This window comes from Bacteroides sp. HF-162 (assembly GCF_015679285.1).
GTDB lineage: Bacteria > Bacteroidota > Bacteroidia > Bacteroidales > Bacteroidaceae > Bacteroides > Bacteroides uniformis.
Genome location: NZ_CP064937.1, coordinates 1,787,815 through 2,018,500 on the forward strand (window position 1 = coordinate 1,787,815; position 230,686 = coordinate 2,018,500).

Consider the following 230,686-nt stretch of genomic DNA (forward strand, 5'->3'; position numbering starts at 1 on the left):
AATACGCCTCCGCCCCAAATTATCTTCTGCGGGTTGAGCAGGCTGACCAGATTTGCGGAAGCCATGCCCCACATCTCGACAGCTTTGTGCAATACGGAGATGGCAATAGGGTCTTTTTCATTATAGGCACTGAACACATCATAGGCCGATATGCGACAGATGGGTTTCTGGCGCAGTTTTCCTTTATATGACTTGTTGGCGCGTACGGCATCGCGTACCCGTGCCCCGATACCATTGCCGGAAGCGTAATATTCGAAACATCCGCATGCGTCATACTCTTCCCGGTAGGGAGGTTGCAGGGCCATCCAGCCGGTGGCGCCGATAATGTCGTTGGCTCCGTGCAACACGTGCCCGTCGATGATGATGCCGGCACCGATACCGGTTCCCACGGCAATGAATATGGCACTGTGACATTCTTTGGCGGCACCTTGCCACATCTCTCCATACATATAGCAGGTACGGTCGCTGTCGATGTATATCTCGATGCCCGGAGGCGTTACACTGCGCAGCTCCTCATAGAGGGGGTAGTTGTCCCAGCCCGGTATGTTGGGGGCCCATACCCGGTTGGTTTGGGAGTAAACGATACCGGGGATGCAGACACCTATTCCGTCGACGTGTATACGGCTTCTGCGTGCTACGGTAAGAAGTTTGGCGAGGATATCCGCGGCGAGCTTGCCCACTTCGTGACCGGTTCTTCCTTTCAGGAGCCGTTTGCGGTTAAACATCATGCTTCCGTCCGGAAAGAAAATGGCGCTGGCTATTTTTGTGCCGCCTATGTCCAATGCGATTGTTGCCATGGTGTTATAGTATTTATAGGTTGATTCATTAAGGTTGTATGCAAAGCTATGAATTTATTTCATTCTTGAGGTGTATAAACTGAGGAAATTGTGTGTAAAAAGAGTGTCTAATCACTAAATTGTGTTTAATGTAATTGCGCTTGGATGTACTCTTTCTCAATTAATTAGTTATATATCAGTGGATGAAACATTTTTTAGTGCAGGTGGAAATTCTTTGTTTTATGTTCGTTAACAAATCGGGTGGAAAGTATTCTTGTTTTTGCAGGTTCATCCCACGGAAAAATCCTATATTTGCCACTTACATAAGGAATATGTATGGAAACCAAATCTACGCTCTATAATGAGTTCCCTCTTTTTCTGAAGCGATATTTTTCCTATAAGGTACAGAAAATATCGCTGAATGCCGGTTTTACGTGCCCCAACCGGGATGGAAACAAAGGAGTCGGCGGTTGCACCTATTGTAACAACCAGACCTTCAACCCCGATTATTGCCGTACGGAGAAATCCATTACCCGCCAGCTGGAAGAGGGCAAGCAGTTCTTTGCACACAAATATCCGGAGATGAAGTATCTCGCCTATTTCCAGGCCTATACCAATACGTATGGCGAACTGGAAGACCTGAAGCGGAAATACGAGGAAGCCTTGTCGGCAGACGGGGTGGTGGGCCTGGTCATCGGCACCCGTCCTGACTGTATGCCCGACAGCCTGCTGAACTATTTGGAGGAGATGAACCGGCATACATTCCTTTTAGTGGAGTACGGCATAGAGAGTACCGACGACAAGACACTTTGCCGCATCAATCGCGGGCATACTTTCCATGCCGCCGCCGATGCGGTGGAAAGAACCGCTTCACGCGGAATCCTGACCGGTGGGCATGTCATCCTCGGACTGCCGGGCGAGACGCACGAAAGTATCGTGGCACAAGCCGGCGTACTGTCCCGTCTGCCGCTCACTACCTTGAAGATGCACCAGTTGCAACTGATAAAGGGCACCCGCATGGCTCTGGAGTACCGGCAGCATCCCGAAGATTTCCATCTGTTCGGTGTGGAGGAATATATAGACCTCGTGATAGACTATATCGAGCATCTGCGGCCGGACTTGGTACTGGAGCGTTTCGTCTCCCAGTCTCCCAAGGAACTGCTCATTGCACCCGACTGGGGACTAAAAAATTATGAATTTAATCACCGGGTTCAAAAAAGAATGAAAGAACTCGGTGCATATCAGGGAAAGAAGTATGAAATGTGAGAAAAAAGAATTATTTTTGCCGCAACTTTAAATGTGGAATCAATCTAAATAAAGATACAGTTATGAACCCAAAAACAGTGATAAAAGGAAAAATCCACTACGTGGGAGTGAATGACCGCAATAAGCATTTGTTTGAAGGCATGTGGCCGTTGCCGTACGGGGTTTCCTACAACTCTTACCTGATAGATGATGAGACGGTCGCTTTGGTCGATACGGTAGACATCTGCTATTTCGAGGTGTATCTGCGCAAGATAAAGAGCATTATCGGCGAGCGCCCCATCCAGTATCTCATCATCAACCATATGGAGCCGGACCATTCGGGCTCTATCCGCCTGATAAAGCAGCATTATCCCGACATCATCATCGTGGGCAACAAGCAGACCTTCGGCATGATAGAGGGCTTTTATGGCGTGACGGGCGAACAGTACATGGTGAAGGACGAGGATTTTCTGGCTTTGGGACATCATAAGCTCCGCTTCTATATGACCCCGATGGTGCACTGGCCCGAGACGATGATGACTTTTGACGAAACGGAAGGAGTCCTTTTCGCCGGTGACGGCTTCGGCTGTTTCGGTACGTTGGACGGCGGGTTCCTGGATACTCGCATCAATCTGGACAGATACTGGGACGAGATGGTGCGCTACTATTCCAACATCGTGGGCAAGTACGGCTCTCCGGTGCAGAAGGCACTTGCCAAGCTGGGCGGTCTGCCCATTTCCACCATCTGCTCCACGCACGGGCCGGTGTGGACGGAGAATATAGCCAAGGTTATCGGCATCTACGACAAGCTGAGCCGTTATGCCGCCGACGAGGGCGTGGTCATTGCATACGGTTCCATGTACGGCAACACGGAGCAGATGGCGGAAGCCATTGCTGCGGAACTTTCTGCACAGGGCATCAAGAACATCGTGATGCACAATGTGAGCAAGAGCAATCCTTCTTATATCATTGCCGACATATTCAAGTATCGCGGACTTATCATCGGCAGCCCCACCTACAGCAACCAGATTTATCCTGAGATAGAATCCTTGCTCTCCAAGATTCTGGTACGCGAAGTGAAGGGACGCTATCTGGGATACTTCGGCTCCTTCTGCTGGGCGGGTGCCGCCGTGAAGCGCATGGGCGAGTTTGCCGAAAAGAGCAAGTTCGAGATTGTGGGCGACCCGGTAGAGATGAAGCAGGCCATGAAGGACATTACTTACGAACAATGCGAAAACCTGGCACGTGCCATGGCAGAGCGTTTGAAGAAGGATAGGAAGTAGTTGAAAATTAAGAATTAAAGAATTAAGAATTGAAGTTGAAAATTACCCCTAATTTATTAACCTAATAAAACAATCACAATGAGACTAATCATTCAACCGGATTATCAATCCGTATCAAAGTGGGCGGCACATTATGTGGCTGCCAAGATCAAGGCCGCTCATCCGACACCTGAAAAACCGTTTGTATTGGGATGCCCCACCGGTTCTTCTCCGTTGGGCATGTACAAGGAACTTATCGACCTGAACAAGAAAGGCATCGTGTCTTTTCAGAACGTAGTGACTTTCAATATGGACGAGTATGTAGGTTTGCCCAAGGAACATCCCGAAAGCTACTATTCCTTTATGTGGAACAACTTCTTCAGCCATATAGACATCAAGCCGGAGAACACCAATATCCTGAATGGCAACGCTGCCGACCTGGATGCCGAGTGTGCACGCTATGAAGAGAAAATCAAGTCCTACGGCGGCATCGACCTCTTCATGGGCGGTATCGGCCCCGACGGACATATCGCTTTCAACGAGCCGGGTTCTTCCCTTTCGTCACGCACCCGCCAGAAGACATTGACTACCGATACCATCATTGCCAACTCCCGTTTCTTTGACAACGACGTGAACAAGGTGCCCAAGACTGCCCTGACCGTCGGTGTCGGTACTGTGCTTAGCGCCCGCGAGGTAATGATTATCGTAAACGGACACAACAAGGCACGTGCCCTCTATCATGCAGTCGAGGGTCCCGTGATGCAGATGTGGACTATCAGCGCCTTGCAGATGCACGAAAAGGGTATCATCGTTTGTGACGATGCGGCCACCGAAGAATTGAAGGTGGGTACTTACCGCTACTTCAAGGATATTGAGGCAGAGCACCTGGATGCGGAAAGCTTGCTGAAATAAGCAAACTAATAAAAGTTTTGCAATTCCACCCTCACCACCCTCACCGCTTGTCTGCATCTGCTTGTTCATCGGTGTTTCAGGGGTGAGTGAGAGCAATTTAAAAGGGTGAGGGCAAATTTTGCCCTCACCCTTTTTGTTCTCCTGATTTTGGTTGACTGTTTTCAGGACAGGGCGTTATGTGATGAAAACGGGCTCTGCTCCGCTGTAAGGCTTTGGGTGCCAATGTTAAAGATACCAAATACTCACTGCAAAACCAGTGCATCGTTTTTGCAGTGCCGCTGCAACATAGATGCAGTGCCACTGCAACTGTTTTGCAGTGCTACTGCAACGCCTTTGCAGTGTTACTGCAAAAGATGTGCAGTAGGTTTGCAGTGAGGGCTTGTGATGAAAAAGCCATGGGCGTGCTTTCTTTTTTGCGGAATATGTGCTATCTTTGTCATACTTGTAATTTAAACAGTAGCAGCTATGGAATTGAGTGGCAGACGCTATCCGATAGGGATACAGAATTTTGAGCAACTGCGTACGCGGAATTGTGTGTATGTGGATAAGACGGAGCTGGTGTACAAATTGGTGAATACAGACCAAATTTATTTCTTCAGCCGCCCCCGTCGGTTTGGCAAAAGCTTGCTCGTGTCTACGCTGGAGGCCTATTTCCAGGGGAAAAAGGAACTTTTCGAAGGGCTGGCTATGGAACGTCTGGAGCAGGAATGGGAGGTTTGCCCGGTGCTGCACGTTGATTTCAGCTTGACGAAATATACTGAGCTGCGTGACTTGACGGGGCAATTGAATTTGTTTTTATCTCGTTGGGAAGAAATTTACGGAAAAAAGGAAGAGGAAGAGGGGGCGGCAGAGCGTCTGCAAGGCATCATCCTGCGTGCCTACGCCAAGACCGGAAAGCCGGTTGTAGTGCTGATTGACGAGTACGATGCTCCTCTGCTTGACAGTAATTCCGATGCCCTTTTGCAACAACAGCTTCGCAACGAGATGCGCAAGTTCTTCAGTCCTCTCAAGGGGCTGGGGCAATATCTCCGTTTTCTTTTTATCACGGGTATCAGCAAGTTCAGCCAGCTGAGCATCTTCAGCGAACTGAACAATTTGCAAAATATCAGTATGCGCGATGACTTCAGTGCCCTCTGCGGCATCACCGAGGAGGAACTGCTGACGCAGTTGAAACCCGATATTGAGCGGATGGCCGAGGCTAATGATGAGACTTACGAGGAGGCATGCTTGCATTTGAAGCGGCAATATGACGGTTATCATTTCAGTAAGGCTTGTGCGGATATTTACAACCCGTTCAGCCTGTTCAATGCTTTCAATTCCAAAGAATACAAGAACTATTGGTTCTCCACGGGCACGCCTACTTTCCTGATAGATATTCTGCGCCATGCAGACTTCGATGTGCGTGCGCTGGAAGGTGTTGAGGCTACCGATGAGCAGTTTGATGCGCCTACGGAACAGATAACGAGTCCCATCCCGGTGCTCTACCAGAGCGGTTATCTGACCATTAAGGGCTATGACCGTAATTTCCAAATCTATCGTTTGGCCTATCCCAACGGTGAGGTCCGTAAAGGGTTCATTGAATCCCTGCTTCCCTCTTACGTGCACTTGCCTGCCCAGAACAACACCTTCTACGTCGTCTCTTTCCTTCGCGACTTGATGAAGGGTGATGTGGAGAGCTGCCTGGAGCGTACCCGTTCCTTCTTTGCCTCCATTCCCAATGATTTGGAGAACAAGACCGAAAAGCATTATCAGACCATTTTCTATTTGCTGTTCCGGTTGATGGGGCAATATGTGGAGTCGGAAGTGAAGAGTTCCGTAGGCCGTGCGGATGTGGTGGTGCAGTTGCAGGATGTCGTTTATGTCTTCGAGTTCAAATACGACGGTACCCCGGAAGAGGCGTTGGCTCAGATTGACAGCAAGCAGTATGCCATCCCTTACCGGGCGGACGGCAGGCGTGTGGTCAAGATTGGTGTGAATTTTGACAGTGCCACGCGGACGATTGGCGGGTGGAAAATAGCTAAAGCTGATTAGAAACTCTTGTAAGTATGCTTATGCCATATTTTTATGGTTTTCTCGTTTTTCTTCAAGTATTTTATCTGCTGCGCAATGGTATCTTACCATTTCTTATCAGGCGAGCACGGTAAGAAGAAGATTAAGATTGGTGTCCCTTGTAAAAAAATGCTTAACTTTGGGGCGGATTAGTATTAGACACACCACATGGACGAGAAAAGAGAGAGACGACAAATGCTATTGACATGCGTTGCTATAGGGATTATTGCAGCAATAATTACCGGTTGGTTCTTGTATCAGAACCGGATGGAGTTCTGGAAAACGCAGGCACGGAGTACTTTTCGTGTGGCTTTGGGAGAGGAGTTGCAGAAAAGAAATATGGAGATACCTTTCTATGTGGAGGAGAATATTGACTTATCCATCATGGATGCCAATGACCGAAAGAAGGAACTGATAAAGGTATCTATGATAAGTAAATATGGAGAAAAAAGTTTCATCATACCTTATGAAAAGCATATTCATAATATAGAGCGTCCTTCTGATTGGAGGTTAATACGTTCGATTGTACTTGAAGACCACCCTTTGATTGCCGACTCCTTGAACTTGCTGTGGAAGGAATTGTTGGGGCAGATTGAGTATCCCGGAAAAACGGTAGTACGCATATCTGTGACGGATTGGTGGGAGCATGAGGCTTGTAGTTATTCCGAAGACTCTCTTTATTTGTCAAAATCGGATAGTTTGGATACTCATTATTTAGGATATAGATGCGAAGTGGGTGTCACCGGATACCTTTATGGTCCTTGGTGGATGATTTTTTCTTGGAAGGATATGTTTTTGCTGGGTGCTTTGATTGTCTGTTGCACTTTGCTGTACTTTGTGCACGACTATATGAGTCGGATTTATCATCGTCTTTTTGTCAAGGAAATATCTGTCGTTGTAGAAAAGGAAGTTCCGGTAATTGTCTGCCATGAAAGTCAATTACATATTTATCGGTTGGAGGATGGATTACGTTTTGATGCTGATTTGGATATGTTGAAAAACGGTGATTTGTGTTTGAAGTTGACTCCACTATCGGCCAAATTGCTGCGAGGTTTTTTGGATGCCAAAGACTTCAAACTGTCTAATGATGAAATTCTGAATCTACTATGGCCGGATGGTAACGGTACTTTGAATAATCTGCATACAAATATCAAAAGATTACGTGGATATTTATCTCGAATTTCAAATTATAAGATAGAAAATAAAAACTTCAGTTACCAATTAAAAAATCCCCATTTCATCGAAGAAATCCCAGAGTAAGTAGTCTCTCTACAATAGGCTGGCAATAACTGACAATGCCTGTTTTTACTTGATTGTCAGTTATTGTCAGCCCGAAAATTTGGATGAAGCTTTTGTTTTCTACACCTTTGCCACCATCATTCAAATTGCAGTTATTAATATGAAAAACATGAAAAAGAAAATCTTATTTATTGGTTTGTTTTTGGTAGCAGTCGTCGCATCCTTTCGATTAAATACCAAATGTAAAAAATTAGAGTACTTGATATTGGAGAATATAGAAGCTTTGGCATCCGGAGAATCGGGGAACGATTATAGATGTGCTGGCGTTGGTTCTGTGGATTGTCCGATCAATCATAGTAAGGTACAATATGTAGCAACGAAATATAGCTTTGAAGAACTTTATTAACATATTGTTCTTGTTCATTGCTTTAACAGCATGTACCTCTACTCCCCACTGTGAAGGATTGTCTTATACAGATTTCTCGCAAACGCGAGAACTGAAAGGAACAGTTATTCCGCTGGATACAGCTTTGTTCCGTTACCCTTTCCGTATTCGGATACAGGGAGATAAGGCTGTGGTGATGGATTTGCATGGGACAGACTATTTCTGTCATGCTTTCAGTTATCCGGAATTTCACTACATATCCTCTTTCGGCAAGCGGGGAGAATCTCCCGATGAGCAGATTTCTGTCGAAAATATCCGGTGGTATGGGGAATCTTTGTGGTCTCTCGATGCCAACAAGTCTGAATTAACTCGGTTTGGTTGTGATTTATCCGGTGATTCACTGTTTCGTCAAGAAGCAGTGAACCTGGATAAAGATATTCTTCGGGCTTTGGACTTTGTGATGGTGGATGATTCTACCTTTATTATTCCCGATTATTCGGGAGACAACCGTTTTTGTCGGGTGAACAGGCAAGGAGGACTGTTGTATAAAATGGGGGCAATCCTTTCTTCCAATGAGGATGCCATGAAGCATGCTCGTCCTGCATTGGCGCAGGCATGGCGCAGCTTCATCGATTACAATCCCCGAAACGGAGTGCTGGCGGCGGTCACCCAACTGGGCGAAGTGCTTGAAGTCTTTAACTTGAAAGACAGCACGCACGTGGTACGTATCGGGCCTCATGGCGAGCCGGAATTCAAATTGTCAGAAGGTTATGGCATTCCTACGGGCATCATGGGCTTCAGCGATGTGCAAGTGACGGACAGTGCCATTTATGCCGTCTTTCACGGACGTTCTTTTAAAGAAATAGCCCAGAATGCACGGAAAAGCATCCAGGTGGATGGTGGACAATATATTTATGTATTCAACCTGAAAGGAGAACCTCTCTGTAAATATGTACTCGACCATTGTATCTATGGTATCTCTGTAAATGAGCAAAAAGGGACGATTCTTGCTACGGATGTAAACAAGGATGAACCGATAATAGAGTATACAATGAAATAAAAGAAAAATATAAATAGGAATGGAGAGGAACGGATGGCAAACGTCTTGTTGGTGCATGATGAGCCGTCCGTTCCATAACCCACCCAGAAAGGAGGTCGAGGCAAAGATACGGATTTGGATTGAATAAGCAAAATGTATGCTTTTCCATTGAAAGGATAGATATGGAAGACAAAACAAAATATTATTGATTAAGAAAAATAAAGAAAACAATGAAAAAGATAATGAAAATAGCTTTTGTTGCAGCATTTGCGGCAGTGGCAGGATATGGTGTTTATGCTAACCAACAATCGGAAGCTATGTCTGATTTGATGTTGGCTAATGTGGAAGCGTTGGCAGGTAGTGAAATATCGAATCCAGGTTGTGACCCCAGTTGGGATAGAGAATGTTGTGTTTGCTTTAATGTACATCATACATATGCGTATGCTAATGGTAAAAATAGTTGTGAAACTCGAAAGAATTGTCATTATTAGTGGAATTTGACAGCTTAATGGTTGCTTAAAGACTATAAATAGAGCACTGTAGAATATTTATAAAATTCGTTGGATTATGTAACTATTTTGCGGTGCTCGTTAATAAAAAATAGTATATAATGAAAACATATTATTATTTGCTTATACTTTTTTTCTTGTACGGCTGTGCAAATGAGAAAAAACAGAATGTAGAATATGTGAGTGCAACTTATGAGTTGCTGGATGATGAAATAGCAACTACCATGCCGGGAACCTTACGCGTAGCCGGTGATTTTTTGGTGTGGGAGGACCCTTTTGCGCGCGACTATTTTGTACATGTGCACGAAAAAGAGACCGGTCGTAAAGTGGGAGTGATGGGAAAGGTAGGAGAAGGTCCGCGTGAATTTATCACAGGAGGTATAAATGGCTCATGTATCGACAATCGTTTTTTTGCCGTGGATGCTAATGGAAAGACGCGTGGCTTCTTGTCTCTTGATAGCTTGTCGCAAGGTAAAGATGCGTTTATTCCTATGACGGAAGAGGAACGGTTATCGCGTCCTGCCATGGCTGAATATGCCAAGAATGTGTATATTGGAATTGCGGATGCTGGTGCGGAACATTGTTTTGAAACCCTATTGCATGGGCAGACTTCTTCGTTTGGCAATTATCCCATTCCGCAGGTGAAACAATATTTAGGGGGAGAGAGAGGATATAATGCATCTCGTGGAGTATTTGTCTGTTCTTGTTATGATTTCCCTTATTTAGCATTGTATCAGCTGGGTGAGGATGAATTCTCATTTGTATGGGAATGGCGAACGGATGGTGACGAATACGAGATTCGGAACAATGAGGTGATTTTTGACCGCAGGGTAAAAGGTGTCCGGGGACTCTGTATGAGTAAGGATTTTATTATTACATTGCAACGAGACCGTAGTAAAGATGATACGGATGAATCTACAGTGGGAAGGGATGCAAGCAAATGCCCTCGTACTGTTTTCTTGTATGATTATGATGGAAATTTAGTGAAGATTGTTGATTTGGGTATTCCCGTAATGCGTATAGCATCTGAAGAACAGAGTAATACGTTGTATGCCATAGGGGTGAATCCGGATTTTGTCTTGGTGAAATATGAATTATAAGATAGGGCATTTAATCGTTATTTGCGTTGCACTACTTCTTTGTGTGGCTTGTGGGGAACAGCGTAATGCTGTGGCTGTCGTCTATAAAGAACATTTTCCTATAGATACAATGCTTCCTATTAAGACATATCCGGCAGAAGAATTGGTACGTCCCACTCGGATGAATAGAATCAACAATCGGGTGATTGCTTTTGGGGGATATGAAGAAGTAGGAATCTATGATTACCCCGATTTAAAATTCATAAAGAAAATGGTGCTTCCCGGTCGTTTTTCTGTTTCTCAAGGAAAAGATTGTTTGTATCTTGAATCGGGAGGAGAAGTGGATGCCTATACCTTGAAAAGTGATTCCTTGTGTAAAACATCTTCTTTTTTTATTGATAAAGTAAGTGAAAATATTGGGACGGTGCAAGAGTTGAATCCCGGGGTGTATATATATGCAGATAGGAGAAAACATCCGGGAGTGTCTGAATATCATGTGACAGATATTCAGACGGGAAGGAATGTCTCAGGGGGGAATTATCCGGAAAATGATATTCGTTTTAAGAATTTGGAAAGCTTTAAATCGGCTTATTATCATTATCTGATGATGAAACCGGATAGGAGTGCTTTTGTGGTTACTTACGCTTCTTTGAGACGTATCCGGATCTATGATCGGAATGAAAATTTGCGGCATGACGTCTTTCTGGAAGGTGGGCTGGGAAATTACAAGGTAGTTCCCGCTCGCCCTTCAGAGCAGTATTGGCATTTTAGTTGTCCGTTTGTAACGGATAGGTATATTTATTTGATAAATCCGAATCAGTTGGGTGCGGGGCCTTTGCTTCCGCATTGCAATTTGTTGGTTTTGGATTGGGAAGGGAATTTGGTCGCTAAATATCGTTTCAGTGTGCTTATCAATGATATATTTGTAGATGAAGAGAGAAAAATTCTTTGTGGAAGTTGCTCTGATTATGAAAGTACACGATTCTTCAAGATGGATTTATTAGATAATTGATTGAAGGTAGTTTATAAATGATAACTTATGAAGAATTTTATAATAATAATCTTAGGTTTTGTGGTATTTGCTTCATGTGGAAAATCCAATAAAGACAAATCTTTTTCTTTGTTACAGAAATGGATAGGAAAAGAATTGAGTTTGCCTGCTAGGTCGGTTTTTACGATTCAAGGAAAAGATACGGTAGAATATCCCATTCAAAACACATATAAAATATTGACTTATATTGATTCTACGGGTTGTACCAGTTGTAAACTGAAACTTGCTGAATGGGAAAAGTTTATCACCGTAGTCGATTCTATACGACCTCATACGGTACAGTTCCTTTTTTTCTTGTGTCCTAAAAATGGAATGGAGATATATCAAACTTTACGGGTGGAAAGGTTTAAACATCCGATTTGTATTGATGAAGGAGACTACTTGAATAAGTTGAATCATTTTCCTGCTGATATGGCATTTCAAACTTTTTTGTTGGATAATGATAATAGAGTTGTAGCTATGGGTAATCCTATCCATAATTTGAAAGTAAGAGAGCTCTATTTGAAGATTATACAAGGCAGAGAAGTAAAATCTGATGATGAAGACAATGTTGTTCAAACAATTGTTGATGTGGATAAAGTTTCGACATCTATGGGGAATTTCGACTGGCAAAAAGAACAGAAGGTTACTTTTGTCATGAAAAATGTAGGCGATAAACTGTTGGCAATAGAAGGGGTGGATACGTCTTGTGGCTGTATTTCTGTAGAGTACTCTAAAGAGCCGGTTCGTCCGGGAATGGATTTGAATTTGTCTATTATTTATAAGGCAGAACATCCTGAACATTTTAGTAAAACAGTAAGAATACATTGTAATTCGGAGTCATCTCCGATAATACTTACGGTTTCTGGTAATGCACAGTGAGTGTTTAAAAAAGTAAAAACGAAAATTAATAAGGTATGAGGAAATCTGTGTGGTTGTTTACATTATTGCTTCTTTGCTCTTGTGTGAACAACCATCGTTTGAGTAAAGCGCTTGAACTGGCTGGGAGTAATCGGGGCGAGTTAGAAAAGGTACTTATCCACTATAAAGATAGTGGGGAGAAATATAAAGCAGCTTGCTTTTTGATTGAGAATATGCCTAAATGTTACAGTTACAAAGGGTGGCTGATAGATACGTTGAGATATTGGAAAGCAACTACGGATTCTTTTGGTATCATTGATAGTAGTCAAGTAGCAAAATGGGAGAAATATCCGGCTTCGATGATGAATAAAGAGTATGATATTCATGTTATAACTGCTGATTATCTGATTCGTAATATAGATCAAGCCTTTGTGGTCTGGAAGAAAAGGCCTTGGAATAAAGATCTTTCCTTTGATGATTTCTGTGAATTGATTCTTCCTTATCGTATCGGTGATGAAACGCTTGAAGACTGGCGGAGTGTATACAGCGAGGAATTCTCGTTTTTATTGGACTCTGTTTATATAGGAACAGATGTAATGGAAGCCACGAAGGTTGTTATGGAGAACCTGAGGGAAAGGGGATTTCGGTTTAATAATGACTTTGATTCACCTCATATGGGTGCTCTTTTCCTATTGGAGCATCGGGCCGGAAAATGTGTGGACATGTGTGATTTTGGACTTTATGTTTTGCGCTCATTAGGAATTCCGGCCACAGCAGACGTGTATTTCTTTGAATCGGAATCCCGAATGGGCCATATCTGGGATGTAGTGAGAGATTCTTTGGGAAATTTTGTTAATATAAACTCTTTCCATGTGGCTAAATTTAAGTGGGACGTGGACGGAAGAAGGATAGGGAAGGTATTTCGCTATTGTTATGGTCTACAAAAAGAGAAACTGAAGTTTCTGAGTGTGAAAGATGAGATACCTCCCTTGTTCAGACATTGTTTTGTGAAGGATGTTTCTGAAGATTATTTTAAAGATGATTTGGTGTTGGATTTAAGTGATGTAGAAGACGACTATGTATATTTGGGAGTATTTCGTCCGCAAACGGCAGGAGAGGGAGTGGATATAGCTAAATTGAGGAAAGGAAAAGCGACTTTCAATAATATAGAGGCTAAAATGATATATATGCCTCTTGCTTATGAGAATTCAACCTATAAGCCCATAGGTTATCCCTTTTTCTTTGACGGTAAGGAGGCACATCCTTACATTCCTGATTTGTCTGTAAAGGATACTGTCGTTTTAAAAAGAAAAGCTGCTTTCTTTGACTGGATTAGATACTGTTTCAATATCATGGTAGGCAGTAAATTTGAGGTGTCAAATAGAAAAGATTTTTCAGGGAATGAACCATTTTATTGTATTTGCGATACCCCACATACCAACCGTACTTTTATACATTTGCCGGAACCGGTGAAAGGACGGTATGTTAGGTTCTCTACGCCAAAAGATATACGTATTGAATTGGCCGAGTTGTCTTTCAGTTATGATGGAGTGAAGGTGAATCCTCTGAAAATAGAAGGAGATGTTTCGGAAAATAAGTATCTTAAAATAGATAATATTATTGACGGTGACGTGCTTACTTACTATTTACCTAAAAAGGGAGGTGCTTCTATGGTGATTGATTTTGGTAAGGAGATATGTTTCAATGAATTGATGTATATGCCCAGAAATGATGATAATTTTGTCCGTATAGGCGATGTTTATGAGTTGTTTTATCATGGGGGAAAAGATGGATGGATTTCGTTGGGACAGAAAAAGGCTACCGATACTTTTTTGGTGTATGACAACATGCCTAGGGGCGCACTTTTTTATCTTCATGACATCACACGTGGCAAAGAGGAGCAAGTATTTCGGATTGAGAACGGAAAGCAGGTTTTCATATCAAATTTTGGGAAATGAGGTTTCGGAATAATTTATTCTTGCGTAAGTTGTTGGCTTGGGGCATTAATTTAGTCTATGGATTGTGTTTTGTGGCTCTTTGGGGACTGTTGGCTCAGTTGTTGCTTGTCACTTCCTTTAAGATTCCTTCTGATTCGATGGAACCTTCCTTGTTGGCAGGAGACTATATTCTGGTTGATAAGTGCTCAAAAGGAGCGAGGTTGTTCGATGTGTTTGCCGCATTGGAAAGGAAAGAGGTTAAGATTCATCGTATGCCCGGATGGAGGGAGTTCAAGAGGAATGATGTGCTTGTATTCAATTTTCCTTATCCGGGAAGTTGGGACAGCATTGCCTTTGATGTAATGTCATATTATGTAAAGCGTTGTATAGCAGTTCCGGGAGACACTTTGGAAATCAAGGACTGCCATTATAGGGTGAAAGGGCATGACGGATACTTGGGGAATACTGCTGCACAAGATAAATTGCAAAAATTACTTGACTCCGAGGAATTTGTGAATAGGGGAATAGTGGTTGAAAGTTATCCTTTTGATAAAGAACTGGGCTGGAGCATTGCCGAATTTGGACCATTGTACATACCGGCTAAAGGAAGTGTAGTAGAGATGGATTCACTGAACCGGATGCTTTATAGAAATCTGATAGAATGGGAACAGAAGGAGAAACTGACGTTCAGGAGGGATACTGTATTGTTAGGAGACAGTGTTATAAGCAGATACTGTTTCCGTGAGAATTATTATTTCGTATCCGGTGACAAGATGGAGAACTCGAAAGACTCACGCTATTGGGGATTGTTGCCTGAACCTTTTATTGTAGGCAGGGCTCTACGCATTTGGAAATCGAAGGATGATATGTCAGGAAGTATAAAATGGGAACGGGTATGGAAGAAAATAGAATAAGGCAAATAAAGGCTGTCGTTACTTGGACTGTGCTTTGGATGGCTGTTCTGGTTTTATTGTCAATGGTATGCGTAGCTTCTTCAGGGTTACTTCCTGCTGAAACTGTCGGGCAGTGGGTCTGGTTCGACAAGGCGTCCTTCTTGTTGGCTGGATGTATTCTATCGGCGCTTATCTTTAAGTCTAAAGGGGATTTTATAAGTTTGGATTCTGTGATTTCCTGGGTATTGGTTGTGTTGGGAGGATCTGAATCTATTTTAGGGTTGCGCCAACTCTATGGCTTTGCAACTTCCGGTCACTCTATGTACGCCTTGACGGGTTCTTTCTTCAATCCGGGACCTTATTCGGGCTATTTGGCTATGATACTTCCGGTATGTTTGTATCAATGGCTGGTTTGTGGCAGGAGGGGGGGACGTGTTGTTGCCGGTGGTGTGATGCTGCTTATCTTTTGTGTGCTTCCGGCAGGAATGAGCCGTTCGGCATGGTTGGCGGCAGGAGTTTCCTGTCTGTGTGTATATGCTTGGCATATGGATTGGACGGATAAGTTCAGATTATTATGGCAGCAGCAAAGGCAGCGTGTGGTGATGGTAGTGGTCGGTGGATTCTGTGTCTTGCTATTGGCGGGCTATTTACTGTTTGTCTTGAAACCCGATTCTGCACGTGGCCGTCTTTTCATGTGGAAGATAACTTGTCGTGCCATTGCAGAAAAGCCGTTGACCGGATATGGGATTCATAATTTCGCAGCAGCCTATGGAAATGCGCAGGAAACTTATTTTGCAGCAGGTGATTATGAACCGTGGGAGGAACGTGTGGCGGGAAGTCCGGAATATGCATTCAATGAATATCTGCAGGCTGCGGTCGAACTGGGCATTCCTTTGGCGGTATGTCTATTGGTTGTGGTCGTGCTGTGTTTGTATAGGGGAGTCCGTAAAGGACGTTATGGTATCTGTGGGGCTATTCTTTCTTTGATGATATTCTCTTTTTCCTCCTATCCGCTACAACTTCCGGTATTTATCGTTACATTTGGAGGATTGCTTGTGGCGTGCTTGTCCGGTGCCGACCGTTGGCAATGGTTGGGGCTGGCTGTATCAGTAGGCATCATTGGCGGTTTTCGCCTGAAGAATGACTTGCAAGTGGAGCAGGCCTGTCGGGAGTGGATGAATGCGCGGGTGCTGTATAATGCAGGTGCGTATCAATCGGCAGAGAAAGAGTACGGGCGCCTTTATCCTCTGTTGAGGGACCGGGCATCTTTCTTGTTCGAATATGGGCATGGATTGCACAAGCAGCAGCAGTTCAGTAAATCCAACCGTATTTTGAAAGAAGCTTTACAGCGTAGTTGTGACCCCATGATACTGAATGTGATAGGCAAGAACTATCAGCAGATGGGTGATTGCTTGTCAGCGGAAGACTGGTTTATCCGTTCCACCCATCGTTTGCCGGGACGTATTTATCCCTATTATCTGCTTGCGAAGCTTTATGCGGAACCAAGCTTCAGGCAACCGGACAAGTTTGAAAAAATGAAGTGGATGGTATTGACGAAAGAGCCGAAAGTGCATTCTACGGCAATACGACAGATGAGGGAGGAAATAAAAAAGATTCAGCTTATTTTTGTCCATATTAAAAAAGATGAATAAAAACGTAAAGCGTTAATAATGAGCGAACTAATTGCTAAAGTGCTATGAAAAAAGTGTCCACATGCAAATATCGGTTCGTTTTTTTGAAACGATTAATTTTATCAATTTATAATTGAGTATGAATATGAAGACACAGAACTATCGATACCTGCTATGCATGGCCGTTGCCCTGCTTGCCGCCTGCTCCGATGCCGGAAAGGGAAAAGAGTCCGAGGAAGGGGTGGCAACCGTCCTGCCAAGTGAAAGCAATGAAGTGACCGTGAAAGTCCTGAAGCGGGCGACCTTTGAGCATGAACTGGTGAGCAACGGAAAAGTAACCGCCGGTGCCATGGCGGATTTGCGTTTTGAGACTACCGGTGTAGTGGCACACATCTACGTGAAGAACGGTGACCCGGTGCGCAAAGGGCAGAAACTTGCCGAACTGGATAAGTTCCGTCTGAAGAACAAGACCGCGCAAGCCAAGGATGCTCTGGACAAAGCGGAACTTGAGCTGCAGGACGTATTGATAGGGCAAGGCTATCCGGTGGGTGATACTTCCAAAATTCCTGCCGACATCATGAAGCTGGCACGAGTAAAGAGCGGTTACGACCAAAGTCTCTCCCAGTACGAACTCGCCGCCTATGAAGAAGAGCATGCTACGCTGGTTGCCCCCTTCGACGGCGTGGTGGCGAACCTCTTTTCCAAGCCCTTTAACGAGGCAAGCACTTCGGAATCTTTCTGCTCCATCATTGGCACTCAGAGCATGGAAGTGGACTTTACGGTACTGGAAAGTGAACTCCCCCTGATAAAGAGTGGCGACAAGGTGATTGTCACCCCTTACTCGGATGCCGCTTCCAAACAAGAGGGCCGCATCACCCAAATCAATCCTCTGGTAGATGATAAGGGAATGGTGAAAGTAAAGGCATCCGTCAATGGCAGGGGACGTCTGTTTAGCGGCATGAATGTGAGGGTAAATGTACACCGTTCTCTGGACAGTCAGCTCGTGATACCCAAAAGTGCCGTCGTACTGCGTTCGGGTAAGCAAGTCGTCTTTACCCTGAAAGACGGAAAGGCGCAGTGGAACTATGTGCAGACCGGACTGGAGAATGCGGAAAGCTACAGCATGGCCGACGATGCCCTGAAAGAAGGCGATACGGTCATCGTGACGGGAAATGTGAATTTGGCACATGAGGCGCCGGTGAAGGTGGTGGAAAATTGAAAGATGAAAATTGAAAGTTGAAAATTCATAATTCACAATTTAAATTCATAATTGAAAATTGATAAAGTTTTTGATACAGCGGCCTATTGCCGTACTGATGGCATTTACAGCATGCTTCATTGTCGGGCTGGTGACTTACTTCACCTTGCCGGTATCCTTGCTGCCCGATATTGCCATCCCGGAAATTACAGTGCAGGTGTCGGCGCAGAATACCTCGGCGCGTGAATTAGAGAATACGGTGGTGAAACCTCTGCGGCAGCAGCTCATCCAGGTGGCGAAACTGAAGGACATGGACAGCGAGACGCGCGATGGTGCAGGCATCATCCGCCTGGGCTTCGACTTCGGTACGAATACCGACCTTGCCTTCATAGAAGTGAACGAGAAGATTGACGCCGCCATGAACTATCTGCCCAAGGATGCCGAACGCCCGAAGGTGATAAAGGCAAGTGCGACGGACATTCCTGTCTTCTACCTCAATCTGACCCTAAAAAGCGACAGTGCATACGGCAAGGTGGACGAACGCGCGTTTCTTGATTTGTGCGAGTTTGCCGAAAATGTCATAAAGCGTCGCATCGAGCAGTTGGCGGAAGTGGCAATGGTGGATGTCACGGGTTTGGTCGAACGCCAGTTACAGATTGTGCCCGACCCGGATAAGCTTGCTGTGTTGGGGTTCTCCATTGAAGACATAGAAAACGTGCTGGCGCAAAACAACGTGGAGCCGGGCAGCATGACCGTGCGCGACGGCTACTACGAATACAACATTAAGTTCTCCACCCTGCTGCGGACAGAGGAGGACGTGAAGGGCATCCTGCTGCGAAAGGAAGGACGTATCATCCGCTTGGGAGACTTCTGCCGGGTAGAGATTGTTCCTGCCAAGGAGAAAGGTGTCTCCATGAGCAATGGCAAGCGTGCCGTTACCCTTGCCGTCATCAAGCAGGCGGACGAGAATATGGAAGACATGAAGCTTGCCATCAACAGCACGATGGACTACTTCAAGAAAGTATATCCCGACATTGATTTTAGCATCAGCCGTAACCAGACGGAGTTGCTGGACTATACCATCTCCAATCTGCAGCAGAACTTGTCGTTGGGTTTCCTGTTCATCTGCATTGTGGCGGTACTCTTCTTGGGTGACATCAAATCACCGTTCATCATCGGGTTGAGTATGGTGGTATCTATTGTCATCTGCTTCCTGTTCTTCTACTTGTTCAAGATGTCACTCAATATCATTTCTTTGTCGGGATTAATCCTGGCGTTGGGTATGATGATTGACAGCAGCATCATTGTGACGGAGAACATTTCGCAGTATCGCGAACGGGGCTATTCGTTGCGGCGGGCTTGCGTGACGGGAACGAGTGAGGTGATTACGCCCATGCTGAGTTCGTCGCTGACCACTATTGCCGTATTTGTGCCGCTGATATTCATGAGCGGCATTGCAGGGGCGTTGTTCTATGACCAGGCATTCTCTGTTACGGTGGGGCTGCTGGTTTCCTACTTCACGGGTATCATGCTGCTGCCGGTCCTCTATATGCTGGTCTACCGGACGGGGTTGCGCGGCAGGTCGTGGTTCTCCCGCATCCGCATCAACAATCCGTTGAAGGAACATACGCTGGACCGTTTTTATGATGCGGGCATCGACTGGGTATTCTCCCACAAGACGGTAAGTAGCGTATTCTGTGTGGTTTCTATACCTCTTTGTGTCTTTCTGTTCTATTCCGTCGGCAAGGAGCGTATGCCGCAGATAGACCAGAATGAACTGATAGTCCACGTGGAATGGAACGAAAACATACATGTGGACGAGAACCGGCATCGTGTGAATGTGCTGTTCGGACAGTTGTTGGACAAGACTGTGGAACAGACGGCTGCCATAGGCCAGCAGGACTATCTGCTGAACCGTGAGCAGGCTCTCTCTTCTTCGGAGGCAGAATTGTATTTCAAGACTTCCTCGCCTGACGGGATTGCTCCCTTGCAGAAGCAGGCGGGCGAGTGGCTGACACGGGAATATCCGTTGGCGACAGTCTCCTTTTCTCCACCCGAAACCGTGTTCGAGAAGCTTTTCGTGACCGGGGAGGCCGATGTGGTGGCAGAACTTTATGCCCGTAACAAGGAGAAGGCGCCGGCGGCGGAAGAATTGCGCGGACTGGAACAACAGTTTGCGGAGCTTACGGGGACAGCGCCCGTAGGCATCGCTTTCGAGAACCAGCTTGACATAAGCATTTTGCAGGAAAAGCTGTTGCTCTATGACGTTTCGTATGACGAGCTTTACCGTACGTTGCGGACAGCGTTCAAGGAGAACAGCGTAGCTATGCTCCATTCCTACCAGCAATACCTGCCTATCAGCATTGTGGGCGAGGAGCGGACAGTGAACGAGGTGCTGCAGCAGACATTGATACAGACCCGTCCGGACAGTAAGGGCGAAGTGGAGCATATTCCGCTTCGGGAGCTGGTAAAGGTGCGTCCGGCTGAGGACTTGAAGACGATTACGGCAGGACGCAACGGTGAATATATACCGTTCCGTTTCTATGAAGTGGACGATGCTCCGGAGTTGATGGAAAAGGTGAAGCGGGAGGCGGATGCCACGGGTGACTGGGATACGGCCTTTTCCGGCAGTTTCTTCTCCAACCGCCAGATGCTGGACGAGCTGGTGGTGATTCTTTTCATCTCTATCCTGCTGATGTATTTCATTCTTGCCGCCCAGTTCGAAAGCTTCGTGCAGCCGCTCATCGTGCTGCTGGAAATTCCGATAGATGTGGCGTTTGCCCTGCTTCTGTTGTGGATATGCGGGCATACCCTGAACCTGATGTCCGCCATCGGACTGATTGTGACGTGCGGTATCATCATCAACGACTCCATCCTGAAGCTGGATGCCATTAATGAATTACGGAGGGCTGGTATGCCGTTGCTCGAGGCCATCCACGAGGCGGGGCGCAGAAGGCTCCGGCCCATCATCATGACATCGCTCACCACCATTTTCGCTATGGTTCCGCTGCTGTTCTCGTTCGACATGGGCTCGGAGCTGCAGAAGCCGCTTTCCATAGCGATGATTGGGGCGATGTTCGTGGGGACACTGGTCAGTCTGTTCATCATCCCGTTGATATATTGGTTTATTTATAGAAAAGAAAGAGCATGAAGAAATTAAGTCTTATACTTTTGTTCAGTCTGGGAGCCCTTTCCGCTTTTGCCCAACAGCGGATAACGCTCGATTTGCAGCAGACCATTGCCCTGGCGAATGACAGTTCGCTGGAAGCCTTCCGCACCAAGAACATGTATCTGGCCGGTTATTGGGAATACCGCACCTATAAGGCAAACCGCCTTCCCAGCCTGACGCTGAACATGACTCCGGCACAGTACAACCGCGATATCACCAAGCGTTACGACTCCGAACAGGACCTTGACATCTATCGCAGCCAGCAATCCTTCTATGCATACGGCAATCTTGCCGTCAGACAGAATTTCGACTTGACGGGCGGTACGTTCTATCTGGATACGGAGCTGGGCTATATGCGGAGCTTCGGTGGAAACAAGTATACCCAGTTCACCAGTGTTCCGGTTCGTTTGGGCTACTCGCAGAGTCTGGTCGGTTACAATCCTTTCCGTTGGGAACGCAGGATTGAGCCGCTGAAGTACGAGAAGGTGAAGAAGGAGTATATCTACAATGCAGAGCGGGTGTCCGAGCAGGCCACTACCTATTTCTTTGCGCTTGCCATGGCACAGGCGGAATATGACTTGGCCAAGGACAATGCCGTCTCCACCGATACCCTCTACCGCATCGGCATGCAGCGCTTGAAAATAGCCGCCATCAGCCGTGCCGACCTGCTGACGCTGAAACTCGACGTGGTGAACGCCCGCAATACTTTGCAGAATGCCGCCAGTGCCTTGAAGCGCGCCATGTTTTCGTTGGCATCTTTCCTGAATATGGAGAAGAACACGGATATCAGGGTGTCGCTTCCGGGACGTCCGAGGGCGCTGACCATACCGGTTGATGAGGCTTTGCTGGCCGCTCAAGCCAACAATCCGGAATTTCTGGGGCTTCGTCAGGAAGTGCTGGAAGCCGAGCAGACAGTAGACAAGACGAAGAAGGAATCGCGCTTCAACGCCAGCATCAACGCCAGCGTCGGCTTCAACCAGGTGGCAGAGAAATTCGGTGAAGCATACAGGCATCCCATGCAGCAGGAGATGGTGTCGGTCAGTGTCTCCATTCCACTGGTGGACTGGGGCGTGAGGAAAGGCAAATACAACATGGCGAGGAACAATCTGAACGTGGTGAAGACTTCTGCCAGGCAAAGTGAAATCAGCATTGAGGAGGAGGTTATCATGACCGTCAGCGACTTCAACGTCCAGCAAGCCCTCGTCGCCAGTGCCGAAGAGGCCCTCGACCTTGCCATCCTGGCGTATAACGAAACCCGCCAGCGCTTCATTATCGGCAAGGCAGACATCAACAGCCTGACCCTCTCGCTGAACCGCCAGCAGGAAGCGCAACGCAATTACATCTCCGCCTTGCAGGACTACTGGCTGAATTATTACAAGATACGGAAACTGACGTTGCACGACTTTGCCAGCGGATTTTCGCTGTCGGAAAAATTTGATTATAATAACTGATGAAACGAGTTTCTTCCTTCACCGTCATAGTGGCGTTTGTCTGCCTTGCTTTGGTAGGAGTGGCGTTGATACCGCTGCTCCCCGTCAAGCTGAATCCGTCACGCAGCCTGCCCGGCTTCACGGTGGGTTTCAGCATGCCTGGCACTTCGTCGCGGGTGGTGGAGATGGAAGTGACCAGCAAGCTGGAATCCATGCTGGCGCGTATCCGCGGAGTGAAGCGGCTGAACTCCACCTCGGGCAACGGCTACGGCAACATTACTGTGGAGCTGGACAAGCATGCCGATGTCGAGGCAGTCCGCTTCGAAGCTTCCACCATCATCCGGCAGACGTGGCCCCAATTGCCCGAAGGTGTCAGCTATCCCACCATTCACATGAAAGTGCCCGACGAGAACGCCTCACGCCCCTTCATGTCCTTCACCCTGAACGCCCCCTCCACCCCGATATTGATTCAGCAGTATGCCGAGGAGCATATCAAGCCGCGGCTGGCAAATATTCCGGGTATCTATAAGGTGGAACTCAGCGGTGCCACGCCCATGGAGTGGAGACTGGAATATGACAGTGAACAGTTGCGCTTGCTGGGTGTGACCCTATCGGACATCAGCGAGGCAGTACAGCGGCATTACCGGAAGGAATTTTTGGGTACGCACAATGTGGATACAGGTAACGGTAGCCGGGAATGGATACGCCTGGCACTGGTGCCGGAGAGCAACTCCCTTGGTTTTAATCCTGCTGCCATCACCGTGACGGCTACCGACGGGAAACTGCTCCGCTTGGACGAACTGGTGTCGGCTGTCCGTATGGAGGAGGAGCCGCAAAGCTATTACCGCATCAATGGGCTGAATTCCGTCTATCTATCCATTACTGCGGAAGAAACTGCCAACCAGTTGCAACTGAACCGTGCCGTGATGGACGAGATGGAAGCTGTTCGGCAGGTACTTCCTGTCGGATATGAAGTGCATACCAGCTATGATGCGACCGAGTACATACGGGAAGAACTGGACAAGATTTACTTCCGTACCGGCTTGACGGTACTCATCCTGCTTGTATTCGTATGGCTCATTACTCGTAAGTTGAAATATCTTTTTCTGATAGTTACCAGCCTGGCTGTAAATATAGCGGTGGCACTTATCTTCTACTACCTCTTCGGACTTGAGATGCAGCTTTATTCGCTGGCGGGTATCACTGTCTCGCTGAATCTAGTGATAGACAGCACCATTGTCATGACCGACCACATTCTGCATCGGCGTAATCTCAAGGCCTTCCTGTCGGTGTTGGCGGCAACCCTCACTACGATGGGTGCGCTTGTTATCATTTTCTTCCTTGACGAGAAGATACGGCTCAACCTGCAGGACTTTGCAGCGGTAGTGATCATCAATCTGGCTGTTTCCTTGATGGTGGCATTGTTCTTTGTTCCGTCGATGATTGAGAAGATAGGACTGGTGAGGCGGATTACGGGGAAGAAGAGGCGTCTTGTCTTGCCGGGGCTGACGCAAACATTCAAAACAAGGTTGGGACGGATTTTCAGACGTTTCCCCGTTTATTTCTCCTGCTGCTACTCTGCTCTCATCCGTTTTCTGTGCCGTTGGCGCTGGGCTGTATGCCTGCTGTTGCTGTTGGGTTTCGGTCTGCCTGTTTTTCTGTTGCCCGACAAACTGGAAGGAGGGGGAAAATGGGAAGCTGCTTACAATAAGGTATTCGGTTCGGATACCTATAAGGAGTCGGTGAAACCCGTTGTGGACAAGGCGCTGGGCGGCAGCTTGCGGCTTTTCATACAGAAGGTGTACGAAGGCAGTTACTTCACCCGTAATGAGGAGGTGGTGCTCTATGCCAACGCCAACCTTCCCAATGGCAGCACCCTCGAGCAGATGAACACTTTGATGAAACGTATGGAGACCTACCTCAGCCGGTTCAAGGAAATCAGGCAGTTTCATACTTCCATCTACAGCCCCCGGCGTGCCAGTATGCAGATTTATTTCAAGAAGGAAGCCCGGAACAGCGGTTTTCCCTATACACTGAAAGCCAATATGATAAGCAAGGCACTGGAACTGGGAGGCGGCAGCTGGGGCATCTACGGATTGCAGGACCAGGGGTTCAGTAATGACGTCCGCGAGAGTGCCGGCTCCTACCGCATCAGGATGTACGGCTACAACTACGACGAACTCTATGAGTGGGCGGAGAAGCTGAAGGCCAAGCTGCTGACGCACCGGCGTATCAAGGAAGTGCTCATCAATTCGGAGTTCTCCTGGTGGAAGGATGACTATCAGGAATTCTACTTCAACCTGAACAAGGAGCGCATGGCGCAAGAGGGCATCGACGCGCAAGTGCTTTTCTCTGCGGTGCGCCCCATCTTCGGCAAGAATCTGGAGATTGGCTCGGTAGCGGCCGAGCAGGGAACGGAGAAAATCAAGCTCTCTTCCCGCCAGTCTGCCGAATATGACATCTGGGCGATGCAGTTCTTTCCCTATGGAGTAGGAAACAGCAAGCATTACAAGCTTTCCGAACTGACTACTGTGGAAAAGGGACAGATGCCGCAGGAGATTGCCAAAGAAAACCAGCAGTACCGCCTCTGCCTGCAATACGAATATATCGGCTCCAATGAGATGGGCAACAAGATACAGAAACGTGACCTGGAGGAGTTCAACAAACTGTTGCCGATGGGTTATACAGCCGAGTCGGACAGCAACAGTTGGTCATGGGGCGAGAAGGACAACCGCCAATACCTGCTTCTGCTGGTGGTGATAGCCATCATCTTCTTTACGACCAGCGTTCTGTTCAACTCCCTGAAGCAGCCGCTTGCCATCATCTTTGTGATTCCGGTTTCTTATATCGGGGTATTTCTTACTTTCTATTGGTTCCGGCTGAACTTCGACCAGGGCGGTTTTGCCTCGTTCGTCCTGCTGTGCGGCATCACGGTGAATGCCAGCATCTATATCCTGAACGAGTACAACAGCATCCGACGTCGTTTTCCCCGTCTTTCCGCTCTTCGTGCCTACGTCAAGGCGTGGAATGCGAAGGTCGTTCCTATTTTCCTCACGGTAGTTTCTACCATTCTGGGATTTATCCCTTTCATGATAGGTGAGGACAAGGAGGCTTTCTGGTTTCCATTGGCGGCGGGTACCATTGGCGGACTGGTGATGTCCGTCATCGGTATCTTCTTTTTCCTGCCGGTTTTTGTGCTGAAACAGCGTGATTTTCTTAGGAAATGATTACTTTTGCTCGATTTTGTTACCTGAATGGATACTTGAATTTTAAATATGGAAAGTGCGGAGTACTCTTTGGATGAGTTATTATGTCAGTCTCTTCTGTTGTTTCGTCAGTATCGGTTTTATGATGCTCCGGAATGTGGAGAAAAGGCATTCCGGATATTGGAGGAAGCCCATGTATGGATGGGGCGTACGCAAGAGTGTGTGGATATGGCGAAATGGGGGTGCGTGATAGAGTGTCTTGCGCAGAAATACTACATAGAAGATGATACGGATGCGATTCTGGAAGAAATTGATGCTGCCTTGGTTGCGCATTGGAAGAGGATAGAGAAAATCCATGCAGAAGTCACCACCGTTTATTTATGGCTGGGGTACTATTTCCTGCTACGTTTCAGAAACCGGGAATCCCGTTCCCATTCCCGTTGTAAACAGATAATGTCCAGCTTGTTGTGTGCTTTGGTCGAAATCTTCCGTAAGGTGGAGAAGGGGGGAGCCCCGACAGAAGTCTTGTCACATCTTTCGGTAGATGTTTGGGGAGAGACCGTCTGCTGGATGGAGCAGGTACATGATTCCCGTCTTTGCGAGAAGCAGTCGTCAGCTTTGCTGGCACAACTCTATAACCTGAAAAGTGTGGAGTTGGAAAAAGGTCTGGGAAAGCAGGATGCTTTGCTCCAGCAGATTCTGGAGTTTTATTGCTTTTAAGGGAAAATTATCTCTGCTTAGTTTTATCATTTCTGCTTCCACACTTCCACCTACTTCCTGCATCCCTTTATTCATCGGCATTACAAGTGCTGTGGAAGCAACTCAAAAAGGTGGAAGCAACTTTTGCTTCCACAGCGGAAATACGCCGAAAAGTAAGTTAATATCTTGTTTGTTAGTGTATTAATAGAATGTACAGCATTTTGCAAATATCTTGTTTACACGATATGCGTTTCGTGTAAACACGGTATTAACTTCGTAAAAGACCGTTTACCGATAGACTGCAGCTGGGCTCATAATAGGAATAAGATAGGTGCACAGTATGGGGAAACTATGAGTATAATAGGTGTTCAACGGTTATGAAGCACCTTGTTGACGGTCGTTAGTCGAGTGGTTGACGGCCGTTGGCAGAGCGCATCACGGCCGATAGGCGCTGATAACTCCGTACAGAAAATGGAAAGGAAGCCTATGTAAGGGGAAACAAGCTCTGAGCTATTTGTTTTGTTTGTCACATTTATCTTGTTTTTGTACATTGTTGAAGCGGTTTTTTGTATCTTTGAAGGGAGAGGCCGTAAAAAAGCTTATTCTCATCCAAAGTTTAATTATATATACATGGATTATGAAGCGATGTATAGTACTGTTCATAACATTCTGCTGTGCAGTTGTTTCTAATGCGCAGACAAATGGCATTGTGACTGATGGGGAAAAAGGATTGCCGTTGGCTGATGTGAATATTTATCTCCAAAAGGATTCTGTGTATACGCAATGATAATCTGGTAAAGAACATGTTCATATGAAAAAACTGTTATATCTTGGGCTTTTGTCCGTTTGTGTACTGTTAGGTTCTTGCGTAGAGAAGAACGTATCCAATGTTTTTGATAAGGTAGAGAGGTATATGGATGTATATCCTGACAGTGCATTGCTGCTGTTGGAGCAAATTCCTCATCCGGAGGAGCTTCGTGGGAAGCAGCGGGCGGACTATGCATTGCTGCTGACGCAAGCACGTGATAAAAACTATCTGGATAGTTTGCAGTCGGATTCGTTGATAAAAATTGCGGTAGATTATTATAAGAATGGGGAGGATAAGGTGAAAGCGGGGAAGGCATTGTTTTATTATGGCAAAGTGATGGATTTGCAGGGGAATAATACACTGGCTATGCAAGCCTATTTGAATGCTTTGGCTAAATTGGAGAAAACGGAAGAGTATAAGTTACAAGGCTTGGCATATGAGTATATCGGTATTTTGAATGCAGATAGAAAGCTACACAAAGATGCTCTTGATAATTATCAAAGTTCGGTATGTTGTTTTCAAAAGGCAGTTGATATTTTAGGGGTTATATATGCTTATCGGGATATTGCTCGTATTTATTATGTAGAACAACAATATGACAGTGTTTATAACTACATCAATAGGGCTTTGTCCTTGTGTGAGGAAAAGAAAGGATGTACCGATTTTGAACGAGTAACTCCTTCTTTGTTACAAGTAAAAGGAATTGCAAAAAGAAATGAAGGGGATTTGGAAAATGCAATAATCTTGTTGAAAACTGCGGTAGAGACTGAACAAGATAGGCATTCTATGCATCACTGTTCAATGTCATTGGGGAATATTTATTTGAATCTAAATAAGTTGGATGAGGCTGGAAGATGTTTCGCTTTAGCTTTGAATTCTGAAAATCCTCGTACTCTGGCGGGTGCATATCACTATTTGTATCTGTTGGAAAAGAAACAGAAAAAGTATGCAATGGCTCTCTATTTCAAAGAAAAGTCTGATTCGTTGTTAGTCATTGAACGGGATGCTAAACAAACATCTCAAATTTTGACTTTGCAACGTAAATATGAAAGAGGAAAACTTCTTTTAGAAAAGCAACAGGTTGAACGTGAAAAGCAAATACAGCTTTATTTTTGGATAGCAGTAGTCTTGTTTATTATACTGCTATGCATTGTTTTGTATTTTCTTTTGAGAAAGAGATATGAAGGACTGTTCCGGAAGAATATGCAAATAATAGAAGAAAATGAGTGCATGATTAAACGATATGTTTATGAACTTGATGTGTTGAAACAAAGGGCAGGTGAGATGGCAGAAACAAATAGAGAGAAGATTGCTAAATTGAACCAAAAGATTTTGCTATTGGAGAGTGAGAATAAAAAAATAAGTGAAAATGTATGTGTAAATGGCGTTTATCTCTTGGAACAATTGAAGAAGGAAAAGCTGATTGTGAAGAATATGACCAACCAGGAGAAAGAACAACTCCTTGAATATATAGATTTAATATATGGTAATTTTATTTCTCGGTTAAAGAAAGATTTTAAATTAACTAGTGGCAACTTGATGTTGTTGGCTTTGCTTAAAGTCGGTTTCACTTCCAGTGAATTGATGTTCACTTTTGACTGTGAGATGAATTCCATTTTTACGAAGAAACGGAGGTTGAGGGGAATCTTAAGTTTGGATACAAATGATAAATTGGAAGAATTTGTAGCTCTTTACTAGAATAATCGCTTGATTTTCGTCCACTAATTTAGAAATGTTTTTACTGTCATCTTATTGGTGTATAGAGTATTGACTTGTCTTGTGTTGTCCACTCGTATTTTCTCTAAGAAGTGATTGAATGGCTATCTTTGTAACATTCAAAACTAAAGATACTATGAAATCATTTTTTATTTTGTTAAGTTTATACTACTTTCTTGTAGTAAATGTAGTAAGTGCAGATTCAGTTACTTTTCCTTCGAGAGTAGAAATCGTCATGGATGAGGATTTTGATTTACCGGGTGGTCCGGGGAATGCTCATCGTTCTATTCCTTCAGCTACTCCTTTTTTAGCATTTTTGAATGATGACCATTCCATTGATTTGGAATTCTATCAATCGATAGGTGAAGTGGAAATTGCAATTTCTCAGAATGGGAATGTTGTTTACTCCTCTGCTGAGAATATAGACTCTCCTATATTAAGAAAAGTACAGTTACAGCAAGGTTTAGGTGGTGATTTTTTACTTGAGATAAAGGGCGCGGATGGGGCTTATGCATTCGGTAGATTTACTGTTCATTGATTTGATAATGAATATATAACACTATGAAACAAATCTCATTTTGCATCACTTGCATGAACCGGCTTATTATCGACGAAGTCATAGTGGGAATATGGTTTTTAGGTTAGCGAGTCGGTATGTAATCTGGATGCAGATAATTATCTGGGGAAAGGCTTTGCAGAGTTCGTGATGAAGAAGTTTGAGAATGAAGAAAATATATTCTATATCAGTACTCTTTGTAAACGTGATGTTTTTGGACGAATATGTTTGAAGAAGCGAGGCTTTATTGCAATGAAAGGTTATAATGAGGCTTTGGTAGGCTATGGATTTGAGGATGCAGAATTTTATGATGGTCTGGAGTCGTAATCAGGATATGAAGTCGGGTGAAACTTGTTCGTTTTTAGCTAAAGAAAAGATTGTATAACGCTTCTTTTTAGTAAGAAGCATAATAATTATTTACGTATGAAAAAAAAAATTGTAGTGTATGTCTTGATGGCTTTTATAGCTCTATTTTTAATATTTAGATTCGTGTCTATATCAAATAACATAAGTCTGCAAAGAGGAATTGTTAGAAGTGTATCTGCTACAGAGCATAATGATATTGTAATAGAGTTGGAGAATGATTCTTTTTATTATATAAATAGAGGTATGGAAAGTGAAATAAATTATGAATGGTTTCAGAATTATTTGCCAAGCCATGAAATAGAGTTGTATATTCAAAATGAACATTTATTTGGGTCAAATAGTAATCGTATTGTTGAAGTAAGCATAAATGATTCTTGCATATATAAGAAGTGATTTATATTTATTCGCAAGAAAACAGTTGTATGCCAAGAAGGTGATAACTTGTTTGATAAAGAGAACAATCAGCATATTCAAATTCGGGGAGTTAGTTCGGATGGATGTTTCTTTGCTTTATTACAACCGGATGAACTTAGCGATGATAATCAACAGAGAATGGGAGTTGAAGAAGAAGGTAACCCCATAATAGCTGTTCTTTATTAAGAAGTTGATATAAAGATGAAACTGTTTTCCCATGAAGTGTGAAAAATATATCTATGAATAGTTCGTAATTCATTTGTTTTTAGTATGTTTGTGCTATTCGTATATATAGTATGAAATACTAAGGAAGAGAATGTTCTTAATGAAAGTATGAAAAGAAGAGTTAAAGCATTGACTGTTGTTTTGGCAATATGTCTTATAACTGTTTTTATTCGATGTCAGTCGAATGAAACTCCTATTCAGCAACTTGTAGTTGTTGTGAATGGGGATTCTATTGAGATGGTTTTTGTGAAAGGAGGTACATTTATGATGGGATGTACAGATGAGCAGGGATGTGACTGTGAGGATAACGAGAAACCAGCACGTAAGGAGTCGGTATCTGATTTTTACATAGGAAAATATGAAGTTACTCAAAGGCTGTGGAGGGCGGTTATGGATACTGATTCCATTTTGCCGTTTAATGGGGGATGCGGAGATTGCCCGATGGAAAATGTAAGCTGGAAAAATGCGCAGGAGTTTATCGGTAGATTAAATGCTATGACCGGTAAAACATTTTGTCTTCCGACTGAGGCCGAATGGGAATACGCAGCGCGTGGTGGACACAAAAGTAAGCACTATAAATACAGTGGCAGCAATCAGGTAAGTGAGGTGGCTTGGTATGTTGGGAATTCCTCTGGCGGACAATATGGAGAAGCTGGAACTACCCGTCCGGTAGGTCTGAAAAAAAGCAATGAATTGGGATTGTATGATATGAGTGGCAATGTTTGGGAGTGGTGCGGTGATTTGTACACTAAAGAATACAAGCAAGGTGGTAAGTCTATCCATCCGGGATGGCCTTTTGAGGGTACTTATCTTTTTTTCCGCCGAATATTGCGAGGTGGAAGTTGGGGAGGAACAGCAGAGGGGTGTCGGGTATCGTACATTGATTACGACATTGAGAATTATAGTGACGAGTATGGAGGTTTTCGCCTTGTGATGGAGCCGGAATCGATTAAATAATGTAATTAATGATGATAAGTGATATTTTACTACTTTCAGAGTAATGAATAGAAATGGTATGAGATATATGTGGAAATTCTTTTTATTATTGATGTTGGTTGTAACTTCGTGTTCCGAAAAGCAGATTGATGGCAATGTAATTAATGTTGCGGAAGCAATGAGTAGATTGTCAGAAGGACAATCTGTACAAAATTTGTTTTCCAGCATAAGTTATATTCCTTTGGAGACTAATGAGCAGGCTATTATAGGAAAATATCCGGAGTGCATAATTATGGATAGTGCGATATTGGTATCTTCTGTCCATCAGAATCTGAAACTTTTTGACCGTACTAACGGGAAGTATATTCGGGATATTGGACACGTAGGTACTGATCCGGAAGGATATGCAAAGGATTCATGGGGGAAAGTGAGCTTTTGGGCTGATGCGGTTCGGAGAACCGTTTATCTATTGGGATGGAATAATGATTTCCTACTATATGGATTTGATGGGAAATATAAGGATAGAATTCGATTGCAAGATACAGTCAATTGTATTCTGTCCCAAAATTACTATTTGATGGATGCGGACAGAATTTGGGGACATAATAAAATGAAACTCTCTCCGGAGACGCCATCAGTCTTTTATATGGATAGAAATACGATGTCATTGACCGGTATTGCTACATGGAATTCAGCCCTGCTTCCCATGGATGAGGTTTTGTCGGTTTCAAATTTGTTGGGGGGCAATGTTGCTTATGGAGGTGACTTGGCAATGGCAGAATTTGTTGGTGACCGGAAATATTATACGGCAATCAATAGCCCTTCGTTATGGAAATCTAAGGATGCCATCCGAGTGAAACAAGCTTTTAATGATACTATCTATACTATTTCAGAGCAGGGACTTACTCCATATCTGGTTTTTGAACTGGGTGAGTGGCACTGGAGTGAGCAGCAGCAATTGGATGTAGAAGGATGTGATAAGAAAATAGCCATAGACTATATTCTGGAGAATGCAGAATACATCTATTTCCATTTTCATACAAGCTTATATTTAGAAGAAAGCCAGTCATATTGTGGATTTTACCATAAGGAAAAGAAAACTGTTGTTTGCCAAAAGGGTGATAGCTTATTTGATAAAATGAATAATCAGCATATCCAAATCAGGGGAGTCACTTCGGATGGACATTTTTTTGCTTTGTTACAACCGGATGAACTCAGTGATGATAATCAACGGAGAATGGGAGTAGAAGAGGAAGGTAACCCTATTATGGTCATGCTTTATTAAGTACTTATTCCGTCGTCTTCCCCCTTGCATCCAAATACCCTCTTTTAAACATATCCACGAACAGAAAGAATAGTGATAAGAGCAGTGGCCCGAAGATGACACCCATGAATCCGAAAAGGGACAAGCCAATTACAACTCCGAAGACAGTGATAAGCGGATGAATGTCTGCCATTTTCTTCTGGATGATGAAGCGTATCAGGTTGTCGAGCTGTGAAATGACTGCACCGCCATAGATGGCCAGCCCGATAGCTTGAACCCAGTTGCCTATCAATGCCATGTAGACAGCTATCGGAAACCATACCAGCGCTGTTCCTACCATTGGGATGATGCTGGCGAAGCAGGTCAGGAAACCGGTGAACAAGATGTTGGGAGCACCGAAAATCCAGTAGCCTATCATGGCTACTCCTCCTTGTATGACGGCGAGTAAGGGGATGCCGATGGCATTGGAGCGGACAATCATGTTGATTTCGTGGATGACGTTTTGTGTATTGTCATCATTGAACGGCAGTAGGTCGTTGACGTACTGTTCCATCTTTTTGCCCCCTATCAGCATGAAGTAGAGTACAAAGACCAGTACGAAGATGTTGACGGCAAAACTGCTGATACCTCCCATGATGGCTTGCCCGATGCGGGGAAGAATTGAAATGACGTATGCCACCGTGTCTTTCCCCAAGATATAGTAGCCGGTTTTGGCTTTAATGATGTTGGCCGCTTCTTCGAAAGGAGCTATAATGGCTTGCGGGTCCAGATTGATGTTTTGAAGATTGACCACAGCCAGCCATACCACCAGCCCAAGCGGAACCAGAAAGCAGAGAATTGCCTCTGCTGTAATGAGGGTGGCAGCTATGCTGCGCTTCATTTTCCGCTTGTCGGAAAGATACATCATCTGCTTTCTTACCAGGATATAGATAGTCAAGGCTCCCAGCAGACCGCCCATGAATGGGGCTATTTGTCTGAAAAGAATGATTCCCAGCCCGATAATGATAGCTATCAATGAATATTTCCAGTATTGTTCTTTTGTGCTCATAAAGTTCCTGTATTTCTTAGTAAAGAAACATAAAAGAAGTTGAAAAGGTTTGGAAATTGTGGCCGGAATTCAATATTTATCCTTCGTCCAGCCAGCCTAACCCCTGGCGTATGATTTCCGGCTCCCCATTGGTGCAATCCACTACGGTAGAGCCTTCCGTACCGCCGATACCGCCGTCTATTACCAAATCGACAATATCACCGAATTTCTCGTCAATCAGTTCCGGGTCTGTGCAGTATTCAATGTCCTCATTGTCATCATGCGGCAATGTAGTTGTCATGATGGGAGTATCCAGCAGGCGGGCTATTTCCTGAATGATGGAATTGTCCGGCATACGGATGCCGACCTCCTTACGGTTACGGAATATCTTGGGCAGGCGGGTGGTGCCGTTCAGAATGAAGGTGAAAGCTCCGGGCAGATTACGCTTCATCAACTTGAAGGTGCTGTTGTCCACTTTGGCGTATTCGCTAACCTTGCTCAAGTCGTAGCAGATGATGGAAAGATTGTTCTTCTTGGGGTCGATGTCCTTGAGGCGGCAGATGCGCTCGATGGCGCGCTCCTTCAGTCCGTGGCAGCCGATGGCATACATGGTGTCGGTAGGGTAGATAAGGATACCTCCGTCATTCAGTAGGTCGATCACCTGCTGCAGGTCGGCGGGATTGTTATTTTTTTCATAAAGTTTCAGAAGCATGGCGGAAATGGATTTGAGTTTTATATTACATGCAAAAATAGATAATAATCGGCTTATAAACAAGCGATTCACCTTTTTAGCATCTCTTTCTCCAGTTTCTTTATCTTCTTCCAGGCCTCTTTGAATTTGGGACAGAGGGTGACGGCTTTCTCATAGTTTTTCATGGCTGCCTCCTTCATGTCATGCTTCAGGCATTCGTCACCCATAAGGATGTATTCGCGGGCATACTTTACAAGGGCTTTCTCTTTCTCCAATGCTGCTTGTTTCAGTGCACGGTTTTCCTCTTTCAGACGGTTGATGATGTTCAGCTTCCGGCGGATGAGGCGCTGCACGTTGGGCTTCTCGATGTCGTAGCGGGAATGGATGGCTTTGAAAAACTCATCCAGGAAAGTGCCGAAATCCCCTTTGTCGAAGGCTTTGGCGGCGGCAACGTATTGAACGTCTGCCTGTGCTTGCTTCAAGGCACGGTCGATGGCGGTGCGGTTGTTGAAGCGTTCGGAGAAACTGACAATCTCCGGACGCACGAATACATCGGCACGGCTGATGGGCTTTTTCAGCTGGATGCCTTCCAGCGAGGTGCAGCGGCTGAGGGCTACGTATGCCTGCCCACCGGCAAACACGCCGCCGGTAAAGTCGATGACTACCCGGCTGAAGGTCAGCCCTTGGCTCTTGTGGACGGTGATGGCCCATGCCAGGCGCACGGGATATTGTGTAAAGGTACCCAGCTCTTCCTCTTCAATCTGTTTCTTTTCTTCGTTGTATTTGTAGCGGATGTTTCGCCACGACTCTCGTTTGACGTCACATTCCTTGCCGTCGTCGGTGATGACGTAGAGGGTCTCTTCAATAGGGTCGAAACCGCTGATGACGCCGATGGTGCCGTTCACCCAGCGGCGGTCGAAGTCATTCTTGATGAAGATGATTTGTGCGCCCGGTTTCAGTACCAGTTCCTGCGAGGTGGGGAGGCTGCTTTCGGGAAAGTCTCCCATGATTTCGCCGTAGAAGGTGACCGGGTCACCGGGAAGTTCCGCCAGTTTCTTGTCGTTGATGTAGTCCACATTATCACGGCGGGTGGCGAGGGTGATGTACATGTCGGCTTCCGATTGCTCTATTTGGGTGCCATAGCGGGTGTTGAGCAGCTGAAGTTCGGTAGAGCCGACGGTATTGTTGCGGATGTGGTCCAGCACATGGATGAACTTGCTGTCTGTTTGACGGTATACTTTCTGCAGTTCGATGGAGACAAGGTCTATCTGGCCGAATACCCTGGCAGAGAAGAAATAAGGGGTAGGGTAGAATCGGTTCAGTATCTCCCGTTCATCTCCTTTGACGACGGGTTCCAACTGGAACACATCGCCCACCAATAGTATCTGTTTGCCGCCGAAGGGTTCGCGCAGGTTGCGGGAATAGACGCGCAGGATGCGGTCTACGGCGTCGATGATGTCGGCGCGTACCATGGAAATCTCGTCGATGATGACCAGTTCCAGTTCTTCTAGTAGTTTGCGGTGGGGTTTGGTGTATTTGAAAAATTCGTGGATGCGTCCCCGTTGCAGACTGAAGTTCGGGTCGTCGGGCAGCAGGGGGTAGAAAGGCAGTTTGAAGAAGCTGTGCAGGGTACTGCCTCCGGCATTGATGGCGGCTATGCCGGTCGGTGCAAGCACCACGTGCTTTTTCTTTGTATTCGCGCAGATGTACTTCAGGAAGGTCGATTTGCCCGTACCTGCTTTGCCCGTCAGGAATACGGACTGACGGGTATACTGGATGAGGTTCAAGGCGTCTTGAAACTCTTTGTTTTGGGTATCGGGAACGAAGCTCAAAAGATTTCAGATTTATGATGGATTCCCGACTATGCCGAAATATTTCAGGGCGTTGGCGATACCGTCTTCATCAACAGAAGTGGTTGTGTAGTTACTGGCAGCTTTCACGTCATCATTGGCATTGCCCATGGCTACACCGATACCGGCATGGCGCAACATGCTGATGTCATTTCCTCCGTCGCCGAAGGCCATGGTTTCTTCCAGCTTGATGCCGAAGTGGCGGATAATCTGGTCGATACCGTTCTGCTTGGTGTTTCCTTTGGCTGTCACGTCTACGAAGGCGGGATGCCAGCGGCCCATCTCGCAGTGGGGGACGGCGGGCAGGATGATTGCTTCTTCCTCGGCGTTGATAAAGGGAGTCAGCTGGAAGAAGGCTTTGTCGGCATGGCTGTCGGTATAGGGCTTTGCTTCGATGGGGTCCACTTTCAGTTGGCGATGGAAGATTTCCTCCACTACTTCGCCGGGCTGGTTCACGCAGATGTCGTGCTCTCCCACCAGGATGCATGGGATGTTGCGTTCGTGGCAGAAAGCTGTCAAGGCATCCACTTCCGCTGTCGGTATGGGGCTTTTGTAGATAACGGTGTCTTCTACAAAGCAATAGGCGCCGTTCATCGTGATGTAGCCGTCTATCAGATTCCGTTCCTGCAAGGCGGACAAGTTGTTGATGATGACGCGCGGACGTCCGGTAGAAATGAAGATATGTATGCCTTTGGCCTTGGCGGCAGTCAACGCTTCAATAGTGGAAACAGGAATTTCGTGGGTCTTGAAGCTGACCAAGGTTCCGTCGATGTCAAAAAACAGAGCTTTTATCATAAGGGGTTCTTTTATCTTGTGCGCGAAATTACTTAAAAAAGCGAAGATATTTCGTACTTTTGCGCACAAATAAATGATAAATAACAAATGAAGAAACATTCTTTGAAAGATTGGATGATAGCGGTGCGTCCGTGGTCATTCCCCGCCTCTTCGATGCCGGTGGTGGTGACGTTGGCATATCTGTATTGGATGCAGCAGGACATAAACTGGGTGAACGGCATCTGGGCATTGCTGAACATCATTGTGTTTCACGCTGCCGGGAATACCTGGAGTGATTATTTTGACTATAAGCATAAGGTCGATGCAAGGGATACCTTTGGCGCCAAGACACTGACTGATGGGATGTTTACCCCGCGCGAGATATACCGCTTGTCGATGGCATTGCTGGCAGTTGCCCTTGTTGCGGGTGTCGGCCTGCTGTGGCGTACGGGGTTGCCGTTGCTGTACATCGGTATAGGCGGTGCAGCTTGCTCGTTGCTTTATCCACCGCTCAAGTATCGTGCGTTGGGCGATGTCGTCATCTTTTTGGCGTATGCCTTGCTGCCGACGTTGGGCACCTGCTATGTGGCTACGGGAGTAGTTGACTGGAATGTCTTGTGGATAGCTCTGCCGGTGGGACTGATTACGGTGGCCATTCTGCATGCCAATAATACACGGGATATGCGTACCGATGCCCGTGCAGAGATTCAGACACTGGCCATGAAGCTGGGAGGAAAGGCGTCGATGTACGTTTATTGTGCCGAAGTCCTTTTTCCTTTTGGCTGGATAGCCGGCTTGATAGCTGCGGGAACTCTTCCTTTATGGACCCTGCTGGTGATGCCGGCACTGGTTCCTGCCATAGGCAATGTACGGGTGGTGTCCCGTTTTCCCGGAAAGGGAGAAAGTGCCATAGCCGGTCTGGATGAGATGACTGCAAAACTCCAGTTGTTGTTCAGTCTGCTGTTCACGTTGTCGTTCGTTGTAGCCGGTCTGCTGTCATGAAGAAGCTGATTTTTACCATTCTGCTGGCTGCCGTGCTGTGGACGGTCATGTTTTCGCCTTGGACGGCTCCTTTCGTGAATTTCTGGTGGATGATGACCGGTTCTGCGCTCACACTGTCCGTGTTTGCCACCTTGTTCAATCCCGGCTGGTGGCGGGAGGTGAAGTGGAGCTTGCCGAATGTCTTGCTGGGACTTGGCATTGCTGTTGCTTTGTGGGGCGTTTTCTGGTTGGGAGACAAGGTGTCATCTTGGATGTTCGATTTTGCCCGTCCGCAGGTGGACTCCATTTATGGGATGAAAGAGGGAGAGTCTCCTTGGCTGCTGGCAGCATTGCTGCTGTTGCTGATAGGGCCGGCGGAAGAGATTTTCTGGCGCGGCTATGTGCAACGCACGCTTTCCAAACGCTGGAATCCGAATGCGGGTTTTGTGGTGGCTACTTTGATTTATGCACTGGTGCATGCCGGTTCCTGCAACTTCATGCTGGTCATGGCGGCTCTGGTGGTGGGGGTGGCATGGGGGGCGCTTTACCGTTTCTTTCCGAACCGCTTTGCCGCTATTATCTTGTCTCATGCAGTGTGGGATGTGGCGGTATTTATATTTTTCCCGATATGATTATTGTTTACAAAAATAAGGTGGCGGTAATGGGTCGTATAAAAACAAGACAAATTGATGCGTTGAATTATAAAAAAGCAAGCATATGACTTACAATTTTGATGAAGTAATAGAGCGCCGTGGTACCGACTCCGTGAAATGGGACGGTGTGAAGAGTGTATGGGGACGCGATGACCTCCTCCCCATGTGGGTGGCGGATATGGATTTCCGCACGCCCCCGTTTGTGATGGAAGCCTTGCGGAAGCGTCTTGAACATGAAGTGCTGGGCTATACGTCTGCGTGTGAGGAATGGTATACTTCCATTTGTAGCTGGCTCAGTCGTCGCCACGGTTGGGACGTCACTCGCGAGATGCTGACTTTTGTACCCGGCATTGTCCGCGGTCAAGCCTTCGCATTGCAATGCTTCACCAATCCCGGCGACCGGGTAATGGTGATGACTCCCGTTTATCATCCCTTCTTCCTGGTGACGCAACGCATGAAGCGCGAAGTGGTTTACTCTCCGCTCGACCTGAAAGACGGACAGTATCAGATTGACTTTGAGCGTTTCCGTAAGGATATACAAGGATGCAAAGTATTGATTCTCTGCAATCCCCATAACCCGGGCGGGCGTGTATGGACGGTGGACGAATTACGCCGGATTGCTGATATTTGTACGGAAAGCCATACGTTTGTCATCTCCGATGAAATTCATGCCGACTTGACTCTGCCACCTTACAAACACCATCCTTTTGCTACTGTTTCGGGGGCTGCCGCGCAGAATTCCCTCACCTTCATGGCACCCAGCAAAACATTCAATATGCCGGGATTGGGAAGTTCGTACGCCATTATCCTCAATGAGGACATCCGCCACCGTTTTCAGGAGTTCATGGAAGCGGGCGAGTTCAGCGAAGGGCACATGTTGGCCTATATCGGTGCGGCTGCTGCCTATATGCATGGTGAGGAATGGTTGGAACAGCTGCTGGACTATATAAAGGGCAATATCGATTTCACGGAGAACTACCTGCGCGAGCATATTCCGGGCATCGGCATGATACGTCCGCAGGCTTCTTACCTGATTTATCTGGACTGCCGGGGATTGGGGCTGACTCAGGAGGAACTGGTGAGACTATTTGTGGACAAGGCACACCTGGCACTGAATGACGGCACCATGTTCGGTGAACCGGGTAAGGGATTTATGCGGCTGAATATCGGCTGCCCGCGTTCGGTGTTGGAGCAGGCGCTGAAGCAACTGGAAACTGCGGTTGCAGACAAATGATAGAAAAAACTATATCTCCTATATTATGAATAGATTACCTTTCCTTGGACTATTGTTTGCGTTGCTGTGCCTTGTTGCCTGCCGGCAGATGAATGAGGCACATCTGTTACATCTGGCAGAAAAGCAGGTGAATATGAATGTGGACAGCGTGTATGCCTTGCTGGTACAGATAGAGAGGCCATCGCAACTTTCGGATGAGGAGAGGCTGTTGTATGGATGGCTGAATGCTTATGTGCACTATAAGCGGCACAACTCGATGGCGGAAGATTCCTTGATATTGCCTGCTTCCGATTATTACGTCTTCCGCAACGACACGGCGAAGAATCTGTTTTCCTATCAGTTGAAAGCCTGGTACTGGTATTGGCTGAAAGAGCACGAACGGTGTATAGCTGCCATTGACAGCGGCGTAGCTTTGGCCAAGGCGCTGCAGGACACGGGAAGAATGGCTGATATGCTGATTGATAAGGCATACTGGTATGTGTATGTCTGGAAAGATTATGAGAAAGCGATAGAAACTTTCCGTACCGCCATAGCTTTGGACGCAAGAGCCGGAAGCTTCTTCTCTATGGGAATTGCCATGGGGCTGAACAAGAATGATTCTGCATCCTATTACATGGAGCGCAGCATAGAACTGGCAGTGGAGGCAGAAGATACCAGTAAGATAGTGCATTATTTGCGTAACTATGCCCAGATGCAGGCTTACTCTTTTGATGAACCTTCCGGTGCAATAGCTACTATTCGTCGTATGGAGCAGTATGTCGTCGACCCGGTGCAGTTGCGTATGGGAGATCTGGTGAAAGTGGAAGTGTTCTTGAAAGAAGGGCTGCTTGATTCGGCGGAATACTATTTGAATAAGGAGAGGAAACGTGGCGAGGGCCGGAACCGGTTTCTGACGGAAGAGAATATGGTGGCGGTATATAGGGCATTGATAGATTATACACGTCACCGTACGTTTGATGTGCTGGACGTGGCGCGCTATAATGATTCTGTAGCCAATGCTCTTACTGCGTTGCAGAGTACTGTCCGGCGTAAGGACGAGTCGAAGGAGACGCTTTCGCAAGCCAACTTGATTCTGACGGTGGAACGGAAGCAGGCACAACTGAATTTGTTGCTGGCACTGTTGGTACTGGTGCTTGCAGGTGGCGGTGTGTCCCTTTATATCCGTAACCGGCGTAACCGGTTGATTGAAGCGGAAGAACGGGCGGAAACACTGACCCGGTTGCTGGAAGATGCGATCAGGAACCAGTCGAAAGGGGAAGACGGGCAGTTTTTTCGGAAAATACTGTTGCAGCAATTAGGCATGATACGGCTGGTGGCTAAACAACCTACCTCACAGAATCAGGAGCTGCTTCGCCGCATTTCGGGTATTACCAGCCATGAACTGCCGGTAGAGAGTTTGCTGGTATGGGAGGACTTGTATCCTATCATAGACCGGATTTATGATAACTTCTACACAAAGATGGACAGCCGTTTTGGCGATGTGCTCATTGACAAAGAAAAGCAGCTTTGCTGCCTGCTCTGTGCGGACTTCTCGACGAAGGAGATTAGTGTGGTGACACAACAAAGTATTCCCACCATTTACCAGCGAAAGACGAATATCCGCAAGAAGCTGGGGATGGAGGAGAAAGAGGGCATCGTAGAGTTTATAAAGAGCATATAGACCGGGAAAGGTATAATATAGAGTGTTGTAAGGTTAAAACGTTGATATGTAGTGATTCGTGGTTCGAGGATATAGACTTTTTATTCCTTGGTATAGACTGTTTGAGGCATGTTTTACCCCTATCTTTGTTTCAGCGAAATACAAAGAGTAAAACATTGAAATCAAACGCATAATGAAAGAAAATCTACTGAACAACGTTAGAAAAAAAGTGATGGTATGGATGGCCTTGGCAAGTATGGCCACTTTCCTTTCCGCCCAGACTTACCGGCTTTCCGGTTGTGTGCAGGACGAGAACCGCCAACCGGTAGAGGTGGCGAATGTGCTGCTGAAGCAGGCAAAAGACAGTGCCTATATTACCGGTATGCTGACCGACACGCAAGGTTGTTTTTCCTTTGACCAGCCACTGGGAGAATACTTGTTGCACATTACCCTTATCGGCAGCGAAGACCTCTACGTTCCCGTTGTGCTGCGAGGAAACAAAAACGTTGGCGAATTGACATTGAAATCTTCTTCCGCCTTGCTGGACGAAGTGACCGTTACGGCCGCGCGTCCTGTTATCAAGCGTCTGGTAGATAGGGTAGTGTTCGATGCACATAATACCATAGCCTCTGCCGGTGGCAGTGCACTCGACCTTCTGCGTGAAGTGCCCGGTCTGCAGGTTGGACAAAACAGCATTGGTATTATAGGTAAAGGGGGCATCAAGGTTTATATCAACGACCGTGAGACGAAGCTGTCGGGAGATGAACTGATAGATTACCTCCGTTCCTATGACGCCTCCCAGATACTGAAGGTGGAGGTGATTACCACGCCTCCGTCCAAGTACGATGCTGCCGGAAATGCAGGCATCATCAATATTCGCTTGAAGTCACGTCCCAAAGATTACGTGGGTGGTACGGCTTCCGCTTCCTACAGCGCTGGTGAAAAGGACAATTACGGATATGGCGGGGTAAGCCTGAACCTCAGCAAGGGGCGCGTGTCATCCTTTCTCAACGGGGGTACTACGCAGGGCAACTATGAGACGCGTGAGAAGAATTACCGCTATTTTCCGCAGAACACCTGGAACAGCCGTGCCGACTACACCAATTACATGAATAGCTTCTACCTTCAGGGAGGTGTGGATGTATCGTTGGAACGGGACTGGAGTGCAGGTATGCAGGCCATCTATAATCACAGTGCTCCCAAACCGGGCAACGCCCTTTCATGGACGGAAGTTTACGATGCCTCTACCGCCGTACTGGATTCTCTGCTGTACTCCAACAGTGACAAGGATACCGGTTCCGACCGCCTCAATCTGAATTTTCATACCGATAAGGTCTGGGATGACAAAGGCAAGAAAATGACTTGGGATGTGGATTACCTGCGTGACAACCGGGACGAAAATATGGGCTTTCTCTCGAAAACCCTCCTGCTTGACGGTACGGAGATTCCGGGTACAAACTTCGACTACAACTATCTGCAACATCGCAAGGTGGATGTAGTCTCCTCCGCTCTTGATTTCATCCTTCCTTTTGAAAAGTACAAGATAACGGCAGGTGCCAAGGTCTCCTTTACCAACACTCGCAACGGTATCAATTACGATACGTCGGACCCTACGCTGGTGCAGGATGATTATTTCCGTTACAAGGAGCAAATCTATGCCTTATATGCTGATTATAGCCGTGAATATTCCGAACGTTTTTCCATGCAGTTGGGCTTGCGTATGGAGCACACCCGCACTACCGGTATTTCCGAAGCGAAGGATACGGAGGACAAGCACGACTATACGCGCTTGTTCCCTACTGTCTATCTGCTTTATTCGCCTACAGACGGGCATGCGCTGAACTTCAGTTTCTCCAACCGCATCTCCCGTCCGTCGCAGAATATGGTCAATCCTTTTCCGTTCTATCAGAACAAATATACGTATGCCTGCGGACGTGAGGACTTGAAACCCAGCTACACTTACAATGCAGAACTGGGATATACGTTGAAGAACAACTTCAATGTTTCCGCTTATTATTCTTATTCGGACGATGTATTCTTCCAGGTTGTGGACTTGGATGCCGAAACGAATGTGACTTCTTTCCTTTGGGAGAATTTCATGAAGACGCATGCTTTCGGGCTTAACAATTCGTACACTTTCCGTACCAAATGGCTGCAAGCTTACGCCCAGCATGGAGTGAGCTATCGCCGGACTACCTCCAGCGCTGTCACCACCTCTTCCGAGGAGAAAGGATGGGCTTATGACGCCAGTCTGCGCAACACTTTCTTCTTCAATGAAAAGAAGACTCTTCTGGCCACGTTGTCCGGTTCCTATTCTTCCCGTCAGTATCAGGGCATCTATCTGATGAGTCCCACTTACAGCGTCAGTGCAGGTATGCTTTACCGGTTGTTGGACAATAAGCTCAACCTCAGCCTGAATGTCAACAATCTGTTTGTCAGCCATTCCAAATTGGAAACCATGTCCAACGGGCTGAAGATAATTGCAGATAACCAGTTCTCCTTTACCAGTTTCCGTATCGGTGTATCCTATACTTTCGGTGGAGATATACGTAGCAAGGGGCAGCGGAACAGTAACGAGGATATTCAGAGAAGATTATAATAAGAAGTTTATTGCGTGTTGGCAATTGGGAGAAAATATTTATCTTTGTGATACAAGCGATTGTAACAACGATTAATATAAAACCATGATGACACAGAAACTTCTTTACCTATTGCCACTCTTCCTATTGTCGGGATGCGGGCAGGCTACTTACAAGAATGCATCTCTGCCGGCAGAAGAGCGTGCCGGACTTTTGCTGAAGGAACTGACGCTCGAAGAGAAGGTGTCCTTGATGATGGACAGCTCCAAACCGGTGGAACGTCTGGGCATCAAGCCCTATAACTGGTGGAATGAAGCGTTGCATGGAGTGGCGCGTGCCGGGCTGGCCACAGTGTTTCCCCAACCGATTGGTATGGCGGCATCTTTCTCGCCGGAGACTGTATACGAGGTATTTACTGCCGTATCCGATGAGGCCCGTGCCAAGAATGCCTACTATGCATCTCAGGGAAGTCGTGAACGCTATCAAGGATTGACGATGTGGACGCCTACGGTGAACATCTACCGCGACCCCCGTTGGGGAAGGGGTATAGAGACTTATGGGGAAGACCCTTATCTGACCAGCCGTATGGGAGTGATGGTTGTAAAGGGTTTGCAGGGCACGAACGATGGAAAATATGACAAGTTGCATGCTTGTGCCAAGCACTTTGCCGTACACTCCGGTCCGGAGTGGAACCGCCATGAGTTTAATGCGGAAAATATCAAGCCCCGTGATTTGTATGAAACTTATCTTCCTCCTTTCGAAGCTTTGGTGAAAGAAGGAAAAGTGAAGGAGGTGATGTGTGCCTACAACCGCTTTGAGGGTGATCCTTGTTGCGGTAGCGACCGCTTGCTGATGCAGATTCTGCGCGATGAGTGGGGATTTGACGGTATTGTCCTTTCGGACTGTGGAGCTATTGCTGATTTTTACAGAGATAATGGTCATAAGACGCATCCTGATGCGGAGTCCGCTTCGGCGGCTGCGGTGCTGAGTGGAACTGACTTGGAGTGCGGTTCGAGTTACGAGGTCCTGGTAGAAGCGGTGAAGCAGGGAAAGATTGATGAAAAAGCAGTGGATGTAGCAGTCAAACGCCTTTTGACGGCCCGCTTTGCCTTGGGGGAAATGGACGAGCCGGAGAAGGTGTCCTGGACCGGCATTCCTTTTTCTGTGGTGGCTTCTGCTGGACACGACTCTCTGGCGCTCGACATGGCGCGCAAGTCAATGACACTGCTTATGAACAAGGATAATTCCTTGCCGTTGAAGCGTGGAGGTCTGACTATAGCCGTGATGGGTCCGAATGCCAATGATTCTGTGATGCAATGGGGAAATTATAACGGTATGCCTCCGCACACAGTTACCATTCTGGACGGAATTAGAAAAGCTTTGGGGAGTGATGACCGGCTTATTTATGAACAAGGCTGCGGATGGGTGGAGAGAGCTCAGATACAGAGCGTCTTCAACCGTTGCAAGACTGCCGACGGGAAACCCGGATTTACTGCACGCTACTGGAATAACGTGACTCGTGACGGTGAGCCAGTCACTACTGCCCAAGTGACCACTCCTTTCCATTTCTGTACATCCGGTGCCACGGTTTTTGCTCCGGGTGTGAACCTTACCGACTTCTCGGCTACCTACAACAGCGTATTCACTCCCGACCAGTCGGGAGAGGTAGTTTTTGACATCTATGCTTATGGCTCAGGGAGATTGCGGATAAATGGAGAGGAAGTGAGAGGATTCTCTAATCAGCATGGTGGGCAGAAGAGTGCTTATACTTTGCAGGTACAAGCAGGAAAAACGTATGACGTTGAATTGGATTTTGAATATTTCCGTAGCGATGCACAGCTGGACTTTGACCTTGGATTTAAGAATGAAGTGGATGTGAAGAAATCTGTGGAGCGTGTAAAGGATGCTGATGTCGTGGTCTTTGTGGGAGGAGTCTCTCCGAACCTCGAAGGCGAGGAGATGGGCGTTGAGCTTCCCGGATTCAGAGGAGGCGACCGTACGGATATCGAGTTGCCTGCTGTCCAACGGGAACTGATTGCCGCCTTGCACCGTGCCGGCAAAAAGGTGGTGTTGGTGAACTGTTCGGGTTCTCCCATCGGCCTGGAGCCGGAAACCGAGAGGTGTGGAGCTATCCTGCAGGCTTGGTATCCCGGTCAGGCAGGTGGTACGGCTGTAGCCGAAGTATTGTTCGGTGATTACAATCCGGCAGGACGCTTGCCGGTGACCTTCTACCGTAATGTGTCACAGCTTCCGGATTTTGAGGATTATAACATGACGGGGCGGACTTACCGTTATATGACCCAGGAACCGCTTTTCCCCTTCGGTCATGGATTGAGCTATACCTCTTTCAGCTATGGCGCTGTGGTGCTTGGTTCGGATAATATAAAGTCCGGTGAGAAATTGAGATTGAGTGTCCCCGTAACCAATACCGGCAAATGTGACGGTGAAGAGGTTGTGCAGGTCTATTTGAAGAAAAACGATGATTTCGAAGGACCGAGCAAGGCATTGCGTGCTTTCAAGCGGGTACATATCCCGGCAGGAAAGACGGTCGATGTAGAGTTTGATTTGGGTGATAAAGAGTTAGTGTGGTGGAATTCGCAAAGCAATACCATGTGCGTTTCCGAAGGCAGTTATGAACTGATGGTGGGCGGTAGCTCGCAAACTGCTGATTTGCTGCGCCGGTCTTTTGTCATTCAGCCTTGATACATCACTGACAGAGTCAAAAAAAAGTTTTCCGCTTGAGGGTGAGTTATGACCCTCAAGCGGAATTTTTATATACTGGGAATACATGTTCTTAATAATCCTTAATACGATATGTTAACTTCCTTGTTTCTTTGTACTTCTCTAAATTTAATTGATATATTTGTGATATCATTATGATATCAATTAAATTTATAGAATATGGAAACAAAAGAGTGTGGTTTCAGTGGTTTCAAGATGAATGGCTTTCTGGCCTTGTTCCTTCATTTGGTAGTGCTTACGGCGGTGATAATCTTTGGATTTCTCATTTCTGTGCCTACCTTGATCCTTTCGGTGTGTCTGTGCCTGGTATGGTTCATTATGTTTGCCGGCTATATGGAGCTGGAGCCGAACGAGGCGCGTGCTATGGTGTTCTTTGGCAAATACAAGGGAACATTCAAAGAGACCGGTTTTTTCTGGGTAAACCCATTCCTTAATAAGAAGAAGCTTTCGCTTCGTGCACGCAACCTGGATGTGGAGCCGATAAAGGTGAACGATAAGATTGGTAATCCTATTCTCATAGGGCTGGTATTGGTGTGGAAGCTGAAGGACACCTATAAAGCCATGTTTGAGATTGATTCACAAACAATGGCTGCATCCGCTCCGACAGCGGGTAATGCCAACCAGGTGAGCCTTGGCAATGCGGTGGCCAACCGTATGAATGCGTTCGAGAACTTCGTCATGATACAGAGTGATGCCGCTCTTCGTCAGGTTGCCGGTCAGTATGCCTATGATGATAATGAGGCTGATACGGAAGAGTTGACACTTCGTTCGGGCGGTGAGGAAATCAATGAACAGCTGGAGCAGAAACTGAATGAACGCCTGGCCATGGCGGGTATGGAAGTGGTGGAAGCCCGCATCAACTATCTGGCGTATGCGCCCGAAATTGCCGCTGTGATGCTGCGTCGCCAGCAAGCATCTGCCATTATTACGGCACGCGAGAAGATTGTGGAAGGGGCAGTCTCTATGGTAAAAATGGCGCTCCATAAACTTTCTGAAGAAGAAATTGTTGAACTGGACGAAGACAAGAAAGCGGCAATGGTCAGCAATCTGTTGGTAGTGCTTTGTGCGGATGAGGCTGCTCAACCGGTAGTCAATACGGGAACGTTGAACCATTGATAAAGGATACGGATGAAAGAGATGGGGGTTATAGGACGATGGGCTCTTATACTGCTCTTGCTGGGCAATGTATATGGGGGCTTTGCACAAGATGCGAATACTGCGCGCGCGCAGCACATTTATGAATTGTTTGTGGCAGGGCAAGGTGACAGTATCCATGCGGCATTGAACCGGGAGTTGCAGGAGAAACTAGCTCCGGCACTCTTTAATGATTCTTTCCGGCAAGCAGAGAAAATGTTTGGTAAATCCATATCAAAAGGAGAATGGAAGACCGATTCTGTCCAGGGAATTACTATCTATTATTCCGATGTGGAATTTGAACGTTATAATCTCCGCTTTCTAGTGGCTTTTGATGCTGACGGGGCACTGAATACAATCAGGCTGGTCCCTGCTCCTGCTGTTAGCACTGCTCAACCGGTAGCCTATGATGAGACAAAAATGGATGAAAGGGATATTACGCTGGGAGCCGACGGTTACAAGCTTCCCGGAACGTTGACTTTGCCCAAGCGGGCAGTCGGCCCGGATGCATGCAGGGTTCCTTGTGTTATTTTGGTACATGGTTCCGGTCCTCACGACCGTGACGAGACGATAGGTCCCAACAAGCCTTTCCGTGACCTTGCTTGGGGATTGGCGGAACGCGGCATTGCTGTCGTCCGCTATGAAAAACGGACAAAGGTATATGGTGCGGCTTGCGTTCCTGCCGGTCGCGAACTCGATTATGATACTGAGGCCGTGGACGATGCCGTTGCCATAGTGGAGCAGGTAAGGGCTTTGCCCGAGCTGGCTCCTGACAGTGTGTATGTGTTGGGGCACAGCCTGGGAGGTACATTGGCTCCCCGTATTGCCGGGCGTTCGAAAGGTTTGGCAGGTATCATTATCCTTGCTGGGCTGGCAAGACCGCTTGAAGATGCTCTTGAGGAACAGTTTTATTATACCTCTTCTTTGACGGATTCTTCAGTCAATGTAAAGGCTCAACTTGATGAACTGAAACAACAGTTGGCTAATGTCAAAAAGCTTGGTACGGAAGAGTTTGATGAAACGATTTCCTTGCCATTGGGGCAGCCCCGCTCATATTGGCTGTTTGCCAATGCTTACAAACCGGTGGAAGTTGCCGCTAAACTAAAGCTGCCTATATTTGTTCTTCAAGGGGAGAGAGATTATCAGGTGACTATGGAAGACTTCGGTTTATGGCGTTCCGGTTTGTTGCGCTGCAAGAATGCATATTTCAAATCTTATCCGAAATTGAATCACTTGTTGCAGGAAGGCAGCGGCAAGGCGACTCCGTTTGAGTATAGCCATGCTTCGCCCGTCCCAGCATATGTTATGGATGACATTGCCTCCTTCGTGCGGGGCAAGCAGAATACTCTTTGATTGGTACTTGGTTATATCAAAGTAACTTCAATCGTAAATCGTAAATTGTTAAATAGTAAATAAATAGTGGCTAAAAAAGAAACTTCAACCAAAAGCTTTGTCCTCCGTGTGGATGCTGCAACGATGGATGCCATTGAAAAATGGGCAGCCGACGAGTTCCGTAGTACCAATGGACAGCTTCAGTGGATTATCGCTGAAGCATTGCGGAAGAGTGGGCGGATGAAGAAGTCCAAGAATCCTCCTCCGTCTGAAGAGAAAGCAGAGGAGGATTCGTAATAACAGATTCTAAATCGCAGATAGTATGATTAATCTTGGTCCTTATTCCGGCAAGAATTGCCCTAATGTCCGTTTTTAACCCACTGTGATTGACCGTATTCTGGAAGGTACGGCCCTGCTTATCGTGCTCGTTACGTGGATTACATTTACTGGCTGTATACCCAAAGAGAAGGTGCCCTGCTGCCCGCCGTCTGGGTGATGGGTGGCTGTTCCATTTTCTGTTTCCTTTTGATGGGGGGATTGGCGTATCTTCCCGTCCGTTTCATCAATTTCCCTATTCGGGTCACCGAGCGCAATGCGGCTGTTCAATATTTGTTTGCCATACGCCTTACCCGGGTGATGAACATCATTCTGTTGTTAGTGCTTTTGGGCAGTGTTTGGGGCTTGTATTATGCATTCGGCAAACTCCTGCTCCTTGTCTCGTTTGTTTTGTTGGGGGTGGCATTTATAGGGTACTATATACTGGCGTTTAAATATAAGTAGCCTTACAGTCTGTTTAATAGTCCTTTTTACCACTTACCCTCCTTTCTCATCTTTATTTGTTGTTATAAATCTGCCATTACCTACTAATGGTTACTCTTTCTCTTCTTTTCGTAATTTTTAGGTATTGTTCTCCTTTTTAACTACCTCTACCTTTGCCCCAATAAAATTTAAGATAAAAGATGAGAAAATTAACAGGCTTATTCGTTTTATGTTTTCTGCTTTCTGCCAATGCTTTGCAGGCTGCTGAACCTGAAAAAGTTACTTCTGCAGCAGAGAGTACGGAAATTTCAACAGACAAAGAGAAAAAGGAAAAAGTAGCGAATGATGGCGACAACTACAAGAAATTCCGTTTCGGTGGATACGGAGAAATGGTTGCAAGTTTTAAGGATTATGGTATTAACCGTTTCTATGGTGCGCCTGAAGGCAATCCAGACAAACATAGGAATACAATTTCTATACCCCGTTTCGTGTTGGCTCTGGATTACAAGTTCAATTCCAAATGGATACTCGGTGCTGAAATCGAGTTTGAATCCGGTGGTACGGGTACTGCTTATGAACTTGAGAATACGGAAAACGGTGAGTATGAAACGGAGGTGGAAAAGGGTGGCGAAGTGGCTATCGAGCAATTCCACATTACCCGTTTAATTGTTCCACAATTCAACATACGTGCCGGTCACATCATTGTCCCGGTAGGATTGACCAACGCCCATCATGAACCAATCAATTTCTTTGGAACTTATCGGCCAGAAGGAGAGACAACCATCCTTCCTTCTACGTGGCATGAAAACGGACTCGAGTTTTTTGGTTCTTTTGGAAAAGGATATGCCAGCTTTGATTATCAGGCCATGATAGTGGCCGGTCTGAATGCCAATGGTTTTGACCGTAACACCTGGATAGCAAGTGGCAAACAAGGCATCTTTGAAGAAGACAATTTTACTTCACCGGGCTATGTGGCTCGTTTGGACTATAAGGGGGTTCCGGGGTTGCGTATAGGTGCTTCGTTCTATTACTGCGCTGATGCCGGTTCCAATTCTGACAAAGCGGATACTTATTCGTCTACCGGTAAGATTCCGGTAAGAATCTATACGGCAGATGCCCAATACCGTAATAAATATGTGGTTGCCCGTGCCAATATGGTATACGGAAATTTGGGTAATTCAGCGAAGCTTAGTGAGGCAAATACCAAATTGTCGAATAAATCTCCTTACAGCCGTATAACCCCCATTGCAAAGAATGTAGTCAGTTATGCAGCCGAGGCCGGTTTGAATATCAGCGCTTTCTTCAAAGGAAACAGGAAAGTTCCGGTTATCTACCCCTTTGCACGTTATGAATATTATAATCCGCAAGAAAAGGGAGAGGCCAGCCAGATAATGGAGAAACGTTGTCAAGTAAGCATGTGGACTGCTGGATTGAATTGGTATGCCTTGCCTAATCTGGTGGTAAAGGCTGATTACACCACCCGCCAAATCGGAACAAACAAGGTTTTTGGAACTGGTAAGTATAATAGTGAAAATGAGTTTTCGATCGGTATTGCCTATATCGGTTGGTTTGTCAAGAAGTAGATGAATAGTAATCAATTAATTTTATACAAATGAAGAAAAATTTCTTTTATGCGACAGCTTTGGTATTAGGGCTGGCATTTACGGCTACTGCTTGTAGCGATGATGATGACAACAGTACAGTTAATCCTGCTGACATTGAGTATAATTCGGGGAATGCAGCAAGTTGGCACAACTACATGAGAAATGTGGCGGCTTTGTTGAAGACAGATGCCACCAATCTTTATGATTCTTGGAATACGAGTTATAAGGGTGGGGCAAGTTTTGCAACTTCCTTCAAAGCTCATAATGGTGCCTATAACTTTTCAAGTGCCTGGAACTGTATAGAGCAGGTTATCGACGGTTGTGTTGAAATCTCCAATGAGGTAGGTGAGACGAAGATTGGTGATCCATATAATAAATATATGGCAAACAATGTTACAGAGGCCCTCTATGCTGTTGAGTCATGGTATAGCTGGCATTCCCGTGATGATTATACCAATAATATTTACTCAATCCGCAATGCCTATTACGGCTCTTTGGACGGTAAGGTGAGCGACAAGTCAATTTCAAAATTGGTGGCTGGAGCCAATGCGGAGTTGGATACGAAAGTGTCGGCAGCTATCACTACGGCAGCATCGGCTATTCAGGCTATTCCCCAACCTTTCCGTAATAATATCAACAGTCAGGAAACGGTAGCGGCTATCAAGGCTTGTGAAGAACTGGAAAGTGTATTGGATAAGGAGTTGAAACCTTATATCAGGGACAATAGCACCATTAACAGCAATGAAGCACTTGACCCGATTGTTGAAAATTATGTCAATGTTGTGGTTTTGCCTACCTATAAGGATTTGAAGGAGAAGAATAGTACGCTGTATGACGCTGTGGTGGCTCTTGCCAACAATCCCTCTAACAGTGCTTTTGAGACGGCATGCAATGCTTGGATAACAGCCCGTGAACCTTGGGAGGAAAGTGAGGCGTTCCTATTTGGGCCGGTGGATGAGCTGGGGCTTGACCCGAATATGGATAGTTGGCCTTTGGACCAGAACGCCATTGTCCAGATTCTGAATTCCCAGAAATGGGGCGATTTGGAATGGAGCGAGGGTGATGATGATGCAAAAGTTGAATCTGCCCAAAATGTACGCGGATTCCATACTTTAGAATTCCTGCTTTTCAAGGATGGCAAGCCTCGTACAGTTAAATAAGAATTATTTATAAACAATACTCAAGAAGTAAAGGGGGGGATTTGGAGAATCCTGCCTTTACTTCTTTGGCATGTTTGGATATGCCATTATTAAAAAGTAGATAAAGATGATGAATCATTTAATGAGATATTCATGTCTTCTCCTTTGTTTGTCGGCAGGTTTGACTGCTTGTGATGATGATGGGATTGACGTGTTGGATATAGAGATTCCTGAAGGATACGCTCTGTCTGCCGGAACGTCCACAATCTTCATGAATTCATCCAAGGCCTATGATTCACCGGCAGATTGGGTGTCGGGTGTTTACAACAGTCGCTTTAATGATGGTGACGGACTTTACGATGATGTGCGTACGAGTAGCAATGGCATGGGAGGGGGGCTTGGCCCAGTCTATGCGGGGTATTCTTGTGGCAGTTGTCATCGTAATGCCGGCCGTACCAAACCGACGCTGTGGAGTGAAGGCGGATCGGGTAGTTACGGGTTTTCCTCGATGCTGGTTTATATAAGCCGCAAGAATGGTGCGTTTTTTCAGGATTATGGCCGTGTTCTCCATGACCAGGCCATTTATGGAGTGAAACCGGAGGGAAAGCTTTCTGTGGAGTATACTTATGAGACTTTTACCTTTCCCGACGGAGAGAAGTATGAACTTTGCAGACCGGCTTATTCCATATCCGAATGGTATGCTGACAGTATAAAGCCTGAAGATATGTTCTGTACGGTGCGTATCCCGTTGAGACATGTCGGTATGGGGCAAATGATGGCTTTGGAACCTACGGAGATTGAAGCGCTTGCTGCAAAAAGTAATTATCCGGAGTATGGTATAAGTGGCCGTTGCAATTACATTACCGAACGTGGTGTGAGAAGCTTGGGGCTGTCGGGAAATAAGGCTCAACATGCGGATTTGACTGTTGAACTTGGTTTTTCAAGTGATATGGGTGTTACCAATAGCCGCTATCCGGAAGAGATATGCGAGGGGCAGGCCCAGGTGAATCAAGGCAGCATGATGGGGCTTTCTTATGCCCAGTTGGATGTTTCTACAGAAGATATGGAAGATGTTGACTTGTATATGCAGAGTCTTGGTGTTCCTGCACGGCGTAATGTGAATGACCCGCAGGTGATAAGGGGAGAACAGAATTTCTATAAAGCCAAGTGCCATCTTTGCCATGTCACCACGTTGCATACCAAGCCTCGGGGCTCCGTGCTGTTGAACGGTACCCGTTTGCCATGGTTGGGAAGTCAGACAATTCACCCCTATTCGGATTTTTTGCTGCATGATATGGGCTCCGAAATTATGGGAGTCGGTCTGAATGATAACTATGTAAGTGGGTTGGCGCGTGGCAATGAATGGCGCACTACTCCGCTTTGGGGTATCGGGCTTCAGGAAAAGGTAAACGGACATACCTACTTCTTGCACGATGGCCGTGCCCGCAATCTTGTTGAAGCCATAATGTGGCATGGGGGAGAGGGAGAAGCATCGAAAAATCTCTTTAAGAACATGAGCAAGGATGACCGTGATGCCCTGATTGCATTTTTAAATTCACTTTAGAACTAATAAGCTTTATATAAAAAGTAATTATGAAGAAATTTTTATATGTCGCCATGCTGGCTGTTTTGCCTTTGACCGCTATGGCGCAACATGAGGAAGATACGGAGAATGGTGTAGTGTCATTGGCCGGAAGAGAAGGTTTTACCATTGAAACAAAGAAAGGTGACTTTGTTTTCAAGCCTTATCTGTTGGTACAAACGAGTGCTAATTTCAATTGGTATGATGATGAAGGCTTGGATAAGGCTTATAACCAAGATAATATTGCCAATTCGGGTTTTTCCATTCCTTATGCCGTACTTGGCTTTACTGGCAAGGCTTTTGGAAAAGTGGCTTTCAATCTGTCCATCAATGCTGCTGCAAGTGGAGGAGCGCTGTTACAGCAGGCGTGGTTCGATGTACAGCTGAAAAAACAATTTGCGATTCGTGTCGGAAAGTTCAAGACTCCATTCTCGCATGCCTATCTGACAACTCTTGGCGAAACACTGCTTCCCCAGTTGCCGGTTTCTCTGACGTCTTCTGTAATTTTGCCTTATTCGTTGAATGCCGTGACGCCTAATATCGGTACGGGATTTGACCTGGGTGTTGAAGTTCACGGTCTGGTGGCAGATAAGTTCGGTTATGAAGTCGGCTTGTTCAATGGAACCGGAGCTTCCGTGAATACAGCTTCAAAGACGATGAGTGATGACTGGCATATCCCTTCATTGCTGTATGCCGGACGTCTGACTTATATGCCCAAGGGGGTGATGCCTTCCACACAAGGTAATCCTAACCGTTTGAACGAGGATAAGATATTATTCGGTCTTTCGGGTTCTATCAATGTGGAGAGTGAAAATGAGAGTACCAATGATACCCGTGTGGGGTTGGAATTTGCTATGTTGAAGAACAAGCTCTATCTGGCGGCTGAAGCTTATTATATGAATGTAGGTTTCACCAAACGGCAAAAGATAAATGAATCGTATAGCTTTTTAGGCGGTTATGTGCAAGGTGGTTACTTTGTCGCTCCCCGCCTACAGCTTGCCGCACGCTACGATATCTTCAATCGTAACGGTACGGATGACGACGGTTTCCTGAATATGCCTGCTGTAGGTATGAACTACTTTTTCAGAGGATGCAACTTGAAATTGCAGGCAATGTATCAGTATGTAGCCCGTTGGGGACACGACACGCAGCTCGACCGTGATAATGATAATTTAGGTCTGGCCACTCACTCTGCCACGGTGATGCTTCAATATACATTCTAAATGAAGTCAGGAAAGGATTCGTCTATGAAAAAATACATTCTTTTCTTTTTTCTGCCCGTGCTTCTTATAGGTCTGCATGCATGCGATGAGGGGAGAATTTATGAGAATGCCGTTGTGGCCACGGGTGAAGGACGCACAGTGAAGATGACAGGCCGGATTAGTGGTGTGGATAAGTGGTCGGGCGACTATAGTGTGGTAGTGGCAGGATTTGATGATGAAAGCGATTATGCCATTGTTTCAAAGGTTGTTCCGGCATCCGAATCGGATAATGATGAAATCCAGTTGACAATGTCCGGCATAACGGATGAGGTGACAACTGTCGAGCTATGTGTAATCAATAAGTTGAGGAAGCGCATTGTCAGTTTGGTGGCAATGGAATGTACTGAAATCGCTGATACTATACTTATGGATGCAGGAACAGTTGATGCAAGTATGTACAATGCCATTCAACAAAAAATATTCAATGCCACTTGTACGGCTTGCCATGGTCTTAGCACCACTCCGGGTGGTGGCTTGAATCTGCTGGAAGGACATAGCCATGCTGATCTGGTCAACCGGGCTTCAACGACGGTGGACGGTAAAATGAGGGTTATGCCCGGTAATGCGTCAGAAAGTGTCTTGCATCTCATATTGGGTACGGACATCAGCTCGGATTGGCGTATAGACCATTCTCAGATGATAACCTCATCTGATATGCAGTCTTTGATTGGCAACTGGATTGACGATGGTGCACAGCCGTAATAATGATGGGCCTTACTGGTAATACCGGTACTTTTTTGAACAACAACGACTAATTGATATTTAATATGAAAAATAAACAACAACAAACTAATCAATTGGAGAATACCTTAACCGAAATCTTTAAATATGAGGTAGAAGCGGGTGTTTCGGAATATCATGTAATGATTCATGCCACCAGACCGGAAGCGACTTATGAAGAACAGCTGAATGCGGTGGTCGACACTTACTGCCAACTGCGTGAAAGTGAACTACAAGGTGCTGTTGCCATCTTTAAACGCTACTTTCTAAGTGACGCCGCCAATCAAGCAGATATGCTACTGGCGCTTTCGGCAGAATGTTCGGATTGTGCACTCTCCGTGGTAGAGCAGCCGCCGTTGAACGGTACAAAGATTGCACTGTGGGTCTATCTGCAGAAAGGTGTGGAAACACAGGTGCTTCATAACGGATTGTTCGAAGTGAGACATGGCGCCTACCGTCACCTTTGGGGAGGCGGCTCTTTCAATCGTGCTGCCAATTCGGAATACCAGACCCGTCTGCTGTTGAATGACTATGTGATGCAGCTGATGGAACAGGGCTGTAAGCTGGCTGATAATTGCATACGTACCTGGTTCTTTGTACAGAACGTGGATGTGAATTATGCCGGAGTGGTGAAGGCGCGTAATGAGGTGTTTGTTACCCAGGACTTGACGGAGAAGACTCATTATATTTCCAGTACCGGTATCGGTGGCCGTCATGCCGACCCAAAAGTGACGGTTCAGATGGATACTTATGCTGTAGATGGTTTGAAATCTGAACAAATTCACTACCTTTACGCACCGACACATCTGAATCCCACATACGAATACGGTGTGAGTTTCGAGCGAGGTACGTATGTGGATTATGGCGACCGTCGCCAGGTGTTTATTTCGGGTACTGCGAGCATCAATAATAAAGGTGAGGTGGTATGTCCCGGAGACATTCGCAAGCAGACGGAACGTATGTGGGAGAATGTGGAGGCTTTGTTGAAAGAGGCTGGCTGTACGTTTGATGATTTAGGACAGATGATTGTTTATCTGCGGGATGTTGCAGACTATACCGTGGTCAAAGGAATGTATGACGAGCGTTTTCCGGATACTCCGAGAGTGTTTGTATATGCTCCCGTATGTCGTCCGGGTTGGCTGATAGAGATGGAATGTATGGGAGTCAAGTCTTTAGAAAACAAGGAGTTTGCTCCATATTGATTTTTTTACTTTTAATTGATAGCTCTTAATTGAAAAAGTTTCTCATAGCTGTTTATGGTTGTTTGCTGCTCTTACTTGCTGCAACTACGTTTGTAGAGCAGACATACAGTACGGATTTTGTAGAAAAGCATGTTTATCATACGATTTGGTTCTGTTGTTTGTGGGGAGCCCTTGCTGCGATGACTGTTGTTGTGCTTGTAAGACAGCGGTTGTGGCGGCGTCTCCCGACGTTGTTGTTGCATGGCTCCTTCCTCGTGATTTTGGCGGGAGCCATGACTACGTTTCTTTGTGGCCGAAAAGGATATGTGCATCTTACTGTCGGCAGTGAGGTGAACTGCTTTTTGGAACAAGACGGCAGGCAGGTTGTAGAGTTACCGTTCACCTTACGTCTGGACAGTTTCCGGATTGAGTACTATCCGGGTACGGATGCTCCTGCAGATTATATCAGCTATATTCACGGTGAGACGCCCGTCTCCATGAACCGTATTCTTTCACGGCAGGGGTTCCGCTTTTATCAGTCTTCCTTTGATGAGGATATGCAGGGGAGCTGGCTGACAGTGAATTATGACCCGTGGGGGATAGGGGTTACCTATAGTGGATACCTCTTGTTAGGTGTCTCCATGCTCTGGATGCTGGTCAGCCGGGGTGGAGAGTTCCGCAGGCTGCTGAGGCATCCGTTGTTGAAGAAGGGAGGAATGTTTGTTCTATTGTTGCTGTGTCTGGGAAGTGGGGTACATGCGCAGAAGAGAAGCCTTCCGGCACTGGCACGCAAGCAGGCGGATAGTCTCGCCCGTAAGCAGGTGATTTATAATGACCGTGTGGTTCCTTTCAATACCCTTGCGCGCGATTTTGTACTGAAACTGACGGGAAAACCGTCTTATGGAGGCATGACGCCGGAGCAGGTGATTGGTGGATGGCTTCTGCGTCCGGAAGTTTGGCAGAATGAGCCGATGATTTATCTCAAAAACGAGGCACTCCGTCGCCTGCTTCATTTGGAGACACCCTATGCATGTCTGGCTGATTTGTTCGACGGTGAGAAGTATCGCTTGCAGAAGTTCTGGAAGGGGAAGCAAGACCATCATCAGAAAATGACTTCTCTGGAAAAGGCCATTGTAGAGGCGGATGAAAAGGTGGGACTGATTTTGATGCTCCAAAATGGTACATTGATTCGTCCTTTGCCAAAAGACGGGAGTGTGGAGCCTGTTTCCGATACTAAAATACAAGCCGAATTGCTGTATAACCGTATTCCTTTCAGCAAATTGCTGTTCATGTTCAACCTTACGGTGGGGATGCTGGCTTTCTTCCGTCTGCTGTATCGCGGCCTGCGTCGTTCGTCGGCATTGTCAGACTCTTCCGGTAGGATTGTAGCGCTCTCTTTCTCTTCGCGTTTGGCAGATACTTTTTTCCCGTTTTCTCTTTATGCGGCGTTTCTCTTTCAGCTCTTCGGGTATGGCCTGAGGTGGTACATCGGTGGGCGAATACCGTTGGGCAACGGATACGAAACGATGCAGTTCATGGCATTGTGTGCGCTGTTCCTGGCTTGTCTGTTTCGGCGGCGCTTCCCGTTTATGGTGCCTTTCGGCTTTTTGCTGTCCGGTTTTGCCTTGCTAGTGTCTTATTTGGGACAGATGAATCCCCAAATCACTCCCTTGATGCCCGTGCTTGTTTCTCCATGGCTCAGTACGCATGTGTCGTTGATAATGATGTCTTATGCTTTGTTTGCCTTTATGATGCTGAACGGCATACTGGCATTGTGTCTTCGCCGTTCAGCCCGGATGTTGATGCTGCTCGGCCGATTGCTGCTTTATCCTGCCGTTTTCTTTTTGGGAGCCGGTATTTTTCTGGGTGCGGTTTGGGCCAATGCTTCTTGGGGGCGATATTGGGCTTGGGACCCGAAGGAAGTATGGGCGCTGATTACCTTTATGGTTTATGGAGCGGCGTTCCATGCGCGCAGCCTGCGCATTTTCCGCAGGCCGTTATTCTTCCACATCTATATGATTGTCGCTTTTCTGACAGTCCTGATGACCTATTTTGGGGTGAACTACATCCTTGGAGGAATGCATAGCTATGCCAATGCTTGATTTGCGGGTGGTTCTACCTATTTATAATGACTGGCTTTTTTCATTATACCTAATTTGAGCGATTGCGTACTGTCTGCCGATGCCTTATCTTTGCAACATCAGATTTGAATGAATTAGTTAGTCATAATTACGTAACCACTTTTATGAAGATAAAAGGATCCCCACTTTCCGATGTGATATCGTGAAGTGGGGATTTGTGTATGGCGTGGCGGATACTGTGGGCAAGGTTGGTTAAGGCTACTTGTCAGACTGCTTGAGTCATAGCATGGGGAGGGCTGACATAGGGGATGAGCTTTGTCTTCAGCCTGAAGATGCACATCTCTATGCTGAAGATATACATCTTTACGCTAAAGATGTATATCGCCAGTCACAAGATAAACCTTAATCAATAGCCAGAGGCCTTTTCCCGTATGGGGGAGAATACTTTTGCAAGGGATTCATCCGTTTTTTCCCTATAGGCCGTAGTGGGTAGGGAAACAGTTGCCGGAAGAACCTTATAGAGAGTCCTTGATGTCTCCCAATTCCACTAGCTTGTTCACAATAGCGTAGATGGTAAGCCCTGCCGGAGAATGTATCTGCAGTTTGCGTGCAATGTTACGGCGATGGGTAATGACAGTATGAATGGAGAGGTAGAGTTTGTCGGCGATGGCTTTGTTGGTCATGCCCTTCACAACGCAGGTGATGATTTCTTTTTCGCGCTGGCTCAGGGTTTCTTGTTCGCTGTCTTTTTCCTCTTCCTCCTCGGTGTGCAGCAAGTGGTTGATTTTGGAGGTGATGACATCTATGTCATCGCACATGGCGAAGTTCTCGTCATATTCCTTCAATATGTTGTTGTCGATGACGGAGCATACCATAGCAATGTACTTGATGCCGGATTTTCCGTGTTCTGCCTTGAAGGCGGGCAGGTCGAACCAGCCACCGAAAGTGGGGTTGATGATGATAATGTCTGCCGGATGCATGTGAATGTAGTTTTGCAGCGATTCCGGAGAAGAAACTTCAATAGGGTGTGCATTCAAGTTGGGAATACGCTTCAAAACAGCCGTCAGACCACTTCGGATGATGACCGAAGTTTCTGCAATGACAATCTTCAAAGAAGTATTATTGTTCATTTTTCAGTTTCCTTTCTATTTGCGCTACGGCGGGAACAAACATATAATCTTCTACCTGGCAGTGGGTGGCAAGGTCTTGTTCGCAGTTGAATATATCGAACAAGACCGCATTCAGGAGATTGTTGTTCTCCTTTTCCGGGTAGTATTTGATGATGATGTTCTTCAGTTCTTTCAGTTTGGTGTCTATCTGATTATGTTTGCTGGCAAAAGTGGCGATGTTGTATTCGTCCGATAGTCTGCCCTGGAGCAAGTGCTCTACGTAGGTGAATACGGCCTGGTTTTCATATTCCATGTGGCGGCGTACCTCCTTGGCATATTCATCGAAGAACTTCAGGATGAGGTAGGCTACATCGTTTGTACTGGAACAATCGATGGCTTCGATGAGTTTGCGGCGGATGGCCGGCAGGTTGAAGTCGAGGAAATACGTGTGGGCACGCTTCAGATAATCCATAAGGGCGGGAATGGAAAAGTCACTTTCATTGCCGCTGTAAGAGTATTGTTCTTCGCTGATAAAGTTGGTTACGGCGAGGAATGTGGGGCAATCTACGCCTTGCGCTTCGCAGACGTCCTTCACGCTCTTGTCTCCGAATCCTAATGACAGTCCGAAGCGGCTCATCACCATTAATAAGGAGTAATTGTCACAGATGAGGTCGCTCATTTTGTCCGTGGAGCGGTACTTATGTTGCTCATTCATTGTGTGTTATTGTTTTTAATTCTTTAATTCGTGCGCAAAGTAACGGCTTTTATCCGAGAACTGCAATCACTATTAGTAGGTATTTTGCTTGTCGGGAGATGGTTGGAGAGTGGTGTTTGCTGGATAAACTAAAAGCTTTAGTTTTATTTAACGAGAGAAATTAGTTTTTGAACTAAATAATTTAGTTATTTGCGGAAAACAAAGAATGTTATGAAAGGATTGACTGCAAAAGAAGAAGAAATCATGGGCTTTTTCTGGGGAAAAGGACCCTTGTTTGTGAAGGAAATGCTGGCATTCTATGAAGAGCCGAAACCCCATTTCAATACTTTGTCCACCATTGTGAGGGGATTGGAGGATAAGGGATTCCTAAGCCATCATGCATATGGTAACACCTATCAGTATTATGCGGTGGTCAGCGAGGAGGATTTTCGCAAGCGGACACTGAAGAATGTTATCAGTAAATATTTCAATAATTCCTATCTCAGTGCAGTGTCGTCTTTGGTGAGGGAAGAAGATATATCTTTGGAAGAACTGAAACTGTTGATACAGGAGGTGGAAAAGGGAAAGGATTGAGGTAATTGAAAATCTAATAACTCTTGCTTATGAAAAACATCGGATTGGTTTGTTGGTTGCTGGTGAGTATTTGCTGCGGATTGCAAGCAAAGAAAATTGTAAAGACTCCCTATTTCATGGCTTGTAATACGCGTAGCATCGAAGTGGAGCGAGTGACGCTTGGAAAAGATACGACCTGGCTGGCGGTAAGGCTTTATGGTATGCAGGGCGATAAGGTCAGGATTGATTCGACAGCTGTGTTGCGGGCATCCGGAAAGGATTACGGATATTTGGGAAATACCGGTTTTGCCAGGGATGAGTGGACGCATATTCCCGCTTCCGGTGAAATGGTTGCTGTTTTGAAGTTTAGTCCGCTTCCGATGGATACTGAGAGCTTTGATTTCGTAGAGATGCCGGGTAGTGATGAAGGATGGATAATTTATGGTATACAGCTCAACGGAGAGAAACCTCGGGTGGATATTCCCGAACGTTTGCGGAATAAGAAACCGGATGAGGTTTTGCCATTGCCCGGACCGGAACTGAATGTGGGAAAGACTGTCATAAAGGGGCGGATATTGGGGTATAAACCAGAGTATGGAGTGACGTTACGCTACTATGACTCGCCTTGGTTCTTCATGTATTTCACCGGTAAGGACTTGAAGATAGCGGAGGATGGCACGTTCCGCTATGAGACGGAGGTGCTGTTGCCGAGCGGTGCTACGCTGTGGATATCCCGTTCGAAAATAGAATTGTTTCTCGTTCCGGGTGGAGAACTGGATGTCACAATCAATCTGCCTGAAATATTCTATTCGCAAAGCCGTCTTTTAAGCCGGAAAAGGGATGGTGTAACGGATAGCCGTGTTTGGTTTGAAGGAGACTATGCCGGTCTGAATACCGAGTTGCTGCGGTTCGGTGAAATGAAAAGCTTATCGGGAACTGATGATTTTTATGCAGATATTTGTGGGATGACTCCGCAGGCATATAAAAAGTATCTGTTCGGGCATTATGAAGATGTGCAAAAGAAACTTGTAAAAAACAAGGATATGAGCCAGGCTTGCCGTACTTATATCCGGGCAAATCTGGATATGAATCTGTTCAGCCTTATCTATAATTACAAGAGTAACCTTAGTTATGCCCCGATGTTTTCGGGCAGGAAGGGGGTGAAAAGGGCGGACATGACGGTTGACAGTACCTCATACTTCAAGGAAATACTGCAACTGGATATTCTGCATACCCCCGAACAGAAATATTACAATTATTATACGGACTTTGTGAAGACCGCTACCGGAAATCTCCGGGATAAGTTTGTGCAAGACCCTCTTTGGCCGGACATGCTTCTTGCCGGGCGTGCTTCCCGTAATCTGAGCAAGTACATGCCTTTGACTGAGGAAGAGTGTCGGACGGTGGACAGCATCGCTTCTCCCGACCTCAGGCAATTGTTCCTGATGAGAAACGGGAGGATTGAAGCCGAACTGAAATCAGAGTTGGAAGCTACTAAGGGAAAGACCGGATATAAGATTGTTGAGGTGGAAAAGGAGGTAGCGGCAGACAGTTTGTTGCAGGTCATTACTCGTCCTTATCGTGGCAAGGTGGTACTGGTGGATATGTGGAACACCTGGTGTGGCCCTTGTATGCGGGCCATGAAAAGCCTGAAACCGTTGAAAGAGGAGCTGAAAGAGGTGGTTTATCTATATATTGCCGACGAAACATCTCCTGAAGGAAAATGGAAAGTAACGATACCGGATATACCCGGTATTCACTGTCGCATTAGCAATGAGCAAAGTACGGCATTGGCAAAGCTGTACGAATATCCGGGTATCCCGACCTATTTCGTCGTGAACCGTGAAGGAGATATCTCCTACAAAGCAACCGGATTTCCCGGAGTGGAGATACTACGGAATGAACTGACCAAGTAACTGTAAATAGTAAATCGTAAATCCTTAAATAGTAAATAACTCCATGGGTCTGTTTTTTGTTTATATACTCAAATCTTCTGTTTGCCTGGCGATATTCTATCTGTTTTATCGCTTGTTGCTGGCACGCGAGACGTTTCATCGTTTCAACCGTTTTTCATTGTTGGGCATTTTACTGTTGTCCTGCCTATTGCCTTTGGTAGAGGTAAGTGTGAAGCAGGAGACGGAAGTGCACCAGACGATGCTGACATTGGAACAGTTGCTGATGATGGCGGATGCAGTGAATGCCACTGAGGCCGGAGCAAGTGCTGAAACGGCAACAGTCACCTGGATACAAGTGGCGCTGCTTGTCTATCTGGCAGGAATCGTTTTCTTTGCCTTCCGCAACGTATGTTCGTTGGTACGGTTACTGATGTTGCTGAAATCGGGTAAAAAAGAGGATATCGGCAGCTACTTACCGAGCAGAAAGGAACGTGTCACTCTGATTGTGCACAATCGTGACATAGCTCCGTTCAGTTGGATGGGATATATTGTCATTTCACGGAAAGACTTGGAGGAGAACGGACGGGAAATCCTTATCCATGAGCTTGCTCATATCCATAACCGCCATTCCTGGGACTTGCTGGTAGCCGATGTCTGCATTTTCTTCCAGTGGTTCAATCCGGCATCATGGCTACTGAAGCAGGAGCTGCAGAATATCCATGAGTTTGAAGCGGATGAAACGGTAATAAAGGAAGGTGTGGACGCAAAACAGTATCAACTATTATTAATTAAAAAAGCTGTCGGCACAAGGCTCTACTCTATGGCCAACAGCTTTAATCACAGTAAACTTAAAAAACGTATCACTATGATGTTAAAAGAAAAATCAAGTCCGTGGGCACGTTTGAAGTATCTTTATGTACTTCCGGTAGCTGCCATTGCAGTGACAACTTTTGCCCGTCCAGAAGTCTCCGATAAGGTTGAGGAGATTTCAAGTGTCAAAGTTAACGATTTGGCTGCAATTGTAGAAACAAAAGTGGTGGAAAGTGTAGGAGACACAACGAAACCTGCCGATGTGAAGTATGTACCTACGGAAGTCCGCAAGCAGTTGAAGGGAACTCCGGTCTTTGAACTGGTAGAGGAGATGCCGGAATTTCCCGGAGGTGGAATGAGTGCTCTTATGGGTTATCTGAAAGACAATATGCGCTATCCGGCATCTGCCAAAGAGAAAGGTACGCAAGGGCGTGTGACTGTCCAATTTGTGGTGGATAAAGATGGAAGTATCAAGGAACCGAAACTTCTCCGTTCTGTAGATAAGGATATGGATGCTGAAGCGTTGCGTTTGATAAGTAATATGCCGAAGTGGAAACCGGGGAGACAGAAGGGGCAGCCGGTGGCGGTGAAATATACGGTTCCGGTGATGTTCAGTTTGGATGATGACAAACTTGAGAAAACTTCTTCTGCCAATGGTATTACAGTTGAAGGATATGCAGGTAATGGGAAAGAACCACTGTATATTGTGGATGGAAAAGAGGTGACACCATCTGTCATGAGTGCATTGGATCCTGATAAGATAGAGCGTGTAACGGTTTTGAAAGATAAATCTGCCACGGAATTATATGGAGAAAAGGGAAAGAATGGTGTTCTTTTGATAACCCTGAAACAAGGAACTCCAGGTATAGTTATCCGTCGGGATAAAGAGGTGACAGAGAACGCTAAAGTACAGCATAACGGTAGTCTTGATTTAACGAAGACTATTTATATTGATGGAGAAAAGGTTGATTTGGGTACTAAAACTATCGATGATTTAATACCTGCGGAGAATATTGAGAGCATTGAGGTGAAGAAAGAGGCAGGTGGAAAAGGTGAGATTTACATTGCTACTAAAAAAACTAAAGCTGTAGAAAAGACTTCCGTTCAAGGTAATATGAAAGTGGAAGGCAAAGTGGTGGATGAGCAGGGCGAGCCTATTATTGGTGCGGCTGTTCTGATAGAAGGTACCACTACGGGAAGCGTTACCGATGTCAATGGTAATTTTGTCCTTTCTGTTCCTTCTAAGGATGCTGTATTGGTTGCTTCGTATATAGGCATGGCTACCAGCAAAGTGAAGGCGCAATCCAAGCTTACGATTACACTAAAAAATGAATAGTCTCTAACAACTATGACAAGTAAAATTCTTTCTTTGTTTCTGATTCTGATAGCTGTGGGGGCAGGGCTTTGCTCTGCCCAGACAGCAGGTAAGAAATATTATTTAGTGGATGGCCTTTTCTTCGAAGGCATGCCACCTTGTGTGGATTCGGATAATGTAGCAGCCTACGTTATACATAAGGACGGCGTGGGACACGAGGTTACAGAACTTCGTTTGTGCAGGGATTTTGTGCTGCCTGAAGATGTGAGAAAATACGCTACTCCTGCTGAAGAGGTGTCTGGTGCGGAAGCCTTTTTGATGAGTTATCGTGGAGGGATAGGGCAGAAGCTCCCGATAGTCTCTGTCGTACGGACTCTGAAGACAGAGGAATGGATAGGTAAACCCTTTCCAGAATTCAAAGTAAAAGATACCGCAGGGAAGGAGTGGACTAATACCGATGTAGTGGGCCGTCCTATGGTCTTGAACTTCTGGTATACTGGCTGTGGCCCTTGTATCCGTGAAATGCCGGAGCTGAACAAATGGATGGAAGTCTATCCTGATGTAACCTATCTTGCTACGACTTTTGACAGTGCTGCACAAATAAAGAAAATTGTAGAGAGCCGTCCTTTTCTCTTTACCCAGATAGCCGATGACTTGTTTTTCTTCGAGACCTTTCATGTGAGCGGTATGCCGGTCACTATACTGGTGGATAAGAAAGGTATTATCCGCCATATAGAACAAGGTACTGGAACTGCGAAACTTCGGTATATACAGGATAAGTTGCAGAAACTTGTCAGCGAATAATTCTTTCTTGATGAATAGGGATAAGGATTTCAGAGGATTTCTTTTGCTCTTTCACAGATTATCATACCTTTGCGAATATAAATCTAAGGAAGGGGAAGGTTATGATAAAACATCTTTTTTTAATATTGGGACTGCTTGCTGCGCTCACTTTTGCCGAGCCGGTTCTGGCTTGTACATCTGCCGTCGTTTCCGGAAAGGTTACTCTTGACGGCCGTCCGTTGCTATGGAAAAACCGTGATACGGACTATCTGCGAAATCATGTAGCTTATGTGAAAGGTGAGAAGTATGACTTCATTGCCGATGTGAATAGTGACAATTTCCCTGATTTGAAGGAGGCATGGGTCGGTACCAATTCCGCCGGCTTTGCCTTGATGAACACCCAATCCTACAATCTGGTGGAAGTGAAAGATGGGGAAGAACGGGGTGCCGCCAACGGGAGGATTATCTACCGTGCTTTGGAGGTTTGTGCCACGGTGGAGGACTTCTGCCATTTTCTTGATACCATCACCAAGCCCAGCCTGATAGAAGCCAATTTTGGCGTGATTGATGCCAAAGGCGGTGCCGCCATGTTTGAGGTGGATTACTATAAATATACGATGTATGATGCCAATGATCCGAAAGATGCTCCTTACGGTTACATTGCCCGTACGAACTTTTCTTTTGCCGGTGAGGTGAACCGGGGAGCGGGTTATGTACGCTATATGGAGGCAGACCGGGTATTGATGAAGGCTTCTGCAACGGGTGGGGTGACACCTCAGGGTATCTTCAATGACCTTTCACGTTCGTTCCGCAATTGCATGCTCGATATTGATTTGAGGAGCGGGAAGTTTAATCGCCCGCAAGGTTCCGGTTGGTTTGTCGACCAGGATTTTATTCCCCGTAACAGCACTTCTTGTTCCATTGTGGTGCAGGGCGTAAAACCGGGTGAGAAGGCAGAACTTACTACGATGTGGACAATGCTGGGATATTCTCCTACGGGCATTGCCGTGCCACTTTGGGTGAAGGATGCGGATAAATTTCTGCCTTCGATGGTATGTTGGGACAAGGCGTGTGCTGCCGCTCCGCTCAGTGATTGGTCACTCCGGCTTTCCAATAATGTCTTCTGTTACAATCAGGGGATGGGAACCAATCGTTATCTGAATTGGGAAAAACTGTACAATATGGAGAATAACGGCTATATGCAACAGCTTGTTCCGGTGGAGGCGGAGGTGTTTCGCCGTACATGCCCATTGTTGGACAGTTGGAGACAGCAAGGAAGCATTGATTCTCAAGAAATGCAGAAGCTTTATCAAGATGTGGAAGCACTTGTCCGAAAGGCTTATACGCCTTTGATGGAGCAATGACAGTATTCCAGTATTTCTCTTTCCTGCTCAGGGTGGAACCAGCGGATTTCCTCGTCCCGTTTGAACCAGGTCATTTGCTTACGGGAATAGATGCGTGAGTTCTGCTTTATCTTCTCAATGGCAAAGGGTAATGTCCATTCGCCGTCCAGGTACTTGAATATTTCTTTGTAGCCTACTGTATTTAGGGAATTTAGACTTTTATGCGGATAGACCATGCGCGCTTCTTCCACCAAACCCTCTTCCACCATTTGGTCCACCCGGCAGTTGATGCGTTCATAAAGCTCTTCCCGGTCACGCGTTAATCCTATTTTGATAATACGGAAGGGGCGTTCTTTCTTTTGTTGGGTGCGGAAGGAAGTGTAGGTCTTGCCCGTCATATAGCAGATTTCCAAAGCATGGACTACGCGTTTTGGGTTTTTCAAATCTACTATTTTGTAATATTCCGGGTCCAACAGCTTAAGTTCCGCACAAAGTCTTTCCAGACCTTCTGTTTCGTATTTGTACAGCATGAGTTGGCGTGTATCGGCATCTACGGTCGGAATGTCGTCAATGCCTTTACAGACTGCATCTACATACATCATTGAGCCTCCGGTCAGCAGTATGGTGTTATGCTTTGTAAACAAGTCTTCCAGCAGCTTCATTACTTCCGCTTCGTATTGGGCGGCACTGTAATAGTCTGTCAGCTTCAGGGTACCGACGAAGTGATGCTGTACCCGTTGCAGCTGCTCCGGTGTAGGGGCAGCCGTGCCTATCTTTAAATCTGCATAGAGTTGTCTCGAATCGGCCGAGACGATACAAGTATGGAAATGTTCTGCCAATCGGAGGCTTAATTCTGTTTTGCCTACTCCGGTGGGGCCGATAAGTACGATTAGGGTGTGCATGCGGGTATAAAATTTAGGCGCGAACCATAACAATCCGCGCCTTTCTGAAGGGGAATAATGTCTGTTTAATATTTCTCTTCTTCGAAGGAGTTCCCGGCTTCGTCCAAACCGCCGAAACCCTCTTTGTCGAAATCTTCCATATCGAAGTCTTGGTCGCCGTAAAAGTTTTCGTCCAAGTCCAGGGAACCGCCGGCAGCTGCCATTTCTTCAAAGTCAACGGTCTGCTTGGGAGCTTCACCCGCTTTCTTGGTGCATTTGGCGCCTTTCATTTCTTTTCCGGTAATGATTTCAGAAAGCTCGATGAAGAAGCAGCGTTCAGTCATATAATCGAATACATAGAGAAGTTTCTGCTTCTCGTCTTCAACCAGTTCGCTCAGCTGGGTCTCTTTCATCACCCAACTGTCCATTTCCGGATTGTCGTCCATTTCTTCCAGCGTAATTTCCTTTTCTTTTTCCCAGTCATCATCGCAAATGAAGAAAGAAGTCATCTGGTCGTTGGTGTAACCTGCCGACTTTAGAATCGCCTCATGGAAGTCATAAAAGGTAGCTTCCGGGTCTATCTGTATTTCTCTGACAAAATCGTCCACCTCATCAGAGATGATTGTAAATCTGTAGATCATGATGATTTATAATTTATGATTTCTGACTTCTGATTTTGTGTAAATCATACGTTTTTCATTTTCCTGCGGGGATAATGCCGCGGGCTGATTCACGTATAAAGTTTACGATATAGCTTATTTCCGGTGTCATTTCCATTTCATCCTCGATTTTCTTCAAGGCATCCGTATTGTTCAGGCCGCCTTGATAGATGATGCGATAGGCATCATGGATTTTCTCGATGGTCTCGTTGGAGAAGCCGCGTCGGCGTAACCCTACCACATTGATTCCCGCATAGCAGATAGGCTCGCGTCCGGCAATGATGTACGGCGGGATGTCCTTGCTGAAACGGCAGCCGCCCTGTATCATGCCGTAACCACCTACATGGCAGAATTGATGCATCAGTACATTGGCGCTGATGATGGAATAATCGTCGATGACAATTTCACCCGCCATTTTTGTAGAGTTGCCAATGATACAGCCGTTGCCTATTAGGGCATCATGCGCCACGTGTACACTTTCCATCAAGAGATTGTTGTTGCCGACAATGGTTCTGCCTTTGGCAGCTGTACCGCGGTTGACAGTTACGTTTTCACGTATGATATTGTTGTCTCCGATTTCAGCAGTGCTTTCCTCCCCTCTGAACTTTAAATCCTGGGGAATGGCACCGATAACGGCTCCCGGGAAAATGGTGTTTCCATTGCCGATGCGTGCACCGTACAGAATGTTGGCGTTTGCCATAATCTTGTTGTTATCACCGATTACCACATTCTTGTCAATGAAAACAAAAGGAGCAATTTCTACGTTTTCCCCGATTTTAGCTTCGGGATGAATATACGCTAAGGGACTTATCATATTATTTACGATTTAGCTATTTACAATTTACGATTGAGATTACTTGCGATTTACTGTATATACGATTTTACCCGAAGGTGATAATTCTTATGGGTAATATGAATCGTAAATCGTAAATCTTCTAATCGTAAATCTATTTATTTGTTCTTAACTATTTGTGCCATAAACTCTGCTTCGCAGACCACCTTTTCGCCTACGAACACATAACCTTTCATGGTGGAGATGCCGCGGCGTATGGGGGCCATCAGCTCTACACGGAAGATGAGCGTGTCTCCCGGTACCACTTTCTGGCGGAATTTCACACCGTCAATCTTCATGAAGTAGGTGGAGTAACGTTCCGGTTCATCCACCGAATTCAGTACAAGCAAACCTCCCGTCTGTGCCATTGCCTCTATCTGCAATACACCGGGCATTACGGGTTCCTGCGGGAAGTGTCCCTGGAAGAAAGGTTCGTTGGAAGTTACGTTCTTGACACCTACAATGTAGTTGGCACCTATTTCTATGACTTTGTCCACCAATTGCATCGGGTAACGGTGAGGCAGAAGTTCGCGGATGCGGTTTACATCCATAATCGGTTCGCGGTTGCAGTCGTAGGTAGGAGCCTGTATTTCGTGCAGGCGGATTTCCTTGCGCATCTGGCGAGCGAACTTATTGTTGATGGTGTGTCCCGGGCGGGTAGCGATGATACGGCCCTTGATGGGCTTGCCTATCAAAGCCAGGTCACCGATGACGTCGAGCAACTTGTGGCGGGCGCATTCATTGGGCCACACCAAAGGTTTGTGGTTGATATATCCCAATTGTTTGGCGTCCATGTGAGGAACACCCATCACATCGGCCAGCTTGTCATAGTTCTCCTGGGACATTTCGCGTTCGTAAATAACAATCGCATTGTCAAGGTCGCCGCCCTTGATAAGACCGGCTTGCAGCAACGGCTCAATTTCGCGTACAAACACGAAAGTACGGCTTGCGGCGATTTCATCCTTGAACTTCGTCATGTCTTCCAGCGTTGCAAACTGGTTGGGGAGGATGTTGGAGTCGTATGATACCAATACATTCAAGCTGAAGTTCTCGTCCGGCAATACGATGATGGAAGAGCCGGTTGTTTCGTCACGGAATTCAATTTTGGACTTGATGATATAGAAATCTTTTACGGCATTTTGTTCTACAGTGCCTACGCGCTCTATTTCGTTGACATAATATTGGGCGCTTCCGTCCAGAATGGGAAATTCCGGTCCGTTTACCTGTATCAGGCAGTTATCGATACCCAATGCATAGAGGGCTGCCATACCATGCTCCACTGTGCTCACCTTTACTCCGTTTTTGGAGATTACAGTTCCACGGGTAGTTTCGGATACGTTGTCTGCAACGGCATCGAAGGTTGGCTGTCCTTCCAGGTCGATACGTTGGATTTTGTATCCATGGTTATCCGGAGCAGGATTGAAAGTAACGGTTAGGTCAAGTCCCGTATGAAGACCTTTTCCACTAAGCGAAAAGCTATCTTTCAGAGTCTTTTGTTTTAACATTGGTTACTTATTTAATTGTTGTTTAAGTTCATTCAATTCTTTGCGGAGCTGGCGTAGCTCCACTTGCATTTCCGGCAAACTTCTTTGTACGATGGATGCCTTGAAATATTGTTTCAGCTCCATAGGAGGGGTGCCGATAAGCTGGCTGCCGTCTTTTATGCTACTGGGAACACCAGACTGTGCGCCAAGGTTTACTTTATTGCCAATATGAATATGGCCTGCAATGCCTACCTGACCGCCGAACATGCACCATTCTCCTATCTTGGTAGAACCTGCTATACCTACTTGCGCCGCCATTACGGTGTGGGAGCCTATTTCATCGTTGTGTGCCACCTGGATTAAATTATCCAGTTTCACGCCGCTATGTACGATGGTAGCTCCCATAGTAGCACGGTCCACACACGTGTTGGCACCGATTTCCACATGGTCTTCCAGAATGGTAATGCCTATTTGCGGGATTTTTTCATAACCCTCGGAAGTGGGGGCGAAGCCGAAACCGTCTGCACCGATAACGCAACCGGAGTGCAGGATACAGTGGTTTCCTACCCGGCAATCGTGGTAGATGGTTGAATTGGCGTAAATAATACAGTCATTGCCTACTTTGGCACCGCTGCCAATCGTGACGTGCGGATGAATGACCGTATTGTCTCCCACCTCTGCATGCTCGTCAATGCAGGCAAAAGGCGCAATGTAAACATCCTTGCCAATTTTAGCTGTTTCGGCAACAAATGCCAGAGAGTCAATTCCCACTCGCTTTGGTTTACTTTGCTCATAAAGATTTAGCAATTTAGCAAGACTTTCATACGCATTGTCCACTTTAATCAAGGTAGCTTTCACTTCTTGTTCCGGAACAAAGTCCTTATTTACCAGAACAATGCTTGATTGGGTTTCGTATATGTAGGGGGTATATTTGGGGTTGGATAGGAAGGAGATGGCTCCCGGTATTCCCTCTTCGATTTTCGCAAAGGTGTGAACGGTAGCATTCTCGTCTCCAACAATTTCTCCTTGGATAAATGTTGCAATTTGTTTAGCAGAGAACTCCATGTCTTATTCTTGTTAGATGGTTTCAAAACGCAAATAACGGACTTTTTTTTTATATTTCCTTGTCCTGAGGTGAATATTTTATACTTATCTATGCAAACGTTGGTAGCATAAGTAGTATTTTTTTACTTTCTTGGACAGAAGAGAGATATTGAGCATATCCGATGCTTCGGCAATATTCTTGATGCTGCCGTCGTTGTAGAGGATGTCAATACTGTCATCTGCCTCGTCGTACATATTCTTCTCGATGCTGGGGGTAGAGATGAAATATCTCGCTTCGGAGAGAGGGATGTTCAGTTGTTCACTGATTTGCAAAGTTAGTGCTTTTTTCCGTTCCTCACTAATAGGTTCGGTAGAAATCTCAACTTTGAAGATGTTTCGGTTAATCATGCCGGCGCTCAAGGTGGACAAAACCTTGTCCGAATGGCGGCTCCATACCTTGAGGGCAGTCCAGATGTCATTATCGTCCAACTGAATGAAATTCTCCAAACATTCGGGATTGTTGTAGAATGCCTCCCGGCTGATGTCGTTGTATAGAAAGAATTTCAAGGCGGGTGAGGCAAAGAGGTCTATGCCGCGGCTTGCCAGTTCCTTGGCGCGGAGCAGGGCGCTAATCAGCATTTTCTCGTAGGCAACGGAGGTCTTATGCAGGTAGACCTGCCAGTACATCAGGCGGCGGGCGGTGAGGAAGTTCTCAATAGAATAGATGCCTTTGGACTCTACTACCAGGTGGTCATCCTTTACATCCAGCATCTTGATGATGCGGGCGGAGCCAATGTTGCCTTCGGTCACTCCGGTATAGAAGCTGTCGCGGCGCAGGTAGTCCAGGCGGTCCATATCCAGTTGCCCGCTTACCAGTTGGTGCAGGAAGCGCTTGGGGTATTCATCCTTGAAAATTTGAATGGCGAGTGTCAACTGTCCGTTCATTTCCTTGTTGATACGTTCCATCAGCATCAAGGAGATGTCTTCGTGGGAGACGCCCTGCACGATAGTATTTTCCAGTACGTGGGAGAAGGGGCCGTGGCCGATGTCGTGCATCAGGATAGCGGCTTCCACAGCTTCGGCTTCGCTGTCGAAGATAAAGTTTCCTTTGGTGGCAAGTTGCTGGATGGCCTCACTCATCAGGTAGAAGGCTCCCAAAGAGTGTTGGAACCGTGTATGCTGCGCACCGGGATATACGACAGAGGACAACCCCAGTTGCTTGATACGGTTTAGACGTTGCAAAAGAGGATGTCGTACAACATCGTACAACAACCCCTTTGGTATGTTGATGAACCCGAAGACAGGGTCGTTGATAATCTTTCTTTCGAACATTAAGCGTTAGCCGTTAATCACTTTTTTCAACTCTTCCGCCATCTGTGCCTGCACTTCTTGGGCTGCTTTTCGGCTGGCGGCGGCGAAGTTCTCTGTCTTGTCCACGTAGATGATGCCACGGCTGGAGTTGACAATCAGGCCGCAAGTCTTGTTCATGCCATACTTGCAGACTTCTTCCAGGGAGCCGCCTTGTGCGCCTACGCCGGGAACCAATAGAAAGTGTTCGGGAACAATCTTGCGGATATCTTCGAAGGCGCGGCCTTTTGTGGCGCCTACTACGTACATCATCTGTTCGTCACTGGCCCACTCCTGGGATTTGCGGAGCACTTTTTCGAAGAGGCGTTCGCCGTTGGTGTCTTCCGTCAGCTGGAAGTCGTGCGAGCCTTTGTTGCTGGTCAACGCAAGCAGGATTACCCATTTGCCTTCGTACGTAAGGAACGGGGTCACACTGTCTTCGCCCATGTAGGGAGCTACGGTTACGGAATCTATATCCAGCTCTTCGAAGAAGGTGCGGGCATACATGGCAGAGGTGTTCCCGATGTCACCGCGTTTGGCGTCGGCAATGATGAATTGGTCGGGATAGTTCTGCTTGATGTAATTTACGGTTTTCTCGAAAGCTATCCAGCCTTTCACGCCCATACTCTCATAAAATGCCAGATTGGGCTTGTAGGCGATGCAGAGGTCGGCAGTAGCGTCGATGATAGCTTTGTTGAAAGCGAATATAGGGTCTTCCTCTTTCAGAAGATGTTCGGGTATTTTCTTGATGTCGGTGTCAAGACCTACGCAAAGAAATGACTTCTTGCGCTTGATGTTCTCGAATAATTGCTGTTTGTTCATATTATTTTTTAGTTACGGGCTACAAGCTACGAGCTACGAGAGATAGCGTGTGGGCTGGCAGCTGGTTGTTTTTTTAGTTATGAGTTACGAGCTACTTGTCACTTGTTTCTTGTAACTATCTTACAGCTCGCTCTCTTTCAGCCTTTCTGCATTTTCCGCCACAATCAGGTGGTCGATGCAGTCTTGGATGTCTCCGTCCATAAAGGCGGCGAGATTATAAATGGTGTAGTTGATGCGGTGGTCGGTGATGCGTCCTTGCGGATAGTTGTAGGTGCGTATCTTGGCAGAGCGGTCGCCAGTACTGACCATCGTCTTACGCTTGGAGGCGATATCGTCGATGTACTTCTGGTGTTCCTTGTCGTAGATGAAGGTACGTAGGCGCGAGAGGGCGCGTTCCTTGTTCTTGGGCTGGTCGCGCGTCTCGGTACATTCGATGAGGATTTCTTCGACTATGCCTGTGTTGGGATTCTTCCAGTTGTAGCGCAGGCGCACGCCGGATTCCACCTTGTTCACGTTCTGACCGCCGGCACCACCGCTTCGGAAGGTGTCCCACTTGATTTCACCTTCGTTGATAACTACGTCGAACTCTTCGGCTTCGGGAAGCACGGCTACACTGGCGGCTGAGGTGTGTACCCGTCCTTGCGTTTCTGTGGCCGGTACGCGCTGCACGCGGTGCACGCCCGATTCATATTTCAGTGTGCCGTATACATTGTCGCCCGTCACGGAGCAGACAATTTCCTTGAAACCGCCGGCTGCACCTTCGTTGGCGCTGGATATCTCCATTTTCCATCCCTTGGATTCGCAATACTTGGTGTACATGCGGAAGAGGTCGCCGGCAAAGATTGCCGCTTCGTCACCACCCGTGCCGCCACGAATTTCGAGGATGGCATTACGGCCATCCTGCGGGTCGGCGGGGACGAGCAGCAGCTTTATCTGCTCTTCCAGTTCCGGTTGGCGGGCTTGGCAGGCATCCAGCTCTTCGCGTGCCATTTCCCGCATCTCCTGGTCTGTTTCGTTGGCGATAATTTCTTTGGCTTCTTCTATGCCGCCCAGTACTTGCATGTACTCTTTGCGGGCATTCATCAGGTCGCCCAGTTCTTTATATTCTTTGGTGAGCTTGACGTAACGCTTCTGGTCCGCAATCACTGCCGGGTCTGTAATCAAGGTCGACACTTCTTCGAAGCGGGCGACAAGCCCTTCCAGCTTTTCGAGTATGGTATTGTTGTCTGCCATATATTTAATACTTGAACTCTCCGAATTCGCTCTTGATAATCAGTTCTTTCTTGTCGCTTTCTTCCACGCGGCCTACAATCTGTGCATCGATGTTGAAACTCTTCGAAATAGCAATCACCTCTTCTGCATGTTCGGGAGAGAGGTACACTTCCAGGCGATGCCCCATATTGAACACCTTGTACATTTCGCTCCAGTCCGTATCGCTCTGCTCCTTGATGGTCTTGAACAACGGTGGAACGGGGAAGAGATTGTCTTTGATGACACGGCAGTTGTCTCCCACAAAGTGCAGTACCTTGGTTTGTGCGCCGCCCGAGCAGTGTACCATACCGTGGATTTGGGGACGGAGCGCATCGAGCAGCTTCTTAACTACCGGTGCGTAGGTGCGGGTGGGGGAAAGTACCAGCTTTCCTGCATCCAGCGGACTGTCTTCGACACTGTCTGTCAGTTTTAGCTTGCCACTGTATACCAGCTCTTCGGGTACAGCCTTGTCATAGCTTTCAGGGTATTTCTCTGCCAGGTATTTGGAGAATACATCGTGGCGTGCGCTGGTCAGTCCGTTACTGCCCATACCGCCATTGTATTCTTTCTCATAAGTAGCCTTTCCGTAAGATGCCAGACCAACAATCACATCGCCCGGACGGATATTGGCATTGTCTATAACATCTGAGCGCTTCATGCGGCAGGTCACTGTCGAGTCTACGATAATGGTACGTACAAGGTCGCCCACGTCGGCTGTTTCGCCACCGGTGGCATAAACGCCTACGCCCATCTCGCGGAGTTCGGCAAGCAGTTCGTCCGTACCGTTGATGATGGCTGAAATTACTTCGCCGGGGATGAGAAGTTTATTACGTCCGATGGTAGAGGATACCAGAATGTTGTCTACCGCACCCACACAAAGCAGGTCGTCGATGTTCATAATCAGTGCATCTTGTGCAATGCCTTTCCACACAGCCAGGTCGCCGGTTTCCTTCCAGTACATATAGGCAAGACTGGATTTGGTGCCTGCTCCATCGGCATGCATAATGTTGCAATACTCCGGGTTACCGCCCAAAATGTCGGGGATAATTTTGCAGAAAGCCTGCGGGAAAATACCTTTGTCGATGTTCTTGATGGCGTTGTGCACATCTTCCTTAGATGCGCTGACGCCTCGCATCATGTATCGTTGATTACTCATGAGATAATAGGTTTGTTCAATTGAATGTGCAAAGATACATCTAATCTTCTACAACACAAAGCGAGGCACAAAGTTTCTCGCCTTTGTGCCTCGCTATAGAGTTGTGTATTTATCAGAATTGTACCTGGGGAGCTTGTTCCGCTCCTTCTGCCGCTTCGAAATAAGCTCGTTTCTCAAAACCGAAGAGACCGGCAAGGATATTTTTTGGGAAACGGCGAATGGCTGTATTGAAGTTCTTGGCTGCATTGTTGAAGTTGGTCCGTGCTACGTTGATACGGTTTTCCGTACCTTCCAGCTGTGCCTGCAGTTCCAAGAAATTCTGATTTGCTTTCAAGTCCGGATAGTTTTCTGTGATGGCAAGCAATTTACCGAGGGCAGAAGTCACCGCACCTTGTGCTTTCTGATATTCAGCCAGCTTTTCCGGAGTAAGGTCTGCAGCATCCACTTTGATTTGAGTGGCTTTGCTGCGGGCTTCTACTACACCTTCCAGTGTTTCCTTCTCGTGCGTGGCATATCCTTTCACGGTATTCACCAAGTTCGGAATCAGGTCGGCACGGCGTTGGTATTGGGTTTCTACGTTCGACCATTGTCCGCTGACATTTTCGTCCATGGTTACGAGTCCGTTATAGCCGGTTACACCCCAAATGGCGAGAAGAGCTATAACAACGATAATGATAATGGTTGATTTCTTCATACTTTTCATTTTTAGGCCTCACCTCCGATTCCTCTCCGATAGAGAGGGGAGGAGGGGAAGGCAGTTATTAATCATTTAATTATATTCTATGTAAACGTTTTATTTTCTTCCAGTATCCTCGAAGGTGTGTCAAAACGGTTGATGGCGCACAGATGACACATACTCGGCGTTAGAACCGGGAACCGGCTCCACCGCCACCTCCCATACCGCCTCCGAAGCTACCACCGCTGAAGCCTCCTCCGCCACTTCCGCCGAAGAGACCTCCACCACCGAAGATGACCGGACCACCTCCGCCTCCTCCCCGGTAGTTTTCATCGTATGACTGCTGGCGGCGCACTACTTTATGTCCGCAATTGCGGCAGGTGTAGGTCACATCTTCCGTTTTCACTCCATTGCGGCGTGAGATGAGTATGCTGCTGCTACGTTGCAATTTATGTTGTCCGCAGTTGGGGCATTTGTTGGCAGCGCGTTGGGCAAGGATGCCTATAATAGATGCCACTGCGAGGAAACCGATAAGTCCCAGTAGGATACCTCCTACGGAGAGGTCATCCTCCTCTTCCGTGTCATTCACCATAGTGCCGTCAAGACGTGAACAGACCGCCTTTACACCCGCGACCATTCCGGCATCCCAATTACCGTCTTTCAGATAGGGAATCATATATTTGGTCTGTATGCGTTTGCAGATGGCGTCAGGCAGGTCCCCTTCCAAACCGTATCCCGTATAAAACTGGATGCAGCGTTGATCGGTTACCAGCAGAATGACCAGACCGTTGTTTTTCTCTTTTTTCCCTACTCCCCATTCATTGAGCAGCCGGTGTGAGAAATCAAAACAGTCTTCTTGTCCGATGGAGGGAACAACGGCAACTACCGTTTCAATACCCGTCTGCTGCTCCAATGCGTAGAGCATGCGGTCTATGTCGGCACATGCCTCTTTGGATAAGATGTCGGCAGGGTTGCAGACATAACGCGTCTTGTCCTGAAGGTGTACTTTAGGAATGTTCTTAGTGGTGTAGACTTCTTGTGCCTGCAAGGATATGAACAAGCACAGGAAGAATGCTATGGAAATAAATCGTTTCATATTACCAATGTTTGTTGCGGCGAAGATAGGAAAAATCACGTCAATGTATGTATTTCCCTACGAATTTCTTTACATGCTCGGTGTATTCCTGCGGATAATCCTTGTAAGACATGGCATGTGTGGCACCGGGTACAATCCATAATTCTTTGGGTTCGGGCTTGGCTTCATAGAGGGGATAAACCATCCACGTCGGTACAAAGGTGTCGGCATCACCGTGGATGAAGAGCATCGGCAAAGTACATTTCTTTACTTGCTCCAGGGCAGAAGCTTCGCGGAAATCCCATCCGTACTCCTGCCGGCAAAGCCAGCTTGCAGTATGCAGTAGGGGGAAAGAGGGCAGTCCGAACTGTTCTTTCAACTCCCCGCGAAACTCATCCCATACGCTTGTGTAACCGCAGTCTTCCACAAAACACTTGATGAATGGCTGTTGGTATTGTCCGTGTTCCACTTCGCCGGATACCATCATGGTGGTGGCGGCTCCCATGGAGATGCCGTGTACTACCATCTTTGTACTGCGGGACGCTATGCTGTCCGTATGGCTGCGTCCGAAAAGCTCATCGGCGGTTTCGGTCCATTGCAACACGTCGAGCCGGTCTTTCCAGCCCATCTGTACATGGTTTCCTTCGCTCATCCCGTGTCCGTAAAGGTCGGGCAGCAGGATATTGAAGCCCATCTCCTTGCTGTACAAATAACCTATCATCAGCATGCGCACGGCGTTGTCCGTATATCCATGTACGATGACTGCCGTTTTGTCGGTAGGGCGGGCAGCGGCAACATAGAGCGCATGCAGCGTCTCTCCGCGGTCGTTCTCGATGTAGAAGTCCTTCAGTGCTCCTGCGGTCATCAGGCTATCCACCCAGGGGTGCAGTTCGGGGTAGCGCTCGTACATGAAATCGTAGGATGCGGCTATGTTGCGGCTGCGTGAAACGAGGTCGTCCGGTTTCAGGGAATAGCCCAGCATATAGTACCCTCCGCACAACAGTAGGGTGCAGAGGGCGGCCAGACTGAGAATTGAATATTTTATGGCTTTTTTCATTATTTATTCCAAATTTCCCATGCGGCAAAGGCCTGCAACAGCAACATCTCCAGTCCGTTCTTGGTGACGGCTCCTTGTGCCTGGCCTTTCTTCATGAAGAGGGTTTCGTTTGGATTATATAACAAATCGTAGAGCAAATGGTTGGGGGTCAGTAGCTCGTAAGGAATGTTGGGACAGAAGTCCACTTTGGGGTACATGCCTACGGGGGTACAGTTGACAATCACCGTGTACTCCTGCATGATTTCCGGTGTCAGCTCTTCGTAAGTGAGGTATTTGTCCTCTTTCTTGGTGCGCGATACGAAGGTACTTTTTATACCCAGGTTCTCCAGCCCGCGATATACGGCTTTCGATGCGCCGCCGGTGCCCAGAATCAGGGCTTTCTTGTGATGTGGTTGCAAAAGCGGTTCTATGGATTGTGTGAATCCTATGATGTCGGAATTGTAGCCAACCAGCTTTACCTTGCCTTTGGGAAGGCGGATAATCTTGATGACATTGACGGCGCCTATCTTGGCGGTGTCTTTGTCCAGTTCGTCCAGATAGGGGATGACTTGCTCCTTGTAGGGAATGGTCACATTCAGTCCACAGAGGTTAGGGTTTTCCTCTATAACTTCCATGAAATCCTCGATACGTGGAATTTCGAAGTTTACATATTCTGCATCAATGTTTTCTGCCGTGAATTTCTCATTGAAATATCCGATGGAAAAGGAATGTTTCAACGGGTAACCTATTAAACCGTATTTCTGCATAATGAGGGTGTGTTAAAGGGGAATTAATGATTATTTTCTGGCTGTATACAACGTACATATTCCGAAAGTGAGCCGCTTGAAGTGTACTTCACTGAAACCGGCCTTGCGGATAACTTCCTGCATCACTTCTCCTTGAGGGAAGGCACGGATGCTTTCCGGCAGATAAGTGTAGGCGCTGTTGTCTTTCGAAATACATTTACCGAGCAGGGGGATAACGACTTTGGAGTAAATGGTAAACAGTTGTTTCATCGGGAAGCGGTCCGGCGTGGAGAGTTCCAGTATGACAAGATGTCCGCCGGCCGTCAGTACGCGGCACATTTCGGACAGTCCTTTATCCAGCCCTTCGAAGTTGCGGATGCCGAACGCTACGGTTACAGCATCGAAACTCTCATCGGCAAACGAGAGAGAGGTGCAGTCCTCCCGGGCAAATGAAATCTTGTCCGAGAGGTGCGCCCGTTTTACTTTTTCGCGCCCCACATTCATCATGCCTTCCGAGATGTCGGTACCAATCAAAGCATCGGGTTGCAGTTCGCGGCATGCAAGGATGGCGAAATCACCGGTGCCGGTAGCTACGTCCATGATACGTCGGGGGTGGAAAGGAAGGAGGTATTTGATTGCCTTCCTGCGCCAGCTGCGGTCAATACCCATGGATAGGGTGTGATTCAGCTTGTCGTAGGCGGGAGCGATGTTGTCGAACATTTCTTCCACTTGTTCGCTCTTCTTACCGTCAGCGCCGTAGGGCTTGATGTGTTCTTGGGGGTAATCCATGATTTTTTTATGTGCTAATGTGCTGATACGCCAATGTGCTAATTGGCTGCGCTATTATGCCGCAAGGTCATTAGCACATTGGCATATTATCACATTAAGTAATTAGTTACATTCTTTTCAATGCGTTCGGCAATGTTGTCGGTATCTTCCTTTACGAACTTCTCGCCAGTGATGTGTTCGTACAGTTCGATGTAACGTTCGCTGATTGAAGTAACGATTTCGTCTGTCATTTCCGGTACCTGCTGTCCTTCCTTACCCTGAAAACCGTTGTCCATCAGCCATTCGCGTACAAATTCCTTGGAAAGTTGTTTCTGCGGTTCGCCTTTGGCAAAACGTTCTTCGTAGCCTTCGGAGTAGAAATAACGGCTGGAGTCCGGGGTATGGATTTCGTCCATCAGATAAATCTTGCCGTCGTGCTTGCCGAATTCGTATTTGGTGTCTACCAGAATCAATCCGCGTTCCGCTGCAATCTCTGTACCGCGTTTGAAGAGAGCCATTGTGTATTTTTCCAATACGGCATATTCTTCGGGCGTGGCAAGTCCTTGTGCTAGGATTTCTTCTTTGGAGATGTCGGCATCGTGTTCGCCAATTTCGGCTTTGGTAGTCGGGGTGATGATGGGTTCGGGGAACTTCTGGTTCTCCTTCATTCCTTCGGGCAGTTTCACACCGCAGATTTCACGGACACCGCTTTTGTAAGCGCGCCATGCACTGCCGCAGAGGTAACCGCGTACAATCATTTCTACGGGGAATCCTTCACACATCACGCCTACCGTCACCATCGGGTCGGGAGTAGCCATTTTCCAGTTGGGGCAGATGTCGGTGGTGGCATCCAGAAACTTGGCTGCAATCTGGTTCAGCATTTGTCCCTTGAAAGGAATGCCTTTGGGCAATACTACGTCGAAGGCTGAGATACGGTCGGTAGCTACCATGACCAACTTCTCGCCATTGATGTTGTACACATCACGAACCTTCCCATGATAGACACTTTTCTGTCCGGGAAAGTTGAAATCTGTTTTTGTTAATGCTTTCATCTTTGTAATATTTACGATTTGAGAATTTACTGTTTCTGTTCAATCTTGCTATTGGCTTGTTCGGCCTTGCGTCTTTCGTGCTCCGCTTTCGCTTCTTTGTCAAACTTTTCGTAGGCCTCCACAATTTGGGTGACAAGCTTATGCCTTACGATGTCTTTCTTGTTCAGTTCCACGAAGCTGATGCCTTTCACTCCTTTCAGAATACGGAGTGCCTGCACCAGACCGGATGTCTGGGAGGAAGGCAAGTCAATCTGCGTCATGTCTCCCGTGACAATCATCTTGGTGTTCATTCCCATGCGGGTGAGGAACATTTTGATTTGCTGGGTGGTGGTGTTCTGCGCTTCGTCCAGAATGACGACGGCATCGTTCAGTGTGCGTCCGCGCATAAAGGCGAGGGGGGCAATCTGGATGATGTTCAGCTCCATGTACTCTTTCAGCTTGGCAGCAGGTATCATGTCCTGCAGGGCGTCATAGAGCGGTTGCAGATACGGGTCTATCTTGTCCTTCATGTCGCCGGGCAGGAAACCGAGCTTTTCTCCGGCTTCTACAGCGGGGCGGCTGAGGATGATTTTCTTGATTTCTTTGTTTTTCAGTGCCCGCACAGCAAGCGCGATGGCAGTATAAGTCTTTCCGGAACCGGCAGGACCGATGGCAAACAGCATGTCGTTCTTGGCAAAAGCCTCCACCAGTTTCAGCTGGTTCTCGCTGCGCGGGATAATCGGCTTTCCGGTTACGCTGAATACAATGACATTGCCCGATTTCTCTGCTTGCGGGGCATTGCCTTTGATGATGTCTATAATGACCTCTTCTTTCAAAGAGTTGTACTCGGCACAGTGTTTTTCCAGTTTGGTGATGTTCTCCTCGAATGCACACATTTCCTCCTCATCACCCAATACTTTGATGACATTGCCACGGGCGATGATACGAAGCTTGGGATACAGGGCTTTTATCAGTTGCATGTTGGCGTTGTTTACGCCGTAGAATATTACCGGATCAATATCTTCAAGAACAATCAGTTTTTCTATCATTGATATGCTTTAAAGTTCAATTCGTTCTTTTAGTGAAACGTTTTGCAAATGTAGTGAAACGTTTGGATACTTAAATGGTTCTATCGGGTATTTTTTTTGCAGAGGCTTCGGGTAGATTGCCGGCAATTGTTGCACGACGATGCCGTTTCCTTTTTTTGAGCATCCGATGCGTTGCCGGTTCAGCGTCTGCTCCTTCATGTTGAAGATGATATTGGGGTCGAAGTGCTGGCCGTTGACTCGTGTCTCAAAGTGGAGATGCTCGGTAGAGGCGCGTCCGGTACGTCCGGTCAGTGCGATGGGCTGTCCGGCTTTGACCGTGTCGCCACAATGTACAAGGTTTTTGAAGTTGTGGCTGTATATCGTTTCCAGTCCGAAGTCATGGCGTACGACAACGACATTGCCGTAGGCGCTGTAAGGCTTGGACATCCGTACTACGCCGTTGAAGGCACTCCGTATGGTGTCTTTGGCGCAGGTCTTGATGTCTATGCCGCTGTGGCGTCCCCGCCCCCGTCCGTAAGGGGAGATGACTTTTCCTCCGGGCAGAGGAAAGGAGTATTCCGTGTCCGGAATGTCCTCCAAAGGTAGCTCTATCAGTTCTCTTTGCGAAAACAGTCCTGGAGTGGCAACGCGGATATGGTTGGTTTCCATGGCGGAAAAGACCGCTTTTTTCCCTTGTGCCGTGGCACCAAGGGCTATGAGTAGGAGAGGGACAAGAACGCGTATTCTCATTTATTCAAAATATTGTATGGTCCCACCGGTAGAGGAAGCATATTTCTCCAACAGTCCCAATATCATTTCGGCTGCTTCTTTCAGGCCTTCCTGCCCGTTGTAGCCGTTGACAATGGCAAGGATATGGCGGGTTTCCAGTTTCATCTTGGTGCGTTCGTGGTCACTGGTCGGGGTACCGATACCGCCTATACGGTCGCGGTAGACGGGTAGCCCTTCTATGTTCAGCATGCCGCGGCCTATACCCTCGAACGATTCCTCTGCACGTCCTATGCCCAGTTCAAGGTCGGTTCCTTGTATCTCGTCGGCATCAAATCCGCCGATAGAGTGACCCGTACGTAAGGAAACAAGGTTGATAAGGTCTACCAATGTATCTATCTGATAGAGTTCCAATCCGCGTAGCAGTCGTCGTCTCAGTGCTTCGGCCGAGGGACGGTAGCGGCTGGGGTCTTTGCCGCAACGTTTGTAGGCTTCACGGGTGGCGGCAATGACAGGTTGGTACTTGATGCTGTCCGTGGTTTCACGGGCTCTTAGCTCTTGGGTGAAAGTTGCGATTTCCTGCCACAACCCTTCGCTATATGCGGTATTTGTCACTTCGGCAAATACGGCCGCACCACGGAATTCGGAGCAATTCTGTTTGATTTCTTTAGAAAGTGTGATATGATACATTATAATATGCTTGAATATGTTCTTTATCTCAATTTCATTTTAACATGATTCCTGACAGTAATCTTCCGGATTTGATACCCAGCCTGCGTGCGGAGAAGAATTCTTCGTGTCGGGTGTATGTGCAGATGCCTGCCGTCTCCACTTGTGCGGAAGGTACTCCGAAGTCCAGCAGTTGCAGTCGGTTGGCAGCCCATAGGTCGATATGGTATTTGTGGGTGTCGGGTTTCCATTCGGAGATGTAATCCATCTGGAAACCGTTCTTGCGGAATGCTTCATAGACTTCGTCGCCTACCTCGAAGGCAGAAAGGGAGATGCCGGGGCCGATGCAGGCTATCACTTCTTTACCCTCTGTGCCATAGCAGGCACTCATCTTGTCGAGTGTGTGGCCGAGGATATAATTCACTGTGCCACGCCATCCGGCATGAACAGCGGCTATCACGGCATTCTTCCGGTCGTAGAGCAGGATGGGAATGCAGTCTGCCGTAGAGATGCAGATGCAGCAGCCCGGTTCACGGGTTATCAGTGCATCAATGCCCTGTAACATGGAGTGGCGTTCTTCTGCTGTTGCTTGCAGATAAGTTCCGTCAATGACAAGTGCCTTTGTCCCGTGGGTCTGAAACGGAATGACCAGTTCTTTGGGACGCTGGGGCAGGGAAGAACACACTATTTCCTGATTGCGGCGCACAGCTCCGGCTTCGTCTCCCGTGTAAGGTGTACAATTGAGGGAGGCATAGTTTCCCTGGCTGCACCCTCCATGACGGGTGGTTACAAAACAAGAAATGCCGGGATATGAGGCAAGCAGCTCATATCCCAACATTTTCCTATCTTCAGTAAGAGGAATCATTTTTTATCTTCCTCCCAATCCTCTTCGTATTCAAAGTCCTCGAGGTCCTCTATGTCCTCGTCGTCGTTGACGTATTCATAGCTGAGGTCTTCGTCCTCACCCTCTTCTTTCAATTCTTCCTGCAGGTGGCTGAGGTCTTTGGCGCGGTGGGCAATGCTGTCCACTTTGCCTTCTATCTTATTACTTTCCTTGTTCAGCTCTTCCCAAAGGATGTCTTTCAGCGTAGAGATGCCCATGCCGGAGACAGCAGAGATGAATATATGCGGAATCCCTTCGGGCAGTGTCGGCTCTATCTCGTCCATCAGTTCCTGGTCGAGCATGTCGCATTTGGTGACGGCAAGCACTCTCTGTTTGTCCAGCATTTCGGGGTTGAAAGTGCGAAGCTCGTTCAACAGGATTTCGTATTCCTTACGGATGTCGTCACTGTCGGCAGGCACCATGAACAGCAACAATGAGTTGCGCTCGATGTGGCGCAGGAAACGCAATCCTAAGCCTTTGCCGGCACTGGCTCCTTCGATGATGCCGGGAATGTCCGCCATCACAAACGATTTGCTGTCGCGATAGGACACGATGCCCAGATTGGGCTCCAAAGTGGTAAACGGATAATTGGCGATTTTGGGCTTTGCCGCAGAAACGGCTGCCAGCAAAGTCGACTTGCCCGCATTGGGGAAGCCTACCAGACCGACGTCTGCCAGCAGCTTCAGTTCCATGATTACCGTCAATTCCTGCATCGGTTCGCCCGGTTGGGCAAAGCGGGGAGCCTGGCGTGTGGCGGTTTTGAAGTGCCAGTTGCCCAGACCTCCTCGTCCGCCTTTCAGCAGGATGACTTCTTGTTCGTGCTCGGTGACGTCGCAGATATATTCACCCGTTTCGGCGTTGTACACCACCGTGCCGCAGGGCACTTCAATAACCTTGTCCGCTCCGTCTTTTCCGAAACTGCGGTTCTTGGAACCGGATTCTCCGTGACCTGCCAGGATGTGGCGATCATATTTCAGGTGGAGCAGCGTCCAGTAGTTGCGGTTACCCCGCAGGATGACATGGCCTCCTCGTCCTCCGTCACCTCCGTCGGGGCCTCCGTTGGGTATGTATTTCTCACGCCGCATATGCGTAGAACCTCGTCCGCCCTTTCCGGAGCGGCAATATATTTTTACGTAGTCAACAAAATTCGATTCAGCCATATTCTGTTTTATTGTTATTTCACTGCGTCAATAGCCTTGCAAACATCAGCAAAGATTTCTTCCAATACGCCGAAGCCTTGGATGTGCTGGTATTTGCCATCTTGTTTGTACCAGTCAATTAGCGGAGCTGTCTGTGAGTGATAAACCACCAGACGCTTCTTGATTGTCTCTTCATTGTCGTCTGCACGTCCTGATTCTTGTCCGCGCTTGATGAGGCGCTTCATCAGTTCTTCTTCGGGCACGTCGAGGTCGAGCATCACGCTGACTTCCTGTCCGCGTTCGGCGAGCATCTTCTTTAATGCTTCAGCCTGGGCGATTGTTCTGGGGAAGCCGTCGAAAATCACGCCTTTGCTATCCTTGAAGCTGTCGAATACGCTTGCCAGAATATCAATCATCAACTCATCGGGAATCAACTGGCCCTGGTCGATATAACCTTTAGCAGTCTTGCCCAGTTCTGTACCGTTTTTCATTTCAGCACGGAGCACGTCTCCGGTAGAGATGTGGTTAATGCCATACTTTTCTACAATCTTTTCACTTTGTGTTCCCTTACCTGAACCGGGAGCACCAAAAATTACAATGTTCAACATTTGCTTAGTTATTATTTAATGATTTACTATATTATGTCTGTATCAGTCTACTACAGTATAAATGTCGGGATAGTTGCGCCCGAAGCCGTCATAATCCAACCCGTAGCCCACAATGAAGTCGTTCGGAATATTCATGGCCACATATTCTATGTTTAAATCAACTTTCAGCTTATCAGGTTTCACCAGTAGGGAGGCAATATGAATCTCCCTGGGACCGCGAGTGCCGAGGGTGTCCAGTAAGCGTTGCATGGTGAGTCCCGTATCTACTATGTCCTCTACAATGACCACTGTACGGTCTGTGAGGTCTTCATTGATGCCTATTACTTCCTTGATTACCCCGGTAGAGGATACTCCTTGATAAGATGCTAATTTGACAAACGAAATTTCGCAGGGAATCGTGATTCGTTTCAGCAAATCGGCGGTAAACATGAACGAACCGTTCAGTACGCTGAGGAATAGAGGATTCTTTCCTGCCAGGTCGCGGTTGATTTCGTTCGCTACACGGGTTACTTCTTTCAGTATGTCCTGCTCCTTGATGGAGACTGTGAACATCTTGTCTTTTATTTGTATGGTATCCATAGATGGGATGTTTTTAGAAAGTTGCCGCAAAAATACGATTTTTATTCCACTCCATGCATCATCTTCTGTAATTTCTTTGAAAGCAGGAAGAGGATAAGCGATGCCGTGGCAGACATGACGACGAACACCATGAAGAAATCGTACATCGTCTCGATGCGATAACCCAGCAGCGTCTTTACTTTTCCGGCTTCGGGGTAGAGCCCGCTCAGCGTGCCTGCAAACTTATTGGCAGTGGCGGTGGAGAGGTACCATATCCCCATCATCAGCGAGGCGAAGCGGATGGGCGTGAGCTTGTTCACCATGGAGAGCCCGATGGGCGAGAGGCAGATTTCGCCCATGGTATGGATGAAGTAGAGCCCCGTCAGCCAGATGAGACTCACCTTGATGCCCGGCTGAACATCTTTCACCCCAAAGCAGATGACGAGATAGCCCAGTGAAAGCAGTAGCAGGCCGATGGCTTGCTTGGTGGGCGAGGCGGGCTCCATGCCCCGTTTGCCCAGGGCGCCCCATACGCCCGGCATGATGGCGGCAAGTATCACCACAAAGAAGGGGTTGAAGGACTGAATCCAGGAGGCGGGCATTTCCCACCCCAGGATGACGCGGTCGGTCTGCTCGGAGGCGAAAAGCGTGAGCGAGGCGCCTGCCTGCTCGTAGGCCGCCCAGAAGAAAATGACGAAGAAGGCGATGATGTAGATGACGAAGATGCGGTCGCGCTCCGTCTTGGTGAGTGAGCCTTCCAGCAGGATGCTGACGGGAAACACGATGCAGGCGGTGAAGATGCCGATGCTTATCCAATCGCTCCCGAAACACCAGTAGAAGAAACCGGCAAGCGCGATGGCGAGCAGGACGAGCAGCAGGTAGTTGCGCATGGGCCGTCCGTTGGCGTGGGCACTCTTCCGGGCGGTGTTGTCTGCCTGGGGCCGTTCCTTGTGGGCGTCGGGGATGATGCCGAGGGGCTTGCCGTCGGGGCCGATGAGGTACTTGTTCTTCTGGGTTTCGAAGAGGACGACCGTCAGCACGGTGACGATGGCGGCAATGAGGAAGCCCCATCGGAAGTCGTGAGGGTTGCCCGTCTCGCCAAAATAGCCGCAGACCAGCGGGGCGAGGAAGGAACCCACGTTGACACCCATATAGAAGATGGTGTAGGCGGAATCCAGCCGTTTGTCACCCGGCTCGTAGAGCTGCCCCACCAGGGAGGAGACGGTGGGCTTGAAGCAGCCGTTGCCCAATATAAGGAAAGTCAGTCCGCCGTACATCAGCCAATGCGAAAGCTCACGCGCCTCCAGCATCGAGGCACTGGCAAACATCAGGAACTGGCCGACTGCCATCATCATGGCCCCCCAGAAGACGGAACGGCGGATGCCCCAGTATTTGTCGGCGATGTAGCCGCCGATTAAGGGTGTCAGGTACACCAGTCCGGTGTAGCTGCCGTAGATGGAGGCGGCGTGCTCCTTGTCGAAAAGGAGTGCCTGGGTGAGGAACAGAATGAAGATGGCACGCATGCCGTAGTAGCTGAAACGCTCTGCCGTGCTGGTGGCGAAGATGAGGTAAAGACCTTTCGGGTGTCGGGATGTACTCATTGAATATGCTTTTATTGTTTTGGCTTTTATTATATGTTGAGGGTACAAAATTAGTCATTATTTTGCGTAAGTTAATGGGTATAATTAGAAACTTGCCGACAAGCCTGCGGGAACTTGCCGACAAGCTTGTGCAAACTTATCCGTAAGCCTACGCAAACTTAAAACAGAATTTCTGTTTCTGTAAATAAAGCTTTTGTTTATAGAAATAGAGCTTTTGTTTCTAAGAATAAAGGCTTTGTTCTAAGAATCCTTTGCATTGAAGACAACTTTTCCTTAACAGAGCAGATATTTTTTCCCGGGGGACAAAGCAACTTGATAAAAAACGTCTTCTCTTTGTACAGTTGAAATCAAAGCCCTATCTTTGCTCTACGATTTTAAGATAATCCTATTATGAAGATATTTCCTACTACAAGCATCAAGCAACTGGATGCAGATACCATAGAGAATGAACCGATTGCCTCCATTGACTTGATGGAACGTGCCTCACGCGCATTGGCCCGTGCCATTGCCGAGCGTTGGGAGCCGGACACGCCGCTCACCGTTTTTGCCGGACCGGGGAACAACGGTGGCGATGCGCTTGCCCTGGCGCGACTGCTGGCCGGGAAGGGCTACCGGCTCGAGGTGTATCTCTTCAATACGAAAGGGACGCTTTCGCCGGACTGCGAGACGAACAAGGAGCGGCTGGCCGACGTGCCGGGCGTGGACTTCCACGAAGTGACCACTCAGTTTGTGCCTCCTGTGCTGACGGCGGACCATGTGGTGATAGACGGCCTCTTCGGCAGCGGTCTGAACAAGGCTCTGAGCGGCGGTTTTGCAGCCGTAGTGAAGTACATCAACGCCTCGCCCGCCACGGTGGTGTCCATCGACATCCCATCGGGACTGATGGGTGAGGACAATACCTACAACGTACATACGAATATCGTCCGTGCCCATCTGACGCTGAGCCTGCAATTGCCGAAACTGGCATTTCTCTTTGCCGAGAACGAGCCGTATGTGGGCGAATGGCAGTTACTGGACATCGGACTCAGCGAGGATGTCATTCATGACATGGAAACGGACTTCTGCCTGCTGGAGCATGAAGATGTGTCTGCCCTGCTGAAGCCGCGCAGCCGGTTTGCCCATAAGGGGAACTTCGGCCGTGCACTGCTGATAGCCGGTTCGCAGGGAATGGCGGGAGCTTCGGTGCTGGCTGCGCGTGCTTGTCTGCGTTCGGGGGTGGGGCTGCTGACGGTGCATGTGCCGTTCTGCAACAACTTCATTGTGCAGACTTCCGTGCCCGAAGCCATGACGGAGCTGGACATCAGCGACACCTGCTTTGCCGCCGCTACTGATACGGACGATTACCAGGCCGTGGCGATAGGTCCGGGACTGGGAAAGGCGGCAGAGACCGAGGCGGCTCTGCTGGAGCAGATAGAGACATGCCAGACTCCGATGGTGGTGGATGCCGATGCCCTGAACTTGCTGGGCGAGAAGCGTAACTATATAGGGCGTCTGCCCAAAGGGAGTATTCTGACTCCGCACCCCAAGGAACTGGAGCGTCTTGTAGGCAAATGCCAGAATTCGTACGAACGCCTGATGAAGGCTCGCGAGCTGGCGAAGAGCGCCGGAGTGCATATCATCTTGAAAGGCGCTTATTCTGCCATTGTCACTCCTGCCGGGAAATGTTTTTTCAACCCTACCGGCAATCCGGGTATGGCAACGGGAGGCAGCGGTGATGTGCTGACGGGAGTGGTGCTTGCCTTGCTTGCCCAAGGCTATGAGCCGGAGAAGGCTGCCTGCCTGGCCACGTATGTGCACGGACTGGCGGGAGATGTTGCCTGCAAGAAGCAGGGGGCAGTGGGGATGACGGTGGGGGATATAGTTGCCTGCCTGCCGCTAGCGTGGAAGATGCTGGAAGAATAAGGAGAGAAGTGTAATTTGGATGGCTTGTCATGTCAACAGAAATAAGATATTTTGAAAACAGAAAAGATTGGCGGAAGTGGCTGGCTGACAATTTCGATACTGCCGATGGAGTCTGGTTTGTGTTTCCTACTAAATCTTCAAGCGAGAAAAGTATTGTATATAATGACGCTGTTGAAGAGGCCCTTTGTTTCGGGTGGATTGACAGCACGATAAAGTCACTTGACAAAGAACATAAAATTCAGCGTTTCACGCCCAGGAATCCTAAAAGTACCTATTCGCAAGCCAACAAAGAAAGGTTGAAATGGTTGCTGGAGCATAAAATGATACATCTTGAATTTGAGGATAAAATACGAACTGTCTTGTCGGTTCCTTTTGTTTTTCCAAATGATATAATCGACAGATTGAAAGAGGATGAAAGAATATGGAAGAATTATCAGAGTTTCTCTGACCCCTATAAACGTATCCGAATCGCATACATTGAAGCGGCGAGGAAACGACCGGAAGAATTTGAAAGGCGATTAAATAACTTTATCTGTAAAACGAAAGAGAACAAAATAATAATAGGGTTTGGCGGGATTGAAAAATACTATTAACGCTAATTCTTTTCCGCTTATTTCTCTCTTGTCGTAATGTGGAAGCATCCTTGCTTCAACTCGTACTTGATGTAGCATTTATCGGCTTTCCGCAGGTCACGGAGCACTTCCGAAAGAACCAGTTTTAAGGTATCTGCGCTGACATCCTGCAAAGGACGTCCATCCTCGTCTTCTATTTTCTGAAAGCGCTTCCAACTGACATCGAATGTCGTTCCGTAAAAATGTGCCGAGTTTGGAGAAGCATTGCCGTTACGGCGGCGCAGGCGTTTTACGTCGTCTTGGGTGCGGAGTACGGAAGTCACAATTATCTTGTTTGGATTCAGCCCCTTGGCGGTCAGTGAATCAAGGAAGTTGTGTCCGATGGTGTCCAGCAGGCTGGCGGCGCCCGGAATGAGATAAGGGATGGAATGCGTCAGTGAATCCACGGCATAGAGCTCGTTTGTCGTGATAGGTTGCAGTTGCTCTCTCATCTTTTCTGCTTCCTCGCGGGATGAAAGTACACGTATGCCGATGGCTTGGGCTACATTGAGATGTTTCTCATTCAAGTCTCCGAACGAGCGCTTGTAGCTGACAACACCCCGAATGTTGCGCGGTTCGTTCAACTTGAGCGACATGTCCTTCTTCTTACAGCCGGCAAAGGTGAATGTTGCGGCAGCTGCGACAATTATCAGTATAGGTAGGATTCTGGAAGAATATCTCATCTTATAAATGTACTATGTCTGTGAAAAATCTGCGTTAATCTGTGTAATCTGTGGTGAAAACCTTGCAAAGATAATTCAAACCTTCTTAAGTTTGCACTATCTTTGCACACAAAAAAGACCGTGCAACGATATTTTATATACCTGGCTTATGATGGCACCGCTTATCACGGCTGGCAAATCCAGCCGAATGGAGCGAGTGTGCAGGAGTGTTTGATGAAGGCGCTGAGTACCTTGCTGCGTCGCGAGGTGGAAGTCGTGGGAGCGGGGCGTACCGATGCCGGGGTGCATGCCTCACTGATGGTAGCTCACTTTGACAGTGATTCTCCTCTGGACACTGTTTTTATGACGGATAAGCTGAATCGTCTGCTTCCTCCCGATATTTCCGTATACCGCTTGCGGGCCGTGAAGCCCGATGCACATGCCCGCTTTGATGCTACGGCGCGGATGTATAAGTATTACGTCACTACTGCCAAGATGCCTTTCAATCGTCAATACCGTTGCCGTCTGTTCCAAACGCCGGACTTTGAGCGGATGAATGAGGCTGCCCAAACCTTGTTTGACTATACGGACTTTACCAGCTTCAGCAAACTCCATACCGATGTCAAAACCAATAATTGCAAGATTATGCATGCCGCCTGGACGCAAGTGGACGATGTGACCTGGGTGTTCACCATCCAGGCCGACCGGTTCCTGCGGAACATGGTACGTGCCATTGTCGGCACTCTGCTCGAAGTGGGGCGTGGAAAACTTTCCGTTGAAGGTTTCCGACGCGTCGTCGAACAGAAGGACCGTTGCCAGGCAGGAACTTCCGTTCCCGGAAATGCATTGTTTCTGGTGGACGTAGCCTATCCGGAAACTACTTTTTTAGAATAAAAGAGGGATGTACTACAAAAACGTAGCCCCCTCCCTTTAATTTTTAATTCTTAATTTTTAATTGACTCTATGTGGTTATTACTTGCTTTCCTCTCTGCTGCCTTATTGGGATTTTACGATGTCTTCAAGAAGAAGTCGCTTCGTGACAATGCCGTACTGCCGGTGCTTTTCCTGAACACGCTGTTCTCAAGCCTTATATTTCTTCCTTTCATTCTGGTATCTGCCTTTGCGCCGTCGGTGTTGGGAGGTACGATGTTTGATGTTCCCGTGGTGGGGTGGGAGGTACATAAGTTCATTATTGTCAAGTCGTTTATCGTGCTTTCTTCCTGGATATTCGGTTATTTCGGGATGAAGCATCTGCCGCTGACCATCGTGGGACCGATTAATGCGACGCGTCCCGTAATGGTGCTTGTAGGTGCCATGCTTGTGTTTGGCGAACGCTTGAACCTTTATCAATGGATTGGCGTGCTGCTTGCCATAGTGTCCTTCTTCATGCTGAGCCGTTCGGGCAAGAAAGAGGGAATCGACTTCAAGCATAACAAATGGATTCTTTTCATCGTGCTGGCTGCCGTTGCCGGAGCTGTCAGCGGGCTGTATGACAAATATCTGATGAAGCAGCTCAACCCGATGCTGGTGCAGTCGTGGTATAATGTCTACCAAGTCTTTATCATGTGCCCCATCATCCTGCTGTTGTGGTACCCCAAGCGAAAAGAAAGTACCCCGTTTCGTTGGGATTGGACCATTATCTGTATCTCCATTTTCCTTTGTGCGGCAGACTTTGTCTATTTTTATGCCCTGAGCTATGAGGACTCCATGATTTCCATCGTTTCGATGGTGCGTCGTGGAAGCGTTGTTGTTTCCTTCCTTTTCGGTGCGCTTTTCTTCCGTGAAAAGAATTTAAAAAGCAAGGCTGTCGACCTCATTTTGGTGTTGATTGGAATGTTCTTCCTATATTTGGGGAGTAAATAAACAAGAGATATATGGCAGAAGACCTATATATAAATGCTGGTAGCAAGACAGAGAAATATCGCGCTTTGCTTCCTCAACTGAAAAATCTGCTGGCAGGTGAAGATGACTTGATAGCCAATCTGGCGAATGTTTCGGCGGCGCTGAAAGAGACTTTCCATTTCTTTTGGGTAGGCTTCTATTTGGTGAAGGGTGAAGAATTGGTGTTAGGACCTTTCCAGGGACCGATAGCTTGTACGCGCATCAGGAAAGGCCGCGGTGTTTGCGGCGCGGCATGGGATAGAGCCGAGACGTTGGTTGTGCCCGATGTGGATGCATTTCCCGGACATATAGCCTGTAGCTCGCTGTCGCGTTCGGAGATCGTGGTTCCGCTGAAGCGTGAGGACGGTGAAGTGTGGGGAGTATTGGATATTGACAGTGACGATTTGGGCGGTTTTGATGAAACAGATGCCCGTTTCCTTGAAGAAATGATAAAAATGTTATGATAAGAAAACTGAGTGCTTTTTTGATTTTGGCTTTCATCGGATGGGGGTATTTGCAGGCCCAGGAAGCCAAGACGTGTTTTAAGAATATGCCGGATTCTATATGTCCGTTGCTTAGCGCCGTGAACCGTGCGGATTTTATAGACTTTCTGGAAAGTAAGATGAAAGCTGAGGTGACCAACAGCTTTGGTGGTAAATCGGAAATGACGGAACTTTCTCCAGACTATATACATGTGAAGATGACGCCCCAGAGTTCATGGCAGATGAAGCTCTTGTCTATTAACGACAGTACGAAGGTGATTTGTGTGGTTGCTACGGTTTGTGCTCCGGCTTGCGACAGCCATGTCAAGTTCTATACGACAGACTGGAAGGAGCTGGTTGCTTCGTCCTACCTGCCGGTATTGCCCGTTCTGGATGATTTTATCGCTGAGGCCGCGGATACGGTGGATGTCTATGAGTATCAGGATGCCCGTCGCCAGGCCGACATGCTGCTGATGAAAGCGGACCTTTCTGCGAAGGATGCCACGTTGGCATTCACTTTTACCACGACCGATTACATGGGTAAAGAAGCGGCGGAGAAACTGAAACCGTTTGTCCGCCGTCCTATTGTTTATACTTGGAATCAAGGGAAGTTCGAGAAATCCTCTACTTCACTTTGATTCTGTCGAATCCCTCTCCATAGACTCCGATGACTGCACTTTGTGATACAAAGGCATTGGGGTCTATGTCTTTTATGAGCCGGAAAATGATGGTGGACTCCCGCTTCTTGGCCAGCACGAACAGCATTTTTATCTCTTTTCCCGTATAGAAGCCCGAGGCGTTGATGACCGTTGCACCTCTGTGAGGATATACCTGGATGTGCTTGGCTATCTCCTCATATTTATCGCTGATAATAAAGAATTGTACGGACTGGCGGGCACTGTTCACCACTTGGTCGAGCACGAAGCTGCATATGTATAGAGTAACGTAGCCATACACCACCTTTTCCCAATCTTTTAGAACAAAGTAACTGGACGAGATGATGATAAGGTCACATATCAACATGACTCTGCCCAGCGTGATGTCGCGGTACTTGTTGATTACGGCGGCAATGATGTCCGTGCCGCCAGTACTGCCGTTGTTGGAAAAGGCGATGCCGATGCCGCTACCGCAGAAGGAGGCACCGATGACACAAGCCATGAAAGGCTGGTCGTGCAGGAGGACAACACCCTCGGTCAGTTTCTGGATAATGGAAAGGAAAAAGGTCAGGGTGAATACGGCAAAGATTGTCTTTACGCTGAACTTCCATCCCAACACACGTAGGGCAAGCAATAGAAGCAGAAAATTGATGGCGAAGTACGTATATTGGACGGGAAATCCAGTGGCAAAATATACGATGGATGCAATGCCCGGTACGCCACCGGTAGTAATATCGTTGGGAAGCAGGAAGACTGTCCAGCCGATACCGTACAAGACCATGCCTAAGGCAATCATCAGATAATCCCGCATTTCGCGCATAGTGTTCTGTCGGGAGGGAATATTTACTATTGTTTTCATTATAATTTTATGTGGTTGTGAAAATGCGGGGACAAAGATACTGCTTATTTGGGATATAATGTTGAAAAAAAAATGCAGATTTTTGCAACCAAACTTCATCTTTCTGCGTCTAATAAATAAAAAGAGGAGATTATGAATATGAAAATGAATTTTTCCATGGACGAGATTCGTCTTAAAGTAGAAGAGTATATAAAGAAAGGTGGTCGGGCAGCCGGTCGTCCAGTACTGACGGCTTATTATGTGATGACTGCAGACTCTACTCCGGAGAGTGAAAGGACAAATATCATGATTGCTTTGGTGGCCATTGTATTTCCTACCAGTATAGAAGACCTTTTGGGACAAGTCTTTATGGTAGGGAAGGGATTTGCCGCAGTTTATGCTTATAAGAAAGTGAAGAAATACATCACTCCACAGATAAAAGACAAGGTTGAAGCTAAATTGGATGAGTGGTTCCATGAGAATGTGACGGAGGTGGTGGAACCACTTTATCTGGAATGATAATGCACCACAGATTACACAGATTTGCACAGATAAAAATCCTTGAGATAATAAATCTGTGTAATCTGTGGTGGCCCCTTTACCGTTTCTTGCTCAAGAAGCGTCTGGCCAGATATTTCCGTACCGGTTCATCATAGAATTTCAGGCATAGATAGGCTAACAATATATTCCATGCATAAACGCATAAGGCAACCTGCCAAGTCTGCTCCAACGTGAAGAGCTGGTTCTTGATGAGCCATGCATAGAACAAGTACATAAATGGATAATGTATCACATAGACTGGATAGGATATATCTCCCAGGAACTTGCATATCTGGGTCGATTTTTTATCCGTTGTGGTACCGGAAGCTCCTAACCAGACGAGAACCGGAAAAGCGATGATTACACAGAACGCTTCATAAATGCCATTTGTACAGACCGGTGTTGCACCTTCCAAGTAGGGCACTGAAAACAAGGCAACCAATGCAATGGCACATATCCAGAAAGCACCTTTCACCTTGATAGGCTTGAAGTTGCGCGACAAAAGCATGCCCATGGAGAAAGGAAAAAGCATCCTCAGCAATCCGCCGCCAAAGTTTATTCCGTCCAGTGTCCAGCCTACCCCCATATTTCCGTATCCGGAGATGTCGAAAATGGCGAATGATGCCAATGCCACTCCCAGCAATATTGTCAGTACGGCAAGGGCTTTGTTTGATAAGCGGTGGATAAACAAGGCATAAAGGATGTTGCCTAAATATTCAAAAAACAAGGACCAGCATGGACCATTCAAAGGAAACATTTCGCCATTACCACGGACTTCATAGCCTGCTCCCGGCATTGCGGGAATAAAGAATATGGAGCAGAGAAGGGACAGCATAATCATTGATAGGGCAATATGTGTTCCCTCCCATTGTATGCATCCTTGAATGCAGAAGGTGATGGCGCCCAAAACAGCGCCCATAGTTACCATCGGATGAAGACGTATCAGACGTCGCTTGAAAAAACTCTTCATGGTGAGGCTCCTGCCCCAACGGTCGTCATAAGCATACCCGATAACGAATCCCGATAGTATAAAGAAGAAATCTACAGCTAAATAGCCGTGGTTGAAGGTTTCGATAATGCCACCACCGGCAAAAGCGTAGCCTTCGAATATATGATACCATATAACCATCAAGGCTGCTACGCCACGGAGCCCGTCGAGAAGGTCATAATGTGCTTTGGTGTCTGAAAAGGCAGAAGATGAAATGTACGACATCTGTTTTTTCTGTTGTTTGGTTAATGTTTTCGGATGTCAAAGATACGCCATGCGAAGCGAAGTTCTTTTGCTTAAAAGCAAAAAAGAACGGTAATCTTCTATTTTTTTGCGCGTACCCGGCTGAGAGTATAGATGGAAATACCCAGGAAAGCTGCCACATATTTTAGCTTCACCCGATTTATCAGTCCGGGGTAACGGCGGTTAAATTGTTCATACCGCTCTTGGGGAGGCAGTTGGAGTCTTTCCACAAACATATGACTGAGCTCCTTGTTTACGTTCTGATGCAGTATTCTGCCCCAGTTGGCTATATCAATATATGTTTCGTAGAGAGCATTTAACTTGTCTATGTGGATAGTATAGATTTTGCAGTCCGAAAGAGTCTCAATGCTTTCTACCGACGGCTGCTGATAGTACAGTGAATCCATTCCGAAGGTTACATCACCTTCCTGGCTGAACCAAGTGGTGGTATCTTGTCCGTCGTGATGAAATACGGAACGGGTGACCCCTTCCTCAATGAAATAAATCAAACGGTCTGTTACTCCCGCTTGTACTATATAAGTTCCTTTAGGATAGTATCTTACCTGCATATTCGTCAAAAGTGCCTGAAGTGCTTCTTCGGAAACCGGATAAATCTGCCTGATTTTATGAATGATGTTGTTCATTGGAGGGGAACTTTTTATTCGTTTACAAACTTACATAATTTTATTAACTAAAACTGAACTTTGATATACAAATGTGTGCGTTGCCTCATAAGCGTTTATGGTATAATGGAATTTTTCTTGTAAAAGAGATGTTTGTTCTTTGAATATTGTATCTTTGTAGAAAACGGTAGCCTATGAATAAAATATTGGTAACATTATTGGCTCTAATCGGAGGCAGCTGCATTTCATTCGCACAGATGGAGACCGGAAGAATTTCCGATACAGCTGAGGATACATTGAGAATAGAAAATGAAATTGTCGCTGTTGATACCGGATTTTACCAGTCAGTAGTCCGCTATGATACGGTGCGCTATAATTTGAAAATGCAGAGTGTTTACAAAAAGGCTTTTCAACTAAAGAATGATGTTTTTGTGGAAAAGATGAAAGAGCCGTGGTTAGATGATATTCTCAGAAATATCTTATTTAAATAACCATGAATTTGTGCTTTGCGGCATTCGGTTGACTTCCAGGTTTAACTCACTCGGTTAAACCACACTAAATTCAGCATTCTCTAAAAACAAAAATCAGATAGAAATCTTGCGATAACTATCTGATTTTCTTAAGAGCGGAAGACGGGGCTCAAACCCGCGACCCTCAGCTTGGAAGGCTAATGCTCTATCAACTGAGCTACTTCCGCAATTTTTTGTGGGCAAAGATGGATTCGAACCACCGAAGGCGTAAGCCAGCAGATTTACAGTCTGCCCCATTTGGCCACTCTGGTATTTGCCCTTTTGCACTTAAGATTCTATCTCAATTCTCTCATTGAGTAGGTTTGTTTCTCAATTGCGGTGCAAAGATACGACTATTTTTGTAAACTCCAAGCAAAATCTATCATTTTTATTGCAGTAATTGCACATTCGTCTCCTTTATTACCTAGTTTGCCACCGGCGCGGTCTTCTGCTTGCTCCATAGTATTGGTAGTAATTAATCCGTAAATTACTGGTACATCGCCACTTGCGTTTAATTGGGTAATTCCTTGGGTAGCACCCATGCAAACATAGTCAAAATGTGGAGTATCTCCTCTGACTACACAACCAATTGCAATAACTGCATCGACTTCACTGTATTCGATAAGTTGGTTGGCGCCGAAAGTCAGTTCAAAACTGCCGGGTACTGTTTTTACCAGGATATTTTCATCTTTGGCTCCATGTTTTTTTAAGGTGTCTATGGCACCTTTTAGGAGAGCACCGGTAATATTATAATTCCACTCAGATACAACGATGCCGAATTTCATTTTTTCCGCGCTGGGTACAGAACTGAAATCGTAGTCTGAAAGATTGTGATAAGCTGTTGCCATAAATAAGGAATTAAGAATTAAAAATTAATAATTGAAAATTAAAGGGAGAGGGGAGATAAAAGAGGCACGGACTACACGGATTCACGGCTATTGTGTCTTTCCGTGTTTTCCGTGTAATCCGTGCCTGAGATGTTTTTATAATAAGGTATATTACTTCTTCAACAGTTTGGCTTGTTCGATATACTTGTCGATATCCATTGCCTGATATGAACGGAAGTATTTATCCTTGATAGTGGTATACGCCTGAATTGCATCGTCATATTTACCTTGCTTTACCAGGATTTCTCCGGCTTGCAGCAGGTAGATGGGGCTGAGGGAGTTGTTGTCGGCTTCGTTGGCGGCTTTCAGCAGCATAGAAGCGGCTTTGTCCAGTTGGCCGAGCTGCGCATAGCAGTTACCCATAGCACCTTTCATGGCAGGAGCTACCATTTGGTCGTCTCCGTCAAAGCTGTCCAATGCTTTTACTGCTTCGTCATATTTGCCGAGGTGTGCATAGCAGAGACCCATATAAGCTTTTGCAAGATTGGCTGCTTTTGTGCCGCTGTATTCGTCTGCTACTTTTACAAATCCGGCAAAACCGATGCTGTCACCGTTCAGTGCTTGTGCATAAGCGTCTGCTTCGAAGTATTCTTGTCCTTTGAATAAGGCAGCTTGTGCTTTTTCTTCACGGGGGTCTGCATAAAGGTTCTTGTACATCACTACACCGGCTATGATGATGATTACTGCTACTACAGCGCCGATGATTGCTTTTTTGTTCTTAATGAAAAAGGCCTCCGATTGTGTCAGTGCATCCTCCACGTTTAAGGCTTCATTCGTCTTTTTTTGTTCTGCCATTTTTATATAATCTTTTTGTTATTATTCTTATTTATCTATTTCGACCCGCAAAAGTAAGTTTTTTATAGCTATCAACGAAATTTAGCAGCATCTTTTTTTGTATTGTATCAGAAAACACTGAAATTATTTCTACTTTTCAATAAGCCGGGCTTCACCTCTGTGTTAAAAATAAGCAGGCTTATTTTGTACTGCTTTTGGTTTTGCATTATCTTTGTAACCGAACTCATCGTTACTATAATGATACTGAAACGTATATCTATACTCAATTATAAGAACTTGGAGCAGGTAGAGCTTACATTCTCGCCCAAGTTGAACTGCTTTTTCGGACAGAACGGCATGGGGAAAACGAACCTGCTGGATGCGGTGTATTTCTTGTCTTTCTGTAAAAGTGCCGGTAATCCCATTGATTCCCAGAATATCCGCCATGATGCCGACTTCTTTGTTATTCAAGGGTTTTATGAGGCTGCCGATGGGACTCCTGAAGAAATCTACTGTGGTATGAAGAGGCGCCAGAAGAAACAGTTCAAGCGAAACAAGAAGGAGTATACGCGTTTGTCAGACCATATCGGCTTCCTGCCTTTGGTCATGGTCTCGCCTGCCGATTCGGAGTTGATAGCAGGAGGCAGTGATGAACGCCGACGTTTTATGGATGTGGTTATCTCGCAGTACGACAAAGAGTATCTGGATGCTTTGATACGATACAATAAAGCTTTGGTGCAGCGGAATACCTTACTGAAGAGTGAACAGCCGGTGGAGGAAGAGCTCTTTCTGGTTTGGGAGGAGATGATGGCGCAAGCCGGCGAAGTGGTGTTCCGCAAACGTGAGGCCTTTATCCGTGAGTTTATTCCTATTTTCCAGTCTTTCTATTCATTCATTTCGCAAGATAGGGAGAAGGTGGGATTAAGCTATGATTCCCATGCCCGCGATGCCTCTTTGCTGGAAGTACTGAAGGAAAGCCGTGTACGCGACCAGATTATGGGCTATTCATTGCGCGGTGTGCACAAGGACGAGCTGAATATGCTTTTGGGAGATTTCCCCATCAAACGTGAAGGATCGCAGGGACAGAACAAGACTTATCTGGTAGCGTTGAAGCTGGCACAGTTTGATTTCCTGAAACGTACCGGGACCACTGTTCCCTTGTTGTTGCTGGACGATATCTTTGACAAACTGGATGCCTCGCGTGTGGAGCAAATCATCAAGTTGGTGGCAGGCGACAGTTTCGGACAGATTTTTATAACCGATACCAACCGCGAACACCTGGACCGTATTCTGCATAAAGTGGGCAGTGATTATAAGATGTTCCGTGTGGAGCAGGGAATAGTTGCTGAGATGAAGGAGGAAGAGGCATGAAGCGAAATAATGCCGAACAGATAGGTGAGCTTATCCGTCATTACCTCAGGCAGGAAAGTCTGGAGTCTCCGCTGAATGAACGGCGGCTTATCAGTGCGTGGCCCGAAGTGCTGGGCCCTACTATTGCCTCCTACACCCGTGAACTTTATATAAAGAACCAGGTACTTTATGTACACCTCACTTCTGCTGCCCTGCGCCAGGAGCTGATGATGGGGCGTGAGTTGCTGGTGCGCAACTTGAACCGTCATGTGGGGGCTCAGGTCATAACGAATATCATATTCAGATGAGCATCCTCAGCTCATCTATTCTTTCAATCTTCAGTTCTTTCAATTCCCGGACTGCCCGGTCATAATACATCGGAGTTTCCAAATCCTTGTTGTCATGCGCATCCAGTCCGATGATAGCTGTACAGCCTTCATTGGCAGCGATTCGCCAGAATTCCGGGCATGGGTAGGTGGATAAGCTGTGCGCTTCATTGTAGGCTACATAGCCTATATTGTATTCCAACGGGACATTCAGGCGTGCAGCAGTGCGGCAGATGTGCCGGCTGATGGTAGTGCAATGGTGGTCGAATCTCGGATAGGAACGCATGAACAAGTCCGGATGGGCAAGGCAAGAGAATAATCCGCTTTCCATACCTTCGATGGCGCTCTCTTCGTAAAGGTCGAGCATATCGCGGCTGTCCGTATGATGGCCGAAGTAGGGGAACTTTTCATCAGTGTGGTAGTGATGGTTTCCGAAGATGATATAGTCCAGTTGGTACTTCTTGATTTGTTCTTTCAGCCAATGGATATATTGGGGGAAGTATTCACATTCAAGTCCTATTCTGATGTCTATCCGGTCGTGGTATTTCTCACGGAGCGTCTTAAGACTCTCCACGTAGCCGGGAAGCTCTTCGGGGAGCATCCGCATGTCGGCTACGTAGTCAGTACGGTATTTCCAGGGAGTGTGGTCCGAAAATCCGAGTATCCGGTAACCGCCTTTGATGGCACTGAGCACATAGTCTTCATCATCTCCGGTGGCATGCATGCAGCGTGTGGTGTGCGTGTGATAATTAGTTTTCATTGCGTTATGATTTCATCCATGCGTATATCAAACGGTTCCGCAGGAACTTCTTCTACGAGTTGAAACGGGAAACAGATGCCGGCTTTGTAGGCTAATGGGATGCGGGGCAGAAGCCGGTCGTAGTAACCTTTACCGCGCCCCAGACGGTTGCCGTTACGGTCGAATGCGACACCGGGAACTACTATGAAGTCAATGTCTGCATAGTCGGTAAATAGCTCGCCGGTTGGTTCTTCAATGCCGTATGCGCCGGGTTTCAGGTCTTCCGGTCCGGTGTACAGCCGCAGTTCCAGGTCGTCGCCTACAACTACCGGAAGCAGTATCCGCTTTTCGCAGCTCCACTTCCGGATAAATTCGTGTGTGTCCACTTCGTCTTTGAGAGAGTGATAAAGCAGTACGGTTGTTGCCGCCCTGAAAGCAGGATGTGCCTCGAGGGCGGCAAGTATTTCAGCAGACTGACGCGTAGTGGAAGAGCTGTGTCGGGTCTTCAACAAAGCTACCTGCCTGCGCAGTTCTTTTTTCCTTTCCATCATCTTTTGTATCCTCTATGATTGGTGTCGCTTCCGGGGCTTTGGGGAATGCCTCGCCACGTTCCAGAATATCCAATGCCTTCTTGACGGTAGCATCGCTCTGGTTGATGTAGCGGATGTATTGCTCCCTTCCCAGTATGTTATAGATAATGTTGCCGTAAAGGCTTCTTTCCAGTAGCTTGTAAGACTTGTGTATAAGCAGGTTGCGCCGCTTTACTCCCTTGGAGTCTGCAAAACGCACAAACTGTTCCACAATACCCTGATGGCGAAGGTACTTCAACAAGTCTTCTTCATTGTCGTATTCACTCAATTTCGTGCGGTTGCGGTCGGTATACTGGAAGCTGAATTGCAGAATCAGTCCCTTGTTGCTTACTTCTATCAGGTAAGAAGATACTCCGGTGGTGTCTTGCGGAACGAATACGTCCGGCATAATGCCACCGCCGCCGTATACGGGTCTGCCCAAGCCGGTAGAGTAACGTAGGTTTTCGTCCAGTTTGATACTGTCTTTGGAGAAGAACTCGCCGTGTTCGTAACGGGTAATCCAGTCCATTTCGTATTTGCTGTCCTTACCGTTCTCATAGGGACGCTGGATGCAACGGCCCGATGGGGTGTAATAGCGGGCAATGGTCAGGCGGATGGCGGAACCGTCGCTGAAGTCGATGGGTTGCTGTACGAGTCCCTTGCCGAAGGAACGGCGTCCTACAATGGTCCCGCGGTCATTGTCCTGAATGGCGCCCGCAAAGATTTCGCTGGCCGAAGCGGAGCCTTCGTTCACCAATACTATCAGCGGCAGCTTCTGGCAACTGCCGGTGCCGTTGGCATATTCCTCCATACGGGGATATTTGCGGCCGTGGGTATACACTATCAGCTTTCCTTCCGGCAGGAATTCGTTCACCATGCGCGTGGCGGCTTCCATGTATCCTCCGGTATTGTCGCGCAGGTCGATAATCAGGCCTTTGCATTTCTCGTGGCTCAGTTGGGCAATCGCATTCAGCAGCTCCACGTGTGTGGTGCGTCCGAATTTGCTGATTTGTATATAGCCATAGTCATCATCGAGCATATAGGCTGCATCAATGGTGTTTTGCGGGATGTCACCGCGTGTGATGGTGAAGTCGAGCAACTCCTTTTCCGTGGCACGCTTGACGCCTAACTTCACTTGGCTTCCTTTCGGACCTTTCAGGTTGCGCATAGCCTTTTCGTTTGTCAGGCCTTTGCCTGCAAAAAGACTGTCGTTGACCATCACAATGCGGTCGCCTGCCATCAGGCCCACTTTCTCGGACGGTCCGCCGGGAATCACGCTGTTTACGTGTATCGTGTCTTCCTGAATGGTGAACTGGATGCCTATACCGCTGAAGCTGCCTTCAAGTTCGGAATTAACCTCCTCCAGTTTCTGTGCGGGGATGTAGGTGGAGTGGGGGTCGAGTTCCGCCAATATCTGCGGCATGGCCTTCTCTACCAAATCGGTCATGTTGACGGTATCCACATACTGGTCGTCAATAACACGCAGCAAGGCATTCAGCTTGTTGGACGAGCTATTGATGATTCCCAGTTTATTACCGGCAAAATGCCTGGCATAAAACGTTCCGATAAGGATTCCCGCGACTACGCTGATTGCGATGATAAGCGGCATAAAGCGGGAAGTATTTTTTGTACTCATGATGTTTATTTACTATTAGACTATTTACAATTTACTATTTGGCTGTGCATGCAATTTTCAACTTTCTATTATCCATTATCCATTGAAATAAATACCACCTCGATGCCTGCCCGTTTTAAAAGTTCGATACCATCTTCCAGGCGGTATTTCTCGGAGTAGACCACCCGTTTGATGCCTGCCTGGATAATCAGTTTGGCACATTCTATGCATGGGGAGGCGGTGACGTACATGGTGGCACCGTTACTGCTGTTGTTTGAACGGGCTATTTTGGTAATGGCATTTGCTTCGGCATGGAGCACGTATGGTTTGGTGACGTTGTTCTCATCTTCGCACACATTCTCAAAACCGGAAGGAGTACCGTTGTAGCCGTCGGAGATAATCATCTTGTCTTTTACAATCAGTGCACCGACCTGGCGGCGTTGGCAATACGAATTTTCGGCCCAAATGCTTGCCATACGTATATAACGCCTGTCCAATGCTTCTTGTTTGTCTTTTGTAGAATCGTCCATCATATTTATGTTTTATCGTTGCGGGGTGAATCCCATGACTCTGGTTGTCGGTCCGTCTTTAAAATAGAGGGTCAGTGAATTGGCATCCCCTTCATACTTGTACACATTTTGCAGTCCGGAGATGAATGCCTTGGCCAGTGCATCGCTCTCTGCGGACCCTGTAACCTTTACGCTGATGCTGAGCGAGCCTGAAGCTCCGTCGGCTTTCCAAGTGCCGTTGACGCTTGAGTTGATGCCTTGCCCGTTGACGGTGGTGCCCATCAGTTCTCCATCCAGTTCGGTACCTTCAAAATTGAGGGTGAAGGTACTTTTCTGATTATATAGCTTGTCCAGACTCTTCTTCATCTCTTCCTCATTGTTGTTCCAAAGGTTTGGATAGAATTGGGCATTGCTGCCTTTATTGGTGAGTCGGCTGAGCTTCCATGTCTTCCCGGTGAATATCCCGACAACATCGTCCTCATTGTCGCAACCGCTTAACAGGGGAAGCAACGACAACATGAGCAGCATGCAACAGATGTTCCTTATAAGTCTCTTCATTTCTTTATTCCATTTCTGATTAATAATGCGTCGATTGTAGGCTCTTGTCCGCGGAAGCGTTTATAGAGCGTCATCGGATGTTCCGTTCCACCTTTGGAAAGGATATTCTCTCGGAAGGAGGCGGCAGTCTCAGGGTTGAAGATGCCCGTCTGCTTGAATAGCGAGAAAGCATCTGCATCCAGCACCTCTGCCCACTTATAACTATAGTATCCGGCAGAATATCCTCCGGCAAAGATATGGGAGAATTGTGTGCTCATGCAGGCTTCTGCCACAGAAGGCAGAATCTGTGCTTTTTCCCAAGCCTTCTTTTCATAGGCTTTCACGTCACCTTCAAACGGGGTGTTACGTGTGTACCAAGCCATATCAAGCAGGCCGAAGCTAACCTGGCGGAGGCAGGCGTATGCCGCGTTGAAGTTGGAGGAATCCACAATGCGCTGTACCAGTTCGTCCGGTATCAGCTCACCGGTTTGGTAATGGCGGGCAAACGTATGCAGGAATTCCTTTTCGATAGCGAAGTTCTCCATGAATTGGGAGGGGAGTTCCACAAAGTCCCAATACACATTGGTCCCACTCAGGCTTCCGTAGGTGGAATTGGCAAACATACCATGCAGGCTGTGTCCGAATTCGTGCAGGAAGGTTTCTACTTCACCGAAGGTCAATAGGGCGGGTTTGTCTTGTGTCGGTTTGGTGAAGTTCATCACGATGGATATGTGGGGACGGCTGTTCTCGCCGGTCTTCTCGTCAATCCACTGCTCCTTGTAGCTGGTCATCCAGGCTCCCGAGCGCTTGCCTGCCCGGGGGTGGAAGTCGGTATAGAACACAGCCAGGAATTTTCCGTCTTTGTCGAATACCTCGTAGGCGTCCACATCCTTGTGATAAACGGGAATATTTGGGTTCTTCTTGAAGGTGATGCCATACAGTCTGGTTGCCAGGCTGAATACACCTTCCTTCACGTTGTTCAGCTCAAAGTAAGGGCGGAGCAGCTCATCGTCGATATTGAACTTCCGGTCTTTCAGTTTATGGGAATAGTACGCCCAGTCCCACGGCATCACGACGAAGTCTTCTCCTTCCGCTTGGCGTGCCAGGGCTTGCACTTCTGCATATTCTTGTTTGGCGGTAGGCGTGTAAGCCTCCAGCAGTTGGTCCAGCAGCTTATACACGGACTCACTGTTTTGTGCCATGCGCTCCTGGAGGTTGTATTCGGCGAAGTTGTCATAGCCTAGGAGTTGGGCAATCTCCATACGGACATTGGCCAGTTTCTTTACAATTTCCAGGTTATTGCTGGCGTTGTCATGCGTACACTTCGTATTGTAGGCCATATATAGCTCACGGCGCAGGTCACGGCTGTCTGCGTAGGTCAGGAAAGGGCCATAGCTGGGAGCCTGCAAGGTGAATACCCAGCCTTCGACGCCTTTTTCCCCGGCTATCTCTGCAGCGGCTTCTACCGCGCTCTCGGGTAGCCCGGCCAGTTGTGACTTGTCGGTGATGACAAGCTTGTAGTCGTTCGTTTCTTTCAGGTTGTTTTCACTGAACTGCAGCGTCAGCAGGCTGAGCTCTTTGCATAAAGCCCGGTATTTCTCCTTGGCTTCTCCCTGGAGGTTGGCTCCATTGCGTACAAAGCCATTGTAAATATCTTCCAGCAGCTTGTGTTGTTCCGGGTTCAGCGTCTCTTTGTCTTGCTGCTCGTAAACCGCTTTGATGCGTGCAAACAGCTCTTCGTTCAGGCTGATGTTGTTTTCATGCTCGCTCATCATCGGCATGATTTCCTTGGCCAGTTCCTGCAGGTCATCGTTCGTTTCTGCGCTGAGCAGATTGCCGAATACGGTACCGACACGGTGGAGCATTTCGCCGGACTTCTCATAGGCCAGCACTGTGTTGGCAAATGTCGGGACTTCCGGATTGCGGATGATGGCATCTATTTCCGCATTCTGGCGGCGGATGCCTTCGTGGATGGCGGGTACATAGTCTCCGGTCTTAATCTTGTCGAACGGGACAGTGCCGTGTAGCGTGGAGTATGTTTCAAAAAAAGGATTTTGAGACGATATAGTGTTCATAAAGCAAAGCAATATTAGAGTTAGTATAATCTTCATCATCATTAAAGAAGCTGATAAAAAACGTACTAGCTGCAAAATTGCAAAAAAAATAGGCGACTTCCGCAGAAGCCACCTATTTTTTATTATTTTCTAACTGTATATTAGCAGTTAACTGATGCCATGTGAGCAATCAGGTCAAGAACCTTGTTAGAATAACCGATTTCGTTATCATACCAAGATACAACCTTAACGAAAGTATCAGTCAAAGCGATACCAGCCTTAGCGTCGAAGATAGAAGTGCGAGTGTCACCCAAGAAGTCAGAAGAAACAACTGCATCTTCAGTGTAACCCAGAACACCCTTCAATTCGCCTTCAGAAGCTTCCTTCATGGCAGCGCAGATTTCAGCGTAAGTAGCGGGCTTAGCCAAGTTAACTGTCAAGTCAACTACAGATACGTCCAAAGTCGGAACACGCATAGACATACCAGTCAGTTTACCGTTCAATGCCGGGATAACTTTACCTACAGCCTTAGCAGCACCGGTAGAGGACGGGATAATGTTGCCGGAAGCAGCACGACCACCTCTCCAGTCTTTCATAGAAGGACCGTCAACTGTCTTCTGAGTAGCAGTTGTAGAGTGAACAGTAGTCATCAAACCGTCAGTGATACCCCATTTGTCGTTCAATACCTTAGCGATAGGAGCCAAGCAGTTAGTAGTACAAGAAGCGTTAGATACGAATTGAGTACCCTTAACGTAAGTCTTTTCGTTAACACCGCAAACGAACATCGGAGTGTCGTCCTTAGAAGGAGCAGACATTACAACATATTTTGCGCCAGCTTCGATGTGAGCTTGAGCTTTGTCTTTGCTCAGGAACAAGCCAGTAGATTCAACAACGTATTCTGCCTCTACTTCGTTCCATTTCAAGTCAGCCGGATTTTTTTCTGCAGTGATGCGGATAGCCTGACCGTTAACGATCAATTTGCTGTTTTCAACGTCAGCTTCGATAGTACCGTCGAATTGACCGTGCATAGTGTCATACTTCAGCATGTAAGCCAAGTAGTCTACCGGGCAAAGGTCGTTGATACCTACGATCTGAATATCGTTTCTCTTCATTGCAGCGCGGAATACGAAACGTCCGATACGTCCGAATCCATTAATACCTACTTTAATCATTTTGTTTAAACTTTTAAGGGTTTTATAATGTTTAAAAATAAACTTTCGCTTACTAATTGCATTTCTTTCTGATTTGCGGTGCAAAAGTAAGAAAATGTTTTTATATTCGTAACCAAAATCATAATTAAATAATTGAAAAGATGGGAAAAAGTTCATTTTTACAGGAATTTAAGGCTTTTGCCATGAAGGGCAATGTGATAGACATGGCCGTCGGTGTGATTATCGGTGGGGCATTTGGAAAAATCGTCTCTTCCATCGTGGCAGATGTGATTATGCCTCCTATCGGGTTACTGGTGGGCGGTGTCAACTTTACAGACTTGAAGTGGGTGCTGAAACCTGCCGAAATGGTGGATGGGAAAGAGGTTGCTGCCGTGACCTTGAATTACGGTAATTTCTTGCAGGTCACTTTCGACTTTCTGATTATAGCATTCTCTATCTTCATGTTTATAAAGTTGTTGACCAAACTGACTGAAAAGAAGAAAGAAGAGGCGCCTGCCGTTCCTCCGGCTCCCCCCGTACCGAGCAAGGAAGAGGTGCTGCTGACCGAAATCCGTGACTTGCTGAAAGAAAAGTAATATCGAAGCAGAACTTCATAATGTGGTTAATGTGCCGGTTGGCATATTAATTACATTGGTACCTTTAACTCTTCCCGACACTGCCGGAAACTGTTCCTTTTTGTGCTAAGCAATAATCTTACCACAGCTGTGGTAAGAAAATAACATTGCTGTGGTAAGCAAGTTGCATAGCTGTGGTAAGAAAACAACACGGCTGTGGTGAGAATAGCTTTTCGTATATTTGTGGATAGTGTTTGCCTGAATTTAAAGCTGTTTTTAGTAAAAAAGCGTTTTTCTGTCACATTATCCCTAATAATTCCTTTACTTTTTCTACTTTTGCAAATCATTTATTAAAGTCTATACGGATTTATATGCAAGAGAAGATTATTATTCTTGATTTCGGTTCGCAAACCACGCAGCTCATAGGCCGCCGGTTGCGCGAACTGAATGTCTATTGCGAGATTGTACCTTACAACAAATTTCCATACGGAGATGAGAGTGTAAAAGGAGTTATCCTTTCGGGTAGCCCCTTTTCTGTTTATGATAAGAGTGCATTCAAGGTAGATTTGAGCGGGATTCGTGGGAAATATCCCATTCTGGGTATCTGCTACGGTGCACAGTTTATCTCCTACAGCAACGGTGGACGGGTGGAGCCGGCAGGAACCCGCGAGTACGGACGTGCCCATCTCGGTTCTTTCGATTCGGAGAATGTCCTTTTCAAAGGGGTAAGGAAGAATACCCAAGTATGGATGAGCCACGGAGACACGATTACAGCCATTCCCGACAATTTCAAGATTATAGCTTCTACGGACAAGGTAGCGATTGCTGCTTACCAGGTGTCCGGCGAGGAGATATGGGGAGTGCAGTTCCATCCGGAAGTGTTTCATAGCGAGGATGGTACGCAGATGCTACGCAACTTCGTGGTAGACGTCTGCGGTTGCAGTCAAAGCTGGAGCGCCGCATCGTTTGTAGATACCACTGTGGCCGAACTGAAGGAGCAGCTTGGCAACGATCGCGTTATCTTGGGACTGAGTGGCGGTGTAGACTCTTCGGTAGCCGCCGTGTTGCTGCATCGTGCCATCGGTAAGAACCTGACCTGCATCTTTGTAGACCACGGACTGCTTCGCAAGAATGAGTTCAAGAATGTGATGCACGACTACGAGTGTCTGGGGTTGAATGTGATTGGTGTGGATGCCAGTGAGAAGTTCTTCAAGGATTTGAAGGGAGTGACCGAGCCTGAGCAGAAGCGTAAAATCATCGGCCGCGATTTCATCGAAGTCTTCGATGCCGAGGCGCACAAAATTACCGATGCCCGTTGGTTGGCACAAGGCACCATTTATCCCGACCGCATCGAGAGCTTGAACATTACGGGCAAGACCATCAAAAGCCATCACAACGTGGGCGGTCTGCCCGAGGAGATGAACCTCCGTCTGTGCGAGCCGTTGCAGTGGCTGTTCAAGGACGAAGTACGCCGCGTAGGACGCGAATTGGGAATGCCCGAACATCTGATTACTCGTCATCCTTTCCCTGGCCCGGGACTGGCTGTCCGCATTCTGGGGGATATAACACGAGAGAAAGTACAGACCTTGCAGGAAGCCGACGATATTTTCATCCAGGGCTTGCGTGATTGGAAAGTGAAGGATGCCGCCGGCAACGAGACATCGCTCTACCATCAGGTCTGGCAGGCGGGCGTCATTCTTCTGCCCGTACAGAGTGTGGGCGTGATGGGTGACGAACGTACCTATGAACGTGCGGTGGCCTTGCGTGCTGTTACTTCCACCGATGCCATGACGGCCGACTGGGCGCATCTGCCCTACGAATTTCTGGGCAAGGTGTCCAACGACATTATTAATAAAGTGAAAGGTGTGAACCGCGTAACCTATGACATCTCTTCAAAACCGCCCAGCACAATAGAATGGGAATAAGACCGACTGAAATTATTAACTTAAAAACAATATAGAAGAATGAAGCAGGATATGATTGTGATTCTGGATTTGGGAAGCCATGAGAACACAGTGCTTGCCAGAGCGATTCGTGCGTTGGGAGTATATAGCGAAATATACCCGCACGATATTACCGCTGCCGAACTGAAGGCTTTGCCGAATGTGAAAGGTATCATCATCAACGGTGGTCCCAATAATGTGGTTGATGGGGTATCTATCGATGTATTGCCCGAGATTTACGAAGCAGGGTTCCCCGTGATGGCCGCCGGACACGACAAGGCGTTGTGTGAAGTGAAGCTGCCGCAGTTTACGGATGATGTGGAAGCCATCAAGGATGCTGTGAAATCTTTCGTATTCGATACTTGTAAGGCTGAGGCTAATTGGAACATGACGAATTTCGTCAACGACCAGATAGAATTGATACGCCGTCAGGTAGGCGACCGTAAGGTGCTGCTGGCACTGTCCGGTGGTGTGGATAGCTCCGTGGTGGCTGCTTTGCTGCTGAAAGCTATCGGCGACAAGCTGGTTTGCGTACACGTGAACCACGGGTTGATGCGTAAGGGCGAATCGGAAGCCGTGGTGGAAATCTTTGGCAAGGAGCTGAAGGCTAACTTGATATACGTGGATGCCACAGACCGTTTCCTCTCCAAGCTTGAAAACGTGGCCGACCCCGAACAGAAGCGCAAGATTATCGGCGGAGAGTTTATCCGCGTCTTTGAGGAAGAAGCCCGTAAGCTGGACGGCATCGACTTCCTTGGACAGGGTACCATCTATCCCGACATTGTAGAGAGTGGTACAAAAACAGCCAAGATGGTGAAGTCTCATCACAACGTAGGCGGTCTGCCCGAGGATTTGCAATTTGAACTGGTGGAGCCGTTGCGCCAGTTGTTCAAGGACGAAGTACGTGCATGCGGTGTAGAGCTTGGATTGCCGTACGAGATGGTTTACCGTCAACCGTTCCCCGGTCCCGGATTGGGAGTGCGTTGTCTGGGAGCCATTACCCGCGACCGTTTGGAGGCTGTACGCGAGTCGGATGCCATTCTGCGTGAGGAATTCCAATTGGCAGGCCTGGATAAGAAGGTATGGCAGTATTTCACTGTGGTGCCCGATTTCAAATCTGTAGGTGTACGCGACAATGCGCGCTCTTTCGACTGGCCCGTCATTATCCGTGCCGTCAATACGGTGGATGCTATGACCGCTACCGTCGAGCCGGTAGACTGGCCCATCCTGATGAAGATTACAGACCGTATCCTCAAGGAAGTGAAGACCGTCAACCGTGTTTGCTACGATATGTCTCCGAAACCCAATGCGACAATCGAGTGGGAGTGAGACTGGCCAATGATAATGATAGCCTCACCTTAAAAATGGTGGGGCTGTTTTTTTATGACAAAAACAACAAAGAATAGAACAATGAAACTTTTATGTATGATTGCTGTCTTTTTGTGCATACCTTGGGTAGCCTCTGACGCGCAGAAGCAGGATTGGGGAAATTTGAAACGTTATGCAGAGGCAAATAAGGAACTGGTACGGAAGGGAAAGCAAAAGGACCGGGTGGTTTTTATGGGCAACTCAATCACAGAAGGATGGGTGGCAAATGATGCCGCTTTCTTTGAAAAAAATGGCTATGTGGGCCGTGGTATAAGTGGGCAGACTTCTTCCCATTTCCTGCTCCGTTTTCGTGAGGATGTCATCAAGCTTGCTCCGGCGCTGGTCGTGATAAATGCAGGTACCAATGACGTAGCGGAAAATGCAGGCGCTTATAATGAAGAATACACTTTTGGAAATATAGTGTCTATGGTTGAGTTGGCACGGGCTAATAAGATAAAGGTGATTTTGACATCTGTGTTGCCTGCCGCTGCTTTTGGCTGGAATTCTTCGGTGAAGGATGCTCCGCAAAAGATAATGCAGCTGAATGCCAGAATACGGGCATATGCTAAGGAGAACAAGATTCCTTATGTCGACTATTACAGTGAGATGGTAGAGGCGGAAGACGGCAATAACGCCTTGAACCCCTTGTATACTAAGGACGGGGTACACCCCACTCTGGAAGGGTATAAAGTGATGGAATCCTTGATAAAGAAAGTGATAGACAAGGTGTTGTAGGAAATCTCGGTTCAGGTGGTTATAAGAGTTTTTCTGCGTTGGGAATCATCATCTCGCCTCTGTGCAGTTCGAGCAGACCTTTCTCCTGCATGCTGTTCAGCGCTCTCGATACTCCCACGCGGGTATCATTGACCACCTGGGCCAGTTCTTCCATTTTTATTTTCAGCGTTTTCCTGCCTGCCGGACGTTCGATGTGTGTTAGGATAAAGTTGCCGATACGTCTTTCAAGGTTGTCGGTGTTTTCTGCCCAAAGGCGGTTGCTCAGACTTTGCGCGCGGTTGCTGATGATATTCATGTAATTCAGGCGGAATATATCATATTTAAACAATTCGCTCATGACGAAAGCCTTGCTTATGCTAACAGTGTGGGTCTCAGTTTGGGCGGTATAGGTCGAGACATAGGAGGTGCTCATCCCGAATAGGGATTGTGGCTCGATGACATAAGGCGCTTGAAAATATTCCGTGAAGCTGTATGAGGTATTAGCGGATGAAGTACATGAGGAGATTTCACCTTTCAATACGAATATCAGTTGACTGCATGTGTCACCGGCTTTCACGATAACTTCGCCGGCTTTATGCTTTGTAAAGTTCAGCTTGACTTTTCCTAGGATATTGGTAAAGTCTTCTTGTGCGAGTCCTTGAAAGAGTGGCAGTTGCAATAATGTATCAAACATTGTATTCATGATGCTTTTTCTTCTTGTTTTGAAACAAAAGTAGACATTATCAAGGTGTACTGTAAACTCTTTGCCCCTCTTTTTGTTTTTTTTATTGTTTCTTAAACGTGCTGTTGTCCTCTTCTGCCTTGTGGTCCGAATCCTCTTTTTCTGAATCCTCTTCTTCCGTGTCTTCCTCTTCCTCCTCTCCGGCAAACGGATCAGGCCGTTGTGGTCCGTATCCCATAAAGCATATGGCGCATAGCGTGCCTGCTATGGCTCCGCTAAGGTGTCCTTCCCAAGAAGTGGTGGCCTTTGCAAATTGTGGGAACATATTCCATACCAGGCCGCCATATAGGAACGTTATCAACAGTGAAATGGCGATAAGCGGTACATGTTTGCGCAGTATGCCGCTGAAGAACAGAAAGAAAGCCAGTCCGTATATAATGCCACTGGCTCCGATATGCCATCCCGGTTTCCCTATAAGAAAGGTAAGTGTACCGCATCCTATCCAAATGGCAAAGAAAATGTAGGGGGCTATATGGCGGTAGAAATAGAACAGACACCACATCAGGAAAAAGAGTGGAATCGTATTGGCGAGCAGATGCTTGAAGCTGCTGTGCACCAGTGGATGTGCGAAAATTCCGAACATACCCCGCTGTTCCATCGGATATACTCCCAGTTGTGTGAAGTTCCAGTCCATGCCTATCTCCAAAAACTTCAAAATGTATAAAATGAATAGCAGGAATAGGGGTATAACCGCCGCCAATGCCATTCTGCGTATATCATGCTTCATATTTCGTACAGTGATTGCTATTTTTGTACAATACTACGGAATATTTGACGAAAACCGAAAAAAAACTGACTTTTTATTTTGCCTATAAGCTTTAATTCGTATTTTTGGGCATCGCTACATGGCTTGTAGCGCATATACCGAAATAATTAACCTTTAAATAATGCACAACTATGAGTTATTTACGATTTGACAAGACCCTGATGATTAATCTGCAAGAATCTTTGCCAAGGGAGATATTGCGGACGAATAGGTCGGGAGCCTATCATTGTACAACAATTGTAGATTGTAACACACGCAAATATCACGGTCTGTTGGTGATACCGGTCCCCAACCTTGATGATGAAAACCATGTGCTGCTGTCTTCTTTGGATGAAACTGTAATTCAGCACGGTGCGGAGTTCAACCTGGGGTTGCATAAGTATCAAGGGAACCACTTCAGTCCTAACGGACACAAGTACATTCGAGAGTTCGACTGTGAAAATATCCCCACAACTACCTATCGTGTAGGAGGTGTCATCCTTCGTAAAGAAAAGATTTTCGTACATCATGAAAATCGGATTCTGATTCGTTATACCTTGGTCGATGCCCATTCGGCAACTACACTCAGATTCCGCCCTTTCCTGGCATTCCGCAGTGTGCGCGAGTACACGCACGAAAATGCGCAGGCAAGCCGCGACTATCAGTTGGTAGAGAATGGCATTAAAACCTGCATGTATCCTGGTTATCCGGAGTTGTTCATGCAGCTCAACAAAAAGAATGAGTTCCACTTCCAGCCTGACTGGTATCGTGGTATTGAGTATCCTAAAGAACAGGAACGCGGATATGACTTCAATGAAGACCTTTATGTGCCGGGATATTTTGAAGTTGATATAAAGAAAGGGGAAAACGTTGTCTTCTCCGCCGGTATTTCCGAGATTTCCCCCCGCAAGCTGAAGCAGACTTTTGAGTCCGAGGTGGCCGACCGCACTCCGCGTGACAGCTTTTACCACTGTCTGAAAAACTCGGCGCACCAGTTCCACAACAAGCAGGGAGAGGAGCATTATGTGCTTGCAGGTTATCCTTGGTTCAAGTGCCGTGCCCGTGACTTGTTCATCTCCCTGCCGGGTCTTACTTTGGCCTTAGGCGAACAAGATGAATTTGAAGACGTGATGAAAACAGCCGAAAAGGCTATCCGTGAATTTATCAATGGAGAACCTTCTTCCTATAAGATATACGAGATGGAGCATCCGGATGTGCTGCTGTGGGCTGTCTGGGCTTTACAGCAGTATGCTAAGGAGACTTCGCGTGAAAATTGCCGGCAGATGTACGGTAATCTCCTTGAAGAGATTGTTGACTATATCCGTGAACGCAGGCATGGCAATCTCTTCCTGCACGAAAATGGATTGTTGTATACCAATGGTACCGAGAAAGCGGTTACCTGGATGAACTCTACCGCCAATGGCCGTCCGGTTATTCCGCGTACGGGCTATATTGTGGAAGTGAATGCACTGTGGTACAATGCCCTGCGTTTTGTAGCCGATATGGTGCGGGAGGGAGGCAATGAAATTCTTGCTGATACACTGGACGCTCAGGCAGAAGTTACCGGAAAGTCTTTCGTAGACGTATTCCGCAATGAGTATGGCTATCTGTTTGACTATGTGGATGGTTATATGATGGATTGGAGTGTACGTCCCAACATGATATTTACTGTTGCTTTTGACTATTCTCCGTTGGATAGGGCCCAGAAAAAGCAGGTACTCGATATTGTGACGAAAGAACTGTTGACTCCGAAGGGTTTGCGTACACTGAGCCCCAAGAGTGGCGGATACAATCCGAATTATGTAGGTCCTCAGATTCAAAGAGATTATGCCTATCATCAGGGTACGGCATGGCCGTGGCTGATGGGTTTTTACATGGAAGCATATCTGCGTATCTATAAAGTGAGTGGCGTGTCGTTTGTAGAAAGATACCTCATCGGTATGGAAGATGAAATGACTTCCCATTGTATTGGCGCATTGCCCGAACTCTTCGATGGTAATCCTCCGTTTGTAGGAAGAGGGGCGGTGTCATTTGCCATGAATACGGCAGAAATCCTGCGTATCTTGAAGTTATTGTCTAAGTATAATTTATAAAAGGAGGAACGAAGATGAAAGTTTTAATGTTTGGATGGGAATTTCCTCCCAAAATATATGGTGGTCTTGCGGTTGCTTCTTATGGAATAACTAAAGGATTAAGTTTGCAGGGCGATGTGGAAACTACTTTCTGCATGCCCAAGCCGACGGGTGAAGAAGAGGACTTCTTGAAGATAGTAGGCATGAACCAGGTGCCTATCGTGTGGCGTGATGTCGATTACAATTATTTGAAGTCGAGGCTGACGCGCAACATGACGCCGGAAGATTATTATTCTTTCCGCGACCATATCTATTCGGATTTCTCTTATATGCACGTCAATGACATAGGCTGCATGGACTTTGCCGGCGGTTATCCCGGCAACCTGCACGAAGAGATAAACAACTTCTCGGTGATTGCCGGAGTAGTGGCTCGCCAGCAGGAATTTGATATTATTCATGCCCACGACTGGCTGACGTATCCTGCCGGAGTGCATGCCAAGATGGTGAGCGGAAAGCCGCTCTGCATCCATGTGCATGCTACGGACTTTGACCGTTCACGTGGAAAAGTCAATCCTACCGTCTATTCTATGGAGAAGAACGGTATGGATTATGCCGACTGCATCATGTGCGTGTCCGAACTGACCCGTCGCACGGTTATTGAGCAGTACCATCAGAATCCCAAGAAGGTGTTTGCCATGCACAATGCCGTCTATCCTCTCTCGCAGGAATACCAGGACATTCCACGTCCCGACCATTCCAAAGAGAAGATTGTGACATTCCTTGGCCGCATCACCATGCAAAAGGGACCGGAATACTTTGTGGAAGCTGCTTCACTGGTATTGCAGCGTGCCCGTAACATCCGCTTTGTTATGGCCGGTTCGGGAGATATGATGGATGCCATGATTAATCTGGCAGCCGAGCGGGGCATCGCCGACCGGTTCCATTTCCCGGGCTTCATGAAGGGAAAGCAGGTATATGAGGTTTATAAGAACAGTGATGTATTCGTTATGCCTTCCGTTTCCGAACCTTTCGGTATTGCTCCGCTGGAAGCCATGCAGTGTGGAACTCCTTCCATCATTTCAAAGCAGTCGGGATGCGGTGAAATTCTTGATAAGGTCATCAAGACCGATTATTGGGACATTCATGCAATGGCCGATGCCATTTACTCTCTCTGCACTAATCCCGCTCTCTTCCAATATCTGCAGGAGGAAGGCAAGAAGGAAGTGGATGGAATCACGTGGGAAAAAGTAGGCTTGAGAATCCGCGCCCTCTATGAGGATGTGTTAAGAAACTATGGTAAATAACAAAAACAATAATAGAAATGAGAACTATCTGTCTTTATTTTGAAATACATCAAATCATTCATCTGAAACGTTACCGTTTCTTTGATATAGGTATCGATCATTATTACTACGATGATTATGCCAATGAAACCAGTATCAATGATGTAGCCGAACGCTCTTATATCCCGGCATTGAACACTCTGATTGAAATGGTGAAGAATTCCGGAGGTGCGTTTAAAGTGGCTTTCTCCATTTCAGGGGTTGCGCTGGAGCAGTTGGAAATATATGCACCGGCTGTCATCGACTTGTTGCACCAGCTGAATGATACTGGTTGCTGTGAGTTCCTTGCCGAGCCTTATTCTCATGGCCTTTCTTCTCTGGTCAACGAGGATTGCTTCAAGGAAGAGGTGATGCGTCAGAGCGCTAAGATGAAGCAAATGTTCGGTAAGGCGCCGAAGGTGTTTCGTAATTCCAGCCTGATTTATAATGACGAGATTGGTGCGATGGTGGCAGCTTTGGGATTCAAGGGCATGCTGACGGAAGGAGCCAAGCATGTTTTGGGTTGGAAGAGTCCGCACTATGTATACCATTGCTCCATGAATCCTAACTTGAAGTTGCTGTTGCGTGACTTTAAGCTGTCTGACGACATCAGCCTACGCTTCTCCAACTCCGAGTGGAACGAGTATCCTTTGTTTGCCGACAAGTACATCAACTGGATTGATGCTTTACCGCAGGAAGAGCAGGTCATCAACATCTTTATGGAACTCTCTGCTCTGGGCATGGCACAGCCGTTGTCTTCCAATATTCTGGAATTCCTGAAGGCACTTCCATACTGTGCCAAAGAAAAGGGGATTACTTTCTCCACACCGACGGAAATCGTTACTAAACTGAAATCTGTTTCCCAGTTGGACGTTCCATATCCGATGTCTTGGGTGGACGAAGAAAGAGATACCAGCTGCTGGCTGGGTAACGTGATGCAGCGTGAAGCATTCAACAAGTTGTATAGTGTTGCCGAACGTGTCCATCTCTGTGATGACCGTCGTATCAAGCAAGACTGGGATTATCTGCAGGCAAGTAACAACTTCCGTTTCATGACTACCAAGCAAAGCGGTGTCGGTTTGAACCGTGGCATTTATGAATCTCCTTTTGATGCTTTCACCAATTATATGAATATTCTTGGTGACTTTATCAAACGTGTCGATTCTCTTTATCCGGTAGATATAGATAATGAAGAACTGAATGCATTGCTGACCACTATCCAAAACCAAGGTACCGAGATAGAGGAACTTCATAAGGAATTGGCGAAAGCGCAGACCAAACTGGAGAAGATAAAGGCTGCGGAAAAGAAAGAGGGCAAGGCTACAGCTAAATCTGCCGCAGAAAAAACGGCAAAGGCCAAGGCTTCTGCCAAAAAGCCTGCTGCAAAGAAAACAACTAAAAAGGCTGCTGAATAATATCGGCAGCTTTCCCATCAATCATAAAAAAGCCTTCCGCTCATCGTAGAGCGGAAGGCTTTTTTATGGAATATCTGTCAGTTACTTGTTGAAACTGGTGTATGTAACTTCTATCTTCAGAGGCGATTCCACTTCGCCTTTTGCATTCTCTTTCGGACCGCCTTTCAGTTTGGCATATCCCGGCTTGAGGTCGTTTTGGATACCGGTTATGGTTTTGTTGCCGCTACTGCTTGTACTGTTGTCATAGGTAATGGAAACCGGAATCAGCAATACCTTATCCCAGTCTTCATTTTCTTTGTTCCAAGTTTTTTCCCACTCTGTCTCATTCCAAGAACTGCCGGCCTTTTCTTTGGCGGCTTTCTTGGCAGCTTGTTTTTCGTTGATGCAAGTGGTAACCAACCGGGCGATGTTGCTGAATACATATTGATTAGTGGCAAATGCATTGTGGGTGGTTGTAAATGAGGTAATATTATCCATGACTTTGTTCTCTTCAAAGAAGCTTTTCAAGTCTTGTTTACGTATCAACAGCACGTCATTGGGAGCACTCATGCTATATTCATAGTCACTGTTTATATTATAATTCGTGAAAGTTAACTTCACGGCATTCAAGGTGTCATTGGTCAGTTTATTGTATATTGAATCGTATGGCATGGTAGCTTGAGTGAAGATACCGGCAGGAGATTTGATATAGGTATGTTGAGTTTCGGCAGCCTTTGCTTTTATCAAATCAGAATTCAGAAACTGGTTTGCCTGGATAACCTCTTTGGTAGAGGCGAATACAGTTTGCATGCTATAGAACAAAGAGTCTGTACCATCTTTTTTCTTCAGTGCTACACCGGTAGTATCATTTACGTGGTGGAAACGGAATTGCATTTGCAGAGCCACATAATCCACATAGAGGATGGTTCCATCTCCATAATCGCTCTTCACGTATACTCCTTTGAAAATCTTGTCTATGAAAGTTGCGGCGTCTTTAAAGTATTCGGGATGCTCGCGATAAACCTTCAATATTCTGTCTTCGCCGAAGGTTTTCTTGTCCAATGGGAACGTTACATTGGGATAGAAAGTATAATAACCGTTATTGTCCTTTTCAAATCTCACAGAGTCTGGAACAGACGTGTCGAAAGCTGAATAGGCCTTACGTCCGAGCAGGGACTTGGGGTCATACTTATTGTAGTACTCCTCTGGATTGATGTTGGTATAGCGATTTTTGTCCAGCTTCTTGTCCAGTTCATAGACACTCATTCGGCATGCATTCAGGGAATCGCCGAACCAACTGGAATAATAGACTGCTAGTTGTACTGAAACTACCGAGTCGGCAGTCATTGTACCTGTTGCCTTGATTGGATTTCCTTCACTGTCCCATTCGGTCACTTTATACACTTCCGGAAGTGAGAAGTTCTCCGTACAGTTCAGCTCCGTAAGGAAACTTGTTTCGTAATAACCGAATTCCGGGTCGGAAAACTTGCCTATATAGCCGGTACTCGTTTTGGCAAATACGGAATCAACGGGAAATGAACATGTTGTTACATTAAAAGTAGCAGTATGCGCTGACATGCCGTCAGAATCGGGCAACATACCCAGGCCTAATGTGCCGGTGTTGTCATCGCATCCAAAGAAAGTCAGGACTGCCAAAAGTAATGTTCCCAGATATCTTACTTTCATAGTTTTAACTGTCTAAATCGATTTTATTTTTGTTCTGTTTTCCATACCTTGTCGTAGAAGTCGTTGCAGGCTTCAGCAAAGTTTTCGGGAGATTGATATTCCAATACGGGCTTTCCGGATTCGCGGGCATAGTTCAGTACTTCCTCATTGACGTGTTCGCTTTGCTGTATAATGCCGTCGGAGAAGTCAGCAGCCAGTTTGCAAAGTGCTGTGTAGTCAATGGGTTCCTTCAATCCTGCAATATCTTTTTTGGCAATGCCTTTCAACAATAGCTTGTTAGAAAAGTCTGTGTGGAAAGCTTGTTTGAAGTCATCTTCATAAAGGGAAAATATGACTTTGGCATCTCTGAAAGAAGGTTCGTCTTTATAGGCTTTCTTGATGTACAGAGGCGCTAAAGCGGTCATCCAGCCGTGGCAGTGGATGATGTCGGGACACCAACGCAGTTTCTTCACCGTTTCCAGTACGCCGCGGGCATAGAAGATGGCACGGGCATCATTGTCTTCATACTCTTCACCATTTTCGTCTGTTACCTGCAAGCGGTTCTGGAAGTAGTCATCGTTGTCGATGAAGTATACTTGCATACGTGCAGACTGGATAGAGGCAACCTTGATGATGAGCGGGTGATCGGTATCGTCAATGATGAGGTTCATGCCGGAGAGTCGTATCACCTCATGCAGCTGGTTTCTGCGTTCGTTGATATTTCCCCATTTTGGCATAAACGTTCTGATTTCTCTGCCTTTTTCTTGAATAGCCTGAGGTAGGTTTCTGCCTACGAGGGACATTTCGGATTCTGAAACGTAAGGGGTAATTTCTTGGGTTATAAATAAAACCTTGTTCGCCTTTGTCATAATAACAATGTTCTCAATTATTCTGCAAAGATATAAAAAAAATCGGGCAATAAAGCAAACAGAGCCCGTCTATAATTCCTTATGAATTGTTAACTGATTGTTGTTCAGTGAGAAATCTTCTTTTGGAATTGTCGGAAAGTGTACTGAGTTTTGCATTAATTTGTGATATTTCTTCTTTATATGCTAAATAATGGTTTATTTTGCACCGCTTTTGAGAACAACCAAGTTATTATATAACCAATTAAAATGGAAATAGTACATACTATCAAGGACTTGCAGGCCGGACTTTCGGCTTTGAGAGCCCAGGGAAAGAAGATAGGTCTGGTACCTACGATGGGTGCCTTGCATGCCGGTCATGCCTCATTGGTGAAACGTTGTGTGGCAGAAAATGACGCTGCCGTAGTAAGCGTTTTTGTAAATCCGACCCAGTTTAATGACAAGAATGATTTAGTGAAATATCCCCGTACGCCGGAGGCTGATTGCCGTTTGCTGGAGGAGTGTGGAGCGGCATTTGTCTTTGCTCCTTCGGTGGAGGAGATGTATCCGGAACCGGATACCCGCCGTTTCAGCTATGCACCGCTGGACACAGTGATGGAAGGGGCATTCCGTCCGGGACATTTTAATGGTGTTTGCCAGATTGTGAGCAAACTGTTTGATGCTGTGCAGCCGGATCGTGCCTACTTCGGCGAGAAAGATTTCCAGCAGCTGGCAATTATTCGCGAGATGGTCCGCCAGCTGAAGTATCCTTTGGAAATTGTAGGCTGTCCCATTGTTCGTGAGGAAGACGGGTTGGCTCTGAGCAGCCGCAATGCCCGTTTATCTGCCGAAGAACGCAAAAATGCACTGAGAATTTCGCAGACTTTATTTGAAAGTCGTACCTTTGCAACCTCGCATACGGTAACTGAGACACAGAAGTTTGTGGAAGACACCATCGCAGCCACCCCCGGATTGCGTTTGGAATACTTTGAGCTGGTGGATGGCAGTACCTTACAGAAGATTGCCGATTGGGAGGAAACCTCTTATGCTGTGGGTTGTATCACGGTGTTCTGCGGGGAAGTCCGTCTGATTGACAATATCAAGTACAAAGAGCCTGCTGCCTTGTAATTTATAATTAGTAATTCGTAATTTATAAAGATATGATGATTGAAGTGTTGAAGTCGAAAATCCATTGTGCCCGCGTCACGGAAGCAAACCTGAACTATATGGGAAGCATTACGATTGATGAGGATTTGATGGATGCTGCCAACATGATTGCCGGCGAGAAGGTGTATATAGCCGACAATAATAACGGTGAACGTTTTGAAACCTACATTATTAAGGGCGAGCGCGGCTCTGGAAAAATTTGCTTGAACGGTGCGGCAGCCCGCAAGGTGCAACCTGATGACATCGTTATTATCATGTCCTACGCGCTGATGGACTTTGAAGAAGCCAAGTCATTCAAGCCGACGGTGATTTTCCCCGACCCGGCAACGAACAAGGTGGTGAAGTAGTCTCTTTATTGAAATATGGAAATAAAGCCCCGTTTGCAATTTTTCTGTAAACGGGGCTTTGTTTTTACTTCTGATTCTTCCCCGCAGGGTTCGTATGAGAATGAGGAGCCGATTTAATCTTATCGAGTAAATACAGAATCTCAGTTTGGACATCGAAATTATATCTTTGGTAGTCCTGATAGGTGGGCATCAAGTCCGGATAAAGTGTGTGGGCACACCGGTCTTTGCCCGGAAAGCATATTTGTATGGAGTTGGAGATAGAGCCTTGCATGCCGGTATAAGGTAACCGGAATAAGGTTTGTTCCATATAGGTATTGGGGGCTTGTCCACTGGGTATTCCTACAAGGGTAGCACCCATTTTCCACAGATAGAAAGTGTAGTGGAAAGCTGCACTGAAGGTACGTTCGTTGGTAATGACGTAAATGTGTTCCGGAGTATAGAGCGCCTTTCCTTGTTGCTTTCTCAGTTCTTCCGGTGCACTGGACATACAGTTCTCGATGAAGTCGGCCCGTCGCTGTTCTATGTTTGTGGTATCTGCTTCGTCCGTACTAAAAGTGTAGTCACCGTAGGTATAGTCTGTTCCGTATGTTTGGTTGAAATCCTGCAAGTTTGTCTGTAGTTTTTGCATGTAGAGGGGAGAGATGATACGATAGAATTTTATATCCATATCCGTTTGCAGGAAGTGGTCACCGAACAGTTGGTAAAGTGTGGGTAGGACAATCGGAGTCCAGCCGCCGCTATTGTTGCGCAAATCTATGATGAGAGTGGAGGAGGCTTCCTTCTTCATCTCTTTCAACATATGGGCGAAAACTTCGGAAAGGGACGGGAGTTGCCGAATGGCTTGCAGGGTATCGGCGGGCATATCTTGTTTCAAGATATCCCGATAATAGAATCCTATTTGCCGGTATAAATCTTTCAGCCCTTGTTTTTGCATATACTCAAAATTATCCCGTGCCATGATACTGTTGATATTGATGAGCATTATTTGCTTGTCGTTGTCTACGAACTGATAGGTCAGTTGTTTGTCTGTATAAGCTTTCCAACTGTTATTGTGTTGCATGGGTGTGTTTTGCACTTCCTGCCTTGACAATAAGGGAAGGGTTAATCCTCTTGATTTGCCGTCGGGAGTAAGAAGTGAGAGGTGAAGGTTGTCTTTCATTTCAGGGAAAAGCTGTCTCAAGAAATGTTCCGTAGGCATGGACTTGCATAGATTGGCATAACGGTCATATAGGTTTTCACTGGCTTGGATAGCGGCAGTGCGGGCCAGTACCTCTTCTAAAGAATCTCCGTTGATGGTTGTGATACGGCTACCTAACAAGTCTTTGTACGTTTCAGGGATTCCTTGAAGTATAATGCCGTCGGGGATGGTGCGTACTTCCAGTGCCAGGTAACGCTGCTTTGCTTGTTGATTGGCTGTGGGAGGTAAAAGGTAGGTGTGTCCGTCTTGCAGATTGGATAGGAAAATGCTTACCTTGTCAAAAAAGGTCTGTTTCGTACTGGGAGTCCGGCGTAACTCGTTCTCCAGATGGAAAGCTTGTTCGTAGAAGAATACTTTTCCTCCGAAGCCGCTGTAAGGGTCAGGATGGGTTGCTGTCAGTTCTTTTACCAGATACCGAAAGTCTGAAGCAAGGGAATCCCCGTTTAGGGGCTCTTGGGCGCTTGCCAATAGGGAAGCCAGACAGAGAAGGAAGGATAGATGAATATGTTTCATATTCTTGAAATATTAAGTTGTATGTTAGAAGGGGAAAGTAGAAGGAGAGGTTGTAGTAGAATAAAAAAGGTGGAGTTCGTATGTCTCCACCTTTCATGACAGATTCTTATTTTTTTAGCTGTTCGTTCATCGCTGCTGCTGCCTTTCGTCCGTCTCCCATGGCAAGGATTACGGTAGCACCTCCGCGGACAATGTCTCCTCCGGCAAAGATGGTCGGGATGGACGACTGCATGTTATCGTTGACGGCAATCGTTCCTTTCCGGCCCAATTCCAGTCCCTTGATGGAGCTTGGGACAATCGGGTTGGGAGATACACCTACGCTGACGATGGCAAGGTCAATGTCGATGGTTTCCGTGGCTCCGGGGATGGGTACGGGACTGCGGCGTCCGCTGGCATCCGGTTCACCCAGTTCCATTTTCTGAAGCACCACTTGTTTCACTTTTCCTTGTTCGTCGGCAATGTATTCGATTGGGTTGTGGAGGGTCAGGAATTCTACACCTTCTTCCTTGGCATGTTTCACCTCCTCGATACGTGCCGGCATTTCTTCTTCCGAACGACGGTAGATAATTAGGGCGCGCGCTGCACCGAGGCGGCGTGCAGTACGCACGGAGTCCATGGCAGTATTACCGCCGCCTATCACGGCTACACATTTGCCGAAGGGAACCGGTGTATCGGAATCTTCACTTGCCGCATCCATCAGGTTGACACGGGTCAGGTATTCATTGGACGAGAGGATATTGATGGAGTTCTCGCCGGGGATGTTCATAAAGTTGGGCAGTCCTGCACCGGAAGCTACGAATATGCCTTTGAAGCCTTCCTCTTCCAGTTGTTCCACGCTGAGCGTCTTGCCGATGATACAGTCCTTGACGAATTCTACTCCCATTTTGGCAAGGTTGTCAATTTCCACATCCACCACTTTGTTGGGCAGGCGGAACTCAGGAATGCCGTATTTCAATACACCACCAATCTCGTGCAGTGCTTCGAAAACAGTCACGTCATAGCCATACTTCGCCATATCTCCGGCAAATGACAGACCGGCGGGACCTGAACCGATGACAGCTACTTTGATACTGTTCTTTTCCTTGATTTCAGGTATGGAGATTTGTCCGCTCTCTCGTTCGTAGTCAGCGGCAAAACGTTCCAGATAGCCGATGGCTACCGGCTTTTCGTTCATCTTCAGATGGATACATTTGGATTCGCACTGTTTCTCTTGCGGACAGACGCGACCGCAGACGGCAGGCAGCGCACTGGTTTCTTTCAGTGTCTTGGCCGCTTCGAGGAATTCACCGCGCTCAATGTTCTTGATGAAGCGGGGGATGTCGATACCTACCGGACAACCTTCCGTACATCCGGGGTTGGCGCAGTCCAAGCAACGTTTGGCCTCTGTCAGCGCTTGTTCTTTCGTTAACCCTTGGTTGACTTCCTCCTTGCGGCTGTGCGAGCGGTATTCTGCATCGAGCTCGTTCATCTCCACGCGTGGAATGGCAGTCCGTTCTTTGGCTTTCATGGATTTGCGTAACTCCTGACGCCATGCAGCATTACGGCTTTTCTCATCTTCCATGTTTTCACCGGTAGCTTGGCAGGTCTGAGGTTCTTCCAGCTTGTGCATCTCCTCGCGTTCGATGCTTTTAAAAGCGCCCATACGCTTCAGCATCTCATCGAAGTCCACTTGATGTCCGTCGAACTCAGGGCCGTCCACACATACAAATTTGGTCTTTCCTCCGATGGTGATTCGGCAGGCGCCACACATGCCGGTACCGTCAACCATAATCGTATTCAGGGATACATCCGTGGGGATTTCGTATTTCTTTGTCAGCAAACAAACAAATTTCATCATGATGGCGGGGCCGATGGCGAAACACTTGTTCACCTTCTCGCGCTTGATGACTTCTTCTACGCCTTCCGTCACCAGACCTTTTCGTCCGTAGGAACCGTCGTCGGTCATGATAATGACTTCGTCGGAGCTTTCGCGCATCTCCTTTTCAAGGATGATCAGTTCTTTGGTACGTCCTGCCAGTACGGTGATGACGCGGTTGCCGGCAGCTTTCAGCGCTTGCACGATAGGGAGCATGGGAGCTACGCCTACACCACCTCCGGCACAGACCACAGTACCGAAGTTGTCAATGTGCGTAGCTTGTCCCAACGGGCCGACAACATCCGTAATGTAATCGCCTTCGTTCAGTTCGCAAAGACGGGTAGAGGAGAGCCCGACTTCCTGAACCACCAGTGTGATGGTTCCCTTTACCGGGTCGGCTTCCGCAATGGTAAGCGGCATACGTTCGCCTTTTTCGCCCACACGTACAATGACAAAGTGCCCTGCCTTACGTGATTTGGCAATCAATGGTGCTTCAATGACTAACTTAAAGACCTTTTCAGAAAAGTGTTCTTTGCTAATGATTTTATTCATTATCTAATAATTTTGTTGGTGTAATTACGCAATTACTGTCAGATTGATAGATTTTGCAAAGATAGGGGTTATTTGGTAATATCAAAAGAAGAATAGGGTAAAACTGCATGTTGTCACTGGATAACATCCCTTTGTCACTATAATTTGTTCACTTTCTACAGCCTGCCTACTTTTGAAATAAAAAATGAGGAAGAGTATGTATCGAAATGTTTTTTTAGGGGCAATTTTATTGAGTATGCCTTTGGTGGTTTGGTCGCAGCAGGATACGATTGCCGACCAGCGTTTGGAAGAGATTATGGTAACTGCTAAACTCCCGTTGGTAGAAATATCTGCCGGTAAAACAAGTTATCGGATGGATGCATCTGTCACTCAAAGTACGGGCAGTCTTTATGATGTTCTTGCTTCCCTGCCGGGAGTCGTGATAGATTCCAATGGCAATATTTTGTTGAACGGACAAAGCGGTGCAACGATTCTGATGGATGGCAAGCCTACTTATCTTTCGGGAGATGAATTGATGAGTCTGTTGAAATCTACTCCTGCAACTAATGCTGATAAGATAGATTTGATAACCCAGCCTTCCGCACGCCACGATGCGGCGGGAAGCTCCGGGTTGATTGATATACGTACAAGAAAAATAAGGCTGCGCGGTGTGAATCTGGCCTTGAACGGCAATGGCAGTCTTGGACGGACGGGTGGCGGTTATGGCGGCGTTTCCATGAATGTCAGGGAGAATAAGTTCAATCTTTATTTGAATTATTCGTATTATCAGGGAAAGGATGTCATAGACTTGTTTATCGACCGTGCGTTCGAACGGGATGGAGGAAGAATGATGCAGGACTCTTACCGAAAGCGTAGGAATTATTCGCACTATTTTCGTACCGGATGTGATTATTATCTCAATGAACGGACAGTTTGGGGAGTCTCGTTGGGTGGAAACTTTTCCCGGCAAAAGGAAAATGCAGGCATGTTTACGGAAATCCAAGAAATCGGAGTTGCGGGAAATACTTATAGCTATGCGGAGCAAAACCGGAACAATCTTTCTGCCGGGACCAGTATGGTGCATAAGCTTAAAAGAGAAGGGGGAGAACTCAGCGCTTCTTTTGATTATTTCCATTATTACCGTGTTGGAAACCAGTTGATGGATAGTTTTAAGCCCGATACATTGAAAGGGGACATGAAGGGAAATACAGACTTATATGTCGGACAGATAGATGCGGTTTATCCATTAAGTGAGGTTTGGAAGTTGCAGGCCGGAGTCAAAACCTCATTTGTTACGATAGACAATACGGCAGGTTATATGCGTCCGTCGGCTTCCGGCTGGCTGCCGGACGGGGCGCTTGGTTCCCGATTTGTATATGATGAAAATATCAATGCCTCCTATCTGCAAGCCGGCTATGAGAAAGACCGCTTGAAAATCTCAGCGGGTCTAAGGTTGGAACATACCCATGTACACGGGGACTTTGGAGGAAATACACAACAGAAAGACTCTTCGTTTACAACGAATTACTTCCATTTGTTTCCTACCATTGCTTTGCAATACGGTTTGACTTCGGAACATTTGTTTCAGTTTTCGTATGGCAGGCGTATTACCCGCCCCAATTATGGTGATTTGAATCCTTTTACCTACATATTCGATGACTATACCCATGAAGGAGGAAATACAAAACTGCATCCTTCCTTTTCTGATAATATAGAGTTGGGGTATGTGTATCGTGACTGGTTTCAGACGGTTCTCTTTTTCTCGTATACAGATGATGCTATCATGAAGAGCTATCGCGAACAAGAGGAACGGCGTATCTATGTAATGCCTCAGAATCTGTCTTCCTATGTACAGACGGGTGTGCGTGTACATGCTGCCAACCTCTCACCTGCTTCTTTTTGGAAAGTGAATCTGACCGCTATCGGTATTTATAATAATTATGGTTGGACGGAACAAGGGCAGAAAATGAAAAACCGTATGTTTACCCCGATACTCGGCTGCATGAACCAGTTTGCTTTCGCTTCAGTATGGTCGGCCGAACTTTCGGCAAATTATAATGGGCGAATGGCCTACGGACAAGCCACTGTACATCCGGTGCTGGAGGTGAACATCGGTATCCAAAAGAAGATGTTCCGTAACAGATGCACCGTTACCTTGTTTGCCAAGGATGTATTCAACACCAATTATCAAAAAGTAGATATTCGGTCTCCCGGTGTGCAGGCGTTTGTTGACGAACGGCACAACAAACGTGTGCTGGGTATTGCTTTCTCTTGGCGTTTTCAAAAAGGCAGCGATACAAAAGAAAGCAGAAGAAAAAAAGAAATAGATGAAACAAAAAGAGTAAATTTGTAACTACTATGGGCAGACTGTGGAACAAATGGCTGATGCCGGCATTATTTGCCGTGATTCTTTTTCTATGTATTCGTGTGGCGAATGATATTCCGAAACATGAATACTATTGGGAAAGCAATGAGTGGAATTTCATGTTGAAGGATATGCTTGTGGTACTCTTCATGTCTTACCCTATCTTTTTTCTATTGAAGTATTGGCTTTGTTTGTGCCGGAAGCGGAAGCTGGTGTGGTGGCAGGAATACGGGGTGGTTGTCCTGACAGCTCCCGTCTGGTGTCTTCTGACGATGTGGGTTATCCGCTTTTTGATGGGGGTAAGTCTTGATTTATACGATGTGCCTATTCCCGCCATAGTCAGTATGTTGCTTGGCGGCTTCTTCTATATATTCTTGCGTAATCAGATGATACAGAAGGAAAACGAAGCTCAACGCCTGCAATTGGAGAAAATAAAAAATGACCAGCTCCAGACAGAGCTGAAATTCCTTAAAGCGCAATATCATCCACATTTTCTTTTTAATGTACTCAATACGGTTTATTTTCAGATAGATGAGAATAATGAGGCTCCACGGCATACTCTTGAGCAATTGTCCGATTTGCTTCGTTACCAATTATACAATGATGGGGAGAAAGTGCAGGTTCGTGTGGAATTGGAATATCTGAAACAATACATCAGCCTATGTAAACTTCGTGCTACGAAGCGGCTGCAGTTGCAGGTGCATTTCGATGAAATGGAGGCGCAGGTTGAGATTTATCCATTGTTGTTTGTACCGTTGGTGGAGAATGCTTTCAAATATGTGGGAGGGAACTATTTTATAGCTATGGATATGTGTCTGAAAGAAGGCAAGTTGTGTTTTAGTATTGAAAATTCTATACCGGAACCATTAGTGCACCAGAAAGGAAAACATGGAATCGGCATAGAAAATCTGAGGCGCAGGCTGGAGCTGCTATATCCGGAGCGTCATACGCTGGACATAAATAGAGGAGATACTTTGTTTAGAGTAAAACTTGTGATAGAATTATAGGATGAAACAGGTAAAATGTGTAATAACCGATGACGAGCCTACTGCATGTGAAGGATTGCAACGCTATGTGGAAAAGGTGGATTTCCTTTCTTTAATGGGTGTATGTGAAGATGCTATGCAGTTGAACACTCTTTTGCAGACTGAGCAGCCGGACTTGTTGTTTCTGGATATTGAAATGCCTTATCTTTCGGGGCTTGAACTCTTGGCATCTCTTGCCCATCCGCCTCATGTGATTATCACTTCCGCTTATGAGCAGTATGCATTGAAAGGTTATGAACTTGATGTTACGGACTATCTGTTGAAACCGATTTCGTTTGACCGGTTCCTGAAAGCGGTGAATAAAGTACATGGTCTTTTGCAGCAGGAGAAATGGCCGGATGAAGCTAATAATTTTATATTTGTCCGTTCAGACCGTCAGATGCATAAGGTGTTGTTTAAGGATATTCTGGTGGTAGAGGGGCTGGAAAATTACGTCTGTATTTATACGGAAAGCACAAAGCTGCTTGTACGTTCTACCATGAAGCGTATGATAGAGGCTCTTCCTGGTGGAGTATTTCAGCAAGTCCATAAATCATATCTGATAAATTTGGAAAAGATTGAGATGATAGATGGCAATCGGATTATAGTTGGGAGGCATACTGTTCCGGTGGCACGTAATTTCCGCGAGGAGGTGTTTGCACGTATTTTGAAGAATACTTTGTAGTTGCGCAGGAGAAGCTTGTCATGATAAAACTCTGGGCACGAATTACATGGATTTCACGTTTTTTGCTAACCGCAACTGTGAAATTCATGTAATTCGTGCCCGAAAGAAAGTGTCAAAGGCGTATTGCTGCACGTGACTATTATGGCCTTAGTCTATTATTTCAAATCCCGTATACGGAACCAATGCCTTTGGTATGCGGATTCCTTCTGGAGTCTGGTTGTTTTCCAGCAAGGCGGCAACGATGCGTGGCAGAGCGAGTGCGGAACCGTTCAGCGTATGGCAAAGCTCTGTTTTCTTTTCTGCCGTACGGTAGCGGCATTTCAGACGGTTGGCTTGATAAGTGTCAAAATTAGAGACGGAACTTACTTCCAGCCAGCGTTTCTGTGCTTCGGAATACACCTCAAAGTCAAAACAGAGGGCAGCCGTGAAGCTCATATCGCCACCGCAAAGGCGCAGGATGCGGTAGGGGAGTTCCAGTTTTTGAAGCAAACCTTCTACATGGTCCAGCATTTCCTGATGAGACTGTTTGGAGTGTTCCGGCTTGTCGATGCGCACCAGTTCTACTTTGGAGAATTCGTGCAGACGGTTCAGACCACGTACATCTTTTCCGTATGAGCCGGCTTCGCGACGGAAACATTGAGTATAGGCGCAATTCTTGATGGGCAACTGTTTTTCGTCCAGAATCACATCGCGGTAGATGTTTGTTACCGGAACTTCGGCTGTAGGAATCAGATATAAGTCGTCCACTTCGCAATGGTACATTTGTCCTTCTTTATCGGGAAGTTGCCCCGTGCCATAGCCAGAAGCGACGTTCACCACTGTCGGCGGCATTACTTCTGTATAGCCGGATTTGCGTGCCTCGTCCAGGAAGAAGTTGATGAGCGCGCGTTGCAGTTGTGCACCTTTGCCTTTGTATACGGGGAATCCGGCACCGGTAATCTTAACGCCCAGGTCAAAGTCTATCAAGTCATATTTCTTGGCCAGTTCCCAGTGGGGCAGGGCATCTTTGGGCAATTCGGTTTCCATGCCGCCCATCTTCTCTACCACATTGTCGTCGGCACCGACGCCTTCGGGCACACTGTCATAGGGAACGTTGGGGATGGTGTAAAGTAAAGTCTGCAAATCGTTGGCAGCCTGCTCCATATTGGCTTGCAAGTCTTTGTTGACTTCTTTCAGCTCGGCCACGCGGCTTTTGGCGGCTTCTGCTTCTTCTTTCTTACCCTCCTTCATCAGTTGTCCGATGGATTTGGAGAGTGAGTTGGCTTCTGCCAAGTTTTTATCTAAGATGGTTTGATTGGCTTTTCTTTTGTCATTGAAGTCCAGCACTTGTGCAATGGTTTCTTTCGCATTCTTGAAGTGCTTCTTTTCCAGTCCGCGGAGAACCGCGTCGGTATTTTCTGTAATTTGTTTGATGGTAAGCATATCTTATACTTGTTTTTATGTTATTCGGTTTTGTGAGTGCAAAGATATGGAAAAAACAAATAAAGTGTTGCTTTTGACATGAAAGAAAGGGATGCAATCCATTCGGATTACATCCCTTTTCCTTATTTCTTGTTCGGAAACTTATGCTTCTGCGTTTTCTGCGGGGATAACAGAAACTGAACGTCTGTCTTCCTTGCCTACTTTGAACTTTACAGTTCCGTCTACTAAAGCGAAAAGAGTGTGGTCTTTTCCCATGCCGATGTTCTCACCCGGGTGGAATTCAGTACCTCTTTGACGAACGATGATGTTACCTGCCTTGCAAGCTTCGCCACCAAATATCTTAACGCCTAATCTCTTGCTCTGTGATTCGCGGCCGTTCTTAGAACTACCGACACCTTTTTTATGTGCCATTTTTTCTTACTGTTTTAATTGATTAAGCTACTACTTCTGTAATTGTTAACTCTGTGAATTGTTGACGGTGACCGTTCAACTTACGATAACCTTTTCTTCTTTTCTTATGGAAAACGAGAACTTTATCGCCTTTTACCATGTTTGATACGACCTGGCAAACAACCTTTGCACCCTCTACAGTGGGAGCACCTACGGTGATGTTGCCGTCTTTGTCTACCAAAAGAACCTTGTCAAACTCTACTGTTGCACCGTTTTCTGCATTCTGGATGTGGTGTACAAACAGTTTTTTGCCAGCTTCTGCTTTGAATTGCTGACCGTTAATTTCTACAATTGCGTACATTTCTTATATTAATGTATAAGTTAGCTCCGTCGGGTGGTCTCTAATCACTTAGAAAGCACTTGGTCGAACCCGGTGCGGAATAATCGGGCACAAAAGTACTCTTTTTATTCTAAATGGGCAAATGTTCTTTTGCTTTTTTATTCTTTTAGTGCAGATTGTACTTTTGGCCTATTGGAGAAAAACTGTTTCATCAAGAAGAGACAATTTATGTAGGGATGGTTGTTGTTACAAGATGAATTTCAGTACATAGATACCGGCCAGCATTAGTGCCATGACGAGGCATGCAAATATGACGAGTAGCACAAGACTGTAAGTCAGCATGAGGATAGTGCGCCAAAAGCTTCTCCACCAGGTGCAGCGGTACAATTGTTTGTAATCGCAACAGAATAGGACGAAAATAAGCCATAAAGGCAGCTCATACAAATCGTCTACCTTTGCACACCCGTTGAAAGGCAGCACGATGATGCTTAGCAGGAGTATCTGGCAAGCTATGTAGGCTTGTATGAATACATGCTCCGTGGTATTGTAGTTTAACTTATATTTCCGGCATCGGAAGGCAAGTTGGGTAGCAAGTGCAAACAGAGGCAGTGTGGCAATGATGCGGAATGCTTTGTTTCCGTGTCCCCAGCTCTTCATCAGATTCCATACTTTCATTAGGAAAGGAGAGTTCTGGAAGACTTTTTCCAGTCTGTCTCCCACCTCCGAGGTGTCGTTTACAAACTCATCGATGAGGTCGCCATCATCGCTGTTCGATTCGGATACCTGTGTGGCAGAAGTGGAGTCGTTCTTCTCTTCCAGTTTGTTCAGGCTTTTCTCCAGGCTTTTTATAGTGATGGCGAGGGCTCGCTTTTCCTCTTTGCTATAGGTTTTCTCCATCTTTTGGGTAAGCTTCTCTTTAGCGGCAATGATTTCTTCTTTGTCTGTCTGCTCTGTCTTTTCCGTCTTTGCTTTTTTGCTCAGAGCTTCCGGGTCTACCAGTTGCACAGCCATGATATAAAGAGCTGCAAGAATGAAGAGTGTCTGGAACGGGCGAAAATACTCTATACGCTTACCACCGATGAAGTCTCTAATCATGTATCCCGGACGGTAGAGGAGTTCCAGAAGGGTACGTCCAAAACCATTGTCTATATTGAAGAAGCCTCCGGCAATGTTTTTAAGGGCGTTGCTTAGCCGGTAACGTGGAGTGTTTCGGCTTTGTCCGCAACGGTTACAGTAGTTGCCGGTATAGGTGGTGCCACAATTCAGGCAAGTGCAGGTTTCGGTACTCGCAGGAGGAGTTTTCCTTCCTTGTATCAGCTTGATGTGGAATGCACGCAGGCGTACTGCGTAGGGGTGCCACCATGAGTCGATGAAAGTTCTTGCTTTGTTGGGCAGTATCCTTCTTTTTTGGAGGATGCCCCACAATGTCAGTATGAAGACAACCGGGAAGAAGTTGCTGTCGTCGGTCATGTCCAGCTCTTCAATAGCCAACCAAAAGAGTGTCAATAGAAGGAGGATTTGCCAGGCATTTATCCTTTTCTGTTTCCGGGGAGAAGTGGCATACATATTTTCCGGTCGGATGGGGCTTTCAATCTTGAATATGGAGGGATGCTCCTCCTGAACTGCCAGCAGTTCTTCCAAAGTGCTCATTATTTTCCGGTGTGGGTACTTTTCCAATTCTTTGGCAGTGGTTACTCCGTGGGTGACCCCGGCAAAGTCTACTCCGGCCGCTTGGGCTGTTTCCGCATCTATCGTGCTGTCGCCTATATAGAGGGTATCGGTTTTGCTGACATGTAGCCGCTTAATGGCAAGGAGTAGCCCTTCGGGAGATGGCTTGGCGGTTTTCACGTCTTCACCACCCACGATGATGTCTATAAAATCTTCAGGAAAATGCTGGTCGAGGAGTTCCTTGATGCGGAATCGGTATTTGGTCGAGATGATTCCGATGCGGGCGCCAGAGTCCTTTAGTGCAGTCAGTACAGACTTGGTTTCCAGGAAAAGCACCGTATTGACAGTCATATGCGTATCGGCCTCTTTTCGGTATTCTGCCTTGAATCCTGCCAGTTGTCCGGCATCTGTCACGCCGGTGAGGATGGAAAAAGAGTTTTCCAGAGTCTTGCCGATGGTACGTTTGATGTCGTCATCTGTAACCTCTGTATATCCGTGACGGGTCAGTACGTTGCGGAAACAAGTGACGATTCCGCGGGAAGAATCAGCAAGCGTATAGTCAAAGTCGAAAAGATAGGTCGTGTAATTCATTGTGACTTTTTGTGGCAAAGATAGTGTAAAGTATATTTTTACAAAATAAAAAAGAGGATTAATCGGAATTTTGTATTACTTTTGTTTGCATGAATTCTGTTGAAAAAGTGACAAGATGTGTAAGTGTTTTATCCGGTTAGGTTGTTATACTATACACGTTAACCCTATAATGTTATGAATTTGATAAAATCTTGTTGTTTGTTTGTGGTCTTTTCATCCTTTCTGGCATGTACCCCACAAGTGTCGGATGTGAAGAGTATGTCTTATACAGAGTTCGTGAACCCCTTTATCGGTACAGATTTTACTGGAAACACCTATCCGGGTGCCCAGGCACCGTTTGGCATGGTGCAACTCAGTCCTGACAACGGACTGCCGGGCTGGGACCGTATTTCCGGATATTTTTATCCAGACAGTACCATTGCAGGCTTCAGCCATACCCATCTCTCCGGAACCGGCGCTGGTGACTTGTATGATATCTCTTTTATGCCGGTGACATTGCCTTATAAGGAGGCGGAAGCTCCGCTCGGCATTCACTCTTTGTTCTCTCATTCGGAAGAGTCGGCAAGCGCCGGATATTACCAGGTGCGTCTGAAAGATTATAATATCAATGTAGAGTTGACGGCCACCGAGCGTTGTGGCATTCAGCGGTATACTTTCCCCAAAGCCGATGCTGCCGTTTTCCTGAATTTGCGGAAAGCCATGAATTGGGATTTTACCAATGATTCTCACATAGAAGTCGTCGATTCGGTAACGGTGCAAGGTTACCGTTACTCTGACGGTTGGGCACGCGACCAGCGCCTCTACTTCCGTACCCGTTTCTCCAAACCGTTTGTTGTGATGCAGCTCGATACAGCTGCCATAGAGAAAGATGGCAAGCGGATAGGGACATCCGTCATTGCACGATTCGACTTTCAGACTAAGGAAGGAGAACAGATTCTTGTTAGTACTGCCATCTCCGGTGTGAGTATGGAAGGGGCGGCACGTAATTTGGCAGCCGAAGTACCCGATGATGATTTCGACAAATACCTGGCAGCTGTGCAGGATGATTGGAACAAACAATTGTCCCGGATAGAAATAAAATGCGATGACCGTGATGAGAAAGTCAAGTTCTATACGGCTTTGTATCATTCGATGATTGCTCCTACCATTTACAGTGATGTGGACGGTGCTTATTACGGTCCCGACAAGCAAGTGCACCGTGCGGAGAGCTGGACAAATTACAGTACTTTCTCCTTGTGGGACACTTACCGTGCGGCTCATCCTCTCTATACCTTTATTGAGCCGGAACGGGTGAACGATATGGTGAAGTCCTTCCTCGCCTTCTTCGAACAGAACGGTCGCCTTCCCGTATGGAATTTTCAGGGGAGCGAGACAGATATGATGATAGGTTACCACTCTGTACCAGTTATTGTAGATGCCTATCTGAAAGGTATTGGGGACTTCGATGCGAAAAAGGCCTTGGAGGCTTGTGTAGCTACTGCCAATATCGATTCTTATCGTGGCATTGGGTTATATAAGAAATATGCTTATGTTCCTTATAATGTGACGGATCAGTATAATTCGGAAAACTGGTCACTTTCTAAAACACTGGAATATGCATACGATGACTATTGTATAGCCCGTATGGCAGAGAAACTGGGCGATAAGGAGGTAGCGGACGAGTTTTATAAGCGTTCCCGTAATTACCGGAATGTTTACAATCCGGTAAGTTCTTTCATGCAGCCCCGTGATGACAAGGGAGAGTTTATCCGGAACTTCTCGCCGGACGACTATACTCCGCACATCTGCGAGAGCAACGGCTGGCAGTACTTCTGGTCTGTACAGCAGGATATTGACGGCTTGATAGCTTTGACCGGAGGTAAGGAACGGTTTGCCCAGAAGCTGGACAGTATGTTTACCTATAATCCTTCTGCAGATGATGAGCTGCCTATTTTCAGCACCGGAATGATTGGCCAGTATGCGCATGGAAATGAGCCTAGCCATCACGTCATTTATCTGTTCAATGCTGTGGATCAACCTTGGAAAACCCAGAAATATGCAGCCCGGGTGATGCATGAACTCTACCTGAACACTCCTGCCGGTTTGTGTGGCAACGAGGATTGCGGACAGATGTCTGCTTGGTATGTGTTCAGTGCGATGGGCTTTTATCCGGTAGACCCGGTTGGCGGAAAATATGAAATCGGTACCCCCCTATATCCGGAAATGAAGATGCACCTGCCTGGTGGAAAGACCTTTAAGGTACTGGCACCGGCGGTGAGCAAGGAAAATTGCTACATTCAATCTGTCAAACTCAACGGTAAGAGCTATGACAAAAGTTATATTACGCATGAACAGATAATGGATGGAAGTGTTTTCGAATTTGAAATGGGGGATAAGCCAGGTGATGCATGGTACAGCCCCCGATAACCGGCTAAAATATGGATGAACATTTCGACTTGACATATAAATCCCTTTTCCGCAGGTATTATACCAATCTGCTGTTCTACGCCACACGCATTGTGGGGGAAGAAGATGCGGAAGATGTGGTGCAGGATGTTTTCGTGGAGCTGTGGAAGCGGAAAGATACCATGAAGGTGGGAGAGCAGATTCAGGCTTTTTTGTATAGGGCGGTGTATACCCGTGCCTTGAACGTTCTGAAGCATCGGGACATTGTAAGTGGCTATGAGGCTGTCATGCTCGAAATCCATAAAAAGAGGGTTGAGTTCTATCAACCCGACAGCAATGATGTGGTGAAACGGATAGAGGATGCCGAACTCAGAAGGAAGCTGTCCGATGCCATCAATGAATTGCCGGACAAGTGCCGGATGGTATTCAAACTCAGCTATCTGCATGATATGAAGAATAAGGAGATAGCTGATACGATGGGAGTGTCATTGCGTACGGTGGAGGCTCACATGTACAAAGCTTTGAAGTTGCTGCGCGATAAACTGGGGTATCTGAACCTGATGTTGGCTCTGTTTTTCATCGGGAAAGTAAGTGTTTTTGCGAGCAGCGTTGTTTTATTATCATAATGAAGGAAAGAATGAATAAGTTGAATGAGGAGATATTGGCCAAGTTCCTTATGGGTGAATGTACGGAAGATGAACTTCGTGAGGTGAACGCCTGGCTGGAAGGGTCGGGTGAGAATGCACGCGAATTGTTCAGGCTGGAGGAGATTTACCACTTGGGGAGACTGGGGGATACTTCGAATGCACAAGACATAGAAAAGGTCGAAAAGCGATTGTTTAAAAGGTTGGAACAAGAGAAGACGAAACAATACAAGGTACGGAGGATGGTTGGATGGATGCGGTATGCGGCCGTATTTGTGGGCTTCTTCCTTTTGGGTACTTTCGGCTATCTTTTTTATCAGACTTATAGCCAGCCGGAAACATTACTGGCTGTCACCACTCATGATAAGATTAAGGAATTGAAACTGCCGGATGGCACAAAAGTCTGGCTGAATAAAAATACTACCTTGAAATATCCGTATGAGTTTGCAGGGAAGGGAAGAAAGGTTTATCTGGAAGGAGAAGGATATTTTGAGGTAATGAGGAATCCGGAAAAACCGTTTGTCGTACAGAGTGAGGCCATGCAGGTCAGAGTATTGGGAACTGTTTTCAACCTCAAGTCTGACAAGGCTAAGATGTCTGCAGTAGCTACCCTTCTGAAAGGCGAAGTAGAGGTGAAAGGCAATCATGGCGAGGGTATGATTATCCTTGCCCCCGGACAGAAAGCCGAGCTGAACGGAATGACTAGGCGTCTGGTGGTGAAGCAGGTGGATACGGGAATCGAAAACTGGCACAATAATGAGTTTGTCTTTGAGAAGGCTGACCTATACACCATTGCGCGTACATTGGAGAATTCGTATGGGGTGAGGATAATTCTGGCACCGAACATAGATGTAAGCAAGACCTACTCGGGTACACTGAAGAAAAAAGAGAGTGTGGGGGCTGTGCTGAATCTGATAAAGAATGCCATTCCATTGGAGTATAAAATTGTGGGGAACAGTGTTTTCCTCTCCTCAATGAAGTAGGAAGGCCGCACAAATCCGAGATATGACGAGAAGAATTTATTTAATACTAACAACTTTCTAATATTATGCGAAAATTAATCCTATTGTTTCTTTTTGTGAGCAGTTCCTTGTGGCTGCATGCCAAGGACTTTACCCAGTATGTCAGTCCTCTTGTCGGCACGCAGTCTACTTTCGAGCTTTCCACCGGTAATACCTATCCTGCGATCGCACGTCCCTGGGGTATGAACTTCTGGACTCCTCAGACTGGTAAGATGGGTGACGGCTGGCAATACGTCTATACCGCGAACAAGATCCGTGGTTTCAAGCAGACACACCAGCCCAGTCCCTGGATTAACGACTACGGGCAGTTCTCCATCATGCCGGTGGTTGGCAAGCCCGAGTTTGATGAGGAGAAGCGTGCAAGCTGGTTCTCCCACAAGGGCGAAGTGGCACTTCCTCATTATTATAAGGTATATCTTGCCGAACACGATGTGGTTACCGAGTTCACCCCTACCGACCGTGCCGTATTGTTCCGTTTCACTTTCCCTGAAAATGATCATTCATACGTTGTTGTTGATGCCTTTGACAAGGGCTCTTATGTGAAGATACTTCCGGAACAGAATCGTATTATCGGTTATACTACCCGTAACAGCGGCGGTGTTCCCGAGAACTTCAAGAACTATTTCGTGATAGAGTTCGACAAGCCTTTTACTTATAAGGCGTCTGTAGCCGATGGCGTCTTGACCGAGAATAAGGTTGAGCAGGAAGCCGGACACGCCGGTGCTGTTATCGGCTTCAAAACCCGCAAGGGTGAAGTGGTACATGCCCGTGTAGCCTCTTCTTTCATCAGTTTTGAGCAGACTGACCGTAACTTGAAGGAGCTTGGCAATGACAATTTGGAAACATTGGTTCAGAAAGGTCAGGATGCCTGGAACAAGGTGCTGGGCCGTATTGATGTGGAAGGCGGAACCCTTGACCAGTACCGTACTTTCTACTCATGTTTGTATCGTTCCTTGTTATTCCCCCGTGCATTCTATGAACTGGATGAGGCGGGAAGTCCTATTCATTACAGCCCTTACAATGGTCAGGTGCTGCCCGGTTATATGTATACGGATACCGGTTTCTGGGATACTTTCCGCTGTCTCTTTCCATTCCTTAATCTGATGTATCCGTCAGTGAACAGGCAGATTCAGGAAGGTCTTGTCAACACCTATAAGGAAAGCGGTTTCTTCCCCGAATGGGCAAGTCCGGGTCACCGTGGCTGTATGATTGGCAACAACTCTGCTTCCGTACTGGCAGATGCCTATCTGAAAGGTGTGAAGGTGGAGGATGTGCAGACGCTGTACGAAGGTCTCATCAACGGTACAAAGAATGTCCATCCCGAGGTCTCTTCTACGGGTCGCCTCGGCTATGAGTATTACAATAAGCTTGGTTATGTTCCCTACGATGTGAAAATCAACGAGAACACTGCCCGTACTTTGGAGTATGCTTATAATGACTGGTGCATCTACCGCATGGCAAAAGAGTTGAACCGTCCGAAGAAGGAGCAGAAACTCTTTGCGGAACGTGCCATGAACTATAGGAATGTGTTTGATAAGGAAAGCAAGCTGATGCGTGGTCGTAATCAAGACGGCCAGTTCCAGGCTCCTTTCTCTCCATTGAAGTGGGGTGATGCCTTTACTGAAGGTAACAGTTGGCACTATTCCTGGTCTGTATTCCACGACCCTCAAGGTCTGATAGACTTGATGGGTGGCAAGGAATCTTTCGTGGAGATGCTTGACTCTGTATTTATTGTTCCACCCTTGTTCGATGACAGCTATTACGGCCAGGTAATCCATGAAATCCGTGAGATGACAGTGATGAATATGGGTAACTATGCCCATGGCAACCAGCCCATCCAGCACATGATTTACCTTTATAATTATGCCGGGGAGCCTTGGAAGGCCCAATATTGGCTTCGTCAGGTAATGAACCGCATGTACACTGCCGGTCCCGACGGTTATTGCGGTGACGAGGACAACGGTCAGACTTCCGCGTGGTATGTCTTCTCTGCACTTGGTTTCTATCCGGTTTGCCCTGGTACGGACGAGTATGTACTGGGCGCCCCTCTGTTCCGTAAGGCTACCCTCCATTTCGAGAACGGTAAGTCCCTGACAATTGACGCTCCGGATAACTCACCGGAGAACATGTATATCGAGTCTCTCAAGGTGAACGGCGTGGATTATTCCAGGAATTATCTGACGCATGGCAATTTGCAGAATGGCGGTACCTTGAGGTTTGATATGGGCAGCCAGCCTAATATGAAGAGAGGTACGCAGCCGGAAGATTATCCTTATTCTTTCTCGAATGAACTGAAGAAGTAAAGAATAGTAATAATATAGTAAGAAAAGGGTTGCCTCGAAAATAAGTTGATATATCATTTTGTTATTTACTATCTGTATTATAGGTGTTTTTCTTGAATCAGGTGGAAATAATTATTTACTTCGTTAGTAATATTGAGCAAAATGATATATCAACTTATTTTCGGGGTAACTCTTTTTTTTTAGGATTAATGATAAAAAAGATACTTTTTCAGTAAGTGTATTTTCATTGTCTGTTGTTTTATATAGGAATGCGAGAGAATGAATCTCTCGAAGTAATTTATTGTATAACCTATAAATTGTGTTTATGAAAGACAATTATGCTTTTCGGAGTTCGACGTTCATGCGGGCTTTATTAGTTTTGTTGTTCATGGCAGTTTCTATCCAGTGGGGCTTTGCCCAATTAAACCTGAATGTGTCTCGCGGCACATTGAGGACAGTCATTGAACAAATCAAGTCTCAATCCAAGTATCAATTTTTTTATGACGACAAACTGGCTGCGTTGCCGGTAGAAAACGTCAAAGTGAACAATGCGTCTATAGAAGATGCTTTGAATGTTATTCTCAAAGGGAAAGACATTTCCTATAAAGTGGAGGATAACATCGTTTATCTTTCTGAAAAGTCTGCTGCTCCTCAAGAGGGCAACCAACAAGGGAAAGAACGGACGATTACCGGAGTCGTGTCAGATGACATGGGACCTCTGATTGGTGTGAATGTATTGATAAAAGGTACCAGCAACGGGTGCATTACCGACCTCGACGGTAACTTTACGTTGACCACTACGGAAGCGAATCCGGTGATCGTATTCTCTTATATCGGTTATACTACGCAGGAAATTCCCGTGAAAGGTAATGCACCGATTAATGTGATGATGGCCGGAGATACCCAACAGCTTGAAGAAGTTGTGGTTACTGCCCTAGGTATCAAGCGTTCGGAAAAGGCATTGTCCTACAATGTACAGCAGGTGAATACAGATGCCATTACTTCCAATAAAGACGCCAACTTTGTGAACTCATTGAGTGGTAAAGTAGCAGGTGTGAATATCAATGCTTCTTCATCCGGTGTGGGTGGCGTGTCAAAGGTAGTGATGCGTGGTACGAAATCCATCATGCAGTCTTCCAATGCACTTTATGTAATTGACGGTGTGCCTATTTTCTCTGGCCGTGGTACTGCCGGAGGTAAGGAGTTCGACTCCCAGGGATCTTCAGAACCGATTGCTGACATCAACCCGGAAGACATCGAGTCAATGTCGGTCTTGACTGGCGCCGCCGCTGCTGCCTTGTACGGTTCGGAAGCTGCCAACGGTGCCATTGTCATCACTACAAAGAAAGGTAAAGAAGGTAAGGTGAGTCTTACTGTCAGCAGCAATACTGAATTCACCAATCCGTTTGTGATGCCGAGCTTCCAAAACCGGTATGGTACGGGAACCGGTGGTGTGATGAGCACTTCAGGAGCCATGAGCTGGGGAGCTCCTTTGTCTGCAGCCAATAATTACAATTACAGTCCGAAAGATGATTATTTCCAGACGGGTATTGTAGGGACGGAAAGCATCTCTTTGTCAACTGGTACAGAAAAAAACCAGACGTATGCATCGGCTGCTGCCGTAAACTCTAAGGGTATTGTTCCCAACAACAAATACAACCGTTACAACTTCACGGTACGTAATACCACTACTTTCTTGGACGACAAGATGACTTTGGACTTCGGTGCAAGCTATATTCTGCAGAATGACCAGAACATGACGAACCAGGGTACCTACAATAACCCGTTGGTGGGTGCTTATTTGTTCCCGCGCAGCAACGACTGGTCGGATATCAGCATGTATGAGCGCTATGACGCTGCCCGTAAGATTTATACGCAATATTGGCCGGTAGGGGACGAAGGTATGGTAATGCAGAATCCTTATTGGATTAACTACCGCAATTTGCGCCAGAACAAGAAGGATCGCTATATGCTGAATGCCGGTTTGAGCTATAAGATTCTGGACTGGCTGACTGTTTCAGGACGTGTACGTTTGGATAACTCCAATAATGACTATACAGAAAAGTTTTATGCTTCTACCAATACTCAGCTCACCGAGAGTTCTTCACGAGGTCTTTATGGTATTACTAAGACGCAGGACAAACAGTTGTATGCTGACTTCCTGGTGAGTATCAACAAATATTTCGGTGAAGACTGGTCACTCCAGGCCAACGTCGGTGGTTCATTCTCCGATATACGTTCGGATGCAATGAAAACACGTGGTCCGATTGCTGACGGTGGTGATGCTTTCGGTGGTGAACCGGTAGGTCTAACCAACTACTTTGCTATCCAGAACCTGAGTGCCAGCAAGACACAGCGCTTGCAGGAGGGATGGCGTGAACAGACTCAGTCTCTCTTCGCTTCGGCTGAGCTTGGTTACAAGAATACTTACTTCTTGACGCTGACCGGACGTAACGACTGGCCTTCACAGTTGGCAGGTCCCAACTCCAACAGTAAATCATTCTTTTATCCTTCAGTCGGTGGTTCTGTTGTACTGTCTGAACTGATGCCTAACTTGAACAAAGATTATCTTTCTTTTATAAAGGTTCGTGGTTCATGGGCATCTGTTGGTAGTGCTTTCTCCAGATACTTGGCTAATCCTCACTACGAATGGAATTCAAGTTCCGGTCAATGGAGTATCACGACTCAATATCCGTTGTATAATCTGAAGCCTGAGCGTACCAATTCTTGGGAAATCGGTTTGAACATGCGTTTCCTCAAAAATTTTGAATTGGATGTGACATATTACAATGCCAAGACTATGAATCAGACATTCAATCCGCAGTTGCCTGTCAGCGGTTGGTCGGCTTTGTATATCCAGACCGGTGCCGTACGTAACTCCGGTATTGAGTTGTCACTGAACTATAAGAATACTTGGAAGGACTTTACATGGGATACTGGTATAACTTTTTCCAGCAACAAGAATAAGATTTTGACACTGGCAGACAAAGCCATCAACCCCGTTACCGGTGAGTTGTTCTCTTTGAGCACGTTGAATATGGGTGGTTTAGGTGATGCCCGCTTCTTGCTGAAAGAGGGAGGAAGCATGGGGGACCTTTACTCTCTGAGAGATATGAAGCGTGATGCCAATGGACAGATTTTTGTAGACCAGAACGGAGCAGTTGCTACGGAAACCATTACCGATCCTGACAAATACATCAAATTGGGAAGTGTACTTCCTAAGGGGAATTTGGCTTGGCGTAACAACTTCATCTGGAAGAATTTCACAGCAGGCTTTTTGATTTCAGCCCGTTTGGGTGGTGTGGTCTACTCACGTACACAAGCCATGTTGGATTACTATGGTGTGTCTGAGGCTTCTGCGGATGCACGTGATTTAGGTTACGTATTGGTGAATGGCAAGGACAAGGTAAATCCCGAAACATGGTATGGTGTAGTCGGTAGTGGTACAGCTGTTCCCCAATACTATACTTACTCTGCTACCAACGTTCGCCTGCAGGAAGTTTCCTTGGGTTACACTATTCCCAAAAAGTTGTTGAACGATGTGTGTGATATCAAGGTTTCGTTGGTAGGCCGCAACTTATGGATGATTTACAGCAAGGCTCCTTTCGATCCAGAAAGTGTGGCTTCTACCGATAACTTCTATCAGGGAATCGACTATTTCATGATGCCGGCTTTGCGTAACATCGGCTTTAGCTTGAGCTTTAAATTTTAATACCAAACGATATGAAAAAGAGAAATATAATAAATAAATTGATTATTGCTCCATTGGTTATGGGCTTTATGTCCTGCACCGGCAATTATATGGATATCAATTCCAATCCTTATCAACCGGGCGATTTGACTCCCGATGATTATGCACTGGGTTCTGCCATGAGTAACTTGGCAAGTACGGTTATTTCGTCAGACGTCAATACGGCACAATTTACCGATTGTTTGTTGGGCGGACCGTTGGGAGGTTATTTTGCCGATTCAAATGCCGGCTGGTCCAATACAATATCCAATTTTAATGCTACGAATGACTGGACACGCGTATTCTTGATGAGTGACCGTATCATCTCGACATTATATGCTAACTTGAGCACAGTGAAACAAGTATCGGAGAATACCAACAATCCGGTTCCCTATGCTATTGCACAAATCATAAAGGTTGCTGCCATGAGCCGCGTGACTGATACATACGGTCCCATCCCTTATTCCAAGATTGGTCAGGATGGCAAGATAACTATTCCTTATGATACGCAGGAAGAAGTCTACAATGCATTCTTCAAGGAACTGGACGAGTCCATTGAGGTGCTGACCGAGAACAGAAACGCGGCGTTGGTCGCTTCTGCAGACTTCGTATACAGCGGTAATGTACAGAAATGGGTGAAATTTGCCAACTCGTTGAAGTTGCGTCTGGCTATCCGCATTGCCAATGTAAGTCCTGCCAAGGCCAAAGAGATGGCTGAAAGCGCAGTGAATCATGAACTGGGCTTGATTGAAACAAATGCAGACAATGCTACATGGAAGTATTTCGGAACAATCAGCAACCCGCTGTTTATGGCAGTGCGTTATAATGAAGAAGCATCAGGCGGTGATACCCATCCTGCTGCTGACATCATCTGTTACATGAACGGTTACAATGACAATCGCCGCGCCAGCTATTTTGAAGAATCCAAATGGGAGGGAGAGTCTTATGTAGGATTACGCCGTGGTATCGATCTCAGCAAAGCGAGGGAATCTTTCATAAATTATTCACGGGTGAAGATTTCCTCTTCAGACCCTGTGCTTTGGATGAATGCAGCGGAAGTTGCCTTCTTGCGCGCTGAAGCTACTGCAGTCTATGGTTTCAGCATGAAAGGAACTGCGGCTGATTTTTATGAACAAGGTGTCCGCCTTTCTTTTGAACAATGGGGAGCTACGGGGGTAGATAGTTATCTGGCTGATGAAAGCAGTGTCCCTGCCCTTTATAAGGATCCTGCTGGTCTTAATACGTATGAAAAGAACCTTTCAAACATTACCATCAAATGGAATGAGGGAGCATCCAAAGAGGAAAAGCAGGAGCGTATCATTACTCAGAAATGGATTGCTAACTGGCCGTTAGGCAACGAGGCTTGGGCTGATTACCGTCGTACGGGTTATCCCAAACTGTTGCCTGCAACCAGCGAAGGCAATAAGAGTAATGGAATTGTTGACAGCGAGAAAGGTGCACGTCGCATGCCTTATCCTTCTGAAGAATATACAAATAATACTGAAAACGTGCAGGATGCAGTAAGCAATTATCTGGGTGGACCGGACAACATGGCTACTGATGTATGGTGGGCACGTAAATAATAACAATAAATGCTGAATAATTATGAAATTATATAAGAAATCATTTAAAGGAATTGCGCTGGCAGCTTTTTCCGTATTGGCATTGTCTGCCTGCTCCGACTGGACAGATACAGAAAGCATCAATTTGGCAGAACCCGGAATCGACGAACAGTCTCCCGAATTGTATGCCAAGTATCTGAAGAACTTGCAGGAATATAAGAATTCTGACCATAAGATTGTGTACGGCTGGTTTGATAATAGTGAGAAAGTTCCTTTCAGTCGTGGGCAACACATGTCAGATGTGCCTGACAGTCTGGACGTAATTATTGTGACTACTCCCGATTTAGTGGAATTCGAACTGAAAGACATTGTAAGTGTACACGAGAAAGGAACAAAAGTATTCTACTCTATCAGTTATGACAATATCTTGAAGGAACATACCGACAAGGTGAAGGAAGGAACGGAAACGTCCACATTCTCGGCTTATCTTTCTGCTGAGTTGAACAGATTGATTGCTCTGGAAGCTCCTTTCGACGGCATTGTTGCTGAATATCGCGGCAGCAATCCTATCTACATGTCCGAAGCTGACAAGGCTGAAGCAAAGGCAAATCAAGATACCTTTTTCAGTGTGATAGCCAACTGGAAGAGCGCCAATTCGGGTAAGAAGCTGGTGTTCCAGGGGTATCCTGCCAACCTGATAGGTCAGTCTGTACTGTCTTCTTGTGACCATATCATCTTGATTACAAATGATGTCACGGATGTTGCCCAACTGGGGATAGAAGCGCTTCAGGCCTTGATGGCAGACGGTGTTCCGGCTGACCGCTTCATTGTATCGGCATCTACCATCTCTCTGGATACAACTGATAAGACTACCGGATATTACAATGCTTTGAGAGCTCTGTCGGAAGCCGCTTATTGGGTGACAGAGCCGTCTGCTGAGTTTATAAAAGCTGGTTTGGCTATTGAGAACATGCAGAATGATTACTACAATGCAACCAATACCTACCAATACGTGAGAGAAGCTATCAATATTATGAATCCTGCTCCTAAAAAATAAAAGAATATCATGAAACTGAAAAGTATATATTTAGTATCGATGGCATTATTGGCAGGTGTATTTGCTGCTTGTAATGATAATGACGTTGAGAATTTCGATAATCAGGTGTATATCAACAGCTCGGCGATGACCAGCACTGTGTTGTTGAAAAACACAGTTTCCGATACGGAAGGTTCATTCCGGATTTCAATGGCTCGCCCTGAATCACGGGACATAACTATTTCCTTGAAGGCGGACCCTTCCTTGGTAGCTACTTATAACGCCACCTATTATGACACAGCCGAGGCGCTGCCGGAAAATTATTATACGGTAGAAACTCCGCAGGCTACCATTTTGGCCGGTGCTGTCATTTCAGATGACATCACTGTCAGCTTCAAGAACTTGACGGAACTGGACCGTGAGAAGGTATATGTATTGCCGGTTACGGTAGACCAGGCAAGTATCGGAGTCTTGAAGAGCTCCGGTACTATGTACTACGTGCTGAAGGGTGCTGCATTGATTAATACGGTTCCTGATATTACCAAGAATCTGGTTTACGTAACTTGGACCAATCCGGATGTAGCCAATAATATGAATAAACTGACGGCAGAAGCGTTGATTCGCGTAAGCAAGTTCGACAAGATGCTGACTTCCATTATGGGTATCGAAGGCAAGTTCCTGCTCCGTATCGGTGATGCCGGAATTCCTCAGAACCAATTGCAGGTGGCTACAAGCAGTGGCAATGTGACTGATGAGAGTCTGGCTATTCCGACAAATGAATGGACACATATAGCTGTGACCTACGATGCGGATGCAAAAACTGTTATAGTTTACATCAATGGTAAGAATATGTTGGAGACTACTTTGGACTGCGGTGCTGTGAACTGGGGGCAGACTATGACTGATGAAGGTAACGGATTCTGGATTGGTCATTCATACAATCGTGACCGCTGGTTGGAAGGTAACATCTCAGAGGTACGTATCTGGAACAAGGTGTTGACATCAGCAGAAATCAATGCAAAGGACCACTTCTACCAGGTAGATCCGGATGCTGACGGACTGGTTTCTTACTGGAAGTTCGATGAAGGTGCCGGTACTGCCATTCATGACTATAGCGGAAATGAGAACAATGCTACTGCAGTTGAACCATTGACTTGGACTGCTGTGGAACTGCCCGCCAAATAATTTAGTTATACCTTAATTCAAATAAAAAGATATTGATTATGAAATATATGAATCATATAAAATCAGGCTTGCTGGCAATGGCTTTTGCATGTGCAGGAATATGCTTTACCGGTTGTGAAGATGATGTTGTCATCAACACCGGCAACAGCGACAAGCTGGATACTGTGGATGGCGTGTATGGTTATGTAAAGTCTGCCGCTGGTGCACGTGAACTTACTCCGATTTCCGTTTTTGGCGACAAGGTTGCTACCGGACATCTCTATTTTGAACTGAGCAAAGCTGCAGAGCAGGATGTTACGGTGACCTTCAAAGTGGACGAAGACGTTTTGGAAGCTTATAATAAGAAGAATGGAACAAGCTATAAAATGTATCCCGCCGATAAGTTGAGTCTGGCGAACGGTGGAACTGTCATTATCAAGGCGGGCGAACAGAAGTCGGCTTCTGTGGAACTGAATATCAATGCAGGAGGCACAATCGGACAAACTTATGCTGTTGCCGTTTCTGCATCTGCCAATAACGGTGTGGAAGTTTCTACAAACAATCAGGAATATATTTACTTGGTAAAGCCTTTGGCTGCTATTCCTGAGAGTATCAGTAAGGGTGATATACTTACACATTGCTTTGTGGAAGTAAATGACGAGAACATCTTGAATATGGGTGAATATACCATGAAGAGCGACGGAAAGCCTTTCTTTGATGTAGTCAGCATTTTTGCTGCCAATATCAATGTGGATAGCAAGACCGGTCGCGTACATGTTTTTTGCAATGACCAGGTTTCTTTCTTGCTGAGAAATGCGGATAAGTTCATCCGTCCTTTGCAGGCTAAGGGCATTAAGGTGGCTATGACTATTCTTGGCAACCATGATGAGGCCGGTATGGGTAACCTTTCTGAAGCTGCCGCCAAAGACTTTGCCAAGGAACTGAAGGCTTATTTGGATATCTATGGTTTGGATGGCATTGACTTTGATGATGAGTACACCAGTTACAACAACTCCAACCCCAGTCCCGGCTTCGAAAAACGTTCACGTGCCAACTTCGCACGTTTGGTTTATGAGTGCCGCCAGGTATTTGGAGATAAACTGATCGGTGTGTATGAATATGGTTCGCTTGATTCTCCCGATGGCGAGGTAGAAGGTGTGAAAGTTGGTGATATTGTGGACTATATGACCTATGGTTATTACCAGAATCAGAATCCTAATGGAGCTTTTGGCCGTGAAGCGTCTCATTTTGAGAACCTGCCCAAATCCAAGTATGCTCCGCTGCCTTGGAAGATTAATGATGAGTTGAACGGAGGTTGGAATGGATTTGACAAGAGCAAATTCCAAAAAGTGAAAGATGAAGGTTATGGCATTCAGATGTTCTACAATCCCAAACCGCTGATGTATCAGTATTATACGCTGCTTTCGGAAATAAGTAAAGTACTTTTTGATGATGAAGTGGAGTGGAGCGGTAAGTACTGGAACCGTACTGGTGAAGCTTATCAAGGAAAGATGATGGGCTATGAAGATTTGGTCGGTGAATGGAAAGTAACTTCCAGTAACTCCCTCTTTACCTATGTGGATGAAGAAGGCAATCCTCGCTGGTGGGATTGGAAAGGCAGTCAGGATTTTGAGAAGAATGTAATTATAGAGAAAGATGAAGAAGGTACCGGATATGTAGTTTACAACTGGGGTACTTTCCCCGAAATTACCGGTAAGTATCCGATGCATTGCGATTACTATAACGGTGCACTGCTCATCTATCCGCAAACCATTCATGAGGGCGATGCTGAAGACCCTGCTACCTACAAGATGCATTTCGGTACTTATAGTAATGCCTTCCAGTGGAAAGCATATCCTAAGTATGATAATTATTCCATGGATGGCGATATTGCTCCTAACGGTGATATGCGTATCTATGGTTTGGGCAACAGATGGGCTATCAACCCTTATAAGTATGTAGGCGGTGAGATTGAGAACGACATCTTCCCCGATGTTCCTTACTTCGTGAGTGAGAACTATACGATGAAGAAGGTACGCTGATGCCATGTTTTCCGTAAACTGAGGTTTCGGAAAAATGGATGCTTGAACCTTTTCATACATGAAACAAAGGAGGGCTTTGCTCAAAGTAATGGGGCGGCCCTCCTCAAGCATTCTCATATAACAAGATTCTATTATGAAGCTATACACTTACTTATACAATAAACAATATGAAGAAAAACATGAAATCTAGTTCCATACTGTTGGGCGGACTTTTTCTGCTGGGGGCGGTTTGCAGCTGTACCCAGACGGCACCGGACTATGCGTCTTACGTCAATCCGTTCATCGGTACGGGCGGACATGGGCATACCTATCCCGGAGCGGTAGTTCCCAACGGAATGATTCAGCCCAGCCCCGACACGCGTATCTACGAGTGGGATGCCTGCTCCGGATATTACTATGCAGATACTACTATCAACGGATTTTCACATACTCACGTCAGCGGTACGGGTTGTGCCGATTACGGGGATGTGTTGCTGATGCCCACTGTAGGGCGGCAGGATTACCACTCTATGGGCTCGAAGAGCCAGCAGATGGCGTACGCCTCTGCCTTTTCCCACGAGAATGAAACAGCCGAACCGGGATATTATTCCGTATTTTTGGACCGCTACGGGGTGAAAGCCGAACTGACCTCTACCAAACGTGCGGCGATTCATCGCTATACCTTCCCGAAAGCGGAAGATGCAGGCTTTATCCTCGACTTGGATTATAGCATTCAGCGCCAGAAGAATGAACAGATGGAGCTGGAAGTAATCAGCGATACTGAAATCCGTGGACGCAAGAAGACTGTATATTGGGCTTTCGACCAGTATATCAACTTCTACGCCAAGTTCTCCAAACCATTTACCTATACGCTGGTCACGGACTCCATGGCATTGGACGAAGGCGGTCCGCTTCTGCCTACAGCTAAAGCTTTACTGCAATTCCAGACGGAGCCCAATGAGGAGGTATTGGTAAAGGTTGGTGTGTCTGCCGTGGATATGGACGGTGCCCGCAAGAATGTGGAAGCCGAAATCTCCGGATGGGATTTTGACGGTGTGCGCCGTGCTGCCCGCCAGCAGTGGAACACTTATCTCTCCAAGATTGACATCGATACGAAGGACAACGACCAGCGTACCATGTTCTACACGGCACTTTACCACACGGGCATGCAGCCCAACTTATTTACCGATGTCGACGGACGTTACTTTGGTATGGACTTGAAGCCCCATCAAGGCAGGGTGGACGAGCCTGTCTACACCATTTTCTCTTTATGGGACACTTTCCGTGCCTATCATCCGCTGATGACGATTATCGATCCAGAACTGAACGAGGCCTTCATCCGTTCGCTCATCCAGAAGTCCCGCGAGGGCGGCGTCCTGCCTATGTGGGAACTGGCCGGAAACTATACGGGTACCATGATTGGTTATCATGCAGCTTCCCTCATAGCGGATTCGTATGTAAAGGGATACCGTAACTTCGACGTGCAGGAGGCCTATAAGGCTTGCCTCCGTACGGCAGAATACGATACGACGGGCATTATCACGCATCCTTTGGTTGTGCCGCATCTGATGCCGCAGGCCAAGTACTGGAAGAACAAGATTGGCTACGTGCCTTGCGACAAAGACAATGAGTCCGTGGCAAAAGCGCTGGAGTATGCTTACGATGACTGGTGCATCTCTGTACTGGCAGGTGCCTTGGACGACGAAGTCAACCGCGACAAGTATGCTGCCTTTGCCGAGGGATATAAAGTTTATTTCGATCCGAGTACCCGTTTCATGCGTGGACTGGACAGTGAGGGCAACTGGCGTACGCCTTTCAACCCCCGCGCATCCAATCACCGTAACGATGACTATTGCGAAGGCACTGCCTGGCAGTGGACTTGGTTCGTTCCCCACGATGTAGACGGATTGGTAGAACTGATGGGAGGACGCGACGCTTTCATCGGCAAGTTGGATTCTCTGTTCACTGCCGATTCCAAGCTGGAAGGTGAATCGACTTCGGTGGATATTTCCGGTCTGATAGGCCAGTATGCTCACGGCAATGAGCCGAGCCATCACATTGCCCATCTCTACAACTACGTAGGCCAGCCCTGGCGTACGCAGGAGATTGTGGATGAGGTGCTGCATACGCTTTACTTCAACAACCCCGACGGACTTTCGGGCAATGAAGACTGCGGACAGATGTCTGCATGGTACATTCTGAATGCGATGGGCTTCTATCAGGTATGCCCCGGCAAGTCGGTATATTCCATCGGACGCCCGCTGTTCAACGAGGCGACCGTTCATCTGAAAGACGGCAAGTCGTTCAAGGTGATAGCCCACAACAATAGCCGCGATAACAAGTATGTGCAGAGCATTGTGCTGAACGGCAATAAGCTGGAGACTCCATTCTTCACGCATCAGGATATAGTGGACGGCGGTACACTGGAACTGACTATGGGCAGCGAACCGCTGAAGCCGGAAGAGTAAATGGATTATTATGCTCACAAGATTCCCTGATGAGCAATACCTTTAATAAGGTGGAGTCCTACCGGGAAATGAATAGCAGCAGCAACGGCATGTATTCTTTTAGCTCGTTGCGCAGAAATTCCAATGTTTTTTGTTTATAGCGGTTGACTGACTTCACACTAAGGTTCAGCTCTTCCGCTATTTCTGTATGCGTTTTTCCCTTGAAGAAGCTCTCGATGAAGACAATGCGGTAGCTCTCGGGAAGCTTGTTCAGGGTACCGTACAGCATCCGGTACATTTCGTCTAAGGTATATACACTGTCCGGTTCCGTTTCGTAGACAGGGGTTTTCTTTTTGACGACTTCCGCATAATTCCATTCATATTCCTGATGCTTCAGGTAGTTCAGGCAATTGTTCCTCACGCACATCTTGAGGTAACCCAATATCGTTTTCGGGTCTATCTCGAAGTTGTCCATGTTGTTCCATAGGGAGGCGAATACTTCGGAAACAATGTCTTCGCGAGTCTCTTTATTGTCAACAAAACGCTTGGCATACAAGCAGAAGGGGGCATAGTACTCCTCGTAGAGCTGCTTGAATACTTGTTTCTTGCTTTGTTCATTAAGAGATAGTTTCATAATATATCTACAGTATTTCGAAGGCAAATATACAATAAGAAAGTCAAATAAAAGGTTCTTTTTGAAATTTAAAAGAACAAAGCTGTGGCAATAGGCAAGTAGTATTTTGTTATTAAGGACCCAATTGAAAAAACTTTGTTTTAGCTGTCCCTTTTTGATTTCCCGATTGTATTATCTATGTAATTGCAATTATAAATAGGTTATAAGGTTTAGAGATTATGGAAAAATTAGATTCGGATTTATTGTTTCGGAAAGCACAAGCATTGGGAGATGATATCCGGGAAATGGAATCAATTGATGTGGCCAAAGCTTTTGAACGGACACAGCAGTTGATAAGGAAAAAGCGGGGTAGGCAGATGTATGATAGCTTGATGCGCTATGCCGCATTCTTGACGTTACCTTTGCTGATGATTTCGCTGACGTTGGGCTACTTATATTTCAGTGGACCGGAAGCGGTAGACTGCTACGCCGAAGTCACGGCTGCCAAAGGTTCGGTCATCCGTTATGAGCTTCCTGACCATTCGGTGGCGTGGCTCAATGCGGGAAGTACCTTGCGTTATCCCATAGTTTTCAGGAAAGACAATCGGAGCGTGGAACTGAAAGGGGAAGCGTATTTTGAAGTGCAGGCCGACAAGAAACGTCCTTTTTATGTGAACACACTGGATGGATTGAGTGTATATGTATACGGAACGAAGTTCAACGTGGCTGCCTACGAGGATGAAGAACTTATTGGTACGGTGTTGGAGAAAGGTAAGGTAAATGTGGTAACCCCCAATCAGGAGACAATGGAATTGTTACCCGGAGAGCAGTTGCTTTACAATCGGAACAGTCGGAAATGGATTAAAAATAAAGTGGATGTCTACGAGAAGGTGGCTTGGAAAGACGGAAAGCTGATTTTCAGGAATGCGACGTTGGAAGAGATATTCAAAAGGCTTTCAAGGCATTTCAATGTGGATATTGAGTTTGACAATAGGTTGGGAAAGGAATACAAGTACCGGGCGACTTTCCACAAAGAGACCTTGCAGCAGATTTTGGATTATCTGGCAAAGTCGGCAGCCTTGAAGTGGAGGGTGGAAGATGCTGCGCAGCAGGCAGACGATACCCTTACGAAGGCTAGGATTATAGTAAACTTATATTAGTAACCCTTAAAACCATAAAGAGCCTATGATATAGTATAAGAAGAGCAAAAACAAAAAAGGAAGAAAACTGTCCCCACAGCTTTCTTCCCTACTCATTAAAAAACTCACGGATTTTGGTTTAGCAGACAAGAAGCCGTGAATCAAACCTTAGTTCATTTAGTAATAAACTTTAGTTAACCGCAAATGTATGAAAAATAATCATTCATTTAGTGCAGTATGCCTTAAATATACCTTAAAATTAAAACTTCCTTTACCTATGAGGATAAGTCTAATACTACTTTTTGCTGTTGTATTACAGCTTCCTGCCAGTAACGGGTACGCCCAGCGGACGCGAGGCTCCTTTTCTATGTCGAGTGTTTCCATAGAAAATGTATTGAATAAGATAGAGGAGAACTCCGACTATGTGTTCCTCTATAATAACAAGACGATTCAGGCAGACCGCATTGTTTCGGTAAACAGCCGGTCGGGAAAGATAACAGAGATCCTGGATGACATGTTTCGTGGAACAAATGTCACTTATACATTGGTAGACAATCAGATAATCTTGTCCACGAAACAGATAAAGCAACAAGAACCCAAAATCAAGGTGGACGGCGTGGTCAAGGATGCTACCGGCGAACCGCTGATTGGCGTCAACGTGAAGGTGAAGAATACCATTGCCGGTACCATTACTGATTTGGACGGCAAGTTCAACTTGGCGGTAAACAAGGGGGACGTTCTCGAAATCTCTTATGTGGGATATACTACTAAGGAAATCAAGATAATAGACGATCGAATCCTGAATGTGCTGTTGGAAGAAGATTCGCAGAAGCTGAACGAGGTAGTGGTCACTGCCCTGGGTATCAAGCGTGCCGAGAAAGCGTTGAGCTACAACGTGCAGCAGGTGAAACAAGACGAGCTGGTCCGTGTGAAGGATGCTAACTTCGTGAACTCGCTGAGCGGAAAGATTGCCGGTGTAAGCATCAACAAGAGTGCTAGCGGCGTGGGAGGAGCTACCCGCGTGGTGATGCGTGGAGCCAAGTCCATCGAGGGCGACAACAATGCACTCTACGTGGTGGACGGTATCCCTTTGTTCAACACCAATATGGGGAATACGGACAGCGGTATCATGGGTGAGGGCAAGGCCGGAACGGAAGGTATTGCTGACTTCAACCCCGAAGACATCGAAAGCCTCTCCGTGTTGAGCGGCCCTTCGGCAGCCGCCTTGTACGGTAGCAGCGCCGCCAACGGGGTGATTCTGATTACTACCAAAAAGGGCAAGGAAGGAAAACTTTCCGTCCAGTTCTCTTCTTCCACGGAGTTTAGCAAAGCCTACATGACACCGGAGTTCCAGAGCACCTACGGCAATAAAAAGGACATGTACGAAAGCTGGGGAGAAAAGCTGGCTACCCCTTCTGCCTACGATCCGAAGGACGACTTCTTCAATACCGGAACCAACTTCATCAACTCGTTGACATTGACCACGGGCACCAAGCAGAACCAGACGTTCGCGTCCGTATCATCCACCAACTCGGCCGGTATTGTGCCCAATAACTCTTACGACCGTCTGAACTTCACTATCCGCAACACTGCCACCTTCTTCAAGGATAAACTGCAACTCGACCTGGGCGCGTCGTATGTGAAGCAGAAAGACCGCAACATGGTGTCGCAAGGACAGTACTGGAATCCGGTGATGGCTGCCTACCTCTTCCCGCGGGGAGAAAACTTTGAAGACATCAAGACTTTTGAGCGTTATGATGACAGCCGTAAGTTTCCCGTACAATACTGGCCGGTGTCCGAACCTACCTACGCTTCGCAGAACCCTTACTGGACTGCCTACCGCAATGTGGCTACCAACGAGAAGAGCCGCTACATGTTCAACGTGGGGCTGACCTACAAGATTACCGACTGGCTGAACGCCGCCGCACGCTTCCGCATGGACGATACGCATGTGCTCTTCGAACGCAAGATTTACGCCACTTCCGACCAGAAGTTTGCCGAGGGAAAGAAAGGACATTATGGCTACAGCAACTATAACGACCGCCAAGAATACGCCGACTTCATGCTGAATGTCAACAAGCATATCCGGGACTTCAGCATTGCTGCTAACTTGGGCTGGAGCTATTCTAACTATTGGCTATTGGAGAGAGGATATAAAGGAACATTGAGCCTGGTACCCAATAAATTCGTGGCAGTCAACATCGACCCGGCCAATGGACGTGTCTCCGAAAAGGGCGGTGATAGCCGCGTGCGCAACCATGCCGTCTTTGCCAATGTGGAATTAGGCTGGAAGAGTATGCTTTACTTGACGCTGACCGGACGTAACGACTGGAACTCCCGTCTGGTGAACACCGACGAAGAGTCCTTCTTCTATCCTTCCGTAGGTTTGTCGGCCATCATTTCCGAAATGGTAGATTTGCCCCGGTTCATTTCTTACTTGAAGGTACGTGGTTCCTTTACCGAAGTGGGCGCTCCAATTTCCCGTTCCGGTCTGACTCCCGGTACGGTGACAACTCCCATTGACGGCGGTACGGTGAAGCCTACCTATATCTATCCGTTTACCGACTTCAAGGCAGAGCGTACCCGTTCGTATGAATTCGGTTTAAGTTTGCGTTTGTGGAACAAGTTGAGTGCAGAAGTCACTTACTACCATTCCAATACCAAGAACCAGACTTTCTTGGGTAACTTGCCTGAATTTACCGGTTACAAGCAGATTTACTTGCAGGCCGGTAATGTGGAGAACCGCGGATGGGAAGCCTCTTTGGGTTACAATGACAAGCTGAAGAACGGACTGGCATTCTCCTCCACATTGACATTTTCGCGTAACGTCAACAGAATTAAAGAAATGGTGGATGGTTACCATACTGATTTGTTGGACGATCCCATCCAGATTTCTGAAGTTGTGAAAGATGGCGGACGTATCATTTTGAGGAAAGGTGGCAGCATTCACGACATTTACGCCAATACCTTCTTGAAGAAAGATCATCAGGGTTATGTAGAGATAAAGAGTGACGGTACGTTTGAACTGGATAATAGCGGTAAGCCCGTCTATTTGGGCAAGACTTCCCCCGACTTCAATATGGGATGGAACAACTCCTTGTCGTACAAAGGACTCGGACTCAGCTTCCTGCTCAACGGACGTTTCGGAGGTGTGGTTACCTCCTCTACCGAAGCATTGCTCGACCGTTTCGGCGTGTCGAAGCGTTCGGCCGAGGCACGTGACAATGGCGGTGCATTATTGCCGGGACAGGGCAGGGTAGATGCAAAGACCTACTACCAGATGATTGGTACAGGAGGTTACGAGACCTCCGGCTACTATGTCTACAGCGCTACCAACATCCGTTTGCAGGAGTTGACACTCAGCTACACCATGCCCAACCGCTGGTTTGGCAACGTACTGAAGGACGTGACGGTTTCCTTCATTGCCAACAATCCCTGGATGTTGTACTGCGAGGCTCCGTTCGACCCCGAACTGACTCCCTCTACCGCCACCTACGGACAAGGCAACGATTACTTTATGCAGCCAAGTGTGCGTAGCTTTGGCTTTGGTATTAAATTCAAATTATAACAGACCGACTTTTAATATGAAAAAGATAAATCAATATAAGCTTTTAGCGGGAATATATGCCCTAGCATTGTTGGCATCCTGCGATTACGAGGAAATCAATACCAATTGGGCTGAAATGAACGAGAAGGAAGAAGCCATGGACGGTGTTGCCGTCGGAGGATTGGTGACAACGATGGAGCAGACCGTCTTCCCGGTAGGGACACAAGCCGACGATACGGACATCATCAACATGTACCAGACCGACTATCATCTGTCTGCCGACTGCTGGAGTGGATTCTTCTCACAAAACAACTCTTGGAACGGTGGTAACAACAATACCAGTTATTATTTGATTGACGGATGGATTAAGGGTACTTATGCACGTTCTTATACCAATGCACTCGACCCGTGGAAAAAATTGAAAGCCGCTTCTGAAAAGAACGACACTCCCGAAGTTTTTGCCTTGGCACAAGTATTGAAGATTTCGGCTTGGCACAAGGCGTTGGAGAGTTTCGGGCCGATGCCTTATTCACATGCAGCCGATGCTACGATGAACATTCCTTTCGACTTGGAGAAGGACATATATGCTGCCATGTTCAAAGACTTGGCCGATGCTGTGGAGGTTTTGACCAAGAAAGCGGATGCCGGGGTGACCATTATGGAAGATTATGATGCGGTTTATGCGGGTGACTCTAGGAAATGGGTGAAGTATGCCAATTCGCTGATGCTTCGTCTGGCGATGCGCGTACGTTTTGCCGATACCGAACTGGCAAAGCGGTATGCGGCTTTGGCCGTGAAACACTCCATCGGAGTGATGACCTCCAAAGACGAAGAGGCGCAGATGAGTTCGGGTGCGGGCATCACTTTCCGCAACAACATCGAGTGGTTGGCCGAGCAGTACAATGAATCGCGCATGGGGTCGTCCATGTTCTCTTACCTGATGGGTTACGAAGACCCACGTCTGAGCGCTTACTTCAAACCGGTGGATGACAAATGTACTTTGGGACAGTTGGCATTCGATGGCAAGAAATATCAAGCCATTCCTGCCGGGCATCTTTACGGGCAGAACGATGTCTATACGACATTCTCAAAGCCGAATATCAAAGGTGACACTCCGACCTATTGGATGCGTGCTTCCGAAGTCTATTTCTTACGTGCTGAAGCTGCTTTGGTGTGGGGAGGTGAATTCGGTAATGCCGACGAACTCTACAAGCAAGGTATTGGGATGTCGTTCCAGGAAAACGGGGTGACAGCTTCGGTCGATGATTACATGAACTCCGGCAATGTACCAATCAAGCATGAGTTCGGTGGTTCTTACTCTTGCAGTTTTTCCGCCCCTCGTGCCGTTACAGTCAAGTTTGAAGGCAGCCGGGAAGAAAAATTGGAGAAGATTATTATCCAGAAGTGGCTTGCGCTCTTTCCCAACGGTCAAGAGGCTTGGACGGAGTGGAGAAGAACTGGCTATCCCGACTTGAATCCGGTGATGGCAAACAGAGGTTCGTTCCAAGGAGCCACCATTGAAAAAGGAGTGCGCCGAATGATTTATCCGACCAGTTTCCATCAGACAACGGAGGACGAGGCCAACTATCAGGCCATCCTGAAGTTGCTCAATAATGGGAAGGGTGGTGAAGACAAATCTTCTACCCGTCTGTGGTGGGATTGCAAGTGATAAACGATGTCTTACGTTAGAAATAAGAAAAATATGAAAAAATTGAAGAAACTATTATATATTGTTCCGTTGCTTGGTTTGATGGCTACTGCCTGCACGGATATTGAGAGCATTGAGATAGATCATATCGGTGGTAACAATACCAAAGATGACGTGGAGAGCGAAGCGTACTATGCCGACTTGCGCGCGTATAAAGAAACCGCCAAGAATTATGGCCGCCCCGTTGCGTTCGGCTGGTTTTCCAACTGGGCGCCGACGGGAGCCATGCGGAGGGGGTATCTCACTTCTGTGCCCGATAGTATGGATATCATATCTATGTGGAGCGGTGCCCCAGGACGTTATGAAATCACTGAGGCGCAGAAGAAAGACAAGGAGTTTGTGCAAAAAGTGAAAGGCATCAGGTTATTGGAAGTCTGCCTGCTTTCACACTTGGGCAAAGGGCGCACCCCTACTTCGGTATACGATGAAGTGGAAAAAAAAGCCATAGAAGAGGGTTGGAGCGAAGCTAAGCTGACAGAAGAAAGAAAGTTTGCTCGCTGGGACTTCTGGGGGTTTACTTCGCATGACTTGAACAACAAGGAAGAGCTGGAACGGGCTCTTTCCAAATTTGCCAAAGCCATCTGTGACTCGTTGGTGACCGGCGAGTGGGACGGATATGATATCGACTGGGAACCGGGTAACGGTTTCAATGATTCCGACGGTACTATCGGCAGCCGTAACATCGGTTTCGTGGTGAAAGAGTTGGGCAAATACATCGGTCCTAAGAGCGACCCGGAGAACAAAGGGCATAAACTGCTATGCATCGACGGGCATATCAATGATTTCTTGCCTGAGATAGAAGATTATGTGGATTACTGGATAACTCAGGCGTATGGGCAAGCTTCTCCTTATTTGCATTCGCCTGGCAATATCAATGAGAAACTCATTGTCACGGAGAACTTCGAATCGTTTGCTTCCAATGGAGGGCAATTGTTGAAACAGGCCGCCTGGATGCCGGAAGAAGGGTATAAAGGCGGTGTGGGAGCTTATCGCTTTGATAATGACTATGACAATGCACCCGATTATAAATGGATGCGTCAAGCCATACAGATTAATCAGCGTGTGTTCAACGAATGGAAAGAAAGCAAAGGAAAAAATAAGTAGTGAATCAAATTTTAGAATATGAAAGATATGAATAAATATTTGTTGAAATATATGGTGTTTTGCTTCATAGCCATGCTGTCGGTCAGTTGCAATGATAGCGAAAGTGATTTGCTGGAACCTAAGGTCTATTTTGAAGAAAGGGAGTACCGGATAGAGGTGGAAGAGGGCGAAGCGATGACCCATGAGTTGCGGGCACGTGTGTCATCCTTGTGTGCTTCGCAGGTAGAGGTGTCTTATGAAGTGGCCGATACTTCTGTAATTGAGGCTTATAACAAAAAGTATGGAACGGAATATGAGATGTTCGATGCTACTGCCGTAGATTTGGGAAATGCTGTTGCCACTGTTCCTTCCGGAGAGGTGTATGCCGGATCGGTATCGGTGAAATTTTCTAAGTTGGATAAGGTGGAAGAAGGTAAGTCTTATCTGCTTCCGGTGCGTGTACGGTCTGCTTCTCTACCGGTTTCCCAAGGGGGAGATGTGGTTTATTTTATCCTCCACAAGCCCGTGCGGATTATGAAGGTGGCTCGTGTGTATAACAATTATGTGAGGATACCTTTGCTTCCCGGTACCCAATTCACATCCGTTACTTACGAAGCATTGATTTATATTGATTTCTTTGGAAACAACAATACTGTTATGGGATGCGAGGGAACTCTGATTTTCCGTATCGGTGATGCACCTTTGCTGGAGAAAGACCATTTGCAGATTGCAGGCAAATCGGAATACAGCGTTTCTCAGGCTTTGGGAACCGGGAAATGGTATCACGTGGCGTTCACTTACAATCAGCCTACCGGCAAGACTGCCATCTTCATCAATGGAGAAAAAGCTTCCGAAGCGGTTTGGGATATTCCGAGCTTCGATTTCGGTAAGGGCGACTTCTTTATCGGTAAGGTGGCCGGATTCATGTGGGGCGAACGTCCGTTCTATGGTCGCATGAGCGAAGTCAGACTTTGGAATGTGTCGCGCACGGAGAGTCAAATCAAGGAAAACATGATTACGGTTGACCCGAAATCGGAAGGCCTTGCTGCTTATTATAAGTTGAACGGAACCGACCAGTTCCAAGACGGAGAGACGTGGAAAGTGAAAGATGCTTCCGGTCATGGAATGGACGGATTGGTGAATGGAGGCGATAAAGCCCTCGGCATCGTGGAATTGGATGAACCGATAACTATTAAATAGCAGGATTCCGGTTTGGATATGAATGCAAGTTCTTGCAACTACCAATTACAAGAACTTGCATTCTTTCTTTTACCGACATGTCTTTATTCTTTATCCTTCTATTCTGCTAATTAAAATTAAAAAATAATCTGCAGTATTAGTGTTTTTGCCGAGTGAATTGTTTTATTAACCAATAAAAGGCAAAAGAATGTGTCTCAATAAACTTAAATTTAGGATGAAAAACATGAAATCTATTGCATGGCAAGCCGGATGTCTCTTGTGGTTGGGCATGGCGGTATGCAACTGTACTCCGGCTTCTTCAGGGGAAGACTATGCATCTTACGTAAATCCGTTTATCGGTACGGGTGGGCACGGACATACCTATCCGGGCGCAGTGGTACCCAACGGGATGATTCAGCCGAGCCCCGACACGCGCATCTTTCAGTGGGATGCTTGTTCCGGTTATTACTATGCCGATTCCACCATTAACGGATTCTCGCACACGCACCTCAGTGGAACGGGTTGCGGTGATTATGGCGATGTGCTGCTGATGCCCACCGTGGGCCGTCAGGACTATCATGCGATGGGGAAGAAGAGCCAGCAAATGGCATACGCCTCGCCTTTCTCGCACGGGCGGGAGAAGGCAGAACCGGGATATTATTCCGTATTCCTCGACCGTTATGGCGTACAAGCCGAGTTGACCTCTACCAAGCGCGCCGCCATTCATCGCTACACGTTTCCCAAGTCTGGGAAAGCAGGATTTATCCTTGACCTTGACTACAGCCTCCAGCGTCAGAAGAATGAAGAGATGAAGCTGGAAGTCATCAGTGATACAGAAATCCGCGGACATAAGAAAACCGTTTACTGGGCTTTCGATCAATACATAAACTTCTATGCCAAGTTCTCCAAACCGTTTACTTATACAATGGTGACCGATTCCATGGCATTGGATGAAGGGGAACCGCTGCTGCCCACCGCCAAGGTGCTATTGCAATTCCAGACGGAGAAGGATGAGCAGGTGATGGTGAAGGTGGGTGTTTCAGCTGTGGATATGGACGGTGCCCGCCGGAATGTGGAAGCGGAGATACCCGGATGGGATTTTGACGGAGTGCGTCGGGCAGCCCGCCAATCATGGAATGAATACCTTGCCAAGATAGATATCGAGACGGAGGATGAAGACCAGCGTACCATGTTCTATACGGCGCTTTATCATACGGGTATGCAGCCCAATCTGTTTACCGATGCCGACGGGCGTTATTTTGGCATGGATTTGAAAGTGCATCAGGGTAGCGTGGAAGAGCCCGTCTATACCATTTTCTCTTTGTGGGACACGTTCCGTGCCTACCACCCGTTGATGACGATTATCAATCCGGATTTGAACCAAGCCTTCATCCGCTCGCTCATCCAGAAGGAGCGCGAAGGCGGTGTATTTCCCATGTGGGAATTGGCGGGCAACTATACGGGCACGATGATAGGCTATCATGCTGCCTCCCTTGTGGCAGATGCCTATATGAAGGGCTATCGCGACTTTGATGTACAGAAGGCATACCGCGCTTGCCTGCGTGTGGCGGAGTATGACACTACTGGTATTATCACCCATCCTTTGGTATTGCCTCATTTGATGCCGCAGGCCAAATATTGGAAGAACAAGGTCGGTTACGTGCCTTGCGACAAGGATAATGAAGCAGTAGCTAAGGCCTTGGAGTATGCCTACGATGACTGGTGCATCTCTGTGCTGGCCGGTGAGTTGGGCGACACGCTGAACCAACGGAAGTATGCTGATTTCAGCAAGGGCTATCAGAACTATTTCGATCCAGTTACCCGTTTTATGCGTGGACTGGATAGCAAAGGCAATTGGCGTACGCCGTTCAATCCCCGCTCTTCCAACCATCGCAGTGATGACTATTGTGAGGGGACTGCCTGGCAATGGACCTGGTTTGTTCCTCACGATGTGGAGGGACTGGTGGAACTGATGGGAGGCCGTGAAGCTTTTATCGGTAAGTTGGACTCGCTGTTCGTGGCCGATTCTTCACTGGAAGGTGAACTAGTGTCTGCCGACATTTCCGGCCTGATAGGGCAGTATGCCCATGGTAATGAGCCGAGTCACCATATCATTCACTTCTACAACTATGTGGGCCAACCCTGGCGCACGCAGGAGTTGGTGGACGAGGTACTGCAGACGCTTTATTTCAACAATCCGAACGGGCTTTCGGGTAATGAAGACTGTGGGCAGATGTCGGCATGGTATGTACTGAATGCCATGGGCTTCTACCAAGTTTGCCCAGGCCGTCCGCTCTATTCCATCGGTCGCCCGTTGTTCGACAAGGCGACAGTGAACCTTAAGGATGGAAAGAAATTCACGGTGGTGGCCACGGACAACAGTCGTACGAACAAGTATGTTCAGAAGATGTTGTTGAACGGCGAGGAATTGGTACGCCCGTTCTTTACGCATCAGGACATAACGGACGGTGGCACTTTGGAGTTGATAATGGGCGACAAGCCGGTAAAGACAAACAATTGATAACGTGCGATTAGTTATGAATCACAATAATTACCGTAACCCGGTTTCCTGGGTGCCTTCCGTTTATTTTGCCATGGGGCTGCCTTTCATTGCAGTCAACCTGGTCTCTACGTTCATGTTTAAGGATTTGGGCATATCCGACACGCAGATTGCCTTCTGGACTTCTATCATCATGATGCCCTGGACGTTGAAGTTCCTTTGGAGTCCGTTCCTGGAGATGTACCGCACAAAGAAGTTCTTTGTGGTTATCACCCAGTTGTTGAGCGGATTGCTGTTCGGACTGGTGGCTTTTTCGTTGAAGTTCGATTACTTTTTTGCCATTAGTATTTCGACAATGGCAGTCATCGCTTTCAGCGGAGCCACGCACGATATAGCCTGCGATGGCGTGTATATGGCGGAACTGTCACCTGCCGACCAAGCCAAGTACATCGGTGTGCAGGGGGCTTTCTACAACATCGCCAAATTGGTGGCGAACGGCGGACTGGTGGCGATGGCGGGTATGCTGGCCCAGAGTTTCGGGGCGATGGAAGGCCGTTCTATGCAGGAGAACATGTCTGCTTATAAGGAAGCGTGGATGATTATCTTTATCGTCATTGCCGTGTTGCTGTTGCTGTTGGGGGGGTATCATTCACGGATGTTGCCGTGCACGCAGAAGCGGCAGGACGCCAAGCGTTCGGGCGCGGAGGTGATGCGGGAACTGTGGGCGGTGATAAGGAATTTCTTCACAAAGCGCCACATCTTCTATTACATTTGCTTCATTATCCTCTACCGCTTTGCTGAAGGGCTTGTGATGAAGATTGCACCGCTCTTCTTGCGCTCCTCGCGTGAGGTGGGGGGATTGGGGCTTTCGCTTACTGAAATCGGTACGTTGAACGGTGTCTTCGGTTCAGCGGCTTTTGTGCTGGGATCCTTGTTGGCAGGCATCTACGTGTCGAAGCGCGGGCTGAAGAAGACGCTGTTTTCGCTCTGCATCGTGTTCAACTTTCCGTTCGTGGCCTACACGCTACTCGCCATTTATCAACCGGAGAACCTTTATCTGATAGGTGCGGGCATCGTGGCGGAGTATTTCGGTTACGGCTTCGGCTTCGTGGGGCTGACGTTGTTCATGATGCAGCAGATTGCTCCCGGCAAGCATCAGATGTCACACTACGCCTTTGCTTCCGGCATCATGAATTTGGGAGTGATGCTTCCGGGGATGATGAGTGGTTTCTTTAGTGATTTGTTGGGGTACGAGAAGTTCTTCACTTACGTGCTGTTGGCCGCCGTACCGTCGTTGCTGATAACATACTTCATTCCCTTTACGCATGACGATGAGGTGAAGTAAGCTTTGCAGCATGAATGAGACTTGTTGCATAAAAAACTATTGAATAAAAGAATATAATCTGTGCCCATCTGTGTAATCTGTGGTGCAAAGATAAAAATCCAAAATATTATGAACAATAAATTTACTTCAATCCCTTGGGAAGAGCGTCCGGCAGATTGTGCGGACGTGATGTGGCGTTATTCGCAGAATCCCGTTATCGGACGTTACCATATTCCGACGTCCAACAGTATCTTCAATAGTGCAGTGGTGCCTTTTGGCGACGGATTTGCCGGTGTGTTCCGTTGTGACAACCGGGCGGTGCAGATGAATATTTTTGCCGGTTTCAGCAAGGACGGCATCCACTGGGAAATAGAGCATGAGCCAATCAAGTTCAAGGCCGGGAATACGGACATGATAGAGTCCGAATATAAATACGACCCGCGCGTGACATGGATTGAGGATCGCTACTGGATTACGTGGTGCAACGGCTACTACGGTCCCACCATCGGTATCGGCTATACTTTCGATTTCAAGGAGTTCTTCCAGTGCGAGAATGCTTTCTTGCCTTTCAATCGCAACGGTGTATTGTTGCCTCAGAGGTTCGATGGCAAATATGCACTCTTGAGCCGTCCCAGCGACAGTGGCCATACACCTTTTGGCGACATCTACATCAGCTTCAGCCCCGACATGAAGTTCTGGGGCGAACACCGCCATGTGATGGCTCCCACACCTTTCCCCGAAAGTGCCTGGCAATGCACCAAGATAGGGGCGGGTTCGGTACCGTTCCTCACGGACGAAGGTTGGCTGATGTTCTATCACGGCGTGATAACCACTTGCAACGGTTTCCGTTACTCCATGGGGGCGGCTATTCTGGATAAGGACAATCCTGCCAAGTTGCTCTACCGCACCCGTGAGTATCTGCTTGCGCCTGCTGCTCCATACGAACTGGCAGGCGATGTACCCAATGTGGTGTTCCCTTGCGCAGCATTGCAGGATGGAGAACGTGTAGCTGTATACTACGGTGCAGCCGATACGGTAGTGGGGCTTGCCTTTGGCTATATCCGCGAGATTCTGGAGTTCACGAAGCGCACAAGTATTTTGTAAGCACCAAGCAGTTGGCAGGCGCTTGGTATTGCTGAAAAAAACGTCTGCCGTAACTGTCTTATACTTAGTGAAATATCACTGCAAAGATACTGCATGCTTTTTGCAGTGATACTGCAGAGCCGTTGCAGCGCCACTGCAAAGCCGTTGCAGCGCCACTGCAAAGCTGATGCAGCGTTACTGCAAAGCTGTTGCAGCGCTACTGCAAAGTAGTTTGCAGTGTCACTGCAGACCGTTTGCAGTAACGCTGCAGAGTGCATGCAATGACACCGGCATGGGTAGCGTGCTCACTAACTAATAAAGAACAAATCCCTACTATATTATGAAACGACTGATTACTTTCTGTATCATCTCCTTTGGAATGCTCACGGCATCTATGGCTGCGGAGAAGCAACCGACGGACTATGTGAATCCTTTTATTGGTACCACCAACTTCGGCACTACAAATCCGGGAGCCGTCTGTCCCAATGGAATGATGTCCGTAGTGCCCTTCAACGTGATGGGCTCGGAGGACAACAAATACGATAAAGATGCCCGCTGGTGGTCCACTCCCTATGAGTATCACAATTGTTTCTTCACCGGATATTCGCATGTCAATTTGAGCGGTGTGGGCTGTCCGGAATTGGGTTCTTTGCTGCTGATGCCCACTACGGGAGAGTTGTCCGTGGATTATAAGGAGTATGGAAGCCGCTATAAGGACGAGCAGGCATCCCCCGGATATTACAGCAACTTCCTGACCCGCTACAATGTGAAGACGGAAGTGACGGCAACTCCCCGCACGGGTGTGGCGCGTTTCACCTTTCCTGCTGGGCAAAGCCATGTACTGCTGAATCTGGGCGAAGGTCTGACCAATGAATCGGGAGCTTTTCTGCGTCGGACGGGTGAGTGCGAGTTTGAAGGTATGAAGCTGCTGGGTACTTTCTGCTATAATCCGCAGGCCGTTTTCCCCATCTACTTTGTGATGCGTGTCAACAAGCAGCCTGCTGCTTCGGGCTACTGGAAGAAGCAACGCCCCATGACCGGTGTGGAGGCCGAATGGGATCCCGATAACGGACGCTACAAACTTTACACCGGCTACGGGAAAGAGCTGGCAGGAGATGACATCGGCGCTTACCTTACATTCCATACTGAAGAGGGCGAGCAAGTGGAAGTACAGATGGGAGTCTCTTTTGTGAGTATAGAGAATGCCCGGCTCAATTTGGATATCGAGCAGCAGGGAAAGAACTTCAGCCAAGTGCTGGAGGAAGCCCGTCGTTGCTGGAACGATGACCTCTCGCGCATCCTTGTGGAAGGAGGTACGGAAGAGCAGAAAACCGTTTTTTATACGGCACTCTATCATACGCTGATACATCCCAATATCCTGCAAGATGTGAACGGGGAGTATCCCGCTATGGAGAGTGACAAAATTCTGACCACCAAAGGCGACCGTTATACCGTCTTTTCCTTGTGGGACACTTACCGCAATGTGCACCAGCTTCTTACGCTAGTATATCCCGAACGGCAATTGCAGATGGTGCGCTCCATGCTCGACATGTACCGCGAACACGGCTGGCTTCCCAAATGGGAACTCTACGGCCGTGAGACGCTGACCATGGAAGGTGACCCTTCCATCCCCGTCATCGTCGACACCTGGCTGAAAGGTCTGCGCGACTTTGACATAGAACTGGCCTACGAGGCCATGCGCAAGGGAGCCACCCTGCCGGGGGCGGAGAACCTGCTCCGTCCGGACAATGACGACTATGTGTCATTGGGATATGTGCCTCTGCGGGAGCAGTATGACAATTCCGTTTCACATGCCCTGGAATACTATATTGCCGACAATGCCTTGTCGCGCATAGCTGCTGCGCTTGGCAAGAAGGAGGATGCCCGTCTGTTCCACGAACGTTCGCTGGGCTACAAGCATTATTACTGTAAGGAGTACGGTACTTTCCGTCCCATCTTGCCGGACGGAGAATTCTATGCTCCTTTCAATCCTATGGAAGGTGAGAATTTTGAGCCCAGCCCCGGCTTCCACGAAGGCAATGCTTGGAACTATACTTTCTATGTTCCCCACGATGTGAAAGGGCTTGCCCGGCTCATGGGTGGAAAGAAGCCGTTTGTAGACAAGCTTCAGCGCGTGTTCGACGAAGGGCTGTACGACCCTGCCAACGAACCGGACATTGCATACGCCCATCTTTTCTCTTATTTCAAGGGTGAGGAGTGGCGCACGCAGAAAGAGCTGCACCGCCTTTTGCAGAAGTATTTCAAGAATGCCCCCGATGGAATTCCCGGCAATGATGATACCGGAACGATGTCCGCTTGGGCTATCTTCAATATGATGGGCTTTTATCCGGATTGTCCCGGAGAACCGGCATATACGCTATCTACTCCGGTATTTGATAAAGTAACCATAAAGCTCGACCCTAAGTATTGGGGACGCGACCAACTGGTAATAGAGACGGAACGTCCGTCGGCAGAATCTCTATATATCCGCGAGATGAAGCTGGGAGGAAAAAAACTGTCCCGATATCGTATCACTCATGAAGAACTGGTGCAGGGAGGTAAACTGCAGTTTAGTCTTCGATAGGTATTGTGAGTCAGGATAACATCGGTGATGGTTTAGGTTGCCCGCTGTTGACAGAGTTCATGTCAGTGGCGGGCTTTTCTATGCAGGTTGGCTTCCGGCAGGTTGATAGGGTATTTCGAACCAGAATTCGGAACCTTTCCCCGGAATAGAGCTGACACCTACTTTTCCGTTCATTTTCCCGGCAATCATGGTGCAGATGGAGAGTCCGAGGCCCGTGCCTTGTTTAAAGCTGTTTAGCTTGACAAAGCGTTCGAATACATCCTTTTGCTTTTCGGGAGGAATGCCGCACCCGGTATCACGGACAAAGAAGCGAATCCTGTCTTCTTGCGGCAGGTGATAACCAATGTCGATGAAACCTTCTTCCGTATGCTTGAGGGCGTTTGACAGATAGTTGTTCAGTACTTGCCTTACCCGCTTGGGAATGGTATGAATGCTACAGCAATCCGTACCGGGGAGGAGACGTATGCAGACTTTGGGCGGAAGTTTCAGTTTTGCCATCGTCTGCATTTCATCAAGCGCCTTGTTTACATCCATATCTCCTTCTGTGAATTCGAGAATGCCGGCTTCGATGCGTGACAGGTCGAGAATATCATTAATCAGTTGCAGCAGCAGTTGGGTGTTTTCTTCGATGATATGTATGTATTCCTTTGTATCTTCGTCTTGTATATAATCGGAAAGTATGGAGGAGAATCCGACAATGGCGTTTAGTGGAGTACGTATCTCGTGGCTCATATTGGCAAGAAAAGCCGATTTCAGGCGGCTGGCTTCTTCTGCTTTCTCTTTGGCTGCCAGTAGTTCGGTGATATCCAGTGCAGAACTGACAATCCATCTCTCTTTTCCTTTGTTGTAGGACACCAGCGTTTTGTGAAACGACAGAACATACTCTCTGCCTTTGGGATTGACAAAGTGTTTGATGTAGGACTGGGGAGTTTCCGACTCTTCGACTTCTTTGTCTGTCTCCTGAATGAAATTATCTTGCATTAGGGGTTTGAACTCCTCTTCATAGTGTCCCACAATATCCTCAGCGGGGACTTCCATCATCTCTGCCGCTTTTTTGTTCCATATCAGGTAGCGTCCTTCGTCGTTTTTGTCTTTTACTGTAGTGGCGATGGGGAGGTTCTCCAGAATACTTTCAAGGAAGAAACGGTATTTTTCGTTTTCCCGGCGTTGGACTTCATCTTCCGTAATGTCGCGTATGAAGGCCATGGCATAATTTCTGTTGAGGTAGACCATGCGCACTGCGATATATAGTTCTTCACTACTTTCCACTCTTATCTTTAGGATCAGGCTGTCCGAAGTGCGGGTATTCAGTACGCGTAACAGCGACGTCATGTATTTCCGGCATTCATCGGCGTCTGTCACTAAATTATTGATATTTAGAACTCCCGAATTCAGAAATGGAAGTCTGTTCGCCTTTTCGGTAGGTGTATTAAGTAGTTTTACGACAATACCTTGTCTGTTCAGCAGATATACTGGAATGTCTATTGCCCGGATAATCTGTCTGTTCAGACTTTTGTATTTATGATTTATCCAGTATAGAAAGCTTGCAGATGTAACGGCAATTAACAGAAATAACTGTACTTCTCCAAATAATGTAAGATGCATACGCGGTGTCTTTCATTTCGTCTGTCCTCATTGACGAAGGTTATTATATAAAAAGCGCGAGGACTGTTATTGTCTATCTGCATTCGAGGCTCTGGAAAATGCCCACACCGTTAATAGACAACAGCCCCCACGCCTAAGTATATAATAACATAGACGTGAAGAAACTGTTGCTATTATCCTGCGGTGTTTAAGAGAATTTTCCAGATTCCGAATAGCAGGGATAATAACTTTCGCTTCTTGCGTTCTTATCGAATCGAGTCAAAAGTGACGTTATCACTATAACAGCCAAGACTTTGGTGCAAAAGTAGTATATTTTTCGGGATGTACAGTATGATGAGGACAATAAAGTGTATATGCAAACAAAGCGTGATGGTATTTGACCGTCACGCTTTGTATAGCCTGCCATTAAAAGTTGTTGTTAGAGAGAATTGTTAGAGGATTTATTTCATGGCTTCTATGGTATATCCTTGTTGTTTCAGAAGGTTCAGCACTCCATTGTCTCCGGGCAGGTGTCCGGCACCGACTACGAAAAGGGTGGGGGCTTCCGTCATGATGGCAGGCATCTTTTCAACCCATGCCTTGTTGCGGTTGTCCAGCATGGCTTCCATCTCTCCGGGCAGCGGGTCGCATGAATTGCCGTCGCGCTCTTCCATCAGTTGCAGCATGGCATCCAGATCCTGCTTTTCATAAGCGGCAATCAGGCGCTTGCTTTGCTCGATACCTTTCTCGATGTCACTGATAGCGCAGTAGAGGAGGTTTGCCTGGCGTTGCAGCGTCTGGCTGTTGAACAGAATGTCTATTTGTGACTGGGCTGTTTCCAGACCGCCAACTTTCTTGCCTTGCTGTCCGGCCTGCTGCTGGAAGTAAGTGTCGAGCTGTTCTTGCGGGTTGAAGCCCGGAGTATGTTTCATGTAGAGCAGGACGACAAGCTGCTGGTTGATGGCAGCCGGTTTCAGTTGAGCAAGCATGGCGATGTCTACCATCATATTCTCTTTTACAACTTTACCCACTTCTTCGTATTGCTCGGGAGTAAAGAGGCTTTGCAGCGTGGTGTCTTTGGGCATCATCATCTGCTGTTGCATGCTTTGCATGAAGGTGGGAGTCGCCATTTCGCTCATCACGACCTCACCGTAGACTTGGGTGGTTTCGTTCATGGCCTGCGGCATGGCGGCGATGCTGTCCTTGATGCTGAGTGGAGAGAGATGGTAAGTACCGAAAATATAGGATGGTTTCTCTAATCCTTTACCGGATACTTTCCATAAAAGTTGTGCATTGGCACTCAGCGCAATGCTGATGAATACGAGGATGCCTAAAAGTTTCTTCATTGTTTTCTTCTTTTAATTGTTTCTGGACTATCAGTCGGGAAAGAGTAAAGAAAATCACAAGAAGGGAAAAAATTAGTATCATTTTATTCTTCCTCCGCAGAGCCAGTGTTGGGTGTAATATTTTTCCCGGAGGTTGCTGACTATGACTCCCTGGCTGGTACTGGCATGTATAAATTTGCCGTCCTTGAGGTAGATACCTACGTGTGCCACTTTTTTGCGGGAAGCACGGCTGGTGAAGAACACCAAATCTCCCTCACGCAAGTTGCGGCGGGAGATTTTGCTGCTCTCTTTCAGTTGCCCGTCTGTGCTTCTCGACAGACGGGTGTGGTAAACTTTCTTATACAGTTGCGATACCAGTCCGGAGCAGTCTGTCCCCCGCTTGCTGTCGCCACCAGCACGATAGGGGGTGCCTATCCATTCGGAGGCATGGATGTACAGCTTGTGGTTGTCCTGCAGTTCAATATCCACTCCCAAACGGACGGATGCCTGTGCCAGGGCTTTGTAGTCCAGGCGTGGCGCGGAGGTATGGCAGGAACTTAGACCTATCAATATGATGGTAAAGGCTACTATATAAGAAAGATATTTTTTCATGCTTCCGAGTTTTTTTCTTCTACCGTTTTATCTTCTTTTTCCGTTATTTCTTCTACGGCTGCTTCTGCTTCTTCTACCGTTTCTTCTACCACGGCTTCTTCCTCCACGCCGACGTTGAAGTAAGCTTCCAATTCCTGTTCGGCAGAGTTGTTCTCATTTCGTATATCGCGGATAATAACACCGTTTTCTAACAATGCAATACGCGGGCAAACGTCCACTGTGTGGTTCAGGTTATGGCTGGAAATGATGACAGTGGCTCCGTGTTCTTCATTGTATCTTTTCAGCAAGTGTTTGATTACGGACTGTGAACTGGGGTCAAGGAAGTTGAACGGTTCATCCAGAATCAACAGTTGCGGATGGTGGAGCATGGCGGAGATGATGCCGATTTTCTGCTTGTTTCCGGCAGAATAGTTGCGGATGAATTTCTTCTGGCCCATTACCTCGCCGTTCATGAAGCGTTCGAAGGGAAGCAGGCGTTCGTCTACCTCCTCTTTCTTCAGACCGTACATCTTGCCGATGAAATAGAAGTATTCTTCGGGAGTGAGGTAGTCTATCAGGAAACCGTCGTCTATAAAGGCTCCCGTGAAGTTCTTCCAGTCCTCACTTTTGCTGACGTCAATGTCATTGATGGTTACATTGCCCCGGTCTGCCTGTAGTAAGTCAAGAATAAGGCGGAAGAGGGTGGTCTTGCCTGCACCGTTGTTGCCTACCAGTCCCAGCATATCGCCTTGCCCGATGGTGTAGTTCTCTATATCTACGGCTTTTTTTGTGCCGAAATTCTTCTGTAAATTGTTGATGCGTATCATGTTAGTGATTGATGTTTAATGATTTCTATTTCTGTCTACTGTCCCTGAAGCCTTCCATATTCTTGTAGCGGCGTTTCATGAGTCGGTGATATACATTCATCAGCCAGAATTTGGAAGTGGCGATGAATGCCACGCCGATGCCGATAAGTATCCAGGGGGTGACCTCTTTGCCAAAGATGGCATTCAGTGCAAAAAGCAGCAGTAAAGGTATGCCGAAAGCACCTCCTGAAATCAGATTCTGCAGACCGGTGCCTATATTCTGCCGGCTGGTCATCTTTGAATTCAGGTCGGTAGTCTTGTTGTTGTAGACTGCCAGTTGGAACAGACAGCAGTATACGGCTCCCGGAATGAATATCAGCCATGCAATGCAACCGAGTACGGATACCTTCCCGGTAACCATACCGGGAATCATCAGAATCGTAGGAATGAGCAATGCAATGCTGTACAGTATGTATTTGGCACGCAGCAGCGAGTAGATAGATTCCTTGCGGCTCATCAGTCCGTCAATGTAATTGCCTTCGTAACCCATCAGTGTGCTGAGGAACATGATGCCGAAGATAATGTAATTATAAAGGACGAAGAAATCTCTCAGACCTCCGTCATACACATCGGAAAAGCTAATGATACTACTGAACATTATCACTACACCGGTGATGGAATAGAGCGAACGCTTACAAATCTTGTTGCGTAGCAATAACTTGAGTTCCAGTCTCATGTATTCGCCTATTTCGCCGTAGCGGTCGAGGAATTTGTATTCGGATACATGTTTTATCCGTGTATCTTCCACTTTGTTCAGTTCATTGTAGATGAGTTTCTGCATCAGGGTGCGGTTGATGAACCACATGAGGGCGATGGCAGCCAGTACACCGATGAATGACAGTATATTGCCGGTGATGAACCCTTCTCCCAGATTGACAAAACAGTCGAAAAGCGGACTGTTGTCCGGAATGAATAGTGCGGCGACAATGCCACCATATACTACTACTGGTAATGCCAGCCACCAGATGCGCTCACCCATCAGTGTGCGGCACAACAAGAACCAGTAGTTATTGAATACCATCAGCAGCCAGATGCCAATGCAATAGGTCAGCACACCACTGATTCCATAGAATTTGGTGACGGTGATGATGGAAAACGGAACAAACAGAAACAGCCAGAACAGATTGAAGCCATCCAGTCCGGAACGGATCAGCAGGAAGTCTATAAGACGATTCCGTTTGATGGGAAGCAGCAGGTAGGGCTTCACTTCCTGGGTGGGTGTTTTTTGGAAAGGCAGGCGTATCAGGAAATCCAGCACAAGGACAAATATCAATCCGGAGTTCATTACGTGATAGGCTTCTGTGGCACCACCGTCAAAGGCGAATGCAAAGGTCGTACCGAAGAATATCAGGTAACCGGCCCAGAAGACGAACATGAAGTACATCCAGAATTTTCCGAATTTACTTTTTTCGTACATCGGATTTCGTTTTTCCGCCAGTTTTCCGTGCTTGCGCAAATCTAAGAAAAGACTCATAGTATTTGTATATATAGAGTTTGTATAAAAAAGGCTGCGCTGCCTTTTAAACAACGCAGCCTTCTGTGTGTATGGCTCTCTTATTCTTTGTCAGGAGTTTCAGGACTGATCATTGATACCTCAATCTCATTCTTCTGCTTGAACAAGTCGTCGGTGAACTTCTGGATGTCCTTCACGGTAATGCTGTTGACTATCTGTTCGTAATCCTTTATCGGATTCATACCGGTGAACAGGTATTCGTCAATACTTCCCAGCCAGTAGCTGTTCTCCTTCAAGTCTTCGGCGTGTTTTTTCAGCATGAACTCCTTCACTTTATTCAGATCTCCTTCCGACGGACCTGCTTTGGCGATGTTGTCGAGTTCTGTAAAGATAATCTGCATCAACTTTTCTCTTTTTGCCGGAGCGGTTTCGAATATAATCTGCAGAAGGGCCTTTTCTTTCGGATATTTGCTTAACTGGCCGCCTACATATACACCGTAAGTGCCACCTTCGTCTTCACGTACCTTGGCTGTATAAACCAAGTCAAGAATCTGGCTGGTCATATCCAGCAGGATGTCATTTTTCAGGTCGTACTTGCAGTCACCGCTCAGCAGGACAAAATTCGACGCTTTAGCAGTTTCCTGCTTCCTTACGAACTCATTCTTGTAAATTCCTTGGCGCATGTCGACTTTATTGTCCTTGAATGTTTCCTTGCGGTTGATGGCAGGCAGTGCACCCAGGTACTCGGCGATGAGCGGTTTCATTTCCTCCACATTCACATTTCCTACAAAGATAAAGGTAAAATCGCTGGCATCTTTGTAGCGGTCTTGATACATAGACAGAATCTTGTCATAATCCATCTTGTCAATCATGTCCGCCTTTATTCTAGCTCTTCTGGGATGGTGCATGTAAATACCGGCCGAGACAGAGTCACTGAACGCCACCTGGGGATTCATTTCCATATTTTGCAAAGCAGCTTTGTTGCGGTTCTTGTAGGATGCAAAGGCATCGTCGTCACGGCGCGGGGCGGTGAACGTCAAGTAAGTGAGCTGCATCATTGTCTCGAAGTCTTTCGGTGAACAGCTGCCATTGACGGTTTCTGTCTTGTCACCGATACCATAGCTGACGGAAGCTTTCTTGCCAGCCAGAACTTTTTCCAGGTCTACGGCACTGAAATTACCCAGACCACCGACACTCACTGCATCCAGTCCGTTGATGTTGATGATTTCCGAGTCGGGGAACAAGGAACTGCCGCCCAGGCTGACTCCCTTCATGCGGATTTCGTCTGCCTTGAAGTCTGTCTTCTTGATAATGACCTTGACTCCGTTGGAGAGTGTCAGCGTTGTAGTGCTGAATATATCGTCTGTCTGCTCGGATACAATCTTTCCGCCTTTCGGGGCTTCGGCCATCAAAGGTTCATCCGATACCTTGTCTACGTAGGCAGTCAGTTTTTCAGCTTTAATATCTTTCAGTATCTTCTTGATTGCATCTTCTGTCGGCATTTTCAATCCTTCCTTATCCGGACCGAGAATTGCGACTACCTGGTTACTGTCTGTCACGAGGGCTTGCATCATCTGGTTCAGTGCGGCAACCGGAATGGCGGGAGCTATCTGATTGATGATGGCGTATTCGTTTTCGATGCCTGGAATCGGTTCGTTATCGAGGAAATGACGGACATATTCATCCACGTACTCTTCATTCTTGCGTTTGTCACGCTCGTTATAAGCAGATTCCAGTTGGCGCAGATATTCGGCACGGGCACGGTTGTATTCCGTTTCCGTAAAGCCGAATTGGCGGGCGCGTTCTGTTTCGCGCAGGAGAGTGGCTATTCCATTTTCTATGGCATCTTCCTTGCAGACAACGACACCGGTGAAGGCATCTTTGGTTTTGGCAACAAAGAAATCATCGTCATAAGTGGCGGCATATATATAAGGAGGATTGGCGGTCTGTACCAATTCGTTCAGACGCGCATTCAGCATATTGTTGATGAGCGTGGTTGCATAATTCTGTACCAGATAGCCCATGTCGCCTTTCTGCTCGTCAGGAGTGGCTTCGTGCTTGTTGAAGATGAGGGCTTGTACATTGGACTGTTCCTTGTCCTGATAAACCAATACGATAGGCTCCTTGTTGTCGTTTACCGGATAGTACTCACGTTTGGCAGCATTGGGCTGGGCGGGAATATCAGAAAATATTTTCTTGATTTGGGCTTCGATGGCATCCACGTCTATATCGCCAACTACCACAATACCCTGAAGGTCCGGACGGTACCACTTTTCATAGTAGTCTCTCAAGGTTTGCGGTTTGAAGTTCATAACGACCTCCATCGTTCCGATAGGGAAACAAGTGGCATACTTCGTTCCTTCGAACATGACCGGAAGCATCTTCTCCTGGAAGCGTTGTATGGCGCTCATACGGGTGCGCCATTCTTCGTTGATGACTCCGCGTTCCTTGTCTATTTCCTTCGGGTCCAGAGTCAAATCGTTACTCCAATCGTGCAGAATCAGCAAGCAGGAGTCGATGGCTCCCGGAGTAGTGACCGGCACATTGGAAATGTTGTATACGGTTTCGTCTACGGAAGTATAGGCGTTCAAGTTCTCACCGAATTTCACCCCGATACGCTCCAGGTATTGTTTCAGTGCATCACCGGGGAAGTGGGTCGTTCCATTGAAACACATGTGTTCCAGGAAATGGGCAAGGCCGCGTTGGTCGGCTTCTTCTTGAATGGAGCCTACCTTTTGGGCAATGTAAAAGTCGGCCCGGTTTGCAGGCTGGCTGTTCTTGCGGATATAATAGGTCAATCCGTTGTCCAACTTTCCGATACGGACATTTTTGTCGACCGGGATAGGCGGCATTTGCTGTGCAAATACCTGCTGAAAATTGCAGCAAAGAATTAACGCTACAATCCATAAACCGCGTAATAGATGTTTCATATTATTATGAATTTAAATTGTTCTTGAACTATCTGTCGGACAGCCCTTAGATAAATCACAACTTCTGTTGTTTTTTTCGGATTCCATTCCGGATAAATGGAATTTATCTGACTGCTTCCCGGATGCGGACCAATTTGGTCAGCAGGTCTTCCAGCAGGTCGAGTTTCAGCATGTTGGCGCCGTCACTCTTGGCTACGGTGGGATTTTCGTGGGTTTCGATGAACAGTCCGTCTACACCTACGGCAACACCGGCTTTGGCTACGGTCTCGATAAGTTGCGGCATACCTCCCGTGACACCACTGGTCTGGTTGGGCTGTTGCAGGGAGTGGGTTACATCCAGGATGACAGGGAAACCGAAGGTCTGCATTTCGGGGATGCCGCGATAGTCGATGACCAAATCCTGATAACCGAAAGTAGTTCCGCGTTCCGTCAGCATGACGTTCCTATTGCCTGCTTCCACTACTTTATCAGCCGCAAAGCGCATGGCAAGCGGAGAGAGGAACTGCCCTTTCTTGATGTTGATGGTTTTTCCGGTTTTGGCGGCGGCTACAAGCAGGTCTGTCTGCCGGCAGAGGAAGGCGGGAATTTGCAGAATATCCACATATTCGGCAGCCATGGTGGCTTCTTCGGCGGCATGAATATCGGTTACGGTAGGTACTCCGAAAGTGGTGTGCACTTTTTGCAGTATCTTCAGCGCCTTTTCGTCACCGATACCCATAAAGGAATCCAGGCGGGAGCGGTTGGCTTTGCGGTACGACCCTTTGAATACATAGGGGATTTGCAGTTTTTCGGTGATAGTCACGATACGTTCGGCAATGCGCATTGCCATTTCTTCTCCTTCGATGACACATGGACCTGCCAGTAAGAAGAAGTTTCCGGCAGGATTATTCTTTAATTCAATCATAGGTTGTTACTGATTAAGTATTTTCAATTGGGTATAATCAATGTTATTGCTTCATGCAGTACGCTGATGTCCAGTGGAAAATGACGGTCGAGAATACGTCCGTCCAAATCGACAGAGGCATTTTGCGCACGCAGCACTTTTACTTTTTGCGTACGGTAGGGCATCACTACCTTATGGTTCAGAATCCGCCCTTGGATAAGCATCCACAATCCCGACCATAGTTGCAGCAATTCGGGACGGTAAATGACGGAAACATCCAGCCAGCCGTTATAGGGCACTGCACTAGGCGCCTGGCCGTATCCCCACGCACTGCCTATGCAGACAGTCATGATGCGTCCGCGTATATGCTCGCCGTTTATCTTGAGATGCATGCGGTACAACTTACGTTCGAAGATAATGGATAGCAGTGCCATGAAGTAAGAGAGGAACTTCACTCCCCAAAAACGCTTGCACTGGTCGGTGATTTTCACGATACGGGCTCCCAGACCTATGTTGATGGCATTGAGAAAGTAGCGTGTCAGATGCTTTTCACCGTCGTAATAATAGCAGGTACCCACGTCTATTTTCCGGCGGCGGTTGTTGATGATGCAATCCACCGCTTTCTTGTAGTCCGAACTCATTTCCCAATAGTCGGCAAAGTCATTTCCTATACCATTGGGGATGATGCCGATGGCTATATTCTCCTTGTCCGGTGCATTGGAAAGCATGATGCCGTTAATGACGTCATTCAGTGCGCCGTCACCGCCTACTACAACAATGGTGCGGTAGCCGTTGTTGGCAAGGATACCTGCCAGACGCTCTACCGAACCGAACCCTTCGGACTGCACATAGTCGTAAGGCACACCTTTGCTGTCCATGTATTCTTTGATTTCTTTCCACCGTTTCTGCACTTTCCGCGTTCCGGCCTTGGGGTTGTATATTACTCCCAACTTTTCGGGTTCTGCACTCATGATTCTATTTACAATTTGACTATTTACAGTTTACGATTTAAATCACCCGGTTCTTCATCATTTCATCATCCTTCCAACTTCTTCTTTACAAAAGCTATCTTTTCTTCCATCGGCCATCGGGCATTCATCCAATGGATGGTAAATCCACGCCGTTCCATACCGCGGAACCAGGTCATCTGGCGTTTGGCAAACTGGTGGATGGCTGTTTCCAGTTGCGTGAACATCTCTTCATAGGTCAGCTTGCCGATGACATAAAGTGTCAGATACTTGTATTCCAGTCCGTAATAGATGAGGTCATCCGGTTGGATGCCTTGCTCTATCAGACGGCGCACTTCGTCTATCATTCCTTCTTCCAGGCGCTGGTGCAGGCGGCGGGTGATTTTCTCCCGACGCAATTCCCGGTCGATGTCCACACCTATGATGAGGCTGTTCATCTGGGGGAAGGAACGTTCGTCTACTGGGGTATGGGCATAATACTCTTCGATTTCGATGGCTCGTATGGCACGTTTGGCTGTGTCCACGTCCGTAGTATTGTGCAGGCTTTTGTAACCTTTCAGTATGTCGGTCAGTTCTTCCAGCGATTTGTCCGCCAGACGGGTGCGCAACTCAGGATTCTCGGGTACGGGCAGCAGACGGTAGCCTTTCAGCACTGATTCGAGATACATTCCGGTTCCTCCACATACAACGGGCAGGCAACCTTTTTGTTTAATAGTCTCGTAAGCATTCAAGAAATCACGCTGATACTCGAAAACATTGTACTTATAGCCCGGGTCGGCTATGTCGATGAGGTGATAGGGAATCTGTTTCCCGTCGACGGTATAGTCGGCAAGGTCTTTGCCGGTGCCCAGGTCCATCCCCCGGTAGATTTGCCGTGAATCGGCACTGATGATTTCCGTATGGAGTTCGGCGGCCAAGGCGGCTGCAAATGGAGTCTTTCCTGAGGCGGTAGGCCCTAATATGGCGATTAAATCATAGTCTGGCATATATAAGTTCTTGTTAATCTCATTACAAAGATAGTGCAAACCGAATGCAGAATAAAATGAACTCGTTCATTTTTTATGCTGAGGTGCAGCCTATCTTCGTGTTAGTGCAAAGATAATGCAAACTGGGAGTATAATGGAAAGAACTTGCTTATTTTTTTACGTGATGCTATACCTCCTTTTCTATTTTGAAGCAGAAAAAGTGAAAAAGGACGTGAAAACGAGCATTTATCTTATTAAAATGTGTTATGAAACATGCTTTTTTTCTTGGAAAGTTTGTCAATGTCCCAAAAGTCCGTACATTTGCAATGTGTTTTTCATAGTATTAGATTTAAGGTTAACAAAGGTTGGAGTACAGCGGTACTCCTTTTTTTATGCCCTAAACTGAACTTTGGCACATTTTTTTCTGTACTTTTGCACTATATCTTGAATGAACAAACATATTCACCTTTTATGAAGCTCTGTATATAGCTACGCTCAACGAATAGCCCTGCTTGATAAAGCTATTCAGCTATTTGGCAAGCGATGCCCCGTTTGCCATAGAGATTGTATATCCTTTTATTCATGAATTTGCAGGATAGCATGCTGTACTTGTACAGTGTGTTGTTTTGTGCTATTTTATTGTTGAGCAATGCATTATACATATAAACAGATATGGCTTATCAACTTTCCGGTAATGATGAGCATTTTGATGGAGCAGCTGATAAATATAACCGATGCTGTTTTCTTAGGTCACGTTGGCGAGGTGGAATTGGGAGCATCTGCCATTGCAGGGATTTATTATTTGGCGATCTACATGCTTGGGTTTGGATTTAGTATCGGATTGCAGGTGATGATTGCCCGAAGGAATGGAGAATGTGATTATGGTAAGGCTGGGAAGATATTCTTTCAAGGTTTCTTCTTTTTATCGGGATTGGCCATTTTGCTTTGTCTGCTGATGCAGGCAAGTTCTCCTTTCATATTGGGAAGGTTGATTTCCTCACCGGAGATTTATCGGGCTGTAATTCAGTATCTGGACTGGCGCAGTTTCGGTTTGCTGTTTTCGTTTCCGTTTTTGGCTATCCGTTCTTTTCTTGTGGGAATAACATGCACTCGGGCATTATCGTGGGCTGCAGCCGTTGCAGTAGTGATTAATATTCCTTTGAATTATATTCTGATATTCGTTGGAGGACTGGGAATATCGGGAGCTGCCATTGCTTCTTCTCTGGCAGAGATGGGTTCTTTGGCGATGCTTCTTTTCTACGTATGGCTGAAAATAGATAAAGGGAAATATGGATTGAAACCGGTATATGACGGAAAGCTGTTGGTAGATGTGCTGAGCTTGTCGGTATGGAGCATGCTTCATGCCTTTATCAGCGTAGCTCCGTGGCTCTTGTTTTTTGTGGCGGTGGAACATTTGGGTAAAACGGAATTAGCCATTTCCAATATTACGCGAAGTGTATCTGCTGTCTTTTTTGTAATAGTCAATTCTTTTGCGGTCACTACGGGTTCGCTGGTCAGTAATGCGATTGGGGCTGGAGAAAGGAGGGCTGTTTTCATTATCTGCCGTAAGATACTGAGGTTGGGCTATTCTGTTGGATTTCCACTGATAGGGGTAGCTGTATGCTGTAATCGCTTGATAATAGGAATCTATACAGATAACGAACTGTTAACAGAGCAGGCTTTCATCCCTTTTGTTGTGACGTTGCTGAATTATACCTTTGCCTTGCCAGGCTATGTATATCTCAACGCAGTTGGAGGGACCGGTAAAACCCGGATTACTTTTCTTTTCCAAGTGACTACCACTGTCGTGTATTTGGGGTATCTTTATTGGTTAAGCGCTTGCACTCATGCATCCTTGGCTATTTACTTAACGGCAGAATACCTTTTTGTGATTTTGCTGGCACTGCAATCGGTTTTCTATTTAAGAAGTAAACAATATTAGAAACATATCGAATTATGATGACTAAAATATATCCGCGTACGGGAGATAAGCAAACCGTATATCTTAATGCTGTTGTAAAGGATCCTCGAATAGAGGTTGGTGACTATACTATTTATAATGATTTTGTAGCTGACCCTTTGTTGTTCGAGAAAAACAATGTGCTGTATCATTACCCCATCCATCAGGAGAGGCTGGTTATTGGTAAATTCTGTTCCATTGCTTGCGGTACGAAATTTCTGTTCAACTGTGCCAATCATACGTTGAAATCTCTGTCTACTTATACATTTCCTTTATTTTACGAAGAGTGGGGATTGAAGAAATCGGACATAACGGATGCATGGGATGACAAAGGAGATATTATAATAGGTAATGATGTTTGGATTGGTTATGAAGCGGTGATAATGGCTGGTGTTCATATAGGAGATGGGGCGATTATTGGTGCACGTGCTGTTGTGACTAAAGATGTTCCCCCTTATACAATTGTAGGGGGAACTCCTGCCAAAGAAATCAGGAAACGTTTTGATGAGGATGTGGTGAAGAAATTATTGCGGCTGCAATGGTGGGATTGGTCGATTGATGAGATACGCTGTTACTTGCCGCATCTTGTACAAGGCTGTTGGGATAGATTTCCTTAATAATCCATCATCAGTGAGTTGCCGGTCTTGCCTCGTGAAATGTCAAGGTTAGGCGGTGCATAGCTCTGGTTACAGCTACATAAAGCATACTCTTGTCAATCTCCGAACGGTAATTTCTCTCATCCGTCTGTGGAATAATGACTTCGTCAAACTCAAGCCCTTTTGCCATGTGGGCAGAGGTGATGACGATGCCTTGCACAAATGCGGAGCTTTGACTTGATAGGAAGCTGATATCATTGGCATATGATTTCAGCATGTCTGCCATCTTCCTGGCTTGCTGCTCCGTCTTGCATATGATGCCAAGAGACTTATATCCGGATTTCCGGTAAGTGGAGATTAGCCCCATAATGCCGGACAGTTCTTCTACGGCACTGCCGAACTGCAGGATTTGTGGCTTTCTCCATGCCGGGCAACCGGTTCCAGCTCTGCGTTAGGATGAATCTTTTGCGCAAAATCCGTAATCTCGAAGGTGGAACGATAACTCTTACACAATTTCATGATTTCACTTGCAGTAAGTGACTTTTGGATAGTTTCTGCTGTGGATGAGCCATAAGGATTCACGGACTGTCCTGCATCGCCCAACACGGTTTTCCGGCATGGAAAGAGTTTCTGTATTACCTTGTACTGTATGGGCGAATAGTCCTGCATCTCATCTATCAACAGATGTTTGACTCTGAATGGCTGGTTCCCGTTTCCCTCCAATGCCAAGTGTAGGTATGCCAGCGGTGCCAAGTCTGAGTATTCGAGTGTATGTCCCTTTCGCATTTTGAACATTCCGGGATTATTTGTCCATTTAAAGAAATCTTTGTAGACTTGAATGTCGTTATTGCCTGCAAACATTAGTCTGATTTCTTTTTTCAAAAGGTTTCTGCCGGCGGTGGTTACCGTAAAGGCGTATTGTATTTTCAACATATCCAGCATATAATCAGCCATAGCATCAAATCGTCGGCGTATGGGATAACGGTTGAAACGTAGGTACTGTTCTTCAATAAACGGGGCAGGTATGGTGATGTATTTGGTCAGCTTCACGTCTGCTGCCTTGAAGTAGGTGTTCTCTATGTGGAGGATAAACTTGTCAAGCTCTGAAATGAAGCCGAAAGAGGCTTTATAGGCTATTCTGTTGATGAGGCTTGAGGATGGCTTTTCTAACAGTTCATTCACTAGCCCGAAGTATGTTTGGTACTTATATTTGTGTTCCAACACTCCGGAGAGTATTTGTTCCATACTGGTTTCGGGCACGGTTTCTTCCCCAAGTTCGGGGAGGACGTTGGAGATATAATCGGAAAACACTTTGTTGGGGGAGATAATCAGAATATCTTTTGATGAGATGCTGTCTCTGAAGGTATAGAGCAGGTAGGCTATGCGGTGCAGGGCTATGGATGTTTTTCCAGAGCCGGCCACTCCTTGAATAATAAGCGTGCGGATATCTTCGTTGCGGATAATCCGGTTCTGTTCCCGTTGGATGGTGGCAACGATATTTTTCATCTTGTCATCTGCATTGGAACTTAACTCTTTTTGCAGAATGTCGTCATGGACGGTCAGGGCACTTTCAATCATAAATTCCATTTTGCCGCCCCGAATTCTGTATTGGCGTTTTAGGGAAATTACTCCTTTAATCTCTCCCGATGGAGACCGATAGCCTGCTTCTCCTAATTCATGGTCATAGAACATGCTCGAAACGGGTGCTCGCCAGTCATGGATAAGGGTAGCTCGACTTTCCGGGTCATAGAAGGTATGGATACCTATATAGATAGGCATCACTTTGCTGTTTTCTTTCTTTTCCAAAAAATCAATTCGTCCGAAGTAAGGAATGGCAAGTATCTTGGTGAGCCGCTTATGCTTGTTGATTACACTTTCCCCCAAGGCAAAATGGTTCAGGATGCTTTCGCGCATGGAGCGTATCTCGTGTGGGTCGATGTCTTTGTTGGACCAGATATAGTCTTTGTATTCTGCCAAGGTGTCGACGTGGTCTTTCACGGATGCGTCGGTATTACCGATAACCTTTTTCAGAAAACTGATTATTTGCTTTAAATATTCTTTCTCTTGTTTCTCTGTTTGATTGAATGCCATAATTAGTTGTTGCTAAAAGATAAGACAGTGTGCAAAATTAGTGTATTGTATCAAGAAGGGAAATGGCTATTTATAGCTATATACTGGGAAGTTTTATATCTTTGCACATTCAAAAAAGTGGAGGTAAATGGACATTCATGAGCTTGCAAGGCAGAATCAGCAATCTGCATGGAAAGTATTGGAAGATACCTGTATTATTGAAGCATGGGAGCGCATTGGAGCAACCGTTCATTTGGTGGGCTCACTCCGTACCGGGCTGTTGGCGAAAAGTAGGGATATAGATATCCATATTTATACCGATAGGTTGGATGTAGGAGAGAGCTTTTCGGTCATCCGGGAACTTGCGGAACGGTTGCCTTTGCAGGAAATACAATATAGGAACCTTATCCATACGGAGGAAGAGTGCATGGAGTGGCATGCTTTATATAAGGATAGAGAACAGAATACTTGGAAGTTTGATATGATTCACATCCGGAAAGGTTCCAGGTATGATGGTGTTGTAGAAAAGGTGACTGCCGCTATTGCGGAGCGCCTTACTCCTGAAATTAGGAAAACGATATTGCAAATCAAATTCGATGTGCCGGATGGTGTAACGATTCCAGGTATAGAGATTTATCATGCTGTCTTTACGGGAGGTGTCCGCACTTATAAGGAGCTTGAAGAGTGGCGCAAAACAAATCGGTTGGCGGACAGTCTCGGTTGGCTTCCGTAATCTTAGAGGTAGATACCAAGATTTTCTACTATATGGATGGCTTCCATTATATTGTTGGCATCTAACTTGCTTAGGATGTTTTTCCGGTGATTGTTCACAGTATAGATGCTCACTCCCAGCTGGTGAGCGATTTCCTTGCTTAGAAAACCTTGTCGGATGAGTCGTAATATTTCTTTCTCCCGGTTGGATAATTGTTTGTCAGGAGAAACAGTGCATGTTGGAAGCATCTCTCCCGTTTTTCTGTTCACCACCGTCCGTTTGATTCTTTCGATAGGGGTCTGGTCGGGAAGTATGTCCATTACTCCCATGATTATCCAGGCTTTACCATTCCGGTCTGTTTCTATGACTTGTTGCCGGCTACTTACATTGATATACTGTTGCCGTGCATTCAACATACGGAATTGAAATATTTGCCGGTAGTCATTTCTTTCTTCCGGTGGGAGTGAGTAGATGAACTGTCCATGCTCGATTTGGCATTCCGTGAGTTGCATTCTGTCATCAGGGTGTATTCTCTCTTCCAGTAAATCGCCTTGTTGCCTGATTGTCTTTATCCAAGTGGGATTGTATCCGAAAAGATGGGCAAAACTGTCGGATGCAAAATCGTATCTCTCTTTAAATACGTCAACTGTAAAAATACAGCTCTGACTCATTTGTGAGAACGCTTGCACGGATATTCTTTTCTTGTTCCATAAATCATAGTCCACATCGGGACCGCTAATCTGCTGTCTTGCCCATAATTCTTTGGGAGTTGTCTTGTTGGTAGTCATGGAACAAAGATAACTGATAATTTTCTTTTGAGCTTTATCTTTTACGGGATAATATTATTTCTAAGAATATGTTGTAGGGTTGGATTAAGTGGCTACCTTTGTAGGCCGTGTCATTGGGGACGCCGTGAATGAAAAGCAAACGAGTAATAAATTCAATATGTGATAAGATGAAAGATATACCGGCAGACAGCTTAATAAAGAATTATTTTCCTGTAGATTATATAGATTCTTTTTCTAAAGTGATGGTCACTGGGCAGGCTTTGACACCGGAAGATTTTCGCAATCTTGCCTTCAGCCGATTTCCTAAGTGGATTGGTTGGCTCATGAATTTCAGGAATGCGATTGTAAAGCCATTAGGACTGGATACAGCAACCAGATTTACAGATATGGTCTTGGATAAAAATCTGCATGAAGAAATTCTCGGAATGCCGGATAAGCATCTTGATTTCCATGTGTCCATGTGGTGCGGGGAATATCACGAAGGAAAACAAGAACTTCGGATTACTACTGTTGTGAAGTACAATAATTGGCTGGGAAGGGCATATTTCTTTATTATCAGACCTTTTCATGGGATAATAGTAAAGTCTATCTTAAAGCATGTTGCTGGGGATAGGGGGAGTGGGTGTAAATAAATACTCCCATTGAAATATTATCATTTCAATGGGAGTATTTATTTGAGTGGTGCCACCAGTAACCGAAAATCGGTTTGTATAGCACTATTTCTCAATAAGTTATATCTTTATTACGATGTTAGTCCCTTGAATAAGGTTTTCACAACTTTGCACCGTTCAACACAAGTTTGTGTCTTAGGTTCGATTTCTGCGTGCAAAGGTAGATATTTATTTGGAATTATCAATATTTCCAAGAACTTTTTTTGTATTTACTGCTAAAAGTCTGTTTGAATTTTGTTCAGTATTCTTTTAGGAGTTGTTTTGAGGATTTTTCTCTGTATCATTAAGAAGAATTGCAGGCTATGTGACGGAAGGTTTTCAATATCCATGAAGTATATAGAAAGAACTTTAGTCGAAATGTCAGGTATCAATTTTCCCAATAGATTGAATCGTAAAGGAGTATTTTTATCGAGTAATATGTATAACTACATAAACCCCACTGGTTTCGAAACGTGCAGCCACATTACGAATAGGGTAAATTTCAATAATGGATTGTTTTGATGAAAAAAACTCTTCAATATTAGACTTACTGACATAGGGCTGTCATAGAAGACGCTATCTTTGTATCAAAAAGTATTCAACTTAATATTATAGAATATGAAAAGATTATTTTTATGCTCATCATTTGCTGATGTTGCTAATCTATTTGTCGATTGTGCCAAAGAAGATTTGCAAGGGAAAATTATAGCTTTTATACCAACTGCAAGCCTTACAGAACCAATACGATTCTATGTAAAAAAGGGGAAAAAGGCTTTAGAAGAAGCAGGAATGATTGTTGAAGAAGTCGAGATTACCCAACTGCCCAAAGAGGAAATATCTTCTATATTACATAAATGCGATTATATCTACATAACAGGTGGAAATACATTTTTCCTTTTGCAAGAGTTAAAAAGAAAAGGTGTTGATAAAATTATATCTAAACAAGTGAAATTGGGTAAACTGTATATTGGGGAATCTGCCGGAGCAATAATAGCCTCTCCCGATGCAGAATATATGAGAAGTGTGAATTTTGATCCAATAGAAAAGGCTCCTGAATTGAAAGACTGTACTTCTTTAGATTTGGTCGATTTTTATACGATTCCCCATTATGGAAATTTTCCATTCAAGAAAAAAGGTGAAAAGATAGTTCAACTATATAATGAGAAGTTGCAGCTTATTCCTATAAGTAATAAACAAGCTGTTATTATTGAAGATTCAAATATTCAAATTAAAGATGCAAAATGAATAGAATAGACCGTATTTCTGCTATATTGATTCAGTTACAATCGCACTCGTTAGTGAAAGCACAGCAAATTTCAGAACGTTTTAATATAAGCATTCGCACTGTATATCGAGATATAAGAACATTGGAAGAGGCAGGCATTCCTATCATAGGAAATCCCGGTATTGGTTATTCACTTGCAGAAGGATTCAAATTATCTCCTCTAATGTTTACTCAAAAAGAGGCTTTGTCCTTTTTGATTGCAGAGAAATTAGTACATGAACTAACTGATTCAAATAGCAACGAACATTATAAGTCTGGAATAGAAAAGATTAGGTCTGTCATGCGTTTTGCAGACAAAAATATGTTAGAAACAATGGAAAAGTGCATGTCTGTATTGGATACTTATAAATCATCTACCTATAAACCTGATATTCTTTTACTTATTTTACAAAGTATATACCAAAAAAGAATTATTGAAATATCTTATTTGGGAAGTAATGCGTTAAGTGTTTCAGAACGAAAGATTGAAGCTGTTGGAATTTTCTTTTCGAGAACTAACTGGTATCTAATAGGCTTTTATCTTCCCAAAGAAATCTATCTTACATTTCGGATAGATAGAATTCAAAAAATGCACATTCTTAATGAATTACAATCACGGGAACATCCTTCTTTGGAAAAATTCATACGCGAGTTTTATGATAAAGAAAAATTACATGAAATCGTTATAAGAATAAAAAAGAATAAAACCTCCATAATGAATGATGATAAATATTATTACGGATTAACATCTGAGAAAGAGATAGGGGATATGTTTGAGCTTCATTTTCTAACATTTTCAATCAGTAAGTTTGCACATTGGTATCTGTCTTTTGCAGATAGTGCAACTATAATAAGACCAGATTCTTTAAAATATGAAGTTAAAAATATTATCAATAACATTTCTATTTGATTGCTGTCAAATAGTATTTTTAATCGACTAAATGAAAAAAATATTCGACCAAAGATTTTTCCGCTTATTGTCGGAATGCTCACAACGTAAAGTGTCTGCATCTGAATTTGCAGAAGCTATCGAAGAATTGGCGACCCATGTAGCCGATTTCAGTATTACAGAACAAGATTATAGCATTTTACTCCGCTATTTCTCTTTTGGTTTGTATCGTCTTAAATCATACCGTGTATGGTTTGAGCAGGAAAAAAATATCCTATTTGTATCTAATTGATGAAGCGATAGGGCTATTGAATACCGAAATACGCCTAATCGAATGGCGTATCAAGTACCCGGAACAGTTGCAGCAACGCACCAACAAACAAGCCCTTTCCCCTCTATATCTCGCTGACAGAACCACTCTTATCAATATCATGGAAATAGTTAGCGGGTTGTTCCTTTCCCAAAAGATTGTGTATCAAAATGGCAAGCCTGTTTATTTAGTGGACTTGACGAAAGCCTTTGAATGGCTTTTCAATATCAAGATAGGTGACTGTTACCAAAAGCATGAGGACGTGATAAAACGAAAGCCGGGCAAGCTGACAGAGTTTCTTAATGGACTGGCAGAGCTTATTCGCAAGGAACATGAAAAGAAAGGGTACAGATAACCAGCTGTTTATGACTTATTTATAGGGGATTCCATTAGTCCCCCTATAATTTCTTTGCACCTGTTTTCTGAACTTTGCTTCATCAATCGATTGACAGACCATAATGTATAATCAGAAAAATGAAGCAATCATGTATATAGATAATGACGATTTCAGCGTATGGATGCAGAAGCTGTACGCCAAACTGGAAGAACTCTGCAAGGATGTACGGGTACTGCGCAATGCCGACAGGGTGTTGCCCGAAGATGACAACCTGCTGGATAATCAGGACTTGTGCCTGCTGTTCAAAGTAAGCATCAAGACCCTGCAACGCTACCGGGCTATCGGTGCGCTGCCGTACTTCACAATCAGCGGAAAAGTGTACTACAAGGCTTCCGATGTCCGGGAGTTCATCAAGGAACGGTTCAGCGTCACCACGCTGCGCCAGTTCGAGAAAGGACACTGCACGAAGAAAAAGAAGTGAATTAAAAAGCCGGGGCGGTTCTGCTCCGGCTTTGTTTTGGCTTATGGCTTGCCCAGCTTGTCGGCTTCCTCCTTTAGCTGCTCGGCTTGCTCGTTTAACAGCCTTGCCCGTTCCAACGCTTCCGCCTGCTTCCTGCTGCGGTATTCAAAGTCTTTCACCGAATCGGTCAGGCTTCGGATGAAAGCGTTATCCCGTTCCCTGCTGAACTTCGTTTCCAGCAAATCAAGGCTGCTGCCGTCTGCCTTTCCTTTCATCAGGATATAGCGGTATTTTATATCGTTGTCCTGTAACCGTTGCATCCGTTCCGTAAAACGAATATTCAAGATTAGCGAAATGATACAGATAATAAAACCTGCTGAAAGAAGAAAGAACTTGGGTTTCAGGTAGGGAGTTACCCGATATATCAGTTTGTCGTACCATGAAACGGGCGTTATTTCTCCGGCTGGTGTATCATCAGCCGGGAACAACACCTTTAACCGCTCCTTGAAATATCGGTGCGAGGTCATGATAAGCCCCTTTATATCTTCAAGGTCTTGTTTTTGGTTCTCGGACTGCCCATTTCTGATACTGCCGATTTGGTTTAGAATCTCCCGCACCATGTTTTCAGGAATGCCGGATTTGCCCTGCATTTCCGAAATGCGCTGTTCGATAACGTCCAGTCGGTTAATCATTTCCTCCCGGCTGGCTGGCGTTACCTGCTTCTCCTGCCGTTCTTTCAGTTCCGTAACCATAGAGAGAAGCCCCTCCAAAATTAAGTTATTTTCCATGTTCCTATAATTTTAAGTGTCGTTTCTTTTTCTTCTTTTTTCTTTCACCGGGATTGTCGGGTGTTTCATCAGCCGGAGAGGACGGGGCGGAGAACAGACCGCCCAAGCCTGTCAGTAACGGACTGTCGGCTTTGCCCAGTGTCTGCGATAGCTCCTGAATAGGTGCGGAAACCGTCTGTCGGTTGTTTCCGGTAGTGTTCAGCCCCGCATCCCCGAAACATTTATCCAGTTTGGAGAAACTGAAACTGCGGTCTATCTCCGAACCCTTGAACGTGTATTCACCTTTGGAAAAAGATATGCCCTGCACTTCACCAGTCTGTCCCCTGTACTTGAAATGAATCCCGATACCGTTTTCTGCCAGCCGGGTTTGTAACTGCTGCCAGTTCCTTGATTTCCCGATTTCATCCTTTACGGCATTGTAAATCTCGTATTTGGATTTGTCCGGCTCTCTCAAACGGTGCTGTTTTACATGCTCCTTGCCTTTAGCGAAATAAAGCCCGTGTTTGGCTTTCAGCTTCTTGCATACCTGTTCGTTGCGGTACATGTCGTTCCTGTCCGAAATGGTCTTGCCGTTGTTGTCTATACGGTTGAACACGATATGCACGTGCGGATGTTCCCGGTCTTGGTGTCGCACGATGATGTACTGCGTATCGGTGATTTTCATTTCACGCATGTACTCCTGCGCAAGCTGTACCATTTTCCCGTCTGTCAGCTTGGGTGCGTCCACTGGGGAATAGCTTAGCGCAATATGTCCGACAGGCTTTTTCAGGTCGGGGTTCATCCCGGCTTGCAGTATGAAACTGCGTATGATGTCCCAGTTGCTTTCCGCTAACACTCCCTCCGCATGAAGCAAAGCCGCCTGTTCCTTACCGAGTACATAGTTCACGCAGCCTTTAAATCCGCTTCCCTTTTTTATTTTTCCAATCATCCGACAGTTGGTTTATGATTTCAACAATCCTGTTCTTGAGTTTCACCAGTTCCACCGCCACCAGTGCGAACCCTCCGGCATTCGCCCGGTGCGCTAGCTGGTTGATGTTGTTGGCTTCGCCCGCCAGCTTGCGGATAGTGTCCGCATCCTGCCTGTTCAGCCGGGGCGTCACCTCTGCCGAAACGACCGCCTGCCGGACGTACTCGCTGACACGCAGCCCGGCTTCGGTGGCTCGCTTCCTGATTGCGTAGAACTGTAACTCGGTCAGTTTCGTGCTGACTACCCGGTTCTGCTTGTCTATCCGGCTTTTTGCCGGGCGACCTCCCGGTTTGTTCCTTATCCCTGTCATGTGTTTTTGCTTTTAGGTGGTATCTTAAAAATTGCGACCAACGGGAGAAATTTTCTTTGCGTTAAGCAAAGCAAGGTGTTTCGGTCTACCGAAACATAACCTTGCTCCCCTAAATCACACCGCTTGCCGTTGGTATGCTCTGCTTGTTCTTCGGATTACAACCGTCTGCCCCTTTTTCTTTTTTCACCGGGAATTTGTCTGTTTTTCTCTTTCGATTGTTGCTGTTTGACAGACAGTCTTTGTTTTTCCGGCTGCATTTGTTGGGTTGACTGTTGCATCATTTCTGCTGGTTGGATAAACTTCTTCCCACACAAGTAATCGTTCAAGTCCTTGTATTCACTGTACAGATGTGATGAATCACGCACATGCCAACGATATTCCTTTTGTATGGCTTGGGTGGCTTTAGACCCTGCGTCGTCATTATCCAAAAGGCAGTGGATATGCTCGTAATCGGCTAACGGGTACAAGGCTTTATCTACATTAGTGGTCGAGTTCAGGATAATGTAATCCTGCCAGTCAAGACAAGGATAAGTGGGATTTGTTTTCTGCCGGATGGCGATAAAAGAAAGATAGTCCATTACTCCCTCGAAAACAAAACAGCTATCGTTCTTTTTGCCTGACTGCCGTATGTGTGTGATGTCTTTGGGTGATGTACTCCCCTTGAAACGTGGATTGCGAAGTTCGTAACCTCCGGCATCGTTCTTGAAAGCAAGCGCAAAATAAGGCTTGTCACCGATACGGTAATACATTTCCTGCACATGGTGCGCTGCCATTTCAGGTGGAATGTTCCTGCTTCTCAAATAATCCATGAGTGCCGGATTCTGCAACGGCTGGATTTTACGGATGTCTATCGGGCTGGTCGGTTGTTTCCTTTCATGCTGAATCCTTTCTGAAACCTCTTTCCTTTGAAAAGAAAAAGAATTTCCGGATGAATACTGTTCCAGTCGGCAGATAGCACCGTAAGCGTTACATCCGTGCTGCTTCATCACAAGGTCGATGAGAGAGCCGCCCTCACCCGTCCCGAAGTCACACCACAGATTTACACCGTAATCCACCTTGAAACTGGGCGTATCATCCTGACGGAACGGACTGTGGTACATGCCGTAATAATATTTATCCACTGCGGGCAAAATGCCTAATGATTTCAGATAATCTTTGATACTGATATGGTTAGCCTCCTGATAAGTCATAATCTTTATTTTTGAATGTTTGTAAATTGCAGTAATGAAGTAAGAAGTGAGTAAGAAGAAAAACAGTCAACTTTCTGCACCTATCTCTTTTTCTTTCAACGGATTATACTCTATGCAGTAAGATAAGTAAGTTGTTTTATACAAAAGAGATAGAAATATTACCTATGTTGTTTTCTGACTTTTCTTTTTTTAAATTTCCTGAAAGTTCAGGGTTTTATCTTACTCCTTACTGCGCATTGTATAAATGATTAGTATTCAATGAATAAAACACAGTAATATGTTTTTTCGGTAGTTACTGCATGGGAGTAACTGCCAATAATAAACGGCTGTGTTAACCGTAATTGTTATCGATGTAGGGTATGGAAATAGGTTTTATTCTGTACCCATATACCGAATAATTGCAGTTGCTGATACGCTTTTGTACCCGTTTGAATCCGGCTTTCCGCAATGCTTCCCCCAACCGTTTTTCAGATAACTGCATAGGGCATACGTCCCGTAAACAAGTGAGGATTTGCACTGTTGTCATAAAAAACAGACTTTCTTCTTCCTCTGTGGGCTTTTCAAAATACTGCATCAGCATTTCAAACTCAACTGTTTGCACCTCAAATTCCGCATTTGTCAGGTGCAGTTCTTCAATCTCGGCATCATTAAACCAATAGCGTACACCTTGCCGATACAAGTACATGATTTCGGAGTAGACATTATCCATGTTGATACTTTCTGCTGTCGGTTTATCAATGTGCAGGACTTCAAAAGGCAGAAATCGTCTGTTCCCTGTCGGGTCTGTCAAGAACTCGTTACCGTTCACCGAAGCCATGAAGCTGGCTAAATGCGGATATTCCTCTATGTAAATATCATACGGTCTGCGGTATTTAACTGCCGGGGTGGTTATCAGGTTCTTTAATGCGTTTTCATTCTGCTTGTTGAGTTCCTTTAGCTGGTCGTCGATGTTGATAAACAAGTATTCGGCTATCAGTGTCAGGATGTCTTTGCTCTGCGGGTCTATCTTCCCGGTAAATAGATAGTTTTTTAGTGGTGACGGGCAAAGGTTATCCAGCCACCATGTTTTGAACTGTCCCTGCTTGTCGCCAGTAAGGACTAAACAAGCATGGTTTTGACAGCCTGTATCATTCATGGCATTAGCTACCACACCGACAAGCCATTTCGTAAAATACTCCTCCCACTTGCCGGGATTGGCTACTTGCACCGTGTTCAATAGTTTTTTGATATATCCATGTCCGGCAGGATTCAACAAGGGTAGGGCAGTAAGGTATTCCCGTATGGGATGCACTTTACTTGCGAAATCGCTTTCCAATATCATACGGATGTTTTCGGCAGAGGTGGCAACACCTTCGGTAACATCCAGTTTGCGCCTGAAAGAGTTCAAAGCAAACTTTGTGACTGGCTGATACAAACCGGAAGTATTTGCAGCCCGATATTCTGTCCTGCTTTTCACAATATTAAACCGGAAGTCGTACAAGGAATTAAGCTGCCTTTCGATGCGCTCGTTCTTGGATAGCCTACCCTCGATGTGTTCCGCTTCGTTATCCCTTTTCTCTTTCATCGGATAGTTTGTTGGAAGCTGGTACATATTGTTGCTGCATCCACCGCTGCAACTCGTCCACATCGAAACGTAAGGAGCGTCCACGTTTGACACATGGTATCGCTCCGCTGCTGGCTAAGTGATAGAGGTAATTAACTGAATATCCGGTTATCCGGCTGGCTACGGATATTTTGACTAAAACAGATTGCCTGCTACCCGGTTCTTCGGATGAAGAACTGACTACGGGGGAAATCATCTTTTCGATGTTTTCCAGCCGCTTGAAAATTTCTTCAAAAGGATTGTTCATGGTGCTTTGTTTTTTGAATTAGCACCACAAATAAAATAAGAAAAAATGGTAAAAAACAAAGTGTCAGGTGTTTGGAATTGCTTTGCTCGGCTCTGCTTCAAAATACTATCAGACCGTGAAAGTTCGTTTATGTTCTTCACCTTATTATAATAGAGAATGAAACGTGAACGAAGTTCTTTATATCGATTACCTTTTTCGGTTTTTCTTATTCTTTTCTCTATGCAAGTGGGACAAGTGAGGACATATAAGGACATCTGCGGACAGTCTGAAACAAGCTATTATTCAAGGCTATATATTTGCATCAAACAAGAAAAAAGAAGTAATATCAAAACATAATGAAATATGGAAATAGTAACCATTGAAAAGAAAACATTCGAACTTTGGCAGGAAAAGTTTAACCACTTTATCAATCATATGGATGCCCTGTGTATTCCTTTGCGGAGAAAACAGGATAAGTGGTTGGATAACTGCGAAACCTGCCGTTTGCTGAATGTGTCTGCCCGGACGATGCAAACCTATCGTGATATGGGCAAATTACCTTATTCGCAAATCAATAACAAGATTTATTATAAGATTTCGGATGTGGAAACCTTTATGCAAAATCACGTGAAGAATAACTCTAAAAAATAGAACCTATGGATTTGATAACAAAAGATTCCAATACAACACAAGTATTGTTTTCATCCCTTGACCGGGTGTTGGAGAATATGGAATACATGATGACGAATTATCGTCCGGTACTGGGTGGCGAACATTACTTGACAGGTGAGGAAGTCTGCCAAAAACTGTGTATCAGTAAGCGGACTTTGCAGGATTACAGGGATACAGGACTGCTGGGATATGTGCAACTTCCGGGAAAAATCATTTATCGGGAAAGTGATATAATGAATTTGTTAGATAAGCATTACAGGAATGATAACTTGAAATATTGAAAGCATGAAATCTTGTTTTCTTGAGAAATAGCAATATTTCATGCTTCAATTTTAGCTTAAAATTCATCGGTCAAAGATGGTTCTAAGAGGGACTAAGCTTCCCTCTTAGAGTTAGTTCGGAATTTCTTTCCTGATATTAGCCCAATATAAAATTGCTCATTTAAGAAACATAGTACATCCTTGCATTGCTTTTTATCATTGGGTATATTGAGTTTACCATCGGCAATTTCTATTTGCAAATTGAATTTCTTTGCAGAAGATTTAAGCTTTTTGACTGTCGCTGTAGCCAAAATGTTACTCTTTTGGATAAGTGTTATTTGTTTTCTAATCATAGAATTACTATTTTCTTTCAACCAATCTACGTTCACATTTAATAATTCTTGATTAGCAAAGTCTTCAATGGTTTCGTTTGACGCTTCTTCAAAGAAATCTATCAATGAAATTATTTTGTTTGCATTAGTATATGATTTAAAATAGAATTTACCATTTTTATATATGGCATTTACTGTATTTTCAACTATAAGAGCATCATTTGACAGTTTATCATAGGTGGAGTTATTCCAAAAAAGTACATTTTTATTTTGTAACAGTTTCCTTTTGTCAAAGTTCTGAAAATAATATATGTTATTTTCAATCCAGAATAGTGATTTGATCTCATCTGTTGATATATCCAAGGTGTTTAAACCGATACTATTAGTGTTCGCTTCTAATAATGTATCAGAAAGAGGAAATTCAACATATAATACCTCGTTCCCATCTATATTAAAATTCCCATCAAATAAAATTTCTTCAGTTTCACTATCCATTAGTTTTGTTGAATTGTCAATAAAACAGGATTTTATGTTATTTGTAATTGCCTGTAGTAAATCTATTTTTCTTACAGTGTCATCTTTTAAAAGGGCAAAGAAGTTGCATACGGCAGAATTAGCTTGTGTTCTCATAAGTTATAATTGATTTAAAATTACATAATCTGTTAGCTGTGAATATCTTTTCACTTCATTGGTGTTCACTAATTTCTTTTTTGAAATCATAGTGTAGACAACGCCACTGTTTGTTGTGACTTCATAATATCTATAGCCAAAGAGTTTTATAATTGGGTTGTAAAAATATGTACCTCTATTTATAACTATCAATATGATTAACACAACAAACCATCCAAAAATAAAAATTGGATCTTTTTTAAAGAGTTCAATACATGGTAAAAAATAGCTTAACAACAAAGAGTTCATATTCAAATCTGCGCTCTTAATAGATTTTACACCTATGTTATTAATAGTTAATTTCCCTCTCGCTGCTTTCATGAATAAATAACATGCTAATAAGAGTATAATGAAAATGAATATTAGATTTAATCGGTTGAAAATCTCTATAGGCTTATTAATGAGTCCAATCTGATTCCCTTTGGTTAAGTTATTATATACTTCAACTGCCCATACAATAAATATTATAGGAGAATAGGCTGTTAATACAAAAATTAGTTTTATATGATTGGCAAACATATAATGAAAATATCATCTAATATGAAACTATTTTATTTTCCATTCACAATTTGTATTATCTGTATCACTCTGTATTAGTTTGATATTCAGAACTTACTAAGTACAAAAGTATAAATAAAAAAAGACTTAAGAATACTTTCCTAAGTCTTTTTTTTGAATTTGTGATTTAATCTTATGATTGGAGAATATTTAGCTTCATATCTACCTCTTTCATATCTTTCAAAATGCTTTGGTCTAATACTTTGGCATAATGCTGTGTCATTCTCGTAGACGAATGCCCCAACATTTTAGACACATTCGGAAGTGATACATTGTTAGCCTGTGCGATGACGCTTGCAAAGCTGTGCCGGGCGGTGTGCGTGGTCAGATTTTTTCTAATTCCGCACAGGTCAGCAATTTCTTTCAAATAACTGTTCATCTTCTGATTGCAAGGAACAGGCAACATAACACCTTTATCAAGGCAATACGGATTGTCCTTGTATTTTTCAAGTATCTGTTTCGGAATGTTCAAAAGTGGAATATTACAAAGATTGTTTGTCTTTTCACGGGCTTTCACTATCCACAAATTACCGTTGCTATCCTCTGAAATATGTTCGGGACGTAAATTATATACGTCTATAAACGCCAGTCCAGTGTACACACAGAAGATAAATACATCTCGTACCAGTTCCAGCCGTTCTATCTTAAATTCTTTCTGCCATATCTTATTAATTTCAGTTTGGCTAAGGAACTGTTTGTTTACTTCTACCTCGTGAAACTTGATTCCGGCAAACGGGTTCTTCGTCAGCCACTCGTTGGCAATGGCGAGGTTTATCACTTTCTTAAAGCATTTCATGTACCGGATAACGGTATTCTGTGCGCAATGCTTCTCAGCCTTTAGGTACAGGTCGAATTTACGTACCAGTTCCCCGTTCACCTCACGCAACAGCATATCATCTACCTTATAATCCCGTTTCACCAGTTCCATGAGATATTTCAGGCAGTTATCGTAACGTCTTACGGTAATGTCGGCATAGTCCGTCCCGATTAGCTTCCGGCAGTTATCGTTATGCTCCTTGAACACATTATATAATGTCTTGAAAGTTTCGTCCTTTCCCTGATAGCGGTTCACTATGGCACGTGCGGAGATAATCTTTCCCTCCAGTTCCAAGTCTTGGTAAATCTGATAGAATTTCACACGCAGGGCATCAATGTAATGATTAAGTTCTGCAGAATTTCGGTCTTTGCCTGTCGATTTCTCTTTTTCCTGCGACCAAAGTGGGACTTTTACGCTTCGTTTTAGTTGAAGTTCCACATACAAGCGGTCATAAGTGACACGCACACGCACGGGCGCTTCCCCGTTTTTTAACAGTTTGCTTCTCTTGATGAAGAACAAAACGCTGAATCTCTTTCTTTCCATACTGCTCAATTTTTAATGATACAAAGTTAGGAAATCGAACCGAGGACTCTGTTATGTAAAATAGTGCAACGTGCAGTAAAAGAATGAAGTAGCTATCGCGTAGTGGAACATTCAGGGCTTTCTAAAACCGTCCCCCGAATAAGGACGTATAGTTTGCTTTAATCCCACTTATTTTGCCTATTCTTGGAAATGAAAAATCCCTGAATTCCTTTGAAATTCAGGGATTTACATCGTTTTTCTTTTCTTAAAAGTGGTGCCACCAGCAATATAAATGTTAAATTATTATCAATCTGATTAAATCCAAATATATGCTAATATGTTGATATTAACGCTAATTAAACGAATTTCAATTTAGGCGAGTAGTGACTGTTTTAGAAATTATAGTGACTATTGTAGTGACTATCCGGAAAAAGTCACTAACTTTGCAGTGTCCGATTCATAAGGGAATCGAACCTTGGATTCTATGGCAAAATCTCTTTCCCGGTTCTTCATCCGCAAGCAGGACGAGAAGAACGAAATTGCAACTCTTTTCTTTAGGGTGCAGAATAAGAAACACAAAGTCGATACGCTCTTTTCCTCTCAGATCCGTGTGAATGTTGCGGAGTGGAAAGAGGCTTTGTCGTGTCCTGAAAAATGGATGCGACATCAAAGGGCGAACTTTAATTTACACGACTCACTCAATAGGATTGAACTGGTAGTAAAATCGGAAGTCGAAGGCATGTCTTTCGACAAGTCGCATGTTGAGGCCGAAATCCTCGCTATCGCCAATCCGAAAAAGGCAGAAGCCATAATGAAAGCGAAGCGTGAAGAGGAGGAACGGCAACGTGAGGAAGAACGCATAAAGGAAGAGCAGGAACGTCTGATAAAGGAAGGCATCGATGCTGAACGCGCCAAAATATGGAATTTCATAGACCGATTTTGCAATGAAATCAAGAGCGGTGCCAGGCTTAATGGTCATGATAGATATGCGCCCGGCACTGTGAAGGCATGGAATAGCTTTAGGAAGCTCTATGACTTGTTTGACAGAAAGCATCGCAACACATGGTATGACGTAGACCGTGCGTTCGTCACCAAATTCCTGAATTTTATGGAGAAGAAAGATTATATGGTGACTGCGCAGAATAAATATCTGGTTGATCTCCGTGCAATTATCAGCTACGCTTATGCAGACGGAATCCACAACAATGACCGTGCCCTGCAATATTTCGCAAAAAAGAAAATTGAAGAGAAAGACAAGGCTATCGAAATCTACCTTACCGAGGCAGAGCTTCAGGCATTGTATGAAATGCCACTGTCAGGCAAGCAGGAAGAGGTGCGCGATATATTTCTTGTCGGGTGCTACACTTGTCAGCGCGTGAGCGATTACAACGACATCGACAAGGATTGTTTCACCACTACTGCCAAAGGAACACCGGTAATACGCCTCATTCAGAAGAAAACCCGCAACGAGGTAAAGATTCCTATAATGAATCCCAACCTAAAGGCTATATGCGAAAAATACGACTACAATCTCCCTTATGTTGTTGACGTGATACTCAACCGCTACATAAAGGAGATTCTAAAGGAGCTGTCCGGTAAAGTGCCCGACTTAGCCAGGATGGTAGTAACCAAGCTTACTCAAAAGCAGAAGAAACTGGTGGAGGACGGCAAGCTCGTTGTCGAGCACAACGAAAAGGGAGAGGTGATAATGCCCCGCTATAAGTGCGTGACTACCCACACAGCCCGCCGCAGTGGAATAACCAACATGTACCTCACCCACAAATACTCCATAGTCCAGATGATGCACGTCAGCGGCCACAAAACGCAAAAGACCTTCATGGACTACATCAAACTCTCCTCCGATGAAATTGCCGACGAGATTAACGCTATCGCCAATGGCAGTAAAACGGAAGTATTTTAACTATTATTACTCAGAAACAGCTACAAATCAAAATATAAATTGTAATTTTGAATATGGAAACAAATAATTCACAGCTCGTAATCTATCAGGCACCCGACGGAAATATGTCGATTGATGTGACAGTTCAGAATGATACCGTATGGTTGAGCCAAGGGCAGATGGCCGAACTCTTTGACAAAGATCAGTCAGTTATTGCCCGCCACATCTCTAATGTTTTCAAGGAAGGCGAGCTGGAGAAAGAGAGTAATATGCAAATTTTGCATAATACTCTGTCGAAGTACAAGCCGACTCAAGTTTACAGCCTTGATGTTATTATCTCTGTTGGCTATCGCGTTAAATCCAAACGTGGCACTCAATTCCGCATTTGGGCGAATAAGATATTGAAGCAGTATCTTCTTCAAGGCTATGCTATAAACGAACGCATAGCTGCGCAGAAATATGACGAACTGAGTCAGTTGGTAAAAGTGCTTGGCCGCACAATCCAGAATCAAGAAAGGCTTACGGAGGATAGCCGTTCATTGCTTGATGTTGTCGTCGATTACACATACGCCCTCGACACCCTTGACCGCTACGACTATCAGGAACTGAAGATTGAGGACACCACCGGTAGAGAGTCGTTTCATGCCACCTACGAAAACGCCATGGAAGTCATCCGCGAGTTACATGAGAAATTTGGAGGTAGCACATTGTTCGGCAACGAAAAAGATGATTCCTTCAAAAGCTCCATCGGTCAGATTTACCAGACTTTCGGAGGCGTTGACCTCTATCCCTCAGTGGAGGAGAAAGCCGCCATGCTCCTGTATCTCGTTACCAAAAACCACTCGTTCAGTGACGGCAACAAACGCATTGCCGCCACACTGTTCCTGTGGTTCCTCAACGGCAATGGCATTCTCTACAACGAAGACGGCACAAAGCGCATTGCCGACAACACCCTCGTCGCCCTTACCCTTATGATAGCAGAAAGCCGCACTGAGGAAAAGGACACAATGGTTAAAGTCATAGTCAACCTCATCAACAAGAATAACTGACGCCTTGTCCATAAAAGTCAAAGGGGTTTTTCACAACAAGAAAGCTGCTGATTGTCTATATATTACGCAATATATTAGGTGTCGGTTGGTGATTTAATAAAAAATCTAATTTTGCTGCTCAAATTGAGCCTAAGAAATGGAAGGACTCATTGTCGATACAGACACATTTGTAATAGTTGGAGCATGGAATCGCGAAATCCTTTCTCAGGAATGGGTGATGCAGAATTTGCGTCGGAGATGGAAGCGACGTTTCGTTGCATTGTTGACAGATGTAACGCGATGCTCTGGTTGCGGTGGCCTCGAATGGGGCGATGAATATAGTACAAGCCCGTCCTTGACTTTCTCGTTCCATCTTTGAATGTAGACCACCGATTATGACATGAAAGAAAAGTATAATTATTGCAGTTTTTCTTTTGCTCAGTTATGCTAATATACAAATATAACGATGTTCTACTTCCATGCTTTCCGGGCTCTATATGACGAATATGCGTTTTCTGCCAATTGAGCCAATAGGAATGGAATTAGTATGGCTAAAATATTTTCTATTCCAATTACAAATCTACCAATTATAATTAACAAACAAGATATCACCCCAAAAATAAGTTTGCTGATTATGTAAGAGTCGTTCTTTAATCTAACAATCAAGGAAGTATTAAATACTTCCGTCCCACAAGCGAACAAAGAAATCACGAACACGATACATAGCCCCAAGCATTTATAAACCGACCACCCCTCTAATACAAGATCCGAAACCGCAATAATAATAAACAGTATGACACAACAGATTCTTGAAAATCTGATTAACATCTGTGAATATGGCGAAAACTTGCCGGATTGCTTTTTACTATATATTTCAGCAAAATAATTCAAAGTGATTTCCTGCAGTGCATCAACCGGAACCTGAATCAATCCCCAATATGAAAAGATTAATGTCAAAAGCGCGACTTGATTATTAGGGAAGAAATATGAACAAAACAAGAAAAGGGCAAGAGAACCTACATGGAAGCCAATCTCTGATATAGCTGGATATACTGACGCATACGAGAATATGCGGGACAGCAACCTGTTATGTCTGATAGGAACATCGAATTTCCAGGGCACATATCGCCTCAATACATATACTCCCATCATTATTATTGCGAAAAGCTCAGACAATGCCGAAGTCAGTAAAACAATACTTGTCGGATTAAAATGCGTCGAGACCTTAAACAGCAGAACATAGCCAGATACGCCATTCAGGACAACGCAGCATATAGATATCCATGCCAGCAGCCGATAATGCCCCAATCCCATTAAAAATGAATTGAGCCACATAGATATATATGAACATAACGCCAAGGGCAAGATAAACCATATTACTTGCCCAACACACTCAATCACGTCATTGTCCCCGAGAAATCTTGCGCCAAATGATGAAAGCAGGATTACAAATAGAGAAACAACTATTCCGGATATTCCGAATTTTAGCCATGCTTTTCTGAAAACCGCAATCACCTCCACAATATTTTTATCTCTATATCTTGCAAAATAATTCTGATACGAATCATTCAAGGCTATGCCATAGGCTAAAATAATGAGAAGAATAGCATCTATTATTCCTACAGAAGCCAGATATACCGACGGCATATAAGAGAGCAGTATGGAGTCTGTCACAATCAGGGCTTCTTCCAAAAACTCACTTATTATTACCGGGGCGGCAAGTCGTGCAATAGCATCCAACCTGAGATCTTCATTTCTCATCAGACATAAATATAGGGTCAATACCGGCTTCGACATGCACAAGTTCTCTGACGCATGGAGAAAACTTAATATCAGATGGAATAATGAGAGTGGCCATGCTGCCATATCTGATCTGACCTATTCGCTGGTTCTGTTTCAGCGGACGGTTGTTGCCCGTGAAGAAACTGACTATAGTATCAATATCGTAATCAGCAGTGAGAAGCAGAAATAGCTTCCGGCCGATCATCGGAGAGAAAATCTCAAACAAGGATCTTTGATTAAAGGCAAAGGTCCCTATCTCCCTACGGTCTATTTCAGAAATCCTGCCGTTAATGATAGTGTTCTCGAAATCCAGCATCGGATGGTCCAGAACATAGTATGGCGGTAAGTCTTTACGAGAAACTACTCCGTCAAACGGCATTCTGACAATATGCGGATCATAAAATGTAAGGAATATCGATACGCAGGTATAGTTGCCGTTTTCTATCATGCCATGGCACAGTGACGACAGGCACACATTCCCCATTTTGGTGTATATAAGTTGATCCACAGAATCCACTTTGGATACATCTATCACTATTCCATCAGCAGGCGAATATATTATTCCGGAATTGTTCTTAATAGGCCTGATAGGATCCCTGAAACAGAACTCTGAAGACAAATAGTCTACAGTACAGTCCCGTGTGATGCTTTTTATCCTCTTCCGCCATTGGGAAATTGCTTCTGCCATAATTTCAGATTAGTTTTGTCAGCATTCTTTCATAATTCACATGAAGGACCAAGCATGACAGCAGACCGCCGCCTTTCATATACTCCTCAAGATTGAAATAGCACACCTCCATAGCATTGTCCGCAGCAATCTGCTCAAGCCTGCGGTTTTTATCCGATTCATATCTGTAATCCTCAGAACGCTTCGACAGAAAGTCGATATCGGATGCATTCAGAAGATAATTGTTGACCCTTACCGAGTTGGTGAGTCCGGTATGTGCCTGATCCATGGTAATGGGGATTATATCAGCCACTTTTTCTATACTCTTGATCTCTTCCTTCGTGAAAGAGTCTACCGCCACTATCACACTCTCGTTTGTGAAAGGAAATATCGTGCAGTCGAGGTGGTAGTTCTTCGGGTCCTTCAGCTCAAGCTTAATAATGTTCATTCCAAATTCCGACTCCATCCACTCGTAAGCACGCTTATCCGAGCGAATTCCATATCCTCCTATATAGATATTGTCTCTGAGGTATTTAAGTTCGGCCTCTCCCTCAAATTCAAATGGTGAGCGGATTGTCTTATATCCCAACGAGTCAAAGAATCTCATTCCAATCACCTCCTCGCCTATACGGTTGGTTGCTTTGAAATTAGACCCAATATATATGGGCGTATGCTGGAGTACGATTCCGTTATTCGCCACAAAAACCAAATCCTGCAGTTTACAGTCAATGGGTGTAGGCAATAGATATACAAAGCCTTGGGAGGCAAGAAATGAATAAACCTCCCACATCTCACGTATCGCTTTGGGTTTATTTACAATAATATCCTCATCGTCATATTCCTCCATCCATACATTGTTTCGTACAGCAGTATCATATGATGACGGGATATTCATCATAAAAGTAGGAACGTTTGTCATTATTTGATTATCATTTTAGATTTGTAATTTTGTTTATAGTATGTCATTGGTCTCAACTGTTTATATTCATTATTTAGAAATAAGTCAAGTTGAGATGTATAATGCTCTGCAGCTTCATCCGAAGATGTCCCATAAGGATGGCATGTACGTATATCTCTCTCATTCAGATTTATCAGCATTCTGAACGCACACCCTTCTTCCGCTACGAGTTTGTCTTTCTCAAAATAGGAACGAATTGTATTTACAGAATCCGGAATACCTCCGATTGGCTTTGACACCGAACCGCGTTTGATAAATTGAATGCTTCCAAGAGTCATTCCTTTGACATATCTTTTCGATACCCAGTCAAGACATTCATTGATTTCGGATGCAGAGGCTACCTTGATTGTATCCGGGTTCTTATGATATGTATAATACATATCCTTGTATCTATAGAATAGAAGTGCAAATACGGCAGCTCCTTCAGACATTATATCTGCTTCCCCATCCCATTTTTGCAATATGTCAAGCAGAAACCCTCTATTGCCATGCGCAACCACCTCATAGATTACAGAAAAATCTATACCACGAACTATCGGAAGGATAACCCTCGTATCGGAAAAAATATTCGCAAGAGTCTCCAGATCGATTTTACCTTTGGCAATCTCCGTCTCCAGCAAATTTTTTATTCTTGTGGATCTTGAATTATCATTATAATAATGAAGTCCATTTTTATTGAATCTTCTGCAATCATTATCAGTCTTCAAAGGAGACTGATTTGCACTGCATATATAACCGGATTTCGGATTTTCTATATAAAACATTCCATCCTCAAAGCCATTATCAAGCTGGGTCAGGCTGTCAAGGCTTAGAATGTCAGACATATATTCATCTTCGGATGCACGTATTGGCTCATGGCTATTATGAACATATAGGATATTATTTTTTGTATCGATAGAAACCAGATCCAGATAAGGATATCCGTAATCAAGCGTTAATGCAAGTATCTCATTATTGCTTTGGGCATGAGATATCCTATAATTCAATTCCGTTCCTAATTTATATCCAATCAATGGAATGTCAATCAAAAAATAACGATGGTTTATCTTGACAATAGGCTTACCGTCCGGTGTTGTGAAATATTGTTTTACTATCGGAGCCGGGAACTTTCCATATAACAGGGTGTAATTGAAATAAGCACTCCTATTCAATGGAATAAGCCCTTCTGTTACATTAAGTCTCTTATTAAACACACCTTTTAAGCCAACCTTGTATACAGAATACATATCAGGATAACTTGCAGTTGTGCCCCATGCTACCTTGAAATTTGTCCCCATAAAAATCGTAAAGGTTATGGGCAAGATAAATCCGAATAATTCGCACCCGCTTTTTCGGTAAAATAAATGAATCTCATAGAACGAAAAAATACCCTCAAGCGGTTGATGAGGGGAAATTGCTATGATACTATTGCCGCATCTTGTATGATTCCCTGACACTGCCAAGATGTTCGATCCTTCCTTGTTTGGGAATCCTTTACTTCTCTTTTTAGGTCCCCTCAGGTAAGAATATGGTTTATCAAGTTGAATTCCAACAATTTCTAACAGATGTTGAGCTTCAATAACCTTATCGGCTGATACTGGGAATATCCCGGTGTCAAGTATTTGATCAGAGTGACTTTCGGCATATTCGTTAATGCCGTTGCAATAGTATGACACTGCTGATAAATATTCTTTAGATATTTGGGCCTTAAGTTTTGATACAGCTTTTTCTATATTGAAGAATTCGTATAAGAAGTCGAGATAAACGCCATCCCAGTCGTCAAAGCGCCCGGCCTTTTTATTAACAGCCAGCAACCATAATTGAATAGAAAAGAAATCATCTTCACAGTGACATAAAGCCGTTGCTCTTGCCCCATCATTGAAATCATCACAAACGATGTGTGGTACTCCAAAAGAATCTCTATAGATTTCAATCATTTCTTATAACAGTATCGACAGGGTGTTAGACCTTTGTTTATAGCATTAATTTTTGAGCACTTCTTTATTTCACCAGAACAATGCTCAAGTCCTTTACAATCTTTGGCGATATGATATCTTTTAGATTTTGGCCCAGTACAATAATATACACTCTCCGTGTTACCGCTTGGAGATGCATACATTGATTCCAGCGAAACAACTGAAATTATTGATATTATTATCCATGAATATTTCTTAAGCGCTTTCTTCATATCGTGTCTTAGTATGCATAAAGCAATTATGCTATATAGATCCGTATTCAACAATGCAAAATTAGTGAATTTTTCTGAGTTGACAAGCGAATAATCTGATAAACATATATATATTGCGGCTGGCGCAGTTGGTCAGTACAGTTGGTGTGCCAGCCATATCGGATCAGTATAATGCCACCATGAATTAGAGCCATATATTATGACAATTAGAGCGAATTCTAGCTATCACTCATACATAATCCAAGGTAGGATAATGTGAGAATATATTGTGAGTTATCAGATTTTTTGTCTATACATAGCAGTTAAATGGCGAAAATATGCGAAATTTGTTGTGAGTTTATTGTTTTACAAGACAAACGAAACACACGATATATGGATAATGGCAACGAGAATAATATCTCTGGAAGGGAGAAGTTTGATATGAAGGCGTGGATGGAGGAACATCCTCAGGAGTATGGCGAGTTTGCTGCGGCGATGGGCGAAGCGGACTTGCTGGAGGTGTTTCTGTTGGGTTCGGCTGCGTTTAATACGTCGCCGGAGTTCCAAAAACGGCTGGAGAATATGATTGACCTTGACAATATGGACTTGGATGAGCTTTTGAAGATTCTTCAAGAGTCGGATTTTGCTGAGAAGATATTTGGCGAACAGGCAGAAGGGAGTGAATGGGCTAAATACCGGTTGCCCTTTGCCGCATGGCTCAAATATGGACGCTCTTCTGAAATGATGGTGGATAATATTGAGGAAGCGGCACTGTCGATTGACAACAAACAGTACCAGTGGCAGCTTGCAAAGTTCCTGAAGGCATTTCTTGCGAGGGAAGTTGAAGACAAACGACGCTCGCGCAAGGATTTGAAGGAGTATCTTGATTATCGAAAAAGTATCGATAACGGCAATTTGGCTGATTGGGCGTTGGAGGGCATCGACGAATCTAAACCGACCGCTAAAATTACGGAGAATACGGAATTGCCCCATGACCTTCTTTCCCTTTTGGCATCTCACGACAGTGAGATTGTTAAGCGCATTGGCAAATGGATAGAAACACATATCCGTGGCGTTGACATCGCACACTTATATGTCGCACTTGTCGAGTCTGGCGAACTGGCTCCGTCAACACCTGTCAAGCGATTTGTCGGGATACTATCCGCCACATTCCCTGAATGCAAAATAGTCGGCGGCCGTCAGGTACAGAAGAGTGTAAGCACACTCCAAGGCTTATCCCCCAATCGCAAGCAATTCATCAAAGACGAGCCTGAACATCGCTTCGCTATTGATTCTATAAAGACTGATATTTTGCGAATCAGCACTGATGGAGTAGACTGAAATAGCCTCTTTTCAATTCGTTTGATTCGTTTTAGAGTTCGCGAACTTAACGAATCGCCAATTCTTTTTAATCCAAGAAATTACGCTATACTTTTGCGCCATCGTTCCATTTCGGAGCGGTGGCGTTTCCGTCTTAAGCCGTCAGCGGAGGCGCCCAAAAAATGATGGCAATAGACATAAATATGCAAGATCTTTTAGATATTCTCAATGAAGGTCGCGCTCACGTCAAGGTAGAGATGAGCGCCGAAGACCTCAAGGCGTTTTCCGAAGACCTGATCCGTCGGGCAAAGGATGAACTCGGTTCAATGGTAGAGGCTGCAAAGAAGGAACGAATGCTCACCAAAACCGAAGTCAAGGAACTTTTCGGAGTGTGCGATGCAACACTATGGCATTGGGCGAACAAAGGAATCCTCAAACCTGTCAAGACCGGCAACAAGATTATGTATCCGGAATATGAGGTACGCAAAGCTCTCGGACAACGTAACATCAATATCCAAGCACCATGAAAGCGAATGGCTATTACAACCATCCACGCGTTCCATTGGAAGCCGGATGTGGATTGATCGAGGAGGATAGCATTGCCTTTACCAGCGTTTCCGGTAAAACTGCCGAAACTCCTTCTTTCCCTTTAGAGATATTCCCGAAAGCTATCCGAGACATCATCGAGGCTCTTGAGGAGTATGAGAACTATAATGTTGATTTCACAGCGGCTTCATTCCTTACGGTATTCGCGGCTGCTATGGGCAACACATGGTCAGTCCGCTTCATGACCGGGTGGGTAAGCCGACCGATAATCTACATGGTGCTTGTCGGCTCGCCGAGCTGCGGCAAGACTCCGCCTTTGCAACAGGCGGTCGCACCTCTTCTCAAACTCGACGGAGAGTATGACGTGTTATATTGTAAGGAGATGGAAACCTTCCGCCGGTGGGAACGCATGTCGGCAAAGCAGCGTGAGAGATATTCTCTACCTGAAGAAATGAAGATGCCTCAGCGAAAATGCCATGTGGTGGTTGACTCGACCGTAGAGGCTCTTATCGGAGCGTTGCGCGACAATCCACGCGGAGTGCTGATTTACAAGGATGAGATAGACAGCCTTCTTTCCAATTTCAACCGCTATAACGGTTCGGACGAGGGCTACTTTCTCAGTCTGTTCAGCGGCACGCCTTTCAAGTACAGCCGAAAGTCAAGCAACGAGCATATCTTCCTCTCCAATCCCTACTGTTCGATTATCGGCTCTACGCAGCCCGGGCGTTTGGGCGAACAGTTCGGCGGCAAGCGAATGATGAATGGCTTTTCATCACGTTTTCTGAAAGTCTATCCCGAAATTGACAAGATGCCGTCGTGGAACGACACCGCCATGCCGGACGGCGTTCTTGAAGAATGGGAGCGAATTATCCGAAAGGTGGTAACAGTCACTCCTTCAACAGACCAAGAGGGAAAAGCAACCTCAATAGAGCTAATGTTTTCCCAAGAGGCGAAGCTCCGCGTAATTCAATGGAAAGACGAGGTCAATAACAAAGCCTATGCTGAAACGGATTCGGATGCTGTCAGGGCGTTGTGCGGCAAACTGGAAACTTATCTCGTCCGCTTCTGTCTGGTCATACAGATTATGCACGGTATCTGTGGAGAATCGGGAATGAATGAAATTGAACCGAAAACTGCCGAACTCGCCATAAGGCTCACCGAATATTTCAGAAACATGGAGAGCCGGATTGCTCCGGAGATTGAAACCGGCATCCTCGACAACCGGTTCACCGAGTTACTCGGAAACCTCAGGGATTCGTTCACCACGGCAGAAGCTGTCCGGGAAGCTCTGCAACTCGGAATCTCTGAATCCTCGGTCAAGAGATTCCTGAGAGACGGAGGCCGAGGATTCGTGAAGAAAAAGTCACACGGTTGCTATCATAAAATATGACGCATGCGCTGACACTATGAACTTTTGACATTATGACATTTTCGACCGAGGTCGAACTGACTGAGACACCCCGGTTACTCACGCCTGATTTGGAGTATCGACCTTGCTTTGCAAGATATGCCGATTGTGTCCACAACGGCAATCCCGCCTCCCCCGAGGGGAGGGTCAATCCAGCTCGAAACTCGCAGTCTTTTGTCTAATGATACATTGTCCGTGAACGATTATAGACTGAAAAATGAATGATGATAGACTGAAAATCTGCGGTTGATAGATTATTCAGCATCGCGTTTATCATGAACCGTGATACTTCGGTTTATCGGTCATCGGTACATCGGATAATCGGTACATGGGATAATGTTATAATGAGTCATTGGATAATGTATCATCGGGTAACGGAGCATTGGGTAATCAGATGATTGAGACATTCAGGTATTTTATCATCAAGGTACCAGGTCATCAAATCATCAAGACATCAGGGTTCCAAGTCATCAAGTCACACAGCCTTCATTGTATCAAATATTCAATCCACCAATCTATCAAACCAATCTATCTTAAAAAGTCAATCTCTATGACGGATAAAAAATCCATTACTATAAAAATACGTGTCGATTCGCAGACACACGCAGAAATACAGTCAAGAGCCGACAGATATACCGATGGCAACCTAAGCGCGTTTGTACGCTGCGCCACACTCAAATATGAAGAGCAGCCGATTACCGACCACGATAATCCCCGGATGTTTGCCTTGATCAAGTCCGCTATCAAGCTCATAGAACGGACCGGTACCAACACAAATCAGGTTGCAAAGCACATCAACGAACAGCAGAAAATGAGTCCTTACTCGTTGCGGGCGGCAGATCTTCTTCCCTTCGGTCAGTTTTGCGAGGATACCGATAAAATCCGGCAGATGCTGACTTACCTCTATAACATGATAATATCAGGGAAATGATAGTCAAGAAGCTCAACGATGTGTCCGGCGGCGGTTTCCCCGGCGCTCGATATAACGAGAAAAAGATTGCTGATGGTGTGGCAACCCTTATGGCGATGGAGAACGTCAGCGAGGCGTTGCGCCACAATGTCGAGACGCTGCACCGTTTCGGCCTTGATGCCTCGGCAGAAGTCGAGAGGTATCTGAAAGAAAACTCTAAGACTTATGGCAATACAAAGACGACACGTTTTCAGTTCCATGTGTCGGCCTCTGTGAAAGGACGCGCCATGTCGCCGGAAGAACTCACCGACTTCGCGCGTGAGCTTATGGAGGGGATGGGCTATGCCCGTCAGCCGTATTTTGTTTACGCCCATCATGATACCGGCAACAATCATGTGCATATTCTCTCGACGAGAATAAAGCCTAACGGTTATACCATTTCTGACCATCAGGACAGGCGCAGGCTTAACGAGTGTGCCAACCGCATACTCGCGCCTGACATCAGTAAAGACATAGAGCGTATTTTCGGCTACGACTACGAAACGGAGGGGCAGTTTGCCAATATAGTTAAGGCTCACGGCTACAAGATAGAGAAATCGCTCGACGACTACCGTCTGTTCAAGTGTGGCGGCAATGCCGGGAATATCGCCATCAGCGACATTCTCAATCGAATCACCAAGAACAGCCCCAAGCGCAAAGACCGCGCTACGCAGCTTCGCGCCATAATCCGGAAATACAAGAGTGAGATAGCCGATGGAAAATGTCAAAGTGTTGATAATGTCAAAGTGTCAAAAGGTAAGAAGCGAAAGCCGGTAAAAGCAAAACTGAACACCGACATCCGCAAAATACTTGATAACCACGGCAAGCCGTTGAGCGAGGAGAACTGCCAGCGCATACAGACTCTCATTGATGTCCTCAAGACAAAGTTTGGCATAGACATCAGTTTCCAGAAGGACAAGGACGGCAGGGTGAGAGGCTGCAGTATAATCGACCATGCCGAAAAGATAGCTTTCGATGGCAGCAAGGTGATAAAACTGTCGGAGCTTATTGATTTCGCCATCAAGCCGCAAAGGAAACCGTCGCCGCTTGACGTGTACCGCGACCTGTTCACTGTCGAGGTGGGCAAAGACGGCAAAGGGAACTATATGCTCATCAATGTCAAAGACGGCTCGACGTACCGCAAGCCAATCTCACAGAGGCAGTACGCATGGTATAACGGCGTGAAAGATGACGAGCGCGAGGATGTAGGTCTGACAATAGCAGCCACGATGTTCTCCGAGGAGATATTAACCGAATATCTCATGCGCCATCCTATATACAACCATCAAGAGAGGATAAAAGGCATGGCAGTTGTCAAACATAGAAACGGCAACTACTGCCTCCGCGTAGCACTGACAGACGGCTATATTCCATTGATAGACTTAACTCCCGAGGAAGAAGCCAAGTTCCGTTCGCTCCATACTGACGAACAGGCCCGACAGGATTTCCTGCTGTCAATAGCCATGCTGCATCTTACTCGAAAGGATGCCGAGGCGGTTAAAGACAGAATAAAACAGAATACCCAATCAAAAGCCGGAGTCCGTATTCTCCCTTCCCGACCACAGGACTACTCCCCGGAAATCTCGCAAGTGTTCACATTAAACCTTGCCAACGCACTATCTTCCCTCAATGTAAGTTCCGGCTCATCCGGCTACAAGCGCGAGCACGAAGTCGGCAACCGCTCCCGCTACGACGACATCGACGATCGTCAGTCGGGCACACGGCTTACAATGTAAGAATGAAATAGTGACTATCTCAACGCACCACGCCGATAGTCACTATTATTTTGCGGAGGATTTAATGTAGAGTTTAATCGGATTTAAAATTAAACGCTACTTTTTAATACCGTTTAATCAAGCCGATTTATCGTGGTTTATAGCGATTTAGATAGTGACTATTATAGTGACTACGCCCTGTAGGGACTAAAAGAAAAATCGCTAACTCCGTGAGAATTAGCGATTTGACTTTTGTTTGGGTGGTGCCACCAGGAATCGAACCTTTTGATTAGACTTATTCTAATTCCTTGATTTACATCCTCTTTTTGCTTTATATCTTATAAAAACCATCGAATTAGCTTTACACTAAATTCATCGCTTTTCTTTATCAATTCGACAATCATTATCTTTTTGACGATACAAAGGTAGGTAAAAAGTTCGATTTCTGCAAATATAAATAGCTTTTTTATCATTTTAGAGCCTGTTTAAATTATTATTGAAGAAAATTTAAACGGGCTCTAAATCACTTCTATGTTTTTGTTTTCCGACATTTATAATGACATTCTACTCTCATATACTTTTTATTATATTTCTCTTTGAGCATTTCATAGGTTAACACTCCTTCTTTGATACATGAGGCAAAAACTTTTATATCAGTAGGTAAATCGGAGTTTTCTTCATGTAAATTCAGTTTTTCTATAAGCACCTGAACAAAAGCACCGCAAGTATAACTTACATCTGGAATAATTTTGAGTACAAATTGTCTCGCATGTAACAGCTTTTTATCTTGTTTGCATTCCATGGTCTGTTCAATCTCCAATAAAGACAGACCTTTTACGTACATTTCAACAAGCGTAAAGAACTTTTTGATTCCACTTTCCGTCCAAATGTTAATATCTTTAGAGAGTACAAATTTTCTAGCATTTTCAGCATTTATCGAACTTGAAAAGAATTTATCCATCAATTCCATATTTTCTTTCATCACAGACAGCAAATGTCCTAGTATATACAGAACATTTTGACTGTCCAGGTTAGCTATGAAGGGCACGTTGATGGATTCATAGAATACCATTAACAAATCCTGATCAACACTGGTCTTTGCAGACAACACAGACAGCCACTTGGGCTGCTCTACATTTTCTACCCAATTGCCAACCATAGCATCCAAATGGGTATTAAACTCTGTTGCCCTACCTTTCACGCTCATTTGATATGCATAGAATGTCTTTCCATACTTACGTTTCACATCAGCCACATCTGACTTAAAATGATTCAATATTAAATCACTATCCACATTTATCTCGGCATTAAAGTAATCTGCAAGAGGATCCTTTATATCTAGACAGCGATCGCCTTTAGAAAAAATCTCATCACGCACCGTCATCCAATTACCTTTTACCACATTATCCAGATAGGTCGCAATGATGGATGGTATCAGAATAGCCGTTCCGTGCGAACGGAAACCTGCTCGACCAGCCCTTCCTGCTGCATTCAATATCTCGTGAGCCTTGATTTGCTCCATGCTATTTCCATCAAATCTTTTGTCGCCAGCAATGAGAACTATATCAGCTGGTAAATTGATACCTTGAGCCAAGGTAGGTGTAGCCACCAACACATTCACGCCGTCCTTGCTTTTGAAATAATGCTCCGAGATAATACGCTCTTCTGGCAACAGATTACCATGATGTACAGTAGCTGAATTTGATTCAAAAAGATACGAATACTTTTCACCGCCTAATTCCATTGTTATAGCATTATACTTTTCACTTTCGTAGCGCTTTATCCAGTCAACATTTTTCCATTTCAAAAGTTCATTTATATGGTTACGTATTGAATTGGCATCAACAGGTTTGGTCGCAAAGATTATTGTCTTGTAATGAATAGCTGCATAACGACTTGCCACCTCTGCAGCCACATAGTTGTAGTTTGCTGAAAGTTTCCACTCACTATTTGCCTTCAGATGAATATCTCTGCCTGTTAACTCCACCAAGCAATAATTTGCTTTGTTTACATCATCCCATGTTGATTTCAAACTGAATATGCAGTGGGGATTTACCTTCAGCATTCTTTGTAGTGCTACTGTCGGATTTTTACTCTTATTTTTACTCTTTGATACAGTAATAATTTTCCTTAATCTATTGATTTCTTCCTCATTATAGACCAAGCATCCCTGCAACTGACAAGTAGGCTTCCATGGGTTATCAAGTAACACACACTCGCGACCAGTCACCGACTTAATCCAACCAGCCACATCAGCTCCATTCCGTACCATTGCAGAAACGAAAAAATAATCTGCTTTAGGTATAATGTCGAGCAGCTCCACAACAAGCGTCATAGCATCATTCGCACGTTTGTCATCAAAATTGCCATTAACCAAATGAAACTCATCAAAAACAACCAATCCCACATTATTCAATTTTTCTGGGTTCAGGCGTAATAACGCAAGACAACGCTCAGGTGTCATCACCATTATAGTACTATCTTCCTCCTCCTCTTCAAACCAAGAGAACTCTGCATCTCTATTCCGAATTGACATATTCATTCTTTCAGTCAACTTATTCAAACTGTTGTTAACTTGATTTTCTAATGCATGAGTAGGAACAAGATATATAACCCGCTTATCTGCCAGCAAACAAGAGGCTATTTTCAATTCAGAAAGAGTTGTTTTTCCTGCACCTGTAGGGTAAGTAATCACTGACGACACACCAACATTCAATATCCCCTTACTGATTGCATCCAAATGGTTCTCCCATAAAAAAGGTCTTACTACCGCTTGCTTTTTTAATGCCTCTTGCCAACTTTTCTTTTTCACTCCTATGGGAGTAGATACATTAATCACAGCATGACTCCACATCTCCTCACACGATAGTATAAACAGAGTTGACAATATATATGGAGCCACATATACGTCTCTGAGAGCAATGAGCTTATCCTCATAAACAGACAGTTCTCTGACTTTTAAAAAAGAATTGATTGTATACGCTTTTTTACCCAATAGCGAAATTGAAAACTGCTTTATTCCCGTCACTAGTTCTTTCCAAAGTAGCCATTCCGTATATTGTTGTAAATCATTATATTCCTTTGGTTCATTGATCGTCAAACTTTGTAGTTCATGTAAATTGCCGCTCACCAGAAGTTTGATAGAGTTATATAATTTCTTCACATATTGGTCAGCCTCTCTGCGTACACAGAAACCCTCCGCAACCTCTTGTGCATCAGCAAAATTACCACTTATAACATATAAGAGAGATGCATAAAGGTCGGATGGAATATAATTCAAATCCAATACCTCATCCTCGTGTACTTCTTTTATTTTGAACAAGAGTTTTCGGGCAGTTGCTGCAACAAAAGCCATTGATTTTCGTTTATCAGTCTGGGAATTTGCAAAAAGATACAGTTCTAGGGTGTTAGATAGTATATTAAGTTTTTTCCCATCACTTTTAAGCACTTCCAAATCAAAAGGAATCTCACCATCCTCATATTTTGCGCTAAGGCTAATTATTTGAGCATAAATCTTTGTTAGAGTTACGGGTAGTAACTCTTCAGTAAAGCCTTCCACATGAGGAATTTTTTTTATCAATTCTTCAGTTACGAAATTGTACATAGTGTTAGATGTATGATTTCAGTTTCGCTAAAACTCTCTGTTGCAAATCGCTCATCCACTCCCGTTCCTTGTCATCTAAGCAGATTGTTGCTGCCGATCTTCTGTGAACATCGCCTCCTGAAATTACTGTATCATAATCTTTGAACAGTCTTTTCCGTCCTTCATCAGAATTGTGAATTTTCTGACGGGTTATGCTGACGTGATACTGACGATATTTTTCATTTACAATATCATTTTGAATGTGTTCAAATTGTTCTCCTAACCTATGCCCAATCAGCGCTTCTGTTTGCTGGAAGATTGCATTATTTTTCACTCCATTCTCCATTTCAGAAAACTCTGGCCATACTTTATCTCGAATTGTTGTGCGAGCATCATTTGTACATTTATCCTCTGTTATCACAATTCGCTCTATCATATTATCAGGTGTGAGTTTTATAGCAAAACCATCAAATCCGTGCATGGAAGGCTGTGAATGAGGTGATTGTTGAAAAAAAATATTACCTTTATTCTGGTTGGCTAATTGTAACCAAGAGATCATTTGAAATAACCATCCATCAATCTTATACATATCTTCTTTGGTTACATTTCTCTTTTCTAACTCTTTAATCAAAAAATCAACAGCTTTCTTGTCCACCTCTCTTGGATTTGAAGCTAATCCATTAATAACTTTTGATACATGACCACAATTTCCAAGGATGAGTTGGCAAATTTTATTTGCTAACTCATCCTTGTCTGTTACTTGATATTCAAAGTCATAACAGAGTCCGTCCAACTGTTTATTATTGATTGATATCATAGCTTAGAATTAGTAATTTTGTACCCATCAAGATTACATCTATACCCCTTAAAGGAATCTTGAGAGGAAATTGCATATTTATATTTATGGTGTGAAGTGTTTATAGAACCAAAAATATTCACACAGTAAGGACCAGTATATAGGATGTTTAATCCGATTTACGATATCAAGAGGAATGCCACTATCCATCATAATATTTTGCCGTAAAGGTTCATCACTAATAGCAGCCTTTACTTCTTCTATATTATATATGCGACTTGTAGCTATATGATACCAAGCTTGCCGAATGATTCTCAAGCGCTCATGCTCCAATGCTAAGTCCTCAATAGTATTAGATAATTCAATCTGACGCTGGGAGGACTTGACTATTTTCGATATGCCAATAGTTCCATTTTTATTGTATATAATTAAATCGTTTATATTAGGAATGAAAAATAATGGGACAATCAATTTATTTCCTCTATGCTCATTACAGCATAAATGCATTTTAGAAGGATATAATTTTTTCTCCTTGTCTTCATCAATGAAAAGACTACCATCGCATGACAATACTAGGTTTTCATAAGCGCAAAAATGAGGATATGGTGGTCCGCTGCGCCATTTTCGCCTTGTACCGTTTAGATGTTTGTAAACGACATTTTGTTTAAAATTCTTATTAAACCGTTTATAATAATTAATCTTCTTAAAATCTATCTTGTTTTGTTTGGTTACAGAGTTATGAGGCATCACATGTTCTAAGGAAATGTGTTGATTTACTTCCATATGCCTCATGCAATAACAGCAGAATCCATTCTGTTCCCAGTAAAGCAATTTCTCCATTTTATGATTTCTCTTAAATGAAGCATAAGTACAATTTACATATTGTCCATCTTGTTCATTCCACGATTCACATAGGAAACGATTTACAATTTGATGACCTTTACGCCGCCTTCCTTTATTATGCTTATCAATCCAAAACATATATCTAATGATGCGAGGTTATTCTTCCTTCCATTTATTGATTAATTGCAATGCTTTTTTTTCTCCCAACATTTTTTCTAATTCCTTGCGTCTCATGTTGAGTAGTTGTGTATTTTCCATTTGCATAGCTCTTTTTATTGCCATTTGTAGAAATTCCATCTCCTCGTTTCTAGGAGCTCCTCCCATCCAATCCAGTAATACATCATCGTAATCAATACCAAAAAGGTCTGGCAATTCATGCGGTTGCTTCTCTCCAGCTACAAGTCTGAATATTTTATTTTGTTTCTCGTCCGCTGACAAGTTGCTTACTATCAATGGAGAGTGGGAAGTCATTATGAATTGTAATTTTGGGAATGTCTGTGTAAACCGTTTTACAATTTCTGTTTCTAACGAAGGGTGTAAGTGCAAATCAATTTCGTCTATCATAACTAATCCTGTAGGTTCTACATCTACTCGCCTGTTTAACAAATAAGCCCGGTATGCCAGATCTAAGACAATGGAATATAACCGTTTATATCCGGCTGGAAGTCTGTCAAATTTGATTTCCTTTTCTGATTTTAAACGAAGCCACAGTTCTGGTTTTTGTTCTTCATCAAATAAATAGAAAAGGCGATCTATCTCAAAAGCAGTATCGCATATATCATGATTAAGTACTAGAGAAAACTGCGTCAACTTTTTAGTAACAAATGCAACTTCATTACGTGTGAATGTGTCTGTATCATCATCTAGCTGTTTTAGTTTAGCCATTGAATTTAATAGTCGTCGTTGCCATATTTCCACACATGCTGTTTCATTATCCCATTGGTAATAGCCAAAGTTGCGTAATGTTTTTCCATTTGCAGCCATTTGTTGCTTGGCAAAGGAGGATATATTTGTGAGTGTATGCGGAAAAGAATCCGAAAAATATGCGAGTAATGGCAATTCATCGTATTTCCTATACAATTGCATCAGATGTTGATAAGCAGGCCTATAGCGTGATGGATTAAGTGAAGATCCACTAGTTGAACGGCGATACATATCCCATTCTATATTTTCTCCTTGAAAAGTTATTTGTCCATGAAAATTGGCATCAGCAGTTACATCCTCTGAATCTTTTCTTCTATGAAATTCATCATATTTGATGGATTTCATTTTTAAATCAGGATTTCCTGCCGACAAGAAGTCATCCCCCATTGAACGGTCATTCGTAAACATAAAATAAAGCGAGTAAACCATAGCTCTAATGAGTGTGGTCTTTCCAGCACCATTGCGTCCGATAATAATGGACACACTAGGTGCAAACTGTATATCGAAATGGTCGAAACACAAGAAATTGTCTATAGAGAGTTTTTGATACAACATAAAATTTCATGTTTTTGGAGTACTATTGCAAATATAGAGATAAAAAATTAGAAAACAAAGGATTCAATAATGTAATCTTCGTGAGGTGATAACCATCAGAGAATCAAGTTTAAGAACTTTATGTTTCAGATTTCATTACACTTCTTCAACATAGCTTTACGTATCATTGTCTAAATATTGATGTTGGTTTACTTGGTTTCTGATATTCATTTATAGGTAATTGAATTTGAAATGTAGTTTCTTCGCAGGAAAAACTATAATCCATAAAATTATGATGAAATCGGATATGAGTTATTGCCGGAAGACAGCTGTAGACCAGGTTATTTCAGATTTTCTTTTCCATTGTCAATATGAAAAGAACTTGAATGAAAAGACAATTTATGCTTATCGTTCTGACTTGTATATGTTTAAAAGGTATATTCATGAGTTGTATCCTTCGGTTGTATTTGAGCAGGTGTCAAAAGATATGCTGAAAACGTACCTGCAACATATATCGACTTACAAGCCTAAAACGGTGAAGAGAAAACTGGCATCCCTGAAGGCTCTGTTTAACTACTATGATTTTGAGCACGATGACTTTCTGAACCCTTTCAGAAAATTGAGTATTCACTTTAAAGAGCCTTATGTTCTTCCGATGATAATGACGTGCAATGAGGTGAAAGAGATACTTAAATATCTTTACAAATTAAGGGCGGATAATCCTGATACGGGCGATTATGCCTATAAGGCACGGACAAGGGATATTGCGGTTGTAGAACTTTTATTTGCCACCGGTATACGCGTTTCCGAATTGTGCGAGTTGTCATGTGATGCCGTTGACTTAAAGCAGGCAACTATTAAAGTTTTTGGAAAAGGCAGCAAGGAACGGATCATACAGATTTGTTCGGTGGAGGTGTTAAAAATACTCAGGCAATATCAACGTCTGTTTGCTCCTTCCGAATGTTTTTTATAAATAGGTTAGGAAACAGGCTGTCCTCACAATCCGTCAGGCTGTTAATCAAGCGATGCCGGGAAGAAACAGGGATTGGGAAAAAAATCACTCCGCGTACTTTCCGCCACACTTTTGCCACATTGTTGCTGGAAGAGGATGTGGATATCAAATACATCCAGAATTTGTTGGGGCATAGCAGTATAACCACCACGCAGATATATACCCATGTCAACATGAATAAACAAAAGAAAATTTTATCCTCCAAGCATCCACGTAAGAAGATGGAAATGGAGGAGTGATATCTATTGCCATGTCCATGCCTTGATTAATAAAACGGGGTGTCATCTGATGACTTTTGATGCCATCTGATGCCATTGCTTTTCATGTTTCAGATATAAAGCGGTTCTTTGCCCAAATCCATATAAATGAGACGTTATGAACATACAAGAAGCAAAGAATATCAGGCTTGTTGATTTTTTAGCCGGATTCGGACATGAACCGGTAATACAGCGTGGAAACAGTGTATGGTACAAATCGCCCTTCAGGACGGAAAAGGAGGCTTCCTTTAAGGTTGACCTTCATAAGGAAGTGTGGTATGACTTCGGACTGGGAAAGGGTGGTGACATTATAACGTTAGCCAAGGAGATTTATCGGACGCAGGACATAAGCCATGTGTTACGATGTATTGAGGATAAAAGAGCGGCTTTGAAACCGGTTATTCTTTCCTGTCCATTTGAAAAGGCATATCCCACCTTTCAGGACTTGAAAATCACTCCTCTTGCCAACCGGATACTGCTTGCCTATCTGAAGGAACGGTGCATTGATTTGGAAACTGCCCGAAAAGTATGCAGGGAAGCCTATTTTAAACGGAACGGGAAGAATTATTTTGCCATCGCTTTCCCTAATATTTCTGGAGGGTACGAGATACGGAACAGGTATTTCAAGGCTTGTATCGCTCCCAAGGACATCACCTGTATCATTAGCACGCCGGAGAGCAGGATTTGCTATATTTTTGAGGGGTTTATAGATTTTCTGTCTTTCAGGCCGGCTTTTCCATCTTTGGAAGAGGGGGATTATATAGTGTTGAATTCTGTCAGTAACTTACAGAAGGCTTTTTCTTTCCTTTCACGATATGACGGCATCTGTTGCTGTCTGGACAATGATACCGCCGGAAAAAATGCGGTGCAGGCATTAAAGGACAAATACGGAATTCGTATATGCGATCTCTCGCATGAATATTCCGGATATAAGGACCTGAATGAATATCTGCGCGGGAAAAACAATCAGCTCCATATATAATAATTGAAAAGACTGTTTAATGATATATCCTTATTTCCATCCTGCCGCATGTGGCAGGATGCAGGGTGATTTTTAATGTGGCGATACTGTGTTAATAGTAGAATGTGGTCAGATGTGTTTTATGGTCTTTTACAATCTTTACTTTCTGCATCTGTCCGTATATTTCACGCACGGATACCGGACAGTTCATCTTTTCCCACTCTTCCGGGGAAATCCTCATGTCGGAATGCCTGAAACATAGTATGACCATCTCCTGGGAATCCTCTTCTGCGAATATGAAACCTTCATGGTCATTGACAAACTGCTTGAGTCCATCCTCATCCTTACAGGATATTTCTCCGGTGTACATATCCCCGCCCGACCGGGTGTTTTTGCGGATATGGATTTTGAACCATTCCTGACTTTTCGGCTGTTCAGGTGCGCCACATTCCCACAGGGCTACTTTCGCATCGTAGTAAACTTCCCCGTTTTCACATGCCCCGTAATGTCCCCAGTGCTTGAAACGGCCGGTAGTCCAAGTCTTGAACCTTACATCACCGGTTTTTACCAGCACGCACTCGCCGCCATGCATATCGCATTTGATGCCCTTCTTATCCCGGGACACGAATGGGACACGGGAGAAATTCCGGAGCACAATGTTATCTCCATACACGGCATCTACGAAGAACGGCCGGGAACGTTCACCGTATCCAGAAATAAAGAACAGGCTGTCACCTGTACGGGGATATCGGTTGGAACGTGTTTTTTCGATGTGTTCCACCATTGTGTTCACTTTCTCTATGTCTTCCCGGACAAGCCCGTGTATCCGGTCATACCAGTAGTTCAGACGGATGAATGTTTCCTTGCAATACTTGTTTTTTGTTTGAATCATGATCTTTTTTATTTTATGGTTAAACATGCCCGGCTTTGGTAAAGCCGGTATTTCTTTTCTTACATGCATCCGTTTGTCTTTTGCCCTGATTGTGCAAGGCTTGGCGAAAAAATACCGCAGCGAAGCGAGGATGATTTTTTCAGCCAACCAGTCCGAAGGACCGCCTTGCACGATCAGGGGCAAAAGGCTAGTTTTGCAGGTAAGAAATAGAAATGCGGAACATTGCTTGATTCCAAGGTGGAAAAACTTTAACCCGCTAACCTGATATATCGATCAAAAATTCTTTGCTATCCTATGAAAAATGTAATATTTTTCTCGGATTATCATCGAAAAAGTGTGTTATATATTGGTTTATATCATCGAAAAAATGTATCTTTGCAAGAAACAAGTGAATAATTCTTATTTTAAAGGAATCGATGAAACGGAAGATTATACAACAGTTGAAACTTTGGAAAGATAATCCTGCGAGAAAACCTTTGATACTGTTGGGTGCTCGTCAGGTTGGTAAAACTTGGGTGATGAAACATTTTGGTCTGACTGAGTTTGAGAATGTAGCCTACATCAACTGTGATGTCGAGCCACTGGCCAAGGAGTTATTTGCAGCCGACTATAACATCCCCCGTATTTTGCTGACACTTCAGGCTATCACAGGAACGAAGATTGAAGCAGGAAAAACGTTGATTGTATTCGATGAGTTGCAGGAGGTGGAACGGGGATTGCATAGCTTGAAATATTTTCAGGAAAATGCGCCTGAATATCATGTGATGGCGGCTGGCTCCTTGTTGGGAATTACTTTGGGGAAAGGTCAGTCCTTTCCGGTGGGTAAGGTAAATGTAATGCGTCTATATCCGATGGATTTTGAAGAATTTCTGATGGCTGCCGGTGAAACTGATTTGTGCGATTTGTTGCATCAGCCCGATTGGGAAATTTTAAAGATTCTCAGTTTAAAATATATTGCTTTACTTCGCCAATACTACTATGTAGGTGGCATGCCTGAAGTGGTGGATTGTTTCTTTCAGCATCAAAACTTGCAGGAAGTACGTGACAAACAGACTGAAATCCTGGATGCTTATCGGCGGGACATCTCCAAGCATACGACACCTACTGAAAGTATACGTATCGGACAAGTGCTGCAATCCTTGCCTTCGCAGTTGGCCAAGGAGAACAAGAAATTCATCTATAATGTGTTGAAGAAAGGAGCCAGAGCTACGGAATATGAACTCGCCATTCAGTGGCTGATGGATGCAGGTCTGGTACATAAAGTCAGCCGGATAAAAGAGCTGCAGATGCCTGTCAAATTTTACGAAGATCTAGGTGCCTTCAAATTATTCCTGCTTGATTGCGGTCTTTTAGGCTGTATGACCGAGACGCCCGCCAGCCAAATGCTAGTAGGAGATAATGTATTCAAGGAGTTCAAGGGCGCTTTTACCGAACAGTTTGTCTTGCAGCAATTAGTGGCCCAAGGCTTTTCGCCCTATTATTGGAGCAGTGACAAAACACCTGCGGAGATTGACTTTGTGGTACAGACGGAGCATCGCGTGATACCGGTGGAAGTGAAAGCCGAAGAGAATGTACGTGCGCGTTCCATGTCGGAATATATTAAAAATCATCCCGATTATCAGTTGAAAGGACTGCGCATTTCCATGATGGGGTATCAAGATCAGGAATGGATGGAGAATATTCCGTTATTTGCCATTACGAAGTTCTTTGGATAAATGGCACTTTCATGGATATGAGATACACATATGAAGAACTTTGGAAGTCATGGGTGTATAAAAACAAAAAGTTCGCCAAATCCCTATTCTCGGATTTGGCGAACTCATTTTTTAGGACTCAATCGAAAGGGCACTGAAAAAGTTCTTATTTTTCAGTGCCCTCTCGAAGTGAGGATTATTTTTTCTGTCAACCGGTCCAAAGGACCGCCTTGCGCAGCCGGGGGCAAAAGGTGCCCTTTGCGGGTAAGAAATAGGAATACGACACTAGTGGCCACAGACAGGATCATCTATAATCAAAAGCCTCCATCCTGTTTCTTTCCAACAGCACGAGGATGTCCTTTTCCTTGTACAATAATTTGCCTCCCACTTTGTAATAAGGCAGTTTACCTGTTATCCTGTACTCGGCCAGTGTTCTCCGTGTCAGTTTCAGGTGTTCGGCCAGCTCGCTGTCGGTCATATAACGTTCGCCGTTCAGAACCGGCCGCATCTTTTCCGCCTGTGTGTCCAGTATTTCGGACAGGCTCTCAATATTCCGGAAAAAGCGTATGATTTCCGGGCTTTCCTTGGTCAGCATGGATTGGATCATATCATTCGATTTAGAGGTGTCACACGATGAATTTCCGCCTCCATAAAGCGGATGATATCCTGCCGTTTGTAATATACTTTACGGTCTATGTAACTGTAGGGGATGGACCCGCTTCTCCGGAGTTGTAACATTTTTCTTGGCGAGACATCCATAAGCGTACATGCCTCCTGGTTGTCGATCCACTCATCCATGCCCCGCGTGCTTCCTCCGCATGTCTCATGTACTCTTCTGGCGATGGCTTCCAGGGCCTCGTTCATTTCCATGAATGTCTTGGCCTCGATACACACAAATTCCATAAGTCTTTCCTTTTTTCGATTTGATACGAAAG

Annotated in this window: 194 protein-coding genes, 2 tRNA genes and 1 pseudogene (1 of these 197 cut by a window edge); 110 read left to right on the forward strand and 87 right to left on the reverse strand. The window is 45.7% G+C overall.

Annotation, left to right across the window (positions count from 1 at the left end):
- Window positions 1–797, reverse strand: the 5' portion of a protein-coding gene (locus ITJ87_RS07040) for an ROK family protein (protein ID WP_009037141.1). Its footprint begins 163 nt before the window's first position; 797 of the gene's 960 nt are visible here — the first part of the coding sequence; the start codon lies at window positions 795–797; the stop codon falls past the left edge of the window.
- Window positions 798–1,112: 315 nt separating this feature from the next.
- Here ITJ87_RS07040 and ITJ87_RS07045 point away from each other — a divergent pair, with 315 nt between their 5' ends.
- The 25 genes from ITJ87_RS07045 (at window position 1,113) to ITJ87_RS07170 (ending at window position 32,855) form a co-directional block, all read left to right on the forward strand.
- Entirely contained in the window at window positions 1,113–2,042 is a 930-nt protein-coding gene (locus tag ITJ87_RS07045) for a TIGR01212 family radical SAM protein (protein WP_117964831.1), read from the forward strand.
- A gap of 62 nt (window positions 2,043–2,104) precedes the next feature.
- Window positions 2,105–3,304, forward strand: a complete 1,200-nt coding sequence (locus tag ITJ87_RS07050) for an FprA family A-type flavoprotein (protein WP_005835258.1) — start codon at window positions 2,105–2,107, stop codon at window positions 3,302–3,304.
- 78 nt (window positions 3,305–3,382) lie between these two features.
- Window positions 3,383–4,195, forward strand: a complete 813-nt coding sequence (gene nagB / locus ITJ87_RS07055; protein ID WP_005823882.1) for a glucosamine-6-phosphate deaminase — start codon at window positions 3,383–3,385, stop codon at window positions 4,193–4,195.
- 465 nt (window positions 4,196–4,660) lie between these two features.
- Window positions 4,661–6,226 (forward strand): ATP-binding protein, encoded by a 1,566-nt coding sequence (locus ITJ87_RS07060; protein WP_008665600.1) that lies wholly within the window; start codon window positions 4,661–4,663, stop codon window positions 6,224–6,226.
- A gap of 186 nt (window positions 6,227–6,412) precedes the next feature.
- Window positions 6,413–7,504, forward strand: a complete 1,092-nt coding sequence (locus ITJ87_RS07065; protein ID WP_229135021.1) for a helix-turn-helix domain-containing protein — start codon at window positions 6,413–6,415, stop codon at window positions 7,502–7,504.
- Between the two features lie 79 nt (window positions 7,505–7,583).
- Window positions 7,584–7,889, forward strand: a complete 306-nt coding sequence (locus ITJ87_RS07070) for an NVEALA domain-containing protein (protein ID WP_229135020.1) — start codon at window positions 7,584–7,586, stop codon at window positions 7,887–7,889.
- The gene (locus ITJ87_RS07075; RefSeq protein ID WP_044468875.1) at window positions 7,873–8,928 is read left to right on the forward strand and encodes a BF3164 family lipoprotein; all 1,056 of its coding nucleotides are present in this window, start codon (window positions 7,873–7,875) and stop codon (window positions 8,926–8,928) included. Before ITJ87_RS07070 ends, ITJ87_RS07075 begins: the two co-directional genes overlap by 17 nt.
- Before the next feature lie 209 nt (window positions 8,929–9,137).
- On the forward strand, window positions 9,138–9,398 hold the full coding sequence (locus tag ITJ87_RS07080; RefSeq protein WP_117964828.1) for an NVEALA domain-containing protein: 261 nt from the start codon (window positions 9,138–9,140) through the stop codon (window positions 9,396–9,398).
- 119 nt (window positions 9,399–9,517) lie between these two features.
- On the forward strand, window positions 9,518–10,516 hold the full coding sequence (locus ITJ87_RS07085) for a hypothetical protein (RefSeq protein ID WP_117964826.1): 999 nt from the start codon (window positions 9,518–9,520) through the stop codon (window positions 10,514–10,516).
- The gene (locus ITJ87_RS07090; RefSeq protein WP_147336729.1) at window positions 10,506–11,507 is read left to right on the forward strand and encodes a hypothetical protein; all 1,002 of its coding nucleotides are present in this window, start codon (window positions 10,506–10,508) and stop codon (window positions 11,505–11,507) included. The genes ITJ87_RS07085 and ITJ87_RS07090 overlap by 11 nt, the downstream gene beginning before the upstream one ends.
- A gap of 27 nt (window positions 11,508–11,534) precedes the next feature.
- Window positions 11,535–12,407: a DUF1573 domain-containing protein gene (locus ITJ87_RS07095; RefSeq protein WP_117964822.1), complete on the forward strand. Its 873-nt coding sequence runs from the start codon at window positions 11,535–11,537 to the stop codon at window positions 12,405–12,407.
- Between the two features lie 35 nt (window positions 12,408–12,442).
- The gene (locus tag ITJ87_RS07100) at window positions 12,443–14,344 is read left to right on the forward strand and encodes a hypothetical protein (protein WP_035450051.1); all 1,902 of its coding nucleotides are present in this window, start codon (window positions 12,443–12,445) and stop codon (window positions 14,342–14,344) included.
- Window positions 14,341–15,237 (forward strand): signal peptidase I, encoded by an 897-nt coding sequence (lepB, locus tag ITJ87_RS07105; RefSeq protein WP_035450049.1) that lies wholly within the window; start codon window positions 14,341–14,343, stop codon window positions 15,235–15,237. Before ITJ87_RS07100 ends, lepB begins: the two co-directional genes overlap by 4 nt.
- Window positions 15,219–16,868 (forward strand): O-antigen ligase family protein, encoded by a 1,650-nt coding sequence (locus ITJ87_RS07110; RefSeq protein ID WP_229135019.1) that lies wholly within the window; start codon window positions 15,219–15,221, stop codon window positions 16,866–16,868. Before lepB ends, ITJ87_RS07110 begins: the two co-directional genes overlap by 19 nt.
- Before the next feature lie 124 nt (window positions 16,869–16,992).
- Window positions 16,993–18,066, forward strand: coding sequence for an efflux RND transporter periplasmic adaptor subunit (locus tag ITJ87_RS07115; protein ID WP_022402360.1), 1,074 nt, complete (start codon window positions 16,993–16,995; stop codon window positions 18,064–18,066).
- 58 nt (window positions 18,067–18,124) lie between these two features.
- Entirely contained in the window at window positions 18,125–21,196 is a 3,072-nt protein-coding gene (locus ITJ87_RS07120) for an efflux RND transporter permease subunit (protein WP_117964820.1), read from the forward strand.
- A complete protein-coding gene (locus tag ITJ87_RS07125; RefSeq protein WP_005823863.1) occupies window positions 21,193–22,665 on the forward strand; it encodes a TolC family protein in 1,473 nt (490 codons plus the stop codon). Before ITJ87_RS07120 ends, ITJ87_RS07125 begins: the two co-directional genes overlap by 4 nt.
- Complete coding sequence (locus tag ITJ87_RS07130; protein ID WP_117974694.1) at window positions 22,665–25,871, forward strand: efflux RND transporter permease subunit; 3,207 nt, start codon at window positions 22,665–22,667, stop codon at window positions 25,869–25,871. The genes ITJ87_RS07125 and ITJ87_RS07130 overlap by 1 nt, the downstream gene beginning before the upstream one ends.
- Window positions 25,872–25,919: 48 nt before the next feature.
- On the forward strand, window positions 25,920–26,570 hold the full coding sequence (locus ITJ87_RS07135; RefSeq protein ID WP_008665573.1) for a hypothetical protein: 651 nt from the start codon (window positions 25,920–25,922) through the stop codon (window positions 26,568–26,570).
- Between the two features lie 790 nt (window positions 26,571–27,360).
- Complete coding sequence (locus ITJ87_RS07145) at window positions 27,361–29,055, forward strand: tetratricopeptide repeat protein (protein ID WP_117964816.1); 1,695 nt, start codon at window positions 27,361–27,363, stop codon at window positions 29,053–29,055.
- A 118-nt stretch (window positions 29,056–29,173) separates the two neighbouring features.
- Window positions 29,174–29,611, forward strand: a complete 438-nt coding sequence (locus ITJ87_RS07150) for a DUF3244 domain-containing protein (RefSeq protein WP_016272561.1) — start codon at window positions 29,174–29,176, stop codon at window positions 29,609–29,611.
- 168 nt (window positions 29,612–29,779) lie between these two features.
- Complete coding sequence (locus tag ITJ87_RS07155; protein ID WP_227224186.1) at window positions 29,780–29,956, forward strand: galactosyltransferase-related protein; 177 nt, start codon at window positions 29,780–29,782, stop codon at window positions 29,954–29,956.
- 96 nt (window positions 29,957–30,052) lie between these two features.
- Window positions 30,053–30,388 (forward strand): hypothetical protein, encoded by a 336-nt coding sequence (locus ITJ87_RS07160; RefSeq protein ID WP_117964814.1) that lies wholly within the window; start codon window positions 30,053–30,055, stop codon window positions 30,386–30,388.
- A 354-nt stretch (window positions 30,389–30,742) separates the two neighbouring features.
- Window positions 30,743–31,591 (forward strand): formylglycine-generating enzyme family protein, encoded by an 849-nt coding sequence (locus tag ITJ87_RS07165; RefSeq protein WP_117964812.1) that lies wholly within the window; start codon window positions 30,743–30,745, stop codon window positions 31,589–31,591.
- A gap of 67 nt (window positions 31,592–31,658) precedes the next feature.
- The gene (locus ITJ87_RS07170; protein WP_225982652.1) at window positions 31,659–32,855 is read left to right on the forward strand and encodes a 6-bladed beta-propeller; all 1,197 of its coding nucleotides are present in this window, start codon (window positions 31,659–31,661) and stop codon (window positions 32,853–32,855) included.
- 4 nt (window positions 32,856–32,859) lie between these two features.
- Here the strand turns inward: ITJ87_RS07170 and ITJ87_RS07175 are convergent, their stop codons facing one another.
- From ITJ87_RS07175 to ITJ87_RS07190, 4 genes are all read right to left on the reverse strand, one after another.
- Complete coding sequence (locus ITJ87_RS07175; protein WP_057097207.1) at window positions 32,860–33,882, reverse strand: AI-2E family transporter; 1,023 nt, start codon at window positions 33,880–33,882, stop codon at window positions 32,860–32,862.
- Window positions 33,883–33,958: 76 nt separating this feature from the next.
- The gene (locus ITJ87_RS07180; protein ID WP_117964810.1) at window positions 33,959–34,573 is read right to left on the reverse strand and encodes an L-threonylcarbamoyladenylate synthase; all 615 of its coding nucleotides are present in this window, start codon (window positions 34,571–34,573) and stop codon (window positions 33,959–33,961) included.
- A gap of 68 nt (window positions 34,574–34,641) precedes the next feature.
- On the reverse strand, window positions 34,642–36,384 hold the full coding sequence (locus tag ITJ87_RS07185; protein WP_009037121.1) for an ATP-dependent RecD-like DNA helicase: 1,743 nt from the start codon (window positions 36,382–36,384) through the stop codon (window positions 34,642–34,644).
- 12 nt (window positions 36,385–36,396) lie between these two features.
- The gene (locus ITJ87_RS07190) at window positions 36,397–37,197 is read right to left on the reverse strand and encodes a Cof-type HAD-IIB family hydrolase (RefSeq protein ID WP_016272569.1); all 801 of its coding nucleotides are present in this window, start codon (window positions 37,195–37,197) and stop codon (window positions 36,397–36,399) included.
- An 87-nt stretch (window positions 37,198–37,284) separates the two neighbouring features.
- Between ITJ87_RS07190 and ITJ87_RS07195 the strand changes: the two genes are divergently transcribed.
- The 17 genes from ITJ87_RS07195 to ccsA all read left to right on the forward strand — a co-directional run bounded on the left by ITJ87_RS07195 (window position 37,285) and on the right by ccsA (window position 59,819).
- Window positions 37,285–38,178 carry a prenyltransferase gene (locus ITJ87_RS07195; protein ID WP_009037119.1) on the forward strand — a complete coding sequence of 298 codons (894 nt, stop codon included), beginning with the start codon at window positions 37,285–37,287 and terminating at the stop codon, window positions 38,176–38,178.
- Window positions 38,175–38,789: a CPBP family intramembrane glutamic endopeptidase gene (locus ITJ87_RS07200; protein WP_117964808.1), complete on the forward strand. Its 615-nt coding sequence runs from the start codon at window positions 38,175–38,177 to the stop codon at window positions 38,787–38,789. The genes ITJ87_RS07195 and ITJ87_RS07200 overlap by 4 nt, the downstream gene beginning before the upstream one ends.
- 85 nt (window positions 38,790–38,874) lie before the next feature.
- Window positions 38,875–40,044: a MalY/PatB family protein gene (locus tag ITJ87_RS07205; protein ID WP_005835307.1), complete on the forward strand. Its 1,170-nt coding sequence runs from the start codon at window positions 38,875–38,877 to the stop codon at window positions 40,042–40,044.
- 25 nt (window positions 40,045–40,069) lie between these two features.
- A complete protein-coding gene (locus ITJ87_RS07210; RefSeq protein WP_117964806.1) occupies window positions 40,070–41,704 on the forward strand; it encodes a hypothetical protein in 1,635 nt (544 codons plus the stop codon).
- A gap of 172 nt (window positions 41,705–41,876) precedes the next feature.
- Window positions 41,877–44,282 carry a TonB-dependent receptor domain-containing protein gene (locus tag ITJ87_RS07215; RefSeq protein ID WP_117964804.1) on the forward strand — a complete coding sequence of 802 codons (2,406 nt, stop codon included), beginning with the start codon at window positions 41,877–41,879 and terminating at the stop codon, window positions 44,280–44,282.
- 88 nt (window positions 44,283–44,370) lie between these two features.
- Window positions 44,371–46,965: a xylan 1,4-beta-xylosidase gene (gene xyl3A / locus ITJ87_RS07220; protein ID WP_117964936.1), complete on the forward strand. Its 2,595-nt coding sequence runs from the start codon at window positions 44,371–44,373 to the stop codon at window positions 46,963–46,965.
- 198 nt (window positions 46,966–47,163) lie between these two features.
- Window positions 47,164–48,120 (forward strand): SPFH domain-containing protein, encoded by a 957-nt coding sequence (locus tag ITJ87_RS07225; RefSeq protein ID WP_016272575.1) that lies wholly within the window; start codon window positions 47,164–47,166, stop codon window positions 48,118–48,120.
- A 12-nt stretch (window positions 48,121–48,132) separates the two neighbouring features.
- Window positions 48,133–49,491 carry an alpha/beta fold hydrolase gene (locus ITJ87_RS07230; RefSeq protein ID WP_117964802.1) on the forward strand — a complete coding sequence of 453 codons (1,359 nt, stop codon included), beginning with the start codon at window positions 48,133–48,135 and terminating at the stop codon, window positions 49,489–49,491.
- A 66-nt stretch (window positions 49,492–49,557) separates the two neighbouring features.
- Window positions 49,558–49,767: a hypothetical protein gene (locus tag ITJ87_RS07235; RefSeq protein WP_005835322.1), complete on the forward strand. Its 210-nt coding sequence runs from the start codon at window positions 49,558–49,560 to the stop codon at window positions 49,765–49,767.
- Between the two features lie 135 nt (window positions 49,768–49,902).
- Window positions 49,903–50,250, forward strand: a complete 348-nt coding sequence (locus ITJ87_RS07240) for a hypothetical protein (RefSeq protein WP_227186378.1) — start codon at window positions 49,903–49,905, stop codon at window positions 50,248–50,250.
- Window positions 50,251–50,429: 179 nt separating this feature from the next.
- Window positions 50,430–51,812, forward strand: coding sequence for a hypothetical protein (locus ITJ87_RS07245; RefSeq protein ID WP_005823799.1), 1,383 nt, complete (start codon window positions 50,430–50,432; stop codon window positions 51,810–51,812).
- A gap of 29 nt (window positions 51,813–51,841) precedes the next feature.
- Complete coding sequence (locus tag ITJ87_RS07250; protein ID WP_117680609.1) at window positions 51,842–52,993, forward strand: imelysin family protein; 1,152 nt, start codon at window positions 51,842–51,844, stop codon at window positions 52,991–52,993.
- Window positions 52,994–53,102: 109 nt separating this feature from the next.
- Window positions 53,103–54,536 (forward strand): di-heme oxidoredictase family protein, encoded by a 1,434-nt coding sequence (locus tag ITJ87_RS07255; RefSeq protein ID WP_034523352.1) that lies wholly within the window; start codon window positions 53,103–53,105, stop codon window positions 54,534–54,536.
- Between the two features lie 29 nt (window positions 54,537–54,565).
- Window positions 54,566–55,777 (forward strand): porin, encoded by a 1,212-nt coding sequence (locus ITJ87_RS07260; protein WP_087332953.1) that lies wholly within the window; start codon window positions 54,566–54,568, stop codon window positions 55,775–55,777.
- A 24-nt stretch (window positions 55,778–55,801) separates the two neighbouring features.
- Complete coding sequence (locus ITJ87_RS07265) at window positions 55,802–56,518, forward strand: hypothetical protein (RefSeq protein ID WP_008665536.1); 717 nt, start codon at window positions 55,802–55,804, stop codon at window positions 56,516–56,518.
- A gap of 65 nt (window positions 56,519–56,583) precedes the next feature.
- Entirely contained in the window at window positions 56,584–57,738 is a 1,155-nt protein-coding gene (locus tag ITJ87_RS07270; protein WP_005835334.1) for a Rid family hydrolase, read from the forward strand.
- A 29-nt stretch (window positions 57,739–57,767) separates the two neighbouring features.
- Window positions 57,768–59,819 (forward strand): cytochrome c biogenesis protein CcsA, encoded by a 2,052-nt coding sequence (ccsA, locus tag ITJ87_RS07275; protein WP_117964800.1) that lies wholly within the window; start codon window positions 57,768–57,770, stop codon window positions 59,817–59,819.
- A gap of 494 nt (window positions 59,820–60,313) precedes the next feature.
- On the opposite strand, the gene ITJ87_RS07280 is transcribed toward ccsA, so the two are convergent.
- Both ITJ87_RS07280 and ITJ87_RS07285 read right to left on the reverse strand, forming a co-directional pair.
- A complete protein-coding gene (locus ITJ87_RS07280) occupies window positions 60,314–60,928 on the reverse strand; it encodes a response regulator transcription factor (protein ID WP_005835337.1) in 615 nt (204 codons plus the stop codon).
- The gene (locus ITJ87_RS07285) at window positions 60,918–61,622 is read right to left on the reverse strand and encodes a hemerythrin domain-containing protein (RefSeq protein WP_117964798.1); all 705 of its coding nucleotides are present in this window, start codon (window positions 61,620–61,622) and stop codon (window positions 60,918–60,920) included. The genes ITJ87_RS07280 and ITJ87_RS07285 overlap by 11 nt, the downstream gene beginning before the upstream one ends.
- Before the next feature lie 210 nt (window positions 61,623–61,832).
- Here ITJ87_RS07285 and ITJ87_RS07290 point away from each other — a divergent pair, with 210 nt between their 5' ends.
- The 5 genes from ITJ87_RS07290 to ITJ87_RS07310 all read left to right on the forward strand — a co-directional run bounded on the left by ITJ87_RS07290 (window position 61,833) and on the right by ITJ87_RS07310 (window position 68,341).
- Window positions 61,833–62,195 carry a BlaI/MecI/CopY family transcriptional regulator gene (locus tag ITJ87_RS07290; RefSeq protein ID WP_117599411.1) on the forward strand — a complete coding sequence of 121 codons (363 nt, stop codon included), beginning with the start codon at window positions 61,833–61,835 and terminating at the stop codon, window positions 62,193–62,195.
- 29 nt (window positions 62,196–62,224) lie between these two features.
- Entirely contained in the window at window positions 62,225–64,090 is a 1,866-nt protein-coding gene (locus ITJ87_RS07295; protein WP_117599412.1) for a TlpA disulfide reductase family protein, read from the forward strand.
- A gap of 43 nt (window positions 64,091–64,133) precedes the next feature.
- Window positions 64,134–66,215, forward strand: coding sequence for a M56 family metallopeptidase (locus tag ITJ87_RS07300; RefSeq protein ID WP_117964796.1), 2,082 nt, complete (start codon window positions 64,134–64,136; stop codon window positions 66,213–66,215).
- A 12-nt stretch (window positions 66,216–66,227) separates the two neighbouring features.
- Complete coding sequence (locus ITJ87_RS07305; RefSeq protein WP_117964794.1) at window positions 66,228–66,998, forward strand: TlpA disulfide reductase family protein; 771 nt, start codon at window positions 66,228–66,230, stop codon at window positions 66,996–66,998.
- A gap of 101 nt (window positions 66,999–67,099) precedes the next feature.
- Complete coding sequence (locus tag ITJ87_RS07310; RefSeq protein ID WP_117964792.1) at window positions 67,100–68,341, forward strand: hypothetical protein; 1,242 nt, start codon at window positions 67,100–67,102, stop codon at window positions 68,339–68,341.
- Here the strand turns inward: ITJ87_RS07310 and miaA (ITJ87_RS07315) are convergent.
- From miaA (ITJ87_RS07315) to ITJ87_RS07425, 23 genes are all read right to left on the reverse strand, one after another.
- Window positions 68,317–69,222 carry a tRNA (adenosine(37)-N6)-dimethylallyltransferase MiaA gene (miaA, locus tag ITJ87_RS07315; RefSeq protein WP_117599416.1) on the reverse strand — a complete coding sequence of 302 codons (906 nt, stop codon included), beginning with the start codon at window positions 69,220–69,222 and terminating at the stop codon, window positions 68,317–68,319. The genes ITJ87_RS07310 and miaA (ITJ87_RS07315) overlap by 25 nt on opposite strands.
- 65 nt (window positions 69,223–69,287) lie before the next feature.
- Window positions 69,288–69,842, reverse strand: a complete 555-nt coding sequence (locus ITJ87_RS07320) for a hypothetical protein (protein ID WP_057282010.1) — start codon at window positions 69,840–69,842, stop codon at window positions 69,288–69,290.
- A gap of 55 nt (window positions 69,843–69,897) precedes the next feature.
- The gene (gene lpxA / locus ITJ87_RS07325; protein WP_009037103.1) at window positions 69,898–70,674 is read right to left on the reverse strand and encodes an acyl-ACP--UDP-N-acetylglucosamine O-acyltransferase; all 777 of its coding nucleotides are present in this window, start codon (window positions 70,672–70,674) and stop codon (window positions 69,898–69,900) included.
- Window positions 70,675–70,811: 137 nt separating this feature from the next.
- A complete protein-coding gene (locus ITJ87_RS07330; RefSeq protein ID WP_005823709.1) occupies window positions 70,812–72,197 on the reverse strand; it encodes a bifunctional UDP-3-O-[3-hydroxymyristoyl] N-acetylglucosamine deacetylase/3-hydroxyacyl-ACP dehydratase in 1,386 nt (461 codons plus the stop codon).
- Window positions 72,198–72,200: 3 nt separating this feature from the next.
- Window positions 72,201–73,241: a UDP-3-O-(3-hydroxymyristoyl)glucosamine N-acyltransferase gene (gene lpxD, locus ITJ87_RS07335; RefSeq protein WP_117599417.1), complete on the reverse strand. Its 1,041-nt coding sequence runs from the start codon at window positions 73,239–73,241 to the stop codon at window positions 72,201–72,203.
- Window positions 73,242–73,325: 84 nt separating this feature from the next.
- Window positions 73,326–74,552, reverse strand: coding sequence for an HD domain-containing protein (locus ITJ87_RS07340; protein ID WP_117599418.1), 1,227 nt, complete (start codon window positions 74,550–74,552; stop codon window positions 73,326–73,328).
- A 6-nt stretch (window positions 74,553–74,558) separates the two neighbouring features.
- Window positions 74,559–75,389, reverse strand: coding sequence for an orotidine-5'-phosphate decarboxylase (pyrF, locus tag ITJ87_RS07345; RefSeq protein WP_117964790.1), 831 nt, complete (start codon window positions 75,387–75,389; stop codon window positions 74,559–74,561).
- A gap of 120 nt (window positions 75,390–75,509) precedes the next feature.
- Complete coding sequence (gene prfA / locus ITJ87_RS07350; RefSeq protein ID WP_016272584.1) at window positions 75,510–76,622, reverse strand: peptide chain release factor 1; 1,113 nt, start codon at window positions 76,620–76,622, stop codon at window positions 75,510–75,512.
- A 4-nt stretch (window positions 76,623–76,626) separates the two neighbouring features.
- The gene (locus ITJ87_RS07355; RefSeq protein WP_117964788.1) at window positions 76,627–77,796 is read right to left on the reverse strand and encodes an AIR synthase-related protein; all 1,170 of its coding nucleotides are present in this window, start codon (window positions 77,794–77,796) and stop codon (window positions 76,627–76,629) included.
- Window positions 77,797–77,908: 112 nt separating this feature from the next.
- On the reverse strand, window positions 77,909–78,490 hold the full coding sequence (locus tag ITJ87_RS07360; protein ID WP_005835359.1) for a LemA family protein: 582 nt from the start codon (window positions 78,488–78,490) through the stop codon (window positions 77,909–77,911).
- Window positions 78,491–78,659: 169 nt separating this feature from the next.
- Window positions 78,660–79,568, reverse strand: coding sequence for a YgcG family protein (locus ITJ87_RS07365; protein ID WP_117964786.1), 909 nt, complete (start codon window positions 79,566–79,568; stop codon window positions 78,660–78,662).
- A 40-nt stretch (window positions 79,569–79,608) separates the two neighbouring features.
- Complete coding sequence (locus ITJ87_RS07370) at window positions 79,609–80,604, reverse strand: alpha/beta hydrolase (RefSeq protein ID WP_117599423.1); 996 nt, start codon at window positions 80,602–80,604, stop codon at window positions 79,609–79,611.
- The gene (locus ITJ87_RS07375; protein ID WP_005835363.1) at window positions 80,604–81,350 is read right to left on the reverse strand and encodes a shikimate dehydrogenase; all 747 of its coding nucleotides are present in this window, start codon (window positions 81,348–81,350) and stop codon (window positions 80,604–80,606) included. Before ITJ87_RS07375 ends, ITJ87_RS07370 begins: the two co-directional genes overlap by 1 nt.
- A 30-nt stretch (window positions 81,351–81,380) precedes the next feature.
- On the reverse strand, window positions 81,381–82,118 hold the full coding sequence (ubiE, locus tag ITJ87_RS07380) for a bifunctional demethylmenaquinone methyltransferase/2-methoxy-6-polyprenyl-1,4-benzoquinol methylase UbiE (RefSeq protein ID WP_098032550.1): 738 nt from the start codon (window positions 82,116–82,118) through the stop codon (window positions 81,381–81,383).
- Between the two features lie 89 nt (window positions 82,119–82,207).
- Window positions 82,208–83,149 (reverse strand): phosphoribosylaminoimidazolesuccinocarboxamide synthase, encoded by a 942-nt coding sequence (locus ITJ87_RS07385; RefSeq protein ID WP_117599425.1) that lies wholly within the window; start codon window positions 83,147–83,149, stop codon window positions 82,208–82,210.
- A 26-nt stretch (window positions 83,150–83,175) separates the two neighbouring features.
- Window positions 83,176–84,177: a PhoH family protein gene (locus ITJ87_RS07390; protein ID WP_117964784.1), complete on the reverse strand. Its 1,002-nt coding sequence runs from the start codon at window positions 84,175–84,177 to the stop codon at window positions 83,176–83,178.
- 9 nt (window positions 84,178–84,186) lie between these two features.
- Window positions 84,187–84,906, reverse strand: a complete 720-nt coding sequence (locus tag ITJ87_RS07395) for a M23 family metallopeptidase (protein WP_117599427.1) — start codon at window positions 84,904–84,906, stop codon at window positions 84,187–84,189.
- Window positions 84,907–85,572 carry a B3/4 domain-containing protein gene (locus ITJ87_RS07400; RefSeq protein ID WP_117599428.1) on the reverse strand — a complete coding sequence of 222 codons (666 nt, stop codon included), beginning with the start codon at window positions 85,570–85,572 and terminating at the stop codon, window positions 84,907–84,909.
- A 34-nt stretch (window positions 85,573–85,606) separates the two neighbouring features.
- Complete coding sequence (gene pgeF / locus ITJ87_RS07405; protein ID WP_117964780.1) at window positions 85,607–86,416, reverse strand: peptidoglycan editing factor PgeF; 810 nt, start codon at window positions 86,414–86,416, stop codon at window positions 85,607–85,609.
- Window positions 86,413–87,594 carry a GTPase ObgE gene (obgE, locus tag ITJ87_RS07410; protein WP_117964778.1) on the reverse strand — a complete coding sequence of 394 codons (1,182 nt, stop codon included), beginning with the start codon at window positions 87,592–87,594 and terminating at the stop codon, window positions 86,413–86,415. The genes pgeF and obgE overlap by 4 nt, the downstream gene beginning before the upstream one ends.
- 14 nt (window positions 87,595–87,608) lie before the next feature.
- Entirely contained in the window at window positions 87,609–88,181 is a 573-nt protein-coding gene (locus ITJ87_RS07415; RefSeq protein WP_005823672.1) for an adenylate kinase, read from the reverse strand.
- A 42-nt stretch (window positions 88,182–88,223) separates the two neighbouring features.
- Window positions 88,224–88,760, reverse strand: a complete 537-nt coding sequence (gene hpt / locus ITJ87_RS07420; protein WP_005823670.1) for a hypoxanthine phosphoribosyltransferase — start codon at window positions 88,758–88,760, stop codon at window positions 88,224–88,226.
- A gap of 41 nt (window positions 88,761–88,801) precedes the next feature.
- Window positions 88,802–90,340 carry a peptide MFS transporter gene (locus ITJ87_RS07425; RefSeq protein ID WP_117599431.1) on the reverse strand — a complete coding sequence of 513 codons (1,539 nt, stop codon included), beginning with the start codon at window positions 90,338–90,340 and terminating at the stop codon, window positions 88,802–88,804.
- Between the two features lie 390 nt (window positions 90,341–90,730).
- On the opposite strand from ITJ87_RS07425, the gene ITJ87_RS07430 reads away from it, so the two are divergent.
- Window positions 90,731–92,242, forward strand: coding sequence for a bifunctional ADP-dependent NAD(P)H-hydrate dehydratase/NAD(P)H-hydrate epimerase (locus ITJ87_RS07430; RefSeq protein ID WP_057282018.1), 1,512 nt, complete (start codon window positions 90,731–90,733; stop codon window positions 92,240–92,242).
- A 29-nt stretch (window positions 92,243–92,271) separates the two neighbouring features.
- Window positions 92,272–92,835: a YdeI family protein gene (locus ITJ87_RS07435; RefSeq protein WP_005823665.1), complete on the forward strand. Its 564-nt coding sequence runs from the start codon at window positions 92,272–92,274 to the stop codon at window positions 92,833–92,835.
- A gap of 17 nt (window positions 92,836–92,852) precedes the next feature.
- On the opposite strand, the gene ITJ87_RS07440 is transcribed toward ITJ87_RS07435, so the two are convergent.
- Window positions 92,853–93,536 (reverse strand): DUF5715 family protein, encoded by a 684-nt coding sequence (locus ITJ87_RS07440; protein ID WP_005823664.1) that lies wholly within the window; start codon window positions 93,534–93,536, stop codon window positions 92,853–92,855.
- A gap of 120 nt (window positions 93,537–93,656) precedes the next feature.
- On the opposite strand from ITJ87_RS07440, the gene truA reads away from it, so the two are divergent.
- From truA to ITJ87_RS07460, 4 genes are all read left to right on the forward strand, one after another.
- The gene (gene truA, locus ITJ87_RS07445) at window positions 93,657–94,409 is read left to right on the forward strand and encodes a tRNA pseudouridine(38-40) synthase TruA (protein ID WP_117964934.1); all 753 of its coding nucleotides are present in this window, start codon (window positions 93,657–93,659) and stop codon (window positions 94,407–94,409) included.
- A 69-nt stretch (window positions 94,410–94,478) separates the two neighbouring features.
- A complete protein-coding gene (locus tag ITJ87_RS07450; protein WP_057282020.1) occupies window positions 94,479–95,378 on the forward strand; it encodes a DMT family transporter in 900 nt (299 codons plus the stop codon).
- A gap of 11 nt (window positions 95,379–95,389) precedes the next feature.
- Window positions 95,390–95,860, forward strand: coding sequence for a GAF domain-containing protein (locus ITJ87_RS07455; protein WP_016272604.1), 471 nt, complete (start codon window positions 95,390–95,392; stop codon window positions 95,858–95,860).
- The gene (locus ITJ87_RS07460; RefSeq protein ID WP_196096319.1) at window positions 95,857–96,516 is read left to right on the forward strand and encodes a DUF3256 family protein; all 660 of its coding nucleotides are present in this window, start codon (window positions 95,857–95,859) and stop codon (window positions 96,514–96,516) included. The genes ITJ87_RS07455 and ITJ87_RS07460 overlap by 4 nt, the downstream gene beginning before the upstream one ends.
- Here ITJ87_RS07460 and ITJ87_RS07465 read toward each other — a convergent pair.
- Window positions 96,503–97,393: a YitT family protein gene (locus ITJ87_RS07465; protein WP_196096320.1), complete on the reverse strand. Its 891-nt coding sequence runs from the start codon at window positions 97,391–97,393 to the stop codon at window positions 96,503–96,505. The genes ITJ87_RS07460 and ITJ87_RS07465 overlap by 14 nt on opposite strands.
- Before the next feature lie 132 nt (window positions 97,394–97,525).
- Between ITJ87_RS07465 and ITJ87_RS07470 the strand changes: the two genes are divergently transcribed.
- Complete coding sequence (locus ITJ87_RS07470) at window positions 97,526–97,891, forward strand: hypothetical protein (RefSeq protein WP_005835432.1); 366 nt, start codon at window positions 97,526–97,528, stop codon at window positions 97,889–97,891.
- Between the two features lie 79 nt (window positions 97,892–97,970).
- Here the strand turns inward: ITJ87_RS07470 and ITJ87_RS07475 are convergent, their stop codons facing one another.
- Window positions 97,971–99,125, reverse strand: coding sequence for an acyltransferase (locus ITJ87_RS07475; protein ID WP_196096321.1), 1,155 nt, complete (start codon window positions 99,123–99,125; stop codon window positions 97,971–97,973).
- Window positions 99,126–99,223: 98 nt separating this feature from the next.
- Window positions 99,224–99,787 (reverse strand): Crp/Fnr family transcriptional regulator, encoded by a 564-nt coding sequence (locus tag ITJ87_RS07480; protein WP_117599438.1) that lies wholly within the window; start codon window positions 99,785–99,787, stop codon window positions 99,224–99,226.
- 173 nt (window positions 99,788–99,960) lie between these two features.
- Here ITJ87_RS07480 and ITJ87_RS07485 point away from each other — a divergent pair, with 173 nt between their 5' ends.
- Complete coding sequence (locus ITJ87_RS07485; protein WP_117599439.1) at window positions 99,961–100,257, forward strand: hypothetical protein; 297 nt, start codon at window positions 99,961–99,963, stop codon at window positions 100,255–100,257.
- Window positions 100,258–100,390: 133 nt separating this feature from the next.
- On the opposite strand, the gene ITJ87_RS07490 is transcribed toward ITJ87_RS07485, so the two are convergent.
- The 4 genes from ITJ87_RS07490 to ITJ87_RS07505 all read right to left on the reverse strand — a co-directional run bounded on the left by ITJ87_RS07490 (window position 100,391) and on the right by ITJ87_RS07505 (window position 101,957).
- Window positions 100,391–100,463, reverse strand: a tRNA-Gly gene (locus tag ITJ87_RS07490).
- Window positions 100,464–100,472: 9 nt separating this feature from the next.
- Window positions 100,473–100,555: transfer RNA gene (locus tag ITJ87_RS07495), tRNA-Tyr, on the reverse strand.
- 73 nt (window positions 100,556–100,628) lie between these two features.
- On the reverse strand, window positions 100,629–101,123 hold the full coding sequence (gene ribH / locus ITJ87_RS07500; RefSeq protein WP_005823623.1) for a 6,7-dimethyl-8-ribityllumazine synthase: 495 nt from the start codon (window positions 101,121–101,123) through the stop codon (window positions 100,629–100,631).
- Between the two features lie 150 nt (window positions 101,124–101,273).
- A complete protein-coding gene (locus ITJ87_RS07505) occupies window positions 101,274–101,957 on the reverse strand; it encodes a tol-pal system YbgF family protein (protein WP_057282025.1) in 684 nt (227 codons plus the stop codon).
- 237 nt (window positions 101,958–102,194) lie between these two features.
- Here ITJ87_RS07505 and ITJ87_RS07510 point away from each other — a divergent pair, with 237 nt between their 5' ends.
- The gene (locus ITJ87_RS07510; protein ID WP_117966027.1) at window positions 102,195–103,307 is read left to right on the forward strand and encodes a DNA replication/repair protein RecF; all 1,113 of its coding nucleotides are present in this window, start codon (window positions 102,195–102,197) and stop codon (window positions 103,305–103,307) included.
- The gene (locus ITJ87_RS07515) at window positions 103,304–103,594 is read left to right on the forward strand and encodes a DUF721 domain-containing protein (RefSeq protein WP_005823615.1); all 291 of its coding nucleotides are present in this window, start codon (window positions 103,304–103,306) and stop codon (window positions 103,592–103,594) included. The genes ITJ87_RS07510 and ITJ87_RS07515 overlap by 4 nt, the downstream gene beginning before the upstream one ends.
- On the opposite strand, the gene ITJ87_RS07520 is transcribed toward ITJ87_RS07515, so the two are convergent.
- The 7 genes from ITJ87_RS07520 to gap all read right to left on the reverse strand — a co-directional run bounded on the left by ITJ87_RS07520 (window position 103,587) and on the right by gap (window position 110,807).
- Window positions 103,587–104,372 (reverse strand): histidinol-phosphatase, encoded by a 786-nt coding sequence (locus ITJ87_RS07520; RefSeq protein ID WP_117601146.1) that lies wholly within the window; start codon window positions 104,370–104,372, stop codon window positions 103,587–103,589. The two genes, ITJ87_RS07515 and ITJ87_RS07520, sit on opposite strands and share 8 nt — an antisense overlap.
- On the reverse strand, window positions 104,369–104,899 hold the full coding sequence (locus ITJ87_RS07525) for a 5-formyltetrahydrofolate cyclo-ligase (RefSeq protein WP_117965887.1): 531 nt from the start codon (window positions 104,897–104,899) through the stop codon (window positions 104,369–104,371). Before ITJ87_RS07525 ends, ITJ87_RS07520 begins: the two co-directional genes overlap by 4 nt.
- Complete coding sequence (locus ITJ87_RS07530; protein WP_117601145.1) at window positions 104,817–106,556, reverse strand: S41 family peptidase; 1,740 nt, start codon at window positions 106,554–106,556, stop codon at window positions 104,817–104,819. Before ITJ87_RS07530 ends, ITJ87_RS07525 begins: the two co-directional genes overlap by 83 nt.
- 68 nt (window positions 106,557–106,624) lie before the next feature.
- Window positions 106,625–107,065, reverse strand: coding sequence for a dCMP deaminase family protein (locus ITJ87_RS07535; protein WP_022401703.1), 441 nt, complete (start codon window positions 107,063–107,065; stop codon window positions 106,625–106,627).
- A gap of 12 nt (window positions 107,066–107,077) precedes the next feature.
- Entirely contained in the window at window positions 107,078–107,602 is a 525-nt protein-coding gene (locus ITJ87_RS07540; RefSeq protein ID WP_117601144.1) for a DUF4847 family protein, read from the reverse strand.
- Window positions 107,599–109,656, reverse strand: coding sequence for a M3 family metallopeptidase (locus ITJ87_RS07545; protein WP_117965890.1), 2,058 nt, complete (start codon window positions 109,654–109,656; stop codon window positions 107,599–107,601). The genes ITJ87_RS07540 and ITJ87_RS07545 overlap by 4 nt, the downstream gene beginning before the upstream one ends.
- Window positions 109,657–109,796: 140 nt before the next feature.
- Window positions 109,797–110,807: a type I glyceraldehyde-3-phosphate dehydrogenase gene (gap, locus tag ITJ87_RS07550; protein ID WP_117601142.1), complete on the reverse strand. Its 1,011-nt coding sequence runs from the start codon at window positions 110,805–110,807 to the stop codon at window positions 109,797–109,799.
- Window positions 110,808–110,947: 140 nt separating this feature from the next.
- Between gap and mscL the strand changes: the two genes are divergently transcribed.
- The 4 genes from mscL to ITJ87_RS07570 all read left to right on the forward strand — a co-directional run bounded on the left by mscL (window position 110,948) and on the right by ITJ87_RS07570 (window position 115,407).
- Window positions 110,948–111,382: a large-conductance mechanosensitive channel protein MscL gene (gene mscL, locus ITJ87_RS07555; protein WP_117601141.1), complete on the forward strand. Its 435-nt coding sequence runs from the start codon at window positions 110,948–110,950 to the stop codon at window positions 111,380–111,382.
- A gap of 350 nt (window positions 111,383–111,732) precedes the next feature.
- On the forward strand, window positions 111,733–113,286 hold the full coding sequence (gene guaA / locus ITJ87_RS07560) for a glutamine-hydrolyzing GMP synthase (protein WP_117965893.1): 1,554 nt from the start codon (window positions 111,733–111,735) through the stop codon (window positions 113,284–113,286).
- Window positions 113,287–113,325: 39 nt separating this feature from the next.
- The gene (gene guaA, locus ITJ87_RS07565; protein ID WP_117601138.1) at window positions 113,326–114,633 is read left to right on the forward strand and encodes a glutamine-hydrolyzing GMP synthase; all 1,308 of its coding nucleotides are present in this window, start codon (window positions 113,326–113,328) and stop codon (window positions 114,631–114,633) included.
- A gap of 81 nt (window positions 114,634–114,714) precedes the next feature.
- Window positions 114,715–115,407 carry an SGNH/GDSL hydrolase family protein gene (locus ITJ87_RS07570; protein ID WP_117965899.1) on the forward strand — a complete coding sequence of 231 codons (693 nt, stop codon included), beginning with the start codon at window positions 114,715–114,717 and terminating at the stop codon, window positions 115,405–115,407.
- A 19-nt stretch (window positions 115,408–115,426) separates the two neighbouring features.
- Here the strand turns inward: ITJ87_RS07570 and ITJ87_RS07575 are convergent, their stop codons facing one another.
- Entirely contained in the window at window positions 115,427–116,089 is a 663-nt protein-coding gene (locus ITJ87_RS07575) for a Crp/Fnr family transcriptional regulator (RefSeq protein WP_117601136.1), read from the reverse strand.
- 82 nt (window positions 116,090–116,171) lie between these two features.
- A complete protein-coding gene (locus ITJ87_RS07580; protein ID WP_117965902.1) occupies window positions 116,172–116,855 on the reverse strand; it encodes a rhomboid family intramembrane serine protease in 684 nt (227 codons plus the stop codon).
- A gap of 170 nt (window positions 116,856–117,025) precedes the next feature.
- Between ITJ87_RS07580 and ITJ87_RS07585 the strand changes: the two genes are divergently transcribed.
- Genes ITJ87_RS07585 through ITJ87_RS07595 form a run of 3 tightly spaced genes read left to right on the forward strand, consistent with a single transcriptional unit; the run spans window position 117,026 to window position 121,682 of the window.
- Window positions 117,026–118,966, forward strand: coding sequence for a glycogen debranching enzyme N-terminal domain-containing protein (locus tag ITJ87_RS07585; protein ID WP_117965905.1), 1,941 nt, complete (start codon window positions 117,026–117,028; stop codon window positions 118,964–118,966).
- A 14-nt stretch (window positions 118,967–118,980) separates the two neighbouring features.
- On the forward strand, window positions 118,981–120,249 hold the full coding sequence (locus tag ITJ87_RS07590; RefSeq protein WP_008666090.1) for a glycosyltransferase family 4 protein: 1,269 nt from the start codon (window positions 118,981–118,983) through the stop codon (window positions 120,247–120,249).
- A gap of 17 nt (window positions 120,250–120,266) precedes the next feature.
- Window positions 120,267–121,682 carry a glycoside hydrolase family 57 protein gene (locus ITJ87_RS07595; RefSeq protein ID WP_117965908.1) on the forward strand — a complete coding sequence of 472 codons (1,416 nt, stop codon included), beginning with the start codon at window positions 120,267–120,269 and terminating at the stop codon, window positions 121,680–121,682.
- A gap of 81 nt (window positions 121,683–121,763) precedes the next feature.
- On the opposite strand, the gene ITJ87_RS07600 is transcribed toward ITJ87_RS07595, so the two are convergent.
- Window positions 121,764–123,347: a DUF4270 domain-containing protein gene (locus tag ITJ87_RS07600; RefSeq protein ID WP_117601132.1), complete on the reverse strand. Its 1,584-nt coding sequence runs from the start codon at window positions 123,345–123,347 to the stop codon at window positions 121,764–121,766.
- A 23-nt stretch (window positions 123,348–123,370) separates the two neighbouring features.
- On the reverse strand, window positions 123,371–124,195 hold the full coding sequence (locus ITJ87_RS07605) for a glycogen/starch synthase (RefSeq protein WP_117601131.1): 825 nt from the start codon (window positions 124,193–124,195) through the stop codon (window positions 123,371–123,373).
- Window positions 124,196–124,441: 246 nt separating this feature from the next.
- Between ITJ87_RS07605 and panC the strand changes: the two genes are divergently transcribed.
- Window positions 124,442–125,299 (forward strand): pantoate--beta-alanine ligase, encoded by an 858-nt coding sequence (gene panC / locus ITJ87_RS07610; RefSeq protein ID WP_117965911.1) that lies wholly within the window; start codon window positions 124,442–124,444, stop codon window positions 125,297–125,299.
- Between the two features lie 32 nt (window positions 125,300–125,331).
- Complete coding sequence (gene panD / locus ITJ87_RS07615) at window positions 125,332–125,685, forward strand: aspartate 1-decarboxylase (protein WP_005823568.1); 354 nt, start codon at window positions 125,332–125,334, stop codon at window positions 125,683–125,685.
- Between the two features lie 64 nt (window positions 125,686–125,749).
- Here the strand turns inward: panD and ITJ87_RS07620 are convergent, their stop codons facing one another.
- Together ITJ87_RS07620 and ITJ87_RS07625 are read right to left on the reverse strand one after the other, a co-directional pair.
- The gene (locus ITJ87_RS07620) at window positions 125,750–127,396 is read right to left on the reverse strand and encodes a S41 family peptidase (RefSeq protein WP_117965914.1); all 1,647 of its coding nucleotides are present in this window, start codon (window positions 127,394–127,396) and stop codon (window positions 125,750–125,752) included.
- Between the two features lie 106 nt (window positions 127,397–127,502).
- The gene (locus ITJ87_RS07625) at window positions 127,503–129,803 is read right to left on the reverse strand and encodes a bifunctional dihydroorotate dehydrogenase B NAD binding subunit/NADPH-dependent glutamate synthase (RefSeq protein ID WP_117965916.1); all 2,301 of its coding nucleotides are present in this window, start codon (window positions 129,801–129,803) and stop codon (window positions 127,503–127,505) included.
- A gap of 196 nt (window positions 129,804–129,999) precedes the next feature.
- Between ITJ87_RS07625 and ITJ87_RS07630 the strand changes: the two genes are divergently transcribed.
- From ITJ87_RS07630 to ITJ87_RS07640, 3 genes are read left to right on the forward strand one after another with little or no spacing between them, the layout of a single operon-like run.
- Entirely contained in the window at window positions 130,000–132,135 is a 2,136-nt protein-coding gene (locus ITJ87_RS07630) for an outer membrane beta-barrel family protein (protein WP_226791309.1), read from the forward strand.
- A 5-nt stretch (window positions 132,136–132,140) separates the two neighbouring features.
- On the forward strand, window positions 132,141–133,154 hold the full coding sequence (locus ITJ87_RS07635) for a sensor histidine kinase (RefSeq protein WP_117965922.1): 1,014 nt from the start codon (window positions 132,141–132,143) through the stop codon (window positions 133,152–133,154).
- A 1-nt stretch (window position 133,155) separates the two neighbouring features.
- A complete protein-coding gene (locus ITJ87_RS07640; protein WP_117965925.1) occupies window positions 133,156–133,857 on the forward strand; it encodes a LytTR family DNA-binding domain-containing protein in 702 nt (233 codons plus the stop codon).
- Between the two features lie 147 nt (window positions 133,858–134,004).
- On the opposite strand, the gene serS is transcribed toward ITJ87_RS07640, so the two are convergent.
- From serS to ITJ87_RS07660, 4 genes are all read right to left on the reverse strand, one after another.
- On the reverse strand, window positions 134,005–135,279 hold the full coding sequence (serS, locus tag ITJ87_RS07645; protein ID WP_117965928.1) for a serine--tRNA ligase: 1,275 nt from the start codon (window positions 135,277–135,279) through the stop codon (window positions 134,005–134,007).
- Window positions 135,280–135,420: 141 nt separating this feature from the next.
- Window positions 135,421–135,690, reverse strand: a complete 270-nt coding sequence (gene rpmA, locus ITJ87_RS07650) for a 50S ribosomal protein L27 (protein ID WP_117601126.1) — start codon at window positions 135,688–135,690, stop codon at window positions 135,421–135,423.
- A 22-nt stretch (window positions 135,691–135,712) separates the two neighbouring features.
- Window positions 135,713–136,030, reverse strand: coding sequence for a 50S ribosomal protein L21 (gene rplU, locus ITJ87_RS07655; RefSeq protein WP_005828892.1), 318 nt, complete (start codon window positions 136,028–136,030; stop codon window positions 135,713–135,715).
- Window positions 136,031–136,255: 225 nt separating this feature from the next.
- Entirely contained in the window at window positions 136,256–138,268 is a 2,013-nt protein-coding gene (locus ITJ87_RS07660; RefSeq protein ID WP_117965931.1) for an HAD-IA family hydrolase, read from the reverse strand.
- A gap of 174 nt (window positions 138,269–138,442) precedes the next feature.
- Between ITJ87_RS07660 and ITJ87_RS07665 the strand changes: the two genes are divergently transcribed.
- The 10 genes from ITJ87_RS07665 (at window position 138,443) to ITJ87_RS07710 (ending at window position 156,582) form a co-directional block, all read left to right on the forward strand.
- Window positions 138,443–140,674 (forward strand): GH92 family glycosyl hydrolase, encoded by a 2,232-nt coding sequence (locus ITJ87_RS07665; protein ID WP_117965934.1) that lies wholly within the window; start codon window positions 138,443–138,445, stop codon window positions 140,672–140,674.
- A gap of 11 nt (window positions 140,675–140,685) precedes the next feature.
- Window positions 140,686–141,279 carry an RNA polymerase sigma-70 factor gene (locus ITJ87_RS07670; RefSeq protein ID WP_117601122.1) on the forward strand — a complete coding sequence of 198 codons (594 nt, stop codon included), beginning with the start codon at window positions 140,686–140,688 and terminating at the stop codon, window positions 141,277–141,279.
- An 11-nt stretch (window positions 141,280–141,290) separates the two neighbouring features.
- A complete protein-coding gene (locus ITJ87_RS07675; RefSeq protein WP_165491389.1) occupies window positions 141,291–142,280 on the forward strand; it encodes a FecR family protein in 990 nt (329 codons plus the stop codon).
- Between the two features lie 65 nt (window positions 142,281–142,345).
- Window positions 142,346–144,622, forward strand: a complete 2,277-nt coding sequence (locus ITJ87_RS07680) for a GH92 family glycosyl hydrolase (protein WP_195690833.1) — start codon at window positions 142,346–142,348, stop codon at window positions 144,620–144,622.
- Between the two features lie 304 nt (window positions 144,623–144,926).
- The gene (locus tag ITJ87_RS07685) at window positions 144,927–148,313 is read left to right on the forward strand and encodes a TonB-dependent receptor (RefSeq protein ID WP_117965940.1); all 3,387 of its coding nucleotides are present in this window, start codon (window positions 144,927–144,929) and stop codon (window positions 148,311–148,313) included.
- Between the two features lie 11 nt (window positions 148,314–148,324).
- On the forward strand, window positions 148,325–149,914 hold the full coding sequence (locus tag ITJ87_RS07690; RefSeq protein ID WP_117965943.1) for a RagB/SusD family nutrient uptake outer membrane protein: 1,590 nt from the start codon (window positions 148,325–148,327) through the stop codon (window positions 149,912–149,914).
- Between the two features lie 22 nt (window positions 149,915–149,936).
- Entirely contained in the window at window positions 149,937–150,950 is a 1,014-nt protein-coding gene (locus tag ITJ87_RS07695) for a glycoside hydrolase family 18 (protein ID WP_117965946.1), read from the forward strand.
- 9 nt (window positions 150,951–150,959) lie between these two features.
- Window positions 150,960–152,114: a DUF1735 and LamG domain-containing protein gene (locus tag ITJ87_RS07700; RefSeq protein ID WP_117965949.1), complete on the forward strand. Its 1,155-nt coding sequence runs from the start codon at window positions 150,960–150,962 to the stop codon at window positions 152,112–152,114.
- Window positions 152,115–152,152: 38 nt separating this feature from the next.
- Window positions 152,153–154,135: a BT_3987 domain-containing protein gene (locus ITJ87_RS07705; protein ID WP_196096322.1), complete on the forward strand. Its 1,983-nt coding sequence runs from the start codon at window positions 152,153–152,155 to the stop codon at window positions 154,133–154,135.
- Between the two features lie 167 nt (window positions 154,136–154,302).
- Window positions 154,303–156,582 carry a GH92 family glycosyl hydrolase gene (locus ITJ87_RS07710; RefSeq protein WP_117965955.1) on the forward strand — a complete coding sequence of 760 codons (2,280 nt, stop codon included), beginning with the start codon at window positions 154,303–154,305 and terminating at the stop codon, window positions 156,580–156,582.
- A 58-nt stretch (window positions 156,583–156,640) separates the two neighbouring features.
- Here the strand turns inward: ITJ87_RS07710 and ITJ87_RS07715 are convergent, their stop codons facing one another.
- Window positions 156,641–157,195: an RNA polymerase sigma-70 factor gene (locus tag ITJ87_RS07715; protein WP_117588972.1), complete on the reverse strand. Its 555-nt coding sequence runs from the start codon at window positions 157,193–157,195 to the stop codon at window positions 156,641–156,643.
- A 218-nt stretch (window positions 157,196–157,413) separates the two neighbouring features.
- Here ITJ87_RS07715 and ITJ87_RS07720 point away from each other — a divergent pair, with 218 nt between their 5' ends.
- The 9 genes from ITJ87_RS07720 to ITJ87_RS07760 all read left to right on the forward strand — a co-directional run bounded on the left by ITJ87_RS07720 (window position 157,414) and on the right by ITJ87_RS07760 (window position 173,321).
- Window positions 157,414–158,334 carry a FecR family protein gene (locus tag ITJ87_RS07720; protein WP_117588973.1) on the forward strand — a complete coding sequence of 307 codons (921 nt, stop codon included), beginning with the start codon at window positions 157,414–157,416 and terminating at the stop codon, window positions 158,332–158,334.
- A gap of 256 nt (window positions 158,335–158,590) precedes the next feature.
- Window positions 158,591–161,881 carry a TonB-dependent receptor gene (locus ITJ87_RS07725; RefSeq protein WP_226791310.1) on the forward strand — a complete coding sequence of 1,097 codons (3,291 nt, stop codon included), beginning with the start codon at window positions 158,591–158,593 and terminating at the stop codon, window positions 161,879–161,881.
- A 16-nt stretch (window positions 161,882–161,897) separates the two neighbouring features.
- The gene (locus ITJ87_RS07730; protein ID WP_117588975.1) at window positions 161,898–163,529 is read left to right on the forward strand and encodes a SusD/RagB family nutrient-binding outer membrane lipoprotein; all 1,632 of its coding nucleotides are present in this window, start codon (window positions 161,898–161,900) and stop codon (window positions 163,527–163,529) included.
- 33 nt (window positions 163,530–163,562) lie between these two features.
- Complete coding sequence (locus ITJ87_RS07735; RefSeq protein ID WP_117965958.1) at window positions 163,563–164,672, forward strand: glycoside hydrolase family 18; 1,110 nt, start codon at window positions 163,563–163,565, stop codon at window positions 164,670–164,672.
- A 27-nt stretch (window positions 164,673–164,699) separates the two neighbouring features.
- Complete coding sequence (locus ITJ87_RS07740; RefSeq protein WP_117588989.1) at window positions 164,700–165,851, forward strand: DUF1735 and LamG domain-containing protein; 1,152 nt, start codon at window positions 164,700–164,702, stop codon at window positions 165,849–165,851.
- A 214-nt stretch (window positions 165,852–166,065) separates the two neighbouring features.
- A complete protein-coding gene (locus tag ITJ87_RS07745; RefSeq protein ID WP_181980947.1) occupies window positions 166,066–168,351 on the forward strand; it encodes a GH92 family glycosyl hydrolase in 2,286 nt (761 codons plus the stop codon).
- A gap of 16 nt (window positions 168,352–168,367) precedes the next feature.
- Window positions 168,368–169,675: an MFS transporter gene (locus ITJ87_RS07750; protein ID WP_117588977.1), complete on the forward strand. Its 1,308-nt coding sequence runs from the start codon at window positions 168,368–168,370 to the stop codon at window positions 169,673–169,675.
- A gap of 108 nt (window positions 169,676–169,783) precedes the next feature.
- Entirely contained in the window at window positions 169,784–170,758 is a 975-nt protein-coding gene (locus ITJ87_RS07755) for a glycoside hydrolase family 130 protein (RefSeq protein WP_117965961.1), read from the forward strand.
- Window positions 170,759–171,077: 319 nt separating this feature from the next.
- A complete protein-coding gene (locus tag ITJ87_RS07760) occupies window positions 171,078–173,321 on the forward strand; it encodes a GH92 family glycosyl hydrolase (protein WP_117601114.1) in 2,244 nt (747 codons plus the stop codon).
- Window positions 173,322–173,399: 78 nt separating this feature from the next.
- Here the strand turns inward: ITJ87_RS07760 and ITJ87_RS07765 are convergent, their stop codons facing one another.
- The 9 genes from ITJ87_RS07765 to miaA (ITJ87_RS07805) all read right to left on the reverse strand — a co-directional run bounded on the left by ITJ87_RS07765 (window position 173,400) and on the right by miaA (ITJ87_RS07805) (window position 184,907).
- On the reverse strand, window positions 173,400–174,926 hold the full coding sequence (locus tag ITJ87_RS07765) for an ATP-binding protein (protein ID WP_117965964.1): 1,527 nt from the start codon (window positions 174,924–174,926) through the stop codon (window positions 173,400–173,402).
- Window positions 174,927–175,366: 440 nt separating this feature from the next.
- Entirely contained in the window at window positions 175,367–176,251 is an 885-nt protein-coding gene (locus tag ITJ87_RS07770; RefSeq protein WP_117965967.1) for a TraB/GumN family protein, read from the reverse strand.
- Window positions 176,252–176,329: 78 nt separating this feature from the next.
- The gene (locus ITJ87_RS07775) at window positions 176,330–176,842 is read right to left on the reverse strand and encodes a C40 family peptidase (protein ID WP_117601111.1); all 513 of its coding nucleotides are present in this window, start codon (window positions 176,840–176,842) and stop codon (window positions 176,330–176,332) included.
- Window positions 176,839–177,648, reverse strand: coding sequence for an ABC transporter ATP-binding protein (locus ITJ87_RS07780; protein ID WP_117965970.1), 810 nt, complete (start codon window positions 177,646–177,648; stop codon window positions 176,839–176,841). Before ITJ87_RS07780 ends, ITJ87_RS07775 begins: the two co-directional genes overlap by 4 nt.
- Before the next feature lie 25 nt (window positions 177,649–177,673).
- On the reverse strand, window positions 177,674–179,161 hold the full coding sequence (locus ITJ87_RS07785; protein WP_117965973.1) for a DUF5687 family protein: 1,488 nt from the start codon (window positions 179,159–179,161) through the stop codon (window positions 177,674–177,676).
- Between the two features lie 80 nt (window positions 179,162–179,241).
- A complete protein-coding gene (locus ITJ87_RS07790; protein ID WP_117965976.1) occupies window positions 179,242–182,070 on the reverse strand; it encodes a pitrilysin family protein in 2,829 nt (942 codons plus the stop codon).
- Between the two features lie 103 nt (window positions 182,071–182,173).
- The gene (kdsA, locus tag ITJ87_RS07795) at window positions 182,174–182,974 is read right to left on the reverse strand and encodes a 3-deoxy-8-phosphooctulonate synthase (RefSeq protein WP_117601107.1); all 801 of its coding nucleotides are present in this window, start codon (window positions 182,972–182,974) and stop codon (window positions 182,174–182,176) included.
- Between the two features lie 23 nt (window positions 182,975–182,997).
- Complete coding sequence (locus ITJ87_RS07800) at window positions 182,998–183,924, reverse strand: diacylglycerol kinase family protein (RefSeq protein WP_005828845.1); 927 nt, start codon at window positions 183,922–183,924, stop codon at window positions 182,998–183,000.
- A 65-nt stretch (window positions 183,925–183,989) separates the two neighbouring features.
- Complete coding sequence (gene miaA / locus ITJ87_RS07805) at window positions 183,990–184,907, reverse strand: tRNA (adenosine(37)-N6)-dimethylallyltransferase MiaA (RefSeq protein WP_117966033.1); 918 nt, start codon at window positions 184,905–184,907, stop codon at window positions 183,990–183,992.
- Window positions 184,908–185,535: 628 nt separating this feature from the next.
- Here miaA (ITJ87_RS07805) and ITJ87_RS07810 point away from each other — a divergent pair.
- Together ITJ87_RS07810 and ITJ87_RS07815 are read left to right on the forward strand one after the other, a co-directional pair.
- Window positions 185,536–186,828 carry an MATE family efflux transporter gene (locus ITJ87_RS07810; protein ID WP_034523111.1) on the forward strand — a complete coding sequence of 431 codons (1,293 nt, stop codon included), beginning with the start codon at window positions 185,536–185,538 and terminating at the stop codon, window positions 186,826–186,828.
- Window positions 186,829–186,842: 14 nt separating this feature from the next.
- The gene (locus tag ITJ87_RS07815) at window positions 186,843–187,463 is read left to right on the forward strand and encodes a CatB-related O-acetyltransferase (RefSeq protein WP_005828836.1); all 621 of its coding nucleotides are present in this window, start codon (window positions 186,843–186,845) and stop codon (window positions 187,461–187,463) included.
- A gap of 10 nt (window positions 187,464–187,473) precedes the next feature.
- Here the strand turns inward: ITJ87_RS07815 and ITJ87_RS07820 are convergent.
- Window positions 187,474–189,533, reverse strand: a pseudogene (locus ITJ87_RS07820) (3'-5' exonuclease).
- 127 nt (window positions 189,534–189,660) lie between these two features.
- Between ITJ87_RS07820 and ITJ87_RS07825 the strand changes: the two are divergent.
- On the forward strand, window positions 189,661–190,245 hold the full coding sequence (locus ITJ87_RS07825; protein ID WP_117965979.1) for a nucleotidyltransferase domain-containing protein: 585 nt from the start codon (window positions 189,661–189,663) through the stop codon (window positions 190,243–190,245).
- Window positions 190,246–190,247: 2 nt separating this feature from the next.
- Here the strand turns inward: ITJ87_RS07825 and ITJ87_RS07830 are convergent, their stop codons facing one another.
- Window positions 190,248–191,012, reverse strand: coding sequence for a LuxR C-terminal-related transcriptional regulator (locus tag ITJ87_RS07830; RefSeq protein ID WP_009037034.1), 765 nt, complete (start codon window positions 191,010–191,012; stop codon window positions 190,248–190,250).
- A 167-nt stretch (window positions 191,013–191,179) separates the two neighbouring features.
- Between ITJ87_RS07830 and ITJ87_RS07835 the strand changes: the two genes are divergently transcribed.
- The 6 genes from ITJ87_RS07835 to ITJ87_RS07860 all read left to right on the forward strand — a co-directional run bounded on the left by ITJ87_RS07835 (window position 191,180) and on the right by ITJ87_RS07860 (window position 194,943).
- Window positions 191,180–191,644, forward strand: a complete 465-nt coding sequence (locus tag ITJ87_RS07835) for a DUF2867 domain-containing protein (RefSeq protein WP_005835508.1) — start codon at window positions 191,180–191,182, stop codon at window positions 191,642–191,644.
- Window positions 191,645–192,280: 636 nt separating this feature from the next.
- Complete coding sequence (locus ITJ87_RS07840) at window positions 192,281–192,907, forward strand: Type 1 glutamine amidotransferase-like domain-containing protein (protein ID WP_004315354.1); 627 nt, start codon at window positions 192,281–192,283, stop codon at window positions 192,905–192,907.
- Window positions 192,904–193,836 carry a YafY family protein gene (locus ITJ87_RS07845; protein ID WP_045899370.1) on the forward strand — a complete coding sequence of 311 codons (933 nt, stop codon included), beginning with the start codon at window positions 192,904–192,906 and terminating at the stop codon, window positions 193,834–193,836. Before ITJ87_RS07840 ends, ITJ87_RS07845 begins: the two co-directional genes overlap by 4 nt.
- Window positions 193,837–193,867: 31 nt before the next feature.
- Window positions 193,868–194,107, forward strand: coding sequence for a hypothetical protein (locus tag ITJ87_RS07850; protein ID WP_025866770.1), 240 nt, complete (start codon window positions 193,868–193,870; stop codon window positions 194,105–194,107).
- Window positions 194,061–194,480 carry an RteC domain-containing protein gene (locus ITJ87_RS07855; protein WP_025866771.1) on the forward strand — a complete coding sequence of 140 codons (420 nt, stop codon included), beginning with the start codon at window positions 194,061–194,063 and terminating at the stop codon, window positions 194,478–194,480. The genes ITJ87_RS07850 and ITJ87_RS07855 overlap by 47 nt, the downstream gene beginning before the upstream one ends.
- Window positions 194,481–194,610: 130 nt before the next feature.
- On the forward strand, window positions 194,611–194,943 hold the full coding sequence (locus tag ITJ87_RS07860) for a helix-turn-helix domain-containing protein (RefSeq protein WP_045899506.1): 333 nt from the start codon (window positions 194,611–194,613) through the stop codon (window positions 194,941–194,943).
- Between the two features lie 41 nt (window positions 194,944–194,984).
- Here the strand turns inward: ITJ87_RS07860 and ITJ87_RS07865 are convergent, their stop codons facing one another.
- From ITJ87_RS07865 to ITJ87_RS07890, 6 genes are all read right to left on the reverse strand, one after another.
- A complete protein-coding gene (locus ITJ87_RS07865; RefSeq protein WP_045899369.1) occupies window positions 194,985–195,710 on the reverse strand; it encodes a hypothetical protein in 726 nt (241 codons plus the stop codon).
- 4 nt (window positions 195,711–195,714) lie between these two features.
- A complete protein-coding gene (locus ITJ87_RS07870) occupies window positions 195,715–196,638 on the reverse strand; it encodes a relaxase/mobilization nuclease domain-containing protein (protein WP_045899368.1) in 924 nt (307 codons plus the stop codon).
- On the reverse strand, window positions 196,604–196,987 hold the full coding sequence (locus ITJ87_RS07875) for a MobC family plasmid mobilization relaxosome protein (protein ID WP_005645888.1): 384 nt from the start codon (window positions 196,985–196,987) through the stop codon (window positions 196,604–196,606). Before ITJ87_RS07875 ends, ITJ87_RS07870 begins: the two co-directional genes overlap by 35 nt.
- A gap of 155 nt (window positions 196,988–197,142) precedes the next feature.
- The gene (locus tag ITJ87_RS07880) at window positions 197,143–198,177 is read right to left on the reverse strand and encodes a toprim domain-containing protein (protein ID WP_045899366.1); all 1,035 of its coding nucleotides are present in this window, start codon (window positions 198,175–198,177) and stop codon (window positions 197,143–197,145) included.
- A 331-nt stretch (window positions 198,178–198,508) separates the two neighbouring features.
- Window positions 198,509–199,741, reverse strand: coding sequence for a VapE domain-containing protein (locus tag ITJ87_RS07885; protein ID WP_045899364.1), 1,233 nt, complete (start codon window positions 199,739–199,741; stop codon window positions 198,509–198,511).
- Window positions 199,722–200,027: a helix-turn-helix domain-containing protein gene (locus tag ITJ87_RS07890; RefSeq protein ID WP_045899363.1), complete on the reverse strand. Its 306-nt coding sequence runs from the start codon at window positions 200,025–200,027 to the stop codon at window positions 199,722–199,724. The genes ITJ87_RS07885 and ITJ87_RS07890 overlap by 20 nt, the downstream gene beginning before the upstream one ends.
- Before the next feature lie 342 nt (window positions 200,028–200,369).
- Between ITJ87_RS07890 and ITJ87_RS07895 the strand changes: the two genes are divergently transcribed.
- Both ITJ87_RS07895 and ITJ87_RS07900 read left to right on the forward strand, forming a co-directional pair.
- Window positions 200,370–200,657 carry a helix-turn-helix domain-containing protein gene (locus tag ITJ87_RS07895; RefSeq protein ID WP_045899362.1) on the forward strand — a complete coding sequence of 96 codons (288 nt, stop codon included), beginning with the start codon at window positions 200,370–200,372 and terminating at the stop codon, window positions 200,655–200,657.
- A 5-nt stretch (window positions 200,658–200,662) separates the two neighbouring features.
- A complete protein-coding gene (locus tag ITJ87_RS07900; protein WP_045899361.1) occupies window positions 200,663–200,959 on the forward strand; it encodes a helix-turn-helix domain-containing protein in 297 nt (98 codons plus the stop codon).
- A 92-nt stretch (window positions 200,960–201,051) separates the two neighbouring features.
- On the opposite strand, the gene ITJ87_RS07905 is transcribed toward ITJ87_RS07900, so the two are convergent.
- The 3 genes from ITJ87_RS07905 to ITJ87_RS07915 all read right to left on the reverse strand — a co-directional run bounded on the left by ITJ87_RS07905 (window position 201,052) and on the right by ITJ87_RS07915 (window position 203,857).
- Window positions 201,052–201,900, reverse strand: coding sequence for a hypothetical protein (locus ITJ87_RS07905; protein ID WP_045899360.1), 849 nt, complete (start codon window positions 201,898–201,900; stop codon window positions 201,052–201,054).
- Between the two features lie 3 nt (window positions 201,901–201,903).
- On the reverse strand, window positions 201,904–202,260 hold the full coding sequence (locus tag ITJ87_RS07910; protein WP_144408962.1) for a hypothetical protein: 357 nt from the start codon (window positions 202,258–202,260) through the stop codon (window positions 201,904–201,906).
- Window positions 202,261–202,630: 370 nt separating this feature from the next.
- Window positions 202,631–203,857, reverse strand: a complete 1,227-nt coding sequence (locus ITJ87_RS07915; RefSeq protein WP_195690831.1) for a site-specific integrase — start codon at window positions 203,855–203,857, stop codon at window positions 202,631–202,633.
- A 463-nt stretch (window positions 203,858–204,320) separates the two neighbouring features.
- On the opposite strand from ITJ87_RS07915, the gene ITJ87_RS07920 reads away from it, so the two are divergent.
- Together ITJ87_RS07920 and rhuM are read left to right on the forward strand one after the other, a co-directional pair.
- Window positions 204,321–205,757, forward strand: a complete 1,437-nt coding sequence (locus ITJ87_RS07920; protein WP_117974726.1) for a phage integrase SAM-like domain-containing protein — start codon at window positions 204,321–204,323, stop codon at window positions 205,755–205,757.
- Between the two features lie 53 nt (window positions 205,758–205,810).
- Window positions 205,811–206,785, forward strand: coding sequence for a virulence protein RhuM/Fic/DOC family protein (rhuM, locus tag ITJ87_RS07925; RefSeq protein WP_117601512.1), 975 nt, complete (start codon window positions 205,811–205,813; stop codon window positions 206,783–206,785).
- Window positions 206,786–207,235: 450 nt separating this feature from the next.
- Here the strand turns inward: rhuM and ITJ87_RS07930 are convergent, their stop codons facing one another.
- Genes ITJ87_RS07930 through ITJ87_RS07945 form a run of 4 tightly spaced genes read right to left on the reverse strand, consistent with a single transcriptional unit; the run spans window position 207,236 to window position 212,087 of the window.
- Window positions 207,236–208,525 carry an MATE family efflux transporter gene (locus ITJ87_RS07930; protein ID WP_171030418.1) on the reverse strand — a complete coding sequence of 430 codons (1,290 nt, stop codon included), beginning with the start codon at window positions 208,523–208,525 and terminating at the stop codon, window positions 207,236–207,238.
- Window positions 208,515–209,234 (reverse strand): phosphatidylserine decarboxylase, encoded by a 720-nt coding sequence (locus ITJ87_RS07935; RefSeq protein WP_117601510.1) that lies wholly within the window; start codon window positions 209,232–209,234, stop codon window positions 208,515–208,517. The genes ITJ87_RS07930 and ITJ87_RS07935 overlap by 11 nt, the downstream gene beginning before the upstream one ends.
- A gap of 4 nt (window positions 209,235–209,238) precedes the next feature.
- Complete coding sequence (locus ITJ87_RS07940) at window positions 209,239–210,111, reverse strand: dimethylarginine dimethylaminohydrolase family protein (protein WP_158562843.1); 873 nt, start codon at window positions 210,109–210,111, stop codon at window positions 209,239–209,241.
- A gap of 20 nt (window positions 210,112–210,131) precedes the next feature.
- Window positions 210,132–212,087 (reverse strand): penicillin acylase family protein, encoded by a 1,956-nt coding sequence (locus ITJ87_RS07945; RefSeq protein ID WP_117601508.1) that lies wholly within the window; start codon window positions 212,085–212,087, stop codon window positions 210,132–210,134.
- A gap of 557 nt (window positions 212,088–212,644) precedes the next feature.
- Here ITJ87_RS07945 and ITJ87_RS07950 point away from each other — a divergent pair.
- The 5 genes from ITJ87_RS07950 to ITJ87_RS07970 all read left to right on the forward strand — a co-directional run bounded on the left by ITJ87_RS07950 (window position 212,645) and on the right by ITJ87_RS07970 (window position 218,276).
- The gene (locus ITJ87_RS07950) at window positions 212,645–213,658 is read left to right on the forward strand and encodes a DUF6043 family protein (RefSeq protein WP_117601507.1); all 1,014 of its coding nucleotides are present in this window, start codon (window positions 212,645–212,647) and stop codon (window positions 213,656–213,658) included.
- Between the two features lie 182 nt (window positions 213,659–213,840).
- Window positions 213,841–214,164 carry a helix-turn-helix domain-containing protein gene (locus tag ITJ87_RS07955; protein ID WP_117601515.1) on the forward strand — a complete coding sequence of 108 codons (324 nt, stop codon included), beginning with the start codon at window positions 213,841–213,843 and terminating at the stop codon, window positions 214,162–214,164.
- Window positions 214,161–215,573, forward strand: a complete 1,413-nt coding sequence (locus ITJ87_RS07960; protein ID WP_117601506.1) for a DUF3987 domain-containing protein — start codon at window positions 214,161–214,163, stop codon at window positions 215,571–215,573. Before ITJ87_RS07955 ends, ITJ87_RS07960 begins: the two co-directional genes overlap by 4 nt.
- A gap of 568 nt (window positions 215,574–216,141) precedes the next feature.
- A complete protein-coding gene (locus tag ITJ87_RS07965; RefSeq protein ID WP_117974733.1) occupies window positions 216,142–216,522 on the forward strand; it encodes a hypothetical protein in 381 nt (126 codons plus the stop codon).
- Entirely contained in the window at window positions 216,519–218,276 is a 1,758-nt protein-coding gene (locus ITJ87_RS07970) for a relaxase/mobilization nuclease domain-containing protein (protein WP_117974735.1), read from the forward strand. The genes ITJ87_RS07965 and ITJ87_RS07970 overlap by 4 nt, the downstream gene beginning before the upstream one ends.
- A gap of 508 nt (window positions 218,277–218,784) precedes the next feature.
- On the opposite strand, the gene ITJ87_RS07975 is transcribed toward ITJ87_RS07970, so the two are convergent.
- The 4 genes from ITJ87_RS07975 to ITJ87_RS07990 all read right to left on the reverse strand — a co-directional run bounded on the left by ITJ87_RS07975 (window position 218,785) and on the right by ITJ87_RS07990 (window position 224,956).
- The gene (locus tag ITJ87_RS07975; protein WP_128129312.1) at window positions 218,785–221,859 is read right to left on the reverse strand and encodes a DEAD/DEAH box helicase; all 3,075 of its coding nucleotides are present in this window, start codon (window positions 221,857–221,859) and stop codon (window positions 218,785–218,787) included.
- Window positions 221,860–221,863: 4 nt separating this feature from the next.
- Window positions 221,864–222,655: a hypothetical protein gene (locus tag ITJ87_RS07980; RefSeq protein WP_057088906.1), complete on the reverse strand. Its 792-nt coding sequence runs from the start codon at window positions 222,653–222,655 to the stop codon at window positions 221,864–221,866.
- An 84-nt stretch (window positions 222,656–222,739) separates the two neighbouring features.
- Window positions 222,740–223,417, reverse strand: a complete 678-nt coding sequence (locus ITJ87_RS07985) for a hypothetical protein (protein WP_230391796.1) — start codon at window positions 223,415–223,417, stop codon at window positions 222,740–222,742.
- A 216-nt stretch (window positions 223,418–223,633) separates the two neighbouring features.
- On the reverse strand, window positions 223,634–224,956 hold the full coding sequence (locus ITJ87_RS07990; protein WP_128129314.1) for an AAA family ATPase: 1,323 nt from the start codon (window positions 224,954–224,956) through the stop codon (window positions 223,634–223,636).
- 271 nt (window positions 224,957–225,227) lie between these two features.
- On the opposite strand from ITJ87_RS07990, the gene ITJ87_RS07995 reads away from it, so the two are divergent.
- The 3 genes from ITJ87_RS07995 to ITJ87_RS08000 all read left to right on the forward strand — a co-directional run bounded on the left by ITJ87_RS07995 (window position 225,228) and on the right by ITJ87_RS08000 (window position 227,186).
- Window positions 225,228–225,908, forward strand: a complete 681-nt coding sequence (locus ITJ87_RS07995; protein WP_234137997.1) for a tyrosine-type recombinase/integrase — start codon at window positions 225,228–225,230, stop codon at window positions 225,906–225,908.
- Window positions 225,896–226,186, forward strand: coding sequence for a tyrosine-type recombinase/integrase (locus ITJ87_RS18895; RefSeq protein ID WP_250833476.1), 291 nt, complete (start codon window positions 225,896–225,898; stop codon window positions 226,184–226,186). Before ITJ87_RS07995 ends, ITJ87_RS18895 begins: the two co-directional genes overlap by 13 nt.
- Window positions 226,187–226,322: 136 nt before the next feature.
- The gene (locus tag ITJ87_RS08000) at window positions 226,323–227,186 is read left to right on the forward strand and encodes a toprim domain-containing protein (RefSeq protein ID WP_057088957.1); all 864 of its coding nucleotides are present in this window, start codon (window positions 226,323–226,325) and stop codon (window positions 227,184–227,186) included.
- Window positions 227,187–227,277: 91 nt separating this feature from the next.
- Here ITJ87_RS08000 and ITJ87_RS08005 read toward each other — a convergent pair whose 3' ends face one another.
- Window positions 227,278–228,057 carry a DUF4121 family protein gene (locus ITJ87_RS08005; RefSeq protein ID WP_128129315.1) on the reverse strand — a complete coding sequence of 260 codons (780 nt, stop codon included), beginning with the start codon at window positions 228,055–228,057 and terminating at the stop codon, window positions 227,278–227,280.
- Between the two features lie 416 nt (window positions 228,058–228,473).
- On the opposite strand from ITJ87_RS08005, the gene ITJ87_RS08010 reads away from it, so the two are divergent.
- Window positions 228,474–229,772 (forward strand): ATP-binding protein, encoded by a 1,299-nt coding sequence (locus ITJ87_RS08010; protein ID WP_057088960.1) that lies wholly within the window; start codon window positions 228,474–228,476, stop codon window positions 229,770–229,772.
- 283 nt (window positions 229,773–230,055) lie between these two features.
- Here the strand turns inward: ITJ87_RS08010 and ITJ87_RS08015 are convergent, their stop codons facing one another.
- Window positions 230,056–230,358: a helix-turn-helix domain-containing protein gene (locus ITJ87_RS08015; protein WP_007219024.1), complete on the reverse strand. Its 303-nt coding sequence runs from the start codon at window positions 230,356–230,358 to the stop codon at window positions 230,056–230,058.
- The gene (locus ITJ87_RS08020; protein WP_007219025.1) at window positions 230,355–230,654 is read right to left on the reverse strand and encodes a helix-turn-helix domain-containing protein; all 300 of its coding nucleotides are present in this window, start codon (window positions 230,652–230,654) and stop codon (window positions 230,355–230,357) included. Before ITJ87_RS08020 ends, ITJ87_RS08015 begins: the two co-directional genes overlap by 4 nt.
- Window positions 230,655–230,686: the final 32 nt, after the last annotated feature.

Excerpts from the sequence above, each read along its gene's own strand:
- ITJ87_RS07045 (WP_117964831.1), top strand. The coding sequence starts at position 1,113 with ATGGAAACCAAATCTACGCTCTATAATGAGTTCCCTCTTTTTCTGAAG.
- ITJ87_RS07050 (WP_005835258.1), top strand. The coding sequence starts at position 2,105 with ATGAACCCAAAAACAGTGATAAAAGGAAAAATCCACTACGTGGGAGTG.
- nagB (WP_005823882.1), top strand. The coding sequence starts at position 3,383 with ATGAGACTAATCATTCAACCGGATTATCAATCCGTATCAAAGTGGGCG.
- ITJ87_RS07060 (WP_008665600.1), top strand. The coding sequence starts at position 4,661 with ATGGAATTGAGTGGCAGACGCTATCCGATAGGGATACAGAATTTTGAG.
- ITJ87_RS07065 (WP_229135021.1), top strand. The coding sequence starts at position 6,413 with ATGGACGAGAAAAGAGAGAGACGACAAATGCTATTGACATGCGTTGCT.
- ITJ87_RS07080 (WP_117964828.1), top strand. The coding sequence starts at position 9,138 with ATGAAAAAGATAATGAAAATAGCTTTTGTTGCAGCATTTGCGGCAGTG.
- ITJ87_RS07085 (WP_117964826.1), top strand. The coding sequence starts at position 9,518 with ATGAAAACATATTATTATTTGCTTATACTTTTTTTCTTGTACGGCTGT.
- ITJ87_RS07090 (WP_147336729.1), top strand. The coding sequence starts at position 10,506 with ATGAATTATAAGATAGGGCATTTAATCGTTATTTGCGTTGCACTACTT.
- ITJ87_RS07095 (WP_117964822.1), top strand. The coding sequence starts at position 11,535 with ATGAAGAATTTTATAATAATAATCTTAGGTTTTGTGGTATTTGCTTCA.
- ITJ87_RS07100 (WP_035450051.1), top strand. The coding sequence starts at position 12,443 with ATGAGGAAATCTGTGTGGTTGTTTACATTATTGCTTCTTTGCTCTTGT.
- lepB (WP_035450049.1), top strand. The coding sequence starts at position 14,341 with ATGAGGTTTCGGAATAATTTATTCTTGCGTAAGTTGTTGGCTTGGGGC.
- ITJ87_RS07110 (WP_229135019.1), top strand. The coding sequence starts at position 15,219 with ATGGAAGAAAATAGAATAAGGCAAATAAAGGCTGTCGTTACTTGGACT.
- ITJ87_RS07115 (WP_022402360.1), top strand. The coding sequence starts at position 16,993 with ATGAAGACACAGAACTATCGATACCTGCTATGCATGGCCGTTGCCCTG.
- ITJ87_RS07125 (WP_005823863.1), top strand. The coding sequence starts at position 21,193 with ATGAAGAAATTAAGTCTTATACTTTTGTTCAGTCTGGGAGCCCTTTCC.
- ITJ87_RS07130 (WP_117974694.1), top strand. The coding sequence starts at position 22,665 with ATGAAACGAGTTTCTTCCTTCACCGTCATAGTGGCGTTTGTCTGCCTT.
- ITJ87_RS07135 (WP_008665573.1), top strand. The coding sequence starts at position 25,920 with ATGGAAAGTGCGGAGTACTCTTTGGATGAGTTATTATGTCAGTCTCTT.
- ITJ87_RS07145 (WP_117964816.1), top strand. The coding sequence starts at position 27,361 with ATGAAAAAACTGTTATATCTTGGGCTTTTGTCCGTTTGTGTACTGTTA.
- ITJ87_RS07150 (WP_016272561.1), top strand. The coding sequence starts at position 29,174 with ATGGCTATCTTTGTAACATTCAAAACTAAAGATACTATGAAATCATTT.
- ITJ87_RS07155 (WP_227224186.1), top strand. The coding sequence starts at position 29,780 with ATGAAGAAGTTTGAGAATGAAGAAAATATATTCTATATCAGTACTCTT.
- ITJ87_RS07160 (WP_117964814.1), top strand. The coding sequence starts at position 30,053 with ATGAAAAAAAAAATTGTAGTGTATGTCTTGATGGCTTTTATAGCTCTA.
- ITJ87_RS07165 (WP_117964812.1), top strand. The coding sequence starts at position 30,743 with ATGAAAAGAAGAGTTAAAGCATTGACTGTTGTTTTGGCAATATGTCTT.
- ITJ87_RS07170 (WP_225982652.1), top strand. The coding sequence starts at position 31,659 with ATGTGGAAATTCTTTTTATTATTGATGTTGGTTGTAACTTCGTGTTCC.
- ITJ87_RS07175 (WP_057097207.1), bottom strand. The coding sequence starts at position 33,882 with ATGAGCACAAAAGAACAATACTGGAAATATTCATTGATAGCTATCATT.
- ITJ87_RS07180 (WP_117964810.1), bottom strand. The coding sequence starts at position 34,573 with ATGCTTCTGAAACTTTATGAAAAAAATAACAATCCCGCCGACCTGCAG.
- ITJ87_RS07190 (WP_016272569.1), bottom strand. The coding sequence starts at position 37,197 with ATGATAAAAGCTCTGTTTTTTGACATCGACGGAACCTTGGTCAGCTTC.
- ITJ87_RS07195 (WP_009037119.1), top strand. The coding sequence starts at position 37,285 with ATGAAGAAACATTCTTTGAAAGATTGGATGATAGCGGTGCGTCCGTGG.
- ITJ87_RS07200 (WP_117964808.1), top strand. The coding sequence starts at position 38,175 with ATGAAGAAGCTGATTTTTACCATTCTGCTGGCTGCCGTGCTGTGGACG.
- ITJ87_RS07205 (WP_005835307.1), top strand. The coding sequence starts at position 38,875 with ATGACTTACAATTTTGATGAAGTAATAGAGCGCCGTGGTACCGACTCC.
- ITJ87_RS07210 (WP_117964806.1), top strand. The coding sequence starts at position 40,070 with ATGAATAGATTACCTTTCCTTGGACTATTGTTTGCGTTGCTGTGCCTT.
- ITJ87_RS07215 (WP_117964804.1), top strand. The coding sequence starts at position 41,877 with ATGAAAGAAAATCTACTGAACAACGTTAGAAAAAAAGTGATGGTATGG.
- xyl3A (WP_117964936.1), top strand. The coding sequence starts at position 44,371 with ATGACACAGAAACTTCTTTACCTATTGCCACTCTTCCTATTGTCGGGA.
- ITJ87_RS07225 (WP_016272575.1), top strand. The coding sequence starts at position 47,164 with ATGGAAACAAAAGAGTGTGGTTTCAGTGGTTTCAAGATGAATGGCTTT.
- ITJ87_RS07230 (WP_117964802.1), top strand. The coding sequence starts at position 48,133 with ATGAAAGAGATGGGGGTTATAGGACGATGGGCTCTTATACTGCTCTTG.
- ITJ87_RS07245 (WP_005823799.1), top strand. The coding sequence starts at position 50,430 with ATGAGAAAATTAACAGGCTTATTCGTTTTATGTTTTCTGCTTTCTGCC.
- ITJ87_RS07250 (WP_117680609.1), top strand. The coding sequence starts at position 51,842 with ATGAAGAAAAATTTCTTTTATGCGACAGCTTTGGTATTAGGGCTGGCA.
- ITJ87_RS07255 (WP_034523352.1), top strand. The coding sequence starts at position 53,103 with ATGAATCATTTAATGAGATATTCATGTCTTCTCCTTTGTTTGTCGGCA.
- ITJ87_RS07260 (WP_087332953.1), top strand. The coding sequence starts at position 54,566 with ATGAAGAAATTTTTATATGTCGCCATGCTGGCTGTTTTGCCTTTGACC.
- ITJ87_RS07265 (WP_008665536.1), top strand. The coding sequence starts at position 55,802 with ATGAAAAAATACATTCTTTTCTTTTTTCTGCCCGTGCTTCTTATAGGT.
- ITJ87_RS07270 (WP_005835334.1), top strand. The coding sequence starts at position 56,584 with ATGAAAAATAAACAACAACAAACTAATCAATTGGAGAATACCTTAACC.
- ITJ87_RS07280 (WP_005835337.1), bottom strand. The coding sequence starts at position 60,928 with ATGAACAATAATACTTCTTTGAAGATTGTCATTGCAGAAACTTCGGTC.
- ITJ87_RS07285 (WP_117964798.1), bottom strand. The coding sequence starts at position 61,622 with ATGAATGAGCAACATAAGTACCGCTCCACGGACAAAATGAGCGACCTC.
- ITJ87_RS07290 (WP_117599411.1), top strand. The coding sequence starts at position 61,833 with ATGAAAGGATTGACTGCAAAAGAAGAAGAAATCATGGGCTTTTTCTGG.
- ITJ87_RS07295 (WP_117599412.1), top strand. The coding sequence starts at position 62,225 with ATGAAAAACATCGGATTGGTTTGTTGGTTGCTGGTGAGTATTTGCTGC.
- ITJ87_RS07300 (WP_117964796.1), top strand. The coding sequence starts at position 64,134 with ATGGGTCTGTTTTTTGTTTATATACTCAAATCTTCTGTTTGCCTGGCG.
- ITJ87_RS07305 (WP_117964794.1), top strand. The coding sequence starts at position 66,228 with ATGACAAGTAAAATTCTTTCTTTGTTTCTGATTCTGATAGCTGTGGGG.
- ITJ87_RS07310 (WP_117964792.1), top strand. The coding sequence starts at position 67,100 with ATGATAAAACATCTTTTTTTAATATTGGGACTGCTTGCTGCGCTCACT.
- miaA (WP_117599416.1), bottom strand. The coding sequence starts at position 69,222 with ATGCACACCCTAATCGTACTTATCGGCCCCACCGGAGTAGGCAAAACA.
- ITJ87_RS07320 (WP_057282010.1), bottom strand. The coding sequence starts at position 69,842 with ATGATCTACAGATTTACAATCATCTCTGATGAGGTGGACGATTTTGTC.
- lpxA (WP_009037103.1), bottom strand. The coding sequence starts at position 70,674 with ATGATAAGTCCCTTAGCGTATATTCATCCCGAAGCTAAAATCGGGGAA.
- ITJ87_RS07330 (WP_005823709.1), bottom strand. The coding sequence starts at position 72,197 with ATGTTAAAACAAAAGACTCTGAAAGATAGCTTTTCGCTTAGTGGAAAA.
- lpxD (WP_117599417.1), bottom strand. The coding sequence starts at position 73,241 with ATGGAGTTCTCTGCTAAACAAATTGCAACATTTATCCAAGGAGAAATT.
- ITJ87_RS07340 (WP_117599418.1), bottom strand. The coding sequence starts at position 74,552 with ATGTTCGAAAGAAAGATTATCAACGACCCTGTCTTCGGGTTCATCAAC.
- pyrF (WP_117964790.1), bottom strand. The coding sequence starts at position 75,389 with ATGAACAAACAGCAATTATTCGAGAACATCAAGCGCAAGAAGTCATTT.
- prfA (WP_016272584.1), bottom strand. The coding sequence starts at position 76,622 with ATGGCAGACAACAATACCATACTCGAAAAGCTGGAAGGGCTTGTCGCC.
- ITJ87_RS07355 (WP_117964788.1), bottom strand. The coding sequence starts at position 77,796 with ATGAGTAATCAACGATACATGATGCGAGGCGTCAGCGCATCTAAGGAA.
- ITJ87_RS07360 (WP_005835359.1), bottom strand. The coding sequence starts at position 78,490 with ATGAAGAAATCAACCATTATCATTATCGTTGTTATAGCTCTTCTCGCC.
- ITJ87_RS07365 (WP_117964786.1), bottom strand. The coding sequence starts at position 79,568 with ATGAAACGATTTATTTCCATAGCATTCTTCCTGTGCTTGTTCATATCC.
- ITJ87_RS07370 (WP_117599423.1), bottom strand. The coding sequence starts at position 80,604 with ATGAAAAAAGCCATAAAATATTCAATTCTCAGTCTGGCCGCCCTCTGC.
- ITJ87_RS07375 (WP_005835363.1), bottom strand. The coding sequence starts at position 81,350 with ATGCAGAAATACGGTTTAATAGGTTACCCGTTGAAACATTCCTTTTCC.
- ubiE (WP_098032550.1), bottom strand. The coding sequence starts at position 82,118 with ATGGATTACCCCCAAGAACACATCAAGCCCTACGGCGCTGACGGTAAG.
- ITJ87_RS07385 (WP_117599425.1), bottom strand. The coding sequence starts at position 83,149 with ATGAAAGCATTAACAAAAACAGATTTCAACTTTCCCGGACAGAAAAGT.
- ITJ87_RS07390 (WP_117964784.1), bottom strand. The coding sequence starts at position 84,177 with ATGATAGAAAAACTGATTGTTCTTGAAGATATTGATCCGGTAATATTC.
- ITJ87_RS07395 (WP_117599427.1), bottom strand. The coding sequence starts at position 84,906 with ATGAGAATACGCGTTCTTGTCCCTCTCCTACTCATAGCCCTTGGTGCC.
- ITJ87_RS07400 (WP_117599428.1), bottom strand. The coding sequence starts at position 85,572 with ATGTATCATATCACACTTTCTAAAGAAATCAAACAGAATTGCTCCGAA.
- pgeF (WP_117964780.1), bottom strand. The coding sequence starts at position 86,416 with ATGATTCCTCTTACTGAAGATAGGAAAATGTTGGGATATGAGCTGCTT.
- obgE (WP_117964778.1), bottom strand. The coding sequence starts at position 87,594 with ATGGCTGAATCGAATTTTGTTGACTACGTAAAAATATATTGCCGCTCC.
- ITJ87_RS07415 (WP_005823672.1), bottom strand. The coding sequence starts at position 88,181 with ATGTTGAACATTGTAATTTTTGGTGCTCCCGGTTCAGGTAAGGGAACA.
- hpt (WP_005823670.1), bottom strand. The coding sequence starts at position 88,760 with ATGGATACCATACAAATAAAAGACAAGATGTTCACAGTCTCCATCAAG.
- ITJ87_RS07425 (WP_117599431.1), bottom strand. The coding sequence starts at position 90,340 with ATGAGTACATCCCGACACCCGAAAGGTCTTTACCTCATCTTCGCCACC.
- ITJ87_RS07430 (WP_057282018.1), top strand. The coding sequence starts at position 90,731 with ATGAAGATATTTCCTACTACAAGCATCAAGCAACTGGATGCAGATACC.
- ITJ87_RS07435 (WP_005823665.1), top strand. The coding sequence starts at position 92,272 with ATGTCAACAGAAATAAGATATTTTGAAAACAGAAAAGATTGGCGGAAG.
- ITJ87_RS07440 (WP_005823664.1), bottom strand. The coding sequence starts at position 93,536 with ATGAGATATTCTTCCAGAATCCTACCTATACTGATAATTGTCGCAGCT.
- ITJ87_RS07450 (WP_057282020.1), top strand. The coding sequence starts at position 94,479 with ATGTGGTTATTACTTGCTTTCCTCTCTGCTGCCTTATTGGGATTTTAC.
- ITJ87_RS07455 (WP_016272604.1), top strand. The coding sequence starts at position 95,390 with ATGGCAGAAGACCTATATATAAATGCTGGTAGCAAGACAGAGAAATAT.
- ITJ87_RS07460 (WP_196096319.1), top strand. The coding sequence starts at position 95,857 with ATGATAAGAAAACTGAGTGCTTTTTTGATTTTGGCTTTCATCGGATGG.
- ITJ87_RS07465 (WP_196096320.1), bottom strand. The coding sequence starts at position 97,393 with ATGAAAACAATAGTAAATATTCCCTCCCGACAGAACACTATGCGCGAA.
- ITJ87_RS07470 (WP_005835432.1), top strand. The coding sequence starts at position 97,526 with ATGAATATGAAAATGAATTTTTCCATGGACGAGATTCGTCTTAAAGTA.
- ITJ87_RS07475 (WP_196096321.1), bottom strand. The coding sequence starts at position 99,125 with ATGTCGTACATTTCATCTTCTGCCTTTTCAGACACCAAAGCACATTAT.
- ITJ87_RS07480 (WP_117599438.1), bottom strand. The coding sequence starts at position 99,787 with ATGAACAACATCATTCATAAAATCAGGCAGATTTATCCGGTTTCCGAA.
- ITJ87_RS07485 (WP_117599439.1), top strand. The coding sequence starts at position 99,961 with ATGAATAAAATATTGGTAACATTATTGGCTCTAATCGGAGGCAGCTGC.
- ribH (WP_005823623.1), bottom strand. The coding sequence starts at position 101,123 with ATGGCAACAGCTTATCACAATCTTTCAGACTACGATTTCAGTTCTGTA.
- ITJ87_RS07505 (WP_057282025.1), bottom strand. The coding sequence starts at position 101,957 with ATGGCAGAACAAAAAAAGACGAATGAAGCCTTAAACGTGGAGGATGCA.
- ITJ87_RS07510 (WP_117966027.1), top strand. The coding sequence starts at position 102,195 with ATGATACTGAAACGTATATCTATACTCAATTATAAGAACTTGGAGCAG.
- ITJ87_RS07515 (WP_005823615.1), top strand. The coding sequence starts at position 103,304 with ATGAAGCGAAATAATGCCGAACAGATAGGTGAGCTTATCCGTCATTAC.
- ITJ87_RS07520 (WP_117601146.1), bottom strand. The coding sequence starts at position 104,372 with ATGAAAACTAATTATCACACGCACACCACACGCTGCATGCATGCCACC.
- ITJ87_RS07525 (WP_117965887.1), bottom strand. The coding sequence starts at position 104,899 with ATGGAAAGGAAAAAAGAACTGCGCAGGCAGGTAGCTTTGTTGAAGACC.
- ITJ87_RS07530 (WP_117601145.1), bottom strand. The coding sequence starts at position 106,556 with ATGAGTACAAAAAATACTTCCCGCTTTATGCCGCTTATCATCGCAATC.
- ITJ87_RS07535 (WP_022401703.1), bottom strand. The coding sequence starts at position 107,065 with ATGGACGATTCTACAAAAGACAAACAAGAAGCATTGGACAGGCGTTAT.
- ITJ87_RS07540 (WP_117601144.1), bottom strand. The coding sequence starts at position 107,602 with ATGAAGAGACTTATAAGGAACATCTGTTGCATGCTGCTCATGTTGTCG.
- ITJ87_RS07545 (WP_117965890.1), bottom strand. The coding sequence starts at position 109,656 with ATGAACACTATATCGTCTCAAAATCCTTTTTTTGAAACATACTCCACG.
- gap (WP_117601142.1), bottom strand. The coding sequence starts at position 110,807 with ATGATTAAAGTAGGTATTAATGGATTCGGACGTATCGGACGTTTCGTA.
- mscL (WP_117601141.1), top strand. The coding sequence starts at position 110,948 with ATGGGAAAAAGTTCATTTTTACAGGAATTTAAGGCTTTTGCCATGAAG.
- guaA (WP_117965893.1), top strand. The coding sequence starts at position 111,733 with ATGCAAGAGAAGATTATTATTCTTGATTTCGGTTCGCAAACCACGCAG.
- guaA (WP_117601138.1), top strand. The coding sequence starts at position 113,326 with ATGAAGCAGGATATGATTGTGATTCTGGATTTGGGAAGCCATGAGAAC.
- ITJ87_RS07570 (WP_117965899.1), top strand. The coding sequence starts at position 114,715 with ATGAAACTTTTATGTATGATTGCTGTCTTTTTGTGCATACCTTGGGTA.
- ITJ87_RS07575 (WP_117601136.1), bottom strand. The coding sequence starts at position 116,089 with ATGAATACAATGTTTGATACATTATTGCAACTGCCACTCTTTCAAGGA.
- ITJ87_RS07580 (WP_117965902.1), bottom strand. The coding sequence starts at position 116,855 with ATGAAGCATGATATACGCAGAATGGCATTGGCGGCGGTTATACCCCTA.
- ITJ87_RS07585 (WP_117965905.1), top strand. The coding sequence starts at position 117,026 with ATGAGTTATTTACGATTTGACAAGACCCTGATGATTAATCTGCAAGAA.
- ITJ87_RS07590 (WP_008666090.1), top strand. The coding sequence starts at position 118,981 with ATGAAAGTTTTAATGTTTGGATGGGAATTTCCTCCCAAAATATATGGT.
- ITJ87_RS07595 (WP_117965908.1), top strand. The coding sequence starts at position 120,267 with ATGAGAACTATCTGTCTTTATTTTGAAATACATCAAATCATTCATCTG.
- ITJ87_RS07600 (WP_117601132.1), bottom strand. The coding sequence starts at position 123,347 with ATGAAAGTAAGATATCTGGGAACATTACTTTTGGCAGTCCTGACTTTC.
- ITJ87_RS07605 (WP_117601131.1), bottom strand. The coding sequence starts at position 124,195 with ATGACAAAGGCGAACAAGGTTTTATTTATAACCCAAGAAATTACCCCT.
- panC (WP_117965911.1), top strand. The coding sequence starts at position 124,442 with ATGGAAATAGTACATACTATCAAGGACTTGCAGGCCGGACTTTCGGCT.
- panD (WP_005823568.1), top strand. The coding sequence starts at position 125,332 with ATGATGATTGAAGTGTTGAAGTCGAAAATCCATTGTGCCCGCGTCACG.
- ITJ87_RS07620 (WP_117965914.1), bottom strand. The coding sequence starts at position 127,396 with ATGAAACATATTCATCTATCCTTCCTTCTCTGTCTGGCTTCCCTATTG.
- ITJ87_RS07625 (WP_117965916.1), bottom strand. The coding sequence starts at position 129,803 with ATGAATAAAATCATTAGCAAAGAACACTTTTCTGAAAAGGTCTTTAAG.
- ITJ87_RS07630 (WP_226791309.1), top strand. The coding sequence starts at position 130,000 with ATGTATCGAAATGTTTTTTTAGGGGCAATTTTATTGAGTATGCCTTTG.
- ITJ87_RS07635 (WP_117965922.1), top strand. The coding sequence starts at position 132,141 with ATGGGCAGACTGTGGAACAAATGGCTGATGCCGGCATTATTTGCCGTG.
- ITJ87_RS07640 (WP_117965925.1), top strand. The coding sequence starts at position 133,156 with ATGAAACAGGTAAAATGTGTAATAACCGATGACGAGCCTACTGCATGT.
- serS (WP_117965928.1), bottom strand. The coding sequence starts at position 135,279 with ATGCTTACCATCAAACAAATTACAGAAAATACCGACGCGGTTCTCCGC.
- rpmA (WP_117601126.1), bottom strand. The coding sequence starts at position 135,690 with ATGGCACATAAAAAAGGTGTCGGTAGTTCTAAGAACGGCCGCGAATCA.
- rplU (WP_005828892.1), bottom strand. The coding sequence starts at position 136,030 with ATGTACGCAATTGTAGAAATTAACGGTCAGCAATTCAAAGCAGAAGCT.
- ITJ87_RS07660 (WP_117965931.1), bottom strand. The coding sequence starts at position 138,268 with ATGAATTACACGACCTATCTTTTCGACTTTGACTATACGCTTGCTGAT.
- ITJ87_RS07665 (WP_117965934.1), top strand. The coding sequence starts at position 138,443 with ATGAATTTGATAAAATCTTGTTGTTTGTTTGTGGTCTTTTCATCCTTT.
- ITJ87_RS07670 (WP_117601122.1), top strand. The coding sequence starts at position 140,686 with ATGGATGAACATTTCGACTTGACATATAAATCCCTTTTCCGCAGGTAT.
- ITJ87_RS07675 (WP_165491389.1), top strand. The coding sequence starts at position 141,291 with ATGAATAAGTTGAATGAGGAGATATTGGCCAAGTTCCTTATGGGTGAA.
- ITJ87_RS07680 (WP_195690833.1), top strand. The coding sequence starts at position 142,346 with ATGCGAAAATTAATCCTATTGTTTCTTTTTGTGAGCAGTTCCTTGTGG.
- ITJ87_RS07685 (WP_117965940.1), top strand. The coding sequence starts at position 144,927 with ATGAAAGACAATTATGCTTTTCGGAGTTCGACGTTCATGCGGGCTTTA.
- ITJ87_RS07690 (WP_117965943.1), top strand. The coding sequence starts at position 148,325 with ATGAAAAAGAGAAATATAATAAATAAATTGATTATTGCTCCATTGGTT.
- ITJ87_RS07695 (WP_117965946.1), top strand. The coding sequence starts at position 149,937 with ATGAAATTATATAAGAAATCATTTAAAGGAATTGCGCTGGCAGCTTTT.
- ITJ87_RS07700 (WP_117965949.1), top strand. The coding sequence starts at position 150,960 with ATGAAACTGAAAAGTATATATTTAGTATCGATGGCATTATTGGCAGGT.
- ITJ87_RS07705 (WP_196096322.1), top strand. The coding sequence starts at position 152,153 with ATGAAATATATGAATCATATAAAATCAGGCTTGCTGGCAATGGCTTTT.
- ITJ87_RS07710 (WP_117965955.1), top strand. The coding sequence starts at position 154,303 with ATGAAGAAAAACATGAAATCTAGTTCCATACTGTTGGGCGGACTTTTT.
- ITJ87_RS07715 (WP_117588972.1), bottom strand. The coding sequence starts at position 157,195 with ATGAAACTATCTCTTAATGAACAAAGCAAGAAACAAGTATTCAAGCAG.
- ITJ87_RS07720 (WP_117588973.1), top strand. The coding sequence starts at position 157,414 with ATGGAAAAATTAGATTCGGATTTATTGTTTCGGAAAGCACAAGCATTG.
- ITJ87_RS07725 (WP_226791310.1), top strand. The coding sequence starts at position 158,591 with ATGAGGATAAGTCTAATACTACTTTTTGCTGTTGTATTACAGCTTCCT.
- ITJ87_RS07730 (WP_117588975.1), top strand. The coding sequence starts at position 161,898 with ATGAAAAAGATAAATCAATATAAGCTTTTAGCGGGAATATATGCCCTA.
- ITJ87_RS07735 (WP_117965958.1), top strand. The coding sequence starts at position 163,563 with ATGAAAAAATTGAAGAAACTATTATATATTGTTCCGTTGCTTGGTTTG.
- ITJ87_RS07740 (WP_117588989.1), top strand. The coding sequence starts at position 164,700 with ATGAATAAATATTTGTTGAAATATATGGTGTTTTGCTTCATAGCCATG.
- ITJ87_RS07745 (WP_181980947.1), top strand. The coding sequence starts at position 166,066 with ATGAAAAACATGAAATCTATTGCATGGCAAGCCGGATGTCTCTTGTGG.
- ITJ87_RS07750 (WP_117588977.1), top strand. The coding sequence starts at position 168,368 with ATGAATCACAATAATTACCGTAACCCGGTTTCCTGGGTGCCTTCCGTT.
- ITJ87_RS07755 (WP_117965961.1), top strand. The coding sequence starts at position 169,784 with ATGAACAATAAATTTACTTCAATCCCTTGGGAAGAGCGTCCGGCAGAT.
- ITJ87_RS07760 (WP_117601114.1), top strand. The coding sequence starts at position 171,078 with ATGAAACGACTGATTACTTTCTGTATCATCTCCTTTGGAATGCTCACG.
- ITJ87_RS07765 (WP_117965964.1), bottom strand. The coding sequence starts at position 174,926 with ATGCATCTTACATTATTTGGAGAAGTACAGTTATTTCTGTTAATTGCC.
- ITJ87_RS07770 (WP_117965967.1), bottom strand. The coding sequence starts at position 176,251 with ATGAAGAAACTTTTAGGCATCCTCGTATTCATCAGCATTGCGCTGAGT.
- ITJ87_RS07775 (WP_117601111.1), bottom strand. The coding sequence starts at position 176,842 with ATGAAAAAATATCTTTCTTATATAGTAGCCTTTACCATCATATTGATA.
- ITJ87_RS07780 (WP_117965970.1), bottom strand. The coding sequence starts at position 177,648 with ATGATACGCATCAACAATTTACAGAAGAATTTCGGCACAAAAAAAGCC.
- ITJ87_RS07785 (WP_117965973.1), bottom strand. The coding sequence starts at position 179,161 with ATGAGTCTTTTCTTAGATTTGCGCAAGCACGGAAAACTGGCGGAAAAA.
- ITJ87_RS07790 (WP_117965976.1), bottom strand. The coding sequence starts at position 182,070 with ATGAAACATCTATTACGCGGTTTATGGATTGTAGCGTTAATTCTTTGC.
- kdsA (WP_117601107.1), bottom strand. The coding sequence starts at position 182,974 with ATGATTGAATTAAAGAATAATCCTGCCGGAAACTTCTTCTTACTGGCA.
- ITJ87_RS07800 (WP_005828845.1), bottom strand. The coding sequence starts at position 183,924 with ATGAGTGCAGAACCCGAAAAGTTGGGAGTAATATACAACCCCAAGGCC.
- miaA (WP_117966033.1), bottom strand. The coding sequence starts at position 184,907 with ATGCCAGACTATGATTTAATCGCCATATTAGGGCCTACCGCCTCAGGA.
- ITJ87_RS07810 (WP_034523111.1), top strand. The coding sequence starts at position 185,536 with ATGCATTATACATATAAACAGATATGGCTTATCAACTTTCCGGTAATG.
- ITJ87_RS07815 (WP_005828836.1), top strand. The coding sequence starts at position 186,843 with ATGATGACTAAAATATATCCGCGTACGGGAGATAAGCAAACCGTATAT.
- ITJ87_RS07825 (WP_117965979.1), top strand. The coding sequence starts at position 189,661 with ATGGACATTCATGAGCTTGCAAGGCAGAATCAGCAATCTGCATGGAAA.
- ITJ87_RS07830 (WP_009037034.1), bottom strand. The coding sequence starts at position 191,012 with ATGACTACCAACAAGACAACTCCCAAAGAATTATGGGCAAGACAGCAG.
- ITJ87_RS07835 (WP_005835508.1), top strand. The coding sequence starts at position 191,180 with ATGAAAGATATACCGGCAGACAGCTTAATAAAGAATTATTTTCCTGTA.
- ITJ87_RS07840 (WP_004315354.1), top strand. The coding sequence starts at position 192,281 with ATGAAAAGATTATTTTTATGCTCATCATTTGCTGATGTTGCTAATCTA.
- ITJ87_RS07845 (WP_045899370.1), top strand. The coding sequence starts at position 192,904 with ATGAATAGAATAGACCGTATTTCTGCTATATTGATTCAGTTACAATCG.
- ITJ87_RS07850 (WP_025866770.1), top strand. The coding sequence starts at position 193,868 with ATGAAAAAAATATTCGACCAAAGATTTTTCCGCTTATTGTCGGAATGC.
- ITJ87_RS07860 (WP_045899506.1), top strand. The coding sequence starts at position 194,611 with ATGTATATAGATAATGACGATTTCAGCGTATGGATGCAGAAGCTGTAC.
- ITJ87_RS07865 (WP_045899369.1), bottom strand. The coding sequence starts at position 195,710 with ATGGAAAATAACTTAATTTTGGAGGGGCTTCTCTCTATGGTTACGGAA.
- ITJ87_RS07870 (WP_045899368.1), bottom strand. The coding sequence starts at position 196,638 with ATGATTGGAAAAATAAAAAAGGGAAGCGGATTTAAAGGCTGCGTGAAC.
- ITJ87_RS07875 (WP_005645888.1), bottom strand. The coding sequence starts at position 196,987 with ATGACAGGGATAAGGAACAAACCGGGAGGTCGCCCGGCAAAAAGCCGG.
- ITJ87_RS07880 (WP_045899366.1), bottom strand. The coding sequence starts at position 198,177 with ATGACTTATCAGGAGGCTAACCATATCAGTATCAAAGATTATCTGAAA.
- ITJ87_RS07885 (WP_045899364.1), bottom strand. The coding sequence starts at position 199,741 with ATGAAAGAGAAAAGGGATAACGAAGCGGAACACATCGAGGGTAGGCTA.
- ITJ87_RS07890 (WP_045899363.1), bottom strand. The coding sequence starts at position 200,027 with ATGAACAATCCTTTTGAAGAAATTTTCAAGCGGCTGGAAAACATCGAA.
- ITJ87_RS07895 (WP_045899362.1), top strand. The coding sequence starts at position 200,370 with ATGGAAATAGTAACCATTGAAAAGAAAACATTCGAACTTTGGCAGGAA.
- ITJ87_RS07900 (WP_045899361.1), top strand. The coding sequence starts at position 200,663 with ATGGATTTGATAACAAAAGATTCCAATACAACACAAGTATTGTTTTCA.
- ITJ87_RS07905 (WP_045899360.1), bottom strand. The coding sequence starts at position 201,900 with ATGAGAACACAAGCTAATTCTGCCGTATGCAACTTCTTTGCCCTTTTA.
- ITJ87_RS07910 (WP_144408962.1), bottom strand. The coding sequence starts at position 202,260 with ATGAAAGCAGCGAGAGGGAAATTAACTATTAATAACATAGGTGTAAAA.
- ITJ87_RS07915 (WP_195690831.1), bottom strand. The coding sequence starts at position 203,857 with ATGGAAAGAAAGAGATTCAGCGTTTTGTTCTTCATCAAGAGAAGCAAA.
- ITJ87_RS07920 (WP_117974726.1), top strand. The coding sequence starts at position 204,321 with ATGGCAAAATCTCTTTCCCGGTTCTTCATCCGCAAGCAGGACGAGAAG.
- rhuM (WP_117601512.1), top strand. The coding sequence starts at position 205,811 with ATGGAAACAAATAATTCACAGCTCGTAATCTATCAGGCACCCGACGGA.
- ITJ87_RS07930 (WP_171030418.1), bottom strand. The coding sequence starts at position 208,525 with ATGAGAAATGAAGATCTCAGGTTGGATGCTATTGCACGACTTGCCGCC.
- ITJ87_RS07935 (WP_117601510.1), bottom strand. The coding sequence starts at position 209,234 with ATGGCAGAAGCAATTTCCCAATGGCGGAAGAGGATAAAAAGCATCACA.
- ITJ87_RS07940 (WP_158562843.1), bottom strand. The coding sequence starts at position 210,111 with ATGATGAATATCCCGTCATCATATGATACTGCTGTACGAAACAATGTA.
- ITJ87_RS07945 (WP_117601508.1), bottom strand. The coding sequence starts at position 212,087 with ATGATTGAAATCTATAGAGATTCTTTTGGAGTACCACACATCGTTTGT.
- ITJ87_RS07950 (WP_117601507.1), top strand. The coding sequence starts at position 212,645 with ATGGCGAAAATATGCGAAATTTGTTGTGAGTTTATTGTTTTACAAGAC.
- ITJ87_RS07955 (WP_117601515.1), top strand. The coding sequence starts at position 213,841 with ATGCAAGATCTTTTAGATATTCTCAATGAAGGTCGCGCTCACGTCAAG.
- ITJ87_RS07960 (WP_117601506.1), top strand. The coding sequence starts at position 214,161 with ATGAAAGCGAATGGCTATTACAACCATCCACGCGTTCCATTGGAAGCC.
- ITJ87_RS07965 (WP_117974733.1), top strand. The coding sequence starts at position 216,142 with ATGACGGATAAAAAATCCATTACTATAAAAATACGTGTCGATTCGCAG.
- ITJ87_RS07970 (WP_117974735.1), top strand. The coding sequence starts at position 216,519 with ATGATAGTCAAGAAGCTCAACGATGTGTCCGGCGGCGGTTTCCCCGGC.
- ITJ87_RS07975 (WP_128129312.1), bottom strand. The coding sequence starts at position 221,859 with ATGTACAATTTCGTAACTGAAGAATTGATAAAAAAAATTCCTCATGTG.
- ITJ87_RS07980 (WP_057088906.1), bottom strand. The coding sequence starts at position 222,655 with ATGATATCAATCAATAATAAACAGTTGGACGGACTCTGTTATGACTTT.
- ITJ87_RS07985 (WP_230391796.1), bottom strand. The coding sequence starts at position 223,417 with ATGGAAGTAAATCAACACATTTCCTTAGAACATGTGATGCCTCATAAC.
- ITJ87_RS07990 (WP_128129314.1), bottom strand. The coding sequence starts at position 224,956 with ATGTTGTATCAAAAACTCTCTATAGACAATTTCTTGTGTTTCGACCAT.
- ITJ87_RS07995 (WP_234137997.1), top strand. The coding sequence starts at position 225,228 with ATGATGAAATCGGATATGAGTTATTGCCGGAAGACAGCTGTAGACCAG.
- ITJ87_RS18895 (WP_250833476.1), top strand. The coding sequence starts at position 225,896 with ATGTTTTTTATAAATAGGTTAGGAAACAGGCTGTCCTCACAATCCGTC.
- ITJ87_RS08000 (WP_057088957.1), top strand. The coding sequence starts at position 226,323 with ATGAACATACAAGAAGCAAAGAATATCAGGCTTGTTGATTTTTTAGCC.
- ITJ87_RS08005 (WP_128129315.1), bottom strand. The coding sequence starts at position 228,057 with ATGATTCAAACAAAAAACAAGTATTGCAAGGAAACATTCATCCGTCTG.
- ITJ87_RS08010 (WP_057088960.1), top strand. The coding sequence starts at position 228,474 with ATGAAACGGAAGATTATACAACAGTTGAAACTTTGGAAAGATAATCCT.
- ITJ87_RS08015 (WP_007219024.1), bottom strand. The coding sequence starts at position 230,358 with ATGATCCAATCCATGCTGACCAAGGAAAGCCCGGAAATCATACGCTTT.
- ITJ87_RS08020 (WP_007219025.1), bottom strand. The coding sequence starts at position 230,654 with ATGGAATTTGTGTGTATCGAGGCCAAGACATTCATGGAAATGAACGAG.